This window comes from Pseudomonas sp. St386, from assembly GCF_018325865.1.
GTDB lineage: Bacteria > Pseudomonadota > Gammaproteobacteria > Pseudomonadales > Pseudomonadaceae > Aquipseudomonas > Aquipseudomonas brassicacearum.
The window spans coordinates 1-228,751 of the sequence record NZ_AP021900.1; the positions used below are offsets into that span (position 1 = coordinate 1).

A 228,751-nucleotide genomic window follows, 5' to 3' on the forward strand; every position below is an offset into this window, starting at 1 on the left:
CGACTTTCGCCCCCACTTGTGCAACGACCTCAGACCCGGTTATCCACAGAGCTTATCCACCGACCGCTCGTCGTCTTTCTTGCAGTTAACGCATTGATAAATCATGGGCGATCAGCAAGCTGCATGTGGATAAGTGGGCGTCTGATCGCTACAATGGCCGCTTGTTTTTGCCTCACCGGCTTTCAACTTAGGGGATATCCGTGTCAGTGGAACTTTGGCAGCAGTGCGTGGAGCTTTTGCGCGATGAGCTGCCTGCCCAACAATTCAACACTTGGATCCGTCCACTACAGGTCGAAGCCGAAGGCGACGAGTTGCGTGTCTATGCACCGAACCGTTTCGTTCTCGACTGGGTCAACGAAAAGTACCTGGGCCGGGTCATGGAACTGCTCGACGAGCATGGCAATGGCATGGCGCCTGCGTTGTCCTTATTAATAGGCAGCAAGCGCAGCTCGGCACCGCGCGCCGCACCCAACGCGCCGCTGGCCGCCGCGGCGTCACAGGCCCAGCAGGCTGCAACGGCACCGGTTAACAACCATGCTGCCCCGGCACCCGCGCCCGCCCCGAGCAAACGCAACGCACAAAAGGTCGCCGAGGTCAGCGAAGAACCCTCCCGGGACAGCTTCGACCCGATGGCCGGTGCCAGCTCCCAGCAGGCGCCAGTGCGGGCCGAACAGCGCACCGTCCAGGTCGAAGGTGCGCTCAAGCACACCAGCTACCTGAACCGGACCTTTACCTTCGAGAATTTCGTCGAAGGTAAATCCAACCAACTGGCCCGCGCGGCAGCCTGGCAGGTCGCGGATAATCCCAAGCACGGCTACAACCCGCTGTTCCTTTATGGTGGCGTAGGCTTGGGTAAGACCCACTTGATGCACGCGGTGGGCAACCATCTATTAAAGAAGAACCCGAATGCCAAGGTCGTGTACCTGCATTCCGAGCGTTTCGTGGCCGACATGGTCAAGGCGCTGCAGCTGAACGCGATCAACGAGTTCAAGCGTTTCTACCGTTCGGTGGACGCCTTGCTGATCGACGATATTCAGTTCTTCGCCCGCAAGGAGCGTTCCCAGGAAGAGTTTTTCCACACCTTCAACGCGTTGCTTGAAGGCGGGCAGCAGGTCATTCTCACCAGTGACCGCTACCCGAAAGAAATCGAAGGCCTTGAAGAACGCCTCAAGTCGCGTTTCGGCTGGGGCTTGACGGTGGCCGTCGAGCCGCCCGAGCTGGAAACCCGGGTCGCGATCCTGATGAAGAAAGCCGACCAGGCCAAGGTCGAGCTGCCTCACGACGCCGCGTTCTTCATCGCTCAGCGTATTCGCTCCAACGTGCGTGAGCTCGAAGGTGCCCTCAAGCGGGTGATCGCTCACTCGCACTTCATGGGTCGCGACATTACCATCGAGTTGATTCGCGAATCCTTGAAGGATCTGTTGGCACTTCAGGACAAATTGGTTTCTGTGGATAACATTCAGCGAACCGTTGCGGAATACTACAAAATCAAGATTTCCGACCTGCTGTCCAAACGCCGTTCGCGTTCGGTAGCACGTCCGCGTCAGGTGGCGATGGCCCTGTCCAAGGAACTGACCAACCACAGCCTGCCGGAAATCGGCGATGTGTTTGGCGGACGCGACCACACCACCGTGCTGCACGCCTGCCGCAAGATCAACGAACTTAAGGAATCCGACGCGGACATCCGCGAGGACTACAAGAACCTGCTGCGTACACTGACCACTTGATGACCACCAGCGCAGCTTATTAAGGCAAGGGACTAGACCATGCATTTCACCATTCAACGCGAAGCCCTGTTGAAACCCCTGCAACTGGTCGCAGGCGTCGTCGAACGCCGCCAGACCTTGCCGGTACTTTCCAACGTGCTGCTGGTTGTCGAAGGCCAGCAACTGTCGCTGACCGGTACCGACCTGGAAGTCGAGCTGGTCGGTCGTGTGCAACTTGAAGAACCGGCCGATCCGGGTTCCATCACCGTGCCGGCGCGCAAGCTGATGGACATCTGCAAGAGCCTGCCCAACGACGCGCTGATCGACATCAAGGTCGATGAGCAGAAGCTCGTGGTCAAGGCCGGTCGCAGCCGTTTCACCTTGTCCACGCTGCCAGCCAACGATTTCCCGACTGTGGAAGAAGGCCCGGGTTCGCTGACCTGCAGCCTGGACCAGAGCAAATTGCGTCGCCTGATCGAACGCACCAGTTTCGCCATGGCCCAGCAGGACGTGCGTTATTACCTCAACGGCATGCTCCTGGAAGTGTCGGCTGGCGTCATCCGCGCCGTCGCCACCGACGGCCACCGCCTGGCCATGTGCTCGATGCAGGCCGATATTGGTCAGCCGGATCGCCACCAGGTGATCGTGCCGCGCAAAGGTATCCTAGAGTTGGCCCGCCTGCTGACCGAGCCGGACGGCAACGTCAGCATCGTGCTGGGCCAGCACCACATCCGCGCCACCACCGGCGAGTTCACCTTCACGTCGAAGCTGGTAGACGGCAAATTCCCTGACTACGAGCGCGTGCTGCCAAAAGGTGGCGACAAGCTGGTCCTGGGCGATCGCCAGGCGCTGCGCGAAGCTTTCAGCCGTACCGCGATTCTCTCCAACGAGAAGTACCGTGGCATCCGCCTGCAACTGGCCAATGGTCAGCTGAAGATCCAGGCGAACAACCCGGAGCAGGAAGAAGCGGAAGAAGAAGTAGGCGTTGAGTACAACGGCGGCTCCCTGGAAATCGGCTTCAACGTCAGCTACCTGCTCGACGTGCTTGGCGTGATGACCACCGAGCAAGTGCGTCTGATCCTGTCCGACTCCAACAGCAGTGCGCTGGTGCAAGAGTCCGATAACGACGATTCGGCTTACGTTGTCATGCCGATGCGTCTGTAATCATGCCCAGCAGAAGCTAGATGTCCTTAAGTCGCGTCTCGGTCACCGCGGTGCGCAATCTGCACCCGGTGACCTTCTCCCCCTCCCCCCGCATCAATATCCTTTACGGCGCCAACGGCAGCGGCAAAACCAGCGTCCTGGAAGCCGTGCACCTGCTCGGGCTTGCCCGTTCGTTTCGCAGCACCCGCCTATTACCAGTCATCCAGTACGATCAACTGGCATGCACCGTGTTCGGGCAGGTGGAACTGGCAGAAGGCGGCCATAGTGCCCTGGGGATATCGCGGGACCGGCAAGGCGAGTTCCAGATCCGCATCGATGGGCAGAACGCCCGTAGCGCGGCACAGCTGGCCGAGATCCTGCCATTGCAGTTGATCAACCCGGACAGCTTCCGTCTGTTGGAGGGGGCACCGAAGATTCGTCGGCAATTTCTCGATTGGGGCGTGTTCCACGTGGAACCGCGTTTCATGACGACTTGGCAACGCCTGCAGAAGGCGCTGCGCCAGCGAAACTCTTGGCTGCGACATGGTACACTTGACGCCGTTTCGCAAGCGGTTTGGGACAGGGAACTGTGCCAGGCCAGCGCTGAAATCGATGAATACCGCCGCGCTTACATCAAAGCCTTGAAACCGGTCTTCGAGCAGACCTTGAGCGAGCTGGTTGAGCTTGAGGGCCTGACGCTCAGCTATTACCGAGGCTGGGACAAGGACCGGGAACTGAGCACCGTGTTGGCTGGCTCGCTGCAGCGGGACCAGCAGATGGGCCATACCCAGGCCGGACCACAACGTGCTGACTTGCGTCTCAGATTGGGCGCACATAACGCCGCGGACATCTTGTCCCGGGGGCAGCAGAAGTTGGTGGTGTGTGCCTTGCGCATAGCCCAGGGGCATCTGGTCAGCCAGGCCCGCCGTGGTCAGTGTATTTATCTGGTGGATGACTTGCCGTCCGAGCTGGACGAAGCCCACCGCCGCGCGCTATGCCGCTTGCTGGAAGACTTACGCTGCCAGGTGTTCATCACCTGTGTAGACCACGAATTATTGAGGGAAGGCTGGCAGACGGAAACGCCAGTCGCTCTGTTCCACGTGGAACAGGGCCGTATCACCCAGACCCACGACCATCGGGAGTGAAGGCATTGAGCGAAGAAAATACGTACGACTCAACGAGCATTAAAGTGCTGAAAGGCCTGGATGCCGTACGCAAACGTCCCGGTATGTACATTGGTGACACCGACGATGGTAGCGGCCTGCACCACATGGTGTTCGAGGTGGTCGACAACTCCATCGACGAAGCCCTCGCCGGCCATTGCGACGACATCAGCATCATCATCCACCCGGATGAGTCCATCACCGTTCGCGACAACGGCCGTGGCATCCCGGTAGACGTGCATAAAGAGGAAGGCGTTTCCGCCGCCGAGGTCATCATGACCGTCCTCCACGCAGGCGGTAAGTTCGACGACAACTCCTACAAGGTATCCGGCGGTCTGCACGGCGTAGGTGTATCGGTAGTGAACGCGCTGTCCGAACAACTGGTCCTGACCGTTCGCCGCAGCGGCAAGATCTGGGAGCAGACCTACATCCACGGCGTGCCCCAGGCACCGATGGCGATCGTTGGCGACAGCGAAAGCACAGGCACCCAGATCCACTTCAAGGCTTCGAGCGAAACCTTCAAGAACATCCACTTCAGCTGGGACATCCTGGCCAAGCGGATTCGTGAACTGTCCTTCCTCAACTCCGGTGTCGGCATCGTCCTCAAGGACGAGCGCAGCGGCAAGGAAGAGCTGTTCAAGTACGAAGGCGGCCTGCGTGCGTTCGTTGAGTACCTGAACACCAACAAGACCCCGGTCAACCAGGTGTTCCATTTCAACGTCCAGCGTGAAGACGGCATCGGCGTGGAAATCGCCCTGCAGTGGAACGACAGCTTCAACGAGAACCTGTTGTGCTTCACCAACAACATCCCGCAGCGCGACGGCGGCACCCACCTGGTGGGCTTCCGTTCGGCGCTGACCCGCAACTTGAACAACTACATCGAACAGGAAGGCCTGGCGAAGAAGCATAAAGTCGCCACCACCGGTGACGATGCCCGTGAAGGCCTGACCGCGATTATCTCGGTGAAGGTGCCGGATCCGAAGTTCAGCTCCCAGACCAAGGACAAGCTGGTGTCTTCCGAAGTGAAGACCGCAGTTGAACAGGAGATGGGCAAGTACTTCTCCGACTTCCTGCTGGAAAACCCGAACGAAGCCAAGCTGGTGGTCGGCAAGATGATCGACGCCGCCCGTGCCCGTGAAGCGGCGCGCAAGGCCCGTGAGATGACCCGCCGCAAAGGCGCGCTGGACATCGCCGGCTTGCCGGGCAAACTGGCCGACTGCCAGGAAAAGGACCCTGCCCTGTCCGAGCTGTATCTGGTGGAAGGTGACTCTGCTGGCGGTTCCGCCAAGCAGGGTCGCAACCGCCGCACCCAGGCCATCCTGCCGCTCAAGGGCAAGATCCTGAACGTCGAGAAGGCGCGCTTCGACAAGATGATTTCCTCCCAGGAAGTCGGCACCTTGATCACGGCGTTGGGCTGCGGTATTGGCCGCGAAGAGTACAACATCGACAAGCTGCGCTATCACAACATCATCATCATGACCGATGCTGACGTCGACGGTTCGCACATCCGTACGCTGCTGCTGACATTCTTCTTCCGTCAGTTGCCGGAGTTGATCGAGCGCGGCTACATCTACATCGCCCAGCCGCCGCTGTACAAGGTCAAGAAAGGCAAGCAAGAGCAATACATCAAAGACGACGACGCCATGGAAGAGTACATGACGCAGTCGGCCCTGGAAGACGCGAGCCTGCACCTGAACGAAGATGCCCCAGGCATTTCCGGTGAAGCCCTTGAGCGCCTGGTGAATGACTTCCGCCTGGTGATGAAGACCCTCAAGCGTCTGTCGCGCCTGTACCCACAGGAACTGACCGAGCACTTCATCTACCTGCCAGCCGTGAGCCTGGAGCAACTGTCCGATCACGCAGCGATGCAGGATTGGCTGGCCCAGTACGAAGTGCGCTTGCGCACTGTCGAGAAATCCGGCCTGGTCTACAAAGCCAGCCTGCGTGAAGACCGTGAACGTAACGTCTGGCTGCCGGAGGTCGAACTGATCTCCCACGGCCTGTCGAACTACGTCACCTTCAACCGCGACTTCTTCGGCAGCAACGACTACAAGACCGTCGTATCCCTCGGCGCGCAACTGAGCACGCTGCTGGACGAAGGTGCGTACATCCAACGTGGTGAACGCAAGAAGGCCGTGACCGAGTTCAAGGAAGCCCTTGAGTGGCTGATGGCCGAAAGCACCAAGCGCCACACCATCCAGCGATACAAAGGTCTTGGCGAGATGAACCCGGATCAGCTGTGGGAAACCACCATGGATCCAGGCTCGCGCCGGATGCTGAAAGTCACCATCGAAGACGCCATTGGCGCGGACCAGATCTTCAACACCCTGATGGGTGATGCGGTCGAGCCTCGTCGTGACTTCATCGAGAGCAATGCGTTGGCGGTATCCAACCTGGATTTCTGATCCCTTCAGCAGCACCGCTCCAAAAAAGCCAACGCTTATGCGTTGGCTTTTTTTTACGTTTGAAAAACATGCACCGTTTTCAGGCCTGTGGGTAATAAGTGGTGTAACTCGGTAACACCTTGGCACAAAGCCTTCACGCTCAATAGGTTAGGAATTGATTGAGAGCCCCGGATAACGGGCCCTCAGATTTTCTGGCGTAGAACTTGCGTGTTAAATAAATTACACATCGTTTCTTTAAATTGACAGGGGAGCGGTGGGTACGAGGTGACACGAATAAATCCAATTCCAAGGGTAGTCTCAATGAGCGGTACGCAAACTTCCAATCATCTGGAGCAAGGGCTCAAACCCCGGCATGTGACGATGCTATCCATCGCTGGCGTCATCGGCGCTGGCCTTTTCGTTGGCTCCGGCCACGCTATCGCAGCGGCCGGTCCAGCCGTGCTGCTGGCTTACGCTGCCGCGGGTGCCCTGGTGGTACTGGTGATGCGGATGCTGGGTGAAATGGCGGTGGCATCGCCGGACACCGGTTCCTTCTCGACCTATGCTGACCGTGCGATTGGTCATTGGGCCGGTTTCACCATCGGCTGGCTCTACTGGTGGTTCTGGGTCCTGGTGATTCCGCTGGAGGCCAACGCCGCCGCGACGATCCTGCATGCCTGGTTTCCGAACGTGGCAATCTGGGCCTTCACCTTGGTCATCACCCTGCTGCTGACGGTCACCAACCTGTTCAGCGTGAAGAATTACGGGGAATTCGAATTCTGGTTCGCCCTGGTCAAGGTGGTGGCGATCATCGGCTTCATTGGCCTGGGTGTGATGGCGATCTTCGGCTTGCTGCCCACCAGCCAGGTCAGCGGTGTTTCGCACCTGTTCGACACCCAGGGCTTCCTGCCCAACGGTATGGGCGCGGTGTTGGGGGCAATCCTGACCACCATGTTTTCGTTCATGGGCACCGAGATCGTGACCATTGCGGCGGCCGAATCGAAGAACCCGGGCCAGCAGATTTCCAAGGCGACCAACTCGGTCATCTGGCGGATTGGCTTGTTCTATCTCGTCTCCATCTTCATCGTCGTCGCCCTGGTGCCGTGGAACGATCCGATCCTGGCCAGCGTCGGTTCCTACCAGACGGTGCTGGAGCGCATGGGCATCCCCAATGCCAAACTGATCGTCGATATCGTCGTCCTGGTGGCGGTCACGAGCTGCCTGAACTCGGCGCTGTATACGGCTTCGCGGATGATGTTCTCGTTGGGCAAGCGTGGTGATGCGCCGGCCGTTTCCCAGCGCACCAACAAGAGCGGTACGCCTTACTGGGCGGTGATGCTGTCGACCGGGGCGGCCTTCCTCGCCGTGTTCGCCAACTATGTGGCTCCGGCCGCCGTGTTCGAATTCCTGCTGGCCAGCTCCGGCGCCATTGCGTTGCTGGTGTATCTGGTCATCGCGATTTCGCAACTGCGCATGCGCAAACAACGCATGGCGCGTGGTGAAAAAGTCGCCTTCAGCATGTGGCTGTTCCCCGGCCTGACCTACGCGGTGATCGTCTTCATCGTGGGAGCCTTGACCATCATGCTGTTCCAGGAAGCCCACCGCGTGGAAATCCTCGCGACCGGTCTGCTCAGCGTACTGGTCGTCGCGTCCGGGTTGCTGGTGCAGCGCCGTCGGATCGCCAAGGCAGGAAAAGGGCTACAGATGGCCAGGTGAGCTGATCACCCTGGGTTCATCCGCTCCAACGAAAAAGGCCAACGTTCATGCGTTGGCCTTTTTTGCTAACTCGCGACAGACGCTTCGCTTCCCGCAGCCACACTCTCCAACCGATACCCATACCCATAAATAGTCAGCAATTGCCAACCCCGATCTGCCGTCAGGCCGAGCTTGTTGCGCAGGCGATAGATATGGGTGTCGAGCGGGCGGGACGAGGTCATTTCCTCGTGGGTCCAGAAGCGTTCGTAGAAATACTCCCGAGACAGCGGCCGGCCCAGGTTGGCGAACAGGCACCGGGCCAGGCGGTATTCCCGCTCGGTCAGGCTGATGGGAATGCCGGCGCGGGTGATGGTCAGCTCGGCGTCGTCGAACGCCAGGTCGTTGAACACCAGCACGTCGCTGGCGGGCGCGCGCTGCAGGTTGTGACGGCGCAGCACAGCGGTGACCCGGGCCTTGAGCTCGTTGGGCCGGAAGGGTTTGCTCACATAGTCGTCGGCGCCGGCGTTGAGGGCCTGGACGATGTCGTGCTCGCCGTCGCGGCTGGTCAGCATGATGGCGGCCGGTGGCGAATCCATGTGCTCGCGGGTCCAGCGCAGCAATGAAAGCCCGCTGATGTCGGGCAATTGCCAGTCGAGGATCAACAGGTCGAAGGTTTCCCGGCGCAGTTGCCGCAACAAGTCCTCGCCTCGCTCAAAGCTGTGCAGGGTCCAGCCTTGCTCGCCCCTGCCGGGGATTTGTTGCAGGGTCTGTTCTACCCGGCGCAGCTCGGCCGGTTCATCGTCCAGTATGGCGACACGCATGGAATGCGATTCCTTGATCTCGAGAGTAACGGACATCTTCAGGTGGCAATGAAACGCAGCCGAGGCTGATTTGTTGTCATTGACCTGTCGCTGGCTGCGACAATACCGGCTCGCGGCACAGAGGGAAAGGCAGCAGCGCGCCACCCATCGAGTCCCGTTATAGTCGTGGGCTTTGCAGGCCTGTGAAAAAATCCCCAGTTCTTGAGTTTGGCCAGGAGGCCTATGAGTAACCAACGTCGGCGTGAAAGTCGTGAGCCAACCCAGGTCCAGCGGTTGTTTCGTCAGTTGGTGCGGGAGTGGCTGTGGATAAGTCTGTTGCTGTTGCCGCTGACGGCCTTGCTGTCACTGAGCAGCCAATCGACGGGTAACCATCCAGGCGCTGTGTTGTTGTCGGTGTGTTTGGTGGCCTGTGTATTGGGCTTGTTGCTGTTGCGCCCGCGCCTGGCCCTGTGGACAACAGTGGGCGGCATGAGCCTGGCCCTGTTGATCAGTGCCATGCTGGGCGCGCGAGGCTGGTGGTGGTCGCCCATGGCAAGTGTGCTGGGCATCATGTTCGGCTACCTGATCTGGAATTGGCGGCGCCTGAGCGTGGTGCTGGCCTATTTCGGCTGGGAGCTGGCACGCCTGGACGCGGAGCCCAAGGTTTTCCCGGAACGTCGCCGCGCCTCCTACACCGGCAGCGACCGCTTGCAGGGTCAGATCATGGCCCTGGAACAAGCCATGAGTCGAACCCGCGACACCCGGCGTTTCATTGCCGATGGCCTGGAATACCTGCCGGTGGCGACCATGATCAGTGATCCTCAAGGCAAGCTGTTGCTTGGCAATCGCAAGGCGCGCGAGCTGTTCGGTCATGGCCTGGCGGGCGGCGACGTGCTGGAGCATCTCGGGCAATTGGGTTATCCAGGGTTGGAGCATGGGGCCCATCACCGGTTATCCACATTGCCCTTGGTGGAGTTTCGCGACATTCGCGAGCGCAGCTTGCGCCTGGAACGGGCGGCGTTGTTGCCGGTTGATGGCGACGCGCCGATTGGCTGGTTGTTGAGCCTCACGGACCTGAGCGCCGAACGTGAGGCTGAAGAACAGCGCAGCGTCATGCTGCGTTTTCTCTCCCACGACTTGCGCGCCCCGCACTCGGCGATCCTTGCATTGCTCGATGTGCAACGGCATCAGGTCGGTGGGGACAATCCGCTGTTCGACCAGATCGAGCGCCAGGTACGTCGCGCCCTGGACCTGACCGAGGGCTTCGTGCAATTGGCCAAGGCCGAATCCGAGGCGTATCAATTCCAGCCGACGCTGTTCGCCATGCTGGTGCTGGATGTACTCGACCAGGCGCTGCCCATCGCCCAGGCAAAACGCATCCAGTTGATTCATGAAATAGCGGATGAAGAGGCGATGGTGAGGGCGGATCAACCGTTGCTGACCCGTGCTCTGTTCAATCTGCTGGAAAATGCCATCAAGTACAGCGCGCCCGACGCCTGCATTTCGCTGCAGGTTTATTGCACCCCGGGCTGGTTGATCTGCAATGTCGCCGACCAGGGCAAAGGCATCAGCGCCGAAGAACTACCCGACCTGTTCAGTCAGTACCGACGGTTTTCCTCGGCTCACGGGGTCGATGGAATTGGCTTGGGGCTGTCGATGGTCAAGGCCGTGGTTGACCATCACGAGGGGAAAATCGAGTGCCGTAGCGTGGTGGGTAAAGGCACGACGTTTAGCCTGCGCTTTCCGTTATTGGCAGATTGAAAAGATCGCGGCCTTCGGCTGTAGGAGCTGCCGAAGGCCGCGATCTTTTGGTGCTATAAAAAACTTATGCACCTAACCGCGGGTTTTATGTGTTTAGGAAATATGTATTAAAAACATAGACCTACAGAATAAAAGCAACGGATTTCGAAAAAACGGTACACAGGTTATCCACAGATCTCAAACAGCGAGCTGGTCGGAGGTGGCCGGTGTTGTCGGGGTCGGAGGCAGCGAGCCCATTTCCCGTTGTGTCTGTTCATTCCAGGCTTGTACGCGGTCATTGAGCTCGGCGATGGCACGGGGCCCAGTGCCTTCGGCATACATCGGCGCGCCAATCACCACGGTGATGACGCCCGGTTTCCTGATCCAGCCAGCCTTGGGCCAGAATTTGCCGGCATTGTGTGCAATCGGCAGCACGGGAAGATCGGCGTTCACGGCCAATGCCGAACCGCTGCGGGAGAATTTGCCGACAGTTCCATAAGGAACACGGGTGCCCTCGGGGAAGATCAGCACCCAAACGTTATCTTTGAGCAGTTCGTCGCCCTTCTTCGCGACCTGCTTGAGGGCCGCCTTGGGGTTGTCGCGATCGATGGCGATCGGGCGCAGCATCGCCATGGCCCAGCCGAAGAACGGCACGAACAACAGTTCACGCTTGAGCACTTGGCTCAACGGTTCGAAATAGGCCGAGAGAAAGAACGTCTCCCAGGTGCTCTGGTGGTTGGATTGGATCACGCAGGGCCGGTCAGGCACGTTCTCGGCACCTTTGATTTCATAGCTGATGCCAAGAAACACCTTGCTCAACCACAGCGCGCAGCGGCACCAGTACACATTGATGAAACGGTAGCGCGCCTTGAACGGCAAGAAAGGCGCGATGAAAAAACTCAGGGAGCACCACAGCAAGGAACTGGTGCCCAACAGCAGGTAAAAGAGAAAGGCTCTGATGGCCTGCAATATCGACATAGCGGCATTTACCGTTGCGGGCAATGCCCGCCTGTTCAAGCGCTTCCCGAACAATCCTTGATCAGGTTGTCTTGGGAGCTCTAATTGTGGATAAGTTCAGCGGCAATCGCCGCCAAGTCGTCAAAAATCAAGGTGCCTACCGGTAGGGTCTTGCCCAGAGTCTTTTCGCCTTTCCCGGTCTTTACCAAAACTGGCTGACAATCGACGGCCTTGGCCGCCTCCAGGTCACCGAGGCTGTCGCCGACGAACCACACACCCGCCAGCGCCACGCCATAATGCGCGGCAATGGTTTTCAACATGCCCGGCTTGGGCTTGCGGCAATCGCAACCTTCGTCCGGCCCGTGGGGGCAATAGACGATCAGCCCGACTTCCCCGCCCTGCTCCGCCACCAATGCACGCAGGTGCTCGTGCATGGCTTCGAGCACGGCGAGGTCATAATAACCGCGGGCAATGCCCGACTGGTTGGTGGCAACCGCCACCGTCCAGCCGGCCTTGCTCAACTGCGCGATGGCTTCGATCGAACCGGGTAGCGGCAACCACTCCTCCACCGATTTGATGTAAGCGTCGGAGTCGTGATTGATCACCCCGTCCCGATCGAGAATCAGCAGTTTCAACAGCAGCTCCTCAACCCAGCACGGAAATATCGGCAATATTGAGGAACAGGCTGCGCAGGCGTGCCAGCAATGCATAACGATTCTTGCGAACGTCTTCGTTGTCCGCATTCACCATCACGGCTTCAAAGAACGCATCGACCGGCTCGCGCAGTGCCGCCAGGCGCGCCAGTGCCTCGGCATAATCGCGTTTTTCCATGAGCGGTTGCACCGACGCATACGCCTGTTGAATCGCCGAGTTGAGCGAAAACTCGGCGGCATTATCAAAGTAGCGTGCTTCAACGGCTTTGACGGAAGGCTCGGCCTTGCTCAGCAGGTTCGACACACGCTTGTTCACCGACGCCAGCGCTGCCGCTTCCGGTAATTTGCGGAACGCCTGCACCGCTTGTACGCGCTGGTCGAAGTCCAGGGCCGAACCTGGTTTCAGGGCTCGCACCGACAGGTAGGTCGCGACTTCGACACCTTCGTCTTCATAACGCGCACGCAGGCGGTCGAAGATAAATTCCAGCACCGCATCGGCCAGGCCGGCAGACTTGACCTTGCTGCCGAACGCGTTGACGGCGAACGCCACGGCGTCGTTCAGGTCCAGGTCCAACTGCTTGTCGATCAGGATCCGCAACACGCCCAGCGCCGCACGACGCAAGGCATAAGGGTCTTTGCTGCCGGTGGGCAGCATGCCGATACCGAAGATGCCGACCAGGGTGTCGAGCTTGTCGGCGATCGCCACGGCCGCACCGGTCAGGGTGGTCGGCAGCTCTGCGCCAGCACCGCGCGGCATGTACTGCTCGTTCAGTGCCAGGGCCACGTCTTGCGGCTCGCCATCGTTGAGGGCGTAGTAGTAACCGGCGACGCCTTGCATCTCCGGGAACTCACCGACCATCTCGGTGGACAGGTCGCACTTGGACAGGATGCCGGCACGGGCCGCGCGCTGGGCGTCACCGCCGATGCGTGGAGCGATGAACGCCGCCAGTTTCGACACGCGCTCGGCCTTGTCGTAGACGCTGCCGAGTTTTTCCTGGAACACCACGTTGCGCAGGCGCTCGTTGAAGCTTTCCAGGGGCTGCTTCTTGTCTTGCTTGAAGAAGAACTCGGCATCGGTCAGGCGCGGGCGAACGACTTTTTCGTTACCGGCGATGATCTGCTGCGGGTCCTTGCTTTCGATGTTGGCGACCGTGATGAAGCGCGGCAGCAACTTGCCTTCGGCGTCCAGCAGGCAGAAGTACTTCTGGTTGTCCTGCATGGTGGTGATCAAGGCTTCCTGCGGCACTTCAAGGAAACGTTCCTCGAACGAGCACACCAGCGGCACCGGCCATTCCACCAGCGCGGTCACTTCGTCCAGCAGGTTGGCCGGCACGATGGCGGTGCCTTCCTGCAGGGTGGCCAGCTCTTCGGTGCGCTTGCTGATCAACTCGCGGCGCTCGTTGGCGTCGGCCAGCACGTAGGCGGCACGCAGGTCGGCCAGGTAGTTGGCCGGCGAGGTGATGCGCACGCTCTGTGGATGATGGAAGCGGTGACCGCGGGAATCGCGACCGGCCTTCTGGGCCAGGATCGTGCAGTCGATGACCTGGTCACCGAGCAACATCACCAGCCATTGGGTCGGGCGCACGAACTCTTCCTTGCGCGCGGCCCAGCGCATGCGCTTGGGGATCGGCAAGTCATTGAGGGAATCTTCGACGATGGTCGGCAACAGGCTGGCGGTCGGCTTGCCCTTGATGCTTTGGCTATAGCGCAGCTTCGGGCCGCTCTGGTCGATTTCGCTCAGGTCCACGCCGCACTTCTTGGCGAAGCCCAGGGCAGCTTGGGTCGGGTTGCCGTCGGCATCGAACGCGGCCTGGCGTGGCGGGCCGTCGAGGTTGATGCTGCGGTCCGGCTGCTGGGTCGCCAGTGCGGTGATCAGCACGGCCAGGCGGCGCGGCGCGGCGTACACCTGTTTGGCTTCGTAGCCCAGGCCGGCGGCTTGCAGGCCTTTGTCGATACCGGCCAGGAACGCATCGGCCAGGGTGTTCAGGGCTTTGGGTGGCAGTTCTTCGGTGCCCAGTTCAACCAGAAAATCTTGAGCACTCATTGTGCAGCCTCCAGCTTAGCCAACACTTCATCACGCAGGTCCGGGGTCGCCATCGGGAAGCCCAGCTTGGCACGGGCCAGCAGGTAGGCTTGCGCAACGGAACGCGCCAGGGTGCGCACACGCAGGATGTATTGCTGGCGCGCGGTCACGGAAATCGCCCGGCGTGCATCCAGCAGGTTGAAGGTATGGGACGCCTTCAACACCATTTCATAGCTCGGCAACGGCAGCGGCTGGTCCAGCTCGATCAGGCGCTTGGCTTCGCTTTCATAGAAATCGAACAGTTCGAACAGCTTCTCGACGTTGGCGTGTTCGAAGTTGTAGGTCGACTGTTCCACTTCGTTCTGGTGGAACACGTCGCCGTAGGTCACTTTGCCGAACGGGCCGTCGGCCCACACCAGGTCGTAGACCGAATCCACGCCCTGCAGGTACATGGCCAAGCGTTCCAGACCGTAGGTGATTTCGCCGGTGACCGGGTAGCACTCGATGCCACCCGCCTGCTGGAAGTAGGTGAACTGGGTCACTTCCATGCCGTTGAGCCAGACTTCCCAGCCCAGGCCCCAGGCGCCCAGGGTTGGCGATTCCCAGTTGTCTTCGACGAAACGAATGTCATGCACCAGCGGGTCGAGGCCCACGTGCTTGAGCGAGCCCAGATACAGTTCCTGGAAGTTTTCCGGGTTCGGCTTCAGCACGACCTGGAACTGATAGTAGTGCTGCAGACGGTTCGGGTTTTCGCCGTAGCGGCCGTCAGTCGGGCGGCGGCTGGGCTGCACATAAGCGGCGTTCCAGGTTTCCGGGCCGATGGCACGCAGAAACGTGGCAGTGTGGAAAGTGCCGGCGCCTACTTCCATATCGTAGGGCTGAAGTACCACGCAACCTTGCTCGGCCCAGTATTGCTGGAGGGCGAGGATCAAGTCTTGGAAGGTACGCACGGCTGGCGTAGGCTGGCTCACGAAATTCACCTGTTTCTTGGGCTGCGATTTAAAGAGCGGGAGTATACCCGATTCGTTCGTGCGCACGCCCCCTGGAGCCTTATGCCACGCTGCTTTTGGTGTTCTGACGATCCGTTGTACATGGCTTATCACGATCAGGAGTGGGGCACGCCGCTGCGCGATGCGCAGGGTTTGTTCGAGTTGCTTTTGCTCGAAGGGTTCCAGGCCGGGTTGTCCTGGATCACCGTTTTGCGCAAACGCGAGCGTTACCGGGAGGTGCTGTACGGCTTCGATGTACAGCGGGTAGCGCAGATGAGCGACGCCGAAATCGATGAACTGATGCTCGACCCCGGCATCATCCGCAACCGCCTCAAGCTCAAGGCCGCCCGCCGCAACGCCCAGGCCTGGCTGGCGTTGGAAGACCCGGTGACGTTCCTCTGGTCGTTCGTGGGCGACAAACCCATCATCAACCATTTCAAGGACCGCACCGAAGTGCCGGCCATCACGCCCGAGGCGCTGGCGATGAGCAAAGGCCTGAAGAAAGCTGGATTTACTTTCGTCGGACCGACCATTTGTTATGCGCTGATGCAGGCCTCGGGCATGGTCATGGACCACACCCAGGATTGCGACCGCTACGCCGAGTTGGTAAACGGCGGTTAGAATAGCCGGCTCGCAACACGGCCCATACATTCAGGAGTGACCTGTGGATAAGTTGAAAGGCGCCTTGCTGGTCGGCGCTCTGCGGTTGTTTGCGCTGCTGCCCTGGCGGGCGGTGCAAGCGGTGGGCTCGGCCATTGGCTGGTTCATGTGGAAGCTGCCCAACCGCTCCCGCGACGTGGTGCGGATCAACCTCGCCAAGTGTTTTCCCGAGATGGACCCGGCCGAGCGCGAACGCCTCGTTGGCCAGAGCCTCAAGGACATCGGCAAATCCCTGACCGAAAGCGCCTGCGCCTGGATCTGGCCGGCCCAACGCTCCATCGACCTGGTGCGTGAAGTCGAAGGCCTGGAGGTGCTGAAAGAAGCGCTGGCCTCCGGCAAGGGCGTGGTCGGCATCACCAGCCATTTGGGCAACTGGGAAGTGCTCAACCACTTCTATTGCAGCCAGTGCAAACCGATCATTTTCTACCGTCCGCCCAAGCTCAAGGCGGTGGATGAATTGCTGCGCAAACAGCGCGTGCAACTGGGCAACAAAGTCGCAGCATCCACCAAGGAAGGCATCCTCAGCGTCATCAAGGAAGTGCGCAAGGGCGGCCAGGTGGGCATCCCTGCCGACCCGGAACCGGCCGAATCCGCCGGTATCTTCGTGCCCTTCTTCGCCACCCAGGCCCTGACCAGCAAGTTCGTACCGAACATGCTCGCCGGCGGCAAAGCGGTCGGCGTCTTCCTCCACGCCCTGCGCCTGCCGGACGGCTCCGGCTACAAAGTCATCCTCGAAGCCGCGCCGGAGGCCATGTACAGCACCGACACCGAAACGGCCTGCGCCGCCATGAGCCAAGTGGTGGAGCGCTACGTACGGGCCTACCCGAGCCAGTACATGTGGAGCATGAAACGCTTCAAGAAACGCCCGCCGGGCGAGGCGCGGTGGTACTGAAGGCCTGTTGCTTGGGTGTGGTGAATGCTTGATCGTAAACACCCAAGAACCCCTGTGGGAGCAGAGCTTGCTCGCGATGACGGTGGCACATTCAACATCGATGCAAGCAGACCCAACCGGGCTAACGTATTCCCCCAGGCAAACCCGACGGAGACCGAATGGATAACGCTCCCGGCAAACGCGTCATCGTCATCGGTGCGGGCATCGTAGGCGCATCCCTGGCCTACCATCTGGCGACCAAAGGCGCGAAAGTCACGGTGGTCGAGGCCGAAGGCATCGCGTCAGGCGTGACCGGCAGCTCATTCGCCTGGATCAACACCTCCCATGGCGAACCCGACCCCATTGCGCCATTGCGCGGTGCTGCCATCCAGGAATACCGCCGACTCGAAACGCAACTGCCCGGCCTGAAGATCCGCTGGACTGGCGCCCTATCTTACGGCCCGAGTTCAACAGCGTCGGCAAGCCGGATATCCCAATCACAGATCCGTGAACTTGAGCCAAACCTCAAGAATCCTCCTCAACAAGCTTCGTATGCGGCGGAAGAAGGAGCGCTGGACGCCGTAGCAGCAACCCATGCGCTGATCGCCGGCGCCCAGGCCAACGGCGCGAAAGTGCTCACTCAAACGCCGGTTCTCGGCTTTAAAACCCAGGGTTCCAGCGTGTGGGGCGTTGAAACCACCACGGGCGTCATTGAAGCCGATATCGTCGTATTGGCAGCCGGCACAGGCATCACGAAGCTGGCCGACCTGCTTGAAGTCTGCCTGCCCATCGACGCCTCCCCGGCAATTTTCATCCGCTACACCTCGCCACCCAACCTGGTACGCAGCCTCATCTCCAGCCCTGAAATGGAAGTGAGGCAAACCCCAGAGGGTGCGTTGCTGGCGGCCGAAGACTACCTGGACGACGCCTTGGAAAACCAACCGTCGGAGATCGCGCTGCGCACCGCCAACGCCATAAAAAGCGAGCTTCACGGCGTTGTCTCCCTGGATCTGCAATCGGCTCGTGTCGGATACAGACCAATGCCTGCCGATGACATCCCCATCATTGGTTATCTTCCGCAGGTTGGCGGTGTATACGTGTGCGTCATGCACCCCGGCGTAACCCTGGCCGCGATCGTGGGTCGTCTTGCCAGTGAAGAGATCGTCGGCGACAAGGCTTGCTCGGCCCTCAACCCCTGTCGTCCGGATCGATTTTTCCAAGCTTGGTGAGGGTTGAATGGCCTAAGTTCGCTTACTCCCAAATCAGCCAAGGAAGCGTCAAATTCCTGAAAGCGTTGACCAAAACCTTTCGTTCATTAGACTGGGCATCGTTGATGTACTTTAATTCGCGTTCAATTTGACTAACGTAAGTTCGGGGTATTCCCGCTATAGCTGCTAGCTCTTCTTGTGAAAGATTAATAGGTTTTGTTGACGACCCGACCTTGAATACAGGCCCGTCATACCCACCCCTCACCATAAAGCAGTCAGTAATTAAAGCGTCATAAACCCAATGAATAACTACTGCCAAGAGCAGTCTATTTCTGCGCTGTCTTGCTAGCCATAAGTCGAATACAGCCTTCATGAACTGAGCCTTATAGTGCGCGACGCAAAAACAATCTCGACCTTGAATTGATCCTGGATAGTTTAGATGTCGCTAAAAAGAGTTAAGGCTAAAGCGCTTCCAATCACTGAGGAGTTGTTGCAACTACTACGGGCCACGCAACACGCTCAGACCGTATGGAGCGTCACCGTCAATGATATTGACGCGTCATGTGATGAGGTATGGCTTGCTCGGATGTGGGAGGTCGAGGGCCTCGAAGCCCGATACAGAGCCTGCCAAGACCGGCTGTTTCTTTATCTAAAGCAAGTCATCCAGATCTGAATCTTCCGTTACACACTGTACGGTTTCCAGTGCTCGCAACATAGGTGCGGGTCCACCAGAATTGAACGATCGTGAACATTCGACTAAAGAACTAGACAGTTTTTTGGTGTTTGAAAACTACCCCTTAGTTTCGAAATAGACCACTCTTGAAACGCCGACAGGCTGGGCGCTGTATCCTTTCAGCCATGCTTTAGCCCAATAGCCCTGGATATCACTATATTTTCTACATTTGAGGACGAGTTGTGCTCCAGAGCACTTCGGTTGCCACTCTAAAAACTAAAGCATTCAGGTACATGGTCGACACTCAGGACGCCATTTCCAATCCATCTGAGTTACAAATGGAGTCTTTATGTTTGACTGGATCAGCAACATCCGTGTCAGCGCGAAATTAAGCTTGGGCTTCGGCCTGGTACTAGGGCTTGCGTTGTTACTCGCTTCCACGGGTTGGTACGCCATTGCGACGTTGACCGACCGCGGCGTTAAAATCGAAAAAATTGCTCAAATCAGCGATTACACCAAAGACCTGCGAATCAGTCGTTTACGTCTAGGTGCAAACCCTCAACCAGATGCCTATCAACCGCTGCAGAAAATTCTGGACAATCTGGCAGCCCATCTGCAAAGCATCAGGGACCAGTTCACTTCCCCGATTGACCAAGAGCTGATTCAACAACAGAACACATCCGTCAGAGAATACGGACAACTGCTGCTTGATCTGGCCAAACCCAATGCCGACCAAGTGTCCATCTATAAACGTATGGGGCAACTGGGTGATCTGTTGCTTGATACGACGCAAAAGCTCATTGACTCGCAAAATACCAAGCGCGATGCCGACGCCGCGTCTGCCAAGGTTCTGCTGAGTCTTGTCGCTGCCTTGACGTTGCTACTGGGTGCACTCGCAGCGTGGATCATTACCCAACAAATCGTTAACCCACTGCAGTACACGCTACAGGCCGTGAATCGTATTGCCAGGGGGGATTTGAGTGAGCCCGTGCAGGTCAATCGGCGTGATGAGTTGGGTCAGCTGCAATCAGGTCTTCAGCAGATGATGCTCAACCTTCATGAGCTGATCGAGGGCATTCGATCCGGCGTCATTCAGGTTGCCAGTGCCGCCGAACAGCTGTCGGCGGTCACCGAGCAAACCAATGCGGGCGTCAATAATCAAAAAAACGAAACGGATCATGTCGCCACCGCGATGAGCGAAATGACCGCAACGGTGCAAAACGTCGCTCGCAATGCTGAAGAGGCCTCAACTGCCGCGTCCGCCGCGGATCAGCAAGCCTATGAGGGAGAGCGAATCGTGAGCGAGGCCATTGCGCAGATCAAGCGCTTGGCCGAAGAGCTCAATCAGTCGGCTGATGCTGTACGCCATCTCCAGGAACAAAGCGAAAAAATCGGCGGGGTGCTCGATGTGATAAAGGCGGTGGCCCAGCAAACCAATCTGCTGGCGCTGAACGCGGCCATTGAAGCCGCACGCGCCGGCGAGGCTGGCCGTGGCTTTGCGGTGGTAGCAGACGAGGTGCGCAGTCTTGCCTTACGCACCCAGCGTTCCACTGAAGAAATTGAAAGTCTGGTGGCCGGTGTACAGAGTGGTACTCATGCCGTTGCCTCAGGCATGGAAAGCAGCCAGCTGTTGAGCGAAAGCAGCGTGGAATTTACCCATCGTGCGGTAAGCGCCTTGGAAAACATCACGAGTAAAGTATCGATCATTCAAGCCATGAATCAGCAAATCGCCACTGCAGCGGAGCAGCAAAGCGCAGTCGCCGAGGAAATCAACCGCAGTGTCATCAACGTTCGCGACATCTCTGAGCAGACGGCAAGCACTTGCGAGGAAACTGCTTCTTCAAGTACCGAACTCGCACGGCTGGGTCATGAACTGGAAAGGCTGGTAGGACGCTTTAAAGTGTAGACGTGGCAGAGATGGCGCCGTTTTGCACCCGCAATACCTCAGGTATCACGGGTACCGGCGCCAGCTGTGTTCCTTCTCTGCCCTCAACCCCTGCCGTCCGGATCGATTTTTCCAAGCTCGGTGAGAGAGAAATGGCCTAAGCTCGCTTACTCCCAAATCAGCCAAGGAAGCGACAATGGGCATTCAAGGTAAAGACCGTCAGATCGATAACATCGAGTTCAATGTCAGCGACATCGCCCGCAGCAAAGCCTTCTATGCAAGCGTGTTCGGCTGGAGTTTCGTCGACTACGGCCCGACCTATACCGAATTCAGCGACGGTCGCCTGACCGGTGGCTTCACGACTGGCGAACCTGTGCGCCCGGGCGGCCCGTTGATCATCTTGTATGCGGATGACCTTGAGGCTACCCAACTCAGGCTCAAGGCCACAGGAGCGACCATCAGCCGTGAAGTGTTCGCGTTCCCGGGGGCCGACGCTTCCACTTTATCGATCCGGATGGCTATGAACTGGCCGTGTGGTCGGCTTCCTGATGGTTGATTGATCACGAGGAGGCGCAAAGCCTCAATCGTGTCCATGATTAAGGGCCTGCGATATCGGCGACGTTGGGATGCACAGCCATCTCTAAATCCGTCGGACTACCGTCCAGTCAGAAATATCGCACTTCCTCTGGTTCATTAATCAAGGAGTCCCCCTCATGAACATCGACTTCACCGGCCGTCACGTGTTGGTCACTGGGTCCACCAGCGGTATTGGGTTTGCGACAGCCAAAGGCTTCCTGGAAGCCGGCGCCCAAGTGGTTATCAACGGTCGCAGCGCAAGCAGCGTGGAGGATGCGTTGCAGCGCTTGGGCGCCCTCGCTTCAAGGGCCGATGGCTTTGTTGGCGATCTGAGCAACGCGCCGGGCTGCCAGGCACTGATCGCCAAATACCCACGCTTCGATATCGTCATCAACAACCTGGGCATTTTCAAACTGGAAGACTTTTTCGAGACGCCGGACAGCGAATGGCTGCGCTTCTTTGAAACCAACGTGATGTCCGGCGTGCGTGTTTCCAGGGCCTACGCACCGGGCATGGTCGAGCGCGGTTGGGGGCGGATTGTGTTTGTCTCGTCGGAATCCGGCGTGAACATTCCCGCTGACATGATCCATTACGGCTTCACCAAAACCGCCCAACTCTCAATCGCTCGCGGCCTGGCCAAGCGCCTCGCCGGCACGGGCGTGACGGTGAACTCGGTGCTGCCGGGGCCGACGCTTTCCGAAGGCGTTGCCCAGATGCTCCAGGCAGACGTCGAGCGCACCGGGGACAGCCTGGAAAAGGTCGCGGCAGATTTCGTCAACCAGCACCGCAGCACCTCGATCATCCAGCGCGCGGCGCGCGTCGAGGAAGTCGCCAACATGATCATCTACGCCAGCTCGGAACAGGCCTCGGCCACCACCGGAGCGGCGCTTCGTGTTGATGGTGGGGTGGTGGATAGTATCGTTTAGGATCCTGGGACACGTTGCAAAAAAACGCCGCTTCCTCATGAGAGATAAGCGGCGTTTTTTCTTTTGGAAGCAACATGGGGTGATTCGACCGGTTTTCGGAGCGGTGAAGGGATTGTTCAGCCCACTCTGTTTTCCATCAGGCGATCGGAGCCGCCTTCAGCCACGCGGTTTTCGATGAGTCGATCCGAGCCGCCTTCGGCTACGCGGTTTTCGATGAGTCGATCGGAGCCGCCTTCAGCTACGCGGTTTTCGATGAGTCGATCGGAGCCGCCTTCAGCCACACGGCTTTCGATCAGGCGATCCGAACCTCCCTCGGCGAACGTAGGTTGAACAGAAGAAGTCGCGAACGCATTGCCGAGCGACAGTGCCAGAAGCGAGCCAACAAGAGTTTTGCCGAGAGTGTTCATGTCCTGATCCTTTTTATTCGTAGATGAAGTGAGTTAGACGGTGACGTGCAAACGGACATCGACGTTGCCGCGTGTCGCGTTGGAGTACGGGCAAACCTGGTGAGCCGCATCGACCAGCGCTTGAGCATCGGCTTGATCCAGACCTGGCAAGTTGATGTGCAGGTCGATGTCCAGGCCGAAACCGCCAGGGATCTGGCCGATACCGACATGTGCCGTGATTGAAGCGTCAGCAGGAATGCTGCGTTTGCTTTGGCTGGCGACAAACTTCAATGCGCCAATGAAGCAGGCGGAGTAACCGGCAGCGAACAACTGCTCAGGGTTGGTGGCTTCACCACCGGCGCCGCCCAAGGCTTTTGGAGTAGCCAGTTTCACGTCGAGAATCTTGTCGCTGGAAACAGCACGGCCATCACGGCCACCGGTGGAGGTTGCGACTGCGGTGTAGAGAACGTTCATCGTGTTTCCTCTTTTGCTGATTGGTCTGATCAATGTTTTTGGTTCGCGCTAAATGTTTGCGCGCTAACCAGTTGCGATAAAGTTAACGGATGAATAATTAGCGCGCAAGATAAATTTTGAGAAAATTGCCAATTCAGAATTAACTAATTGATCTAAAAAGAAATTTATTTTTAGGCCCTGCAATATCGCCAGCCCGCGTGAGCCGCGAGGTGAGCCAAGGGGAAGGAGGTGCTAGGGGGGATCAGCAGGACCAGCGCAATTGCAGGCCTTCAAAGAGAGGGAAATTCATAAGCAGAATGTTGGGTTTCGATCGTCCCAACGCTCTGCGTGGGAACGCCGCCAGGGACGCTCCGCGTTCCGCTTTTGGAAAGTGACGCAGAGCGTCACGGGATGCATACCCACGCAGAGCGAGGGCACGATCAAACGCGGGATCAGGGAAAAGTAAAAAAACCGCCGAATTGGCGGTTTTTTTGGTTTCGCGCAGGGCAAAGCCAACCCGACTAAGCAACAGCCACTCGATTACGCCCCAACGCCTTCGCTCGATACAGGGCTTTATCCGCATCGTTCATCAAGCTGTGAAGATCCTTATTACAAGCCTCCGTCGATGCGACGCCAAGGCTGGCTGAGATATGGTGAACAGGCTCGATCGTCAAACCTGCAATCGTATCGATGAGCCGTTCTGCAATCTGGGTAGCAACCTCAATGGAAGTGTCCGGGAGCAGAATGGCGAACTCTTCGCCCCCGAGCCGACCGTGGATATCGGTTGCCCGAAACGACGAACTGATGACCGTCCCCATCTGGCGCAAAACCTGATCGCCGACCTGATGGCCGTAGGTGTCGTTGATGTGCTTGAAGTGATCCATGTCCAACATGACCGCGCACAACCCTTGCCGCTTGGCCTTGCACTCGTTGTAAAGCTGCTGGGCATGCTCGAAAAATGCCCGTCGACTCTTCAGGCCGGTCAGTTCATCGGTTTGTGCGGCGCGGGTTGAAATGCTGTTCGCCTGTTCCATTTCACGGGTGAGTCGAAAGGCGATTTCCAGTGCCTGAGACATTTTGTGCGTGGCGCGGGCCGCAAATGCCGTGAATACCAAAATCGAAAGGGCCATGCCGACTTGGATCGGGGACGGTTGAAACAGCAGCCAGATCGTGCACGGCAACAACACCACGCCGATGGAAACCAGTGTCATATCGCGATAGGCCGAGTAGCAGGACACCGCACTGACGGACATCCCGACCGTAAAAAGCATGACCAACGCCTGCGACAACAAATCGTCCGCCGGCATGAGCACAAACGCCCCACCGCCCCAGATGCTGGCTGACAGCACCAGCGTGACCCAGTATTTGCGTTCCCAATGTTGAGGCGTGCGCTGACTTTCGTCGCTGCGGAAATAGGCAACGAACATCGCGATACGCACCAGCGTCGATGCGGTCAGGATGGCCAGCCACCAAAAAATAGCGCTGTGCTCAAAACGATCCCAACACAGCCAGCTCAGCATGATGGCAGCCAGGTAACTACCCAAAACCGCAGAAACGGATTGGCGAAACAGTTGCTGCAATCGGTCAGTTCGAACCTGCTCGGCTATTACAAAATCCTGGCCATTGCGCAATCTTGGGCCATACATTTGAACCACCTGGTTATGACGCAACAAAAAAACGATTGTGGCACCCTGCCACCAATGCAAACAACTGAATTACTGTGAAGATGAGATTTAGCGAAACATCTCGCTGTCCCGCCCGCTGGGATCTTCGCCTCGCTGGCGTAACTCCCCGAGCCTGAAGAGTGTGTGGCCTGCACCAGGCATGAAAAAAGGGGCAAGGGCGAGTTGAGTCGTTGTTGGCGAATCGGGTGTTGAATAGCGTTGAGCCGCGATAGCGGGTGAACCCGCCAAAGAAAAACCCGACGTTTTACGTCGGGTTTTTCAGCGAGGGCAAGTTGTTTACGGCTTACTCGACTTGCGACAGCTTGGCGTCGTCGCAACCGGCGGCACGGCACTCGCGCTCGACAGCTTTGAGGATGACGATACGCGCCTCGGTCTTCTCGTTGGCACAGTCCAGGTAGAGCAGGCCATCGTTGGAACAGGCGCTGTCACGATTTTTGATCCACTGGATTTGAGCGGCTTTCACTTTTTTCTTTTGATCCGGGTTCAGCGCACTCATCGTCTTCTTGTATTGATCATTGATGTCCTGATCCGACTGAACCATTTTCAGCGATGCGCAATAGGTTCTGTCATAGGCGTTTCTAGGGTTATCGCAACTCATCGCAGATGCCGATGCTGATGCCATTGCCAGCAATGTCCCAACCAACAAAGACTTGATCACTTACTTCTCTCCCTGAATGCCCTCTATTGATTAGAGGTCGCGGCGGGGAATTTATCATGCGGGTTGTAGAACAATGAAGCAGATCCTAGGGTTCGTTCGGCCCGAACAGGGGGCAAATGCTGATAGGGGTTCGGGAGCAAGTGATCGCTGAAAGAGACTTCGTCGTTCCCACCGCTCTCGGGCCCCAATTTACGGGCCAAAACCAAGCCCTGTTTATTCCGCTGGTGTGATCCTTTCCATCAAGGTATCGCAGCCTGGTGAACACGTATCGCAAGCTGCTCCAAATCGCTGAGATCGGTTGAAGGTCTCCCGGCGACCTTGGCCGCCTCGTCCCAGCGGCGCAAACGCAGGCTGTCGGCAAACAGCGGGTCGGCCTCGAAAGCTTCGGCCTCAGGGGTCGTCATCGGTCCGCCCTGCCAGTGCAGCGTTTGCCGGCTGGCCTCACTCAACCCTGCCAGATAAGCCGGTTCGCGCCAGCTCAGGTAACGCTTGGCGTCAACATGCCGCGCCACCAGCCCCGCCAGGCGCTGGGAGAAGCCCAACCCCAACAGCCAGTTTGCGCCCACCCGCTCGTGGCCTCGACGGCCCAGGCCGGCCATTGAGTTTTCCGTCGTCAGCGGCGCACAGAAGTGCCCGACGTCGTGGCAGAAAGCGGCCAGCACCAACTCCTCGTCTGCCCCTTCGTCACGTGCCAGCTCGGCGGCCTGGACCATGTGTTCGAGCTGGCTGACCGCCTCGCCGATGTAGTCCGCCTGCGCCTGCTGGCGGCACAGGGCAAACAGTTCGGCCACCGCCTGCTCCGCGCTCATGCGACGCACGCCTGCGGCCATTCTTCTTCGCCGAGCAGCGCCGCCAGGCTGCGCTCGCCGAGGCCTAGGCCGACGCTCATGCCCAGGCCGGTGTGCATCAGTACGGCGCTGACACCTGCTCCGGCTTGCACCACGCTGAACGGGCCGGGCCCGCGCGAGCCGTATACGCCCTGCCAGCGTTCCAGCACCTGCAGCTTGCCGCCCAGGGTGTGCTCGGCCAGCGCCAGCATGAGGTCGTCCACGGCCTCGGCATTGAACGGCGAGGCGTCGCTGCCGTAGTCGTGGGAGTCGCCGATGATCAACTCGCCATGGGGCGTCGGGCTGACCAGCAGGTGGATGCCGTGGGTTTCCAGTTCCGGCTGCTCGCGGCGGATCTGCGCGCGAATAGCCTCGGCTTCCGGCAGATCGGCGAAAGCGCCGTAATGCACGCAGCTGAGTCCGGTGAGCACCGCGTGCTGCAGGTCCAGCGGCTGTTGCAGGCGGGCGCGCAGCATCTGCAAGCGACACACCGAAGGCTGGAGTGCGGCCAGCGGCTCGGCCAGCAAGGTCTGATAATCGTGTCCGGAGCAGACCACGATGTGCCTGGCGCTGAAACTTCCGGCGCTGGTCAGGGCGCTACCTGGTTCGACGTCACGCACCAGGGTGGAGAAGTGGAACTGCACGCCCAACCCGCGCAGGTAATCGACGATCTGCGGCAGCGCCTCACGGGAATACAGCTGCTGGTCGTCGAGGCCATGCAGGGCGGCGCGATGGTGGGCGAAACGTCCGCCGTACAGCCCATTCAGGGCGGCGCCGCGCAGTAGCTCGACGCGGTAGCCCTGCTCACGAGCGCGGCCCGCGCAGAAGGCTTCGAGCAAGGCTTCTTCGGCTTCGCTGCGTGCAAACAGCAGTGAGCCCTGTTGCTTGAGCTGCAGGCCTGCGGCCTGGCCCAGTTCGGCCCACAGGCCGCGGGACTGGCGGGCCAGGTCGAGCATCACGCCGGGTGCCTGGCCAGTGACCAGGGCCTGGCCGAAGTTGCGGATGGAGGCGCCGAGCGGCGTGTGGCTGCGCTCGAACACACGTACCTTGAGGCCGCGCTTGGCGCCGGCCCAGGCATGGGCGAGGCCGAGCATGCCGGCACCGACGATCAACAGATCGCAGTCGTGCTGACTCATGGGGAAACTCCTGGAACGAAAAAGGCGGCCGCCAACGCAGCCGGATGAATCAACGTGCAGCACCGATTGGCAGAACCCCTCTGGCAAGGCTGGCGGGCGAGCCGTACAGCAGACCCGCGTCACACCGCCAACAGGATTCTGCCGGCCACGTCACTGGGCGACAGGTTCGGACTTGCCGTCGTAGCGCTTGCGCCATTCGGCGAGGATCTTGTCGCGGTTTTCCGAGGCCCAGGCGAAGTCGTTCTTGATCAGGCGCTGCTCGTAGTCGGCGGGCAGTTCCTGGAAGCGCTCGGCGATGCCCGGCTGGGCCAGCACGGCGAAATTCGCCTTGTACAGGTCCATGGCCTCGCGGCTGGCGGAGAAGTCGGCGAGCTTCTTCGCCGCTTCCAGCTGCTCGGTGCCCTTGATGATGCCGGTGGCCTCGATCTCCCAACCCAGGCCTTCCTTCGGCAGGACGATGTCCAGCGGCGCACCCTTGCGCTTGAGTTGCACAGCCGGGTACTCGAAAGAAATGCCGATGGGAAACTCACCGGCGGCGGCCAGCTTGCACGGCTTGGAGCCGGAGTGGGTGTACTGGCCGATGTTCTGGTGCAGCTTGTCCATGTAGGCCCAGCCCTGGGGCTCGCCGAAGGTCTGCAACCAGGCGCTGACGTCGAGGTAGCCGGTGCCGGACGAAGCCGGGTTGGGCATGACGATCTTGCCCTTGTACACCGGGTTGGTCAGGTCTTCCCATTTGGTCGGCTTGGGCAGGCGCTGCTTCTCGGCCTCGATGGTGTTGAAGCAGATGGTCGCAGCCCACACGTCCATGCCGACCCAGGCCGGTGGGTTGGCGGTGTCGCGGTAGTTGGCGCCGATCTTGTCCAGGTTGGCCGGGGCGTAGGCTTCGAGCATGCCTTGTTGCTTGAGCACAGCCAGGCTCGAGCCAGCCAGGCCCCAGACAACGTCTGCCTGCGGACGATCCTTCTCGGCCAGCAGCTTGGCGGTGACAATACCGGTGGAGTCGCGTACCCACTTGATCTCGATATCCGGGTGCAGCTTTTCGAAGGCGCTCTTGTAGGCGGCCAGCTGTTCCACTTCGAGGGCGGTGTACACGGTCAGCTCGGTGTTGGCCTGGGCCTGCATGGCGCAAGCGGCGAGCAGGCCGGCGGCCAGAGCGGTGCGTTTGAACATGAAGAGCTCCTTGGTTGGCATTGCGTGGCGTTGGTTATTCGAATTCAGCTGGCTTGCGGACTCTCGCCCCGGGCCAGGCGAGCGTTGATCGCGTCGATCACCGGCGGCAGTTCGGCGAGGGTGTCGATCAGGTAATGCGGCCGGCTCGGCGCGAACAGCGCGTCGATGCGCGTGCGCTCGGCTTCGCGCTGCGCGGGCGTCAGGGCCTGGTACTGCGCCCAGTCAAGGCCCAGAAAGTTGCCGGAGAAGCGCAGCGCCACGGTCCACATGCCGGCGCTGCGGCCTTCGAGGATGCCCGGCTCGGTGTCGTCGACCTTGACGCAGGCAGCCACGTCGTCGAGGCCGAGGGCGATGACGTTGGCCAGCGCCTGGGCCGGGCTCGGCCGACCCTTGGGCACCTCGTCGGTGGCGACCACATGGTCCGGGCTATAGCCATTGGCGGCGGCCAGCTCGACCACCTTGTCCATCACCTGTTTGGGATAGCCGGAGCAGCTGCCGAGCTTGAGGCCGCGCTCGCGCAGCGCGGCGATACACGCCAGCGCGCCGGGGATCAGCGCCGAGTGCTCGCCGACCTTGGCGATCTGCAAGGGCATGAAGCGCTCATAAATTGCCGTCACATCTTCATCGCTCGGCAGACGGCCGAAGCGACGCTGGTAGCGCTCGGCAATCGCCGGCAGGTTGCACAGGGCGCGGATATGGTCCCATTTGCCCATGCCCATCGGCCCGCGCGCCTCCTCCAGGCTGATCTCGACGTCGAAACTGGCGAAGGCCTCGACGAAGATGCGGGTTGGCGCGAAGGAGCCGAAATCGACCACGGTACCAGCCCAGTCGAGAATGGCGGCGTGCAGGCGGTCGGGGTGTTGGTAGTGCATGGCAGTCTCCAGGGTAATCAATGGCCGGCGGCCGTGCGCCAGGCTTGGGCCCGACGCAGCACACCGCGTGAGGCCCCCGCCAGCAGCAGCGAAACCGCGGCCGAGGTGAGCAGAATCAGGGTGGACATGGCGGCGGCGCCGCCGACGTTGCCGGCGTCGTCCATGTTCAGCACGGCGATGGCGGCGAGCAGGCTGTCCGGGCTGTAGAGGAAGATCACCGCCGACACCGTGGTCATCGCCGAGACGAACAGGTAGCGCAGGATGTCGAGCAACGCCGGCAGGCAAATTGGCAGGGTGACGCGCAAAAAGTGGCGCAGCAGCGGCACCTTCAGCGACAGCGCCGCGGCCTCGAACTCGCCATCGAGCTGGCGCAGCGCGGCGCTGGCAGTCAACTGCGCGGTGGTCAAGAAGTGCGCGATGGTGCACGCCACCAGCAGGGTCAGGCTGCCGTACAGACCGTGCAGCGGATTGCCCGGCAAGTTGAAGAAAAACACGTAGCCCAGGCCCAGCACCAACCCCGGCACCGCCATCGGCACGAAGCTGAGCAGACGCAGGGCCTGGGTCAGCGGGCTCTGCCGGGTCTTCTCCAGCAGGTAGGCGCCGGTGAAGGTCAGCAGGCTGCCGAACACGGCCGTGCAGCCGGCCAGCAGCAGGCTGTTGCGGTACACCTGCCAGCCGCCGGGGAGTTCGGAAAAGGTGTAGTGGTGCAGCGACAGCGACAGGTCGTAGGGCCAGAACTTGACCAGCGACGAGTACATCGCCATGCCGAACACACCGAGCAGCGCCGCGCAGATCAGCAGCACCACGGCAAGGAAGGCCAGGTCGCGGCGGCGCGACGGTTGCGGCTGGTAAACCTGGGCGCGACCGCTCATTGCCTCGCGCTGACGCCGGCGTAGCCACAGGTCGACGGCGAAGCTCAACAGCGCCGGCAGCAGCAGGACCATGCCGATCAGCGCGCCGCGGCCGAACTGCTGTTGCCCAACCACTGCTTTGTAGGCCTCCAGCGCCAGCACCTGATAATCGCCGCCGACCACCACCGGCACGCCGAAATCGGTGATGCACAGGGTGAACACCAGGCAGAAGGCGGCGAATACGCCCTGTCGGCTGCCCGGCCAGGTGATGCTGCGAAATGCCCGCCACGGTGACGCGCCCATGCTCGAGGCGGCGTCGAACAGGCGCGCATCGGCCAGGGCCAGGGCTGAAAGCAGCACCATCAGCGCATGCGGGAAGGTGTAGATGACTTCGCCGATAACGATGCCCCAGAAGCCATAGATATTGTCCGTGAGCAGGTGCCGGAGCGCGCCCTGGTTGCCGAACAGGTAGATCAGCGCGATGCCCGGCAATATCGACGGCGCCAGCAGCGGCAGCAGGGAAATGCCGCGCCACAGGCCCTTGGCCGGCACGCAGGTACGCTGCAGCGCATAGGCGAAGGTGTAGGCCAGCGGCACGACGATGGCGGCCACGGTCAGCGAGACCGCCAGACTGTTGCCTAGCAGCCAGCGGAAGTTGGCACTGGTGAACAGTTCGGCCGCCGCCGTCAGCCCACCGCCCTGCCCGGGCTCGCTGGCAAAGCCGCGCCAAAGCATGGCCAGTAGCGGCAGCAGCACGGCGAGAACCAGCAGCACCAGCAGCAACCACTGGCCACCGTGGACGAATATCCGGTCGGCCAGGTCGGCAGGCAGGCGCCGCGCGCCGGCTTGGGGCTTGCTCAGCAATACCTGTTCCATCAGACGAACACTTGCAGGCTGCGCGGCGGCAGGGCCACCCAGATATGCGGGGCGCCCAGGCGCGGCATGGCGTCCGGCGCCAGCTCGGCAAGCAGGGCATGACCCGGCAGGGCGTCCAGCTCGAAACTCAGGCGGCAGCGATTGCCGAGGAAGGTGATCTCGCGCATCTGTGCGCTGAACAGGTTGTCTTCGTGCACCGGCGGGTTGACCACCACCGCCTCGGGCCGGCAGAACAGGCGACCGCGTTCGGCCGGCCGGACGCCGTGCAGACGCAGGCTCAGCTCGCCAACCCGGGCGTGCTCGCCGTTGCGCTCGTAGGGCAGCCAGTTGCCCTGGCCGACGAACTCGGCGACGAAGGGCGTGGCGGGCGCGCGATAGATCTCCTGGGGCGTGGCGTATTGCTCGACCCGACCGTGGTTGATCACTGCGATACGGTCGGCCATGAGCATGGCCTCGTCCTGGTTGTGGGTGACCATCACGGTGGTGATGCCCAGGCTCTTCTGCAACTGACGCAACTCGCCGCACAGGTGTTCGCGCACGCGAGCGTCGAGGGCCGACATCGGTTCGTCCAGCAGCAATAGCTTGGGTGCCGGCGCGAGGGCACGGGCCAGGGCTACGCGCTGTTGCTGGCCGCCGGAGAGCTGGCCGGGGTATTTCTGCTCGCTGCCCTTGAGGCCGACCAGCTCAAGCATCTCGGCGACCCGTGCACGGAGGCTCTCGCGGCTATTGCCGGCCAGGCCGTAACCGATATTTTGCGCCACCGTGAGATTGGGAAACAGCGCATAGGATTGGAACAGGATGCCGTAGTCGCGCGCCTGCGGTGGCAGCGTGGAGACATCACGCTTGCCGAAGAAAATATGGCCGCCGTCCTGGCGCTCCAGCCCGGCGATGCAGCGCAGCAGGGTGGTCTTGCCGCAGCCCGAGGGGCCGAGCAGGCACACCAGCTCGCCGGCAGAGACGTCCAGCGACACCCCGTCCAGCGCCTGAAAGGCGCCGAAGGCCTTGTGGATGTCGCGCAGTTGCAAGCTGACCGTAGCCATGGCGGAACCTCGTCGGTGGAATACGAGGTCCATCCTGGACACAGGGTGCTAAGGCTTTATGGCAGTTAGGCAAAAACTGCCGATAGTGGCATCGGTGGATTTATGTAGTGCTTTCATCCAAAAGGCGGGCGCGAGGCACCTTACGAGGTGCTCCCGGCCTCCCGCGCCAACGCAAGGAAAACTGCCGGCAGGCGCGCGCTGCGGCGCTCCTTCAGGCAGTAGAGGTATTCGGTAATCAGCGGCGCGCCTTCCAGTTCGATCACCCGCAACTCGGTACTGGTCGGCACTTCGTGGCGGGCGATGATGCTGATACCGATATTGCGCAGCACCGCTTCGCGGATCGATTCGCGGCTGCCGATCTCCAGTAACGAGCCGAGCGCCACGCCAGCGTCGCGCAGCAACTGCTCGGTAAGCACGCGAGTGGTCGAACCTTTCTCGCGCATCAGCAGGCAGTGCCCGGCCAGCGCCGCGAGCGGCACGCGCTCCCGCGCGGCCAGCGGGTGACTACGGTGTACGGCCAACACCAGTGGATCGTGGCCCAACAGCAGGCGAGTCAGTCGCGGGTCCTCGACCAACAGCGAGGAAGCGGCAAGGTCGACGCGGTAGTCTTCCAGCGCTTCGATCACCTGCTGCGAGTTGCCGATCTCCAGGGTCACCTCGCATTGCGGCAGTTGCTCGCGAAAGCGCCGCACCAGGTCGAGCATGTAGTAGGGCGCAGTGGCGCCGATGCGCAGGGCACCTTGTACCTGGCCGCAGTTGCGCAAGAAGAACTCAATGTCGGCCTCCTGTTGCAGCAACTGCTGCACCATGGGCAGCAGGCGTACGCCTTCATCGCTCAGGGTCAGACGCCGACCACCCCGGTAGAACAGCTCGACGCCGTACTGCCCTTCGAGGCTGCGGATCTGCGTGGTGACCGTGGGCTGGCTGAGGCCGAGCTTCTTCGCCGCCTGGGTGATGCTGCCCAGGCGGGCGACCATGTGGAAGGATTTCAGCTCGGCGAAGGACATTATGTATACGGCTCTCGGTACGGATCACCCTTGAAGGCGCGTGAGCATACGTTACAGCTTGGAAGTGACAGAACGTCAGTAAAGCATGACGGGCAGATCGACTTGCAGCGTTTTGTGATGCGTTACGACAACGTCAGGTTCCATAGCTAAAACCTGCCCTCTGGCTCCGAATTTCAAGGCAAAACGAAGCTTTGTTTATTCCGCAACAGCCACCCTTCCATCAAGCTACGAATCCTTGCGCCATTGCCTACAACTACGCCAGAATCCGCCCGCTTGTGCGCCTTGTCCCTGGGTTCTATCGTTTCCCTGCCACTGCCCATCAGTGGTCGGGTTTAGTAGCCCGAGGTATTTAGTAAGGTGCAAAGCTCTATCAGTCAGGTATTTCCATGCCTGTATTTGATGGCGGCTGTGCGCAGGGCGCCCTCGGGCGCGCCGGCTTGCTAAGTCCCCGGTCTACTAACCTGCGTACAGCTGCCACCCCTTGTTTAGTAGCTAGAGGGTTGCGGCGTCACCTATAGGACTTAGTACATGTTCAAACCTACACCGAATCCGCCAGAGGCGGACCAAGCTTCCCCGCGAACCAAATCCAAAGCCAAGAAACACGACGAAGCCACCAATCGTGCCTTGGATTACTACCTGCTACCAAAACCGGAAAAGTCCGAAGATACGTCCCAACCGGGTCAGCTCTTCACCGTCGCCAAAAACGCCGACAACGAATCCCTCCTCGCCAACCTCAGCGAAACCCTGGCGGCAGCCGACGCGATGGTCAGCAACCTGGCCTTCGACCTGGAAGGCCCGCGTCGTCACATCCTTCTCGGCATCCAACAATTGATCGAATTGAGTTCATTGCTGGCGAATCGGGTGTTGAATAACGTTGATCCGCGATAGCCCGTGATCTTGCGGGTCTTTCCGTGACGCCACACATTTCCGAGCATAAAAAAAACGGGCCTGCATTCCCACGCAGCCCCGTTTTTTCACCACCTGATCAGATCAGAACGCCGGCAAAACCGCACCTTTGTACTTCTCAAGAATGAAAGCCTTCACTTCCGGCGTATGCAGCGCCGCCACCAGCTTCTTCATCGCCTCGCTGTCCTTATCATCCTCGCGAGCCACCAGGATGTTCACATAAGGCGAGTCGTTACCTTCGATAACCAGCGCATCCTTGGAAGGATCAAGCTTGGCTTCCAACGCGTAGTTGGTATTGATCAACGCCAGATCCACCTGGGTCAGCACCCGCGGAATGGTCGCCGCTTCCAACTCACGGAATTTCAGATCCTTCGGATTCTCGGTGATGTCCTTGGTCGTCGACAGGATGTTGTTCGAATCCTTCAACTTGATCACCCCAGCCTTAGCCAGCAGCAACAGCGCACGACCGCCGTTGGTGGCGTCGTTCGGGATCACCACGTTGCCACCACCTGGCAATTCGGCGAGTGTCTTGTACTTACTGGAATACGCGCCCAGTGGTTCCAGGTGCACACCGGCCACGCTCACCAGGTGCGTGCCCTTGGCCTTATTGAACTCATCCAGGTAAGGCTGGTGTTGGAAGAAGTTGGCGTCCAGGCGTTTTTCGGCGACTTGTACGTTCGGCTGGATGTAGTCGGTGAAGACTTTGACCTTGAGGTCCACGCCTTCTTTGGCCAGGGCCGGTTTGACGAATTCGAGGATTTCCGCGTGGGGAACCGGGGTGGCCGCGACGGTCAGGGTGTCGGCGGCGTGGGCGGAAAACGCTGCGGCGGCAGCGAAGGCAACCAGTAGTTTTTTCATTCAGCTAACTCCTTGTGGGGCGCCTGCTCTTGGCGCCTGCCAGCGAATGGCCGGCTCATGGTTTATTGGCCGCGAGGCCTTATTTTCTAGAGAAATGCACAACCAGTTTGTCGCCCACGGTCTGCAGGACCTGCACCAGCACCAGCAGCAATACCACCGTGACTACCATCACATCGGTCTGGAAACGTTGGTAACCGAACCGGATTGCCAGGTCGCCCAAACCACCGGCGCCGACCACACCGGCCATGGCCGTGTAGGACACAAGCGTAATCGCTGTCACCGTAATCGCTGCAAAAATGCCTGGGCGGGCTTCCGGCAGCAAGGCGTTGACGATGATCTGTCGGGTGGTCGCGCCCATGGCCTGGGTCGCTTCGATGATGCCGCGGTCGACTTCGCGCAGGGCGGTTTCCACCAGGCGGGCGAAGAATGGTGTGGCGCCGACCACCAGCGGTGGGATCGCGCCGGCCACGCCCAGGGAGGTGCCGGTGATCAATACCGTGAACGGGATCATCACGATCAACAGGATGATGAACGGCAGCGAACGCAGGATGTTCACGATCAGCGACAGCAGCGCATAAACGCCACGGGCTTCGAGCAGCTGGCGCGGGCTGCACAGGAACAACAGCACCCCCAGCGGCAGGCCGAGCAGGACGGTGAACAGCAGCGAACCGAACAGCATCAGGAAGGTGTCGCCCGTCGCCAGCCAGATTTCCAGCCAGTCGATGTTGGAGAAGAACGAACTCAACAGTTCCATTAGCGCAGCACCTCCATGTGGACATCGGCCGCGGTGAAGCGGGCAAACGCCGCCTCCATGTCACCGCCGGTGATGGCGAGGGTCAGTTGCCCGTAGGGGGTGTCTTTGATGCGGTCGATACGACCGGCCAGGATGCTGTAGTCCACGCCGGTTTCCCGGGCGATGGTGCCGAGCAATGGCGCGTAGGTCGCTTCGCCCTGGAACGTCAGACGCACGATGCGCCCTGGGACGTGAGCGAAATCGTCGCGCTGTTCGCTTTCGTCGATCTGCTCGTCTTCCTGGACGAAACGCTTGGTTGTCGGGTGCTTGGGGTGCAGGAACACCTGGGCCACCGGGCCTTGCTCGACGATCACGCCGGCGTCCATCACGGCCACTTGATCGCAAACGCGGCGGATCACGTCCATTTCATGGGTGATCAGCACGATGGTCAGCTTCAGCTCGCGGTTGATTTCCGCCAGCAGTTGCAGCACCGAGGCAGTGGTCTGTGGGTCGAGGGCGCTGGTGGCCTCGTCGCACAGCAAAATCTTGGGTTTGGTCGCCAGGGCGCGGGCGATGCCAACGCGCTGCTTCTGGCCGCCGGACAGTTGCGCCGGGTATTTGCGAGCGTGGTCGGACAGGCCCACCCGCGCCAGCAACTCGGCAACGCGCTGGTCGATTGCGCTGCGGGACAATTCGCCCGCCAGCGTCAGTGGCAGCGCCACGTTGTCGGCCACGGTCTTGGACGCCAGCAGGTTGAAGTGCTGGAAGATCATCCCGACTTGCTGGCGGAAGCGGCGCAGGCCGCTGGCGTCCAGGGCGGTGACTTCTTCGCCGTCGACGATGATCTTGCCGCCCGTGGAATCTTCCAGGCGATTGATCAGGCGCAGCAAGGTGCTTTTTCCCGCACCGGAATGGCCAATCAGGCCGAAGACCTGACCGTTCTCAATCGTCAGACTGGTCGGATGCAGGGCGGGGATATCCCTACCGGCGACTCGGTAGGTTTTATGGACGTCTTGAAACTCGATCACGTAGCGAACCTTGTGGGGCGCGTTGGAAAAGGGTCAGCGGTTAGCCGGGCGCGCATTTTAGCCTGTCCGTATAGAGGTTCTTAGCATTTATTTGCGATCAGACCTGTCATTTGGCAATAACGCGATCAAAGGCCATAAAAAAGGAACACGGCCAAACGGCGTCGGTCACTCATTAAGCCACTCGAAATGCCGGGGTCATGCACCTGCGGTATCGAACTCAGATTCCTGGCCACGGCGAGGAACGCAAAGAGGAGTCATGCCTGATGAGTACCAAGAAGCCCACGGTCAACAAGAGCCAACTGGCCGGGACCGACACGCTGGATCGCGGTAACACCAACGCCAAGCTCGAGAGCCTGGAACAGTTTCGCTCCGACGCCACCGAACAGGCGTTGCGCACCAACCAGGGCGTGAAGATCGCCGATAACCAGAACACCCTGCGCGCCGGCCCCCGCGGCCCTTCGTTGCTGGAAGACTTCATCATGCGTGAAAAAATCACGCACTTTGACCATGAGCGTATCCCGGAGCGCATCGTCCACGCCCGTGGGACCGGCGCCCATGGTTATTTTCAGAGCTACGATGCGCATTCGGCATTGACCAAGGCCGGTTTCCTACAAGATCCGAGCAAGAAAACCCCGGTGTTCGTGCGTTTTTCCACTGTGCAAGGCCCACGCGGCTCCGGCGACACCGTGCGGGACGTGCGTGGTTTTGCGGTGAAGTTCTTCACCGACGAAGGCAACTTCGATCTGGTGGGCAACAACATGCCGGTGTTTTTCATTCAGGACGCGGTGAAATTTCCGGACTTTGTCCACGCGGTAAAACCCGAGCCCCATAACGAAATTCCTACAGGTGGCTCGGCCCACGACACGTTCTGGGATTTTGTCTCGCTGGTGCCGGAATCGGCTCACATGGTGATCTGGGCGATGTCTGACCGGGCCATTCCAAAAAGCCTACGTGCAATGCAGGGTTTTGGTGTGCACACCTTCCGCATGATCAACGCTGAAGGCAAAAGCAGCTTCGTCAAATTCCACTGGCGCCCTACCGTCGGCACCTGCTCGTTGGTATGGGACGAAGCCCAGAAGCTGGCGGGTAAAGATACGGACTACCACCGTCGCGATCTCTGGGAGTCGATCGAGATGGGCGACTACCCGGAATGGGAGTTCGGCGTGCAGATTGTCGCCGAGGAAGACGAGCACAAGTTTGACTTCGACCTGCTCGACCCGACCAAGATCATCCCTGAAGAACTCGTGCCCATCACCCCCCTGGGCAAGATGGTGCTGAACCGCAACCCGGACAATTTCTTCGCCGAAGTCGAGCAAGTTGCGTTCTGCCCAGGGCACATCGTGCCGGGCATCGACTTTTCCAATGACCCGTTGCTGCAAGGGCGGCTGTTTTCCTACACCGATACGCAGATCAGCCGACTCGGTGGGCCGAATTTTCATGAGCTGCCGATCAACCGGGCGATCACCCCGGTACACAACGGTCAGCGTGATGCGATGCACCGCACCACCATCGACAAGGGCCGTGCGTCCTACGAGCCGAACTCCATCGACGGCGGCTGGCCGAAGGAAACCCCGCCTGGACCGGAAGACGGCGGCTTCGAAAGTTATCCAGAGCGCATCGACGCCTACAAGATCCGCCAACGCAGCGATTCGTTCGGTGATCATTTCTCCCAGGCTCGGTTGTTCTACAAGAGCATGAGCCCTCATGAGCAGGAGCACATCATCGCTGCCTACAGCTTCGAGCTGGGCAAGGTGGAGCGTGAGTTCATCCGGGCGCGGCAGGTCAATGAGATCCTCGCCAATATCGACCTGGAACTGGCCGGGCGAGTGGCGAAAAACCTCGGGTTGCCGGCGCCCACCGCTGGCACCGTCGATGTACCAACGCCATCGCTGGAGCAGTCTCCGGCCTTGAGCCAGGCGAACCTGCTGTCCGGCGACATCAAAACGCGAAAAGTGGCGGTGTTGGTGGCTAACGGTGTCGACGGGGCGATCATCGATGCGCTCAAGAAGGCCCTGAAGGCCGAGGGCGCCCACGCCAAAGTGTTGGGGCCGACCTCCGCGCCGGTAACCACGGCCGATGGGAAAACGCTGGCGGTGGATGCGTCCATGGAAGGCTTGCCGTCGATTGCCTTTGACGCGGTGTTCGTGCCCGGTGGCGCGGAGTCGATCAAGGCCTTGAGTCGCGACGGCGTGGCTTTGCATTACGTGCTGGAGGCCTACAAGCATCTGAAGGCCATTGGGCTTCATAGTGAGGCCCGGCAGTTGTTGGTGGAGTTGAAGCTGGAGGTGGATGCGGGGTTGATCGAAGATGCGGATGCGAGCGGTTTTTCGCGGTTTTTCGCGGCGATTGCTCAGCATCGGGTTTGGGCGCGGGAGCCGAAGGCCAAGGCGGTTCCAGCCTAAAGAGATTTGTTGTCTGGTAGGGCGCTATCGCGAGCAAGCTCGCTCCCACATGGGGTGTTGTAATCGACACAAAACCCCTGTGGGAGCGAGCTTGCTCGCGATGCTTTTAGGGCTTACGCGGTGTCAGCACCATCTGCGCCGGCACACTGCGCAAAATCTGCTTCTGCAGCTTCAAATCAAACCCCGGGTCCAGTTTCTTGACCCGTTTGGTCAGCAACGTCGCCAGCCACGGATAATCATCGGTGCGCGGCGCCTGGATGCTGACGTCACACTGATAATTCACCACGTCGGCGGCGATGGCGTCCAGTTGTCGACGCATTTGCTGGATATCGGCGAGGTTGAGCGCAACCGTGGTGCTGGGTGCGCTCGGGTCGATCACTTTGGCGACCGGTTTGGCTTCGGCGGCCTTGAGGTCGGCCTCGGCTTTATCCAGGTCGGCCTTGCGGGCTTCGGCAATGGCGCTGTTGACCTCGCCGGTGAGCGCCGGGGCCTTGGGCATCAAGGCTCGGGCACGGCTCAGGGCGGTGGCAGCGGCGTTGACGTCGCCTTTTTGCAGATCGATCTGGCTGCGGCGCAAATACGCCTCGGCCAGTTGCCGCTGGTAGGGTTCCAGCGAGCGGTCTTCGGGCGATTGGGCTTGCAAGGCGGCCAACTGGTCTTCGGCGGTGGCCAGCTCATTGCTGGCAAGGCTTTGCTCGAGCTGCGCGATGGCCGGGCCCCGCGTATCGGGGGCCTGGGTGACCGGCGGTGTACTCTGGCAGGCGCCCAGCAGCAGGGAAAATGCGACAAGGAGCAGATAACGGGAGGCGAACGGCTTCATTCCTGCGACTCTCTATTTGCGCAAAAAGCGAGCAAGTCTACACCCCTCGACGAGGCAGGACAAAACTCAGCAGAAACAGCGCGGCGGCGCTGACCACGATCGATGGGCCGGCCGGGGTGTCCTTGAACCAGGAAAGTGCCAGGCCGCCACACACCGCGAGCATGCCCAGCAGGCTCGCGCCCAGGGCCATCTGCTCGGGTGAGCGAGCGTGACGCTGTGCCGCAGCCGCCGGAATGATCAGCAATGAAGTGATCAGCAACACCCCGACGATTTTCATCGCCACCGCGATGACCACTGCAATCAGCAGCATCAGCGCCAGGCGCAAGCCCAGCACGGGCAGGCCTTCGACCCGGGCCAGTTCCTCGTGCACGGTGACGGCCAGCAAGGGCCGCCAGAGCGCCACCAGCAACAGCAGCACCGCCGCGCTACCGCCGAGGATCCACGACAGGTCCGTCGGACTGATCGCCAACAGGTCGCCGAACAGATAGGCCATCAGGTCAATCCGCACATCATGCATGAAGCTTAGTACCACCAGCCCGAGGGATAGGGTGCTCGGCGCCAAAATACCCAGCAGCGTGTCGGACGCCAGCGGCTGGCGGTGTTGCAAGGTCACCAGCACCACTGCCAGCAACAGGCAGCCAACGGTCACCGCCACCGCCGGGCTGACGTCCAGCAGAAATCCCAAGGCCACGCCGAGCAACGCTGCGTGGGACAAGGTGTCGCCGAAATAGGCCATGCGCCGCCAGACCACGAACGAACCCAGGGGGCCGGCTACCAGGGCGAGTGCCAAGCCTGCGAGCAGGGCGTACAACAGAAAATCAGCCATGCTTGCAGCCATCTCCATGAACATGATTGGAAGCAGAAGGGGCGCTGACCACCGAACCATGCAGGTCATGGGCGTGGTCATGGTGATGGTGATAAATCGCCAGGCTTTGTGCGTTTTTTCCGAACAATTCGACGAAGGCCGGATCGCCACTGACCTGCTCGGGATGCCCGGAACAGCAGACATGGCGATTGAGGCAGACCACCTGATCGGTGGTGCTCATCACCAGGTGCAAATCGTGGGAGACCATCAGCACGCCGCAACCGTGGCGGTCGCGCAGGCGCGTGATCAGGCTGTACAGCTCGGCCTGCCCCGCCACATCGACCCCTTGCACCGGCTCGTCGAGCACCAGCAGCTCAGGCTCGCGCAGCAGGGCGCGAGCCAGCAATACGCGCTGCATCTCGCCACCGGAGACACTTTGCACCGGGCTGTCGATCACCTGTTCGGCGCCGACTTCTTTGAGCGCGGCCAAGGCGCGGGTGCGGTCCACGCCAGGCACCAGGCGCAGGAAGCGCAGCACCGACAGTGGCAGCGTCGGGTCTACGTGGAGTTTTTGCGGCATGTAGCCGACCCGCAGCTTCGGCTTGCGCCAGACGCTGCCGCTGTCGGGCTTGAGCAAACCCAGCACGGCGCGCACCAGGGTGGTCTTGCCGGCGCCGTTGGGTCCGATCAAGGTCACGATCTGCCCCGGCTCGACGCTCAGCTGGATGTTGTCCAGCACGCTCTGCCCGGCGAACGTCACGGCCACCTGTTCGAGGCGGATCAACGCATTGCTCATCAGGCCCCCTGGCAGCCGGAGCAGAGACCGACCACTTCGACGGTCTGGGTGTCGACCACGAAACCGACCTCTTTGGCGCTGGCGATGATGGCATCGCTGATGGACTTCTGTTCCAGCTCGATGGCGGCGTGGCATTCGCGGCAGATCAGGAACTGGCCTTGGTGGGCGTGCTCCGGATGGTTGCAACCGACGAAGGCGTTCAGTGACGAAATGCGATGCACCAGGCCGTTTTCCAAGAGGAAATCCAGTGCCCGGTAGACCGTTGGCGGCGCGGCGCGGCGGCCGTCCTGCTCGCTGAGCACCGCGAGGATGTCGTAGGCGCCCAGTGGTTTGTGGCTTTGCCAGACCAATTCCAGCACACGCCGACGCAGGGCGGTCAGGCGCACCCCTTGGCGCGCGCAGATGGCGTCGGCCTCGGACAGCGCGCTGTGCACGCAGTGGGAGTGATCGTGAGGGCGACTGGCAAGGGGTGTAATAGGCATGGGCAGCGACGAGTTTAGTGAGAGACGTTATTATGTTACCCGTTCTCGCCTCTACGAGTGGTCATCGTGTCCCGATTTTTTTCGCTCTTTGTCGTTTTTGTCGCAAGTTTTCTACTGATTGGCCCGGCCCAGGCCGACGTCAAGGTGCTCACCAGCGTCAAGCCGCTGCAACTGATTGCCGCCGCCGTGCAGGACGGCGTGGCCGTTCCAGAGGTGTTGCTGCCGCCAGGGGCTTCGCCGCATCACTATGCGTTGCGGCCATCGGATGTTCGCAAGGTGCAGTCGGTGGACCTGCTGTATTGGATCGGCCCCGATATGGAGGGCTTTCTGCCGCGCGTGTTGAACGGTCGCACGCAGCCCTCCGTCGCCATCCAGGATTTGCCGGGGCTCAAGTTGCGTCATTTCGCCCAGGACAGCGCGTCCCACGAAGATGATGACCATGACGCCGATGAACACGATCACGACCATCGCCCCGGCACGGTGGATGCCCACCTGTGGCTCTCGCCGTTCAATGCGCGGGTGATTGCTGCCAAGATGGCGGCTGACCTGAGCGCGGCGGATCCGGCCAACGCGGCCCGCTATCAGAGCAACCTCAAGGGCTTCAACCAGCGCCTCGATGCCTTGGACGCACGCCTCAAGGCGCGTCTGGCCGGGGTCGCGGGCAAGCCGTATTTCGTCTTCCACGAGGCGTTCGACTATTTCGAAGACAACTACGGCCTCAAGCACGCCGGGGTGTTCGCCGTGGCCGCCGAAGTCCAGCCCGGTGCCCAGCATGTGGCGGCAATGCGCACGCGCTTGCAGGCCGTGGGCAAGACCTGCGTCTTCAGCGAACCGCCCCTGCGCCCGCGCCTGGCCGAAACCCTGGTGGCCGGGTTGCCGGTGAAGCTGGCGGAGCTCGATGCACTGGGCGGCTATACCCCGGCGACGGCGCAGGGGTATGAGCAGTTGTTGGAGAAATTGGGGAATGATCTGGCGGGGTGTCTGGAGTCGTTGTAACCCTGTGGGAGCAAAGCTTGCTCGCGACATAGGCGACTCGATTTCTGAAAGACTTCATCGCCTTCATCGCGGGCAAGCCTTGCTCCCACAGGAACAGTCGCTTACTGCTGTGGGAGCAAGACTTGTTCGCGATGCTGTTTAAAGGGCGAAAGGCAACACCGTGTGAACCGTCTGCCGCTGCGCCAAGCGCTGCTGGAACTCCATCGGATCGTGAATCAACACATCCTGCCCGGCAAAGGATTCAGCGGCGATCAACCGCGACAGCCAGAACCGCACGCACGCCACGCGCAGCATGGTCGGCCACAGTTGCGCCTCAGCGGCGGTAAACGGTCGCAGCGCCGCATAGGCGCCCAGCAGCGCTCGCGCCCTGGGGCCATCGAGCATGCCGTCGTCGTCCGAGCACCAGTCATTCAAGGCAATGGCCACGTCATACAGCATCGGCCCGGAGCAGGCGTTGTAGAAGTCGATCAGCCCGGTCAGGTGCGTGCCTTCGAACATCGCATTGTCGCGGAACAGATCGGCATGGATGTTGGCGCGCGGCAGCGCCAGGATGCCGACCTTCTGCAGGGCGATTTCATCCAGCGCCGCCTCGAGCAGCCGACGCGGCTCGGCGTCGAGGTGCGAGAGCAGCTTGGCGCCCTCCTCCTGCATCCAGTCCAGGCCGCGATCGGTCTTGCGCTTGATCATGTTGTCGCGAGTCGCCAGGTGCAGATGCGCCAGCAACTCGCCGACCTGGGCGCAGTGCTGGGCGTTGGCCTGCTTGATGTGCTTGCCGGCCAGGCGCGGTTGCAGCAGTGCCGGCTTGCCCGCCAGTTCTCGCAGCGCGACGCCGTCGGTGGTGCGCAAGGCGTAGGGCACCGGCAGGTCGGCGTCATGCAACACGTCCAGCAGTTCGATGAAGAACGGCATTTCCTGCACCGGACCGCGCTCGACCAGGGTCAGGACGAATTCGCCCTGCTCCAGGCTGATAAAGAAATTGGTGTTTTCGCTGCCGGCGGCGATCCCCTGGAAATCAAGCAGGCGGCCAAGCCCATAAGGGGCGAGAAAGGTTTCCAGCTCGGGCCGAGCCAGGGGCGTGAACACAGACATGGTTAAAACTGCCAGTACGGGCGCCCTTCAGCGGGCGCCGGTTGAAGTGCAGAGCGGTACTACCACTCAAAGATTTTCCACGAAGGGATCAGCATATCCGGCTGGTCCGAGCGGATGAAGTTTGCATCAGTGCCATCGGCGCGTACCAGGAAATAAGGCTTGCCGTGCTTGGGCGTGACCTTGATCGCGTACAAAAATCCGTTTTGCCGATACTCCTGAATGGTTTTATCTCCTTCGGTCCGGATGGTGACGTCCGGGTCCGCCGAGGGGGCGTCATCCGCCGCCATGACGGCCAACGGGGTGATTGCAAACAAGCCAGCCAGTAACAGGCGATTTAGTGTACGCATGATAACCTTGTCCCTTTGTCGTCAACGGTCCCGCTATTCTAGCCCCGGACCCGCCGAAAAGGTTGATCCTGCTCATGAGCCAAGCCCCCCTCGTCCTGGTGGACGGTTCTTCTTATCTGTACCGCGCCTTTCACGCGCTGCCACCGCTGACCACGTCCAAAGGCCTGCCGACCGGTGCGGTCAAGGGCGTACTGAACATGCTCAAGAGCCTGCGCAAGCAGTATCCAGACAGTCCGTTCGCCGTGGTCTTCGACGCCAAGGGTGGGACTTTTCGCGATGCGCTGTACGCCGAATACAAGGCCAACCGCCCGAGCATGCCCGACGACATGCGCGTGCAGATCGAGCCGTTGCATGCCAGCGTCAAGGCCCTGGGCTTCCCGCTGCTATGCGTGGACAACGTCGAAGCCGATGACGTGATCGGCACCCTGGCCCGCAGCAGCGCGGCGGCCGACCGTCCGGTGGTGATCTCCACTGGCGACAAGGACATGGCGCAGTTGGTCGACGGGCACATTACCTTGGTCAATACCATGACCGGTAGCGCCCTGGACGTGGCTGGCGTGAAGGAGAAGTTTGGCGTCGCTCCCGAGCAGATCATCGATTACCTGGCGTTGATGGGCGATTCTTCCGACAACATCCCGGGCGTTCCGGGTATCGGACCGAAGACCGCTTCCGGCCTGCTGGTGGGCGTCAATGGCGGCCTGACCGAGCTGTATGCGCAACTGGACATCGTCGCCACCTTGCCGATCCGTGGCGCCAAGACCCTGGCCGCCAAGCTCGAAGAGCACAAGGAAATGGCGTTGCTTTCCTACGAGCTGGCGACCATCAAGACCGACGTACCGCTGGATGTCGGCCTCGACGACCTGCAAATGGGCACGCCCGATCACGAGAAACTCGCCGAGCTGTACACGCTGCTGGAATTCAAGAGCTGGTTCGAAGAGAACCAGCGGGACGCCAAGCGTGCCGGCCAGGAGATCGTCGAAGTTGCCGAAGAACAGCCCGGCGCTGCCGAGGCCAAGTACGAGGTCATCCTCGATCAGGCGCGCTTCGACGCGTGGCTGGCCAAACTGGACAAAGCGCCGCTGTTTGCCTTCGTCACCGAAACCAACGGCGGCGATGCCCAGCATTCGCAACTCGTCGGTTTGTCGTTCGCCGTGGCCCCTTTCGAGGCGGCTTACATCCCGCTGACCCACTCCTACATGGGCGTGCCGGAGCAACTGGACCGCGACACGGTGCTCAAGGCGCTCAAGCCGCTGCTGGAAAACCCGAACAAGCTCAAGGTCGGCCAGCACGCCAAGTTCGAAACCAACATCCTGGCCAACTGCGCCATCGGTGGCGACCAGAACAACGGCATCCTGGTCCAGGGCATCGCCTTCGACACCATGCTTGAATCCTACGTGCTGGACTCCACCGCGACCCGCCACGACATGGACAGCCTGGCGCTCAAGTACCTGGGCCAAAGCAAGACCGATTTCCAGGACATTGCGGGCAAAGGGGTCAAACAGCTGACTTTCGACCAGATCTCCCTGGAACTGGCCGGCCCTTACGCCGCCGAAGACGCCGACGTGACCTTCCGCCTGCATCAGGCTTTGCAGGAAAAGCTGGCCGCCACGCCAAGCCTGGGCACGGTGCTCAACGACATCGAAATGCCGCTGATGCCGGTCCTGGCGCGCATCGAGCGCCAGGGGGCTTTGGTCGATGCCAACCTGCTGGGTGTGCAGAGTGTCGAGTTGGGCGAGAAACTGGTGGCGCTGGAGCGTGAGGCGTTTGCCATCGCCGGCGAGGAATTCAACCTGGGCTCGCCGAAGCAATTGGGTGTGATCCTGTATGAAAAGCTCGGCTTGCCGGTGCTCAGCAAAACCGCCAAGGGCCAGGCGTCCACCGCCGAAGCGGTGCTCGCCGAGCTGGCAGAGCAGGATTACCCGCTGCCCAAGGTGCTGATGCAGTACCGCTCGCTGAGCAAGCTCAAGAGCACCTACACCGATCGCCTGCCGGAGCAGATCAACAGCCGCACGGGCCGCGTCCATACCAATTATCAACAGGCCGTCGCCGCGACCGGGCGCCTGTCGTCCATCGACCCGAACCTGCAGAACATTCCGATCCGCACGGCCGAAGGCCGACGCATCCGCCAGGCGTTCGTTGCGCCGAAAGGCTACAAGCTGCTGGCGGCGGACTACTCGCAGATCGAACTGCGGATCATGGCGCACCTGGCCAAGGACGAAGGCCTGCTTTATGCGTTTCGCCATAACCTGGATGTGCACCGGGCCACCGCTGCCGAGGTGTTCGGCGTTGAGCTGGAAGCCGTCACCCTGGACCAGCGCCGCAGCGCCAAGGCGATCAACTTCGGCTTGATCTACGGCATGAGCGCGTTCGGCCTGGCCAAGCAGATCGGCGTCGATCGCAAGCAGTCCCAGGCTTACATCGACCGCTACTTCGCCCGCTACCCGGGTGTGCTGGCGTACATGGAACGCACCCGCGCCCAGGCGGCCGAGCAAGGTTTTGTCGAAACCATTTTCGGTCGCCGGTTGTACCTGCCGGACATCAACGCGAAAAATCCGGCCCTGCGCAAAGGCGCCGAGCGCACGGCCATCAATGCGCCGATGCAGGGCACGGCGGCTGACATCATCAAGAAAGCCATGGTGGCTGTGGACCGCTGGCTGACAACGTCCGGGCTGGATGCGAAGGTCATCCTGCAGGTACACGACGAACTGGTGCTGGAAGTGCGTGAAGACCTGGTCGACCAGGTACGCGACGAAATCCGCCAGCACATGAGCGCCGCCGCCACGCTGGACGTGCCGCTGCTGGTGGAAGTGGGCGTGGGCAATAACTGGGACGAGGCGCACTGATTCCCTAGCACAGGGAATTGGTGTCGGCTGATAGGGCTGCGGGGAATGGACGATTGTCATCGCGAGCGAGCTCGCTCCCACGCGGGTTTTGTGTCGAGCCGGATATCGAGCTCAACACCCTGTGGGAGCGAGCTTGCTCGCGATGGCGTCAGCCCAGCCAACCCATGCCACACCGAGTCACCGAAAATCCAGGCACGGCTTCATTAGCTCTGAAGATTCCTACAGTTATTTCCAAAAATAATCTGAACTAAACCCGTGAATTGCCACTCAGAGATTTTGAAAGGCTGGTGAAGCCCTTCAATGCTCCTATGTTGTGTTAAGTGTTGGCAGATATCTGGACCCCGCCCTAGCGGTCCGGAACTTGGACCCCGAACTTCCCCCTCCCCATAAGAAGTCCGGGGTTTTTTTTGCCTGCGATTTGGCTTATTCGGCCTCTTCGCTGCCCTTGTCCGCCAATTCCATCCAGTCGGCCAGCACCGTGTAGGCTTCTTCCAGGCCCATGCGCTTGGGCGCCGAGAACAGCTGGATGGTGATCGCGTCGCCCCAGCCCTTGCGAATTTCCGACTGCACCTTGAGCAAGGTATTTTTGGCCGCGCCGTAGGTGAGCTTGTCGGCCTTGGTCAACAGGATGTGCATCGGCATGCCGCTGGCGACCGCCCAATCGAGCATCAACAGGTCGAAGTCGGTCATCGGATGGCGAATGTCCATCATCAGGATCAGGCCTTTCAAACTTTCGCGGCTGCCCAGGTAGGCTTCCAGGTGACGCTGCCAGTGTTGCTTGAGCGGGATCGGTACCTTGGCGTAGCCGTAGCCGGGCAGGTCGACCAAACGCCGTTCATCGTCTAGCTTGAAGAAGTTCAAGAGCTGCGTGCGACCGGGGGTTTTCGAGGTGCGTGCCAGGCTTGCGTGGGTCAAGGTGTTCAGCGCGCTGGATTTGCCGGCATTGGAACGCCCGGCAAAAGCCACTTCGAAGCCTTCGTCGTCTGGGCATTGATCGACTTTGGCGGCGCTGAGCATGAAGGTGGACTGTTGGCACAGGCCGAGGATGGGGTTCTTCAGTTGCATGGGATTTCCGATGTGGGCGGCGTCGGGAATGGACGCGGCAAGCTGTGTCGTTTCCGTTTCAGTGACGCCAGTATATAATGCCGCAGATTTTGTGTGCGCTTTGTCCCAGCGTAGGATGAAGTTCACGGGAGCGACCGACCGAAATTGCGCGTTAGAACGCAGCTCGTTCCCAACCCTGAAAAGGTCGTTTTATGACGAAATGGCTGCTAGCTGCCGGTGTCTTGATGCCGCTTTACAGCGCTCAGGCTACACAGGATCCGGAAGCTGTGTACAACCGTGTTTGTGGTGCCTGTCATTCCGGCCAACTCCCCATGGCGCCCCGCAAGGGCGATCAGGAAGCTTGGACGCCGAGGTTGGCGAAAGGTATGGAGACGCTGGTGCAACACGTGACCCAGGGTTTCAAGGCGATGCCGCCGCGTGGTTTGTGCATGGACTGCAGTGCCGAGGATTACCGAGCCATCATCCAGTGGATGAGCGAGTGAACCCGGTCCATAACTCTTTAACCCTTAGCCGTAGTTGGATTAGCTGATGAACAAACTGATCGTGAGTCTGCTGTTGACCTTGGGGATATCCGGCGTAGCCCACGCCGCTGGCGATGCCGCTGCCGGTCAGGCGAAGACGGCCGTATGCGGAGCCTGCCACGGCCCGGATGGCAATAGCATGGCGCCCAACTTTCCGAAACTGGCGGGCCAGGGCGAACGTTACCTTAACAAGCAACTGCACGACATCAAGTCCGGCAAGCGCACGGTGCTGGAAATGACCGGCCTGCTGACCAACCTGAGCGATGAGGACCTGGCTGATATCTCCGCCTACTTCGCCAGCCAGAAAGGCAGCGTTGGCGCCGCCGATCCCAAGCTCGTGGCCCGTGGTGAAGCGCTCTTTCGCGGTGGCAACCTGGACAAAGGGCTTCCAGCCTGCACCGGCTGCCACTCGCCTGACGGCAAAGGCAACGCTGCAGCCGGCTTCCCGCACTTGGGCGGCCAGCATGCCCAGTACGTAGGCAAGCAGCTGACCGACTTCCGCAAAGAAGACGGTGGCCGGACCAACGACGGCGATACCAAGCCGATGCAGAGCATTGCGAAAAAGCTGAGCGACGAAGATATCGCCGCGGTATCCAGCTACATCCAGGGCCTGCACTGAGGCCTTTGGCTGGCGTTGCGAGGGGCGTACATCCCTTGCAACGTTAACGCTCGATTAATCTGTCGATGCGAGCATCAAAAGGGTGGCTTTGGCCGCCCTTTTTTGTGGCCGCTGCCGTTACACTAGAGAACTTGAACCCGCCACGGTCTGTCTTAGAAACAGGTCCTGCGAGGCCCCCTCATTGTCCAGGAGTAAAGCATGCGTAATCTGATCATCAGCGCCGCGCTCGTCGCCGCCAGCCTGTTCGGCGTAACTGCCCAAGCCGCTGAAAAGCCCGCCGCACCCTATGTCGAATTGACCAACCCCGTTCCGGTGGCGGCACCTGGCAAGATCGAAGTCGTGGAGCTGTTCTGGTACGGCTGCCCGCATTGCTACGCTTTCGAGCCGGTCATCAACCCATGGGTCGAGAAGCTGCCGTCAGACGTTAACTTCGTACGCATTCCTGCCATGTTCGGCGGCCCATGGGACGCCCACGGCCAGATGTTCCTGACCCTCGAATCCATGGGCGTCGAGCACAAGGTTCACGCGGCGGTATTCAACGCGATCCAGAAAGAAGGCAAGAAGCTGGTCAAGAAAGAAGAGATGGCGGATTTCCTCGCCACCCAGGGTGTCGACAAGGACAAGTTCCTGGCGACCTTCGACTCCTTCGCCATCAAGGGCCAGATCAACAAGGCCAAGGAACTGGCGAAGAAATACGAAATCACTGGCGTACCGACCATGATCGTCAACGGCAAATACCGCTTTGACATCGGCTCCGCCGGTGGCGCAAATGAAGCGCTGCAGCTGGCCGACCAGCTGATCGCCAAAGAGCGAGCGGCCACCAAGGCTGCTGCCAACTAAGCGCGGCCCACGCCCATGGCCCGCTGGAGCACCGAACGCATCGTTGGCCTGCATGAGCCGCGGGTCAACGAGCATCATGTCATGTCCACGGGCTTGCCTGGCGACAGCCGCTTGCGGCTGCTCAGTTTCAATATCCAGGTGGGTATCAGCACCGAGCGCTACCGGCATTACCTGACTCGCGGCTGGCAACATTTGCTGCCGCACACCGGGCGTGCCGGTAACCTGCAGAAAATCGGCGACCTGCTCAAGGACTTCGACCTGGTGGCCCTGCAAGAGGCCGACGGCGGAAGCTTGCGCTCAGGCTACGTCAACCAGGTGGAACACCTGGCCCAATTGGGCGCCTTTCCCTACTGGTACCAGCAACTCAATCGCAACCTCGGACGTCTCGGCCAACACAGCAATGGTGTGTTGAGCCGCTTGCGCCCGTGGGCGATCGAAGACCATCCGCTGCCGGGCCCCAAGGGCCGCGGGGCGATCCTCGCGCGTTTCGGCGAAGGTCCCGAGGCGCTGGTCGTGGTCATGATGCACCTGGCGCTCGGAGCGCGTACCCGGACGATGCAACTGGCGTACATTCGCGAGCTGATCGGCGGCTACAAGCACCAGGTGCTGATGGGCGACATGAACACCCATGCCACCGATTTGCTGCAGACTTCGCCCCTGCGCGATCTCGGCCTGCTCGCCCCACAACTGGAAGCGACATTCCCCAGCTGGCGCCCCCAGCGCTGCCTGGACCATATCCTGTTGAGCCCGACCCTGACCCTCGAACGCGTCGAGGTGCTGGCCCAACCCATTTCCGATCACCTGCCGGTCGCGGTAGAAATTCGTTTGCCAGGTTCGCTCACGGCCGATGCATTCCCCGCGCTGAGTCCTGCCCCTCGCGGATCCGATGAATGAGCGACGACGCTGAACGCTGGAGAGAGAAGTACCTCAAGAGTATCGAACAGCAGGAAAAGCTTGAGCGCCGTTGGGAGGCTCGGCTCGACTTGCTGCGTCGTGGCCTGGTGCGCAGCACCCTGGCCGCCGAGGGCACTGACCGGGCTGTCGATCAATGCATGAAAGAGATGCGCGAGGTGGTGCGCACCAATGACATGGATGCCGGCCTCGCTGCCCTGCTGCCGCGCCTGGAGAAAGCCGTACTCGATTCCGAACAGCGCCGCGAAACCCGGGTCGAACAGACGAGCACCGCGTTGATCGCCCTGGTTGCCCAGTTGCAGAGCCTGCCGCTGCCCAAAGAAGTCAGCCGGTCGCTGAAGAAGTTTGCCAAGCAACTGGAGGATCGGGCCGGCCAGGCCCGGGAGATTCCGCTGTTGCTCAGCGAATTGAGCGGTTTGCAAGGCAAGGCACTCAGTGCCCTGGATGCCCCTGTCGAACCGAGTCGCCCCGGCCTGCTGCAACGGCTGTTTGGTGGCCAAGGCCATGAGGACGCGGCGCCACGGCCCCACGAGCCTGCCCAGGCCAGCGTGGCACCTGCGTCGGAAACTGCCCTGCCCGTAGCCGTGGCGCCGGCCATGGCCGCAGAATCCGTCGCACCAGCACCAGCACCAGCACCAGCACCAGCACCAGCACCAGCACCGCAGCCATCGGTGGCGGAGCAAGCGCCAGCGTTGGAGACGACGCCCGAACCGGTTGCCCTGACTGCGCCGCAGCTCGAGATCGCTCCAGCACCCGCTCCAACACCTGCAGCCGAAGTGGTTCAGCCCGCCATTGAACCGGACGACCAGGCGACCGAGCCCGCGCCGCCGCCGACGCCGGTCGCCGAAGAACGCCCGGTTGTGGCACCCGCACTCGAGAATCCCGACGAGCTGATGCCCGAGGAGCCTACCCAGGCCCTGCCCGCCCCCTCGTTGCCGCCTGCGGAGCTCGACGAGCCCCTGGAAGGCGTCGATGTGGCTGACGCCCAATACGCCCTGCCCGACTCGCCGGAGCCGTCCTACAGCTCGGTCGCCAAGCATATCGAAGACACGCTGTTGGGCCTCTTGGGCGACCTGACCTTGCCCGAGCGTCATCGACCACAAGCCGAAGCCATGTGTGAGCGTCTGCGCAATGGCTTGAACTGGTACGAATTGCTGCCGATCCTCGATGATCTGGCCGTGCTGATGCTGGCCATCACGGACACCGGCCAGCATGAATTCGAAGCGTACCTGCAGCGCCTCAACGATCGGCTCGAGTCATTCCAGAGCAGCCTGCAGGCCGCCAGTGAAGACCACGCCGAAAACCTGTCGGCCTCCAGGGAAATGGACACCCAGATTCGTGAACAGGTGGACGGCCTGCAAAGCAGCGTGAAGGAAGCCGATGACCTGGAAAGCCTCAAGCAGGTGCTCGAGAATCACCTCGAAGGCTTGCTCGGTACGATGGACCACCACCGCCAGCAACGTGATCAACGCGAGCAGGAGGTTTCGACCCGCCTGAAAAGCCTGGCCGATCGCGTTGCGCTGATGGAGCAGGATGCCCAGGTCGTGCGGGAGAATCTCGAGGAGCAGCGGCAAAAAGCCCTGATCGACCCGCTCACCGGGCTGCCCAACCGCGCCGCCTGGTCCGAGCGCCTGGAGCATGAAGTCGCCCAGTGGCAGCAACACGGCAACAGCTTGCTGCTGGCCATGCTCGATCTCGATCATTTCAAGCGCATCAATGACAACTATGGCCATCTGGCCGGTGACCGGGTGTTGAAACTCATCGCCTCGGTCCTGCGTAAACGCCTGCGTGGCGGCGATTTCATTGCGCGTTTTGGTGGCGAGGAGTTTGTTCTGCTGGTGCCCAACACTCCCCTGGTGGCCGGCGCCAAGCTGGCCGAGGCGCTGCGCCTGGCCATCGAAGCCTGTCCGTTTCATTTCAAGGGCGAGCCGGTGACGGTGACGGTATCCATTGGCCTGACCGCCTTCAAACCTGGCGAACATAGCGATTTGGTGCTTAAAAGAGCCGATCAGGCGCTTTATCGGGCAAAAAATTCCGGGCGCAACCATGTGGAATTGGGCTAAGGGCTAATTGTTCCAATTTGTTTAATATCGCCGCGCGCACCGGATCATCGCGAGGCAATACGTTACACTGTTGCATTACTCCCAGTGCGTATTGCCTTCCGCCATGAAATTTTTCTCGCTCATTGTTTCTTTATTTATCCTGGCCGGCTGCACCAGCGGCCCGCGGCTCGACACCAGTCACCCCTCCGTCAACCATGACAACCGCATCCAATTCGTGGTGGTGCATTACACCTCGGCTTCCCTGGAGCGCTCACTGGCCCTGCTGACCCATGGCGAAGTCAGTGCCCATTACCTGATCGGCGACGATAAAGGCGCGACCATCTACAAACTGGTGGATGAAGGCAGACGCGCCTGGCACGCCGGGGAAAGTGAGTGGGAAGGCCGGACCTGGCTCAATTCCAGCTCCATCGGCATCGAAATCGTCAATCCGGGTTTTGTCGACACACCCACCGGGCGCCTCTGGTATCCCTACAGCGAAGCCCAGGTCCAGGCCTTGATCGTATTGCTCAAGGACATCATCCAGCGCAACGGCATCAACCCGCGCAGCATCATCGGCCACAGCGACATCGCGCCTCTACGCAAGCTCGATCCGGGCCCGCTGTTCCCTTGGAAGCGCCTGGCGCAAGCTGGTTTAGGAGTCTGGCCAGACGAACAGGCCGTCGCCCGCCAGCAGGCCGTCTTCGCGCCACAGCTGCCGCCTGCCAGTTGGTTCCAGGCCGAGCTGGCCCGCCTGGGTTACCCAACGCCCCAGACCGGCGAGTGGGACGTGGCCACCCACCATGTGCTGGCCGCCTTCCAGATGCACTACCGACCGACCCGCTTCGATGGCATGCCGGATGCGCAAAGCGCGGCGATCCTGCAGGTGCTCAACCAGACAAAATAATGACGCCCGTCTGACGAATCGGGCCAAATCCAAATCAGAAGCTATAACTCATTGGTAACTTTCGGATTACCCATGATGACGGCTGCCCGCGAAACCCTCCACAGCTGGCTCCATCGCCCCGTTTTCCTGGCGATGGTGGCTACTGCCCTAAGTACCGTCCTGCTGCTGGCGGGGAGTCTGCTCGTGGTCGTGCAGCAGATCCAGCAGCGCGAAAGCGACCAGATGAATGCCCAGGGCGAGCGCTTTCTGCAGCGCCTGGAACAGCTTTTCGGGCAACTGCGTGAAAGCCTCGACGACCTGCAAAACCAGCCGTTGCGCGGATGCAACGACGACATGATCGCTACATTGCAACAGGTCAGCTTCAACTACCGTTTTGTCTACGAGGCGGTGTATATCGATGGCAGCGGCGTCTGCTCCAATCGTCCACGCCAGAGCGGCTTGTCAGTGACCCGCCCGCCCGACATCCGCGGGCCGACCTACAATTACTGGCTCAACACCACCACAGAGCCCGACGAAGACCGCGCCGCCTTGATGCTGGGCCGCGGCAACTTTCGGGTGGCCACGTCCCGCGGGCATTTGACCGATGTGGTCGATTTACCACCGGGCAGCAGCCTGCTGGTGGTCCTGGATAACGGTAAACGGGCCATTCCCGTGCTCGGGACGGACCAACACTGGCCGCCGGTCGAGCCTTGGCCACCGAAAAGCCACAATGCCTTGCAAGTGACGCAGAACCGGCTGATCTATCGGATGCCGACCGACAGCCCGGTCTATCAACTGGTGCTGATCGCCCCGCGCAAGGGTTTTCAGGTTCCGGCCAATGCCTGGTGGATGCTGCCCATCAGCCTGATGCTGGGCTTGGGGATTGGTTTCCAGGTGTTTCTGCTGGCGCGCCAGCGCCAGTCCATGGACGCTGAACTGCACGGGGCCATCCGGCGTGGTGAATTGCAGGTGCTTTACCAGCCGATTTTCGACCTGAGCAGCCGCAACTGTGTCGGGGCGGAGGCCTTGCTGCGCTGGCGACGACCGGACGGCACCCTGACCAGCCCGGACTTGTTTATCCCGATGGCCGAGAACACCGGGCAGATTCGCCAGATCACCGATTTCGTGCTGCAGCGGCTGTTCGATCAATTGGGCCAGGTGTTGCGGGCCAATCCGCAGCTGTATATCTCGGTGAATCTGGCGGCCTGCGATGTGATGGTGCCGCGTATTGGCGAAGTGATCGCCCGCCTGCTGGCGCTGCATCGCGTGTCGGCGCACCAGATTGCCTTCGAAGTGACCGAGCGTGGGCTGGTCGATGTGTTGGTCGCCCGGGATAACCTGCAATCGCTGCGCGACGTCGGGCACCAAGTGTTGATCGACGATTTCGGCACCGGTTATTGCAGCCTGGCCTACCTGCAAACCCTGCCGGTGGACTGCCTGAAAATCGACAAGGCCTTCATCGATGCCTTGGGCCACGATGCCGCCAGCAGCGGTGTGGCCCCGCACATCATTCGCATGGCCCATGCGCTGCAACTCAAGGTGATAGCCGAAGGCATCGAGCATGAAGCCCAGGCTTCCTATTTGAGCAGCGAAGGGGTGAGGTTCGGCCAGGGCTGGCTGTTCGCCCATGCCCTCAGCGCGGTTCAGCTCATTGAACTGATTACCCGTGGCCGGCGCCTGCGTGGCCGCCGTCTTGATGATGAAGCCTGAGTCTGCTCAGGCCATGAGCTCAGACTGCCAGCGCCATGTAGAACTGTGTGCCCTGCCCCGGCCTTGAATAAACGCCCATGCGCCCGCCGTGGAGCTGGACGATCTCCTTGCACAGCGCCAGGCCGAGGCCAGCACCACCCTTCTTGCGTCCGACCTGGACGAAAGGCTCGAAGATCCGTCCCTGCTGGCCGTAGGCAATGCCTTCACCGTTGTCTTCGACGCTGATGATCACCCGCTCGCCATGGCGCCGGGCCTGCAAGCGGATCTGGCCGTTTTCGGCGGTGTGGCGCATGGCGTTATCGATCAGGTTATCGAGCACGCGATCCAGTTGCGCTGCGTCGGCATGCAGGCGCGGGAGCGGGCCCTGGATCGCCACGAGCAGCTCGATACCCTTGGTTTGGGCCTGCTCGGCAAACCGCAGCCGGGCCGCTTCCAGTAGCTCGTCGATGGAACAAGGCGCCAGGGTCAGCTTCTGCAGGCCGTTCTGGTAGCGAGAGAAGTTCAGCAGGTCATTGATGAGCTGCATCAGCCGCTGCATTTCTTCGGTGACGGTGTTGAGCAGGTCGGCCTCGCGCGACTCCTCTGAAAAATGCAGGCGCTCCTGTAACAGGCCGAAGGCCATGTGCATGCCCGTCACGGGCGTGCGCAGCTCATGGGAAGCACGCAAGACGAACTCGCTGCGCACCCGTTCGAAGGCGCGTTGTTCGGTGACGTCATGCAGCACCATGACCGCGCCGAGAATGTGGCCCTGGGTATGGCTGACCGGGGTGAGGCTGTAGGTGAGCACCCGCGACTCGCCATCCACTTCGATGCTCAGATCTTCCGGCGCGCGCTCCAGGCTTCCACCGCGCAGGACCAGGTGCAATTCTTCATCCAGTTCAAGGCGTCCCAGCGCCTCGCCCAGCCCTTGGCCCAGGCGTTCCTCATCCCAGCCCAATTGACGCTGGGCTACCGGGTTGAGGTGCTCCAGCTGGCCTTGGCGGTCGATCATCAGCAAGCCGTCGTCGATGCTGTCGAGCACCGCTTGCAAACGTTGCTGGCCGGCGAGCAGCTCATCGACGTTGGTGGCCTGATGCTCACGCAAGGCCTCGGCCATGACCCCGAAGCGACGGGTCAGGAGATTCAACTCAGCGGCCGAGGAAACGGGTAGCGTGACCTCGAAATTACCTTGGCCGATGTCGTCCGCCGCTGCGGCCAGTGCCTCGATCGGCGCGCCGAAACGCCGGGCGATGCCATGGGCCGTGATAAACCCGATGATCAGCACCGCAAACCCCACCAACCCCAGCAGTCCGGAAATCCACATCGCGCGTTCACGGGCGCGATTCTGGGTTTCACTGATGTTGGTCAGGGCCTGGCGATAGCCCTCGATCAGTCCATTACGCAGCACGTTGAATTTTTCGGTGAGCTCCTTGATGTTCGTGAGCTGGTTCGGCTGCTGGCGAGACGCGGTGAAGGCGTCAAAAAAATCAATGTAGTCGGCCTTGGCCTTGCTGAAGCTGACTGCCGCATCGTCCAGCCCCTGTTCGTGGGCGATGCCCTCGTCGATCAGCGCCAGGTATTGCTGCTTGGAGGCCTCCAGCGCCGCCAGGTCGGGCTTGTCGTCGAGCATGATCATCAACTGATCGCCGAGGGTCTGGCGCAGCTTGAGGCCCAGGTCCAGCAGGATGAAGTTGTCGCGTACCGATTGTTCCTGGGTGTTGGCCATCTGCATCACGCTGACCAGGCCAAGCACCAATCCCAGCAAGGCCACGGTGATCAGGGCCGAGATGCTGAGAAACAGTCGTGTGCGCAGCTTCATCGCCAGTTTCATAAAGTCTCGCTCACAGGTTGTACTGCTTGCGTTTGCGGTACAGCGTGGAGGCATCGATACCCAGGGTCTTGGCCGCCTGGTCGAGGGTGTCGGCCGTGGCCAGCACCGCGCCGATGTGGGCTTTTTCCAATTCGTCGAGGCTCAGTGCGGCGCCGATGCGCGGCGCATTGTTGACCGGTTGCTCGGCCATGCCCAAATGACTGATTTCGACTTTTTCCTGCGGGCAGATGATGCTGGCGCGCTCGACCACGTTGCGCAGTTCCCGGATGTTGCCCGGCCAGCGATAGCCTAGCAGCGCTTCGCGCGCTTCGTCGCTGAAGCCCCGGGCCGGGCGCGCGTATTCCTTGACGAAGCGGGCCAGGAAGCGGTCGGCCAGGGTCAGGATGTCTTCGGCGCGCTCTCGCAATGGCGGCAGGTGTAGGGTGATGACGTTCAGGCGATATAGCAGGTCTTCGCGAAAACGTCCGTCGCGCACCATGTCTTCGAGGTTGAGGTTGGTCGCTGCGAGAATCCGCACGTCGGCACGACGGGTGACTGGGTCCCCTACCCGCTCATATTCCTTGTCCTGGATAAAACGCAATAACTTGGGTTGTAACGTCAGGGGAAAATCGCCGATCTCGTCGAGAAACAGCGTACCGCCGTCGGCCTGGTTGACCCGACCCAACGTACTCTCGCTGGCGCCTGTGAAAGCCCCACGGCTATGGCCGAACAATTCGCTTTCCATCAGTTCAGCGGTCAGTGACGGGCAATTGATGGTGACGCAGGACTTTTTCGCCCGCTTGCTCCAGCCATGGATCGCCCGGGCCAGCTCGCCTTTACCGGTGCCGGACTCGCCGAGGATCAGGATGTTGGCGTCGGTACTGGCGACCTGACGCGCGGTTTCCAGGACGACTTTCATCGCCGGGCTGTGAGAGTCGAGGCCGTCCTTGGGTTTGCGCACTTCCCCTTCAAGGGCTTCGAGCCTTGCCGACAGCTGGCGTACTTCCAATTGCTTGGCGGTCGCCAGGCGCAATTGATCGGGGCTGCAAGGCTTGACCAGATAGTCGGCCGCCCCGGCCTGGATCGCATCGACCGCGGTATCGACTGCCGAGTGGGCGGTGACGATGACCACGCGCATCCAGGGTGCCTGGATACGCATTTGTGCCAGGACATCCAGGCCGTTGTCCTCCCCCAGGCGCAGATCGAGGAAACACAGATCGAACACCTGGCGTTGCAGCAGTGCATCGGCCTGGGCGGCGCTGTTGGCGGTGGCGACGCTATAGCCTTCGTCTTCCAGGCAGTATCGGAACGTACGCAGGATGGCGGACTCGTCGTCTACCAGCAGAATGCGGCCTTGGTGCTCAGTGGCGGATTCCATTTTTCCTACGCTCCTTTAATGAATGATGTTGGTTAGTGTCAGAAAAATCGGGCAAGTTGCATGGTCGATTCTGAGGGGATATTACTCACCGAGAATGGCCCTGTGGACGTCTGACTCCTAAAAGACTGATTTGAGTTCCTTTTTTTATGATTCGTCCGGTTCGGACGGTTCGCATCGCTGATTCCGACGGCTGTGTCTGACAGGAAATTCCAAAACCACCTTACGCCTTTTCTCCGGTATTCGTGCAATACGCACGACTGCCGCTTGCGTCATCGTGCAGGATGCGCTCCCGGTACGTTGCATGCATTAATTAACTTATTGATTTTAAAGGTGTTTATCTAATAAAAAATCCTGGCACGGCGACTGCAATGCTCTGGTCAACGTGGCGTTAGTGCGCCTCAACCAGATCACCGCACTCGGGTGGGGAGGAATTCCAGGATGAATCGTCAAAGTGTCGCTCAATTTGGCCCCGCCCACTTTAAAAGTGCCGTCCAATTGCGCCTCTCTTCCCTGCATTTCCAGCAGGGCGTATGGGCTGCCCTGGCGCTGCTGGTTACCCTCGTAACGGGCCAGCAATGGTTGCTCTGGCATGAAAGCCAACAGCCCGAAGCACCGCAGGTGTCGATTCACCGTGCCCCTCAAACCCATTTCAGCGCCGTCAGCAGCCTTGAAGAAGCGTCCGCTTCAATGCGCATGATGGATGTCGACCAGGCTCAGCCATTGAACGCCATGCCGCGTGAAGAGCGCTGGGTGTTTTAACCCCGATGAACCGGTCGTCCATTGCGCCGGAACCATCACCGCAAGACCTTCACTAAATAGAAAAGCGTAAGGAGAATCACCATGTTGAGCTGGGCAATTACCTTCCTGATCATTGCCATCATCGCCGCCGTACTGGGCTTCGGTGGTATCGCAGGCACCGCCACGGGCATCGCCAAGATTCTCTTTGTTGTGTTCCTGGTGATGTTCATCGCTTCCTTCTTCTTTGGCCGTCGTGGCCGAGGCTGACCATGAGCGTTTCATTCAAAGGACTGGCCGCCGCCCTGTTGCTGGGCGGCAGTGCCATGGCAATGGCTGCCAATGACGGGCAGATGCGCGTCAACCAGTTGCTGGAGGCCGACCCGCAATACCGCGAGGCCTGGCAGCACGTCGTGAAAAAAGAAGAACGCCTGCCCGAATGGGTGATGAACCTGTCGGGCGATTCGGACCAGATGAATGCTGTCGAGGAAGATGGCGACAAGTATTTGGTGGGACCGCTGTGTGAAACCCAGGCAACGTGTCGCAGCAAGCGCCTGATCGTTGCCTTCAGTTTCGACAAGGACGAGGCCTATGCCATGTTGGTGGAAGTCCCAGCCGGGCTGCCGGCCGACAAGTCTCCGACGCGGCATGCCGACTACCGTTTCCTCGGCAAGCCCGATGAAGGTATGCAGAAACTGTTAATGGAACAACTCAAGAAAGATCCGAACTGGTACTGATTCTGAAAATGGGAAAAGCAGCCCTGCTTTTCTCTGCTGCACAGCCCGAGGAGGGCCAGTGCATGACCAGGGGGCTGGGACGTTCTGACTGATGAAAGTCGGAGTGACCTACGGGCACAAGGGGTGCCTGCGAAAGGGCCGGGTCAGGTAAAAGCTGCGACGCAAGTTCGCAAAGTCATCACGGCTTGGCGAACTTGCGTAGAGCTTCGTGACGCAAAGACGCGGGTCAGAGCGGTTGGTCGATTGGCCGCTGCAATGCGCTCCGCGATGCGGCATTTTGTCTCCTCCCGCCGATTTATCCCCCATTTGTTGACCGTATATCGGAGAATGCCGAGGCAATTTCTCCCATGGGCCGCGTCTCGATTCGCTGCCGTTTCATCGGTTCCCCACACTTGCGAGAGAAAGCCCAGCTACGCTGAAATGGCCGGTTCACGGCACTTATGCCTGCATAAATGTCGTATTCGAACCGCGTGAAAGGCGGGTTTCGTTTGAAAAATCTCATGCCGATTCGGCATAGGGTAGGCGTTTACGGCATTAGACGAGCCCCCCTTGCATCGCAATAGTTGCGCCTTTTTTCGCCTGCCAGTAAGCCGCTAACGCGCTCGGGGTGACCTTATACGGGGGTAGGGGCATGAATGTTTTTCGTCATCGACGATCCGTTCGCGCCACTGTCCGAGTCCAACTGAAGTAAGGGTAACAATATGAAGAAGGCACGACTAAGCCTCGCCTGGCAGATCCTCATCGGTCTGGTGCTCGGGATTGCATTGGGCGCGCTGCTCAACCATTTCAGTGCCGAGAAGGCCTGGTGGATCAGCAATGTGCTGCAACCGGCGGGCGATATCTTTATCCGTCTGATCAAGATGATCGTGATCCCGATCGTGATTTCCTCGCTGATCGTCGGCATTGCCGGGGTCGGTGATGCCAAGAAGCTCGGGCGCATCGGTCTCAAGACCATCCTTTACTTCGAAGTCGTCACCACCATCGCCATCGTCGTCGGCCTGCTGCTGGCCAACTTCTTCCAGCCGGGCAGCGGTATCGACATGAGCACCCTGGGCACTGTGGATATTTCCAAGTACCAGGCCACGGCCGCGGAAGTCCAGCATGAGCATGCGTTCATCCAGACCATCCTCAACCTGATCCCGTCGAACATCTTCGCCGCCGTTGCGCGTGGCGAGATGCTGCCGATCATTTTCTTCTCCGTATTGTTCGGCCTGGGCCTGTCCAGCCTGCAATCGGACCTGCGCGATCCGCTGGTGAAAATGTTCCAGGGCGTGTCGGAAAGCATGTTCAAGGTCACCCACATGATCATGCAATACGCCCCGATCGGCGTGTTCGCCCTGATCGCGGTGACAGTCGCCAACTTCGGCTTCGCGTCGCTGCTGCCGCTGGCGAAACTGGTGATCCTGGTTTACGTCGCCATCGCCTTCTTCGCCTTCGTGGTGCTGGGCCTGATCGCCCGCCTGTTCGGCTTCTCGGTGCTCAAGCTGATGCGCATCTTCAAGGATGAGCTGGTGCTGGCCTATTCCACCGCCAGTTCCGAAACCGTGCTGCCGCGCGTGATCGAGAAGATGGAAGCCTACGGCGCGCCGAAAGCCATCTGCAGCTTCGTGGTGCCCACCGGTTATTCGTTCAACCTCGACGGTTCGACCCTGTACCAGAGCATCGCGGCGATTTTCATCGCCCAGTTGTACGGCATCGATCTGTCCATCAGCCAGCAATTGCTGTTGGTGTTGACCTTGATGGTCACCTCCAAAGGCATCGCCGGCGTGCCGGGCGTGTCGTTCGTGGTGCTGCTGGCGACCTTGGGCAGCGTGGGCATTCCGCTGGAAGGGCTGGCCTTCATCGCCGGTGTCGACCGCATCATGGACATGGCCCGTACCGCCCTGAACGTCATCGGCAACGCCCTGGCCGTGCTGGTCATCTCCCGCTGGGAAGGCATGTACGACGATGCCAAGGGCCAGCGCTACTGGAACTCCCTGCCGCACTGGCGCAGCAAAGAGCCGCTGCCGGCGGGGGAAACTTCCAGCCGTTGAGATCCATTGTGGGAGTTCGGGCCAGCAGCAAAGAGCCTGAACAACCCCGGCCATTGTGGGAGCCGAGCTTGCTCGCGATTGCGGTGTGTCTGCCAACATCAATGCTGACTGATCCGACGTCATCGCGAGCAAGCTCGGCTCCCACAGGAATTTTTGTCAGGCGCAAAGATTCTGAACAACCCCGGCTCCCACAGGGTCTTCCACAGGGTGTTCGTTGATCATCTGCGCAGTGCCAAGCAAACCCCGGAGAAATCCGGGGTTTGTCGTTTCTGCCAGCCCCGCTATCATTCGCGGCATCTTCCGGGGGATTTGACCGATGCTCAATGGCCTGTGGCTTGGCTTCTTTATCGTGGCTGCCGTGTCGGCGCTGGCGCAGTGGTTGATCGGCGGCAATGCCGGGATCTTCGCGGCCATGGTGGAAAGCATTTTCGCCATGGCCAAGCTGTCGGTGGAGGTGATGGTCCTGCTGTTCGGCACCCTGACCCTGTGGCTGGGCTTCCTGCGCATCGCTGAAAAAGCCGGCATCGTCGACTGGCTGGCCAAGGCCCTAGGGCCGCTGTTCCTGCGCTTGATGCCGGAAGTGCCTGCCGGCCACCCGGCGATCGGCCTGATCACCCTCAACTTCGCCGCCAACGGCCTGGGACTGGACAACGCGGCCACCCCCATCGGCCTCAAGGCCATGCGCGCCCTGCAAGACCTCAACCCCAGCCCGACCATCGCCAGCAATGCGCAGATTCTGTTCCTGGTGCTCAACGCCTCGTCGCTGACGCTGCTGCCGGTGACCATCTTCATGTACCGCGCGCAGCAAGGCGCGCCCGACCCGACCCTGGTGTTCCTGCCGATCCTGCTCGCCACCAGCGCCTCGACCCTGATGGGGCTGCTGTCGGTGGCGTTCATGCAGCGCCTGCGGTTGTGGGATCCGGTGGTGCTGGCTTATCTGATCCCGGGCGCGCTGGCGCTGGGCGGTTTCATGGCGCTGCTAGCGACGCTCTCGGCCACGGCGCTGGCGGGGTTGTCATCGATCCTGGGCAACCTGACGTTGTTCGGCTTGATCATTGTGTTCCTGGTGGTGGGTGCCCTGCGCAAGGTCAAGGTGTATGAAGCCTTCATCGAGGGCGCCAAGGAGGGCTTCGACGTCGCCAAGACGTTGCTGCCATACCTGGTAGCCATGCTTTGCGCCGTGGGCGTGCTGCGGGCTTCGGGAGCGCTTGATTTCGGCCTGGACGGCATCCGGCACCTGGTGCAGTGGGCCGGCTGGGACACGCGCTTCGTCGATGCCTTGCCGACCGCCATGGTCAAGCCGTTCTCCGGCAGCGCCGCCCGGGCGATGCTGATCGAGACCATGAAGACCTCTGGCGTGGACAGCTTCCCGGCCCTGGTGGCGGCGACCATCCAGGGCAGCACCGAGACCACGTTCTACGTGCTGGCGGTGTATTTCGGCGCCGTCGGCATCCAGCGGGCGCGCCATGCCGTGGGGTGCGCGCTGCTGGCGGAGTTGGCCGGGGTCGTGGCGGCGATTGGCGTTTGCTACTGGTTCTTCGGTTGACCTGAGTCGCCCGGCGGCCCCTAGGGTTGGGTCGGTGTTGCGAAACGCTGGCCTTGCTCCAATGTCCAGGCCACCACTTCGGCTGTCAGCCGGTCGCCGGCCCGACCAAAGCCGTCCACCACCGCTGGCACTTTCACATCGCTCAATGGCTGGCGCACTTCAAAACGGCGACTGGCCAGGATGCGCTGGTCGAAGCCGCGCACCAGCAGCGCGTCCAGGCGAATCACCACGCTGGCCGCAGTGCCCTGGTATTCGGTCTGGAACGCCTGCAATTGCCCGCCCAGCTCCAGGTCCGCTTGCAGGTTGCTGTCGGCGACGCTCAACAGCCTGACGCGTCCATCCTGGGCGAAGCCATCGAGCAGGCGGTTGCGCAACAACACCGGGGCCGGGTCGCTCCAACGCGAGGCGGAGTAACTGCTGAACAGATTGCCCTGGGGGATCACCGCGATTTTCGGGCTGTTGAGCACCTCGCTGGCCTGGGGGTTGGCCAGGCGCAGCGACCAGCTCACCGCCGCGCCCGCAGATGCCGGGGCCTGGGTGACGGGCAAGCGATACACATCCGAAGGTTCGGCCTTGGGCAAAATCGAACAACCGCCCACCAGGACGAATCCTGCCAGCAAGAGAAGAGGGCGGATAAACCGGTTGGACGGCTTCATGGCGTGAACTCCTTGTCCTTGTCATTGCCCAGCAAATAGCCGCTGGGGTTGGCATCCAGGCGCCGGGAGATCCCCCGCAGGGCGCTCAGGGTTTCGCGCAGTTCACGCACGGCTGGCGCCAGGGCATTGAGGCCCTGCATGCCGTTATTCAACGAGTCGCGGTTGTCGTTCAGCAGTTTGTCGAGGGTCGCGGTGCTGCGCGCCAGGGACTGCATGGCCTGGCCGGCGTTGCCGAACGCCTGTTTGCCCTGGTCGTTGAGCAAACCATTGGCGTTGCGCATCAACGCCGTGGTCTGTTCCAGCGTGGCGCTGGCCTGTTTGCCGATGGACGCCAGTTGCTGCATGGCCTGGCGAATATCGCCGCGCTGCTCGGCAATGACCCCCGTGGTTTGTTCCAAGTGTTCCAGCGTCTTGCCCAGGCTTTGGACGTTGTCCGAGGAAAACACCTCATTGGCGTTGTGCAGCAGCAGGTTGATGCTGGTCATCAAGTCATCGCTGTTGTTGAGCAGGCGGGCGATAGGCGAGGGTGCGGCGATGATCACCGGCGGTTCCCCATCGTGCCCCGTCAGCACCGGGCTCTGGGGCGTGCCGCCGCTGAGCTGGATAATCGAGGTGCCGGTGATGCCGGTCAGTGCCAGCTTGGCCTGGGTGTCTTGCTTGACCGGTGTTTCCCCGCTCAAGCGCACCCGCGCCAACACTCGACGCGGGTCGTTCGGGTCCAGGCGCAGGTTGACGACGTCGCCGACCTTGATCCCGCTGTACTCCACCGAGCTGCCCCGGGACAACCCGCTGACCGCCTCGTTGAACACCACTTCGTAATACTTGAATTCGCTGTCCACGTTGGACTTGGCCAGCCACAGACCAAACAACAGGGCGCCAGCCACCACAATGACGGTGAACAGGCCGATCAGCACATGATGGGCTCGGGTTTCCATGTCAAACCTCGTTGGATTGTGTAGCGGCCGATAACGCCGCGCGGCCGCGAGGGCCATGGAAGTATTCGTGAATCCAGGCGTCGTCGGTTTCCGACACCTTGTCGATGACATCGGCCACCAGTACTTTTTTCTGCGCCAGCACCGCCACCCGGTCGGTGATGGTGTAGAGGGTGTCCAGGTCGTGAGTGACCAGGAACACGCTCAGGCCCAGGGCATCGCGCAGTGTCAGGATCAACTGGTCGAACGCCGCCGCACCGATGGGATCGAGGCCGGCGGTGGGTTCGTCGAGAAACAGGATGTCCGGGTCCAGGGCCAGCGCACGGGCCAGGGCGGCGCGCTTGATCATGCCGCCGGACAGCGAGGCGGGGTATTTGTCGGCGGCCGTTAACGGCAGGCCGGCCAAGGCCAGCTTCACCGCCGCCAAGTGCTCGGCGTCGGCCCGGCTGAGCCCGGCGTGTTCGATCAGCGGCAGGGCGACGTTTTCTGTCACGGTCAATGACGAGAACAGCGCGCCTTTCTGGAACAACACGCCAAAGCGCCGTTCCACCCGCGAACGTTGTTCCGGGGGCAGGCTCGGCAAGTCTTCGCCGAACACCCGCACAGAACCCTCGCTGGGCCGGTTCAGGCCGATGATGCTGCGCAGCAGCACCGATTTGCCGCTGCCGGAGCCGCCGACCACGGCAAGGATCTCGCCCTTGTACACGTCCAGGTCGAGGTTTTCATGCACGCTCTGGCGGCCAAAGCGATTGCACAGGCCGCGCACTTGAATCACTGCCTCGGAGGGCGGTCGCAAGGGTTGGCTCACCAGTTCATCTCCATGAAAAACAGCGCGGCCACGGCATCGAGAACAATCACTACGAAAATCGACTGCACCACGCTGGACGTGGTGTGAGCCCCGACCGATTCGGCACTGCCACTGACCTTGAAACCTTCCAGGCAGCCCACGGCAGCGATCAGGAAGGCAAAGATCGGCGCCTTGACCATCCCCACCAGGAAATGCTGCACGCCAATGTCCGACTGCAACAGCGTCAGGAACATGGCCGGGGAAATGCCCAGCGACAAAGCGCAGACCACGCCGCCCCCGATAATGCCCGAGAGCATGGCCAGGAAGGTCAGCATCGGCAGCGCCACCAACAGCGCCAGCACCCGTGGAATCACCAGCAACTCGACCGGATCGAGGCCCAGGGTGCGGATCGCGTCGATTTCTTCGTTGGCCTTCATCGAGCCGATCTGCGCGGTGAACGCGCTGGCGGTGCGGCCCGCCATGAGAATCGCCGTCAGCAATACGCCGAATTCGCGCAGGAACGAGAACGCCACCAGGTCCACGGTAAAGATGCTGGCGCCGAAATCGGCCAATACCGTCGCGCCGAGAAACGCCACCACTGCGCCCACCAAAAACGTCAGCAGGGCGACGATGGGGGCGGCGTCCAGGCCGGTCTGTTCGATGTGAACGACCATCGGTGTCATGCGCCAGCGCCTGGGGCGAAGCAGGTTGCGGGCCAGGGTTTCCAGGATCAGGCCGACAAAACCCAGCAGTTGCAGAGTGTCTTGCCAGACTTTTTCCACCGCGCGGCCGATACGCGTCAGCAGCTGTGTCAGCACGCCGACCTGCGGCTCCTTCACCGGCACACAGAAGTCCGTCAGCGAGCAATAGACCGTCTGCAACAGCGCCCGCTCGGCGGCCGGCAAGCTGCAATCGGGGTGCTCGGTGGTCTTGCCCAGCCGTTCGGAGCCCAGCAGCTCCACCAGCAACGAAGCCCCGGCGGTGTCGAGGGCGCCGAGGCCGTTGAGGTCGATCAGGGTGTTCTCGTCGTATTGGCCGCGCAAGGATTCGCTCAAGCGCTTGAGCTGTGCGTAATGGGCCAGCGTCCAGTCGCCGCCGACCCAGAGCTGCGCCGGAGAGCGAGACGTGTCCAGCCGGGCAGTGCCAGTGTGGGATCCGGGGGTCATAAGCTCCATGCTCGTTCGACTTGAACAGCGCTACCTAATAGCACGACCGCCGTTATTTTGCCTCGGGTGCGTCAGCGCTCACGTTGAAACGCAGCACGCCGATCATCTGGCCATTTTCCGTCAGCACCCGCACTTGCCATTTACCCGTCGGGTCTTGCGGGAAGTTCTGCTTGTGGGTCCAGGCGCGATAGCCTTCCTTGCGCCCGCCGTGGATGTCCAGGGCGATGCGATCGACTTCTTTACCGTTGAACTGCCAGACGTGATAAATCCGCTCATCAAGCCCTCGCGGCGCGTTGATGGCCGTATAGGCGTACAGGCCGTTGCCACGGATCTGGGCCGCACTGACTTCCTTGAGGCTGGCGCCCGGCGTGCGGTCTTCCAGTTGGGTGCTGATCGCCACTTCGGTCATCCACAGCGTGGCCGGTGGCACCCAGGAGCGCAGCACCCAGCCGGCGGCACCAATCCCCAGGGTGATGCACAGGATCGCCAGGGCGTTGCGCACGGTGCGGATCGGGAAGATCGAGGCCAGGCTGGGAAACGACAGCAGCATGGCAATGCCCAGCGCCAGCTTGAAGCTCTGGTCGGTGGTCAGGTGCAGGATCACCGGCAGCGCGGTGAGCAGGGCGGCGAACAGCGTCAGCGTGTGCAACGCCAGGAACGCCCAGCGCCGGGGCGCCAGCCATTTGTAGTACAGCGGGTCGGTGATCGAAATCAGCGCCGCGATCGTCAGCAGGCCGGTGAAAATCAGCTGGCTGCTGTTCCAGGTGGTGGTGATGAAGAAAAACGGCAGGACGAAAAACAGGCTTTCCTGGTGAATCATCTGCGTGGCGTAGCGCAACAGCGGCTGGGGGATTTCCCGTTTGAAAATCCGCGCGAACAGCCGGGTCATGCTGTTCTCGACCATCAGCCAGAGCCAGCTCACCAGCATCATGATGGCGATCCAGGTCGCCAGGCCCTGCTGGCGGTCGACCAGCATGAAACTGCCGACTCCGGAGATGAAACCACCGAGCGCGATGACCCCTGGATAGCGCTTCATCAGTTCAAGGATGCGCTGGATGTAGAGAGTCAGGTTTTGCATTCGGTGGTTTCACAGTAAGTCGTAGGAAATATCCCTGACAGAGTATCGTCAGGACATCGATGTGACGAGTGCTCTTGTGGCAAGTGGGATTTGCTGTGGGAGCAAAGCTTGCTCGCGAAACAGGCGCCTCGGTTTCTGAAAGACCGCGTCGCGTCCATCGCGGGCAAGCCTTGCTCCCACACAGCAGACAGATGCCTTCGCCACAAATGTGTGCCGCCACGAAATCACTCTTCGTTCGGCCGGGCCCGCCGGCGCACCTGCCACACCACCAACCCAAGCAACAGCAACCCCAGCAGACCGCCCAGCCCCCAGACGAGCTCATCGTCACTGAGCAACGGCTTCTCGATGCGCAGGTAACCCGGGTCCTTGAGCAGTTCGCGCAGGGCCACGTTGGCCTGTTCCAGGCTCACTTCCTGCAGGCGCAGGGCCGGGTTGGCGAAGCGGCCGTCTTCATAATCGCCCAGGGCACCCCAGTAGTAATCGGCCAGTGCGCTGTTGCCTTGAACCGCCCAGGACTGATGGGCAATGGCCGCGCGCTTGATGCGCACGAAATCGGCGGGGTCCAGGCCATCCTTGAGCAATCTCTTGCGCAGTTCTTCCAGCGCCTGTTCGGCTTCGGGCAAGTCTTCGCGGGACAGGTCTGCGTTCAGGCTGAAGAAGCCAACGCCGCCGAACACCTCGCGCTCGGTCCACGGTCCGTAGGACAAGCCACTGGCCAGGCGCAATTGGCGATAGAGCGCCCAGTCCAGGTAATCCTTGAGCAGGTCGAAGGTTTCGTCATGCTGCTCATCCAGCACCGGCTCCGGGAACAGCCAATGAAGCTTGGCGCTGTTGCCGACCAGGCCATGGATCAGGTTGCGCTTGGTGACTGCCTTGTAGCGGATCTGTGGCAGCGCCTCGTGTGGGCTGGGCTCCACCGGCTCGAGTTCGCCAAAGGCGCGTTCCAGGTAGGCCGGCAACAGTCGGTCGAGGTCGCCAACCACGATCAGGGTCATGTTGTTCGGTGCATACCAGTCCTTGCGCACTTGTTCGAGGCGGGCGAGGGTATGGCGTTCTACCTCGGCCCGTTCCGCGCAGCGCAGGCCCAACTCAACCGCCAGCTGGTTGCTGGCCTTGTGGCCCAGGTCCTGATGATCGAGCCAGCGTTGCAGGTGGGTGTAGTGGCCACCATCCTCGCGTTCCACCACCCGCTTGGCCGCCTCCAGGGCTTTTTCATCGATACGGGTGCGGGTCAACAGCGCCAGCAACAGGTCCAGGACCTTGCGTTGATTGCGCGCCGGCGCCTCGATGACGAACGTGGTGTCGGCGTTGCTCGTGAAGGCATTCCACTCGCCACCCAAGGCCTGCATGCGCTCTTCCAGGCCACCTTCACCGCCCTCATCGACGCCACTGAACAGCAGGTGTTCGAGCAGATGCGGCAGTTCCTTGTTGGCGCAACTGAAGTCGTCCAGGCCCACGCCGACCACCAAGCGGATCGCCACATGCCCGCGCTCGCTGCCCGGCTTGAGTATCAACTGCATGCCGTTGGGCAACATATAGCCTTCGACCTGGAACCGGTCCAGGGCGACCGCGGGCAGTGAACCGAGCAAAAGAAAGGCGAGCAACAGACAACGCATAAGGGCTTCCTGGCGGCTGAGTGGAGGTCCATGGTGCCGGGCAGGCCGTCATCGGCGGATCGTCGCCCGGAGTCGGCTCGCTCCCCCTATCGAATCTATGCGGTGTTCATGACAACGGGAGCAGGCGGGCCAGCGAACGGTTTCAGGCCCGAGCCTTTGTACTGGCAGACATTGTTACTGACTGACCAACGCGCCAGTCGTTCACGGCGAATGGGTAATGTCGGAAATTTCATCTGCCGCCAGCGCACCGATCTCGGCGGTCTCCAGGACCACATAGGCACTGCCGCAAAACAGCGAATTGAGGCGCCTCATGTCGGCGATCAGCTCCAAGTGCAGGGAACTGGTCTCCAGGCTTTGCACGACCTTGCGCTGCAGGCGGCTGACATGGGCATGGGCCATGCGCCGTTCCTGCGCCCGAAAGCGACGTTTCTCACGCAGCAACTGCCGGGCGCTTTCCCGGTCGGCACTGAGGAATACCGACAGCCCCAGTCGCAGGTTGGCGATCAAGTGGCTGTGCAGGCCCGCCAACTCCTCCAGGCCTACCTCGGAAAACGACCGACGTTGCGAGGTCTTCTGCTGCTGGACCTTGCGCAACATGCGTTCGATGAGGTCGCTGGCCAGCTTGAGGTTGATCGCCAGCTCGATGATTTCCGCCCAGCGGCGGCTGTCCTGCTCACTGAGGTCCTCGCGGGGCATTTGTGCCATGTACAACTTGATTGCGCTGCACAACGCTTCGACGTCGTCATTCATGCGACGCACTTCCTGGGTCACCGCCGTCTGCGTACCCCGCAGCACGTCCAGCATGGCTTCGAGCATGCTTTCGATCAGATCGCCGATGCGCAAGGTTTCCCGGGCCGCGTTCGCCAGCGCCAGGCTCGGGGTGACGAGGGCGGTAGGGTCCAGATGTCGCGGCTTGGCCGTGCCGTTGGTGTCCGGACGTTCCGGTAGCAACCAGGCACAGAGCCGCGCCATGGGGCCGACGCTGGGCAGCAGCACCAGGCAACGCACGGTGTTGTAGAGCAGATGGAAACCAATCACCGTTTCCTGCGGGCTGAAATCCAGGCTGTCCAGCCAGCCCACCAGCGGGTCGAGCACTGGAATGATCAACAACAGCCCGATCAGCTTGTACAGCAGGCTGCCCAGCGCCACCTGGCGTCCGGCGGTGTTCTGCATGCTGGTGCTGAGGAACGCCAGTACGCCGCTGCCAATGTTGGCGCCGATCACCAGGCCGATGGCCACCGGCAGGCTGATCACCGCCGCGCCGGCCAGTGTTGCGGTCAACAGCACGGCGGCCAGGCTGGAATAGGAGATCATCGCGAACAGCGCGCCGACCAAGGCATCGAGCAGGATGTCGCCGGTCAGCGAGGCGAAGATCACTTTCACGCCCTGGGCATGGGTGATGGGCGCCGCGGCTTCGACGATCAATTGCAGGGCCAGGATGATCAGCCCCAGGCCGATGCCGACCCGACCCATTTGCCCGGCGCGGGTCTGTTTGCGCGACAGGAAAAAAATCACCCCGAGGAAAATCAGCAGCGGCGACAGCCACGACAGATCGAGGGTCAGCACCCGTGCCATCAGCGCGGTGCCGACATCGGCGCCGAGCATGGTCGCCAGGGCCGGGGTCAGCGCCATCAGGCCCTGGCCGACGAACGAGGTGACGAGCATGGCCGTGGCGTTGCTGCTCTGGACCATGGCCGTGACCATGATGCCGGCGACAAACGCCAGCCAGCGTCGGGACATGTTCTGGCCGATGACATGGCGCAGGTTCGAGCCATAGACCCGCAAGATGCCGGTACGCACGATGTGCGTGCCCCAGATCAGCAGGGCGACGGCGGAGAGCAAATTCAGCAGGGTCAGCATGAGGAGCCCCCTGTTAGCGTCCCAAAAGGACAAATTGACGATGCCACATTCTTCTTTCTTGTACTTAAGCTGTAGTTGGCGAACGGTTCGGGCGCCAGCATTGCACAGCTAAAGAATCGTTTGAAACAAAACCGTCATAAAAATACATTCCTCGAAAACACCCAAAACCCTTGTGGGAGCGAGCTTGCTCGCGATAGCGGCCTGACAGCCAAAGAAGATGTTGGATGTCATGGCCTCATCGCGAGCTCGCTCCCACAGGTTTTGCATCCGGCCACTTTTTTGCGGGCATGAAAAAGGGGCTCCAAGAGCCCCTTCATTCATTGCCCTATACCGTTACTGACCCGGCATATCCTTGCGCAGTTTCACCGGGTCCTGCTGCTTGCGCTTGCGTGCAATCGCAGTGCGCATCTTGATGTTGATGGCTTCCACCGCCAGGGAGAACGCCATGGCGAAGTAGACGTAGCCTTTTGGCACGTGCACGTCGAACGACTCGGCGATCAGCACGGTACCGACCACCAGCAGGAACGACAGCGCCAGCATCTTCAGCGACGGGTGCTTGTCGATGAACTCGCTGATGGTGGCCGAAGCCAGCATCATCACCAGCACGGCGACGATGATTGCCGCGACCATGACCGGTACATGGGAGACCATGCCGACGGCGGTAATGACCGAGTCCAGGGAGAACACGATGTCGATGATCGCGATCTGGATGATGGTGTAGATGAAGTTGCCGCCCTTGCCCGAAGGTTCGTCGCTGCTTTCATCTTCGCCTTCCAGTGCGTGGTACATCTCCTGGGAGCTTTTCCACAGCAGGAACAGGCCACCGAAGAACAGGATCAGGTCACGACCGGAGATGCCCTGGCCGAACACTTCGAACAAATCGGCGGTCAGGCGCATGACCCAGGTGATGGACAGCAGCAACAGGATCCGCGTGACCATGGCCAGCGCCAGGCCGAAGATCCGGGTGCGCGCCTGCATGTGCTTGGGCATGCGGCTGACCAGGATCGAAATCATGATGATGTTGTCGATGCCCAGGACAATTTCCAGGGCGGTCAGGGTAAAGAAGGCAACCCAGATTTCCGGGTTGGTCAGCCATTCCATGTGAGTTCCTTTGAGCGAGTGTTAGGCCGCGCCGCTGATGGCGGCGCAGCGGGCATTGCTTTTATAGAGTGCTGAACAGCGGAAAAATCCCCATCAGCAAGGCGGCGAACATTATGCACAGGCAAACCAGTACTGCCCACTTCAGGGTGAAGCGCTGGTGGTCGCCGAACTCGATCCCGGCCAAGGCTACCAGCAGGTAGGTCGACGGAACCAGCGGGCTTAACAGGTGGACGGGCTGGCCGACGATGGAGGCACGGGCCATTTCAACGGCGGTGATGCCGTAATGGCTGGCTGCCTCGGCGAGAACCGGCAACACCCCGTAATAAAATGCATCGTTCGACATGAAGAACGTGAACGGCATGCTCACCAGCGCGGTAATCACTGCCAGGTACGGGCCGAGGAAGTCCGGGATCACTGCCAGCAAGCTCTTGGACATGGCGTCGACCATGCCGGTGCCGGACAGGATACCGGTAAAGATACCGGCCGCGAAAATCAGCCCGACCACCGCCAACACGCTGCCAGCGTGGGCCGCAACGCGGTCTTTTTGCTGTTGCAGGCAAGGGTAGTTGACGATCATCGCGATACTGAAGGCCACCATGAACAGCACCGGCAGTGGCAACAGGCCGGCGATCAGGGTGCCCATCAGGCCCAGGGTCAACGCGCCGTTGAACCAGATCAGCTTCGGACGACGGGCGTCCGGGAACTGGGAAACGCTGATTTCGCTGTGGTCGATTTCATCGCCGACCAGATGCAATTCACCCAGGCGTGCGCGCTCACGCTTGCCGTACATGTAGGCAATCAGCAGGATCGCCACCACACCGGCGGCCATTGCCGGAATCATCGGCACGAAGATGTCGGACGGGTCCACGTGCAGGGCACTGGCGGCACGGGCCGTCGGGCCGCCCCACGGGGTCATGTTCATCACGCCGCCAGCGAGGATGATCAGGCCAGCCATGATGCGTGGGCTCATGCCGATGCGGCTGTAGAGCGGCAGCATCGCGGCCACGCAGATCATGTAAGTGGTCGCGCCGTCACCATCAAGGGAAACGACGAGCGCCAGAACGGCGGTACCGACCGAAACTTTCAACGGGTCGCCCTTGACCAGCTTGAGGATCTTGCGCACGGCCGGGTCGAACAGGCCGGAGTCGATCATCAGGGCAAAATACAGAATCGCGAACATCAGCATCACCCCGGTCGGGGCGAGCTTGGTGATGCCTTCGAGCATCATCGGGCCGATTTTCGGCGCAAAGCCACCGAACAGGGCGAACAGGATCGGGATGATGATCAAGGCGATCAGCGCGGACAGGCGCTTGGTCATGATCAGGAACATGAACGTGATGACCATGGCAAAGCCAAGGAAAGTCAGCATAGGAAATACTCCAGGCGTGGCGCGGCGGGCAAAGGCGAACCGGACAGGTCAGCGCAGGATGCAAGGCTCGGGACGGACGAATGGAGTGGGTGCAGCGGGACGGGTAGCAGCGGACATCAGAATCACCATTGTTGTTGTTAAAAGGGCCGAACGAGCCATGAAAACTCGCTTTGGCCGACCGGTCTTTTGCCGGTAGTGGGGGTGATCCTAATCGCGCTAGCTTTCAGCAAGCTTTCGTTGCAGACAATGGAGTTTTTTCTGTGGGGCAAAGCTTATCTGTGGGAGCAAAATTTATCTGTGGGGCAAAGCTCACCTGTGGGAGCAAAGCTTGCTCGCGATAAAGACGTCGCGGCTCTCAAGTGGGAGTGTGTCAACTACATCGCGAGCAAGCTTTGCTCCCACAGAAAATCGGTGCGCCACCGGTCAATCAAAACGCCGAAAGATCCAACGGCCGCACCGCCCCCATCCAGATCGCATGTTCGGTATGGTCGATCAGGTCATCGCCGGTCTCGGGGTGCAGGAAAATCACCAGGCCTTTGCGATTGAGCGCCAGCCATGGCAAGACCACGCCGATGTACTGCGGGTCGAACGCCAGCTGACAGCTCCAGTCCGGATGCGGGCCGACCGGGCGTTGGTGGACGCGGCCCATTTTCAGTGGAAACAATTGCGCCGCTTCCTCGCACAGGGCCCGCGCCTGGTCGAGGGTTTGGGCGTCGAAATACACGTGGGCGTGGTAGCCCTTGATCCGCTGCATCTGTCACTCCTTGAAAAGAGGCCGAACCCTCGCCGTTTGCCGCGGGTCAGAGCCTTTACACGCGGGATAAAGAGGAACACAGCCATGAAAAACGCCGAAACCCCGGTCATCAAAGTGGTGCTCTATGGTGCCATGAGCAGCCTCGGCAGTGCGTTGATGGCTGAAATGCTGCGGCGCCAGCACGAAGTCATCGCCATTCTCGACGATCTTACTGCCCTGGCTCCCCGCCCGGGCCTGCGGACCAAGACCGGTGATCTGTTCGATCCCGAGCGGGTCAAGCAAAGTGTTGCCGGTGCCAGCGCCGTGGTGTGTCTGCTGAACGCGCCGGGGCTGCCGATGAACAGCGAACAAGTGGAGCGCACATTGATTCCCGGCCCGGTGGAGCAAGTATTGGCCGTGGATGCACTGATCGCCGGCATGCAGGCGGTGAATATTCCCCGGCTGTTCCTGGTGGGCGACTTTGCGATGCTCGACGAGGAGCCGACGGACGACGATTTGCAGCGCCATGCCGCCGAAGAAGTGCTCGATGCCCTGAAGAACAGCACCTTGCAGTGGACCTTGATCAACGCACCCTATGCCGCACCTGGCCTGGGCATCGAACATTTCAGCCAGGTCAGCACCAGCCTCGAACCCGGCATGGCCGAATCCCTGGAGCGACTCAACCGGGTCGCGGTCGGCATCGCCGATGAGCTGCGCCTGAACCTGCACGTGGGCGAGCACGTCAGTTTTGTCGCCGCCATGTAGGAGCTGCCGAAGGCTCGGGCCGCGTTCGGACGATCTTTTCAAACAGCAATGGAAGGCAACGGTAGCCCCGTGAGCGATTCGGCACTGTTGACCTGTTCTTCCATCAGCCAATCGACGAATTGCCTGATCAACACACCTCGGCGTTTACGCTGGGGCAAGACCACGTAATACCCCAGCCGCGAGAGCACAGTTTCAGCGATCGGACGACACAGCAGCCCCTGAGCCAATAAGTTATCCACAAGGTGCCGCCAGCCGATGGCGACGCCCTGGCCGCCAATCGCGGCCTGGATGAGTAGCGTGTAGTTGTCGAAGCGCAACTGCCCTGGGGCCGGTGGTGACGTGATGCCCAGCTCGCGGAATACGCCGCTCCATTCGAACCAGCTGTTGCTGTTGCCCGCACGCAGGTGCAGCAAGGGAAACTCTGCCAAGGCCTGGGCGGACAAGGGCAGGGGACGATCCTTGAGCAGCAGCGGGCTGCACACCGGAAAAACTTCTTCGCTGAACAGCCAGCGACTTTCGCCTTGTTTGAAGCGACCGTCGCCGAACAATACGGCAACGTCGATATCGGTGCGCAGCATGTTGTGGTTGCGTTCGCTGGTCACCAGGCTGACGTCCACCTGCGGGTTGGCGGCGTGAAAGCGATGCAGGCGCGGCATCAGCCAGTAGGCGGCAAAGGCGAAGTCCGTGGCCACCTGCAACACCTCGTGCTGGTGTTGGGCGGTGATCGCGCTCAGCCCTGCATTGATGCTTTGCAAGCCGGCCTGTACTTGTTCGAACAGGATCGTCCCGGCCTCGGTCAGTTCGATGCCGCGGTAGATGCGGTCGAACAACCGCGTACCCAGTTGCTCTTCCAGGCGCTTGATCTGCTGGCTGATGGCCGGTTGCGTGGTGCCCAGCTCAATCGCCGCCGCGGTAAAGCTTTGTTGGCGCGCCGCGGCTTCAAAGGCGCGGAACAGTTCCAGGGACAGGTTACCCAGGGCGTCATACATAAGCTGTGCTTATCCTAGTCATTATCCTGCATGGGCTTTACCCCAAAACCCGGGGGCTACATGCTCAATCGCAGCAATGTCGCATAACTGCCTACTATGGAATGCCGCGAATACATGAAGCGCAAGAACATTCTTTTCATCATGGCCGATCAAATGGCCGCGCCAATGTTGCCGATCTACGGTCCTTCGCCGATCAAGTTGCCAAACCTGTCGCGCCTGGCCGCCGAGGGCGTGGTGTTCGATGCCGCCTATTGCAACAGCCCGCTGTGCGCACCGTCGCGTTTTACCCTGGTGAGCGGCCAGTTGCCGAGCAAGATCGGCGCCTACGACAACGCGGCGGATTTCCCTGCGGACGTGCCGACTTACGCCCACTACTTGCGCCGCCTCGGCTACCGCACGGCGCTGTCCGGCAAGATGCATTTTTGTGGGCCGGACCAACTGCACGGCTACGAAGAACGCCTGACCAGCGACATTTACCCGGCCGACTACGGCTGGTCGGTGAACTGGGACGAGCCGGACGTGCGGCCGAGCTGGTACCACAACATGTCGTCGGTGTTGCAGGCCGGGCCGTGCGTGCGCACCAACCAGCTGGATTTCGATGAAGAAGTGGTGTTCAAGGCACAGCAGTACCTGTTCGACCATATCCGCGAGGACGGCGACCAGCCGTTTTGCCTCACCGTATCGATGACGCACCCACACGACCCGTACACGATTCCCAAGGCGTTCTGGGATTTGTATGACGACAACGACATTCCTTTGCCGCAGACCCCGGCGCAAAAGGCGCTCGACCCACATTCCCAGCGGCTGCTGAAGGTCTATGACCTGTGGGACAAGCCACTGCCTGTGGATAAGATTCGGGATGCCCGCCGCGCCTATTTCGGCGCGTGCAGCTACATTGACAGCAATGTCGGCAAGCTGCTGCAGACCCTGGAAGACACTGGTCTACTGGACGACACGATCATCGTGTTCTCCGGCGATCACGGGGACATGCTCGGCGAAAAGGGCCTCTGGTACAAAATGCACTGGTTCGAAATGGCTGCCCGCGTACCGTTGCTGATCAGTGCGCCGGGGCAGTTCGCCAGCGGCCGGGTGAGCGCGGCCGTGTCCACCGCCGATTTGCTGCCAACCCTGGTGGAGCTGGCCGGCGGCACGCTGGAACCGGGCTTGCCGCTGGATGGCCGTTCGCTGGTGCCGCATCTGCAAGGGCAGGGCGGGCATGACGAAGTCTTCGGTGAATACATGGCCGAAGGCACCATCAGCCCGTTGATGATGATCCGTCGTGGCCCGTGGAAATTCATCTACAGCGAAGATGACCCGTGCCTGCTGTTCGACCTACGCAACGATCCCAAGGAACTGGAAAATCTCAGCCAATCCCCTGAGCATCAAGTCCTGTTCGCCGATTTTCTCGCCGAGGCGCGTGTCAAGTGGGACATCCCGGCTATTCATCAACAGGTGCTCGCCAGCCAGCGTCGCCGCCGTTTCGTCGCCCAGGCGCTGACCCTGGGCAAACTCAAGAGCTGGGATCACCAGCCGCTGGTGGACGCCAGCCAGCAGTACATGCGTAACCACATCGACCTCGACGATCTGGAGCGCAAGGCCCGTTATCCACAACCCTGCCAAAACCAATAACGTAAGGGGCAAGCCATGCAAAAGTTATCCACAGTACTGACCGCTGGGCTGTTGGCGTTGAGCAGTGTTTCGGCCTGGGCCGAGCAAAGCTGCGAAACGGTGAAGATGGCCGACCCGGGCTGGAGCGATATCGCCGCCACCAATGCCATCACCGGCTTCCTGCTGGACGGGATGGGCTACAAGGCCAAGGTCGATACCCTCGCGGTGCCGATTACCTTCGGTGGCCTCAAGGATGGCCAGGTGGATGTGTTTTTGGGTAACTGGATGCCGGCACAGCAGGGCTTTTATGACAAGTTCGTGGCCAATGGCGACGTCACGCAACTGGCCAAGAACCTGGACGGCACCGAATTCACCCTGGCGGTCCCGGACTACGTCTGGGATGCCGGTGTGCATAACTTTGCCGACCTGAACAAATTCGCCGACAAGTTCGACAAGAAGATCTACGGCATCGGCTCCGGCGCCCCGGCCAACCTCTCCCTGAAAGAAATCATCAAGACCAATGACTTCGGTATGGGCGAGTGGAAACTGGTGGAGTCCAGCGAGCAGGCGATGCTGGCGGAAGTCTCCCGGGCGGTGAAGAAACAGAAATTCGTGACCTTCCTCGGCTGGACCCCGCACCCGATGAACGTGCAACTGAAAATGCACTACCTCAAGGGCGGCGAGAAATACTTCGGCGACACGGGCAGTGTCTACACCCTGACCCGCAAAGGTTATGCACAGGCCTGCCCGAACGTGGGCAAGCTGCTGACCAACCTGAGCTTCACCCAGGACATGGAAAACAGCATCATGGCCGAGGTGGTGAACAACAAGGTCAGCAACGCCGATGCGGCCAAGGCCTGGATCAAGGCCAACCCGGCGGTCCTGGATAAATGGCTGGACGGTGTGAAGACGATGGATGGCAAGGATGCGCTGGCGGCGGTGAAGGCCAAGCTCTGACGGCGGAGCACTGTCGCAAGGGGATTATTGTGGGAGCAAGGCTTGCCCGCGATGAAGACAACTCGGTCTTTCAGAGACCGAGGTGCCTGTTTCGCGAGCAAGCTTTGCTCCCACATAAATCCCCTCGCCACAGGGAGAACAGTGCCTTGTCCTGATACCCTTGCTTGCAAACCCCATCCTTGAGGCCCCATGGCAATCCCCACGCGCCGTTCACTCTTTCCTTTCCTGAGCTGGCTGCCCCGGCAGACCCGCGCCAGTGTCGGCCGTGACCTGATCGTCGGCCTGAGCGGCGCGATTCTCGCGTTGCCGCAGTCCATTGCCTACGCCCTGATTGCCGGTTTGCCACCGGAGTACGGCTTGTATGCGGCGATCGTGCCGGTGCTCATCGCCTGCCTGTGGGGTTCGTCGTGGCACCTGATCTGCGGCCCCACGGCGGCGATTTCCATCGTCTTGTACGCCACCGTCAGTCCGCTGGCCGTCCCCGCCAGCCAGGACTACATCACCTTGATCCTGCTACTGACGGTGTTGGCGGGCATTTTTCAATGGTTGCTGGGACTGCTGCGTTTCGGTGCGCTGGTGAATTTCGTCTCGCATTCGGTGGTGCTGGGTTTCACCCTGGGCGCGGCGGTGGTGATTGCCCTGGGGCAGTTGCCGAACCTGCTGGGCCTCGACCTGCCGAACGAAGCCACGGCGTTGAGGGGGCTGCTGATGCTGGTCGACCACATCGGGGCTGTGGATAAGCCATCGCTGCTGCTGGGCTTGGGGACCCTGGTCCTGGGCGTGGTGCTCAAGCGCCTGCTGCCGCGTTGGCCGAGCCTGTTGATAACTTTAGTCATCAGCAGCCTGGTGGTCTGGTTGTGGCCGGCGATGTTCGCGCATGTGGCGCTGGTCAGTGCCTTTGCCGGGCGCCTGCCGCCGCTCACGCTGTTGCCGTTGGACCTGGAGCTGATCCTGCGCCTGCTGCCCGGGGCGGTTGCGGTGGGCATGCTCGGGCTGGTCACCAGCCTGTCCATCGCCCGCTCGCTGGCGGTACGTTCCGGGCAATTGCTCGATGCGAACCAGGAGGTGAGGGCGCAGGGGCTTTCCAACATCGTTGGCGGATTTTTCTCCGGATCATTGTCGGCCGGTTCCTTTACCCGTTCCGGCCTCAGCTATGACGCCGGGGCCTGCTCGCCCCTGGCCGGGGTGTTCTCGGCCTTGTGGGTGGCGTTGTTTGCGGTCGCCGGGGCGAACCTGATTGCGCACATTCCGATTCCGGCCATGGCCGGCAGCATTTTGTTGATCGCCTGGGGACTGGTGGACCACCGCGGTATCCGGGCGTTGTACCGCGTGAGCCGCGCCGAATTTGTGGTGATGAGCCTGACCTGCCTGGCCACGTTGCTGCTGGAGCTGCAAACCGCCATCTACGCCGGCGTACTGGCCTCGCTGTTCTTTTACCTCAAGCGCACTTCACAGCCGCGGGTGCAGCATTTTCGCGAAGGGGAGGCGGAGATCCTGCGGGTCGGCGGCTCGATCTTTTTCGGCGCCAGCCATTACCTGCAAGCGCGCCTGCAACGGTTGCAGGCGCAGCGGGTGGTAATCGATGCCCAGCAGATCAACTTCATCGATTATTCCGGGGTGGAAATGCTCCACCAGGAAGCCCGGCGCCTGCGCAGCCAGGGCCGTAGCCTGACCTTGCGCATGGCCCGGCCCCAGGTGGTGGAGGAGTTGTTGAAGCTGGAGGGGGCGCAGAAGTGCCCGATTCATTTCGAAGACTGAAAAGGTTCAGGCACACAAAATTTGGTGCAAGAGGACTTGTGGGAGCAAAGCTTGCTCGCGATGAATGCGACGCGGTCTTTTGGAAACCGAGGCGCCTGCTTCGCGAGCAAGCTTTGCTCCCACAGGAGCTTAAAGCGCCAGTTGGCGGCGCAGCTCGGCAAGTACTGGCGCGGTGTCCGGGCGTACCCCGCGCCACAGGTAGAACGCTTCACCTGCCTGTTCGGCGAGCATGCCCAGGCCATCCATCGCCACCGCCGCACCGTGTTCCTTGGCCCAACGGCAGAACGAGGTCGGTTCCTTGCCATACATCATGTCGTAGCAAACCGTCTTGCCGGGCTCGATCAAGCTGGCGGCAATCGGCGGTACATCCCCCGACAGGCTCGCGGAGGTGGCGTTGATGACCAGGTCCACCGGTTCTTGCAGCCAGTCGAACCCGCTGGCGGAAACCGGGCCCAGGTCGGCGAACAACTCGGCCAGCAATTCGGCCTTTTCCACCGTGCGATTGGCGATGATCACCGAGGCCGGCGCTTCGGCCAGCAACGGTTCCAGGGCACCGCGCACCGCGCCGCCGGCCCCGAGCAACAGGATGCGCTTGCCCTTGAGGCTGAAGCCGGCGTTGACGGTCAGGTCCCTGACCAGCCCGGCGCCGTCGGTGTTGTCACCCAGCAGGCGACCGTCGGCCAGTTTGCTCAACGTATTGACCGCCCCGGCCCGCTGGGCCCGCTCGGTCAGGCTGTCGGCCAGGCGGAAGGCGTCTTCCTTGAACGGCACCGTGACGTTTGCCCCACGCCCCTCGCGGAAAAATTCTCGGGCGCAACCGGCGAAATCCTCCAAGGGCGCCAGCAACGTGCTGTAGTCCAGGGTTTGCCCGGTCTGCTCGGCAAACAGGCGATGGATCAACGGCGACTTGCTGTGGCCGATCGGGTTACCCATTACAACGTAGCGGTCCATGGATAATCCTCGTTCAGGCCGTCGCCAGCCAATCGCGATCCTGCAGGAAGTACTCGGTCAGCCGCGCTTCTTCGCTGCCCGGTTCGGCTTTCCAGTCGTAGCCCCAGCGCACTTGCGGTGGCAGGGACATCAGGATCGATTCGGTACGTCCACCCGATTGCAGCCCGAACAGGGTGCCGCGGTCGTAGACCAGGTTGAATTCCACGTAGCGCCCACGACGGTATTCCTGGAATTCCCGCTGTTTGGCGGTGAACGCGTCGTGCTTGCGGCGGCGCACGATCGGCAGGTAGGCATCGATGTAGGCGTCGCCGATGGCGCGGATGAAGGCGAAGCAGGTGTCGAAATCCCACGCGTTCAGGTCGTCGAAAAACAGGCCACCGATGCCTCGGGGCTCGTTGCGATGCTTGAGGTGGAAATAGCTGTCGCACCAGGCTTTGTAGCGCGGGTACACCTCGGGGCCGAATGGCGCGCAGGCCTGCTCGGCGACACGGTGCCAATGGACGCAGTCTTCCTCGACGCCGTAGTAAGGCGTCAGGTCGAAGCCGCCACCAAACCACCAGACGGGTTCTTCGCCTTCCTTTTCGGCGATGAAGAAGCGCACGTTGGCGTGGGAGGTTGGCACGTGCGGGTTGTGCGGGTGGATCACCAGCGACACACCCAAGGCTTCGAAGCCGCGCCCGGCCAGTTCTGGCCGATGGGCGCTGGCTGAGGGTGGCAGGCCGCTGCCGAAGACGTGGGAAAAGTTGACGCCGCCCTTTTCGATCACCGTGCCGTTCTCGATCACCCGCGTGCGACCGCCACCACCGGCCGGCCGGGTCCAGGCATCTTCGACGAAGCGAGTGCCGCCGTCTTCGGTTTCCAGGGCGGTGCAGATACGGTCTTGCAGGTCGAGCAGGTAGGCTTTCACGGCCTCGGTGCGAGTGGACATGACATCACCTTGATCAGGGCTACGCTACGCGGCGTATGGCGGGCCGGTGGCAAATGGGCGCACAGGATACCACCGCACTTGCCCACACCACAGTTGACGACGGTCAAGCTTAGGAGTCCGATAGCAGGCTTGGTAAAAGTCCTGCGACAAGGAGAAAGTGAAGATGGCCAAACGTATCCAGTTCAGTTCCCACGGCGGTCCCGAAGTGCTCGAGTACGTCGATTACTCGCCTGTCGAGCCCGGCCCGCAGCAGGTGCGCGTCAGCAATAAGGCGATCGGCCTGAATTTCATCGACACCTACTACCGCAGCGGTCTTTATCCGCCACCGGCATTGCCATCGGGCCTGGGTGCCGAGGGCGCGGGCGTGGTCGAGGCGATCGGCTCGGACGTCAAGCGGTTCAAGGTCGGCGACCGAGTGGCGTACGGCAGCGGTCCGCTGGGGGCCTACAGCGATGTGCATGTGTTGCCCGAGGCCAACCTGGTTCATCTGCCCGAATCCATCAGTTTCGAACAGACGGCCGGCGTGATGCTCAAGGGCCTGACCGTGCAATATCTGCTGCGCCAGACCTATGAACTCAAGGGCGGCGAAACCATCCTGTTCCACGCCGCTGCCGGTGGTGTGGGCTCCCTGGCCTGCCAGTGGGCCAAGGCCTTGGGCGTGAAGCTGATCGGCACCGTCAGCTCGCCGGAAAAGGCCGCCATCGCCAAAGCCCACGGCGCGTGGGCAACCATCGATTACAGCAAGGAAAACGTCGCACAGCGGGTGCTGGAATTGACTGACGGCAAGAAGGTGCCCGTGGTGTACGACGGAGTTGGCAAGGACACTTGGTTGACCTCCCTGGACAGCGTCGCCCCCCGTGGCCTGGTGGTGAGCTTCGGCAATGCTTCAGGTGCGGTGGACGGTGTGAACCTGGGGATCCTCGCGGCCAAGGGCTCGCTCTACGTCACCCGCCCGACCCTGGCGACTTACGCCAACAACGCCGAAAACCTGCAGCGCATGGCCGACGAGCTGTTCGGGATGATCAGCAGGGGCAAGATCAAAGTGGATATCAACCAGCGTTATCCACTGGCGGAAGCGGCCAAGGCTCATACCGAGTTATCGGCGCGGCGCACGACGGGGTCGACCGTTCTCCTGCCTTGAATTACAGGGTGTTTGTGATGGCCTCATCGCGGGCAAGCCATGCTCCCACAGGGTATGTTCTGTGGAAGTAGGCCATGTTCCCACAGGCCATGCTCTGTGGAGGTAGATCTCCCACAGGCTATGTTCTGTGAAAGTAGGCCTCACTCCCACAGGTTTTACTCTGTGGGAGCAAGGCTTGCCCGCGATGAACGATGACGCGGTATCAGTCCGGGCGCACGACCTTGCCAGTAGCCAGGTCGCGAATCACGCTGGGGTTCTTGCGCCCGCCCAGGTTGCCGCCCAGCACCAGGTCGATCTGCCCGCGGAAATACTGCTCGACGCGAATCCGCGTGCGCGCCGCCGGGCGTCCTTGGGGGTTGGCCGAGGTGGACACCAGCGGCCCGACCAGCGAGCACAAGTCGCGCACGGTGGGATGATCGCTGACCCGCAGGGCGACGGTGTCGTGCACCCCGGTGATCCATTCCGGCAGCAGGTTCTGGTGCGGCACCAGCCAGGTATTGGGCCCCGGCCAGGTGCTGGCCATGCGGTCCATCCAGGTATCGGGGAAGTCTTCGAACAGGAAGTCGAACTGGTGGATGTTGTCAGCCACCAGGATCAGGCCTTTGTCGGGCAGCCGCGACTTGATCGCCAGCAGGCGTTCCACCGCCTCCTCGTTCCATGGGTCACAACCCAGGCCCCAGACCGCTTCGGTTGGATAGGCAATCACCGCCCCGGCACGAATTTCTCGCGCGGCTTGTTGCACACGCCAACTGTTGACCATGAAAGATTCTCCCGCAACGCAAATAAGGCTGTGGGCAGTTTACCGATCTTCCCCATAAAACCTAGCGCGCAAACCAGCGTCCGTTGTCGCAGGTGGCGCGTCCTTCCATCTCCAGTTCGGTCAACGCCGCCAGCACTTTGGGCAAGCCCCAGCCACTGGCGTCGGCCAGCGCCTCACTGCTCAGCGGCGCGGCATGCAGCAAGCGCAGCAGCGGATGGGTCACGGGCACGGGCTCCGAGGCCGGCGGCAACCGCTGCCAACCGCGCAGCGCTTCGAGGATATGCTCGACGGTTTCCACCAGCGCCGCACCGTCGCGGATCAGTTGATGGCAGCCTCGGGCCCCGGGGTGATGGATCGATCCAGGAATGGCGTACACCTCGCGACCCTGTTCCGCCGCCAGTCGCGCGGTGATCAGTGAGCCGCTGGCGACACTGGCCTCTACCACCAGCACGCCCAGGGACAAGCCGCTGATGATCCGGTTGCGCCGCGGAAAGTTGCTGGCGTGGGGCGGTGCGTCCAACGGGAACTCCGACAACACCGCGCTGCCCTGGGCAATCATCGCGTCCGCCAGCCGACGATTGCGCTGTGGATAAAAATTTTCCAGACCGGTGCCCAACACGCCGACGGTGCGCCCGCCAACATCCAGCGCCGCCTGATGGGCCGCCGCATCGATGCCCAGGGCCAGGCCGCTGGTGATGACAAAACCGGCCCCGGCCAGGCTTCGGGAAAACGCCGCCGCAGTGTCCATGCCGGGGCGTGATGCCCGCCGACTGCCGACCATCGCCAGCTGGGGTTTTTCCAGGATCGAGGTGTCGCCAGCGACGAACAGCAGCGGCGGCGCATCGCTGATCTGCGCCAGCAGCGCCGGGTAGTCGGGTTGGTCCCACATCAGTAAATGCTGGCCCGCACGCTCCAGCCAGGCCAATGCATGGGCGGCGCCGTCACGCACATCCGGGTTGCGCCGCGCCTCGGCACAGGCCAGCGGCAAGCCCAGCGCGCGCCAGGCGCTGGCCGGTGCACTGATGGCCTTGGAGGCCGAGCCGAAGGCCTCCATCAGCGTCATGAAACGTTTGGGTCCCAGCTCCGGCAAGCGGTGAAGGCGTAGCCGGGCCTCCAGTTCCGCAGGGGAAACCGGCGTAGATTCAGGTAATGACATGCGATCATCCTTGACCGTTATAAGCCCCGTACAAACGGGAACAAGCTGTGGATAACTCTGTTGGTAACTTGTGAGACCCGTTACGGATTACGGACCTTGTCGAGCACCGCCAACGAGCGCGATGCGTACAGCACCAGGCCATAGCTGAGCTTGTCGTAGGTGCGGAAAACCATCAGCAGGCCGGCGCGCTCATCGGGGATCTTCACCCGCTCGCCCGTAATGCGGTCGCGTACGGTTTCACCGGTCTTCATCACCGCCAGCACATTGCCTTCGGCCAGCCCGTCGCGCCGGCCCTTGTTCAGGGTGACCACGTCCAGCGCGCCGATCTGGGTCACGCCTCGCGGCACGTCCAGGATCAACCCGTGGATGTCCGATTTCGGCGCGCTGGGCATGAACGTCGAGTTGATCGAGCGCTCTTCGCCGCTGAACAAACGATCACCCAGGCGCACTTCCTGGGTGGTGCGTTGCAGGGCCAGGGTAGTGACATCGCCCTCGGTGGCGACCACCTCGCCGCCGCCGATGTCGTCGGCGTTGATGCCCAGGAATTCCTTGGTCTCGGGGTCGGTGTAGACCTTGCCCTGGCGAAAGATGCCGTACGCCGTCTGGTTCGCACCGAACGAGCCACGGGCAAAGACCCGATCCCCCATGCCACTGAGCACCCGTTCGGCATTGCCGGCGACGACGTAGGGGGCCTTGTTGAAATCCTCAGGCGTGTCGACGATGCGGTTGCTCAGCAGGAAGCTGTTGATGGCTTGCAGTGGAATGCTCGGGATGGCGTCGGCCACTGGCGAGCTGCGAATGCGCGGCGACAGCTTGATGGTGCCGCGCGAGGCGCCGCGATTGAGGGTCAGGCGCGGCTGGCCGTTGACGTAGACCAGCGACAGGGTGTCGCCCGGATAAATCAGGTTGGGGTTTTCGATCTGCGGGTTGGCCTGCCACAGCTCGGGCCATTTCCACGGCTCGCGCAGGTACTTGCCGGAAATGTCCCACAGCGTGTCCCCCGTCACCACCGTGTATTGCTGGGGAAAACCTTCCCGAAGTTGCACTTGCCCGTGCGCGATCCCGGCCGAGGCCAGGAGCAGCAGGGCGAGTAGTGATTTCCTCATGCGGTGAATCCCTTTATTATGTGCGTTCGCGTAAAACGCCAGAGCCCCCGTGGCTCGCTGCTTAAGGAGCTATTCTCCACAAGAGCAACGTTTTACAACGGTAGCCTGCATCCCAAGACACGCCAGGCCAGCCACCCGACTTTACCTCACACGTGCATTTATCAAGCTTATGGCCATTTTGAACATTCTCGAATTTCCGGACCCGCGCCTGCGCACTATCGCCAAACCAGTGGCCGTAGTGGACGACGAAGTGCGTCAGTTGGTCGATGACATGTTTGAAACAATGTATGAAGCGCCAGGCATCGGCCTCGCCGCGACCCAGGTCAACGTGCACAAGCGTATCGTCGTCATGGACCTCTCCGAAGACCGCAGCGAGCCGCGGGTGTTCATCAACCCCGAGTTCGAAACCCTGACCGACGAGATGGACCAGTACCAGGAAGGCTGCCTCTCGGTGCCGGGCTTCTACGAAAACGTCGACCGCCCACAGAAGGTCAAGATCAAGGCCCTGGACCGTGACGGCCAGCCATATGAACTGATCGCCGAAGGCTTGCTGGCCGTGTGCATCCAGCACGAGTGTGACCACCTCAACGGCAAGTTGTTCGTGGATTACCTGTCTACCCTCAAGCGTGACCGCATCAAGAAAAAACTGGAAAAACTTCATCGCCAGAATGCTTGATGCCCCCCTTCAAAGGCTTGCCGCGGCAAGCCTTTTTCTTTTTGCGACTGCTTTGTAATTGAGAGCTACCCATGACTGAGCCACTGCGCATCGTCTTTGCCGGCACTCCCGAATTTGCCGCCGAACACCTCAAGGCCCTGCTGGCCAGCCCCCACGAAATCGTCGCGGTCTACACCCAACCGGACCGGCCGGCCGGTCGCGGGCAAAAACTGATGCCCAGCCCGGTCAAGCAACTGGCCCTGGAGCACGGTATCGAGGTGTTGCAGCCGCCGACACTGCGCGATGCACAGGCCCAGGCCGAACTGGCGGCGCTCAAGCCAGACTTGATGGTGGTGGTCGCCTACGGCCTGATCCTGCCCCAAGTGGTGCTGGATATCCCGCGCCTGGGTTGCATCAACAGCCACGCCTCGCTGTTGCCGCGCTGGCGCGGTGCCGCGCCGATCCAGCGCGCCGTGGAAGCGGGCGATGCCGAGAGCGGCGTGACCGTGATGCGCATGGAAGCCGGCCTGGACACCGGGCCAATGCTGCTCAAGGTCAGCACGCCCATCAGCGCCGAAGACACCGGTGGCAGCCTGCACGACCGTCTCGCGCTCATTGGCCCGCCGGCCGTGGTCGAGGCGATTGCCGGCCTGGCCGCTGGCACCTTGGAAGGCGAAGTGCAGGATGACAGCCTCGCCACCTACGCGCACAAACTGAACAAGGACGAAGCCCGCATCGACTGGAGCTGCCCAGCCGTTGAGCTGGAGCGCCTGGTGCGGGCCTTCAATCCTTGGCCGATCTGCCACAGCACCTTGAACGGCGAAGCCCTGAAAGTGCTGGCGGCCAGTTACGCCGAAGGGAAGGGCGCACCGGGTGAAATCCTCAGCGCCAGCAAGGATGGCCTGGTCGTGGCCTGCGGCGAGCAGGCGTTGTGCCTGACGCGCTTGCAACTGCCCGGTGGCAAGGCACTGAATTTCAGCGACCTGTTCAACAGCCGCCGTGAGAAATTTGCCGTCGGCACTGTGCTCGGCCAAGCGACGGACGCCTCATGAACCCGCGTCTGGCCGCCGCCAAGGCACTTGCCGCCGTACTCAGTGGCAAAGCCTCCCTCAACAGTTCCCTGCCGACCCAACTGGACAAGGTCGAAGACCGTGATCGCGGTTTCACCCAGGACCTGGCGTTCGGCACCGCCCGTTGGCAGCCGCGGCTGTCGGCCCTCGCGGCGAAGCTGTTGCAGAAGCCGTTCAAGGCCGCCGATGCCGACGTCGAGGCGCTGCTGCTGGTGGGGCTCTATCAACTGCTCTACACCCGCGTCCCGGCCCACGCCGCCATCGGCGAAACCGTGGGCTGCGCCGACAAGCTGAAAAAGCCCTGGGTCAAGGCCCTGATCAATGCCGTGTTGCGCCGCGCCCAGCGGGAAAGCGAAACCCTGTTGGCCGAGCTGGAGCGCGACCCGGTGGTCCGCACCGCTCACCCGCGCTGGCTGCAAAAATCCCTGAAGGCGTTCTGGCCCGAGCAATGGGAAGCCATCTGTGCGGCCAACAATGCCCATCCACCGATGATCCTGCGGGTCAACCGTCGCCACCATACCCGCGATGCCTACCTGGCGTTGCTGGGCGAGGCGGGCATCCCGGCCGTTCCGTGCCAGTACAGCCGCGACGGCATCGTCCTGGAAACCCCGGGCGATGTGCGCGCACTGCCGGGCTTTGCCGAGGGCTGGATCAGCGTCCAGGACGAAGCCGCCCAACTGGCCGCTGACCTGCTGGAACTGGCGCCCGGTCAACGGGTGTTGGACGCTTGCTGCGCGCCGGGTGGCAAGACCTGTCACATCCTCGAGGCCGAGCCGAAGCTGGCCGGCGTGGTGGCGGTGGATCTGGAAGCCAAGCGCCTGGTGCGCGTGAAGGAAAACCTCGAACGCCTCGGCCTGGAGGCCGAGCTGATCGCCGCCGATGGCCGCGACACCGCGACCTGGTGGGACGGCAAGCCGTTCCAGCGCATCCTCCTCGACGCGCCATGCTCGGCCACCGGCGTGATCCGCCGCCATCCGGACATCAAGCTTACCCGCCAGCCGGACGACATTGCGGCGCTGGCCGTGTTGCAGGGCGAACTGCTCGATGCCCTGTGGCCGACCCTGGAAGTGGGTGGCATGCTGCTCTACGCCACCTGCTCGACCTTGCCGACCGAGAACACCGAAGTGATCGAAGCCTTCCTCGCCCGCACCCCAGGCGCCCGGGAGCTGGACATTGCCAGCCAGGCCGGCCTGAAGCAGCCTCACGGCCGGCAGTTGCTGGCCCAGGAAGGCGGTCACGACGGGTTCTACTACGCCAAGCTGATCAAGATCGCCGCCGCACGCGGTTAAGACCGATTCGATAGGAGTGACTGGATGAAAATCATCATCCTCGGCGCAGGACAAGTCGGCGGTTCGCTGGCGGAACATCTGGCCAGCGAGGCCAACGACATCACCGTGGTCGACACCGACGGCGAACGCCTGCGCAACCTCGGCGACCGTCTCGACATCCGCACCGTGCAAGGTCGCGGGTCGTTGCCGACGGTGCTGCGCCAGGCCGGCGCCGACGATGCCGACATGCTCGTGGCCGTGACCAACAGCGATGAAACCAACATGGTCGCCTGCCAGGTCGCCCACACGTTGTTCCACACCCCGACCAAGATCGCCCGGGTGCGCGAAGCGTCCTACCTGACCCGCGCCGACCTGTTCGACAACGAAGCGATCCCGGTGGATGTGCTGATCAGCCCCGAGCAGGTGGTGACCAACTACATCAAGCGCCTGATCGAGCACCCCGGCGCCTTGCAGGTGATCGACTTTGCCGAAGGCAAGGCGCAACTGGTGGCGGTCAAGGCCTACTACGGCGGGCCGCTGGTGGGCCAGCAACTGCGCCAGCTGCGCGAGCACATGCCGAATGTGGAAACCCGCGTTGCCGCGATTTTCCGCCGTGACCGGCCGATCCTGCCCCAGGGCGACACGGTGATCGAAGCCGACGACGAGGTGTTTTTCATCGCCGCCAAGGCGAACATTCGCGCGGTCATGAGCGAAATGCGCCGCCTGGACGAGAACTACAAGCGCATCGTCATCGCTGGCGGCGGGCAGATCGGCGAGCGCCTGGCCGAAGCCATCGAAAGCCGCTACCAGGTCAAGATCATCGAGATGAACCCGGCACGCTGCCGCTACCTCTCCGACACCCTCGACAGCACCGTGGTATTGCAGGGCAGTGCTTCGGACCGCGACCTGCTGCTGGAAGAAAACATCGCCGACGCCGACATCTTCCTGGCCCTGACCAACGACGACGAAGCCAACATCATGTCGTCGCTATTGGCCAAGCGCCTGGGGGCGAAGAAGGTCATGACCATCATCAACAACCCGGCCTACGTCGACCTGATCCAGGGTGGCGACATCGACATCGCCATCAGCCCGCAACTGGCAACCATCGGCACCTTGCTGGCCCACGTGCGCCGCGGTGACATCGTCAGCGTCCACTCCCTGCGCCGCGGCGCGGCCGAAGCCATCGAAGCCATTGCCCACGGCGACGCCAAATCCAGCAAAGTGATCGGCAAAGCCATCCGCGACATCGGCCTGCCGCCAGGCACCACCATCGGCGCGATCATCCGCGACGAAGAAGTGCTGATCGCCCACGACGACACCGTTATCCAGACCGGCGACCATGTGATCCTGTTCCTGGTGGACAAGAAACACATTCGCGATGTCGAGAAGCTGTTCCATGTGGGGTTGAGTTTCTTCTGACCACCACGGATCGTTCCCACGCTCTGCGTGGGAATGCCTCTACGGACGCTCTGCGTTCGGCTCTTGAGGGGACGCAGAGCGTCCCGGGCTGCATTCCCACGCAGAGCGTGGGAACGATCTTAGTCATGAGGAGTTTTTAAAATGCTCGACTCCCTGGAAAAAATGCTCGCCAAGGGTGTGGACAACGCCCTGCTACGCTTCGGCCTGGGCAAGGGCTACCTCGACCTAGGCGAATTCCCCCGAGCAGCCGAACACCTCCAACGCTGCGTCGAATTCGACCCCAAATACTCAGCCGCCTGGAAACTCCTAGGCAAGGCCCACCAAGGCCAAGGCGACGCCGCCGCAGCCCGCCAAGCCTGGGAACAAGGCCTTGAAGCCGCCCGAGCCCACGGCGACAAACAAGCCGAAAAAGAAATGACCGTGTTCCTCAAAAAACTGGATCGCCATCCCTGACTTCACACAAAACTGCTTTTGTGGCGAGGGAGCTTGCTCCCGCTTGAGTGCGAAGCACTCACAAAAAAGCCCACCCCGTTTCAATACCAGCCCGCCAAGCAGCCAACACACAAAACCCCTGTGGTGAGGGGATTTATCCCCGCTGGGCTGCGCAGCAGCCCCAAACTGCCAATGCGGTTTGTCTGATAGACAGGAAACTAACAGAGATTTTCTTCTTAATAGAGGCCACCGATTTTTACCAAATCTATGGAGTGGATAATGACGAGCGAAAATAGAGAATTGAGTCCGGATCTTCACTCGCAAATTAAGAAATTCAGTAGTGACGGAGATCTGCTGGCTGAGTCAGGCCGCTTTGAGGAAGCAGTAGCCCAATATAACAAGGCGTGGGCATTAATCCCTTCCCCAAAAAATGATTGGGAGGCTGCAACCTGGATCCTGGCGGCTATCGCTGACGCTTGCTTCCTATCCGGATTTACGACCTCCGCTCGCGAAGCTTTGCAGTACGCAATGACTTGCCCTGGCGGGATTGGAAATCCTTTTTTGCACCTGCGTCTTGGACAGGTTTTGCTCGATGATGGTCAAGATGACCGTGCAGCAGATGAGCTGATGCGCGCATACATGGGAGCTGGCCCACAGATTTTCGCCGCGGAAGACGCCCGCTACTTGGCTTTTCTCAGGACACGTGCTGATCTTGACGCAGGGTGAAAAAGCGATGAAGCGGCTTCTCCGGTTGTTAGCCGTATTATGGGTACTATTCACGCCTCACATCTTTGCCAGTGACGCTGAAGGTGTACGCCTGTCAGACGAAGCTACAGACATCAATCACACCTTACGCAACGATGCAGTCATGAGTCGCTACGAAGGCAAACCATTTCTAAAACTATTGGATTTCTACGTTTTAAAATCCATCGGCAGGATTGAGCCAGAGCAATTGAACGCCTTGGCTCAACTGGAGCCCAAGCTACGCGAGACCTATGCCTCCCAAGGAACGTGGTTTGAAATAGTGGCTGAACAGATGGACCTTCCAGATGAGCTTCCCAGCCAAATCGACGCCGCGTGGGATTCCTATTCCAAACACATGCAGCAGAAGGGATTGGCTGCCGACCCAATAGAGTTCACTTACCGATTTGTAGATGCCAACCTGATCGCTAATTGAGATGTCCGCTTTTGCGGCTGGCCTTGATCATCCCACCAGCCGCCTCGGGTCGATTGCAGCCCTTCGTGATATGTAGCAATCGGACTGAAAAGGGGAGAGGGCTGTAAGCGTCCGGCGAAGTCATCTACCCGATCCCAGCTATAGCACGATGATGGACATCTGCTCACAATTGGCGTGCACCAGCGCTATCATAGGTGCATTGAAGCCCTCGGACGCTCAGGACAGATGCTTTATTTATATGTAGATGGCAGCGACAACGATGCAATCGAGGCAGAGCTTGTGGCTGCGTTCGATGGTCTCGTTTGCGAATGGTCTGAGCTGGGTGCGTTCCTCGTGAACCAGAAACACGAACGCGATGAGAGCCTATCTGAGAATGACTTACCCGATTGGTTTATTGGGTTGAACCTTCCCATTGAGAACTATGGTATCGAGCAGGTCAACCGCTTGATTCCTTTTGCGCAGAGGCTCGCTGTATCTACGGGACGGGAGTTCGTCCTAGGTGTTTCTAGCGCTCAGGGTATTAGTGAGGATATGGTTTTTCTTGATGCGCATTCTGGGGAGCAAGAACACTCCATCCTTGTAAGCCTACTGAGTGCAAGCGTCCGGTGAGGGCAGTGTTCAAAAATGATGCTGCGTAAAGGACTGAAAATAAATTCGTCTCCTCATTCAGTCCTATTGGTTGGGCCATAGTTATCTTTCGAAAACTCCTCACAAACGTTGCCAAGTTCGTCTGCGCTTAAGGAATTTGCCTTCGATTCTATCTTGGCGAACACGCGAGCGTAGGCTTCCGAAGCCCGTAACTTTTTGAGGAAATCTGCATCTGCATCCTGTAGGAAGTGGGCGGCCACCGCAGAGTATCGCTCCCGCATACCAGGATTCACCGAAGAGCACTTGGCCTCGAAAAAATCATAGGGTGCAATAAAGGAAGCCGATGCTTCGTCAATGCACCCATCACCGGTACATGCTGAAGTAGCACCGGCTAATGTGGCCCAAAGCATCGGTAAGCAAGCCAAAGTTTTCAAAGTGTTTTGCATAGGTCGATCTTTATTAGGGTTGAAGAAATGCAATTTCGTACCCGCCACTTTCCGCGGAGAAACCGGGGGACAGACCACGATTTGGGCTCACCTGTAATCGGACTGTTTCATAGTCGTGGTCTGTTCCCGTTTCCCCAAGACAACACCTCAACCCTTAGGTTGAATAGAACGTAAGCACGCTCTCATATATTGCTGTGTCTTGAGTTATCAGTAAGAGGCGACAGGCGCCAAGCAGAGCATGCACGGGTTGTAAATCTTCAATTTGTGCCCAGAACTTGTCGACCTTATGGCTCTCTCCGAACGGTTGAAATGCGATAGCGCTGCTGAATTTGGAGAGCCTCGCCCGATCAGGCAAGCGCTCAAAAACATACCACTCATCAAAGCCCGGCGTGGGCAACTGATCGATATCCATAATGATAGGACTGATCGCCAAGTCACCTACACGTTGCCACCCGCTAGCGATCTCAACGGCGCTAAGGCTATAGGGTCCGCTATCCGACGCAGCAATCGCAACATAACGCCCACGTACGAGCTGAGGAAGCTGGTGTATGAGGTCACCCAGGTTAACGTCGTATCCATCGTGCCAGTCGAGAGTGCGGTAGCCCGCGTGCGCCCCGGTATGCAGTTCGGTTGTCATATATTTCCTTTCAGGATCAGCGATGACAAAAAAGGGATTTATCTCCTGAAAATAAATCTGTCCCCCGACTGCTAGTAAAAATCGTAATAAAGCGCCCACTCCCCAGTTTCATTGTGCTTCCAGAACATCAGGCTCCCACTGTCGACCACGTTCAGATTGATCTTCGAGTCCGATGAGATCTGGAACACAAACTCGAAGCCTTCACCCGGATCAACACCCGACTGGCAGAACGAGGGGTAACCGCCGATCTTGTGTTCGTAGGTATGGGTGACCAAGTCGTAATAGCTCTGGATCTTGCCCGCGCGTTCCAGCGTGAGGATTGCTTGCTCAAGGTCTTCCGGGACACCACCGCCATCCCACAGTGGAAAGTCCTCCGGCACCGCTTGCGCCGTCAGTGGGAAGGGTTTGAGGAATGTGCCTGCCACCGACAGAGACTTGCGCACCAACACATCATCCGGCCCGTACTCGCGGATAACCCAATTATCCCCCATCGGCTCAAAGTGCTCGGGGAACGGGTTTGAAATGAACACCGTCAGCACACGAACCCCTGCTAGCAGAGGGCTATTGATGAGCAGGGCGGGCAGGTAAAACTGCGCATAGGGGAGCAACTGTTGCCCCGCCTGATTAGTGGGCACCTCTTCATCCGGTCGGAACAGGAAGACATTGCCCAGCCAGCTTTCTTCATCGGTGCCGACAGGACGAAAGCCGCCGGCAATGAGCTTCACGGCGGGGCGGGCCAGGCGTTGCTTGATTTCCTGGATTTCCATGGCGATGTAAACCTCCTTTTTACTACAGGTATTAAGGCCGCAGATTGGCAGTGTACGAGAGTGGATAGCAGCGCTTCTCTGCCCGAGCTAGGCCACATTAGCGTCACGGATAATAGGGTAGGCATCCTCCCACTCCACGAGCCAATGACTTTCCCGATGGCTCCTAGCGTACCTGAGCGTCATCGATACCGGCTCGGCCAGTGATAAGGAAACGATAGAGCCCGAGGGCAAGGCTGCAAAGCCGGCGGATTCTGGTGCAGTTGTAGGCAAAGGCGCGAGGATACGTAGCTTGGAGGTGCGGTGGTTAGGTCCTGGCTTGGCCCTCAGCAGGTGGAGAAGCAGGAGCAAGCATCCATTGCGAGCGCTATTGAAGGGGCAAATCTAAGGAAAATAAATCTGTCCCCTTATTCCATGTCCCCTTATTCCAAAACGTACCGAGCAACATCGACTGAAAAGGGGACTCACTCCGCCCCCGCTAGCCGGGCTGATTACCTATGCAATCAGGTAGGTCGGTGCCAATCGTGATCATTTCGACGGAAACGGTGGGGTGGCTGCCGAAGCCCCAAGAAACAGGTCCCCCATAATTCACCAGATCGTAGATCGCGCTTTCGCCAATCAGCTGGCCGTTGCGATTATCGTACAAGCGAAAAAAGGCCGGAATCTCCCAGCGAACAAACCACTGCTGCTGCTCTGGTTCATCCGGGGGCGACTGGGGGTGAAAGAGGCCGGGCAGTACCCAAAAAGGTTTGAACTCCTGAACTCGGTAGCAGCCGTTGGGGCTGATCCTGGCGGCGCCAACGGGCTTCGCCAGAGCCTTTTCCCACCACTGTGAAACGGCCCACAGCCCCCCGCAGAACACGAGTGCAATGAGGGCTAACGTTGGGAGCCGGGTTAGTTTTTTCATGTTCGCAGACCTATCGGTAACTCGCATATGAAGTTGTTCTTCCCACTCTTGAGCCCCTGGCACTGGGCTAACACTCAATGCGCGGTTTGACTGCCGGGATGGCAGTCACCTTACTCAAGGCAGATTTGAGACGTCGCGGGCAAGCTATTGAGGGACAGAAAAGGGAACGGGTTGCATCGATAGCAGAGCAGAAGGTCGTCCAAGAACCTCCCTTCGTCTCATAAATGGCAACCTGACTGAGCCGTGTCTATAGTTTTTGGCGCCAAATCTATCGGAGGCTTGGACATGAGCCAGAGCATTTCGCCCGCCGCTTCAACCGCGCAAAAAACAGGTATGGCCGCCACGACCTTATGGGGCTCGGACAAAATCGCAGGTATCGCGGTCGATCCGGACGGTGCTATCTGGCTTGGCGCTTATAGTCGCCTGGGGCTGGGAGGCGAAGAGGATTCAGGCTTCACCGGCAGCCTGGTCCGGTTCAATGCCAACGGTAGCCTGGACCGCACCTTCAGTGGCGACGGTAGATCCCTGCTCCCTGTGGCGCTCGATATCGAGGACGGCGGCAATGCCGCCGTGCAGCCGGAAGGGGGCTACCTGGTGGCGCGCTACGTGAACGTAGACAACGTCTGGGTGTCGGGCATCAGTCGTAACTTGGCCGACGGCAGCCTCGATACGAGTTTCGGGAACGGCGGCACCGTGACAGTGCCTTTCTATTGGAATGAAGATCTAGGCCAGCAAGCGTCGTTCTCCGTGCAACGCGACGGCAGCTTCTTCGCAAGCGCTGGGTATCCGTCCGGGGAGATCTATATTGCCCGCTTCGACGCAACGGGGGCCTTGGTCTCGTCCTTTGGAGAGGCTGGGATCCTGCACCTACCCGCGTCCGTTGGCATTCACCCCAGTAGCACGTTCGACGTTTCGCTGCAGGGAGACGGGAAGGTATTGGTCACGGGGCAAGATACCCTGACCCGCCTCAACCCGGACGGTACGCTGGATAGCAGCTTTGCGAACGGCGGCAGCCTGGCCCTGGATGTTCACGCAGACGCCCTCGTCATCCAGGATGACGGCAAAATCCTGCTGGCAGGCGCCTCGGGCGGCATGGCGAGCGTCATCCGACTCAACGCTGACGGCTCACTCGACACCGCTTTCGGCGATCAGGGTCGGGTCAGTTGGGGCTCGGAAAGCGCGCCTTTCGCAGTCGCCGACATGATCGTGCGGGCCGACGGCAAGCTATTGATTGGTGGAAGCCAAGGCACGAGCGCGGACGGCTATCTGGCCGCCTTGGTCCAGTTGAACCCCGACGGTCGCCTGGACCACAGCTTTGGCAATCCCGACGACGGCTATTACCACCTGGACGGTGGCCGCGATGCTGACTTCTTGCTCGGTACCGCCTCGTTCGACGATGCGATCCTTGGCGGGGCCGGTAACGATCTGCTCGACGGCCAGCAAGGTCGAGACCTGCTGACGGGCGGTGCCGGGGCCGATACCTTCCGTTACCAGTCAGTCACAGACAGCTATCGAACCGCCACCGCGGCCCATAGCGACCGAATCACTGACTTCGACCCCAGCACCGATACGCTCGACCTCGCCTCCCTGGGCTTCCTCGGGCTGGGCAACGGACACGACGGAACGCTGGCGATACGCGTCAATGAAAGCGGGACGCGGACCTACCTCAAAAGCTTCGAGGCCAACGCCGATGGGGAACGCTTCGAAGTGGTCTTCAACGGTAACTTGGGCCAAACGCTGAATGAAACCAACCTCCTGTTTCAGCAAGCCAGGTTGACGGGCACCGAGGGGGCTGATCGTTTACAAGGCAACGCTCGCGGCGAAATCATCGAAGGGTTCGCGGGCGATGATCGCCTTTATGGAGCGCTAGGGGATGATGTATTGGTTGGCGCAGAGGGCCGGGACCAATTGGTGGGGGGCGGTAACAACGATGTGTTCCGCTTCGACGGACTGAGCGACAGCTACCGCACCGCCACCGAAAACCACACTGATCGCCTGATTGACTATACCGTGGGTGAAGACACGATCGACTTGTCCGCCTTGGGCTTTACCCGACTGGGAAATGGTTACAACGGCACGTTGGACGTGATTTTCAATGAAGCCAAGGACCTGACTTACTTGAAGAGCTACGAAACCGACGCATCCGGGGCTCGATTCGAGTTGAGCTTGGTGGGGGACCATTCCGGTTACGGTAATTTGAACATCACCTTCGCCGAGCCTTCGGAAGAGGAGGCTATTCGGTTGGTCGGAGTGGCTGACGACGTCTGGGTGTAGAACGCAAACATGGTGATTCCTTGCTCTTAGCCATTTGATCGTTCCCACGCTCCGCGTGGGAATGCAGCTAGGGACGCTCTGCGTCCCCCAAGAGCCGAACGCAGAGCGTCCGTGGAGGCATTCCCACGCAGAGCGTGGGAACGATCTCAAGAAAGCCGAATGCCGCTTGGTCTGCAAACGCCCCCACTGCTAGGTTCACACGGCCCAACCGATCTCTTAGCCATACGAGTCAATCCTCCTTTCCAGTGGAAAGGGGCGGATCTAACATTAGGAAAAATTTCGACTCATATAGAATGATAGTCGTGTATAGCGAAAACTAATAAATTCAGCTAGTTATAGCTATCTTTCAGTAGGCTTTGATATTTTTTGAGGTCGACATGGATCCCAGAAAATAAATGGGCGTCCCCTTATTTAGTCCCTTATTCAAACGGTTGCCATACAGTTTCCGGCTCTGCGTTTCCACTGCTGATGCTTGTTAGCTCCCAAGTCCTGCCACTTTGAGTATCCATCAGAAATGTGAATCTAGCGGCCAGCCCTGAGGTAAGTAAAACAAACCGGGGGCCAGATGTGCCATCCACCTTAGGCAGCCCGATTACAGTCATAGAATCCCACGCACTTCCTCCAGAAGCCGTCTTTACCAGCTGTCCGATATTTCCAGTGTATCGATCCAGGCGGAAAGTCCATTTGGCTGCCAGCGGTGAATGAACTATTTCGAACCTTGCATTCTCTGGCGTGGTTGTCATTTGATGGACGCTCGGAGCGGCGTCTTGCGCGACAGCTAGAAGTGGTGCTTGCACTAGATAAAGGATGGACAGATAGCGAAGCGGTTTTGTCATAAAGTCCACCTTGGATTTTTAGACTACGTTCGGCAGTCTGAGCATAGACAGCCAAGACGTTCTTGCAACTATCGGCGAGGCTTCGACGGAGACAGCCATTGCGGCGACAACTAAAAACAATAAAACCTGATAGCGCATGCAGCTGGCGAAGCAGAATGTGAAACCCGCCTCAAACAGCTGTCGGTTATTGCCGACGGCTTCAAAGAACCAAAACCCGGCGCAGAACGCTGGGGGTTTTCATTGACAAACGTTTACCTACTGCCTCGGCTCCACATTATCCAACACCCGATTCGCCAACAACGAACTCAGCTCAATCAACTGCTGAATCCCCTGCGCCACATGACGTCTCGATCCCTCCAGATCAAACGCCAGGTCACTCACCATCGCATCAGCCGAAGCCAGCGTCTCACTGAGGTTGGCGAGCAAGCATTCGTTATCGAGGCCTTTCACGACGGTGTATAGCTGCCCCGGTTTGGGGTCGTCTTGGGATTTATCCGGTTTTGGTAGCAAGTAGTGATCGAGCACGCGTTTGGTGGTTTCGTCTTGCTGCTTGGCTTTGGATTTTGCGGATGTAGAGGTGGAATCTGCTTCTGGCGGATTCGGGGTAGTTTTGAACATTGACGTAATCTCTCAATTGGGCCGCAACCCTCTCGCTACTAAACGAAAGGGTGGCGGCTGTGCGCAAGTTAGTAGACCGGTGATTACGTCAAACCCGGCGCACCCGAGGGTGCCATGCGCACAGCCACCATCGAGAACAGGCAATGCCTGACTGATGAGACTCATACACCGAGACGTAAACCGGGCTACTAAACCCGACCACTGATGGGCAGTGGCAGGAAGACAATAGAACCCGGGGACAGGGCGCACAAGCGGGCGGATTCTGGCGTAGTTGTAGGCAAAGGCGCAAGGATGCGTAGCTTGATGGAGGATGTAGGTGGGGGCTGTAGGAGTTAGGTGTTTTGGCGATGCAGGCGGCTTGTTCCGATCTGGAACCGGGGCTTGCTCGCGGTCAATCACCGACCCACTTCCTGAACGCCTCGACGCCCAACCGGCCCACGAATGCCTGCCTGATGGCGCGAACCAGCTTCTATGCTTGTATACAGCGCCAACCCCCGCTGGGTTTTCCCACGTTTCGTTAGCGAGCCTCCAAGCCCTTGTGTATGCGCATTGTAGTGCTAGCCCTGGTCCTCACGCTGTTCGGCTGCGCTACCGCGTCGGACCCGCCGAGGGGCGAGGGTGGCGATTGGCGGTCCTTCTATGTGGTGAATCATGGCCTGCATACCGGGTTGGCAATTGCGAGCCCCGATCTGCTTCAGGTGCTTCCCGCACTGGCTGAGGAATTCAGCGACGGCGACTTCGTTGAGTTCGGCTGGGGTGACGAGGATTTTTACCGAGCCCCAGAGGCCACCTTGAGCCTGGCCCTGCGAGCCTTGTTCGGGTCGACGGCAACCGTGCTGCATGCGGTCAAGATTGACGGTGACCCCAGGCAGCGTTTCGCCGCAAGCGAGGTCATCAAGGTGCGGGTGACGGAGGACAGCTACCGACGACTACTCGCGTTCGTGGCCGGGACCTTCACCCGCTCAGCGACGGGCACCTTGGTGGTGCTCGGGCCTGGCCAGTATGGAGAGAGCCGGTTCTACCAGGCCGAGGGTAGTTACTCGCTGTTCTATACCTGCAATACCTGGGTCGCAGAGGCGCTGGCCGCGAGCAACTGCCCAATGTCGCCTGCTGCGGTGATTACGGCGGGGAACGTCATGTCGCAGTTACGCCGGGCGACAGCGGTCGGTGCATCCTGCCTGGCTATCCGCTAACCCATGTCTGACGGTGGGTGTGTATTCCAGTGATGCTGACATCCGGTTCCAGTGAATGTGACCCACTCAAAATCCTGTTTGTGAAATTGCACCCGCGTGACCTTCCGTATTCGTTTCCATCGACCAGCCAGTTGCATTGGTGCGGACCACCGTTTGCATCAGGAATTGACCAATATCCGCCGAAGAGGCGACCGGCAGAGAGCGGCCAAAAGCGTTCAGTCGGAGGATGAAATTTGGCTTGTACCAACCCACGATGTTGTATGTAATTCCACGCCAACTCAGTGCATAAAGTGGTTCGCAGGTATGGAAGTCAGTACCCTCACATTTCAAGAGTTGTTTCGTCCGGGAAGCGCCTCAAATGGCTGCACCATGGCCGAGCGATGCTCCTCCGACTTTCTGATAAACGAACGTTCGTTGCTCAACGCTATCGTTACAGCTGCTGGTGGACATTCCGACTTTATGGGGTGTTTCGTTAAGGGCTTCCTAGAGCAAAACAAACAATCTAGTTCTCGTCTGCTATTACGCGAGCCCGCTGAAACAGAAAGCGGTCGGATACTCCTTTACATCTGCCCTGAGTGCGGTGACATCGGGTGTGGCGCCTACGCAGCATCTGTTCGCCAAAACGATGACTGTTTCACGTGGGATTCCTTTGCTTACGAGAACGGCTATGAAGAGCCTCAAATCATTGAAGGAGTCGGCCCCTTCACATTTGAGAAGCATGCCTATGAGGCAGCTATCAATGATGCGGCTGCGTTCTAGAAGGTAATTCAACCTGCGCTGCTAAAGCAGGCCGATTGTGTCCGTCGACGGCTGAATCCACAGTCAATTTCGGACAGTCGTGATAGGCAAAAATCGACCCGGAGCTGCTCTTTGCGACAGGCAGAGATCGGCCAAAAGCGGACGAAGAACGCAGAGTGAAGTAACCTCATTTACTAGTGGTTTGCTCTGCTTCGGCATACGGCATTCCCCACATGGGCTTCCTTTGGTGGAGCTGCTGTTGAACCGTAAGAGCGCTGAGCTTGATTTTTTCTCAACGCTACCACAGAAGCAAAAGCGGGCGCCCGTAAGGCAGTGGAATACTTGGATCGGCAAGCGTGGCTTACCTTGCCTTCATTTACGGAGTGGAATACGGGCTCAAGAGGCTTAACGAGAAACAATAGAAATGTGCTCTGTTCTCGAAGACGTGGTTGCAGGGCCCGAGAACGTTTTCAAGAATGATCAAAGAAGATAATGTTTCGATTACGCTGCTCGTCAAGGCATATTGATGCGCACCTCTGGCAAAGCCGCTACAATGAATATTTCTTAACCTGAAGTTCCAGGGAGGCACATTGGCCGAGTCCGGAGGACCGACAACGCAGTCGGGAATTTATTACCAAAATAGTATCACCGCGCTCTACTTAGGGGCGTTGCTTGATACTCGACCGCCGGTCAATGGCCATTCAAGAGTTATTTCCGTACGAGTGGAAGCTCCCGAAAGTATTGACGACATCGTTGTAAACTACGCAAACGGATCAGTGCTTTACATTCAGGTGAAGGAGCAACTCGCTCTTCAAGGCGAAGCTTGGGTGAAATTTTGGAGCTCTGCTAAAAAACAGTCTGAGAAATGTCGTACTACTTTAGACCAGTTTCGGTTAGTACTTGGAACTTTTGGCGCGGCGCTGGAGAATCTTCGGGAGACGTTAGAGCGAGCGCAAGGAAAAGAAAACATTGGAGAATGGCGTAATGCTCTTAATCAAGAGCATAGTAAGATTGCAGATTTGATATTGAATGCGCTTTCTCTGCCTGATGATGATGCATTCTTCGTAATAAAGCGAACCCGCGCAGAATTTATGACGCTGAGCTCAGCTGAGACGTCAGGAGTAAGGGACTGGATGCCGCATGCCTCTGAAAAACCATCTGAACTGTACAGTCGATTGCGGGATTGCTGTGGTGGTGCAGCCAGAGTTCGTCATACTTTCCGGGCGAGCGAGTTGTCAGAAATATTGTTCAGGAAGTTCCATATCCGCGTCTTTGGCACTCATTCCGATGGGCTCGAGCGATATGGCGAAGCCATAGCCACACAGGTTGATCATATCGGTGTGCCTGGTACATCTATTTCGATGCACCAGGACGACTTGCTTGTTTGGCCTAATATTGTGTCCCTTGAAAAAACTGAACAGGCAAATTTCGATGATGAGGACCCATGGCGGGCTCACAGGGATAATGGCGATAAAGTAGATTTGCGTGATTTTCCGACACCCGAAATGAGATTGGTAATTCTCGAAAGCGGGGCAGGGCATGGTAAGTCAACACTTCTCCGCGCGACAGTTCGCCGTTTGGCAAAACATACTACATTTGTCCCTGCTTTCATCCATGCGGAGAAATTGCCTGACCACCCCACGATACAGGATTATCTAAACACCGACTATAATGCTCAGTATCAAGTCACTATGGATTGGACAGCCCTTTGCGAACAAGGGCGCGCCGTGATGTTCATAGATGGTGTTGATGAGCTCAATGACAGTTCAAGAGCTGCACTGGTCAACATGATCGGGCGTGCGGTGGCACGTTTTCCAGACATGCCAGTCTTAGTCGGAGCTCGCGACGCTTCAGTGACTTCTTTTCCTCCCCAATTCAAGTTGTTTCGCTTGCAGCGGCTTGATGATGATCAAATGATTCAGATGCTGCGAGCCTACTTTCGCGCACGAGGAGAATTCGACATACAAAGGAGCGTGAAACATGTGCAAGCCTATGAAGAGTTAGACCTGCTTTGCCGAACTCCACTGTTCCTTGCTATTTATGCGGCCACGCTGCCTAAAAATGGAGTTATTCCCACCAGTAGATCAGAAGTATTGGAACTTTACATTTTGCATGCACTATCCCCGGAAAGGCATAAAGGAGTTGGTAAGTCGACAATTGGAAAGTCACAATTGCGACGTGGAGCTGAAGCGATTGCGTTGCTATCTTTAGAGCGAAACGAGGCTGCCGTTCCTGAGTCAATAGCACGATTGTGCCTCAGCAAAGCGCTTGGCGACCCCGTCGGCGATGATTGTATTGATGCACTCGTCCAAAATGGACTGCTTGAGCGTCGAGGCGCGCGACTTGCCTTTAGCATTCCTACGATTCAAGAATACCTAGCGGGTTGTGTACTAGCATATGCTGGCAGACTCGATGCGGATGATTGGCTTGAAAATGTTTATCGACGCCCATGGGCTCAAGCGATTCAATTTGCCGTAGAAAAAATCGACAACGCGGATGCTTTACTGCGTCGGCAAATCGAACGAGATGATGATATTTTTTATACGTCATTGAGGCTGGCTGCGCGCTGTATTGTCAATGGTGCTTCGGTTAGCTCAGATCTCCGGGAAATGGTTGCTTCGAAGTTAGCACATGCCTTAACCAAAGGCGGACATCAAATCAGAATGCAAATCGGCAATTTAATCGCCGACGGTTTTTGTAAGCCCCTACACCCTGACATTCGAAGCGCGCTTGTCAAAAGTGGCAGTGACATCTACGAGCGAGCGAACATTCTTGTTCGAGTTTCCGAGAGTGAGCTTATGCTTGAGTGCTTAGAAGCCGTGCTAAAGGGTGAAGATATTAGGGAGTTGTGGGACTTAAATTGGTGTCGCGCAATAAAACTCGCAAAAAATGAATCTCTTGAGCTTTTGTTAAATAGAGCTCGAAAGGAAGTTACTAGTACTTTGCCTTCCGCTGTTATTGCTGAAGTGCTTTTCCAGTTGCGCGAAGAACCATCAATTAACTGGAAAGCGATAGTCGCGGATGAAACCCTCCCGCTTGTCGTGAGGTCTGTAGCAACGTTTTTCGTAATGGAATATTCCGATGGCTCACAGTCTAAATTAATAGAAGCCGCGTTCGGAGAGGCTGAGTACCGCAGTCTCTGGCAAAGTTTTAGTGAGGCCTACATGTCGACAAGCTGGTGGAAAGCTCATTTTTGCGGACTGTGTCGACTCGAAAAGACTGGCGGTCATGCTCATGCACTTTCTTACTTGAAAAGTAGTCGAGAGAAAGAAGTGACTTCGGAAGTAATTGGTTTACTATCTGAAGTTGCGAAAGACCCTTTGACCCATCCAGAGTACCGATATGATATTCAAGCCATACTTGGCTCACTTGGTCTGTTGGAATTTGCAGAGGCTGCTACTGACACGCTCGCCTCAGCAGATATAAATCAGATTCACTCTTGGATTCGTAAAGTCCCATATTTTTCTGATGCTGTTGTAAGGCGTGGCGTGGAGATTATTTTTTCCCGTGCATTGCAGTGCTCTGATATGGTTGGGATTGTTGAGGATTTGTATAGTTCGACGATGTATATTGCCGATAGCAAAATTAAAAATATTTATCTGGGGGGGCCGTTTACGAGCCGCAAATCACCTCGAGAGGTTGGCGGCTTAATTCTGTCGAAAACGGAAGAGCTTATAAAGGAAGTAGATACAGGTAGCGTGGAAGAAATAAAATTACTTTTAATTTGTGCAAAGTCAGGTTTGGATTGGTCAATAAATCAGCTAGCTTTATACATTGATACCTATCTGAGTCTTCATAACCAAATCAAAGTTGAAGATTGGAATGATTGGTTCGCTCAATGCATTATGACAGATGCGATAGATCTTGAGATAAATACACTTTGGTTGATATTAAGCAAAGGTACAAACTTGCCGATGCACGGCATTGTGGAAAGCATTATTGCCAAAGAAGGGTCTAATGTCTACAGCGCCCTGGCCGATTTTGTTAACAAAAATCCAAGGTCGTCGGCATGGCAGGCGGTATATTTCTATTTCGAAAGAAATGCCTCAAGAGAGGGGCTCAATATTCGCTTTCAGAATGGCATGCTTGAAATCACAAAAGTATCGTAATTAAGAAAGTAGCGTTGTATGTTGGTTGCCGTGACCGCTGCCATCAATTTTAAGTGGCGAGATGGATGCGGTACAAACGAGGGCCTAAGGCTGAACTAGCGCTCACTGTGCTGATGCGTCGTCCTCGCGGAACATCCGAACTAGGGCAAGTATGTACCGTTAGCGAACTACCGGCTCCGTCTGGAAGAAGCTCTTGCAGAGCGGCTGCTTTTGGCTGTTTGCAGCCTGTCGCTAGGAAGGACCGTGGTGGGATATGCGGGAAAAGAAATTTGAGAATATTTACATCTCATCCGTTCGCTATCCACGGATAGAAGAACCAAAACCCGACGCAAAACGTCGGGTTTTTTCATTGGAGAAAAAATACTACTGCCGCGGTTCCACGTTATCCAACACCCGATTCGCCAGCAACGAACTGAGCTCAATCAACTGCTGGATACCCTGCGCCACATGACGCCTCGATCCATCCAGATCAAACGCCAGGTCACTCACCATGGCATCAGCCGAGGCCAGGGTTTCGCTGAGGTTGGCGAGCAGGCATTCGTTATCGAGGCCTTTCACGACGGTGTATAGCTGGCCCGGTTTGGGGGCGTCTTGGGATTTATCTGGTTTCGGTAGCAAGTAGTGATCGAGCACCCGTTTGGTGGTTTCGTCTTGCTGCTTGGCTTTGGATTTTGCGGATGTAGAGGTGGAATCTGCCACTGGCGGATTCGGAGTTATTTTGTACATATGCTTCGGTTCCAGATGTGATGCCGACACCCCGAAGCTACTAAACAATGGGGTGGCAGCTGTACGCAGGTTAGTAGACCGGGGAACCGAAGAAGCCGGCGCGCCTGAGCGCCCTGCGTACAGCCACCATCAAGAACAGGGTAGGGCCCTGTTTGAGAAGCGCTTGTACAACTTCGATTACCTCGGGCTACTAAACCCGACCACTGATGGGCAGTGGCAGGAAAGACAATAGAACCCAGGGACAAGGCGCACAAGCGGGCGGATTCTGGCGTAGTTGTAGGCAAAGGCGCAAGGATGCGTAGCTTGATGAAGGTGTGTAGGCAGGTTCTGTAGGAGTGGGGTTTGCCGGCGATTTGGGTGACTTGTTTTGGTCTGGAACCGTGTCGATTTCATCGCGAGCAAGCTTTGCTCCCACAGGGGATCGGGGCTGTTGCAGAGACTGTGTTCGGCCACCACCCGGTGTGGGAGCGGGCTTGCTTGCGAAGAGGGTGGCATGTTCAACATTGATGCAAGCTGACCCGCCGCTTTCGCGAGCAAGCTTTGCTCCCACAGGGGATCGGGCTGTTGCAGAGGCTGTGTTCGGCCACCACCCGGTGTGGGAGCGGGCTTGCTCGCGAAGAGGGTGGCACATTCAATATTGATGCAAGCTGACCCGCCGCTTTCGCGAGCAAGCCCGCTCCCACAGTGGGTGGCGTTGGGCTGGATATTCGGCTCGACACTAACCCCTGTGGTGAGGGAGCTTGCTCCCGCTGGCCTGCGCAGCAGGCCCCTGGATTTCTTCAGGCAAACCGCATCGTCTGGTTTTGCGGCTGCTGCGCAGCCGAGCGGGAGTAAGCTCCCTCGACACGGGGGGGCTGGGCGGGTGTCATCGCGAGCAGGCTCGCTCCCACAGGGGAGTTGGGTTGGATGCAGTATTTGTGAGCACCCCAGGTTGGAGGTGGGGGTGGGCTTGCTCGCGGGGGTACATTCAGTCCTGATGCAAGCTGACCCGACGCTTTCGCGAGCAAGCCCGCTCCCACAGAGGGAGTGGGGGCAGGAGGTCTCTCGCCCTGAACGCAGGCACCGCGTTGTGCCATGTTGATCGCATTGGGCTTTTGGGGGGCTGCTGCGCAGCCCAGCGGGGATAAATCCCCTCGCCACAATGAGTTTCCCTACAACAATGAATCGGCACGGCTTAACTGAGCGGCATGCCCGCGGAAGTGCTATTTACGCTTGAGCATCTCCGGCAACTGCGCCACCAGTTTCTGGTTATTCAACGGCGCACGAATAAACCCACGCTGGGTACCGTCCGGGCCAATCACGGCGAGGTTGCCGCTGTGATCGACCGTGTAGTTGGGCTTGCTAGTGTCCGCCGGGATGAACGGAATGCTCACCGCATTGGCGAGTTTCTGCAGGTCTTCCACTGAGGCGGCGGTCAGCCCTATGAACTGCGGATCGAAGTAGCCCAGGTACTGCTTGAGTTGCTTGGGCGTGTCGCGGTTCGGGTCGACGCTGACCAGCACGATTTGCAACTTGGCCACAGCCTCGGGCGGCAGTTCGCTTTTGATCTGGCGCAGCTGGGCGAGGGTGGTCGGGCAGATGTCCGGGCAGAAGGTGTAGCCGAAGAACAGCAGGCTCCATTTGTCTTTCAACCCGTCCATCGCCACGGGCTGGCCGTCCTGGTCGGTCATTTTCACGTCCGGCAGGTTGCGGCTCTGGGGCAGCAGGATGATGCCGGCATCGATCAGCGCCGTCGGGTCGCCCTGGCCTTTGCCGGACAGCACCTTGTTGATGGTCAGGCCGAGGATCAGCGCGATCACGGCCACGAGAATGAAGACGGTTTTCTGGGTTCGAGTCATAGGCTCAACAGTAAGTAATGATCTACAAGCAGCGCGATAAACAGCAGGAACAAGTACCAGATAGAGTACTTGAAGGTGTTGATCGCCGCGTGCGGCCGACTGCCACGGTACAACACCACGGCCCATTGCAGAAACCTGGCACCCAGCACCAGCGCGCAAACCAGGTACAGCATCCCGCTCATGTGGATCACGAACGGCATCAGGCTCACCGCCAGCAGCACCAGGGTGTACAGCAGGATATGGATCTTGGTGTAGTGCTCGCCGTGGGTCACCGGCAGCATCGGGATGTCGGCCTTGGCGTATTCCTCCTTGCGGTGAATCGCCAGGGCCCAGAAGTGTGGCGGGGTCCAGGCGAAGATGATCAGCACCAGCAGCAGCGGTTCGGCGCTGACATGACCGGTGGCCGCGACCCAGCCCAGCAGCGGTGGTGCCGCGCCAGCCAGGCCGCCGATGACGATGTTCTGCGGCGTCGCCCGTTTCAGGAAACCGGTATAGACCACCGCATAACCGAGCAACGAGGCCAGAGTCAGCCAGGCTGTCAGCGGGTTGGTGAAGGCCAGCAGCAAGGCCTGGCCGATCACGGCCAGTGCCAGGGCAAAGGTCAGGGCGGCGGCGGGGGAGACTCGTCCCTCGGCCAATGGCCGTTTGTGGGTGCGGGCCATCACCGCGTCGATGCGTCGGTCCACCACATGGTTGACCGCCGCCGCGCCGCCGGCACACAGGGCGATGCCCAGGTTGCCGAACACCAGGACCGTCCACGGCACGCCGGCACGGGTGGCGAGGAACATGCCGACCAGCGAGGTGATCAGCATCAGCACCACCACTTTGGGCTTGGTCAGCTCCAGGTAATCGCGCCAGATCGCTTGGCTGTGGCGTTCACCGGTCAAGGTTGCCATGGCATCTCTCCTTTTATTGTTATGGGGCTGGCGCCGTGTTTAGGCGGGTTGAACCGCCAGCGCAGCGGGACTTGATGCTTGACCCGGACCAGGCTGGTACGGGCGTGATAGTTGACCAGCACCAGGGTCAGCAGCAGTGCGGCGCCCCCGGCGTTGTGGGCGACGGCCACCGGCAACGGCAGATGGAACAGCACGTTGCTGATGCCCAGGGTGATCTGCGCCGCCAGTGCGGCCAGCACCAGCCCGGCCAGCCGGGTCATGCCGACAGTCTTCAATTGCCAGGCCAGGCCCAGTAACACCACCGTCACCAGCAGCGCACCAATGCGGTGGGTCAGGTGGATGGCCGTGCGGGCGTCGCTGTCCAGTTGCCCGCCCAGGTAGTTCGGGCCGATGTGCTGGGTCAGGTGAAAGCCGTTGGCAAAATCGGCCGGTGGCAGCCATTGGCCGTGGCAGGTGGGGAAATCGATGCAGGCCATGGCGGCGTAATTGGAGCTGACCCAACCGCCGAGGGCGATCTGGCCGATCACCAGCAGCAGCCCGGCCGTGGCCCAATGTTGCAGGCGCTTGGGCACAGTCAGCGCCGGCAATACGCCGGACAAGCGCAAGGTGAGCAGGAACAGCAGGCTCAACGTCGCGAAGCCGCCGAGCAAATGCCCGGTCACCACCTGCGGCCACAGCTTCAGGGTCACGGTCCACATGCCGAACGCCGCCTGGGCGAACACCACGGCCAGCAGGAACAGCGGCAGTTTCAATGGCAGGCCGGGGTGACGGCGGTTCATCCAGGCCCGGGCGGCCAACAGGGTAATCAACAGCCCCAGGGTTCCGGCAAAGTAGCGATGGACCATCTCGTTCCAGCCTTTATGGGCCTCCACCGGGGTGTCGGGGAAATGCAGCTCGGCATGGGCCAGTTGGGCTTCGCTCTTGGGCACGCTGATGAAACCGTAGCAACCGGGCCAGTCCGGGCAGCCGAGGCCGGCGTGGGTGAGCCGGGTGTAGGCGCCCAGCAGGACGACGATCAGTGCCAGCAGCGTGGCAAACAGCGCGAGGCGAAATCCAGGTTTGGCCATGTCGATGCCCTCATCCGATGTTCGACAGTTTCAGCAGGTGGCGCAGGTCGTTGAGCAGGTCCTTGCCCTTGACCCGGGCGTCGTAGCGCAGCACCAGGTTGCTGTGGGGATCGATGATCCACAGTTGCGCACCGCCGGAGCCTTGGGCGCCTTTCTGGTAGGCCGGTAGGTCCAGTGGGTAGCGTTGCAACTGCGGGTATTCACGCTGCAGTTGCCCGTCATATTCAGCGTCCAGCGGTTGCGCGATAGCCAAGGCGTGGCTGGCGCGGGAGGCGTCGCGGCCGAGGCCGATCTGTACCTGCCGGGCGAGGTACACCAGTTGCCGGCAATCCACCGAGCATTCCTGCGGTGCGGTGACCAGGATCTGCCAGCGCTGTTCATCGGCCTGTACGCCAATCTCGGCGCGGGTCTGGCCGTTGCCGATCAGTTCACCGTGGTAGCTGCGGCTGTCGGGCACCCAGAACTGGAATTTGTACATGCCGGTGGCCAGGATCATTGGGCCGATCACCCCGAGCACGATCAGCAGCAATTGCAGGCGTCCCTTGCGACGGTTGGGCACCACGGGCGCCTCAGACGTGTTGGTTGGATTCATGGTGTTTCCCATGGTGTCTCCCTGCGTTGTGCCATCCGAGATAAAGGAACAGGCCGAACAGTGCCGTCGCCATGGCGAACCACTGCACGGCATAGCCGAGGTGTTTTTCCGGGCCCATGGCGACCACCGGCCAATCGGTCCGGTAGGCGCCGGGGCCGCTTTGTTGGCGTAATTCATAGGTGAAGCCGCTGCGACCCAGTTCGGCCCAGAGCTTGTCCGGTTCGATGGTGGTGACCAGTCGCGGCCACGGGGCGCCCGCTGGGTCGGCGTGAAGCTGGAAGGTCGCGCCCGGTGCCACGTAGACCCAGGCCTGGAGGCTCACCGGTTGTTCCGGCGTGTTGAAGACCGGCGGGGTGCGTCGGTCGGGCCAGGGCAACCAGCCGCGATTGACCAGCAGCCACAGCCCGGTGCGGTGGTCGAGGAACGGTTGCAGCAACTCGATGCCGACCTTGCCGTCGTGCTGGCGGTTATCCAGCAGGATGCTGTGCTCGGTGTCGAACTGGCCCTGCAGAGTTACGAGTCGAAAGGCCGGATCGCTGGTGTGCGCAAGCTCGGTGCTGTCCATCGGCGGCGCCACGCGGCGCTCGGCGTAATTTTCCATGAGCACACGCTTCTGTTCGCCGCGGCTCAATTGCCAGAACCCCAGGCACACCATCACCGGCACCAGCACGGCCACCACCAGCGACGGCACGATACCCGGCCGGAAGTGTTTCATGGCGCCGTCCGAAAGCCGTCGAACGGGATAGCTATACTCACGTGCATCGCGTCCCCCCGGAGTGTCCCTAATGCTAAAAGCAGCCATCGTCCTGATGCTGATTGCCACGGTTGTCAGCCTGTTCAGCGGCCTGTTTTTTCTGGTCAAGGACGACAGCAACTCCAATCGCCTGGTCATCGCCCTGGCGATTCGGGTCAGTCTGGCCGCCGTCACCGTCGGCTTGATCGCCTGGGGTTTTTTCAGCGGCCAGTTGGTATCCCACGCGCCCTGGTAGTCGTGCCTCAGAGCACGTAGACGAAGACGAACAAACCGATCCACACCACATCGACGAAGTGCCAGTACCAGCTCGCCGCCTCGAAGCCGAACTGGTGCTCGTTATCGAAGTGCCCGCGCATGATGCGCATCAGCATGACGAACAGGATGATCGTGCCGATGGTGACGTGGGCGCCGTGGAAACCGGTGAGCATGAAGAACGTCGCACCGTAGACGCCGGAGCCCAGGGTCAGGCCCAGTTCCTTGTAGGCGTGCATGTATTCTTCGGCCTGGAAGCCCAGGAAGGCGCAACCCAGCAGCACGGTGATCGCCAGCCAGATTTTCAGCGCACCGCGATGGCCTTTTTTCAAGGCGTGGTGGGCAATGGTGACGGTGACGCTGGAGCTGACCAGCAGGACGGTATTGAGCAGCGGCAAGCCCCAGGGGCTGATGACTTCCTTGGGCGCCGGAAAGAGTTTCGGGTCGGGGTTGTTCAGCAACGGCCAGGCGAACTCGAAGCTCGGCCAGAGCATGTGTGACAGCCCCTTGGTGCCCTCACCCGCCAGGCCTGGCGCCGAGATGTTGCGCACATAGAACAGCGCACCGAAGAACGCGATGAAGAACATCACTTCGGAAAAGATGAACCAGCTCATGCCCCAGCGGAACGAGCGATCGAGTTGTGCGCTGTACAGCCCGGCGCGGCTTTCCTTGACCACCGCGCCGAACCAGCCGAACAGCATGTAGGCCACCAGCAGGCCGCCAATGAAAAAGATCAGCGGGCCATGGGATTCCGGCCGCGCCGCCTTCAGGTCGTTGAACCAGGTCGCCAGGCCATACACCGTGACGAACATCCCGACCGTGGCGATGATCGGCCATTTGCTCTGGGCCGGAACGTAATAGTGTTCGTGAGTTGCCATTTATTGTTCTCCTTATCGGGCACGCTATCGGTCAGTGTTTAGAGCCACCGGTGGATGACGAGCGGTGATATCGAACAGCGTGTAGGACAGCGTCAGGTGCTTCACTTCCTTGGGCATGTCCCGGTCGACGATGAAGCGCATGGGCATTTCGATGCGTTCGCCGGGTTGCAGCACTTGCTGGGTAAAACAAAAACATTCGGTCTTGTGGAAATACGCCGCCGCAGTGCTGGGCGAGATACTCGGAACCGCCTGGGCGCTCATCGGCCGGTTGGTGGGGTTGTGGGCGACGAACACCATCTCGTTCACCGCCCCCGGCTTGACCACCAGTTGGTCGCCCTTGGGGTAGAAATCCCAGACCATGTCCACCGCGTTGGTCGACAGGAACTGCACCCGCACCTGCCGCGATTCATCGACGGTCTGCTCGCCTTCGTACTGCCCGCCGGTCTTGCCGTTGATGCCGAACGCCTTGCACATCACGTCGTAGATCGGCACCAGGGCAAACCCGAAGATGAACATGGCCACCACCACCAGCAGCAGGCGGGTGACCAGTTTCTTCATCGAAATCGAATCAGCCATGGTTTCCAGTCCTCACCGGGAACCCTGTGGGAGCGAGCTTGCTCGCGATAGCGACGACTCGGTGTGTCAGATACACCGCTATCGCGAGCAAGCTCGCTCCCACACAGGTCCCATGTGTCATCTATTTCACTTCCGGCGGCGTAGTGAAGGTGTGATACGGCGCCGGCGACGGCACGCTCCACTCCAACCCTTCGGCACCATCCCAAGGCTTGGCCGGTGCGGGCGGGCCGCCTCGGATGGTCTTGATCACGATGAACAGGAAGAAGATCTGCGTGGTGCCGAACATGAACGCGCCGATGGACGAGACCATGTTGAAGTCGGCGAACTGCAGGTTGTAGTCGGGAATCCGCCGGGGCATGCCCGCCAGGCCGACGAAGTGCATCGGGAAGAACGCCATGTTCATCCCGACGAACGACAGCCAGAAGTGCAGCTTGCCGAGGGTTTCGTCGTACATGTGGCCGGTCCATTTCGGCAGCCAGTAGTAGGCCGAGGCGAAGATCCCGAAGATCGCGCCGGGCACCAGCACATAGTGGAAGTGCGCGACCACGAAGTAGGTGTCCTGGTACTGGAAGTCCGCCGGGGCGATGGCCAGCATCAGCCCGGAGAAACCACCGATGGAAAACAGGATCACGAACGCCACGGCAAACAGCATCGGCGTTTCGAAGGTCAGCGAGCCTTGCCACATGGTGCTGGCCCAGTTGAACACCTTCACCCCGGTGGGCACGGCGATCAGCAGGGTGGCGTACATGAAGAACAGCTCGCCCACCAGCGGAATGCCGACCACGAACATGTGGTGCGCCCAGACGATGAACGACAGGAACGCAATGGCGGCCGTGGCATAGACCATCGAGGTGTAGCCGAACAACGGCTTGCGCGAGAAGGCCGGGATGATCGAGCTGACGGCACCGAAGGCCGGCAGGATCATGATGTACACCTCGGGGTGGCCGAAGAACCAGAACACGTGCTGGAACAGCACCGGGTCACCGCCACCGGCGGCACTGAAGAAGCTGGTGCCGAAGTGGATGTCCATCAGCATCATCGTCACGCAGCCGGCCAGCACTGGCATCACTGCGATCAGCAGGAACGCGGTGATCAGCCAGGTCCAGACGAACAGCGGCATCTTCATCAGGGTCATGCCAGGGGCGCGCAGGTTGAGGATGGTGGCGATCACGTTGATCGCGCCCATGATCGAGCTGATGCCCATCAGGTGGATGGCGAAGATGAAGAACGTCACGCTTTCCGGCGCATAAGTGGTGGACAGCGGCGCGTAGAAGGTCCAACCGAAGTTAGGCCCGCCACCGGCTGTGAACAACGTCGACACCAGCAGCAGGAACGCGGCCGGCAACAGCCAGAAGCTGAAGTTGTTCATGCGCGGCAGGGCCATGTCCGGCGCGCCGATCATCAGCGGGATCATCCAGTTGGCCAGGCCGACGAAGGCCGGCATCACCGCGCCGAAGACCATCACCAGGCCATGCATGGTGGTCATCTGGTTGAAGAACGCCGGCTCCACGATCTGCAGGCCGGGCTGGAACAGCTCGGCGCGGATCACCATGGCGAACGAGCCGCCCAACAGGAACATGGAGAACGCGAACCACAGGTACAGCGTGCCGATATCCTTGTGGTTGGTGGTCAGTACCCAGCGCATCAGGCCCTTGGCGGGGCCATGGGCGTGGTCGGCGCCGGCATGACCGTGGTCATCGATCACAGCACTCATGTCCTGTCTCCTTCGAACGAGTGGGCTGGGCGGCCCGGGGCGGTGAGCCCCGACCGGTTGCGGGAACGAACGTCAGGCCGGCTCATTTGCTTTCCGCCTGTTTGAGTTCCAGCACTTCTTTAGGCGTAACCATGTCGCCCTTGTTGTTGCCCCAGGCGTTGCGTTCATAGGTCACGACTGCGGCGATATCGACTTCCGACAACTGTTTGCCGAACGCGGCCATGGCTGTGCCGGGCTTGCCGTGGTAGACAATGCTCAGGTGATCAGCCTTGGGTCCGGTGGCGATTTTCGAGCCCTTGAGGGCCGGGAACATCGGCGGCAAGCCCTGGCCTTCGGCCTGGTGACAGGCCACGCAGGTGGTGTGGTAGATCTTGTCGCCACGTTCCTTGAGCTCGTCCAGGGTCCATTCCTTGCTGGTCAGCTCTTTAAGCTGCGCGGCTTCGGCCTTGCGTTCGCCCAGCCATTTCTCATAGTCGGGCTTGCTCTTGACCTCCACCACGATCGGCATGAAACCGTGGTCCTTGCCGCACAGCTCGGCGCACTGGCCACGGTACAGGCCGGGCTTGTCGACACGGGTCCACGCTTCGTTGACGAACCCTGGGATCGCATCGCGCTTGACCGCGAAGGCCGGCACCCACCAGGAGTGGATCACGTCGGCGGAGGTCACCAGAAAGCGCACCTTGGCATCGACCGGCAGCACCAGCGGCTTGTCGACCTCCAGCAGGTAGTGCTCGCCCTTGGCGCTCTGGTTATGGATCTGTTCGGCGGGGGTCGCCAGGTTGCTGAAGAACTCGACGTCCTGGCCCAGGTACTTGTAGTGCCACTTCCATTGATAGCCAGTGACCTGGATATCAATGTCCGACTCGCTGGAGTCGTACATCTTGATCAGGGTGGCGGTGGCGGGAATCGCCATCAGCACCAGGATCACGAAGGGCACGATGGTCCAGAGGATTTCGACGCGGGTGTTTTCGTGGAAATGCGCGGCATTCTGGCCGGTTGAACGGCGGTGCATGATCATCGACCAGAACATGGCGCCGAAGACGATGATGCCGATGACCACACAGATCCAGAAAATGGTCATGTGCAGGTCGAACACTGCGTTGCTGATCTGTGTCGCTCCAGGCGCCATATTCACAGTCCAGGCCGCTTGTGCCTGGCTGAAAATCGACCACAACAGGAGGCCCATCCATACGTGTGGATGTCGCGTCATTGCGGGTTCCCCTTATCGTTCTTGTTATCCCGTAGGCGTAAAGCCTGCGGCAAGGGATCGGCTATTCAGACTGCTTAATTGACTCGCCGCGCCTTGCTGCACATGCAATCGGGTGTCATCAGCTAACTCCATTCCAACCCGAGTATAGACAGCACCTGCAACCTCGCAACGCGATGGCGTAAATCGTTTGAAACAGACAGGGCTTGCGCTAGAGCCCGCGAATGGAGAAGGATGCGAACCTGAGTGATGGCAAATCGATATAACTGCGACGTAGCAAGGAAGAGACGGTTATGAAAAATAGGTCTTAGGAGTGTTTTTGCGCCAGCTAAGTTATGTCTTCCCTATTTCATTGCCTTTGTTTCCTGGAGTTGTCATGAACACCGCCGCATTGCGCGAGCAGATCCAAAAAGCCCAACAACACGAGGCCGAGACCGGCCAGTTGACCCGTCAGCTGGAGGCTCAGCTACCGCACCTGCACGCCGCCATTCAACTGCCGGACATCGACGCGAAGGGCGTGATGACCCGTTTTGTCAGCGCTTATATCGAGCAAGTGCCGGACCTGCTGGACGCCGCCAACGAGGTGGCTCGCGAAGCCGGTATCGAATCGCAGATAAAGCCGGTGCTGACTATCGCCGAACAGTTTTTCCTCCAGCCACCGAAGGTGATGGAAGGCCACGTTGGCCTGGACAGTTTGCTGGACGAGGCCTATCTGGCCCACCGGCTGGTGGAGGAGGTCAACGACCTGTACATCAAGCATTTCAGCCAACCGCTGATCCCGCTGGACATGACGGTCGCCAACCTGATCGCTCACCATTTGATCGGCGAACCGTTCGCCAACCAGCTGGACGAAGCCGTGCATCACGCCGTTGACGAAATGCTCGACGAAGACAGCTTTGCGCTGGAGTCGGTGGAGTCTTACCGGGAGAAACTCGGCAGCCCGGACACGGGCGCTGCCTGGAAGCGCTGGCCGTGCCTGTCGCGCCAGCTGGGTGTTGGGCTGGAGCTGGATCAGCCGGCGGCTTGATCCAGCAGCAAAACATGAACCCCTTGTGGGAGCGGGCTTGCTCGCGAAGGCGCAGTGTCAGGCAGCATTTAGCTAACTGATCCACCGCTTTCGCGAGCAAGCCCGCTCCCACATTGGATCTGTGCCGCTCATGAATCGTGTGTCCTACACCCAACCCCCAACCCCTGTGGGAGCGAGCTTGCTCGCGATGACATTACATCAGCCACATCACAGTTGACTGATACTCCGCTATCGCGAGCAAGCTCGCTCCCACATTGGGTCTGTGGTGTTCATGAATCCTGTGCCTTACACCCAGCCCCTTTGGGAGCGAGGTGTCAGGCGGAGGCTGCGCCAACCCCTACGGTGGTACGCAACCGCCCTTCCAACCGGCGCTTGAGCCCGCGGGATTCGATCAGCAGCTTCGAACCCTTGCTGGCATTCGCCCGGCCCCATTCTTCCAGTAGCTCCAGGCACGAGTGATCGATGTAGCTCAGGTTATTGAGCGGCACATGCACGGTCGCGCCTGTCGGTATGCTACCCAGCACCTGGGTCAGCGCCGGGACCTTGAGGAAGGTGGCTGCCCCGACCAGTCGCAGTTCCATCTCGCCTTCCTGGGGCAGGTCGATCAGGCTGATTTTCAGTCGCGAGGCTTTCCAGGCCAGTTTCGCCAGGGTCAGGCCGAAGCCGATCAGTACACCGGTCAGCAGGTCGGTGAAGATGATCGCCAGCGCCGTTGCGGCGTAGGTGAACATCGGCATCCGGCCATAGCGGCCCAGGCTGCGAAACGCCTTGAGGTCCACCAGTTTGAAACCGGTGTACACCAACACCCCCGCCAGGCTCGCCACCGGAATGCTTTGCAGCACGCTGGACAGCAACAGCACGAAGAGCAACAACCACAGGCCGTGGAAAATCGTCGACATCCGCGTGGTGGCCCCGGCCTGGACGTTGGCCGAGCTGCGCACGATCACCCCAGTCATCGGCAGGGCGCCGAGCAGGCCGCAGAGCATGTTGCCGATACCTTGCGCCGACAGTTCGCGGTCGAAGTCCGCACGATCACCGCTGTGCATGCGGTCCACGGCGGCCGCCGACAGCAGGGTTTCGGCGCTGGCGATGAAGGCCACGGCGAAGGCGGCGATCAGCAGCGTCGGGTCGGCCAGGTTCAGCAGGTCCGCCGGGCGCAGCCAATCAATGGCTTCGGCGAGGTTCTCCGGGACTTCCACGCGTTTGACCTGCAAGGCCAGCATCAGGCTGGCGATGGTCGCCAGGCCGACACCGAGCAAGGCGCCGGGAATGAAGCGCAGGCTGTGGGGACGAAACTTCTCCCACAGCCACATCACCGCAATCGTCGACAAACCAAGCAGGCCGGCCTGCCAGCCGAAGGACGGCAAGGCCTGGGCCACCGCCGCCGGGAACGCCGCCAGGTTATCCAGCCCTGACGGCTTGGGCGCCGCGTCGAGCATCACATGGACCTGGGACAACACGATCAGCACGCCGATACCCGCGAGCATCCCGTACACCACCGCAGGTGCGGTGACCCGGAACCAGCAGCCGAGACGAAAGCGCCCGGCCAACAATTGCAGCAGACCGGCCAGCAGCAGGATCGGCCCGAGCATGGCGACGCCATGCTGGCGCACCAATTCGAAGACCAACACCGCCAACCCGGCGGCCGGGCCACTGACTTGCAGCTTGGAACCTGCCAGGAAACCCACTACCAGGCCACCGATGATGCCGGTGATCAGGCCTTTGGCCGGTGGCAGGCCGGAGGCGATGGCAATGCCCATGCACAAGGGCAGCGCCACCAGGAACACCACCACCGAAGCCAATAGCTCCCGTGGCAGAACAGCTTTTAATTGAGCACGCATGGCGACTCTCCCGAAGTTTTCTTCAGGCATGGCGAGGCCCTACCGCGCAAATAGCGGTAAGGCTGAACCACACAAGGATGTTTAGGAGTGGTTAGAAGCGCGCTTTGGGCGTCGCCACCGGTATCGGATGGCTGCCATCGAGCGGCAGGAAACGTCCCTGGTCCGCGTCATAGGCTTTGATCTCGCTGGTCTCGATGTTGTACACCCAGCCATGGATGAACAACTGACCATTGGCCATGCGCGATGCGACCGAGGGGTGCGTTCGCAAATGCTGCAACTGCGCGATCACGTTCTCTTCGGTGAGGATCGACATGGTCTGTTTTTCGTCGCCGCACGGACAGTTGTCGTGGACCATGGTCTTGGCCACTTCGGCGTGGCGCAGCCAGGCCTTGACCGTGGGCATTTTTTCCAGGGTATCGGGGTTGAGCACCGCGCGCATGGCGCCACAATCGGAATGGCCGCAAACGATGATGTGCTGCACGCCGAGGGCCAGCACGGCGTATTCGATGGCGGTGGAGACGCCGCCGTTCATTTGCCCATAAGGTGGAACGACGTTGCCGACGTTACGGGTCACGAACAGGTCGCCGGGGGAGCTATGGGTGATCAACTCGGGCACGATGCGCGAATCGGCGCAGGTGATGAACATCGCCCGGGGTTTCTGGGCGGTGGCGAGTTTCTTGAAGAGCTCTTCCTGTTGCGGAAAGATCTCGTGATGGAAATGCAAAAAGCCGTCAACAATATGCTGCAGCGCTGCATCGGCGGTTTCCGCCTCGGGTTGGGCTGAAGCCGACGCAGCCAACGGCTGTTTATCCTTGTCACTCATGATTCATCCTCTTTGACGTTGACGCCAGTGGCTGGTTAAAAAACATCCAGGTCGAGGTGTTCGACCCGTCAGTCACTCGCTGAACAAGGTAGCGGCCGAAACTTAACTCAAACTGAAATCGAAGGCTCTAGGACAACGATTCCAGGGGTGGCAAAACACTGGCGCAGCTCATGTCCAGTAGCCGTTCCAAGGTCAACTTTAATCAAATCAAAGACATCTGTCGGCCCGGCGGACAGAAGGCATCGCAATCAAGATTGTATCCGTCGCGGCGCTCAAGCCCCAAGCGCTTGAGGGCCTTGGCGAAACGTTGGGCCAGCAGGTCGGCGAACGGGCCTTCTCCGCGCATCCGCGCACCGAAGCGGCTGTCATACAGTTCGCCGCCACGGCTCTGGCGGACCAGGCTCAGCACATGGGCGGCGCGTTGCGGGTAGTGCGCTTGCAACCACTCCTCGAACAGCGGCGCGACTTCCAGCGGCAGGCGCAGCATGACGTAGGCGGCATTCTGCGCGCCGGCGGCGTGGGCTTCGGTCAGCAGGCTCTCGATCTCGCTGTCGTTGATCATCGGGATCATCGGTGCACACAGCACTCCCACGGCAATGCCCGCCTCGCGCATGACCTTGATCGCCCGCAACCGCGCCTTGGGCGCCGCCGCGCGGGGTTCGAGAATACGCTTGAGCTCATCGTCCAGGGTGGTGAGGCTGATCATCACATGCACCAGGCGTTGTTGCGCCAGCTCGGTCAGCAGGTCCAGGTCGCGCAGGATCAGCGAACCCTTGGTGACGATGGTCACCGGATGCCGATAGCGCAGCAGCACCTCGAGAATCCGGCGGGTGATCCGTTGTTCACGCTCGATAGGCTGATAGGGATCGGTGTTGGACCCCAGCGCGATTGGCGCACATTGGTAGCCGCGCCGGGACAATTGCTCTTCCAGCACATCGGCGGCATTGGTCTTGGCGATCAGCTTCGTTTCGAAATCCAGCCCCGGCGACATGTCCCAATAGGCATGGCTGGGCCGCGCATAGCAGTAGATACAGCCGTGTTCGCAGCCTCGGTACGGGTTGATCGAGCGGTCGAAGGGAATATCGGACGAGGTGTTGCGGGTAATGATGGTCTTGGCCATTTCGATGCGCACTTCAGTGCCCTGGGTCGGCGGGACTTCCTGATACCAGCCGTCATCTTCGGCCACCGAGCGACTCGGGGCGAAGCGGTTGTGCGGGTTGGTCGCGGTGCCGCGGCCGCGAGGCGGAAGTGAAGCTGACATGGGAGCACTCCGAAAGGCTGTATGTGCATACAGTATTCGTTGCATTCGATTAAGACCAGTGCCATTCAGCAGCCCGAATACCCGATCATCGTTCACAACGCTTTGACGTTCTCCTCACAGGCTTTTAACCGCAGCGAGCCGAAACTGTCGATCTCGCATTCCTTCGTTTTCGGTCGTCCGTGCATGCTCAAGCTCTGTTCCCGTTCACTGCTCTGCCTGGCCTTGCTCATCGGGCTGGCCGAGATCCCCGCCCAAGCGGCCGATTCCCCTGATGCGAGGCCCGCTGAATGGGCGCAGCCGGTGGAAAAGGACTACAACCTCTACCAGATGTCACCGACGCTCTACCGCAGCTCCCTGCCGGATGGCGCAGCGCTGCCCTTGCTGACCAAACTCAGGATTGGCACGGTCATCACCTTCCTGCCGGAGTCGGACAAGCGTTGGCTGTCCACCCCCGGCATCGAGCAAGTGCAGTTGCCCTATCGCACCAATCATGTCGATGACAGCGACATCCTCAGGGCTTTGCGCGCCGTCCAGGCGGCCGAAGCCAAGGGGCCGGTGCTGATGCACTGCAAGCACGGCTCGGACCGCACCGGGCTGGTCGCCGCCATGTACCGGGTGGTGGTGCAGGGTTGGAGCAAAGAGGACGCCTTGAACGAAATGACCGAAGGGGGCTTCGGTGACAGTCATCACTTCAAGGACGGGGTGCGCTACATGATGCAGGCCGATGTCGACAAACTCCGTGTGGCGCTGGCGAATGGCGATTGCAGCACCAGCGTCTTTGCCCTTTGCTCCCTGGAAAGCTGGGTCAACTCAACCACGACGACGCGTCACCTCGACCCTCAGGTTGTGCTTCCCGAGCGATGATCGCTACGTGCCCAGAAACGCCGTGATCGACTCAGACAGCGGTCGCGAATCGCCCGGCCCGAAAATCGTCTCGCGCAACGCCTGCCCGGTTTCCCGGTTGAACAGCCCGTCGCGCTTGAATCTCTGGAACACGGTTTTCGCCAATTCCCTCGACCAGGCATAGGCATAGAGCCCGGCACCATAGCCGGTCACCATGTAGTCCAGGCCATTGGGCCAGCGTTCGGTTGCAGACACCGGCAAATGCCCGACCTGCGCGCTGACTTGGTCGAATACGTGTTGGGCGGTGCGTCCATCGCCGTGGCTGCGGTGCAATTCCATGTCGAACAGCGCATCGCGCAAGAACGAGGCGCTGTCCCAACTGGTCTGGGTATGGAGGTAGACCAGCAATTGATCGGCGAGGGTGTCCGGCAAGGGCGCCCCGGTTTGGTGATGTTTCGAGATACGCATCAGGCAGGGTTTGGCGAAGCACCATTGCTCGAACAACACCCCGGCGAATTCGGCCGTGTCCCGGGACAGTTCCGAGATGCCCGAAATTTCGCGGTATTCAGCCCGGGTCAAGACGTGATGCAAGCAATGGCCGAACTCATGAAAGAGGATGCGCAGCTGCCGATGATCCAGCAACACCGGGTTTGCGCCTGAGCCACGCGGCAACCAGCCATGCAAGACCGCGATGGGGAGCCGAGGCCGGCCTTCGGCGGTGATGCGGCGATTGCGCAGGGTGGTGGTATTGGGAAAACCGTCCTGGTTCGCCTCTGCAAACGGGTCGAAATAGAGGTAGCCCACGGTCTCGTCCCCCTCGCGGACTTCAAAAAGACGCACGTCCGGATGCCAGGTTGCGACGTCCTGGCGTTCAACGATGTTCACGCCGAACAGGTCCCTGGCGATCAGCAACAGCTGTGCAAAAGTCGACTCCAGTTCAAACCAGGCACTGGTGGCCTGCCCCGAAACCCCTGTCGTTTGCCGCCGAAGCTTTTCGGCCAGGTATTGATGATCCCAAGGCTGGAGACCGCTGAAGCCTTGCGTTGCGGCAAATTTTTCCAGTTGCTCGGTGTCCCGGGCAAATACGCTGCGCTGCTGGGCGAGTCGTTCCTGCAAGAACGACAGGACCTGTTCCGGCGACTCGGCCTGCTCCGGTTCGAGCGCCATTTGAGCGTAATTCGAATAGCCCAGTAACGTGGCGTGTTCATGGCGATCCCTGAGTAACTGCGCGAGGACTTCGCCGTTGTCGAACACGCCGGCATGGGGCCCCTGATCCGATGCGCGCGTGCTGAAGGCGACGTAGATTTGCTTGCGCAAAGCGTGATCGTCAGCGTAACGGGTGACCAGACGAAACGACTCCTCGTCGAGCATCAGCAACCAGCCCTTGCGTCCAGCCATACGCGCCTGGTCAGCCATGCGTTGTTTGAAGGACGATGGCAGGCCGCTCAACCGGGCCTCGTCGTCAAACGTTTGGCTCCAGGCTTTATTGGCCTCGTGCAAGTGTTCCAGGAACAAGTCACGGGCGCCTTGGATACGCAGTTGCAGGTCTTTCAAGTCGGCCTGTGCGGTGTGCGCCAAGCCGTTCTGGCGAAACTGCCGGAGGACCTTTGCCAGGGTTCTTTTTCTCGCTGGCGTGAAATGTCGGGCTATCGGGCTGTTTGCCAAGCGTTGATAAAGCTGGAACAGGTCGGGATGGTGTTTGAGTGACCGCTGGAAATCCTGTAGCCGTTCGCTGCAGTCCGACCAAGCCTGGATCCAGGCGTCACCTAACCTGTTCCAGCTCAGTCGCTCCAGCACATAGCCGAAGCTCTTCAAACGGGCGTGGATCTCGTCCATCGCCAGCACGAGGTCGTCCCAGGTGGGGAAGGGTGTCTGGGTCTTGATGATTTCGGCGACTTGAGCGCGGCTCTCGGCAAGAATCCGGTCAAGGGCCGGTGAAAAATGTTCGGCTTGGATCAGCGAAAAAGGGGGCAGGTCATGGGCCTGCAACAGCGGATTGGCATCGTCGGGCATGGCAGCCTTCCTCTCAGTCTGGACGTGATGAACAGTCTGCAAAGGAAGGTGTGGGTGCGGGCGGTATATATGTATCGCTTCCGGGCCGTGGGGCCCGGAAGGTGATATCGGATCATTCCGTCGGTTTTTTCTTCAACTTGGGGTTGGGGAAAAACTGCACCGCCTGAACCTTGGCGTCCGGCGCCTTGAGCGCCGAGGTATTGACCCGGGTGCCCAATTCCTTGGGCACCGACAGGCCTTGCTCGTTGAGTGTGTCGGAATAACCGCAGGCCACACATTCACGGTGCGGTACGCCGTCTTCGTTCCACATCATCAATTTGTCCGGCTCGCTGCAGGCCGGGCAGACCGCCCCGGCGATAAAGCGTCGCTTGGTAATCACAGGTCCCTCGCTCATGCTGCCGCGTCCTCGGTCAGGCCGCTGTGGCGCAAGAGTGCGTCAATCGACGGCTCACGGCCACGGAAGTCGACGAACAGCACCATCGGCTCCTGCGAGCCGCCACGGGCCAGGATCGCCTCACGGAAAGCACGCCCGGTGTCGGCGTTGAGCACGCCGTCCTCTTCGAACTTGGAGAACGCGTCGGCCGACAACACTTCCGCCCATTTGTAGCTGTAGTAGCCCGCCGCATACCCGCCGGCGAAGATGTGGGCGAAGCTGTTGGGGAAGCGGTTGTAGGCTGGGGGACGCATGACCGACACTTCGTCGCGCACGCCTTCGAGCACTTGCAGCACGCTGCGGCCATCGCCGTGGGTGGCGTGCAGCTCGAAGTCGAACAGCGAGAACTCCAACTGGCGGACCATCATCAGGCCGGACTGGAAGTTTTTCGCCGCGAGCATTTTCTCCAGCAGGTCCTGGGGCAGTGGCTCGCCGGTTTCGTAGTGGCCGGAAATCAGCGCCAGGCCTTCAGGCTCCCAGCACCAGTTTTCCATGAACTGGCTCGGCAGCTCCACGGCATCCCAGGCCACGCCGTTGATGCCGGACACGCCGGCATGTTCGACGCGGGTCAGCAGGTGGTGCAGGCCATGGCCGAATTCGTGGAACAGGGTGGTGACTTCATCGTGGGTCAGCAGCGCCGGCTTGCCGCTGTCGGCCGGGGTGAAGTTGCACACCAGGTTGGCGACCGGGCTTTGCAGGACGCCTTCGAAGGTGCGACGACGGTCGCGGGCGCCATCCATCCAGGCCCCACCACGCTTGTTGGCGCGGGCGTAGAGGTCGAAGAAGAAGCGGCCGACGTGCTGGCCGTTTTCCTTGATTTCGAACAGGCGCACGTCCGGGTGCCAGGTGTCGAAGCCTTTCAGTTCGGCGATCTCGATGCCGTAGAGGCGTTGCACGATGGCGAACAGGCCGCCCAGTACCTTGTCGATCGGGAAGTACGCACGCAGGGCTTCCTGGGCCACGCTGTAACGCTGCTGGCGCAGTTTTTCACCGTAGAAACCGCTGTCCCAGCTTTGCAGGTCGGGGCAGCCCTGTTCGGCGGCGAAGGCTTTGAGCTGTTCCAGGTCCAGGGCAGCGAACGGTTTGCTGCGCTTGGCCAGGTCCCGCAGGAAACTGAGCACCTGATCGCTGGATTCGGCCATCTTGGTCGCCAGGCTCAACTCGGCGAAGTTGGCGAAACCGAGCAATTGGGCCAGTTCCTGACGCAGGTCGAGGATCTGTTCCATCACCGGGCCGTTGTCGTTCTGGCCGGCATTCGGGCCCTGGTCGGAGGCGCGGGTGCAGTAGGCGGCGTAGACTTCTTCACGCAGGGCGCGGTCTTCGGCGTAGGTCATCACCGCGTAATAGCTGGGGAATTCCAGGTTGATCAGCCAGCCGTCCAGCTCCTTGGCCTGGGCGGCCGCGGCCATTTGCGCCTTGGCCGAGTCGGTCAGGCCGGCGAGGGCGGCCTCGTCGGTGACGTGCTTGGTCCAGGCCTGGGTCGCGTCCAGCAGTTGATTGGAGAAGCGGCTGCCCAGTTCGGACAGTTTGCTCTGCACTTCGGCGTAACGCTTCTGCTGCTCCGGTGGCAGGTCGATACCCGACAGGCGGAAGTCACGCAGGGAGTGTTCCAGGATGGTTTTCTGCGCCACGTCGAAACCGGCGGCTTCAGGGCTGCTCGCCAGGGCTTCGAAGGCCTGGAACAACTCGCGGTTCTGGCCCAGCTCGGTGGAGTAGGCACTCAGTGCCGGCAGGCAGGCCTCGTAGGCTTCGCGCAGTTCAGGGCTGTTGCGCACGGCGTTCAAATGACTGACCGGGCTCCAGGCGGCGCCCAGGCGATCATTGAGCTCGTCCATCGCCAATACCAGGCCGGCCCAGGTAGGCTGCTGGACTTGGGTCTTGAGGAGCTCGGCGATGGCGGCACGGTTGTCAGCCAGGATTTGCTCGATGGCCGGTTGCACGTGCTCGGCACGGATCGCCGAGAATGGCGGCAGGTCATAGGGCTGCAAAAGAGGGTTGTTCACGCTCACGGTCGACACCTTGGCTGGAAGAAACATGGGCCCATCTTAATTACAATCGACGTTCACCGCAGCTAGCAGCGCCTATCACCGGATAAGAGAGAGCCTATCGTGACCCTTCGCACGTACCAGAACCACAGCCCGCGGCTAGCCCGGGGCGCTTTTGTCGACAGCACCGCGGTGGTGATCGGCGACGTCGAAATCGGCGAAGACAGCTCCGTCTGGCCGCTGACGGTCATACGCGGCGACATGCACCGCATCCGTATCGGTGCGCGTACCAGCGTCCAGGATGGTTGCGTGCTGCACATCACCCACGCCGGTCCGTTCAATCCCGAGGGCTTCCCGTTGCTGATCGGCGACGACGTGACCATCGCCCACAAGGTCATGCTTCATGGCTGCTCCGTGGGCAGCCGGGTCCTGATCGGCATGGGCAGCATCGTCATGGACGGCGCGGTGGTCGAAGATGATGTGATCATCGGTGCCGGTAGCCTGGTACCGCCAGGCAAACGCCTGGAAAGCGGCTTTTTATATGTGGGCAGCCCTGTGAAGCAGGCCAGGCCGCTGACGGACAAGGAGCGCGCCTTCTTCACCTACAGCGCGGCGAACTACGTGAAGCTCAAGGACCTGCACCTGGCCGAAGGCTACGACCAGCCCTGACGGGTTCGCCTGCCACCTCTATTCATCGTGGCGAGGGAGCTTGCTCCCGCTGGGCTGCGCAGCAGCCCCATGACTTCCAGGAACTGCAATGCATTACCAGACTGTACTCTTCGACCTCGACGGCACCCTCACCGACCCCCGCGAGGGCATCACCCGTTCGATCCAGTTCGCCTTGAGCAAACTGGGCATCGACGAACCCGACCTGACCCGCCTCGAGCATTTCATCGGCCCGCCGCTGCTACAGGCGTTCATGCAGTTTTACGACTTCGATGAAGCGAAGGCCTGGGAGGCGGTGAATTTCTATCGCGAACGCTTCAAGGTCACCGGCCTATACGAAAATCGCGTCTTCGACGGCGTGATGCCACTGCTGGAAACCTTGGGCAGCCAAGGGCGCCAGTTGTACATCGCCACTTCCAAACCCTGGGTCTTCGCCCGGGAAATCGCCCGCCACTTCGACTTCGCCCGGCACTTCAAGGTGATCTACGGCAGCGAACTGGACGGCACCCGCACCAACAAGGTCGAGTTGATTGCCCACCTGCTGGCCGAAGAAGGCCTCGACCCGACCAGCACCCTGATGATCGGCGATCGCAAGCACGACCTGATCGGCGCCCGCAGCAACGGCCTGGATGCAGCGGCGGTGGGGTATGGATTCGGCAGCCATGAAGAACTCAGCGCCGAGGGCCCGGCGTATCACTTCGAGACGGTGGATGCGTTGCATCAGGCGTTTTTGCGGGGTTAGTCATATTGCCATCGCGGGCAAGCCTTGCTCCCACAGGGCTGCGCCTTGAATGCTATGGGGGCAAGGCTTGCCCCGCCAAAAAGCAGCATCTGGAGTACCTGCGGGAGCAGGCCCCCCAAAAAGGCAGCATTTGGAATACCTGTGGAAGCAGGTTTTCTCCCCCAAAAGGCAGCATTTGGAATGCCTGTGGGAGCAGGTTTGCTCCCCCAAAAGGCAGCATCTGGAATGCCTGTGGAAGCAGGTTTGCTCCCCCAAAAGGCAGCATCTGGAATGCCTGTGGAAGCAGGTTTGCTCCCCCAAAAAGCAGCATTTGGAATACCTGTGGGAGCAAGGCTTGCCCGCGATGAGGCCATCATGGACGCAGCTTAAATCGAATCAGACCCATATCGCGTCCCACAATGGGTAGTCCCCAATTTTCTTAACTAAACCGGCTCGCAGCGGGTTTGCCACGACATATCGAGCGACTGTTTGCAGATCTTCCTCCTTGCGAATGGCTCGGTCATGAAATCCCTCCTGCCAAAGCGATCCTTCCCGCTGCGTCAATCGATTGAAGACAACCGTGGTCCGAGACTTTGTTCGCGCAATCAGCTTGGAGAGTTCTATACCCTGCAATTCGATCAGCCAGTGAAAATGGTCTGGCATCACCACCCAGGCCAACGAATGGGCAAATTGTTCTTCCTGAGCCTTTCGGAAGGCGTCAACCACCAAGCGTCCTGTCTCGAAGCGGCCAAAAAACGGCTCGCGGCCGCGCGTATTCACGGTCAGTAAATAGACTTGTCCAGACTGCGAATAACGTCCGAAACGCAACTGTTGGGAATGAGGCAGTGTTGTCACAAGTGATCCTCCTTGATCTGTCCTTTATTTCAAGGCTAGGACAGCAGAAGCGGATCCGACTTGGAATGTTAGAGCAGGATGTGTCTGGGCTGACGCCATCGCGGGCAAGCCTTGCTCCCACAGGGAATCAGGCCCTGAACTGGCTTGGCGCCACGCCGCTCCAGCGCACGAAGGCGTGGCGGAAGCTGGCGGTTTCGCTGAAGCCCAGTCGTTCGGCGATTCGATAGATCGGCAATTGGTCCTCGCAGAGCATCTGCTTGGCCCGTTCGAAGCGCAGTTCGTCCAGCAGTTCCTGGTAGCTGCAGCCCAGGTCCTTGAGGTGGCGGCGCAGGGTGCGCGCCGAGCAGTTCATCTGTTCGGCCAGGCCTTCCAGCCCGGGGGCGGCGTTCAGTTGGGCGTCGAGCAACTGGCGGATCCGCCCCAGCCAGGCCTGGCGTCCGGTGAACTCGGTATTCTGCCGGCGGCAACGTTCGGCCATGGCGTGATGGGTGATGGGGTCGGCCAGGGGCAAGGGTTGGTCGAGCCAGTGGCGCTCGAAGGCGAACGCGTTATCGACGCTGTCGAAGCGCACCGGGCAATCGAAGAGCGCGGCGTAGCGCGCCTGGTAATCGGGCGCCGGATGTTCGAAGCGTGCCGCACGCAAGGGTAGTGCATGACCAAGGAGGTCGTTACAGATGACCTTCAGCGAAACCATGCAGAACTCGGCATTGAACACCGCCAGGGCCGGGTTCTCCCGATAATCGCTGGCGCTGAACCAGATGTGCTGGCCGTCATCGTCCAGGTTCAGTTCGAAGAGTGTTCCCAATAGCGCCGGATAGCGCAGCGCCAGGCGCAAGGCGTCACCTAAGGTGGCACTGGTGAGCAGCGCATAGCCGAGCATGCCGTAGGACGAAACGTGCATGCGCAGGCCCAGCTCCAGGCCGATGTCGCGCTTGAGGGCCACGGCGTTGGCGCAGACCTGCATCTCCTGGTTGGTGGTGATGCGCGTATCGGCCCGGCTCAGGTCCGCCGCGCTGATGCCGCTGCCGGCCAGCAATGCCTCACTGGACAGCCCTTGGTTCTTGAAGGCGCTCAGTACCAGGGAGACGGCGTTGAGGGTGGTGAGGTGGGAATGAAGCATGTCCGTTTCCAGCCTGGGGAAGGCTGGAAACGGAGCAAGTTATATGCCGGATGAAAATCGAAGGTTCAACACAACCTCTAATGTGGGAGTAGACCTGTGGGAGCAAAGCTTGCTCGCGAAGAACGATGACGCGACCTTACAGTTGATCTGTGTCGCCTGCATCGCGAGCAAGCTTTGCTCCCACAGGTTTTGCAGCGTCTAAGCTCAGCTCAGCTCGCCACACAGGTCCAGCTCTACCAGCCGCCGAACCTCTTCCACTGGCAGCCCGGCGCCAATCAAGGCCTGCAACTTGCCGAACGCGGCTTCGCGGGTCATGCCGCCGCCGGACAGCACGCCAACGCCACGCAAGCGGCTGCCAGCTTCATACACGTCCAGCTCGACGCCACCTTCATGGCATTGGGTCACCGCCACGACGACCACGCCGCTGTCCCGCGCCCGCTCCAGGCTGGCGAGGAAGGCCGGGTTGTCGCTCGGCCCGGTGCCGCTGCCGTAGCATTCCAGCACCAGGCCCTGGACACCGCTGCCCAGCAGGCCATCGAGGACCTGCGCGCTGATGCCGGGAAACAGCGGCAACACTGCGATGTTTACCAGTTGCTTGGGTTGGTTGTAATTCAACTGCGCCGGCAGCGAGGAGGCTTTGACACCTCCGCCCTGGCGTTCCAGGCGCTTGAACGGGTGACGACCAAAGCTGCGCACTTTCGCGCAACGGGTTGGCGCCAGCAGCTCACCGTGGAAGTACAGGTGCACGCCCGGCGCCAGGCCCTGGCCAAGAGCGACCAGCGCGCCGCTGAGGTTTTCCCAGGCGTCGCTGTCGGTCACGCCGGCGGGCAGCATCGAGCCGGTGAAGCAGACCCGCGCATGCAGGCCCAGCAGCTGGAAGCTCATCGCTGCAGCGCTGTAGGCCAGGGTGTCGGTGCCGTGCAGGATCAGTACGCTGTCGCAGCCCTGCACATCCACGGCATCGACCACCGCTTCGCGCAGTTGCTGCCAGTAGGCCGGGGTCATGTTGGCGCTGTCGATCAGCGGCGACATTTCCCGGAAGCGCCATTGCGGGACGACGAGTTCGGGTTGGCTGTGCAGGTAATCACGCATACGCGCTTCGAAACCGGATGCCGGAGCCAGGCCGTGGGCGCTGGCCTGCATGCCGATGGTGCCGCCGGTGTAGAGCACCATGACGTGCTGGGCGGCAGGGTAGGTCGAGCCATTCATGGGGTTGTTCTCCGAGGACGAAAACGGCAGCTTGGGTTAGCTGCCACAACATAAGGCCGAGCATGACGCCGACCTTAGGCTGTGTCACGCCGGGCGCAGGGGATGCGCCCGGTTTTTTCCAAACAGCTTGTACCGATCAGCGTTGCGCTGCGGTCGCGCCAGCAACAGCGGTGTCAGGATTGGCAACCGACGCCGATGGGTTGGCAGGCCAAGCCTTGCGGTCCAGATCCAGGTCCGGGAACTTGCTGGAATCGAAGACAGGGGTCCTGATGCCGGCCGAACGTTGGTCATCGTAGTCACGCAGGATGCGCATGCCGACCTTGAACAGCAGGAACAGCGCGATCAGGTTCACGAACGCCAGCAGGGTCATGGTGATGTCGGCGAAGGCGAACACGGTGCTGAGGTTTTCGATGGCGCCCCAGAAAATCAGGACCAGGACCAGTGCACGGTAGGCGATCAGGGCCTTGCGGTTCTCACCCAGCATGAAGCGCAGGTTGTTCTCGCCCAGGTAGTAGTTGTAGAGGATCGAGGTGAACACAAACAAGGACAAGGCCACGGAGATGAATACCCGGCCCCAGTCACCCACGACGGCCGCCAGGGAGTTCTGGGTCAGGGCAATGCCGTCGCCTTCGAAGCCCGGGGTGTAGAAGCCCGACAGCAGGATCAGCAGCGCGGTGCAGGTGCAGATCACGAACGTGTCCAGGAACACGCTGAATGCCTGTACCACGCCTTGGGCTACCGGGTGCTCGACCGACGCGACAGCAGCGACGTTAGGCGCACTGCCCAGGCCGGCTTCGTTGGCGAACACGCCACGCTTGACGCCCATGACGATGGCGCTGCCGATCAGGCCGCCGAAGGCCTGGTCCAGACCAAAGGCGCTCTTGACGATGGTCGCCAGCATGCCCGGTACATGTTCGAACTGCAGCACGATCACGTAGATGGTCACGGCGATGTACGCCAGGGTCTTGACCGGTACCAGCAGGTCAGCCACCTTGGCGATGCGCTTGATCCCGCCGATGAACACCAGGCCCAGCAGCACCGCCAGGCCCAGGCCGGTGTAGGTGGTGTCGAAGCCGAAGGCGTTGTTCAGGGAGTGGGTGACGGCGTGGGCTTGCAGGCCGTTGAAGGCGAAGCCGAAGGTGACCAGCAACAGGACCGCCATGATCATGCCCAACCAGCGCTTCTGCAGGCCGTGCTGGATGTAGTAGGACGGGCCGCCACGGAACTGGCCTTCGGAGTCGCAGCGCTTGTAGAGCTGGCCGAGGGAGCACTCGAAGAAGCTGCTGGACATGCCGACCAACGCGGTCACCCACATCCAGAACACCGCACCAGGACCACCGAGGGTCACGGCGATGCCGACACCGGCGATGTTGCCCGCGCCGACACGACCGGCCAGGCTGAGCATCAAGGCCTGGAACGAGCTGAGCTGGCCAGCACTGCTCTTCAGGCTGTCACGGAACACCGCGAACATATGAAAGAAATGACGGAACTGGACGAAACGCGAGCGGATCGTGAAATAGCTCCCGAGCCCGACAATGAGCACGATCAGCACTTTCCCTGAGAGGAAGTCGTTGATGACTTCAAGCATGAGTATTCCTCGCTGTTTTTTGTTTAAGCAAATGCTGGCCATTTGGAAATATCGCGTTACATCGGTTGGTGCGCGGCCCAACAGGTGAGGCGATGTTTCGTCCCGGTCCATTTTCGCGGGTTGTTATTAGTTCGGTTTTCGCATGTTTAAGGGTCTCGCTGCAGACGACCACTCATGCGAAGAGGGGCGGCACTATACCTATCAGTGCGGTGCCCGTCTGCACAGTTGTGGTGCGTCCGACGAAACGAAACCTTTGAAACACCTGGCCTTTCGGTCAGGTTATTGTGGGGGCGAGCCTGCTCGCGTTGGCTGGCGACGCGGTTTACAACGGGCAGCGCGTCGTCGTTTATCGCGAGCAGGTTCCTTCCCACAGGTTCAGTCATCCTTTGCTGCTATCAATTAAAAAAAGGGCTTGGGGAAGATCCCCAAGCCCTCAAAAGGTGAGAGGTGTCTAGTCCCTCGACCTGGTGAGCGGTGTTCGTGTCGATCACGCTTTGAGCGGGACCAGACGCGGAGCAATCATGTTTTCCGGGCGCAGGATGTCGTCGAGCATGGCGTCGTCGAGCAAGCCTTCTTCGCGCACCAGTTCCAGCACGCCGCGGCCACTTTCCAGGGCAACACGGGCGATTCGGGTGGCGTTTTCATAGCCGATGTACGGGTTCAGGGCGGTGACCAGGCCGATCGAGTGCTCGACCAGTTCACGGCAGCGCGCTTCGTTGGCGGTGATGCCGACGATGCAGTGCTCGCGCAGCATGTCCATGGCCCGTTGCAGCAGGCGGATCGAGTCGAAGATCTTGAAGGCGATCAGCGGTTCCATCACGTTCAGTTGCAGTTGGCCGCCTTCGGCCGCGATGGTCAGGGCCAGGTCGTTGCCGATGATCTGGAATGCCACCTGGTTGACCGCTTCCGGGATCACCGGGTTGACCTTGCCGGGCATGATCGAGCTGCCTGGCTGGCGGGCTGGCAGATTGATTTCGTTGATGCCGGTGCGTGGGCCGCTGGACAGCAGGCGCAGGTCGTTGCAGATCTTCGACAGCTTGACCGCGGTGCGCTTGAGCATGCCGGAGAACAGCACAAAGGCGCCCATGTCGGAGGTGGCTTCGATCAGGTCGGCGGCCGGAACCAGCGGCTGGCCGCTGATGGTCGCCAGGCGCTGTACGGCCAGGGCCTGGTAGCGCGGGTCGGCGTTAATGCCGGTGCCGATGGCTGTGCCGCCCAGGTTCACTTCAGTGAGCAGTTCAGGCGCCAGGGTTTTCAGGCGCGCCAGGTCTTCGCTCAGGGTGGTGGCGAAGGCGCGGAATTCCTGGCCGAGGGTCATCGGCACGGCGTCTTGCAGCTGGGTGCGGCCCATTTTCAGGACGTGGCTGAATTCTTCACCTTTGGCCGCGAACGCCTGGATCAGGCTGTCGAGGCTGGCCAGCAACGCGTCGTGGCCCAGCAGCAGACCCAGGCGGATCGCGGTCGGGTAGGCGTCGTTGGTGGACTGCGCCATGTTCACGTCGTTGTTGGGGTGCAGGTACTGGTACTCGCCTTTCTGGTGGCCCATGGCCTCCAGCGCGATGTTGGCGATGACTTCGTTGGCATTCATGTTGGTCGACGTGCCAGCGCCGCCCTGGATCATGTCCACCACGAATTCTTCGTGGAAATCGCCGCGGATCAATCGTGCACAGGCTTCACTGATGGCTGCGTGCTTGGCTTCGCTGAGCTGGCCCAGTTCGCGGTTGGCGTCAGCGGCGGCCTGTTTGACCATTGCCAGACCGACCACCAGCTTAGGGTAATGCGAGATCGGGACGCCGGAGAGACGGAAGTTGTTTACCGCTCGTAGGGTCTGGATGCCGTAATACGCTTGCGCTGGTACTTCGAGTACGCCAAGCAGGTCTTTTTCTGTGCGGAATGATGCAGCGGAGGACATGATAGAAATCATCTCGATAAGGACCCGGTCTGAGCCGGAACGCTGCGAATCCTAGGCTCTCAAAAAAAATAGGGCCAATGCTGTTAAGCACTGGCCTATGCATATTCGGCATAATGTCGGTGTGACGTCGGCGGTGCGACGAACGTGTGACCTGTTTTGGTGCGTGTAAGGGAGGACGTGATGAATCTTGAAAGCAAATGGCTTGAGGACTTCAGTGCCCTGGCCGCGACCCGCAGTTTCTCCCAGGCGGCCGAGCGGCGCTTCGTGACGCAACCGGCCTTCAGCCGGCGAATCCGCAGCCTCGAGGCGGCGCTGGGGCTGACCCTGGTCAACCGTTCGCGTACGCCCGTCGAGCTGACGGCCGCGGGGCAGTTGTTCCTGGTGACGGCGCGCACGGTTGTCGAGCAACTGGGTGAAGTGTTGCGCCATTTGCATCACCTGGAGGGCGGGCAGGGCGAAGTCATACAAGTGGCCGCTGCCCACTCCCTGGCGCTGGGCTTCTTTCCGCGCTGGATCGCCCAGCTGCGCAACGACGGGATGAACATCGCCACGCGGCTGGTGGCGACCAACGTCGGCGATGCCGTCCACGCCTTGCGTGAAGGGGGCTGCGACCTGATGCTGGCCTTCTACGATCCGGACTCGGCCATGCAGATGGACCCGGAGATCTTCCCGTCGCTGCACTTGGGCCAGACCGAAATGCTGCCGGTGTGCGCGGCCGATGCCGATGGCAAGCCGCTGTTCGACCTTGAGGGCGAGGCCAGCGTGCCGCTGCTGGCCTACAGCGCCGGGGCGTTCCTCGGGCGTTCGGTCAACCAGTTGTTGCGCCAGCGGGCGCTGCGGTTCACCACGATCTACGAGACGGCCATGGCCGACAGCCTCAAGAGCATGGCCCTGGAAGGCCTGGGCATCGCCTGGGTGCCGCACCTGAGCGTACGCGCCGAACTGGCCCGGGGCGAACTGGTGATCTGCGGCGGCCCGCAATGGCACGTGCCGTTGGAGATCCGCCTGTACCGCTGCGCCCTGGTGCGCAAGGCCAATGTGCGGTTGTTGTGGCGCAAGCTTGAAGGTGGCGTGGCGCAGGGTGCCGCGGGATCTTGATAGCACTGCAAACCCTGTGGGAGCGTTGCCTCAAGACTGACTTTGAGGTCAATAAAACCGCCACTTCACCGCAAATGACAGATGGTCGGCGAAAGTGCGTTTAACGCACCATTTTCGGTATACTGCCCGGCCTTCGGTCGGCTTGCCCGGCCATAATTCGTACAACAAGCCACGCCGGTTTCCTGCGTGGCTTGTTGTTTTTTGACGCGCCTGCGGGCGCCCAGAGAGAAGAGGCACGACGATGAGTGCACTGGTTGGCGTGATCATGGGCTCCAAGTCCGATTGGTCCACCCTTAGCCACACCGCCGATATGCTGGAAAAGCTCGGCATCCCTTACGAGGTGAAAGTGGTCTCCGCCCACCGTACCCCGGACCTGCTGTTCCAGTACGCCGAAGAGGCCGAGGCGCGTGGCATCGAGGTGATCATCGCCGGTGCCGGTGGAGCCGCCCATTTGCCAGGCATGTGTGCGGCCAAGACCCACCTGCCGGTGCTGGGCGTGCCGGTCCAGTCTTCGATGCTCTCGGGCGTCGATTCGTTGCTGTCGATCGTGCAGATGCCAGCCGGCATCCCGGTCGCGACCCTGGCCATCGGCAAGGCCGGCGCGATCAACGCGGCCCTGCTGTCGGCGAGCATCCTGGGCGCCAAGCACCCACAATTTCATACCGTGCTGAAAAAATTCCGCGCTGAGCAGACAGACAGCGTCCTGGACAATCCAGACCCACGCATTGCCTGAGGTTGTTGACGAATGAAGATCGGTGTAATCGGTGGCGGCCAGTTGGGTCGCATGTTGGCCCTGGCAGGTACACCGCTGGGGATGAACTTCGCTTTCCTGGACCCTGCGCCGGACGCTTGTGCCGCGGCGTTGGGTGAACACCTGCGGGCCGACTACGGCGACCAGGATCACCTGCGCCAATTGGCCGATGAAGTCGACCTGGTGACCTTCGAATTCGAAAGCGTCCCGGCCGAAACCGTGGCCTTCCTGTCCCAGTTCGTTCCGGTCTACCCGAGCGCCGAAGCCTTGCGGATCGCCCGTGACCGCTGGTTCGAAAAGAACATGTTCAAGGACCTGGGCATCCCCACGCCGGCTTTTGCCGACATCCAGTCCCAGGCCGACCTCGACGCCGCCGTCGCTGCCATCGGCCTGCCCGCCGTGCTCAAGACCCGTACCCTGGGTTACGACGGCAAGGGCCAGAAAGTCCTGCGCAAGCCTGAAGACGTGGTCGGTACGTTCGCCGAACTCGGCAGCGTGGCCTGCCTGCTGGAAGGCTTCGTGCCGTTCACCGGCGAAGTCTCGCTGATCGCCGTGCGTGCCCGTGACGGTGAAATCCGTTTCTACCCGCTGGTGCACAACACTCACAAGGACGGCATCCTCAAGCTGTCCGTCGCCAGCACCGACCATCCGTTGCAGGCCCTGGCCGAGGACTATTCCAGCCGGGTGCTCAAGCAGCTCGATTATGTCGGTGTGATGGCGTTCGAGTTCTTTGAAGTGGACGGCGGCCTCAAGGCCAACGAAATCGCCCCTCGGGTACACAACTCCGGGCACTGGACCACCGAAGGCGCCGAGTGCAGCCAGTTCGAAAACCACCTGCGGGCGGTCGCTGGGTTGCCGCTGGGGTCGACCGCCAAGGTCGGTGAGAGCGCGATGCTCAACTTCATCGGCAAGGTGCCGGACAGCGAGAAAGTCCTCTCGATCGCTGACTGCCATTTGCATCACTATGGCAAGGCGTTCAAGGCCGGGCGCAAGGTCGGTCACGCCAACCTGCGCTGCGCGGACCGGGCGACTTTGGCGCAGCAGATCATCAAGGTCGAGACGCTGATCGCCGAGCAATAATCCGCAACATCGGTGGAACCATTCGTCGGCTAACCTCTCTCATGGCTAAGTGCCAAAGCCTGATCGGGCTTTGGCATCGCTATCCAATCAGAGGGCAATGCCATGGGAATCATCGGAACCATTTTTATCGGCTTGATCGTTGGCCTGCTGGCACGCTTCCTGAAACCGGGCGATGACAGCATGGGCTGGATCATGACCATCCTGCTCGGTATCGGCGGTTCGTTGGCAGCCACTTACGGCGGCCAGGCCCTGGGCATCTACCAGGCCGGCCAAGGTGCTGGTTTCATCGGGGCCCTGGTGGGCGCGGTGGTATTGCTGGTGATCTACGGCCTGATCAAAAGAAACTGATCCAAATGCGACAAAGCCCTCTCTGCCTGGCGCGCAGAGGGGGCTAGAATGCCCGGCGTTGCACTTCCTACCCATTGCCGAGCCCATTCATGCGCCGTCTAGTGTTGACCCTTCTTTTGCTGGGCAGTGGCCTGGCCCATGCTGCCGAGCTGCCGGAAACCGACTGGCTCGAACTGATGCCCAAGTCGGACCAGAAAGCCCTCGAGGCCATGCCCGAAATTGACCACAACTCCCCCGAAGCCAACGGCACCTTCACCGAAAAAGGTGGCCTGAAGCAAAGCAAAGGCTTGCCGGCGGTGATGTATTCGACCAAGACCGTGGCGGCGATGAACGACAAGCACATTCGCATCGGCGGTTACCCGGTGCCGCTGGAAACCGACGCCAAGGGCCGCAGTACGCTGTTTTTCCTGGTGCCATACCCCGGCGCCTGCATCCACGTCCCGCCACCGCCGCCTAATCAGTTGGTGCTGGTGCGTTATCCCAAGGGCCTGAAGCTGGACGACATCTATACACCGCTGTGGGTGACCGGCACGCTGAAGATCGAAAAGGTCGACAACGACCTGGCGAGTGCGGCGTATGCGCTGGAGGCGGAGAAGGTGCGGGTGGTGCAGGAGGCGGATTTGTAGGTCTGGTACGAGTCCACTGTGGGAGCGAGCAGGCTCGCTCCCACAGTGGGGTTTGTGGTGTGGCTTAGAGCGGCTTGCTGCCGATGCTCACACCCAGGGTATGGCTGGCCTGCGGCAACAGCGTCACCACATCGTCCATCACGTTCGCCGTCTCGATGCACAGCATGCGCTGCCAGCCGTCGTCGGCCATGTCGCTGAAGGCCTTGGCGCGTTCGGTCCAGGGGTTCCAGATCACCGCCGAGCGCGAGCCGCTGCTGGTCAGCTCGATCCGGCGTTCCCACTGCGGGTCAATGATGCTCAGCTTTGGCGGGGTGTCGAGGTAGATGCGGTCGGTCTCGCCAGCAAAGTGCAGATCGCCGGCCTGGGTGACGGTTTTCCAGTCGTCCAGGGTCTCGATGTAGCTCAAGCCATCGACCCCTTCGACCTGCACGTTGCGCACGTCGCTCACGGCAAAGTAGCTGTGCAGCGCCTGGCTGAGGCTGACGGTTTCGCGGCCACGGTTATGACTGGTGAGGCGGATATGCAGTTGCTCGTCCATCACGATGGCCAGCGTCAGGTCGACCTGGTGAGGCCAGCCTGAAAGGCCGTTCTCGGGGTAGGGCAGCACGAACTCCACCTTGAGGCTTTCGCCTTCGGCTTCGATGCCCTTCAACTCCCAATCCATCGTCCGCACCAGGCCGTGGGCGGTGGCTGGGTCGTTGCTCACGCGCATGGCCTGGACGCTGTCGGGGTTGAGCGTCAGGTTGCCGAACCACGGCCAGCACACCGGCACGCCCGCGCGGATGCTCTTGCCGGCCTTGAACGTGGCCTGGTCGTTGAGCCAGATCAGCGGCGGCTGGCCGTCCACTTGATAACTGAGGATATGCGCGCCTTGTTGGGCCACCAGCAACTCGGCCTGACCGTGGCGGATGCGCCAGGCGTTCAGTTCATCCAGTTTGACGGCTTCGACGTTGGGCGTAGGCATGTTGCAAATCTCGCTCGGGAACAGGGACTGCAATGGACCGCAAAACGGCCGCCGTGTTTAACGGGCGCGCGGCGGAACCGAGCGGGTGCGACCGCTGCCGTCGATGGCGACGAAGACAAACACCGCCTCGGTCACCTTGCGCCATTCACTGGATAGCGGGTCGTCGCTCCAGACTTCGACCATCATCTGGATCGAACTGCGGCCGATTTCCAGCGCCTGGGTGTAAAAGGAAAGCTGCGCCCCCACTGCCACCGGCACGAGGAACGCCATGCGATCGATCGCCACGGTGGCCACGCGCCCGCCCGCCACTTTGCTGGCCATGGCGGTGCCGGCCAGGTCCATCTGGGACACCAGCCAGCCGCCGAAAATATCGCCGAAGCCGTTGGTCTCGCGAGGGAGCGCGGTGATTTGCAGGGCCAGGTCGCCTTGCGGGATTGGATCTTCTTGTTCGAGCTCTATCATGCCGGGGGTGCCTCTGACCCGTAACGCTGTCTTGTACTTCAGGTGAATAGCCGTCTTTGTAAAAAACGATTCAGCCCGAACATACTGCGTTCGTCACGTTTTTCGTAAAGGCGTGCCAAAGGGAAACTCTGCGAAACCGGCTGGTTCTGGTACTACACCACCAACGACGTTTTCGCACAGCAACCCCTTACAGAGTACTGCAAGGTTGCGAGTATATCGGGCGATAGACGTCGAGACGACCACTCGGTTCTGATTTTGACTATCAAATACGCACCTCTATGTGCTTTTTCGAACAATTTGCTATCGTGCCGGACCTGCCCAGGCCCCAACCCGTGTTACCAGGGTTGCAGAACCGACTATAAGAGAAGCCCTTGCCATGACCACTGCGCCTTCGAGCACGGCGACGCCCGCACAACCCGCACGTCCATTGACCCGCAACGATTACAAGACCCTGTCGCTTTCTGCCTTGGGCGGTGCGCTGGAGTTCTACGATTTCATCATTTTCGTGTTCTTTGCCACCGTGGTCGGCAAATTGTTCTTTCCTGCCGAAATGCCCGAGTGGCTGCGCTTGATGCAGACGTTCGGCATTTTTGCCGCCGGTTACCTGGCCCGGCCGCTGGGCGGGATCGTCATGGCCCACTTCGGCGACCTGCTGGGGCGCAAGAAGATGTTCACCCTGAGCATTTTCATGATGGCCGTGCCGACCTTGATCATGGGCCTGCTGCCCACTTATGCACAGATCGGCATGTGGGCGCCGATCCTGCTGTTGCTGATGCGCGTGATCCAGGGCGCGGCCATCGGCGGGGAAGTGCCGGGTGCCTGGGTATTCGTTTCCGAACACGTTCCGGCGCGCCACATCGGCTATGCCTGCGGCACGCTGACTTGCGGCCTGACGGCGGGGATTTTGTTGGGTTCGCTGGTCGCTACGGCGATCAACAGCATCTATACACCGGTGGAGGTGGCCGATTACGCCTGGCGGATCCCGTTCCTGCTGGGTGGCGTGTTCGGGCTGTTTTCGGTGTATCTGCGCCGCTGGTTGCACGAAACTCCGGTGTTCGCCGAGCTGCAACTGCGCAAGGCCCTGGCCGAGGAAGTGCCGCTGCGGGCCGTGTTGCGTGATCATCGCGGCGCCATCGCCATTTCCATGCTGTTGACCTGGCTGCTGTCGGCCGGCGTCATTGTGGTCATCCTGATGACACCGACCGTGCTGCAGACGGTGTACCACTTCAGTCCGACCACCGCGTTGCAGGCCAACAGCCTGGCGATCGTGTTCCTGAGTCTAGGTTGCATCGGTGCGGGTGTGCTGGCCGACCGTTTTGGTGCTGGCCGGGTATTTGTCTTCGGTAGCGGTTTGCTGCTGATCACGTTCTGGACCTTCTACCACTGCCTGTTCGACCACCCCGAGTGGCTGTTTCCGCTGTATGCCTTGAGTGGCTTGCTGGTAGGTACCATCGGCGCGGTGCCTTATGTCATGGTCAATGCCTTCCCGGCCGTGGTGCGTTTCAGCGGCTTGTCGTTCTCCTACAACCTGGCCTACGCAATCTTCGGCGGGTTGACGCCGATGATCGTGACCCTGCTGTTGAAAGAGAGCTCGATGGGGCCGGCGTATTACGTGGCGGCCATCTGTGGGATCGGGATTGTGGTGGGCGGTTATCTCTGGAAGAAGGGGCGCTAGCCCGAATCTTTCACTGACTGTACTGGCCTCATCGCGAGCAAGCTCGCTCCCACAAGGGTTCTGCGTTCACCGCAAATCCCCTGTGGGAGCGAGCTTGCTCGCGATTGGGGCCGCATGAATCATCTTGTAAAACTCGATACTGGCCTTTCATCCAATTGTCATATTTCAGCCATAGAGTGTTCACACGGCTTACCGATACTTGGCCGACTTAACACACCCTATCTGCTAGGAGTAAGGCATGAAACTGAAGCGTTTGATGGCGGCAATGACGTTTGTCGCTGCTGGCGTTGCGACCGCCAGCGCGGTTGCCGCTGGTGTTGACCCGGCAATTCCGTCTTACACCAAGACCACTGGTGTATCGGGCAACCTGTCCAGCGTCGGCTCCGATACCCTGGCTAACCTGATGACCTTGTGGGCCGAGAACTACAAGAAAGAATACCCGAACGTAAACATCCAGATTCAGGCCGCCGGTTCCTCCACCGCGCCACCTGCGCTCACCGAAGGCACCTCCAACCTGGGCCCGATGAGCCGCAAGATGAAGGACAACGAGCTGCAGGCTTTCGAAACCAAATACGGTTACAAGCCTACCGCCATCCCGGTTGCCGTGGACGCCCTGGCGGTATTCGTGCACAAGGACAACCCGATCCAGCACCTGACCATGGAACAGGTCGATGCGATCTTCTCGTCGACTCGCCTGTGCGGCGCTAAAGCCGACGTGAAAACCTGGGGCGACCTGGGTGTGACCGGCGACCTGGCCAACAAGCCAGTGCAACTGTTCGGTCGTAACTCGGTATCCGGCACCTACGGCTACTTCAAGGAAGAAGCCCTGTGCAAAGGCGACTACAAGCCAAACGTCAATGAACAACCAGGCTCGGCTTCGGTCGTGCAGTCGATCAGCTCTTCGCTGAACGGCGTTGGTTACTCGGGCATCGGCTACAAGACCGCCAGCGTGAAGACCGTGGCCCTGGCCAAGAAAGGCAGCACTGAGTTCATCGAAGACAGCGAAGAAAACGCCCTGAACGGCAAGTACCCGCTGTCGCGCTTCCTCTACGTTTACGTCAACAAGGCACCGAACAAGCCTCTGGCCCCGCTGGAAGCCGAGTTCGTGAAGCTGGTCCTGTCCAAGCAAGGCCAGGAAGTTGTAGTCAAGGACGGTTACATCCCGCTGCCAGCCAAAGTCGCCGCCAAGGCACTGGCTGACCTGGGTCTGTCGGAAGGCGGCAGCGTCGCCAAGAAGTAATACCTGAGCCCGGGCCGAAGTCCGGACTCCTGTGGGAGCGGGCTTGCTCGCGAAGAGGTCAGTGCATTCAACAGGGATGTTGACTGACTTTGCGAGCAAGCTGTCCCACAACCCCAAATTCCTGTCCGCTGCCGGTTTCCTCGGCGGCGGATTTGTTGCGTCACTGCATTGTCATCTTTCTGTCATACAGGATCGCTAGGGTGTGCGCATGAATGATCTGGCCAATTCCACAATGACTACGACTTCCCCTCCCAAGCGCATTGACTTCAATACGCCTGAGCTGCAACGCAAGCGCCGCATTCGCGCGCTCAAGGATCGCCTGACCCGCTGGTACGTGCTGGTCGGCGGCCTCGCCGTCCTGGCCGCCATTACGTTGATCTTCTTCTTCCTGGCCTATGTGGTGCTGCCCCTGTTCCAGGGCGCGGACCTGACCGCCAAGGACTCGATCACCCCGGCCTGGATGCAAGATGCCGGCAAACCCCTGATGATCTCCATCGAAGAGCAGAACCAAGTCGCCATGCGGGTTTCCGACAAGGGCCAGGCGCTGTTTTTCGATATCACCAGTGGTGCCGAACTGCGCCGTATCGACCTGCCGATTCCGGCCGGTGCCAGCGTGACCGCCATTGGCGAAGACCAGCCTGGCAGCCCATTGGTGGTGATCGGTCTGTCCAACGGCCAGGCCCTGGTATTCCGTCACACCTATAAGGTCAGCTACCCGGACGGCAAGAAAACCATCTCGCCTGCCGTCGAATACCCTTATGGCGAGACGCCGATCGTGTTGAACGAGCAGGGCGCGGCCCTGGAGCATGTCAGCCTCAACGCCACCGATTCGACCCTGCTGCTGGCCGGTTCCAGCGGTGCCCAACTGCAAGTGCTGTCGATCACCAGCGAAGAAAACATGATGACCGGCGAGGTCACCAGCGAGCAGACCCGCATCGATCTGCCACAGATGACCGAGCCGGTGAAGAACATCTTCGTCGACCCGCGCCAGCAATGGCTGTATGTGGTCAACGGGCGCGCCCAGGCCGATGTGTTCAGCCTGCGGGACAAGAGCCTCAACGGTCGCTACAAACTGCTCGAGAACGCCGACGCCCAAGTCACCGCCGCCACCCAGCTGGTGGGCGGAATCTCGCTGATCATCGGCGACTCCAAGGGCGGCCTGGCGCAGTGGTTCATGGCCCGCGATCCGGACGGCGAGCTGCGCTTCAAACAGATTCGTACGTTCCAGATGGGCACCACGCCGATTGTTGAAATCACCGCCGAAGAGCGTCGCAAAGGCTTCGTAGCGCTGGACGCGGCCGGCAAGCTCGGCGTATTCCACAGCACCGCCCACCGCACCTTGTTGGTGGACCAGGTGGTCGACGGCCAAGGCCTGTTCGGCATGTCGCCACGGGCCAACCGCCTGATCGTGGAGCAGGGCGGCAAGCTGCAACCGCTGACGCTGGACAACCCGCACCCGGAAGTCTCGTGGAGCGCGTTGTGGAGCAAGGTCTGGTACGAAAACTACGACGAACCCAAGTACGTCTGGCAATCGACCGCCGCCAACACCGACTTCGAACCCAAGCTGAGCCTTTCGCCGCTGACCTTCGGCACCCTGAAAGCCGCGTTCTACGCGATGCTGCTGGCGGCGCCACTGGCGGTTGCCGCGGCGATCTATACCGCCTACTTCATGGCCCCGGGCATGCGCCGCAAGGTCAAGCCGGTGATCGAACTGATGGAAGCCATGCCGACGGTGATCCTCGGGTTCTTCGCCGGCCTGTTCCTGGCGCCGTACGTCGAAGGGCACCTGCCAGGTATTTTCAGCCTGCTGATGTTGGTGCCAATCGGCATCCTGGTCGCCGGTTTCGTCTTCAGCCGCCTGCCGGAATCCATTCGCCTGAGAGTGCCGGACGGCTGGGAAAGCGCCCTGCTGATCCCGGTGATCCTGTTCGTGGGCTGGCTCTCGCTGTACATGAGCCCGTACATGGAAGCCTGGTTCTTCGGCGGTGACATGCGCATGTGGATCTCCCATGACCTGGGCATCACCTACGACCAGCGCAACGCCCTGGTGGTCGGCCTGGCAATGGGCTTCGCGGTCATCCCGAACATCTACTCCATCGCCGAAGACGCCGTGTTCAGCGTGCCGCGCGGCCTGACCCTGGGCTCCCTGGCCCTTGGTGCGACGCCGTGGCAGACCATGACCCGCGTGGTCATCCTCACCGCCAGCCCCGGTATCTTCTCGGCGCTGATGATCGGCATGGGCCGTGCGGTGGGCGAGACCATGATCGTGCTGATGGCCACGGGTAACACGCCGGTCATGGAAATGAACCTGTTCGAAGGCCTGCGCACCCTGGCGGCCAACGTGGCGGTGGAGATGCCCGAGTCGGAAGTCGGCGGTAGCCATTACCGCGTGCTGTTCCTGTCGGCACTGGTGCTGCTGTTGTTCACCTTTGTCATGAACACCCTCGCCGAGCTGATCCGTCAGCGTCTGCGCAAGAAATATTCGTCGCTTTAAGAAAGGTAGAAGTCTGTGAAACAGAACTCCCTGAAAGGATGGTTCAAGAGCGGCGCCCCCGGCGTCTGGATCAGCGGTGGCGCGGTATCCATCGCGGTCATCATGACCATTGGCCTGCTGGCGGTGATCACTGTACGCGGCCTGGGTCACTTCTGGCCGGCGGACCTGGTCCACGCCAACTACAACGTGCCGGGCATGCCTGAGCACCTGGTGGTCGGCGAAGTCGTGCAGAAAGAAGAAGTGCCGCGCGAGCGCCTGAAAAGCGCCGGCCTGCCGGTGCCGGACGAAGGCCCCGAGTTCATGACCCGCGAACTGATCAAGGTGGGTAACCGGGACCTGAACGGTACTGACTTCACCTGGATCGTCGGCGAGTGGCTGACCAACCAGACCACGCCGCCGGAACTGATGGCGATCGAGCGCCGTGAGTGGGGCAACTTCTACGGCTACCTGGTCAACGTCAAGGAAGACGGCAAGGTCATCGCCGAAGGCGAGGCCGCCTGGCCGCAACTGCAGGCTCGCGTACAGCGGGTCAACCAGTTGGCCGCCGAGCTCAAGACCTTGGAAAAAGTCGACATCGGTGCAATCAACGCTGGCCTGGAGCGCATCCGCCTGCACGGTCGCAAGCTGGAGCTGGACGGCAAGCTCGATGCCGCCGCCCAAGCCGACCTGGAAAGTGAGCGCGCCGAACTCAATGCCCGTTACAAGGACATCGAAGCGCGCCTGTCCGACCTGCATGCACAATTCAACCGCGACAGCCTGACTGCCCGCGATGCCAACGGCAAGGAAGTGGAGATCGGCATCGGCAAGGTGGTACATGCCTATCAACCGAACGGCATGGGCACGTTTACCAAGCTCGGTTTCTATTTCAGCAAGGTCTGGGAATTCCTCAGCGACGACCCTCGTGAGGCCAACACCGAAGGCGGCATCTTCCCGGCGATTTTCGGCACCGTGATGATGACCCTGATCATGGCGATGATCGTGACGCCGTTCGGCGTACTGGCGGCGGTTTATTTGCGTGAATACGCCCGCCAGGGCCCGATGACCCGCCTGATCCGCATCGCGGTGAACAACCTGGCCGGCGTTCCAGCCATCGTCTACGGTGTGTTTGGCTTGGGCTTCTTCGTCTACGTGCTGGGTGGTTCGGTCGACCGGCTGTTCTTCCCCGAGGCCTTGCCGGCGCCGACCTTCGGCACCCCAGGCCTGCTCTGGGCATCCCTGACCCTGGCGCTGCTGGCGGTGCCGGTGGTGATCGTGGCCACCGAGGAAGGCCTGGCGCGGATCCCGCGTACCGTGCGCGAAGGCTCCCTGGCCCTCGGTGCGACCAAGGCCGAGACCCTGTGGAAAATCGTCCTGCCCATGGCGAGCCCGGCGATGATGACCGGGATGATTCTCGCCGTGGCCCGTGCCGCCGGTGAAGTGGCGCCGTTGATGCTGGTGGGCGTGGTGAAACTGGCGCCGTCGCTGCCGTTGGACGGCAACTACCCGTACCTGCACCTGGACCAGAAGATCATGCACCTGGGCTTCCATATCTATGACGTGGGCTTCCAGAGCCCGAACGTCGAAGCGGCACGACCGCTGGTGTACGCCACGGCGCTGTTGCTGGTGCTGGTGATCGCCACGCTCAACCTGTCGGCGGTGTGGATCCGTAACCACCTGCGCGAGAAGTACAAAGCACTGGATAGCTGATTACACATTGATTTTCTGTGGGAGCGAGCCTGCTCGCGATGGCGTCACCTCGGTTCAAAGCCAGACCGAGTCGCCTGAATCGCGAGCAGGCTCGCTCCCACACAGACACATACACAGATTGGCATGGCCGCTCAGTGGCCAACCGAACCGAATTTGTTAGCACAGGGAGCCTCCCATGCAACACGAAGCACATACACACGGCATCAACATGTCGGCCCTGGGCCGCGACAAGCAGAGCCTGGACCTGGCCCAGGAAACCGTCGCCATCGAAGTGCCCGGCCTGAGTCTGTTCTACGGCGACAAGCAGGCGCTGTATGACGTCAGCCTGAACATCCCGAAACAGCGCGTCACCGCGTTCATCGGCCCGTCGGGCTGCGGCAAGTCAACCTTGCTGCGTACCTTCAACCGCATGAACGACCTGGTGGACGGCTGCCGTGTCGAAGGGGAAATCAACCTCTACGGCAACAACATCTACCGCAAGGGCGAAGACGTGGCCGAGCTGCGTCGTCGTGTGGGCATGGTGTTCCAGAAGCCCAACCCGTTCCCGAAAACCATCTACGAGAACGTGGTCTACGGCTTGCGCATCCAGGGCATCAACAAGAAGCGCATCCTCGACGAAGCCGTGGAATGGGCGCTCAAGGGCGCGGCGTTGTGGGATGAGGTCAAGGACCGCCTGCATGATTCGGCCCTGGGCCTGTCTGGCGGTCAACAGCAACGCCTGGTGATCGCGCGCACCATCGCCGTGGAACCGGAAGTGCTGCTGCTCGACGAGCCTTGCTCGGCCCTGGATCCGATCTCGACGCTGAAAGTCGAAGAACTGATCTACGAGCTCAAGTCCAAGTTCACCATCGTCATCGTGACCCACAACATGCAACAGGCGGCGCGGGTTTCCGACTACACGGCGTTCATGTACATGGGCAAACTGGTGGAGTTCGGCGACACCGACACCCTGTTCACCAATCCGGCCAAGAAACAGACCGAAGACTACATCACCGGTCGTTACGGCTAGTCGAGGCTGCCGCATAGGCGCACTGCGCTATCAGGATCAACATTTAACTGCTTGAAGCTTGCAGCTTGAAGCTTGCAACTTTCGCGGAGCGAACAAGATGATTTCGAAGGAAGGCCTTACTCACCACATTTCCGCACAGTTCAACGCTGAGCTTGAGGAAGTGCGCAGTCACTTGCTGGCCATGGGCGGGCTGGTGGAAAAGCAGGTCAACGATGCGGTGACCGCGCTGATCGAGGCCGACTCCGGCCTGGCCCAGCAGGTACGCGAAATCGATGACCAGATCAACCAGATGGAGCGCAACATCGACGAGGAGTGCCTGCGTATCCTGGCCCGTCGTCAGCCGGCGGCTTCGGACCTGCGCCTGATCATCAGCATCTCCAAGTCGGTGATCGACCTTGAGCGGATCGGCGACGAAGCCACCAAGATCGCTCGTCGTGCCATTCAGTTGTGCGAAGAAGGCGAAGCGCCGCGCGGTTATGTCGAGGTTCGCCACATTGGCGACCAGGTGCGCAACATGGTTCGCGATGCCCTGGACGCCTTTGCCCGCTTCGACGCCGACCTGGCGTTGTCGGTGGCCCAGTACGACAAGATCATCGACCGCGAATACAAGACCGCCCTGCGCGAGCTGGCGACTTACATGATGGAAGACCCACGCTCCATCTCCCGAGTGTTGAGCATCATCTGGGTGCTGCGTTCTCTGGAGCGTATCGGCGATCATGCACGCAACATCTCGGAACTTGTCATCTACCTGGTGCGCGGCACCGATGTGCGGCATTTGGGGCTCAAGCGGATGAAGCAAGAAGTTGAGGGCACCCCGTCCGAAACCGCTAATGTTCCGGGCGAAACGGACGATAAGTAAGATTGCCAAGAAAAGCGCCCGGCCTTCTGGTCGGGCTTTTTTTTGAGTTTTTTTTAATCGAAAGCAGCACCCCGCGAACGAAAAGTCCCGGCGTGACTGAAGGTTTTTGGCAATGTGCCATCAGTAAAAGCGGTATGCTTGCCGGGATTTTTTAGAGGTGTATCTGGATGAGTAAGGTCAGTGTGTTGGTCGTGGACGATGCTTCGTTCATTCGTGACCTGGTGAAGAAGTGCCTGCGCAACTACTTCCCGGGCGTGCGCATCGAAGACGCGGTGAATGGCAAGAAAGCCCAAGCCCTGCTGGCTCGCGAAGCGTTCGACCTGGTGTTGTGCGATTGGGAAATGCCGGAAATGTCCGGCCTGGAATTGCTGACCTGGTGCCGCCAGCAGGACAACCTCAAGGGCATGCCGTTCGTGATGGTCACCAGCCGCGGCGACAAGGAAAACGTGGTCCAGGCGATCCAGGCCGGCGTTTCCGGCTACGTCAGCAAGCCGTTCACCAACGAGCAGCTACTGACCAAGGTCAAGCAGGCCCTGCACAAGGTCGGCAAGCTCGACACGCTGATGAACAGCGCCCCGACCAAGATGAACTCGGCGTTCGGCAATGATTCGCTCAGCGCCCTGACGGGCGGCAAGGCTCCGGTTGCTGCTGTTGCTTCGGCCCCTGCCGCGAATCCTTTTGCCAAGCCGGTCGCTGCTCCCGCCGCGGCTGTGGCTCCGGCCCGTGGCTTGCTCAACAGCCCTCCCGTCAAGGCACCGGTAGCCGCTGCTTCGGGGACCAACCGTGGCCAGGGCCAGTTGCGCCTGTCCAGCGGCACCCAGCAATGCGTGATCAAGGCTCTGAGCCTCAAGGAAGCATTGCTGGTGGTCAAGCGCACCGACACCCTGCCACAAGTGCTCGAAAGCGCCGTGCTGGACATGGAGCAGGGCGACAACGCTGAAACCGCTCGCCTCAACGGCTACCTGCACGCCATCGTCGCCCACGAGCAGACACCCGACAGCGAATGGTTGCAACTGACGTTCCGCTTCGTCGACAAAGACCCGCAGAAACTCGACTACATCTCCCGCCTGATCGCCCGCGGCACCGCCCAGAAGCACTTCGTACCAGGCGCCTGATTCGGCGGCGCCCTGAGTCCGCTATCGCGAGCAAGCTCGCTCCCACAGTGATTTGTGTAGGCCACAGTTTTGTGCCTAGGCAAATCTCCCTGTGGGAGCGAGCTTGCTCGCGATGGCGTCATCCCTCTCGGTAAAGCTCCTTAACATCCGCTTGCGGCCCATCCGCCGGTCTGAACTGTTATTTCCTACAGGTCAATTTTCCGGAAGGGACTTCTAGATTGTCATGGGCGCTCACTTTTCGTGAGTACGTGACAAACAGGAGCTGACGATGAACACGTTCATCACCCTGAAGCAAAGAAACCGGATTGCCGACGCATTGCGCCGGGACCAGGCGCCTCTGCTTCCGGCTTCGATCGATGAAGCCGTGGATGGGAAGATTTCATATGCCAACTTGGAGAAAGGGTTGACCATTCGTTTTCCCTTTGTCGAGGGAATGCGAGTAGGAGGCACATATCTCGTCGTGATCGAAGAATCACTGGAAGGGGATGCCCTATTCGGCAGCTCTGGAGCAGTCCGGGAGGAGAACCGGGACATCGTCGTGCCGGTGCCGGCTGACCGGGCGCTGGACTTAAAAGGGCAGGAAGTGCTCCTGTACTATTTTTATCTGGAATTCGAACCGTCGGATTCACCGCGCACACCGTTGTCGATCGAGGGGCAGATCTACAAGCCGATCGTGGATGAAGCCGTGGATGGCGTTATCCCCCAGTCAGTGCTGTCGCAAGGCGTAAACCTCAGAATCGGAGCGGCGTCGTCGCTCACGCCGGGCGCGCTCGTTTCTGTCTATTGGTGGGGGTCTAGCGCGGCTGCCTGTTTTGTCAAACACCTGACCATCGGCCCGGACCCGGTTGAAGATCTGGTCGTGCCGGTCGAGTCGACTTATCTGATGCCGATCAAATACGGCGACGTTAAGGTTATCTATACGGTGCAATCGACGACGGGTACCCGAACATCGCCTCTTCTTGAGCTTGGTGTCGCGGGTGATCTGGTTGTGCCTGAGGCGGTCTATCAAGTGGGAGGCGAGCAATGTTTCGGGGCCGAACTCCTGCCAATCGACGAAGGTGGCGGCATTCCAATGTTGCTCAAGACTCAAGGGATGGTCGCGGGGGATGTGGCGATACTGATTTTCGTCGGTGATCGACAGGACTCCGAGTTCGTGTTGCGGCATCTGGTGAAGACGTCCGACATCGAGGCGGGTCAAATAAGGTATGGAGTACCGGCTCCGTTACTATCATTAGGGGGCGGTGCCAGAGCTTGGAGTCTGCTCGATCGTCTGGCTGGCGGAGCGGTGGGCTCTCCAGACTTGCGCCTGCGTCTGCGCATTGACGCTTGATCTTCCGACGGCCTGTGCAGGAGTTTGCTCTCGTTGGGGCCATAAGATCCAACACCGATCGCTGATCCAATTTTGAAACATCCGTCGACTACGCTGGTCCATCCCAGCTGCTAGGCTGCTGTGCAGGCCTTCATTTTTCGACAGAACCCTTACCCATGCTCGCTCCCCTGCTGTTTGCCTGTGGTCTTGTCCTGGCCTCCACCTCGGCCGTGGCCATGACGATCTACAAATCCACCGATGCCAATGGCGTGGTGTCCTATAGCGACCGCCCCAGCAAGGGCGCGCAGGTGTTCGTGTTCCGCGACCGCATGGTCGAGCGCCTGGAGCGACAGGTATTCCTCGATATCAAGAAACAGAACGGCGCGGATGCGGTGTTCGTGCGCAACGACCTGTATGCGCCGGTGGAGATCGAGTTGAGTTTCGCCGGACTGCGTAATGTGAGCGGGGCACCGAGCCGGCCGATTCGGCGGGTGCTGCCGGCGCGCAGCAACCTGCGCCTGGCGCTGCTCACGGCCACGCAGCCGGGCAGGCCGTTGGTGTATACCCCAAGGTTCGAATACTCCCTGGGCGACCCCGCAGGCGCGGCACAGGCCTATCAGTACCCGTTGCCGTGGCGTGGCGGGCCGTTCCGGCTGAGTCAGGGTGCCAACGGCCAGTACAGTCATTACGGCCCGAAGAACCGTTACGCCATGGACATTGCCATGCCCGTCGGCACGCCGATCATCGCGGCGCGGGGCGGCGTGGTCATCAAGACCGAAAACGAGCAGACCGGCCGTGGGGACGACCCTTCGGGCAACTTCGTGCGGGTGCTGCACGATGATGGGACCATGGGCGTCTACCTGCACTTGCAGAAAGGTTCGGTGAGCGTACGGGAAGGGCAGAGGGTCGGTGTGGGCACGCCGTTGGCGTTGTCGGGCAATACCGGCAACAGCTCCGGCCCGCACCTGCATTTCGTGGTGCAGCGCAATACCGGACTGGGGCTGGTGTCGATTCCCTACCAGTTCAATCAACCGGTGGGTGACTTGCCCAACTTTGCGTTGGGCAAGCAATAGCGCCGAGGCGTGACGCAGGTGCTTTTGTGGTGGAGGGATTTATCTGTGGGAGCAAGGCTTGCCCGCGACGAAGGCGATGCGGTTTTTCAGCGATCGAGTCGCCTGTATCGCGAGCAAGCTTTGCTCCCACGGCTTTGCCACAGGCTCGCCGGAAAGCGGGCTGACACTCAATCGAGCATCAACACCTTCGCCAGAATGATCTTCGGCCCTTTCATCTTCTTGATGATGATCCGCAGGCCTTCGACTTCCAGCACTTCTTCCTCTTCCGGTACGCGCTTGAGGGTTTCATAGACCAACCCGGCCAGGGTTTCGGCTTCGATGTGGTCCAGGTCGATCCCCAGCAGGCGCTCGACCTTGAACAGCGGCGTGTCGCCGCGTACCAGCAGCTTGCCCGGCTGGTAGGCCAGGATGCCGCGTTCGGCCTTGCGATGTTCGTCCTGGATGTCACCCACCAGCACTTCCAGCACGTCTTCCATGGTCAGGTAGCCGATGATATTGCCGTCGGCTTCCTCGACCAGGGCGAAGTGCGAGCCGCCCTTGCGGAACTGCTCCAGCAATTGCGACAGCGGCATGTGCCGCGACACGCGCTCCAGCGGCCGGGTCAGTTCGGCCAGGTTGAACGACTCGGGGATGTGATCCAGGGCCGCCAGTTCCAGCAGCAGGTCCTTGATGTGCAGCAGGCCGACGAACTCCTGGCGCTCGCTGTCATACACCGGATAGCGGCTGAACTTGTGGCGACGGAACATCGCCAGGATTTCCTTGAGCGGCGCATTGAACTCCAGCGTCACCAGGTCTTCCCGGGAGTTGGCCCAGTCCACCACTTCCAGCTCGCCCATTTCCACGGCCGATGCCAGCACGCGCATGCCTTGGTCGCTCGGGTCCTGGCCACGGCTGGAGTGCAGGATCAGCTTCAGTTCTTCGCGGCTGTAATGGTGTTCGTGATGCGGGCCGGGTTCGCCTTGGCCGGCGATGCGAAGAATGGCGTTGGCGCTGGCGTTGAGCAGGTAGATCGCCGGGTACATGGCCCAGTAGAACAGGTACAGCGGCACGGCGGTCCACAGCGACAGCAGCTCGGGTTTGCGAATGGCCCAGGATTTGGGCGCCAGTTCACCGACCACGATGTGCAGGTACGAAATGATGAAGAACGCGGTGAAGAACGATACGCCCTTGATCACTTCCGGCGCCTGCACGCCGACCGCGCCCAGCAACGGCTCGAGGATGTGGGCGAACGCCGGCTCGCCGACCCAGCCCAGGCCCAGGGAGGCCAGGGTGATACCCAACTGGCACGCCGACAGGTAAGCGTCGAGCTGGCTATGGACGGTGCGCAGGATGTGCCCGCGCCAGCCGTTCTGCTCGGCAATGGCCTCGACCCGGGTCGAGCGCAGCTTGACCATGGCGAATTCGGCCGCAACGAAAAAACCGTTGAGCAAAACCAGGATCAGAGCAAAAAGAATCATGCCGAATTCGGCGAAGAGTGTGACGAGGGACAAGCCAGGGGAAGGGTCCATGATGGAGTTTTGCGGGTTCCGTATAGTCGTAGGAATTGAAAATGAGCGCCTGAAAAGGCAGGCGCAAGTCAGTCAATGTAGCGGCTGACTCGGCGATTGCCTAGGGGGCGTGCTCAATCAGCGGGGCGGGCGAGGCGTGCGCGAACCACCTGGGCCGGGGCGAAATGGCAGGTAAAGGTGCTGCCATGGCCGGGTACGCTGCTGATTTCCATGCGGGCGCGATGGCGCAGCAGGACGTGTTTGACGATGGCCAGGCCCAGCCCGGTGCCGCCGGTATTGGAGTTGCGGCTGGAGTCGACACGGTAGAAACGTTCGGTCAGGCGCGGCAGGTGTTTGCTGTCGATGCCAATGCCCGAATCGCGCACGCTCAGGTGCGCACCTTGCTCATCGCCCCACCAGCGCACATGGATCCGGCCTTGCTCCGGCGTGTATTTGACCGCGTTGAACACCAGGTTGGAAAACGCACTGCGCAGTTCCGCCTCGCTGCCTTTGAGCTGCACGGCCGCGTCGGCTTCCAGGGTGATGGTCTGCTGCTTGGCACCGGACAGTTCCTGCGCGTCTTCGACAATGGTTTGCAGCAGGTCGTCGATGGGCACTGGCTGGTTGTCCGACGGGTAATCGGTGGCTTCCAGCTTCGCCAGCAGCAACAAGTCGTTGAGCAGGGTCTGCATGCGCCCGCTTTGCTGGTGCATCTGCTGCAAGGCCCGGCTCCAGCGCGGGTTCACCTCTTCGACGTTGTCGAGCAGGGTTTCCAGGTAGCCGCAGATCACCGTCAACGGCGTGCGCAGTTCATGGGAGACGTTGGCGATGAAGTCCTTGCGCATCTGTTCCAGCTGATGAATACGCGTGACGTCGCGCACCAGCATCAAGTGCTCATTGTTGCCATAGCGGGTGATGTACAGCTGGATGCGTAGCCGATCATTGGTGGGCGAAGGAATCTCCAGCGGCTCGGCGTAATTGGCCTGCTCGAAATATTCCTTGAAGCGCGGATGACGTACCAGGTTGGTCACCGGCTGGCCGCTGTCCTGTGGCGTCTTGAGGCCCAGCAGGGTCTCGGCGGCGCGGTTCCACCACTCCAGGTTGCCGTCGCTGTCGAGCATGATCACCGCGTCTTTCAGCGCGGCGGTGGACTCCTGGACCCGGTCGATCACCGCCTGCAGGCGCCCGCGAACGCGCTGGTCGCGCCGTTGCAGGTGGTAGATGCTGTCGAACACCTCACCCCACAGGCCATAGCCGTCGGGCGGTGCTTCGTCGGGTTGGTGCAGGCGCAGCCATTCATGCAGGCGCAGCAATTGCTTGAGTGTCCAGGCCAGGTAAAGCCCCAGGCCCGCGGCCAGGCTCCAACCGTAATAACCACTGATCAGGCCGATCAGCAAACAGCCGGTCACCAGCAACAACATGTGGCGAATCAGGGTGCCATGCCAGTTTTGGTTCACGTGACGCGCGTCCTTGTCAGCTTTGTCGGGCGGTAAGGGCTCGGATCAGGCCTTGGTCGAAAAACGATATCCGGTGCCGCGCACGGTTTGTACCAGATTTTCATAGGCATCGCCGAGGGCCTTGCGCAGGCGTCGGATGTGCACGTCAACGGTGCGCTCCTCGACATAGACGTTGCCGCCCCAGACCTGGTCCAGCAGTTGGCCGCGGGTGTAGGCGCGTTCCTGGTGAGTCATGAAGAATTGCAGCAGGCGGTATTCGGTCGGGCCCATTTCGGCGGGTTTGCCGTCGATGGTCACGCGGTGGCTGATCGGGTCGAGCAGCAAGCCACCGACTTCGATGGGGGCTTCGCCATCGGTCGGCCCGGCGCGTCGCAGCACGGCCTTGAGGCGCGCCACCAACTCCCGTGGGGAAAACGGCTTGGTGATGTAGTCGTCGGCGCCGACTTCCAGGCCCTGGATCTTGTTGTCCTCTTCGCCCTTGGCGGTGAGCATGATGATTGGAATATCACCGGTCAGCTCGTCGCGCTTGAGACGCCGTGCCAGTTCGATGCCAGACGTGCCGGGCAGCATCCAGTCCAGCAGGATCAGGTCGGGCTTGCGGTCGACGATGATGGCGTGGGCCTGTTGGGAGTTTTCTGCTTCCATGCAGTCATAGCCGGCCATCTCCAACGCAACGGCGATCATCTCGCGGATGGGCGCTTCGTCGTCGACGATCAGAATGCTCCTGCCAACCATGGGGTAATCCTCTTGTCATTTAACTGTCTTGCGCCGCATTAGATAACGGAATTATTGCAGTCGTGTGACAGTTATTTCGTCGTGCGGCGGTGAAAGGGATCCTGGACTAAGCTTTTCAGTCCGAATCCTGACAACTACAAAGGAAGGTTTCCATGAAACAAATGACTGTTTCTTTCAAAGCCCTGCTGATGGCTGCTGCCCTGACGTTGCCTGGATTGGCGATGGCAGCCGATCCTGCTATGGAGAAGGACGGCATGTTCACCGACCATAAGGGCATGACGCTTTACACCTTCGCCAAGGACTCGGCCGGCAAGTCGGCGTGCAATGACAAGTGTGCCGCCAATTGGCCACCGCTGATGGCTGAGGCGGGTGATAAATCCATGGGTGACTGGACCGTGATCAAGCGTGAAGATGGCTCAATGCAGTGGGCCTATCAGGGCATGCCGCTGTACACCTTCGTGATGGACAAGAAGGCTGGAGACATGACCGGCGACGGTAAAATGGATGGCGCCTGGAAAGTTGCCAAGGCCAAGTAATCGCTAAACCCGTGTGGGAGCGAGCCTGCTCGCGAAGGCGTCTGTCAGCCGACATCATCCTTGAATGACTTACCGCTTTCGCGAGCAGGCTCGCTCTCACAGGTTTGAGAATCACCTCAGAGCGTAATCCAGCACGATCCCCACAAAAATCGCCAACCCGGCCCAGTGGTTGTGCAGGAACGCCTTGAAGCAGCGCATCCGGTCCCGGTCACGGGTGTACCAGAACTCCCAGGCGAAGCACGCGGCAGCGGCCACCAGCCCCAGGTGGAACCAGCCGCCCAGTTGGAATTTCGCTCCGGCCAACAGCAGGCAGCCCAGGGCCAGGCCTTGCAACGACAGGATGATCACCCGGTCGGCATCGCCAAACAGGATCGCGGTGGACTTCACGCCGATGCGCAGGTCGTCGTCCCGGTCGGTCATCGCGTAATAGGTGTCGTAGCCCACCGTCCACAGCAGGTTGGCGATGTACAGCAACCAGGCGGCGGCCGGCAGATGACCGGTTTCGGCGGTGAACGCCATCGGCATGCCCCAGGAGAACGCCGCACCGAGCACCACTTGCGGGTAGTAGGTATAGCGCTTCATGAACGGGTAACTGAACGCCAGCGCCAGGCCCCCTAGGGAGAGCAGGATGGTCGGGGTGTTGGTGCAAAGCACCAGCAGGAAACTCACGCTCATCAGCACGGCGAAGAACACCAGTGCCTCTTTTGAACTGATCTTGCCGCTCACCAGTGGGCGCTGCTCGGTGCGCTTGACGTGACCGTCCACCTTGCGGTCGGCCCAGTCATTGATCACACAGCCGCCGGCGCGGGTCAGCACCACGCCGAGGACGAAAATCACCACGTTGGCGATGGACGGTGAGCCTTCACCGGCAATCCACAGCGCCCACAACGTCGGCCACAGCAGCAGGTAGATGCCGATGGGCTTGTCCATGCGGGTCAGTTGCACGAAGTCCCAGGCCCGCGGGTTCAGGCGGTTCAACGATTTGAGCAGTTGCACGTACATCAGCAATTCTCCGAATAGGCACGGGCGACGGTCCACAGGCGCGGCAGGAAAATTTCCGCCACCAGCACGCTCAACGCACCGCGATCGAAACGTGAGCGGCGACCCCACAGCCCGCTGGCGCGCACTTCTTCCGGCAACCCGGCGTCGGGGTAATGGCAAACTTCGATGGCTCGGCGCTGGAACGCCTGGTCGCAAAACAGTAACTCCCCCAGGGAACGGCTGCCCAGTTCGTCCATCTGCAAGCCGTCACCCTGCAAGGCGCTGCGCGCCGCCACGCTGCGGGCGAACACCCAAGGCTGGTCGTGGCCGCGCAGATACACCTCGCGAACCCAGCCCTCGCTGCCCTCGGCCAGGTCCAGGGCGGCGCATTCGTCGGCGCGCAATGGCTGCCAGCCTTCGAACAGCGGCGTCACGCTGAAATGGCCGTCCGACAGGCGCGTGAGGCGCCGGGTCAGGGAGCCTTCGTCGAACAGCCAGTCGAGGACACCCACATCGGGGCGGGGCGACAGCAGGGGCTGGGGCAGCCATTGGAGTGTTGGAAATATCGAATTTGTATGCGGCACAGAGGTCTTGAATGGCAGCAAATGAGGGCGCGAGCTTACCATGTCGGTCGGTGATTTTGACTGGCCCGGCCGGCTGCCCTGCTGATCGTGCTTGCATCTGTCGCAACCGATCAGTACAAAACGCCCTGAGCCGGAAAATACCGGCCAAGGCCTGACATCTTGAGGAAGTACTGGAATGAAGAAGTGGCAATGTATCGTCTGCGGCCTGATCTACAACGAAGCTGACGGCTGGCCTGACGATGGCATCGCGCCCGGCACTCGCTGGGAGGACGTACCGGCAGACTGGCTGTGCCCGGACTGCGGCGTCGGCAAAATGGATTTCGAAATGATCGAAATCAACTGATCGTTTCATCAAATGGAGAGCAACATGAGTGCACCTGTCGTTATCGTCGGTACTGGGCTGGCCGGTTACAACCTGGCCCGGGAGTTTCGCAAGCTCGATAGCGAAACCCCGCTGCTGCTGATCACCGCGGATGACGGTCGCTCGTACTCCAAACCTATGCTCTCCACAGGCTTTGGTAAAAACAAGGATGCCGACGGCCTGAGCATGGCCGAACCGGGGGCCATGGCCGAGCAACTCAAGGCCGAAGTTCGCACCCACACCCGTATCAGCGGCATCGATCCGGGCCACAAGCGGCTGTGGATCGGCGAAGAGGCGGTGAGCTACCGTGACCTGATTCTGGCCTGGGGCGCCGAAACCGTGCGCGTGCCGGTGCAGGGCGATGCGGCGGAGCTGATTTTTCCGATCAACGACCTGGAAGACTACGCACGCTTCAGGGCCGCGGCCGCTGGCAAGCGTCGGGTGTTGTTGCTTGGCGCCGGCCTGATTGGTTGCGAGTTTGCCAATGACTTGAGCCTGGGCGGCTACGAAGTGCAACTGGTGGCGCCGTGCGAGCAAGTGATGCCGACGCTGTTGCACCCGGCCGCTGCCGCAGCGGTCCAGGCCGGGTTGGAAAGCCTTGGCGCGCGTTTCCACCTGGGCCCGGTGCTCAACCGCTTGCAGAAGGTCGCCGACGGGCTGGAGGCGCACCTGTCCGACGGCCAGGTGATTGCCTGTGACCTGGTGGTCTCGGCCATCGGCCTGCGCCCACGCATCGATCTGGCAGCCGCGGCGGGCCTGGTGATCAACCGCGGCATCGTGGTCGACCGTCACCTGAAAACCTCACACGCCAACATCTACGCCCTGGGCGACTGCGCCGAGGTCGATGGCTTGAATCTGCTGTATGTCATGCCGCTGATGAGCTGCGCCCGGGCCCTGGCGCAGACCCTGGCCGGCAACCCGACGGCCGTCAGCTACGGCGCCATGCCGATTACGGTAAAAACCCCGGTGTGCCCACTGGTGGTATCGCCACCACCGCGAGGCAGCGAGGGCGTGTGGAGCGTCGAAGGGCAGGGCGCGGATATCAAGGCGCTGTGCCGCGACGCGCAAGGCAACCTGCTGGGCTACGCCCTGACAGGCACGGCGGTGATGGAGAAACTGGCTCTGAACAAGGAACTTCCACCCCTGCTGGCGTAAATACTGGTCGTTCTGTCGCAAAAACCCTACTTTTGGTCCCACAAAGGTCGCCCGGCCACTGGCGCCGTTTTCGGCAGCGTGCCATCCTCACTCCCGTCTGCCGCAGAGTAGAGCCTGCGGCGCCTTAGGGGCCGTTCCAAAGAGAACGGCACGGACATAACAACAAAAAAACCGTCAAAGGGGCTTCATTCATGCGTAAACCAGAACTCGCCGCCGCCATCGCGGAAAAAGCAGACCTCACCAAAGAACAAGCCAACCGCGTCCTCAACGCCGTCCTCGAAGAAATCACCGGCGCCCTGCACCGCAAGGACAGCGTCACCCTGGTGGGCTTCGGCACTTTCCTGCAACGCCACCGCGGCGCCCGCACTGGCAAGAACCCACAGACCGGTGAGCCGGTGAAGATCAAGGCCAGCAACACCGTTGCCTTCAAACCAGGCAAGTTCCTGAAAGACAGCGTCAACCCGTAATTGCTGCAAGTACCTCAGCCAGGGGGAAGAAAGCGGCAATCAAAAGGGCATACCGATGAATCGGTATGCCCTTTTTTGTGCTGGGCTGGCCATGGCGAGGCATCCAATGTGGGAACGAGCCTGCTCGCGATGATGTCCGCCTAATCCGCGGAAGTCTTCGGCGCTGCCAACGCTTTCAAGGCCGCCTTGCGCTCATTGATCGGCAATTTGCCGAGCTTTTCCACCGCCGCATAAAACCCGACCCAGTCCCCGCCCTCCCGTCTGAACAGCGCCGCAAACGCCGGCACCCACTGGTCATACAGCCCGAACGGCAGCAACCGCGCATTGTTCAGTGGGGCATAGACCCAGGCATCGTAGCGTTTGTCGCCGCTCCATTGAGTGTCGCGCAACTGCTCATAGTCGGTGCGCAGGCGTTCGAATGCCTGTGCCTTGCGTTGGCGCATCTGTTCGGTTGGCAGGGGTTGGGTGTAGAGCTTTTCCAGGCGCTGGCGGGTGTCGAGGATCAATTGGATGAATTGGTCGCGCTGGCGCACCTGTTTGCCGTTATCCGGCGCCAGCCCTCGACTGGCTCGCCATTGCCGGCTGCCTTCCTGCTCGACGAAGGTGGCGAAGGACTCATTGAATTCGGTGTCGTCCTTTACATAAAAGCGCTGGTGCGCCAGTTCATGGAAGATCAGCGTCGCCAGGCGTTCGTCGCCCCAATGCATCATCGAACTCAGGATCGGATCGTTGAACCAGCCCAGCGTCGAGTAGGCCTCTACACCACCGATCGACACGTCCATGCCCTGCAAGCGCTGCAATGCGGCCTCGCCACGGGCGGCTCCCTGGCTGTAGTAACCGCGATAAGCCACGCAACCGGCAATGGGGAAACAATGATTTTGCGGCGCCAGGGAAAACTCTGGCGTGGTGAAGACATTCCAGACTACGAACGGTCGGCCAATGTCTGCATACAGGCGATAGCTTTTATTGTTCGGCAAATGCAGATGATCACTGGCGAACGTCCGTGCCTCACGCGCCTGGGCCAGGTGCGCCTTCAGTTGGGCATCGCGAGCAGGGTCGGCAATGACCTGGTCGATAGGCTCCCGGGCCTGCAACAACCGCAGTTGCCCACCGACGAGCTGGCTGTAATAACCGGCGCTTGTGCAACCGTTCAGTAACAAAAGCAGGAGGCCTGGAAACAAAATCCGGAAAACACGGTCGAGTAACCGATGGCTTGAATGCGGCCTGATCAATTGGAATCACCCTGGGAAGTCTGCCCACAAGACTATCTCGCTTGCCTGGAGCTTCGCTATGCGCGTGTTGATGCTGACGAGCGGCCTGTTGCTGCTGACCGGTTGTGCCGGTTTGCCTGATCCTGATCCATCCCAAGCGTGGATCGACCTGGGAAACCAGCAGGACACCGCGCTGCAAGCGCTAAAGGTCGATGACAAGACGTCCATTGACCGGCGCTATTTCGAAGTGCAACCCGGCAGCCATGAACTGACGGTGCGTTATCAATTTGCCGTCGAGCCCGGCAACATCGGCCCGGATGCCGAGCCGCTGTGGCGTGATTGCCGGTTGAACGTGAAATTCAAGGACTTCAACGCGGGCCAACGTTACCAGTTGCAAGCCGGCAGCATCGGTTTCCGGCCATGGGCCAAGCTTTACGATCGGCAACGCAAGGTGGTGGGGCAAGGTACACCGGCGGGCTGCCAACAAACTTGATTGGCGCTATGCTCAATGCCTGATTGTCAGGAAACTCACCATGCGCTTACGTCTGCTGTTACTGGCCCTGGTCTCCATGAGCGGTTGTGCAACGAGCCCGCTGCCCCAGGTCGATTCGAACATGGCGTGGATCGATTTCGCTACCCCCATGCCGGGCGGCAAAATGCTGATGGCTGAGGGCCTGGATGGCCAGCGACTGCGAGACGGACGGTTCTTTCAGGTTTCGCCGGGCAGCCACGAACTGAAAGTGCGCTTCGACTTCGAGGTGTTTAGCGGCGGTGGGCTGGGTATGCAAGCCGAACCGCAGGAGCGGCTGTGCTACATGCTCGTGCGTTATGACCATTTCGAGGCCGGCCAGCGCTATCGATTGGAAGCTCGCAACCTGGCGTTCACGCCCAGCGCTCGGCTCTATGATGCCAAGCGTCAAATCGTGGCCGAAGAGCGACAAGTCAATTGCGTTCCGTAGGGCGTCCTAGCGGTCGTTCTTCTGGTAGATGATTTTCTTCGTGCCGTTTTCGCAAGTGCCCACCACCATGTTCTGGTCGTGGACTTCGTCGTTGGTGACGATTTCCAACGTGTAGGACGACACGTTATTGGCCTGGATCTTCGCTTCGATTTCCGCTTTCAGCTCTTCGCAGGATTTGGGGGCTGCAAGGGCTGAGGCAGCGAATGCGCAACCGATGACCACCAGGGCTGATCGTTTCATGTTCGAATTCCTCATGGCAGCGCGCACTGCCTGTGCGCTGAAACTGCAGGCTTCATTCGATCATAATTGCGCCAGGGTAAACAGCTCGACCGTATTCAAGAAATCGCAGCCTTCGGCAGCGCCTGCGAAGGCTGCGACCCTTTCATGCGTCAGTTCACCAGCGTCGCATCCAGGGTGATCTGGGCGTTCAGTACCTTGGAAACCGGGCACCCTTCCTTGGCCTTCTTGCTCAGTTCGTCGAATTGCGCCTGGCTGGCACCGGGGATTTTCGCCTTGAGTACCAGCTTGACTGCCGTGATCGCGAAACCGCCATCGACCTGGTCCAGGGTCACTTCAGCGTTGGTGTCGATGCTGTCGGCCTTGAGCCCGGCATCGCCGAGGATCATCGAAAAGGCCATGGAAAAGCAGCCGGCATGGGCTGCGCCGATCAATTCCTCTGGGTTGGTGCCCTTGCCGCCTTCAAAGCGCGCCTTGAAGCCATAGGGCGCTTCGCGCAGCACACCGGTTTCCGTGGAAATGGAGCCGATACCGGTTTTCAGGTCACCTTCCCAATGAGCCGATGCTTTCTTGATGATAGCCATGTCTGCCTCCTGAAGATCCGGCGCGAGAGACGCGCCTGGGTATTTTTTTAACTGTCTGGGTTGTGAGGATAGACCGCCCGGAAAAGTTCACCTTGTCGATTAGCCGACGAATTTAGTAGGAAAATTCTTCGCAGGGATTGAAACTCGGGTATATGCCCACATTGCATGGAACACACCTTTAGAAACGGCAGGCTTTTGCCCTCGGGAAAAGCCCGGAACGCCGTTGGAGATCCCGGCCCATGAAACAGCTGTCCGAAGTGAAATTCTCAACCCTCGATCTGGTGCCTGTCCGCGCCGATGGCAATGCCGCCCAGTCCTTGCGCAACTCGCTGGACCTGGCACAGCACGTGGAAAAATACGGTTATACCCGTTTCTGGGTAGCCGAACACCACAACATGGATGGTATCGCCAGCTCCGCGACTGCGGTGCTGCTGGGGTATCTGGCGGGGGGGACTTCGACCATTCGTGTCGGCTCCGGCGGCGTCATGTTGCCCAATCACGCGCCGTTGATCATCGCCGAACAGTTCGGCACGCTGGAAAGCCTCTACCCGGGTCGAATCGACCTGGGGTTGGGGCGTGCGCCCGGTTCCGACCAGATGACTGCCCGGGCGCTGCGTCGCGAGCGCTCCGGCAGCGCGGACGATTTCCCTGAAGACGTGGCCGAGCTGATGCGCTACCTCGGCCCGCGCACCCCGGACCAACGCATCATCGCCATGCCCGGCACCGGGACCAATGTGCCGGTATGGTTGCTGGGGTCGAGCCTGTTCAGTGCGCAATTGGCCGGTGAACGCGGTTTGCCCTACGCATTCGCCTCCCATTTCGCACCGCGTTACATGCACGAGGCAATTCGCATCTACCGCAACCACTTCAAGCCGTCGGCGGTGCTCGACAAGCCTTATGTGATGCTCGGCGTGCCGCTGGTAGCGGCGGATACGGATGAACGGGCCGATTACCTGGCGACGTCGGTATACCAGCGGATCCTGGCGCTGATGCGCGGCCAGAGCCTGGTGCAGCGTCCGCCGGTCGAAACCATGAACGGCCTCTGGTTGCCCCATGAGAAAGAAGCGGTTGGCGATTTCTTGGGGCTGGCCATGGTCGGCGGTCCGCAGAAGATTCGCGCCAAGCTCGAGGTGCTGATTGAGCAAACCCAGGCCGATGAGCTGATTTTCACCAGTGACCTGTATGAGCATGCCGATCGTTTGCACTCATACGAGTTGCTGGCGCAGGTCATGAAAGGCTGAATGACGCGCATAAAAAAGCCGACGCACTGCGTCGGCTTTGACGTTCGAAAAGAATCATTTTTTATAGACGATTTCTTTCGTGCCGCCCTCACAGGTGCCGACGACTTTTTGTCCGTCAGCCGCTGCGCCCTTATCGACGATTTCCAGCGAATAACCTGACACGCCCTTGCCATCCAGCTTCGCTGCGATTTCGCTTTTCAGCTCTTCGCAGGGCTTGCCGGCCGCAAACGCGCCACCGGCAAGGCTCAGCAAACCCAGGGCTACCATCAACTTTTTCATCGCTCGCACTCCATGGTCGGATCAAATAGGGCAGGTATTGGCAAAACAGAATGCGCATACCATAGCGCATCGCCATTCCCTATGGCACTCCGCCAGCGTGCAAGTTCATTGCTCCTCAGCTATTCACAATCCGGAACCCGACTTTGAGGGTGACCTGAAAGTGCGCGGCCCGGCCGTTTTCAATGTGTCCTCGGGTTTCCGTGACTTCGAACCACTCCAAGTGCTTGAGGCTTTTGCTGGCCTCGGCCAGGGCATTATTGATGGCGTCTTCAATGCTGGTGGGAGACGAACCGACCAGCTCGACTTTTTTGTAAGTGTGATGATCACTCATGAGGTTCTCCTTGGTTGTTTTTAACAGCCTAGCAGCGATTTTTCGTCATACGTGTGTCGCCGTTTACGCGCTGAAGTTCAGATTTACTGCACTTTCAGAAACGGCCGCAGTCCCAATTCACACACGCCACTCAACCACTGCAGGAGAGAGCCACCATGGCCAGCAATTCGTTACGCAAAGCCTCGTTGCAAAGCATGGAAGCGGAGATCGAGAGTCTGCTCAAGTCGTTGGAAAGCCTGAAGGACGACGCTTCGGACGAGTCGCGTAAGACCCTCAAGTCGCTCAAGGCCAATGCTGAGAACGCCCTGAAACATTCTCGCCATCTGCTCAGCGACGCGTATGAAGAGGTCAAGGTGAAAACCCGTGAAACCGGGATCGCCACACGCGACTACGCGCAGGAACATCCATGGACCACGGCCGGCGTCGCGGTCGGTGCGCTTGGTTTGCTGGCTGCTTACTTGCTGTGCAAACGCGGAGACTGAGTCGGTTGGCTCAGCTCATGCCTGAGCCACTGGGCCAATTGCCGAGCGCGTCCATCTGCGGCTCGCTTGGGTAGCCACAACGCCAGTCGCGCCGCCGTTTCATCGAAACCCCACGGCGCGACCAGGCGACCGGCACGCACGTCCTCGGCCACCAGCGGCTCGGGCGCGATCGCCACGCCAAGCCCCGCTACGGCGGCCTCCAGCAAATAATACAGATGCTCGAATCCTTGCCCGAATTTCAATGCCCGGGGATCAAGGTCGTTTTGCTGTGCCCAGGTCGGCCAGGCCTGTGGGCGGGAGGTGGTGTGCAGCAACGATTCGTCCAGCAATGCGCTGGTCGATGCGGCCTGCAAGCGGGCGAATCCGACGTAGTGCGGGCTCATCACGGGGCCGATCCGCTCGCTCACCAGTTCATACACCTGCATGTCGGCCGGCCAGGGTGGTTCGGCGAATACCAGCAAGGCGTCCAGTCCCGGTCGCCGGGGGTCCAGGTCGCCCTCGCCGGCGGACAGGTGCAGGCGCAAGTCAGGCAGGTCGGCATTGAGCCTGCCCAGGCGGGGAATAAACCAGCGTGCCAGCAAGCTTCCCGAGCAGCCCAGGACAAACGGGGCATCGGCCGTGCTTTGCGTCAGTTCCGCGCACACGCTGCGTAACCGCTCGAACGCGTCAGTGCTGGCATCGCGCAGACGCATGCCGGCATCTGTGAGTTTCAAGCCGCGTCCATCCTTGATGAACAGGCTGACACCTAAATGCTCTTCCAGCACCTTCAGCTGTCGACTTACAGCGCCATGGGTGACGTGCAGTTGTTCGGCCGCCTGGCTTACGCTGTTCAAGCGGGCGGTGGCCTCGAAGGCGCGCAAGGCGTTGAGGGGGGAAGGTCGTGGCTCATGTTATCTGTGAGTTTTTCTGACAGGTTGTGGCGATCTTATCGGTTTTCAGTGGCGGATGTCAGGGGTAGAGTGAGCCTCATTGTCTTTCAACGCATTTGCTTGGAGCGCCCGATGACCCAGCCTACGACCCCTTTCAACCTGCGCAGCGGTCCCGATGCCAACGGCCTGTTCGGTGCGTTCGGTGGCCGCTATGTGGCCGAAACCCTGATGCCGCTGATCCTTGATCTGGCCCGCGAATACGAAGTGGCGAAGGAAGATCCGGCGTTCCTCGAAGAGTTGGCCTACTTCCAGCGCGACTACGTCGGACGTCCGAGCCCGCTCTACTTCGCCGAGCGCCTGACCGAATACTGCGGCGGTGCCAAGATCTATCTCAAGCGTGAGGAGCTGAACCACACCGGCGCGCACAAGATCAACAACTGCATCGGCCAGATCCTGCTGGCGCGGCGCATGGGCAAGAAACGCATCATCGCCGAGACCGGCGCCGGCATGCACGGTGTGGCCACCGCCACGGTGGCCGCGCGTTTTGGCCTCGATTGTGTGATCTACATGGGCACCACCGACATCGAGCGCCAGCAGGCCAACGTGTTTCGCATGAAGCTGCTGGGCGCTGAAGTGATCCCGGTGGTCGCTGGCACCGGTACCCTGAAAGATGCAATGAACGAGGCCCTGCGCGACTGGGTCACCAACGTCGACAGCACGTTCTACCTGATCGGTACCGTGGCTGGCCCGCATCCGTATCCGGCGATGGTGCGTGACTTCCAGGCTGTGATCGGCAAGGAAACCCGCGAGCAGTTGCAAGCCCAGGAAGGTCGCCTGCCGGACAGCCTGGTGGCGTGCATCGGCGGTGGCTCCAACGCCATGGGCCTGTTCCACCCGTTCCTGGACGACAAGAGCGTCGAGATCATCGGCGTCGAAGCCGCCGGTTATGGCATCGAGACCGGTAAGCATGCGGCGAGCCTGAACGGCGGCGTCCCCGGTGTACTGCACGGCAACCGCACCTTCCTGTTGCAGGACGACGATGGTCAGATCATCGACGCCCATTCGATTTCCGCCGGTCTCGACTACCCCGGCATCGGTCCGGAACACGCCTGGTTGCACGACATTGGTCGCGTCCAGTACACCTCGGTGACCGACGCCGAAGCTCTGGAAGCCTTTCACAAATGCTGCCGACTGGAAGGGATCATTCCTGCATTGGAAAGCGCCCATGCCCTGGCGGAAGTGTTCAAACGCGCACCGAACCTGCCGAAGGATCACCTGATGGTGGTCAACCTGTCCGGCCGTGGCGACAAAGACATGCAAACCGTGATGCACCACATGGAACAGTCCCAGCAGGAGAAACACTGATGAGCCGCCTGCAAACCCGTTTTGCCGAACTCAAGGAACAGAACCGCGCCGCCCTGGTGACTTTCGTCACGGCTGGCGACCCGGACTACGACACCTCGCTGGCAATCCTCAAGGGCCTGCCAGCGGCCGGTGCCGATGTCATCGAGCTGGGCATGCCGTTCACCGACCCGATGGCCGACGGTCCGGCGATCCAGTTGGCGAACATTCGTGCCTTGGGCGCCCAGCAGAACCTGGCGAAAACCCTGCAGATGGTTCGTGAGTTCCGCAAAGACAACAGCGAGACGCCGTTGGTGCTGATGGGCTACTTCAACCCGATCCACCGTTATGGCGTGCAGCGTTTCATTGGCGAGGCGCTGGAATCTGGTGTGGATGGCCTGATCGTTGTGGACATGCCGCCCGAGCACAACAGCGAACTGTGCGAACCGGCCCAGGCAGCAGGCCTGGACTTCATCCGCCTGACCACGCCAACCACCGACGACGTGCGTTTGCCAACGGTGCTCAATGGTAGTTCCGGCTTTGTATATTACGTATCGGTGGCGGGTGTGACCGGTGCCGGTGCCGCGACGCTGGAGCATGTGGAAGAAGCCGTGGCGCGCTTGCGTCGCCACACCGATTTGCCGATCAGCATTGGTTTCGGTATCCGTACGCCGGAGCAGGCTGCGGCCATCGCACGATTGGCTGATGGTGTGGTGGTTGGCTCGGCGCTGATCGACCATATCGCCAATGCCGATACGTCGGAACAGGCAATCGATGGCGTGTTGAGCTTGTGTGCCGCCCTGGCCGATGGTGTGCGCAAGGCGCGTGTCAGCTGATTGTTGATCGTCCTGCAGCATGAAAAAAGGGGTTCAGAACTTGGTTCTGAACCCCTTTTTGTTATCGCTTCAAGCAGTGCACGTCAGGGCAATTCCAACCCGCCCCCGGCCTTGTGCAGTCTGCGCAAATGCTCGCCGATCGCTTTCACATTGGCCTCGCTGGCAGCAATTTCAGCGGCGCGACTCGGCTCAAGCAATGCCCGGACTTCCTTGTCCAGGTCACCTGTCAGCGTTTGAAGCTGTTTCTGGCGCAAGCTGCTTTCCGACTCCAAGCGTTGCCACTCGCTGGGTTGCGGCAAGCCATAGCCGCTGCTGCCCAGCAGTTCGGCCGGACGGCTCAGGAAGCCGCTGTTGGCGAGGATCTGCTGCAGCGTTGCATTAGCCCTTTCCATGCCGCCATTCTGCAATTCACGGGCTCCGAGATAACGCTGTTTGACTTCATCCTGGGCCAACAACAGTTGCCGACGATAACTGGCCTGTTCCAACAGCAACAGCGCCGCGCTGGTGCGCAGGTCGGCCTGTTCGAACCAGACGCGGCGTTCGGCGGCGTCCAGGGCCAGCCAGTCCTCCACCGTTTGTTGCTTGATCGGCAGATACTTCTTCAGCACATCGAACATCGCCTGGTATCGCTCGCGGAATGAGTCGAAGCGGTAGCCCAGGCGCAGGGCTTCCTTGGGATCATCCAGCACGCTGGTATCCGCCAGGCCCCGGCCCTTGAGGACTTCCAGCAAGCCGTTGGGCATGATGCTGTCCAGGCCCTTGAGCTGCTCGTTATTGCTGCCGCTGCGCAACAGCTTCAAGCTTTCCACGGCGCAGTTGTTGGACAGGAAGTAATAGTTGCCGTCGTAGCTCCAATGCATTTCGGCGGCGTGCTCGACCGTCTCCTCGATCTCGGTGCGCGACAGGTTCAGCGGCACCGACGCCAGGCTGCGCAGTTCGGTCTTGGTGTATTCATCGATCACCTGGGCCAACGGCAATACGAACAGGCGCGACGGGTATTTGCCGACCAGCCCGTCCCAACTCGATAGCTGCACATCGCCGACGAAGGCGCGGTACGACAGCACCAGGTGTTGGTCCAGATCCAGTCGGCAGTCCGGGCCACGTGGGCGACCTGGTGCGCAGATCACCAGCCGGAGCATGCTGTGGCCCCAGCGGCTCACCCAGTTCTGGTTGGCTTCGGCCAGCAGGTAATCAATGGCATAGACCCGCTCTGGATCGACCTTGCCCAGTGGTGTCTTGGCGAAGTCGTTGCCAGCATTGAGGAACGCGAACGATTTGGCGCAGGTGTCCTTGGCGGCGGGTGCCCAGCCGAAGTGTTCCTGGTAATAGCGATACAGGGCGGGACGTCGGCAGGCGTAGCTCGGGTCGAGGAGAAAGTACTCCATATTGACCGCGACGAACTCCTTGGGGCTGCTCGTTTCATAGAGGTCCGGGCTGCGGGCGACCTGGCGGTTGTGCTGTTCCCGCTCTCCGCGACGGCCGACGTATTGCGGCCAGCCGGCGAGGTCCAGCAAGCGCGGATCATCGCTGAGGGTGAAGCGGCGGTCGTTCTGGCCCCGGCATTCATCGGGAAGACCGATCAACCCGGCGCTGCTGTTGCGTCGAGTGCAACGCTGGATCAGCGCCCGCTCGGGATCTGGCCAGAGACGCGAGCGGTCATAAATGTGGGTCAGTTCGTGCAAAACGGTGGCGAGCATTTCCCGTCGTACGGTGCCATGGGGGCGACGGGTCTTTTGCGTCGCGGCGCTGCCGTCGACAAGGCTGTCGAGCAGGTTGCTATTGAGGTCCAGTTGCGACACCAGCGAGGCCTGGCCGTAGGCGTTGGCCGGCATCTGGTCGGTCCAGCCGACATCGATGCGTCGGTCCAGCCGCTCGATGAAGCGCGGCGGCAGCGCCTGCATGGCTTCATCGAGCAGCGCCTGGCTGGCCTGCTGTTGCGCCGGGCTCAGTCCTTCGACGTTGAGGTGCAGTCGCAGGCCGGCCTGGGCCATGCTGCCCGTGAGCAGCAAGACCCCGGCCGCCAGCCAGGCGGCGAACCGCCTCACAATGCGAGGATGGCTTCGGCGAGAACCTGGTCACTGGCGTCGCGGGCTTCCGGCACGCGGGTGCGCAAGGTGTCGAAGGCGGCCTCGAGATGAGCGCCACGAATTTCACCATTGCTGGCGACAAAACTGGCTGCATCGTCGTGGGCTTCGCGGACGATTTTCGAATCACGGATGGAGGTGGTGGTGTCGGAAGTGAAATCAATCGTGCGCTGGGAAGCGCGAACGATGATGTTACTGGTGGCTACCAGGGTATGTGCCTGGGCCACATCGGCCAACACCAGCAGGCCTAGGGCGGCAGCAATCAGCGGGCTACGCATGGAACGACTCCGGAGAAATAAGGATAACTATTGGACGAGAATTGCCTGTGCCAGTTCAAGGTCGCTGACGTGAAGTTTTGGCTGGGTCCGGCGCAGGTAATCCAAGGCCGATTCCAGCTGTGCACCTCGCAACTGCCCGTCGCTGGCAATGAAGGCCGCGGCGTCATCGTGAGCGGCGACGATCAGTTTATGGTCGAAGGGCGCGGAGGTCACCATGCTCGTGGCATAGACGCTGACCACCACTTGCTGGGTGGACACATCGAAGGCATGGGCCGGAACAGACCAGCAAAAAACTACGAAGAAAGACGCGATGAACAGATCTGAGTAAAAGCGCATGGGACTCGACGGTTGATGGCGAGCCTGAAGGCTAGCGCAAACCTGCGGGCCAGAGCCAGCGCTGAAACATCGGAACACCATTGGGTGCCCGATGTTTCATGTTGCATCAGATTACCAGGATGGCCTGGGCCAGCTGCGCATCGGTGGCGTTGAGCTGCGGTGCCTGCTGGCGGATGTAATCCAGGGCACTTTCCAGTTTCACACCACGGATGGCGCCTTCGCTGGCCACGAAGCTGGCGGCATCATCACGGGCGGCCTGAACGATCTTGTTGTCCCGCAGTGATGAGGTTGCATCGGAGGTCACGTCGGACGTGGCCTTGAGTGCGCCGACAATGGAGTCAGTGGTGACGATAAAGCTGCTGGCGTTGGAGTGGGCGGCTACGGCCAGCAGGGCAACTGCGCTGAGCAGGCGGAGACGGATCATGAGAAAACTCCTTGAAGGATGAGGATACCGGTGCGTGTAGCTGGAAGAGGAGACGCATGCTCGACTCGCTTCGCCACGTTCGCATCGATATTAGGACAGAACGCGTTGGGTGACAGCCTTTGCGACGGTCATCGGCAGCATGATGCCCGCATTGGGTGCTACGGCTCAAGATGAACTGTACTGGTATGTTGTTAAGATCTTGGAAACTGTTATATCTCTCCGGTCTTCCAAAAAACAGGGCCGGAAACGACAAGACCCGTCGCAGTTTCCCGCGACGGGTCTTGTTTGTTCAATTCGGTGCTGGCGGTGGACCCGGTGGGTCAGGGCCAGCGACGCTGAGTTAGCGCCAGAACGGCTTGCTCAGCTCTTCGTAACGTTGTGCTTCGCTGATACCGGCGTCAGCCAGCAGGCGCGAATCCAGACGAGCCAGTTGGTGGCGGCTGGCGATGCGGCGCTGCCACAACATCAGGTTAGCGATAACGCGAAGAGGCAGGGAAGCCTGGTTTTTTTCAGCTTTGTCTTCGAAAAACAGCTCGGAACTGAGTGTACGTTCCATGGTTGACATCCTTCCGCTTGTGGCGGGATTAGGTAGTGGTTTAACTGGTGCCCATGATCCTCTCGTTTGGCCAGTCTCTCTAGATACAGTTCACCTGTATTGTGAGAGACCAGTTAACTGTTAAAGAGCGGTGTACTGGTCAATATTGAGGCAACTGTACCTATCTGCACAGTAATGGTGCAATTTAGGTGGTTGACAGAAGTTTTGTGGGAAAAGACTGTAAGAAAACACCGGTACAGCAGTACAGTTTTTGTCGAGTCAGGCTCGGGTGACGGCCTTCAATCAAAACTGTATTTGCGATAGCGGTGATCCAGCTGTATCAGACGGCCAACATGCGCCCGGTCTCTTCGAGGTTGACGTGCCAACTCAGTGCATCGCGCAGGATGTGCGGGGTATGTCCACCCAGGGCGCAGGCTGCTTCGAAATAATCATTCAGAGCTTGGCGGTAGGACGGGTGCACGCAGTTGTCGATGACCACTCGTGCCCGCTCCCTTGGCGCCAGGCCGCGCAGGTCGGCCAGGCCGATCTCGGTCACCAGGATGTCGACATCGTGCTCGGTATGGTCCACATGGCTGACCATCGGCACGACACTGGAAATGGCACCGCCCTTGGCAATCGACTTGGTAACGAAAATCGCCAAGTGGGCGTTGCGGGCGAAATCCCCCGAACCGCCAATGCCATTCATCATCCGAGTGCCGCAGATATGGGTGGAGTTGACGTTGCCGTACAGGTCGAACTCCAGCGCGGTATTGATACCGATGATGCCCAGGCGGCGGACGACCTCGGGATGATTGGAGATCTCCTGTGGGCGCAGGACCAGTTTGTCCTTATACCTTTCCAGATTTCCGAATACATCGGCGTTGCGTCGGCTCGACAGGGTGATAGAGCTGCCGGAGGCGAAGCTCAGCTTGCCAGCGTCGATCAAGTCAAATGTCGAGTCCTGCAGGACCTCGGAATACATGGTCAGGTCTTCGAAGGGGGAATCGATCAGCCCGCACATCACGGCGTTGGCGATGTTGCCAATCCCGGCCTGCAACGGCCCGAGCTTGTTGGTCATGCGCCCAGCCGCAACTTCCTGCTTGAAGAAGTCGATCAGATGATCGGCGATGGCCTGGGTGTCGCTGTCCGGTGACGCGACGGTCGAAGGCGAGTCCCCTTGGTTGGTGATGACAATGGCGGCAATTTTTTCCGGCGGGATCGGGATAGCGGGGCTGCCAATACGGTCGTCGACTTTCACCAGGGGGATTGGGGTGCGGGTCGGGCGATAAGTCGGGATATAGATGTCGTGCAGCCCTTCCAGGTTCGGGTTGTGGGCCATGTTGATCTCGATGATCACTTGCCGGGCGAAGATGGCGAAACTGGCCGAGTTACCTACCGATGTGGTCGGTACGATATGCCCTTGCTCGGTGATGGCCACCGCTTCGATCACGGCAATGTCGGGCAGCTTGAGCTGGCCGTTGCGCAGTTGTTCAACGGTTTCCGAGAGATGCTGGTCGATGAACATCACCTCGCCTGCGTTGATCGCCTTGCGCAACGTGCTGTCGACCTGGAATGGCATACGCCGCGCCAGCACGCCGGCCTCGGTGAGTTCCTTGTCGAGATCGTTACCCAGGCTCGCACCCGTCATCAGGCTGATTTTCAGCGGAGTGACCTTGGCGCGCTCAGCCAGGGCGTGGGGCACTGCTTTCGCTTCTCCGGCGCGGGTAAAGCCGCTCATGCCGACGGTCATGCCGTCCTGAATCAACAAGGCTGCTTCGGCAGCGCTCATCACTTTATTCAATAACGAAGGCAAGCGGATGCGATCACGGTACATAGGTTGTTATCTCGGGCTGGAAAGCAAGATGCGCAGTCTAGTGAATTCGCGCGGTGCCCGACCCGCTACAAAGGTCGCATTTAAGGCCTCTATTACGGGTGTTTCAGGCAAAACATTATTACCGGATCGGTAACGTTCGGCCTTGATACAAATCAAAACGCCCCGACGAGTCGGGGCGTTGATGGCGAAGCCGTGAGTGTTATTCCACTGCTTTGACCATGTCTTCAATGACCTTCTTGGCGTCACCGAACACCATCATGGTCTTGTCGAGATAGAACAGCTCGTTGTCCAGGCCGGCATAGCCGCTGGCCATCGAGCGCTTGTTGACGATGATGGTCTTGGCCTTGAAGGCCTCGAGGATCGGCATGCCGGCAATCGGCGACTTCGGATCGTTCTTCGCCGCCGGGTTGACCACGTCGTTGGCGCCCAGTACCAGCACCACGTCGGCCTGGCCGAACTCGGAGTTGATGTCTTCCATCTCGAACACCTGGTCGTAAGGCACTTCGGCCTCGGCCAGCAGGACGTTCATGTGCCCGGGCATGCGACCGGCCACCGGGTGGATCGCGTATTTGACGGTCACGCCGTGGTGGGTCAGCTTCTCGGTCAGCTCTTTCAGCGCGTGCTGCGCTCGTGCCACCGCCAAGCCATAGCCCGGCACGATGATCACCGTGTCGGCGTTGGTCAGCAGGAAGGTCGCGTCGTCAGCCGAACCGGATTTCACCGGGCGGGCTTCTTTCGAACCGGCCGGGCCAGCAGCATCTGCTGTGTTGCCGAAACCGCCGAGCAACACGTTGAAGAACGAACGGTTCATCGCCTTGCACATGATGTACGAGAGGATCGCACCGCTCGAACCCACCAACGAACCGGCAATGATCAGCATCGAGTTATTCAGCGAGAAACCGATACCTGCTGCGGCCCAACCGGAATAACTGTTGAGCATCGAGACCACCACCGGCATGTCCGCGCCGCCGATCGGGATGATGATCAGCACGCCCAGGACAAACGCCAGGGCCAGCATCAAGGCGAACGCGCCGAGGTTACCGGTGAACATAAAGGTCAGGCCCAGGCCCAGCGTTGCCAGGCCCAGGATCAGGTTGAGCTTGTGCTGACCACCAAACTGTACCGGTGCGCCCTGGAACAGACGGAACTTGTACTTGCCCGAGAGCTTGCCGAACGCGATCACCGAACCGGAGAAGGTAATTGCACCAATGGCTGCGCCGAGGAACAGCTCCAGGCGGTTACCCGCCGGAATCGAATCACCCAGTTGCTTGACGATGCCCAGGGATTGCGGCTCGACGACCGCTGCGACAGCAATGAACACCGCCGCCAGGCCGATCATGCTGTGCATGAACGCCACCAGCTCCGGCATCTTGGTCATCTCGACGCGCTTGGCCATGATCGAGCCAGCGGTGCCGCCGATCAGCAGGCCGACGATGACGTAGCCGATGCCGGCTGTCGCTAGCTCAGCGCCCAGCTTATAGATGAGGCCCACAGTGGTAAGCACCGCCAGCGCCATGCCGAGCATGCCGAACAGGTTGCCTCGGCGTGACGTGGTGGGGTGCGACAGGCCTTTGAGGGCCTGGATGAAGCAGATCGACGCGATCAGGTAGAGCGTCGTTACCAGGTTCATGCTCATTACTTGGGCGCCTCTTCTTTTGCGGCTTTCGGGGCTTTTTTCTTGAACATCTCAAGCATGCGGCGCGTCACCAGGAAGCCACCGAATACGTTGACCGCGGCCAGGGCCACGGCGAGGGTGCCCATGGTCTTGCCCAGAGGCGTTACGGTCAGCGCGGCAGCGAGCATGGCGCCGACGATCACGATCGCCGAAATGGCGTTGGTTACCGCCATCAACGGCGTGTGCAGCGCGGGTGTTACGTTCCAGACCACGTGATAACCGACATAAATCGCCAGCACGAAGATGATCAGGTTGTAGATACCGGGGGAGATAAGCTCTTCCATTGTCTGAATCCCTGCTTAGGCGTTTTTGCGGATGACTTGGCCGTCGCGGCACATCAGGCACGCGGCAACGATGTCGTCTTCCAGGTTCACGTCGAACTGACCTTCCTTGGTGAAGACCAGCTTCAGGAAGTCCAGCAGGTTGCGGGCGTACAGCGCCGAAGCGTCAGCCGCGACTTCACCGGCCAGGTTGGTCGGACCGCAAATGGTCACGCCATTCTCGACAACCACCTGATCGGCCACGGTCAGCGGGCAGTTACCGCCCTGGGCTGCCGCGAGATCGATGACCACCGAGCCGGGTTTCATCTGCGCGACGGTTTCGGCGCTCAGCAGCGTCGGTGCCTTGCGGCCCGGAATCAATGCGGTGGTGATGACGATGTCCGCCTGCTTGGCGCGCTCGTGCACCGCTTGGGCCTGGCGCTGCATCCAGCTGGCCGGCATCGGCCGGGCGTAACCACCGACGCCGACGGCGCATTCACGTTCTTCGTCGGTTTCGTAAGGCACGTCGACGAACTTGGCGCCGAGGGATTCGATTTGTTCCTTGACCGCCGGACGCACATCCGAGGCTTCGATCACCGCGCCCAGACGCTTGGCCGTGGCAATCGCCTGCAACCCGGCCACGCCCGCGCCGAGAATCAGCACGCGCGCCGCTTTCACGGTGCCTGCGGCGGTCATCAGCATCGGCATGAAGCGCGGGTAGTGGTGGGCGGCCAACAGTACGGCTTTATAGCCGGCAATGTTCGCTTGAGACGACAGCACATCCAGGCTTTGGGCGCGGGAGGTACGTGGCGCGGCCTCAAGGGCGAAAGCGGTGATGCCGCATTCGGCCAGCTTGGCGATGGTTTCGTTGTTGAACGGATTGAGCATGCCCACCAGAACGGTGCCGCTCTTGATCAGCGTCAGTTCGCTGTCGCTGGGGGCAACCACCTTGAGAATCAGCTCGGCCCCGAATGCATCACTGGCACTGCCAATGGTTGCGCCCGCCGCCTCATAGGCACTGTCGATAACACTGGCCTTGATGCCGGCGCCGCTTTGAACAGTGACTTTATGGCCTTGGCCAATCAGCTTCTTGATGGTTTCCGGGGTAGCAGCAACCCGTGTTTCACCCGTTTGGGTTTCGAGGGGAACACCAATGTGCACGTCAAATCTCCTGCGTGATCTTATTGAGTAAACCCAGGCACTTCGGATGGTGCGGCTGGGGCGGCCGATCAGCACGATCCCGCCAAACCAGGCGGGGCGCGGCATTTTGCAGGCGAAAATTCAGCCCTTCAAGGGATTATGACGGGTGACGGAAAATTAACTACAAGTCACCCTGTGACCGAATGTCGCAATTATCGATCGGCATCCCTTGTAGGCCGTGCTTTCCAAGGATTCAGGTTCAAATTGACAACTTTTCCCATCGGCCAGGTGAATAGGCCCTGATGCGCTGCACAATATGGCTCAAAGCCATGTATTTAAACGCTTTGGAGACTACTGCACGGGCTTCATAACAGATTGACTGAATGCGACATAAACTTATATCTGTAGCGACCTTTGTTAGTTGACTACCTAAGTAAGTCTTAGGCTTTTCCTTTTTAATCAAGGAGATAGCTAGTGGCCTGCTTCACGAGCCAATCGCGAAAAGCTCGAAGAGAGGCGGATTCGACCTTTCGCTCTGGAATCATCAGGTAGTAGGCCTTGATGCTCGATAGCGCGCTACGGTTGGCCACGACCAGTCGTTTCTCTGCCAGCTCGCGCTGGATCAAGAAGGGTGGAATCAGCGCAATGCCCATGTCGTGCATGGCCGCTTGGGCAAGCATGGAGAATAGTTCATAACGCGGGCCTGTCAGGTCTCGTGCAATGTTCAGGTTCTGGGCATTGAACCACTGGCGCCATGCATACGGGCGAGTGGTCTGTTGGAGCAAGGGCAATTCGGCGATGGCCTCTGGTGTCAGGCTCGTCCGATCTCCCAGTAAGGTAGGGCTGCATACCGGCATCGGATTTTCGCCCATCAGTTTGTGGGATTCGGTACCGGACCAGTCCGCATCACCAAAATAGATGGCGGCGTCAAACTCTGTGTCCGCAAAGAGAAAGGGCCTTGTGCGGTTGGTCAGGTTGACGGTGACTTCCGGATGCTGCTGCTGGAAATCCTTGAGGCGTGGTAGCAGCCATTGAGTACCGAAGGTTGGAACCACGGCCAGTTCGATCACGTTCGCACCGGTGTGTCCCATCACTGAAAGAGCGTCGCGCTCGACGGCGTCCAGTTGGGTGGCGACTCGACGGCTGTAGGAAAGGCCGGCTTCGGTCAGTTTGACGCCTCGACGCGAGCGTCGGAAAAGCTCCACGCTGAGGAAGTCTTCCAGGCTGGCGATTTGTCGGCAGATCGCGCCCTGCGTAAGAGAAAGCTCGTGCGCAGCCTTGGTGAAGCTCTCATGACGTGCGGCAGCCTCGAAACTGATCAGGGCGGTGGTGCTGGGGATTTTACGGCGCATGTACGCAAGCCTCACTCAATATCGACATAAACGGGGTTTATGGCGTTTACGGAGTGAGAAATTAGCACAAGATAGTGCGCAATCCTCGTTTGCCCTTGTAGGAAAGCGCGCCTAGGATCAATCCACGATTTTCATTTAATTGGCGAGGACTCTTTCATGGCCGGTAAAGCGAGCTTCAACTGGATCGATCCATTGTTGCTGGATCAGCAGCTCACCGAAGAAGAACGCATGATCCGCGACACTGCTGAGCAGTTCGCCCAGCAGAAGCTCGCGCCGCGGGTGCTGGAAGCGTTTCGTCATGAGAAGACCGACCCGGCGATTTTCCGCGAGATGGGTGAGATCGGCCTGCTGGGGGCAACCATTCCTGAGCAGTACGGTGGCAGTGGGCTGAACTACGTCAGCTATGGCCTGATCGCTCGTGAAGTCGAGCGCGTCGATTCCGGTTATCGCTCGATGATGAGCGTGCAGTCCTCGCTGGTCATGGTGCCGATCAATGAATTCGGTACCGAGGCGCAAAAACAGAAGTATCTGCCGAAGCTGGCGTCTGGTGAATGGATCGGTTGCTTTGGGCTGACCGAGCCGAACCATGGTTCCGACCCGGGCGCGATGATTACCCGGGCGCGCAAAGTGGAGGGCGGCTACAGCCTGACGGGTAGCAAAATGTGGATCACCAACAGTCCGATCGCCGACGTCTTTGTCGTCTGGGGTAAGGACGACGCCGGCGATATCCGCGGCTTCGTGCTCGAGAAGGGCTGGAAGGGCCTGAGTGCGCCGGCCATTCACGGCAAGGTCGGGTTGCGCGCCTCGATCACTGGCGAAATCGTGATGGACAACGTATTCGTTCCAGAAGAGAACATCTTCCCGGATGTCCGTGGCCTGAAGGGCCCTTTTACTTGCCTGAACTCGGCGCGCTACGGCATCTCCTGGGGCGCCTTGGGGGCCGCTGAGTTCTGCTGGCATACCGCTCGCCAGTACACGCTGGACCGCCAACAGTTTGGGCGTCCGCTGGCTGCCAATCAGTTGATTCAGAAGAAGCTGGCCGACATGCAGACCGAAATCACGCTGGCCCTGCAGGGATGCCTACGTCTTGGACGTATGAAAGATGAGGGCACGGCGGCGGTCGAGATCACCTCGATCATGAAGCGCAACTCCTGCGGCAAATCCCTGGATATCGCTCGCATGGCGAGGGACATGCTGGGTGGCAACGGTATTTCCGATGAGTTTGGCGTCGCTCGTCATCTCGTGAACCTGGAAGTCGTAAACACCTACGAAGGCACCCACGATGTTCATGCGCTGATCCTGGGGCGTGCGCAAACCGGTATCCAGGCGTTCTATTAATAGGGGAACGTCCATGGGCGCGCTTTCGCATCTGCGGGTATTGGATTTATCGAGGGTCCTGGCCGGGCCGTGGGCCGGACAGATCCTGGCGGACCTGGGGGCTGATGTCATCAAGGTCGAGCGTCCCGGCAATGGTGACGACACCCGCGCCTGGGGGCCGCCTTTCCTGAAGGATGCCCGAGGCGAGAACACGACCGAGGCTGCTTATTATCTGTCGGCCAATCGCAACAAGCAGTCGGTGACCATCGATTTCACGCGTCCGGAGGGGCAGCGGCTGGTGCGAGAGCTGGCGGCCAAGTCCGACATCCTGATCGAAAACTTCAAGGTTGGCGGGCTGGCGGCTTATGGTCTGGACTATGAGTCGCTAAAGGCGATCAATCCGCAATTGATCTACTGCTCAATCACTGGGTTTGGCCAGACCGGCCCTTATGCCAAGCGTGCCGGGTATGACTTCATGATTCAGGGGCTGGGGGGCTTGATGAGCCTGACCGGTCGCCCTGAGGGCGATGAGGGTGCGGGGCCGGTGAAGGTGGGGGTCGCGCTGACGGATATTCTCACGGGGCTGTATTCGACTGCTGCTATTTTGGCGGCGCTGGCGCATCGTGATCATGCCGGCGGCGGGCAGCACATCGATATGGCCTTGCTGGATGTTCAAGTGGCTTGCCTGGCCAATCAGGCGATGAACTACCTGACCACGGGCAACGCGCCGAAACGGCTGGGCAATGCACATCCGAACATCGTGCCTTATCAGGATTTTCCTACGGCCGATGGCGATTTCATCCTTACGGTGGGTAACGACGGCCAGTTCCGAAAATTCGCTGAGGTTGCCGGTCAACCGCAGTGGGCTGATGACCCGCGTTTTGCCACAAACAAGCTGCGGGTGGCGAATCGGGCGGTGTTGATTCCGTTGATTCGTCAGGCGACGGTGTTCAAGACTACAGCCGAGTGGGTGGTTCAGTTGGAGCAGGCGGGTGTGCCGTGTGGGCCAATCAACGATCTTGCCCAGGTGTTTGCCGATCCTCAGGTGCAGGCACGTGGATTGGCGATGGAATTGCCTCACGTACTGGCTGGTAGCGTGCCTCAGGTGGCGAGTCCGATTCGACTCTCCGAGACGCCGGTGGAATATCGCAATGCGCCCCCTTTATTAGGGGAGCATACGCTGGAGGTCCTGCAGCGAGTGTTGGGGCTGGACCAAGCAGCGGTGACGGCGTTCAGAGAGGCGGGGGTTCTTTGAGTCTTCTCTTCTATATAGAGGGAGGTTCTTAAGGACAAAAGCAGCGGGTTTGCCCGTGTTGCGCAACTTATTGATAGAAAAGCGAAATTAAGGGTTGACGGCAGATTCTGGAAGTCTATAATTCGCCCCACTTCCGGCGCAGTCGAAACGGAAAACTCCTTGATATTCAATGAGTTAAGTAAGTTTCGAAGGTGTTGGGCTTCAGTTCATCGAGGCCCGGAAGGAGCAGGTAGAGCGGTGTTGTTTGGCTCTATCAGCGGTTCGATCTTCTCGGTCGAAAGCGGTGAAAAAGAGGTGTTGACAGCAGCGAGTAACGCTGTAGAATTCGCCTCCCGCTAACGAGAGATCGGAAGCGCAAGTGGTTGAAGTTGCAAAGGAAACTTTGAAAACTTCTGAAAATAACCGCTTGACAGATACACGGGGCGCTGTAGAATGCGCGCCTCGGTTGAGACGAAAGACTCAGCCAACCGCTCTTTAACAACTGAATCAAGCAATTCGTGTGGGTGCTTGTGGAGTCAGACTGCTAGTCAACAGATTATCAGCATCACAAGTTGCTCCGCGAGAAATCAAAGATGTAACCAACGATTGCTGAGCCAAGTTTAGGGTTTTCTCAAAACCCAAAGATGTTTGAACTGAAGAGTTTGATCATGGCTCAGATTGAACGCTGGCGGCAGGCCTAACACATGCAAGTCGAGCGGTAGAGGGGTGCTTGCACCTCTTGAGAGCGGCGGACGGGTGAGTAATGCCTAGGAATCTGCCTGGTAGTGGGGGATAACGCTCGGAAACGGACGCTAATACCGCATACGTCCTACGGGAGAAAGCAGGGGACCTTCGGGCCTTGCGCTATCAGATGAGCCTAGGTCGGATTAGCTAGTTGGTGGGGTAATGGCTCACCAAGGCGACGATCCGTAACTGGTCTGAGAGGATGATCAGTCACACTGGAACTGAGACACGGTCCAGACTCCTACGGGAGGCAGCAGTGGGGAATATTGGACAATGGGCGAAAGCCTGATCCAGCCATGCCGCGTGTGTGAAGAAGGTCTTCGGATTGTAAAGCACTTTAAGTTGGGAGGAAGGGCATTAACCTAATACGTTAGTGTTTTGACGTTACCGACAGAATAAGCACCGGCTAACTCTGTGCCAGCAGCCGCGGTAATACAGAGGGTGCAAGCGTTAATCGGAATTACTGGGCGTAAAGCGCGCGTAGGTGGTTCGTTAAGTTGGATGTGAAATCCCCGGGCTCAACCTGGGAACTGCATTCAAAACTGTCGAGCTAGAGTATGGTAGAGGGTGGTGGAATTTCCTGTGTAGCGGTGAAATGCGTAGATATAGGAAGGAACACCAGTGGCGAAGGCGACCACCTGGACTGATACTGACACTGAGGTGCGAAAGCGTGGGGAGCAAACAGGATTAGATACCCTGGTAGTCCACGCCGTAAACGATGTCAACTAGCCGTTGGGAGCCTTGAGCTCTTAGTGGCGCAGCTAACGCATTAAGTTGACCGCCTGGGGAGTACGGCCGCAAGGTTAAAACTCAAATGAATTGACGGGGGCCCGCACAAGCGGTGGAGCATGTGGTTTAATTCGAAGCAACGCGAAGAACCTTACCAGGCCTTGACATCCAATGAACTTTCCAGAGATGAATTGGTGCCTTCGGGAACATTGAGACAGGTGCTGCATGGCTGTCGTCAGCTCGTGTCGTGAGATGTTGGGTTAAGTCCCGTAACGAGCGCAACCCTTGTCCTTAGTTACCAGCACGTAATGGTGGGCACTCTAAGGAGACTGCCGGTGACAAACCGGAGGAAGGTGGGGATGACGTCAAGTCATCATGGCCCTTACGGCCTGGGCTACACACGTGCTACAATGGTCGGTACAGAGGGTTGCCAAGCCGCGAGGTGGAGCTAATCCCACAAAACCGATCGTAGTCCGGATCGCAGTCTGCAACTCGACTGCGTGAAGTCGGAATCGCTAGTAATCGCGAATCAGAATGTCGCGGTGAATACGTTCCCGGGCCTTGTACACACCGCCCGTCACACCATGGGAGTGGGTTGCACCAGAAGTAGCTAGTCTAACCTTCGGGAGGACGGTTACCACGGTGTGATTCATGACTGGGGTGAAGTCGTAACAAGGTAGCCGTAGGGGAACCTGCGGCTGGATCACCTCCTTAATCGACGACCGCAGCTGCTTCATGAGCTCCCACACGAATTGCTTGATTCATTGAAGAAGACGAAAGAAGCAGCCCGAAATTGGGTCTGTAGCTCAGTTGGTTAGAGCGCACCCCTGATAAGGGTGAGGTCGGCAGTTCGAATCTGCCCAGACCCACCAATTTTGTGTGGGAAACGCCTGTAGAAATACGGGGCCATAGCTCAGCTGGGAGAGCGCCTGCCTTGCACGCAGGAGGTCAGCGGTTCGATCCCGCTTGGCTCCACCACTACTGCTTCGATTGTATAAAGCTTAGAAATGAGCATTCCATCGGTTCGATGGTGAATGTTGATTTCTAGTCTTTGACTAGTTCGTTCTTTAAAAATTTGGGTATGTGATAGAAAGATAGACTGAACGTTACTTTCACTGGTAACGGATCAGGCTAAGGTAAAATTTGTGAGTTGCTCTCATGAGCAAGATCGAATTTTCGGCGAATGTCGTCTTCACAGTATAACCAGATTGCTTGGGGTTATATGGTCAAGTGAAGAAGCGCATACGGTGGATGCCTTGGCAGTCAGAGGCGATGAAAGACGTGGTAGCCTGCGAAAAGCTTCGGGGAGTCGGCAAACAGACTTTGATCCGGAGATGTCTGAATGGGGGAACCCAGCCATCATAAGATGGTTATCTTGTACTGAATACATAGGTGCAAGAGGCGAACCAGGGGAACTGAAACATCTAAGTACCCTGAGGAAAAGAAATCAACCGAGATTCCCTTAGTAGTGGCGAGCGAACGGGGACTAGCCCTTAAGCTTCTTTGATTTTAGCGGAACGCTCTGGAAAGTGCGGCCATAGTGGGTGATAGCCCTGTACGCGAAAGGATCTTAGAAGTGAAATCGAGTAGGACGGAGCACGAGAAACTTTGTCTGAATATGGGGGGACCATCCTCCAAGGCTAAATACTACTGACTGACCGATAGTGAACTAGTACCGTGAGGGAAAGGCGAAAAGAACCCCGGAGAGGGGAGTGAAATAGATCCTGAAACCGTATGCGTACAAGCAGTGGGAGCCCACTTTGTTGGGTGACTGCGTACCTTTTGTATAATGGGTCAGCGACTTATTTTCAGTGGCGAGCTTAACCGAATAGGGGAGGCGTAGCGAAAGCGAGTCTTAATAGGGCGTCTAGTCGCTGGGAATAGACCCGAAACCGGGCGATCTATCCATGGGCAGGTTGAAGGTTGGGTAACACTAACTGGAGGACCGAACCGACTACCGTTGAAAAGTTAGCGGATGACCTGTGGATCGGAGTGAAAGGCTAATCAAGCTCGGAGATAGCTGGTTCTCCTCGAAAGCTATTTAGGTAGCGCCTCATGTATCACTGTAGGGGGTAGAGCACTGTTTCGGCTAGGGGGTCATCCCGACTTACCAAACCGATGCAAACTCCGAATACCTACAAGTGCCGAGCATGGGAGACACACGGCGGGTGCTAACGTCCGTCGTGAAAAGGGAAACAACCCAGACCGTCAGCTAAGGTCCCAAAGTTATGGTTAAGTGGGAAACGATGTGGGAAGGCTTAGACAGCTAGGAGGTTGGCTTAGAAGCAGCCACCCTTTAAAGAAAGCGTAATAGCTCACTAGTCGAGTCGGCCTGCGCGGAAGATGTAACGGGGCTCAAACCATACACCGAAGCTACGGGTATCACGTAAGTGATGCGGTAGAGGAGCGTTCTGTAAGCCTGTGAAGGTGAGTTGAGAAGCTTGCTGGAGGTATCAGAAGTGCGAATGCTGACATGAGTAACGACAATGGGTGTGAAAAACACCCACGCCGAAAGACCAAGGTTTCCTGCGCAACGTTAATCGACGCAGGGTTAGTCGGTCCCTAAGGCGAGGCTGAAAAGCGTAGTCGATGGAAAACAGGTTAATATTCCTGTACTTCTGGTTATTGCGATGGAGGGACGGAGAAGGCTAGGCCAGCTTGGCGTTGGTTGTCCAAGTTTAAGGTGGTAGGCTGGAATCTTAGGTAAATCCGGGATTCTAAGGCCGAGAGCTGATGACGAGTTACCCTTTGGGTGACGAAGTGGTTGATGCCATGCTTCCAAGAAAAGCTTCTAAGCTTCAGGTAACCAGGAACCGTACCCCAAACCGACACAGGTGGTTGGGTAGAGAATACCAAGGCGCTTGAGAGAACTCGGGTGAAGGAACTAGGCAAAATGGCACCGTAACTTCGGGAGAAGGTGCGCCGGTGAGGGTGAAGCACTTGCTGCGTAAGCCCACGCCGGTCGAAGATACCAGGCCGCTGCGACTGTTTATTAAAAACACAGCACTCTGCAAACACGAAAGTGGACGTATAGGGTGTGACGCCTGCCCGGTGCCGGAAGGTTAATTGATGGGGTTAGCTAACGCGAAGCTCTTGATCGAAGCCCCGGTAAACGGCGGCCGTAACTATAACGGTCCTAAGGTAGCGAAATTCCTTGTCGGGTAAGTTCCGACCTGCACGAATGGCGTAACGATGGCGGCGCTGTCTCCACCCGAGACTCAGTGAAATTGAAATCGCTGTGAAGATGCAGTGTATCCGCGGCTAGACGGAAAGACCCCGTGAACCTTTACTATAGCTTTGCACTGGACTTTGAATTTGCTTGTGTAGGATAGGTGGGAGGCTTTGAAGCGTGGACGCCAGTTCGCGTGGAGCCATCCTTGAAATACCACCCTGGCAACTTTGAGGTTCTAACTCAGGTCCGTTATCCGGATCGAGGACAGTGTATGGTGGGTAGTTTGACTGGGGCGGTCTCCTCCTAAAGAGTAACGGAGGAGTACGAAGGTGCGCTCAGACCGGTCGGAAATCGGTCGTAGAGTATAAAGGCAAAAGCGCGCTTGACTGCGAGACAGACACGTCGAGCAGGTACGAAAGTAGGTCTTAGTGATCCGGTGGTTCTGTATGGAAGGGCCATCGCTCAACGGATAAAAGGTACTCCGGGGATAACAGGCTGATACCGCCCAAGAGTTCATATCGACGGCGGTGTTTGGCACCTCGATGTCGGCTCATCACATCCTGGGGCTGAAGCCGGTCCCAAGGGTATGGCTGTTCGCCATTTAAAGTGGTACGCGAGCTGGGTTTAGAACGTCGTGAGACAGTTCGGTCCCTATCTGCCGTGGACGTTTGAGATTTGAGAGGGGCTGCTCCTAGTACGAGAGGACCGGAGTGGACGAACCTCTGGTGTTCCGGTTGTCACGCCAGTGGCATTGCCGGGTAGCTATGTTCGGGAAAGATAACCGCTGAAAGCATCTAAGCGGGAAACTTGCCTCAAGATGAGATCTCACTGGGACCTTGAGTCCCCTGAAGGGCCGTCGAAGACTACGACGTTGATAGGCAGGGTGTGTAAGCGCTGTGAGGCGTTGAGCTAACCTGTACTAATTGCCCGTGAGGCTTGACCATATAACACCCAAGCAATTTGTATCCTCCGAGCTGAAAAGCGAACGAGACCAGATTGCGGTGTGTGAAGACGAAACGAACCGAAAGTTCGAATCTCACAAAACACCAAAGCTATCACATACCCAATTTGCTGAAGCGAGGCCGACTGGCCGCGACTCAGTACCCGAATTTCTTGACGACCATAGAGCATTGGAACCACCTGATCCCATCCCGAACTCAGCAGTGAAACGATGCATCGCCGATGGTAGTGTGGGGTTTCCCCATGTGAGAGTAGGTCATCGTCAAGATTAAATTCCGAAGCCCCTATCTGCTGATGCAGGTAGGGGTTTTGTTTTTAGTAGAAGTCATCGATTTTACCGACACGTTGTTGTTGAACGGGTTGGTCACAGAATTTCTTGACGACCATAGAGCATTGGAACCACCTGATCCCATCCCGAACTCAGCAGTGAAACGATGCATCGCCGATGGTAGTGTGGGGTTTCCCCATGTGAGAGTAGGTCATCGTCAAGATTGAATTCCCAGAACCCCTGTCTGCATCAGCAGCCAGGGGTTTTGTCGTTTTGGGCCGGTAATCGGATCAAGCCCCTGATGCCCCGGCAAACCCCCAATGCCGTTGCTATGCTGTGATAGTCGGGCTTTGGCGACCAAGGGCCCGCGACGTCACTGGTCATGGGGATTCCAATAATGAAAAACCCTTATGCTCCCGGCTTCTGGTGCGCCATTGCGGCTTTGATACTGCTTTCGGCCACTTATTTCTATGGCGTCATGCTCACTCACCAGATCGACAAAGCGCTGTTATTCCTCGATAGCGCCGCGGCGTTGATCGGCGTGATATCCATTGCAATCGTGGCCTGGGCATCGCTTCAGGGTCAGCGCATCAAGAAAAAACACCTCGAACAAGGCAAGACACTGGTGTTGATTTGGGACACCAAGGTTGCGCTGCGACGTGTCGAAACGGTGTTTGACCGTTATTTCTGGGGCAGTTATTGGCAGCCTGGCCGCACGTTCCAGGAAGTCATGGGGGAACTCACTGGTACCCCGCTGGAAAAGAGCCTGGAAGCCCTGAAAACCCAATGCGCTGCCTTGGATAAGCAAGTCACCCAGGACGGCTGGCATTGGCTCAACAACGCCCGAGAGTTGTGTGACGTGGCTAATGCCATGGCCCGTGAACGCTATCAACTGGACTTCTGCGATTCACGCGCAGACTCATCATCGGGCGCGGCAGTGATCAATCGCGATTTCGAAGTGCTGGTGTACACCTGGACGGCCCGCCTCAAGACTTTCGACCATCAGCTCGACGAGATCGAAGTCCAATATTCGTAGACTACCTCGCAAGAAAACGTTTTTACCCCTTTAAACATTGGGCCCGCAGGGGTGCCTGATGGTAATCTCCCCTCCTCTTTTACGGCGTCGAGCCACACCCTTTGCGGGTCAGGGAAGACGACGGCTTTGTTCAACCATGGATATCGATCGGGTCACTCATGAATAAATCAGCAAGCATACTTCTGGGAATCGTTGTGGCTGTCGGTGCTGTCAGCGCGGGCGGCGCCTGGTACACCGGGACCAAACTCGAAGGCGTGTTGACGAACGCTATCGCCGATAGCAACAAGCAGATGCAGACAGCCTTGGCCGGGTCTAACAGCACGGCCACCCTGGAGCTGGTTTCCATGGACCGTGGAACGTTCAGCAGCACCGCCCACTACCGCCTCAAGGGCGAGGGCGAGATCTTCGGCGGCGAGCCGGTTGAGCTGCTCTTCGTCGACCAGATCGAACACGGCCCACTGCCATTTTCGCGCCTGATAACGCTCAAATGGCTGCCAGTCATGGCCACCAGTCACACTGCCCTTGAGCGCAATCCGCTGACTGACAAGTGGTTCGCCGCCACCAAGGACCAATCGCCGCTCAAAGGTGTGGTCAACCTGGGTTACGACCAATCCATCAATGGCACCTACGAGCTGCTGCCCGTGGATACCAAGCTGGATGAGCAATCCCAGCTCACCTTCTCCGGTCTTAAGATCGACCTGGCTGCCAGCGCCCAGGGACAGAAGGTCAAGGCCGACGGCTACATGGACAGCTTCAAGCTGACCACCGTTGCCGAAGACCAGACTCCGGTGCAGGTTGAGCTGAACGGCCTGACATTGGCCAGTAACCTGAGCAAAAGCTCCTACGGTTACTACATGGGTGACAACACCCTGCTGATGAGCAGCACCAAGGCCACTTTTGGTGAGCCGAAGTCGGTGCTGGGCTTGAAAAATTTCGAGATGAAGAACAGCAGCACCGAGAGCGGCACCAGCGCTTCGGGGCGCGCCGATTACAAGATCGGTGAGTTGTCGTTCAACGACAAGACCATTGGTTCGGCGCAGATGGCTGTCAGCCTGAAGAATCTGGACATCCCGGCCACCATGTCGCTGATGCAGATTTACCAGACCAAGCTGCAACCTTACGAAAAAGCTGCCGCCGAGGCCGCTGCAGCCGGTGAGCCGGCGCCAGAGCTGAGCCTGACCGAAGCTGAAGAAGCACAGGTTAAGGCCGACTTGGAGAAACTCCTGGCCGGCGCCCCGCAAGTGGCGTTGGAAAACCTGTCCTTCAATACTGCCAACGGTGAAAGCCGTGCCAGCCTGATCGTTGATCTGGCCAAGCCGCAGTCCATGGACCTGCCACCGGATGAGTTGGGCCGTCAGTTGCTCGCCCTGCTGGATTTCAACATCAAGGTTTCCAAGCCGATGCTGGTTGACCTGATGACCGTGCAGGCACAGATGGAAGGCCAGACCGATGCCAAGTTGATCGCCGATCAGGCCACTGCCACCAGCGATATGTTCAGCGCCATGGCGGTCGGTTCGGAACTGGCAACGCTTGAAGGCAACGATGTTGTCACCAAGCTGCACTACGCCAACAATCAGGTCGATTTCAACGGCCAGAAGATGACCGTTGAGCAATTCACGGCATTCGTGATGAGCAAGCTGGGTGGTGGCGTCGCCGTCCAGTAACGCGTTCGGCAACACCCCAAACCCGGCCCGTGCATGACGCATGGGCCGGGTTTTTTTACGCCTATCGATCAGCCCTGCGCCGAAATCTGTAGCGATTCTGAAGAATTGTGGCGTTCCTGAAGATGACCCGACTGAGAGTGCAAGACTAGGCCCATTAGAGCTTGGCTGGATTCCTTTGATCCGGCTTCCTGTTTGATGGGCAAGGGGGCACTGCGACCCGGCTGGCCATGTAAGGATGCTGACGAATGCCGCGTACTGTGGGTCCTTTTATTCAACGTGGTTTGCGCCCGTTGTTTCGCGTAGCGCTGTGCAGCCAACTGTGCTGGCCGATGCTGGCGTTTGCCGATACCGCCTATGACCAGATGGTGCTCGATGCCCGTGCAGGCCATTACACGCCTGCGCTGGCTGCGTTGCGCCAGGTGCCGGCTGGCCAGGCCAGCACTGCGCAGATCAGCGACCACCTGCAGATCGCCAGTTGGGCCGGCCTCGACGCCGAGGTGGTGACGGTCTATGAGACCCAGGGCCGCCATCGAGCGTTGCCTGTCCAGGCGCTGACCGCTGCGGCTCGAGCCTATCGAAACCTCAAGCGTTGGGATTCGGCGGCCGAGCTGTACCGCCAGGCCTTGGTGATCGATCCCCAGAACCCCGACCTGCAACTCGGCTTGGCCTTGACCCAGGCCGATAGCGGTCAGCCCGACGAAGCCGTCACCCGTGCCAAGGCCATGGTCGCCGCCAAACCGACAGATCCGATGCGTCGACTGGCACTGGGTTATGCCCTGACCCGCGCCAACAACCCCCACGAAGCGCTGTTCGAATACGACCAGGCCTTCACCCGCGCGGGCAACAGCCCAGAGATTGCACGCGAATACATCTACGCCCTGCAACGCGCTCGGCTGCCCGAGCCGGCGCTGCGTCTGGCGCGTCTGCAGCCGGGGTTGATCGACCGTGGCGTGCAGCGCCGCCTGGAGGGTGACGTGGCCGCCGAGCGGGTGCGCCTGGCGGACATGACCAGCCGCAGCGAACAGGAGCGCTTCGTCATTGCCGACCGCGCCCTGGCCGACTACGACAAGTTGCTCGCCACCTGGACCCCGGTGGCCGAGGCCCATGACGACGTACTCCGTTGGCGCATCGATCGCATGGGCGCCCTCAATGCCCGCGCCCGTCGGGCTGAAGTGATTGCCGAATACCAGAAGCTGATCGCCGAGGGTGTGAGCATTCCCACGTATGCCCTGCGTTGGGTGGCTTCTTCCTATCTGGAGCAGCGTGAGCCGGAAATCGCCGTCGAGCTGTACCGCCAGGTACTCGCGGCGCCGGATGCCGATCCTGCGGAGCGCTTTGAGGACAGCACCGCGCTCTACTATGCGTTGCTGGAAAGTGAAAAATCCGAAGAAGCCCGCGCACTGGCCGAAGACATGGCGAAAGCCCAGCGCCCGCGCATCGAACTCAAGGGCCTGCCGATCGGCAACCCCAACGATGAATGGATGGATGCCCAGCAACTCGCCGCCCAGGCTGGCACTTATGGCGCCGACCTGCCTTCTGCCGAAGCGCGCCTGGACACCCTGGTCAACCAAGGCCCCGGCAACACCGGCATGCGTCTGGCCCAGGCCGATCTGTACCAGGCCCGTGACTGGCCGCGTCGTTCGGAAAACCTGCTCAAGGAAGTCGAGGCCACGATCCCGCGCAACCGTGACCTGGAAATCGCCCAGGCCCGCGCAGCCATGGATTTGCAGGAATGGCGGCAGATGGATGCACTCACCGACGACGTGGTCGCCCGCTATCCGGAAAACGCCCATGTCAAACGCCTGCAACGCCAGCGCGACGTACACGACATGGCCGAACTACGCATCGAGGCCTACACCGGCAAGAGCTATGGCGGTGGCAACGGTGACGCCGGTGCCGTCACTGGCAGCCGGGATTTTGGTATCGAGACGCTGCTCTACAGTCCGCCCATCGATGAAGACTGGCGACTGTTCGGCGGTGCCGGCTACGCCACCGGTGATTTCGAGGAAGGCACCGGCCACCACCGCTGGCAGCGCCTGGGCGTGGAACGTCGCACCCGGGACATGACCTTGGAGGCCGAGGTCTCCAATCATTCCTATGGCTCCGGCGACAAGCAGGGCGCGCGCCTGGCCGTGGCCCGGGACATCGACGATCACTGGCAGTACGGCGGGAGCCTGGATTATCTCTCGGCCAATACCCCGTTGCGGGCGCTCAACAGCGGCATTCGCTCTAACGGCGGTAGCGGTTTCCTACGCTGGCGGGCCAATGAAAGCCGCGAGTGGCGACTGGCTGTCACCCCGTCCCATTTCAGCGATGGCAACAACCGCCTCGAAACCCAGCTGACCGGTCGCGAAGGCATCTACAGCACGCCGCGCGTGCAAGTGGAGCTGGGGCTGGAAGTGGGGGCCAGCCGCAACAGCGGTTCCAACGAAGTGCCTTATTTCAATCCGAAATCGGACTTCAGCGTCATGCCGACCGTGAGCGTCAATCACGTGTTGCACCGCCGCTACGAGACCACGTGGAGCCAGCAGTTCCAGGTCGGTGCCGGTACCTACAGCCAGCGCGATTACAGCACTGCCGCCGTGGGATTGCTCAGCTACGGCCAGCGTTTCATCTGGAACGACGTGCTGGAGGCCGGCGCCGCGCTGAGCTGGCTCAACCGCCCCTACGACGGCGATCGCGAAAGCGATCTGCGCCTGCTTGTCGACCTCACTTATCGCTTCTAGAAGAGTTTGAAGATGCCTGTCATTTCGCGATTCATCCTTCTGCTGGGGGTCTTGCTGATCAGCGCTTGTGCCCAGCAAGCCCCGGCGTTCACGCCGCCCTCGCAGCGCCCGCTGGCGGCCAATGACGCCCCGTGGCCGAAGAACCATGTGCTCGGCATCGCCTACCACGATGTCGATGACCGTGACCCGGACCAGGCGCTGGTGGCCGTGCGCACCGAACGCCTGATCGAACAATTGGCGTGGCTGCGGGAAAACAACTATCAGCCGGTCACGGTGGACCAGATCATCACCGCCCGCAACGGCGGGCCGGAGCTGCCGCCGCGCGCAGTGCTGCTGAGTTTCGACGACGGCTACGCAAGCTTCTACACCCGCGTCATGCCCATCCTGCGTGCCTATAACTGGCCGGCGATCCTCGCCCCGGTCGGCAGTTGGGTGGATACGCCGCTGAATCAAACGGTGGATTTCGCCGGGGTGCCGCGCAAGCGTTCCGAGTTCCTGACCTGGGAGCAGATTCGCGAGGTTTCCAAATCGGGCCTGGTGGAAATCGCTGCCCACACCGACGCCAACCACAAAGGCGTGCTCGCCAACCCGCAAGGCAACCAGCAACCTGCCGCGACCACCCGGCGCTACGACCCCGTCACCGGTCGTTATGAGACCGAGGCCGATTTCCAGGCTCGCCTGCGCAAGGACGTGGCGGCCATTTCCGAGAAAATTCGCAAGGTCACCGGCTACAGCCCGCGCGTCTGGGTCTGGCCTTACGGTGAAGCTGACGGCACGGCGTTGCAGGTGATTGGCAGCGAGGGCTATCAACTGGCCCTGACCCTGGAAGACGGTCTCGACAGCCTGGACAACCTGATGAGCGGCCCACGCTTCCTGGTGGCGTCCGATCCGGATGGTGCCCATTTCGCCGAAAGCATCGTGTCCGTGCAGACGATTGACCCGATGCGCGTAGTGCATGTCGACCTGGATTACGTCTACGACCCGGACCCGGTGCAGCAGGAAGCCAATGTCGGCCAACTGGTCCAGCGCATTTCCGACCTGGGCGCCAATACGGTATTCCTGCAAGCCTTCGCCGACCCGAAAGGCGACGGCCTCGTGCATTCGTTGTACTTCCCCAACCGTCACCTGCCGGTACGCGCCGACCTGTTCGACCGGGTTGCATGGCAGTTGCGCACCCGGGCCAACGCCAAGGTCTATGCCTGGATGCCGGTGCTCAGTTTTGCCCTGGACGCGAAGCTTTCGCGGGTACAGCGCTGGGATCCGGAAACCGGCAAGACTGGCGTTGCCCCGGACCAGTACGTGCGTTTGTCGCCGTTCGACCCGAACGTGCGCAAGGTCATCGGCGAGATCTACCAAGACCTGGCGCGGATGAGCTCGGTGGACGGCGTTTTGTACCATGACGACGCGGTGTTCTCCGACTTCGAGGATGCCAGCCCCGCAGCCCTGAAGGTCTATGCCGCCCACGGCCTGCCGACGTCCATCGCCGCCCTGCGGGCCGATCCTGCAGCGATGCAACGCTGGACCCGCTTCAAGAGCCGCTACCTGATCGACTTCACCCATGAGCTGACCGCCAAGGTCCGGGCGATTCGTGGCCCGCAGGTGCGCACCGCGCGCAATATCTTTGCCGAACCGATGCTCAATCCGGAAAGCGAAGCCTGGTTCGCCCAGAACCTCGACGACTTCCTCGGCGCCTATGACTGGACGGCGCCGATGGCCATGCCGCTGATGGAAAAGCAGACCCTCCAGCAATCCGGCCCCTGGCTCGAGCGCCTGGTGGACACCGTCAAGGCTCGCCCCGGCGCGCTCAAGCGCACGGTGTTCGAATTGCAGGCCCGGGACTGGCACAGCAAGCCGGTCAGCGACATCGACGGCGAACAACTGGCCGACTGGATGGGGCGCCTCAAGCGCAAAGGCGTGACCAGTTTCGGCTACTACCCGGACAACTTCATCGAAGACCAGCCCGCTGTGAAAACCGTGCGGCCGGCGCTCTCCAACAAGTGGAATCCTTGACATGCTCGACAGACTGCTCGCTCTGCTGGTGCTGGCGATCGTCCTTGGGGTGCCCCTGGGCCTGATCTTCCTGGTCACCGGGCAATTCCTGATGGACTTCGTGTTCTTTTACCCGCTGTTCATGTCCGGGCTGTGGATCGCCGGCGGCCTGTATTTCTGGCTGCACTGGGAGCGCCACTGGCCGTGGAAGGACGACACCTTGCCACCGCCCTTGGCCGGCGAGCCGCTGATCAGCATCCTGATTCCATGCTTCAACGAAGGCGACAACGTCGCCGACACCATTCACGCGGCGCTGGGCCAGCATTACCCGAACATCGAAGTCATCGCCATCAACGACGGCTCGAAGGACAACACAGCCCAGATGCTCGATCAGTTGGCGGCTGAAGACCCGCGCCTGCGCGTGTTGCACCTGGCAGAGAACCAGGGCAAGGCCGTGGCCCTGCGCATGGGCGCCATCGCGGCGCGCAGCGAATACCTGGTGTGCATCGACGGTGACGCGCTGCTGGCGCCGAACACCTGTGCCTACCTGGTGGCGCCTATGCTGGACAACGCCCGCCTCGGCGCGGTGACCGGCAACCCGCGAATCCGTACCCGCTCGACTCTGATAGGCCGGGTCCAGGTTGGCGAGTTCTCCTCGATCATCGGCCTGATCAAGCGCACCCAACGGGTGTTCGGGCGGATCTTCACCGTGTCCGGCGTGATCGTCGCGTTCCGGCGCACCGCCCTGCACCGGGTTGGCTACTGGAGCCCGGACATGATCACCGAAGACATCGACATCAGTTGGAAGCTGCAACTGGATCACTGGAGCATCTTCTACGAGCCGCGCGCGTTGTGCTGGATCCTCATGCCCGAAACCCTGCGCGGCCTGTGGCGGCAACGGCTGCGCTGGGCCCAGGGTGGCGCCGAGGTGTTGTTCAAGAACATCCGTGGCATCTGGCAATACCGCCACCGCTACCTGTGGCCGCTGTTGTTCGAATATTGCCTGTCCACCGGCTGGGCGTTCACGTTCCTACTGTCGGTGATTTTCTGGGGTGTCGGCAAATTCGTCGAAATGCCGGCGGCCATCGCGGTCGATCACCTCATGCCGCCAGCCTTCACCGGGTTGTTGCTGGCGGTGGTGTGCCTGCTGCAATTCGCGGTGAGCATCCTGATTGATCGGCGGTACGAAAAAGGCCTGTGGCACATCATGTTCTGGGTGGTCTGGTATCCGTTGGTGTTCTGGCTGATCAGCCTCTTCACCACCCTGGTGAGTTTTCCAAAAGTGCTGTTCGGGCAGCATCAGAAGCGTGCGCGCTGGATCAGTCCGGATCGCGGTATCAAACCGTTCGATGATCAGGAAGAGGAAGTGATCCGATGAAAATTATCAGGACCCGGCAACGGCCTTTTCTGGTGGTCATCGATGCGTTTTTCACCGTGCTGGCGTGGGTGGGGCTGTTGTACCTGCTGGTCAATGGGCTGTGGCCGCTGTTCGCGAGCCAGGCCGGTCCGCGCCCGGGTGGGTCTCTATTCGATACCCTGGGGACCTTGCAGGTCTATGGCTGGATCGCCTTGGTCAACGCGGTGCTGTTGATTACCTGGGCACGTTACCAACAGCGTAAAAGTCGCGGCTTCGCTCAGCGCCGGTCGCCGGCCCCGGTCGTGAATGACCAGGGCTTGAGCGCCAGTTTCAAGTTGACCGACGAACGCCTGGACACGCTGCGCCAGCCAGGCTCGAAGACTATTCACAACAACCAGGACGGCGACATCAGCCACGTCGTACCGCACTTCCACTTGCTCAGCCCCGACTTGCAGCCACCGCCCCTGGCGCCAATGGAGCGGCCACGGGTTATCCATTTGCCGGCGGATCAGTCCGTGCATTGATGCAAGCCGCGCCGGCGCTATCGCGAGCAAGCTCGCTCCCACAGAGGATTTGGGGCTAGGACGAAAAATCCCGGATCAGCCGCCATGCCTCGTCCACCGGCAATGGTTGTTTCATGCGCTGGGCCAACGCCGCCATGGCCCGGCCTTCATCACAGGCCACTGCGGCGGCAATGAGGCCGTCCTTGCCCAGCAGGGCAATAAAGGGCGGATGCTCGGGCGTGCCCTTGAATTCCACTTCGTCCCAGTGCTCGGCGTGGCCAAGATAGTCGTAGCGTTTGCCGAAGTGATAGGTCCAGAAAAACGGCACGTCCAGATAGTGCTCGTCGCCGCCGAGCATGTTCGCAGCGGCAATGCGCGCCTGTTGCTGGGCCAGGCGCCAATGCTCGATGCGCTGGGGCTGGCCGTTCAGAGGGAAGGTCGCGATATCGCCGACGGCCCATAAGCCATCAGTCACTCGCATGCCCGCGTCAACGGACAGTGACTGGTCCTGTTCCCTTGGCAATGCGGCGAAGGGCTCGGTGGCCGGGCGCACGCCGACGCCGATGATCACCAGGTCCGCGGCAACGCGCTGGCCGTTGTCCAGCACCACGGCTTCGACCTTGCCCGCCCCCTCGATCTGCGCCGCTTCGCTGTCGGAGCGGTACACCACACCATTGGCCCGGTGTCGGGCCAGGATGGCCTGGCCGACGCTCTCGCTCAATTGTGCGGCGAACGGCACCGGATGCCGGGCCAGGACCGTAACGTTCAGCTCGCGCTTGCGCAGGGACGAGGCGACCTCCATGGCGATGAAACTGTCGCCGATGATCACCGCCTGTTGCCTTGGCCGGACGGTGTCGAGAATCTGCCGGGCGTGGGCGATCGAACGCAGCACGAAGACTTGCGGCAAATCGATGCCGGGCAACGCTGGCATCTTGGGTACGCCGCCAGTGGCGATGAGCGCGGCGTCGTAGTCCAGGCTTCGGCCATCGGCGAGTTGGATGTGCCGAGCGTCGGGGTCCAAATGGGTGACCTCGCCGTGAAGCCTTTCGATGCGTTGCTGGGTGAAATAAGTTTCATCGCGCAGCGGCGACGTCTCGTTGACCGCCATGTCGCCGGCCAACACATACTTGCTCAGCACCGTACGGTCGTAGCCGGCTTCGGCTTCGCGGTCGATCATCAGGATTCGCCCGCCAAAACCTTTCTCGCGCAACGCCGCCGCGCAAGCCGTGCCGGCAGCACCGGCGCCGATGATGACAAACGTGCGCGCGTCATCGGCCGGCGGGACTTTATCGGTTGGCAGTGGTTGATCGTCGACCCAGACGTCACCCTCCCGTACCTCGACGTGATAGCGCGCCAGGCTGTCGAGGGCCGGCGGTTCGCACAGGGCGCCGTCCTCAGCCCGGAACGCGGCCTTGTGCCACGGGCAAATCAGCCTTCCGTGGCACACCGCGCCCTTGGCCAGTGGTGCGCCGGCATGCGGGCATTTGCCCTGGAAGGCGCGCACCTGATCGCCGGAGCGCAACAGCAGGATGGATGTGTCGTCGATTTTGACTTCGAGGCCGCGGTCTTCACGAACGTCGGCGAAACGGGCGACTTGATGCAGAGACATGGTCATTCTCCGGCAGGCGTTTCCCTTTGGAGTCGCAGGGCCGGAACGAGTTTCAGCATAATTGTCACTGCAACCTTGGCGAAGCTGCGGCTATAGTTCGCAGGCCGTCCATGGCCAGACACGCACAAGGTGCCCCGGTATGACCCGATTGAACTCTCTCTCCCCTTGGCTGGCGGCCGTCGCCCTGGTGCTGTGCGCACAAGGGGCTGTCCAGGCCGAGGAGCGTTTTACCCTCAGCATCCCCGGCGTGTCGGACGACCGCCTCTTCACGGCGGCAGCAGCCAGTGATGCCAACACCTGTGGTGGCAAGAACATTTCTCCAGCCTTGAGCTGGAACGCCGGCCCGCCCGGCACCCTCAGCTACGCCATCGTCATGTTGGACCCGGACGGCCAAAGGGGCCAAGGTGTCGACCACTGGATCCACTACGGCATCAAGGCCTCCACGCGGCAGATTCCGGCGGGTGCCGGCACCAAGTCCTCGTTGGAGGGCATGAGCGGTATCAACAGCAAGAACACTCACGGCTACATCGGTCCTTGCCCGCCTGTCGGCGACAGCGCTCACCACTACCTGATCCAGCTTTTCGCCCTGGACCTGCCGCCGGAAGCCCTGCCCGCCGACCTCACACGCGCCCAACTGATGGAAAAAATCAAAGGTCACGTCCTGCGCAACAGCAGCGTAGTGCGCCGCTACCACCGCTGACCCGAACAGCACAAACCCCTGTGGCGAGGGAGCTTGCTCCCACTGGGCTGCGACGCAGCCCCCCACAATGGCGCTGACGCTCCGACACAACATTGGCATCACGCGCCAAAAGCGAGCACTATCGAGTCCCTGTTCACTCATGCCGGAGGATGGCGATGACGCAGAAACCCGACGGCATCGCCCGCCTCCTGAACTGCCCCACCAAGGGCGACGAGATGCGCCGGGCCATCGCCCAGAGCCGCAAGGATTTCCTGCCTGCCGACGAGGCCGAAGACGCCGAGCCAGGCCAGCCACCGGTTGAACCGGTGATTAATGATCGCGACGACTGAGCCGTCGCCCTCTCTCAAACTTATCGTTCAAATCTGCCTATGACTGCCACCCCTGTTCTACCCGGTGACCGATTCAGCCGATCCGATTACAAGACCCTGGGCCTGGCCGCCTTGGGAGGCGCGCTGGAGATCTACGATTTCATCATCTTCGTCTTCTTCGCCCTGACCCTCAGCCAGTTGTTCTTTCCGCCGGAAATGCCCGATTGGCTGCGCTTGCTGCAAAGCTTCGGGATTTTCGCCACCGGCTACCTGGCCCGGCCCCTGGGCGGCATTCTCATGGCGCACTTCGCTGATCGCCTGGGGCGCAAGCGCGTGTTCAGCCTGAGCATCCTGATGATGGCCTTGCCGTGCCTGCTCATCGGCGTGATGCCGACCTACGCGCAAATCGGTTATTTCGCACCGTTGCTGTTGCTGGCGCTGCGTATCCTCCAGGGTGCGGCGGTGGGCGGCGAGGTGCCCAGCGCCTGGGTGTTCGTGGCTGAACATGCGCCGCTGCATCATCGCGGCTATGCCCTGGGTTTCCTCCAGGCCGGCCTGACCTTCGGCTACTTGCTGGGCGCCTTGACCGCAACAGCGCTGGCGCGGATCTACACACCGGCAGAGATTCTCGATTACGCCTGGCGCCTGCCGTTCCTGCTAGGGGGCGTTTTTGGCGTGATCGGCGTCTGGCTGCGTCGTTGGCTGAGCGAAACGCCGATCTTCATGGCCCTGCAAGCCAATCGCGAAGGTGCTGCGGAACTGCCGCTGCGCACGGTCCTGCGCGACCACCGCCAGGCGTTGCTGCCCGCCGCCATCCTGACCTGCGTGCTGACTTCTGCCGTGGTGGTGTTCGTGGTCATCACCCCGACCGTGATGCAGAAAAGCTTCGGCATGACCGCCAGCCACACCTTCGCCCTGAGCAGCCTGGGCATCGTGTTCCTGAACATCGGCTGCGTCCTGGCCGGCCTCATCGTCGACCGCATCGGCGCCTGGCGCACCGTCATGCTCTACAGCCTGCTGCTGCCTGTGGGCATTGCCGTGCTCTACGCCAGCCTGATCAGCGGCAGCGCCTGGCTGGGCCTGGCCTACGCCGTGGCCGGGCTGGGTTGCGGCGTGGTCGGTGCGGTGCCTTCGGTGATGGTCAGCCTGTTCCCACCGAAGATCCGCGTGTCCGGTATCTCGCTCACCTACAACATCGCCTATGCCCTGTGGGCCAGCATGACACCGCTGATGCTGATAGCACTGGTGCCGTGGAGCCCATGGGTGTGCGTGGCCTATTGCGGGGTGATGGGCGCGGTGGGCGTGGCTGCGGCGGCGTATTTTCCAGGGCGCCATGGGAAAGCTGCGCAACCGTCATTGGCCTGTGGATCCTGATCCGGCTGTTCAAAGACGCTCGCGCAAAAAATCCACAAAGGCCCGGGTGCGTGCCGAGCGGCGTCGATCGTGACTGAACACGGCGCTGACGGGAAGCGCCAGCGGCTGGTAATCGGCAAGCACGGTGCAGACGGTTCCCTGGCGAATATCGGCAGCGAACAACCACTGCGGTGACAGCGAAACGCCCAGCCCCGACAGCACCATTTCCCGGATTGCCTCGCTGCTGTTGCAGGTAACGTTGCCCTTGATCGTGACGCTGTGCTGTCGGCCATCCTGGTCGAACCGCCAGACGTCGTAGTGCTCCAGCAGCGTGAACGCCAAACAGTTATGGCCGGCCAGGTCAGCCGGTGCGAGGGGCGTGCCATGCTGTTGCAGATAGGCGGGGGAGGCGTACACCCGGCGCGGGCTGTCGCCGAGGGAAATCGCTACCAGCCCTTCGCTTTTTACCACGCCGATGCGAATGGCCAGGTCGATGTTCTCCTTCAACACATCCTCGTTCTGATCGCTTAGCCTCAAGTCGATCCGAAGCTGTGGGTGACGCGCGAGGAACTCGCCCACCAACGGCGCAATGCACAAGCGGCCGAAACTGACGGGCGCCGCCACGCGCAGAAGGCCGGCGATCTGTTCCTGGCCACTGGCGAAACTGAGCCGTGCCGCGTCCAGGCTGGCGAGTATGTCCTTGCTTTCGGCGTAGAAGCGCTGCCCCTGATCGGTCAGCGCGAGATGGCGGGTGCTGCGGGCAAACAGCGCCCCGCCCAGGTGTTGCTCCAACGCGCGGATCTGTTTGCTCACCGCCGGTTGGCCCAGGTTCAGTTCCCTGGCGACGGCCGAGAACGAGCCGCGCTCCACCACCCGCACGAACACCTGCATTGCGTCGAACAGATCCATCAGGATTTAGCCTCTGTCTGGAATAAATCCTATCCATTGTTGCTCACTTATCGGAATGCGTCTTCCCTCGCACTATGAACCTGCCCACTCATTGGAGGTTTACCGTCATGAACAACACCATGTCCGCCGCCGTTGCCGAAACCGCTCAGGCTGCGCTGATTGTCCGTTCCATCTCCCGGCCCATTCCCGGCAAAGGCCAGGTATTGATCAAGGTGCATGCCGCCGGAATCAACCCGCTGGACACCAAGATCGCGGCGGGAGGCGGTGCCCACGCACGCCAGCCGCTGCCCGCCGTATTGGGGATTGACCTGGCCGGGACGGTGGTTGAACGGGGAGAGGGCGTGAATGACTTTGCGCCTGGCGACGAGGTGTTCGGTATGGCCGGCGGGATCGGCGGGGCCCAAGGCGCGCTGGCCGAATACATCGCGGTCGATGCCCGCCTGATTGCGCCCAAGCCCCGCTCACTGAGCATGCGCGAAGCGGCCGCCTTGCCGCTGGCCTTCATCACGGCCTGGGAAGGCTTGGTCGATCGCGCCAACGTCCGGGCCGGGCAACAGGTGTTGATACATGGTGGGGCGGGCGGTGTCGGTCAAATGGCCGTGCAAATCGCCAAGGCCCGTGGCGCCGAGGTCTACGCCACGGGCTCGGCCAACAGCCTGGATTTCATCCGCGAACTGGGCGCGTCAGCCATCGACTACCGGACCCAGGACACCGACAGCTACGTGGGCCTGTACACCGATGGCGAAGGCTTCGACATCGTCTACGACACCGTGGGCGGCCCGACCCTGGATGCGTCCTTCAACGCGGTAAAGACCTACACCGGCCATGTGCTCAGTTGCCTCGGCTGGAGCCAACACAGCCTCGCGCCGTTGTCATTCCGCGGGGCGAGCTATTCCGGAGTTTTTACGTTGATGCCGCTGCTGACGGGCAAGGGGCGCGAGCATCATGGTCAGATCTTGCGGGAGGCCGCCGCTCTGGTTGAGTCAGGGCAGCTGCGGATCAAGCTGGATCAGCGCCGGTTTGGCCTGGAGCAAGTCAATGAGGCCTTTGCCCAGGTAGCCGAGGGGCGTGGGGCGGGGAAAACGGTAGTGGACATTGGGATCGAGTGAGACGGGACCGCACTTCGTCAGGGCCAAACAACTTGAGCGCGTGTTCAAACGCCGTAGAATGCAGCCGCCATTATGCCGCTACCTCTCAAGGACGAATTCAAACATGCGAGTTTTTACCCTGTTGCTGGCCCTCTGCCTTATGGCAGGTTGTGCTTCCAAGCCTGATTACTACATTTCCCCTGCGCCAGTGGCGATCCCCGAGACCGCCACCTATTGGATCGACACGTTCAACGTTGAAGTCGTCGGCAAAAACGAACGCTTCCTGCCCGACGAAAAAGTCCGTGACCAGTTACACACCGACCTGATCGTCCGCCTGCTCGACGGCAATCGTTATGCCTCCAGCAAGGAAACCGCTGACTATCTGCTGGACATCAACGCCGTCTATGCGCGCCGTATTCAAGACACCCAAGGTGGTTTCATGAACAAGATCGTCGCCGACGGTACGTACCTGGCCAGTGTCGATTTCAATTATCAGGTCAAGGTGAAGAAGGCCGGTGTCGAAGTGCTGCACTTTGCCCAGGCCCGCCAGGGGCTGATGCCGGGTGGGGCGATCGGGCAACTTGAGGTTCTGAAAGGCATGACGGGGGCGCTGACGAACAGAGGCAACTCCGATGTCGAAGACTATTACACCAGTCATTTGAGCGGATTCATCGCCGATGATCTGCGGGGCATTCCGTCCCGCTAACAATGCCTGCTGCAACGTGCTGGCGATTGCTCCAATCGCGGTAACGGCCTGGCCACTCTGGGGTGGCCGGCGCAGTCTTTTCAGCACATCAAAAAAATCTTTTGGTCGTTAACCCGAACCCCATGCGCCCTGCGTCTGACTCTGTGAACGGATCATTCATTCACGAGGTTCAGCCCATGTCCCGTCCACTTCCCTTTATGCGTCCTGCTGCCCAAGGCTTCGCCGTGACTTTGCTGGTGGCGTTGGCCGGTTGTGGGTTGTCTTCCCGGGAGGCTGCCAAGCCGTCCGAACCGGTAGCCGTGGTGCCCAGTGTTGTGCCGCAAGGCGAGATTGTCGAAATGCACCCGTCGGCGGTCAAACGCATGGCGATGAAGCCGACATTGATGCCCGCCCCGAGCGTGGCGAACGATGCCCTCGCCGGGGGGTACCGCACTGAGCCGCGCGAGCAGTACGAAAAACTGCCGGACAACCCCATCCATAGCGTCGCCGAAACGCCGGTCTCGACCTTCAGCGTGGATGTCGACACCGGCAGCTATGCCAATGTGCGACGTTTGCTCAATCAAGGCAGCCTGCCGCCCGAAGGTGCCGTGCGACTGGAGGAAATGGTCAATTATTTTCCGTATAGCTATGCCCTGCCCACCGACGGTTCACCCTTTGGTGTGACCACCGAGGTGGCACCATCGCCGTGGAACCCTCACACCCGCTTGTTGCGCATCGGCATCAAGGCCAGCGACCGTGCTGTGGCGGATCTGGCGCCGGCCAACCTGGTCTTCCTGGTGGATGTTTCCGGTTCCATGGACCGTCGCGAAGGCCTGCCGCTGGTCAAGAGCACGCTGAAATTGCTGGTGGACCAATTGCGCGATCAGGACCGGGTATCCCTGGTGGTCTATGCCGGCGAATCCCGGGTGGTGCTCAAGCCCACTTCGGGGCGCGACAAGGTGACAATCCGCAACGCCATCGACCAACTCGACGCCGGTGGTTCCACCGCAGGCGCCTCGGGTATCGAACTGGCCTACCAGATGGCTCGGGAGAGCTTTATCGACAAAGGCATCAACCGCATCCTGCTGGCCACCGATGGCGACTTCAACGTCGGCGTCAGTGATTTCGACAGCCTCAAGCAGATGGCGGTGGACCAGCGTAAAAGCGGCGTTTCCCTGACGACGCTGGGCTTCGGTGTGGATAACTACAATGAACACCTGATGGAGCAATTGGCCGATGCTGGTGACGGCAACTACGCCTACATCGACAACCTGCTCGAAGCGCGCAAAGTCCTGGTCGACCAACTCAGCTCCACCCTGGCGGTGGTGGCGCGGGACGTGAAATTGCAGGTGGAGTTCAACCCTGCCCAGGTCAGCGAATATCGCCTGCTCGGTTATGAGAACCGCGCGTTGAAGCGTGAGGATTTCAACAACGACAAGGTCGATGCGGGCGAGATCGGCGCCGGGCATACGGTGACGGCCTTGTATGAAATTGTCCCGAAAGGCCAACCGGGCTGGTTGGAGCCGCTGCGCTATGCCAGCACGCCCCAATCGGAGGGTAAATCAGGCGAATTGGCGATGTTGCGCGTACGCTACAAACCCGCTGAGGGCGGTAGCAGTCGATTGATCGAGCATCCGATTGCGGGCGTGCAGGACGAACACAAGGCCAGCGATGACCTGCGTTTCTCGGCTGCCGTGGCGGCCTTCGCCCAGCAGCTCAAGGGTGATGGGCGTTACACTGGGACGATGAGCTTGAAGGACACTGCGCAATTGGCGCGCTCGGCCCGTGGTGATGACCCGTTCGGGCTGCGTGCCGAGTTCGTGCAGTTGGTGGAACTGGCCCAGAGCCTCGAGCCCGCGGCCAAGCGCTGATCCCGAGCACAACGAGGACCAAAATGTGGGAGCTGGCTTGCCTGCGAAGGCGGCGTTTCAGGCACAGCAGTTTCGCCTGACACGCCGCCTTCGCGGGCAAGCCCTGCTCCCACAGAGTCCTCTGCAATCTGCAAGACCGTGTTCTACATCGAAAGGAGTTCGTCCCCCACATGCCCGCTGCGCTTGATTCTCCCAGCGACGAATCGCTGCTGGCCCGCTACCGCAATGGCGATGGGGCTTCTTTCGAAGTCCTCTACGCCCGCCATCGGCAAGGGCTCTACCGTTTCCTGGTGTCCTTGAGCAACAAGGCCGAACTGGCCGAAGAAGTGTTCCAAGACACTTGGCTCAGCCTGATTCGCAGCACCACCCAGCCACAAGGCCGGGCGAGTTTTCGCACCTGGCTGTTCCAGATTGCCCGCAACCGCTTGATCGACCACTGGCGCAAGCATGGTGTCCGCAACCCGTTGCACGACAGCTACGACGAGCAGCTTCACGTCCAACCCGACGACACCAGCAGCCCTGAGCGACAGTTGACCCTGAGTCGAGACCAGGCGCGTCTCGACGCTGCATTGCAGGCTTTGCCCGAAGATCAGCGGGAAGTCTTCCTGCTGCGCCTGCACGGCGACCTGGAGCTGCCACAGATTGCCGCCTTGACCGGCGCCCCGCTGGAAACGGTCAAGAGCCGCTTGCGTTACGCCCAGCAGAAATTGCATCGCCTGCTGGCCGAGGAGGTACCCGCATGATCGACCCCAAAAACACCCCGGCCCCCGACGATGAAGTGCTGATCGAGCATTTCCGCCAACACGCCAGCGCCGAGCCGCCGGCCTCCCTGGACGCCTTCATCCTGGCCGCTGCCCGCCGTGAAGCCCCGACGCCCGCGCCAAGCCTGTGGCAGCGCTGGCTACAGGCCTGCCAACGGCCGCGCTGGCAAATGGCATTCGCCACGGTTGCCGGCGTGGCGCTGATGATCGGCCTGGTACTGCGTTCGCCCGTGACCCACGACGAACTGTCCGCACCCGCCTCGATGGAGTTTTCCGCCGATCGGCAAGCGCCCGCCGTTGCCGCTGCACCGCCGCCGGCGATGCCCGCCCCTGCACCGATCATCCGCATGGCGCCCCAGGGCGAACTGGCCCGAGCCCCGGCAAGCCCTGACCAGACCCTTGCGGAAAAGTCGGCGGCGAAAATGAGCAAACCCGCGCCCGCTGCACTGCCATCGTTGGAGCAAGGCTTGCTGGAGATACTGCGCTTGCGCGAGGCGGGAGAGAGCAAGGCTGCTGATGAAAAGCTGCTGGCGCTGCATCAGCGCTTTCCCGAGGAGGACTTGCCGGCGCGGTTGGAGGCGTTGCGCAAGCGTTGAGTAAGATCAGCGCCCACAAAAAAGCCCCAGGCCTTGCGACCTGGGGCTTTTGATTCTGAAGATGGTGCACCAGGCGGGATTCGAACCCACGACCCCTGCCTTCGGAGGGCAGTACTCTATCCAGCTGAGCTACTGGTGCGACGCGGGCGCCATGATACTCATATGCATCGCGGGCGTCCATGCTGCTGATTTGCCGGTGTTTTCATGAGGCTGGGCGGGCATCGGCTACGCTGATCAGAAAAAACGGGCAAATTCGTTTTTTTCGTTCTTTTTTTCGAACAGCCTATTGTCCTTCACCCCTATCGGCCCTAGGATTCGTTTGAGATTTCAAACGCTCTTGTCTGGGTGCTGAACCGCACGTCTGTGCTTTTGTGCGTTATTTCTGTGCTTCAGCCCGGTGAATGATTTCCCTGACGGCAGCCCCCCGAGGCGCCTTTCTACAAATCTAATTCGCTCCGCGCGTGCGCGGTGCTGTTAAGGAAAGCCGACATGCAGCTTAAAGACACCCAGTTGTTCCGCCAACAAGCCTTTATCGATGGCGCTTGGGTCGATGCGGACAATGGTCAGACGATCAAGGTCACCAACCCGGCAACGGGCGAAGTGCTGGGCACTGTGCCGAAAATGGGCGCCGCCGAAACCCGCCGGGCGATTGAAGCCGCCGACAAGGCACTGCCGGCCTGGCGTGCACTGACCGCCAAGGAGCGCGCCAACAAGCTGCGCCGCTGGTACGAATTGCTGATCGAAAACCAGGACGACCTCGGTCGCCTGATGACCCTGGAACAAGGCAAGCCACTGGCCGAAGCCAAGGGCGAAATCGTCTACGCCGCCTCGTTCATCGAATGGTTCGCCGAAGAAGCCAAGCGCATCTACGGTGACGTGATTCCCGGCCACCAACCCGACAAACGCCTGATCGTGATCAAGCAGCCGATCGGCGTGACCGCAGCCATTACCCCGTGGAACTTCCCGGCCGCGATGATCACCCGCAAGGCCGGCCCGGCCCTGGCTGCCGGTTGCACCATGGTCATCAAGCCAGCTTCGCAAACCCCGTTCTCGGCCCTGGCCCTCGTGGAACTGGCGCACCGTGCCGGGATCCCGCAAGGCGTGCTGAGCGTGGTCACCGGTAGCGCCGGCGACATCGGTGGCGAGCTGACCAGCAACCCGATCGTGCGCAAGCTGTCGTTCACCGGTTCGACCGAGATCGGTCGCCAGTTGATGGCCGAATGTGCCAAGGACATCAAGAAAGTCTCCCTGGAACTGGGCGGCAACGCGCCGTTCATCGTGTTCGACGACGCGGACCTGGATAAGGCCGTCGAAGGCGCGATCATTTCCAAATACCGCAACAACGGCCAGACCTGCGTCTGCGCCAACCGCCTGTACATCCAGGATTCGGTGTACGACGCGTTTGCCGAAAAACTGAAAGTGGCGGTGGCCAAGCTCAAGATCGGCAACGGCCTGGACGATGGCACCACCACCGGTCCCTTGATCGACGGCAAAGCGGTCGCCAAGGTGCAGGAACACATCGCTGATGCCGTCAGCAAAGGCGCGACCGTGCTGTCGGGCGGCAAGGCAATGGAAGGCAACTTCTTCGAGCCGACCATCCTGACCAACGTGCCGAAGAACGCTGCAGTGGCGAAAGAAGAAACCTTCGGCCCGCTGGCACCGCTGTTCCGTTTCAAAGACGAAGCCGAAGTGATCGCGATGTCCAACGACACCGAGTTCGGCCTGGCCTCGTACTTCTATGCTCGCGACCTGGGCCGTGTGTTCCGTGTGGCCGAAGCCCTGGAATACGGCATGGTCGGCGTCAACACCGGGTTGATTTCCAACGAAGTCGCGCCATTCGGCGGCATCAAGGCTTCGGGCCTGGGCCGTGAAGGCTCCAAGTACGGCATCGAGGATTACCTGGAAATCAAATACCTCTGCCTGGGTATCTGATCTGCTTCAAGCGCAAAGGGCACGAGAGCGCTGTCCCTTTGCGCGTTTCACCCGTTCTGTTTCTTGTGGCCGGAACGCTGCGGCAGTCGATCATCGCATGCTGTCGCAGTTGCCTCCCCGCCATGTATTCCTTGAGCCACGCCGACCGATGAGCGGCGAATGAGGACTGTAATGAGCAAGACTAACGCTGACTTGATGGCCCGCCGTACCGCCGCTGTTCCACGCGGTGTTGGCCAGATTCACCCGATCTTTGCCGAATCGGCGAAGAACGCCACGGTAACCGACGTTGAAGGTCGTGAATTCATCGACTTCGCCGGCGGCATCGCCGTGCTGAACACCGGCCACGTACACCCGAAAATCATCGCCGCCGTGACCGAGCAGCTGAACAAGCTGACCCACACCTGCTTCCAGGTCCTGGCCTACGAGCCCTACGTGGAACTGTGCGAAAAAATCAACGCCAAGGTGCCGGGTGATTTCGCCAAGAAAACCCTGCTGGTGACCACCGGTTCGGAAGCGGTGGAAAACGCCGTGAAAATCGCCCGCGCCGCCACGGGCCGTGCCGGTGTGATCGCCTTCACCGGCGCTTACCACGGTCGCACCATGATGACCTTGGGCCTGACCGGTAAAGTCGTGCCGTACTCGGCCGGCATGGGTCTGATGCCCGGCGGCATCTTCCGCGCGCTTTACCCGAACGAACTGCACGGCGTGAGCATCGACGACTCCATCGCCAGCATCGAGCGTATCTTCAAGAACGACGCCGAGCCGCGTGACATCGCGGCAATCATCATCGAGCCGGTACAGGGCGAAGGTGGTTTCTACGTAGCACCCAAGGAATTCATGAAGCGCCTGCGCGCTTTGTGCGACCAGCACGGCATCCTGCTGATCGCTGACGAAGTGCAGACCGGTGCCGGCCGTACCGGCACCTTCTTCGCCATGGAGCAGATGGGCGTTGCCGCCGACCTGACCACCTTCGCCAAATCCATCGCTGGCGGCTTCCCGTTGGCCGGTGTGTGCGGCAAGGCCGAGTACATGGATGCAATCGCGCCGGGTGGCCTGGGTGGCACCTACGCCGGTAGCCCGATCGCCTGTGCGGCGGCGTTGGCGGTAATGGACGTGTTCGAAGAAGAACACCTGCTGGACCGCTGCAAGGCGGTGGGCGAGCGTCTGGTGACCGGCCTCAAGGCGATCCAGAAGAAGTACCCGGTCATCGGTGACGTGCGTGCCCTGGGCGCGATGATCGCCGTGGAGCTGTTCGAAAACGGCGACTCCCACAAGCCGAACGCGGCAGCGGTAGCCCAAATCGTGGCCAAGGCGCGCGACAAGGGCCTGATCCTGCTGTCCTGCGGCACCTACGGCAACGTACTGCGGGTGCTGGTGCCGCTGACCGCGCCGGACGAGCAACTGGACAAAGGCCTGGCGATCCTCGAAGAGTGCTTCTCCGAACTCTGAGTGACGGTTGTGCGCTGATCCACAAAAACCCGCCTTCTGGCGGGTTTTTTCATGTCCGCGAACCTGCCCGGTGGATTTTGAGCTGTCTGGAACGGCCACCAAGGTCTAAGGTGCAAGTATGGCAAGGGAGCATGCTGCATGACTGCTGTGGATTTACCCGCTGTACCGCGTGTGTTGATCGCCGAGGCCGATCCGGCGTCCCGTGAGCTGCTTGAGCAGGTGTTGTCGGGTGTGCGCTGCGATGCTCGGGTGGACACTTGTGGCGACGGCAAAGAGGCTTTGGATTTGCTGGCGAAACATCCCTACGACCTGGTGATCGCCGATTGGGAGCTGCCGGGGGTTGATGGCCTGGCGATTCTGCGTGGCCTTCGCCAGCAGCATCGCACCCCGCCGTTGCCGTTCATCCTGATGAGCCGACGCAACGACAGCGCCAGCGTGCGCGAGGTCTTGCCGCTGGCGCCGACCGCGTATCTGACCAAGCCCTTGAACCGGGAGAACCTGACCCAGCGTTTGCAGGGGTTGTTGGTGGGCGGTGAAGAAACCTCCAACGATGCGCCGGTTCCGGGGCCGGGGTTGACCCTGATAGCTTTTCTGGAGCGTCGGCGTGATCTGTCCGAAGGCGCGCCGCTGATGACCGATGTGCAGGTGGCAGTCAAGCGCTGCCTCAACCCCGCTGGCCTGGATCTGAAGCTGCTGGAAGAAGAGATTCGTACCGACCCGCAAATCACTGGGGTGCTGATTGCGGCGGCCAACAGCGCTGCCCAGCATCAGGGCGGCGGCCCGGTGCAGACCGTGGCCCAGGCGCTGCACCAGCTCGGCACTGGGCAAAGCATGAACCTGATTCTCGGCCTGACCCTCAAGCGCTGCGCCCGGCTCACCGTTCCCTGTCTGGCGGACTATGCCAAGCGCTACTGGGAATTGTCGCTGCACACCGCCGAGTACGCCCGGATCCTGGCGCGGCTACTGGATCTGGAACCGGAGCGTTGTTACTGCGCGGGGCTGTTACACCGCCTGGGCGACCTGGCGCTGTTGCGTTGCCTGGAGGAGTGGACCCAGGCGGGTGGCGAGTTGGATGAGTTGGAGGAAGTAGGGAGTTGCCTAGATCAATACGGCGCCGGTTTCGGCTCGGCGCTGCGCACTCGCTGGCGCCTGCCGCTGGAGCTGCGTGAGTTGATCGCGGCAGCCTATAACCTGGGTGGTGGGGTTTATTCCCGCGAGGCACTGGTGATGAACATGGCGGCGCAGATGGCCCACCTGACCGAGCATGAAGGACTTGAAGAGCTGGCCCGGGGGCGCACGGCACGGTTGCTGAAGATCGGCTTGCCGGAGTTGATGCGGTTGCGCCGCAAGTAGCACCACCACCTAACCCCCTGTGGGAGCGAGCTTTGTGGGAGCAAAGCTTGCTCGCGATGCAGGCAACTCGGGTTCAAGTGGACACCGAGGCGCTGTTATCGCGGGCAAGCCTTGCTCCCACAGGGGTTCAGTGGCGGGACAACTCACTCAAGCCGCGATGATGCGGTTCTTGCCCTGGCGCTTGGCTTCGTACATGGCCGCGTCGGCGCGGGCGAACAGGCTGTCGAGGCTCTGGTCGTCGGCCGTGATGCCGGTCAGGCCCTGGCTGACGGTAATACCGAAGCCCCGTTCCCCGCTGCGGAAGGCCAGGCGCTGGATCTCCCGTTGCAACCGCTCGGCCACTTGCAGCGCCATGTCCGGGGCGCAGCCGGGGAACACCGCGGCGAACTCTTCGCCGCCGATCCGCCCGAACAGGTCACCGCGCCGGAGCACGGACCGCCCGCTTTCGGCGATTCTCTGCAACACGGTATCGCCTTCCTGGTGGCCGTAGGTGTCGTTGATCACCTTGAAGTCATCGATGTCGAGCAACAGGAACGCCATGGGCATGCCTTGTAGCCGTGCCTGCTCGAATTCACGGTGGGCGCATTCGAAGAAATGCCGGCGATTGCTGCTTTGGGTCAGCACGTCGGTGGTCGCCAGGCGCTGGAGTTCGCTTTCCAGCAGCTTCTTTTCGGTGATGTCTTCGGCAATGCCCACCACAATCACCGGTTGCCCTGGCTCGGCCTTGCGGTTGATGAAGCATTTGTCGCTCAGCCAGCGGATCTGGCCGTTGCCGGCGATGATGCGGTATTCACGGTCTTCGACGGCGCCTTTGACCAATACTTCGGCCAGGCTGCGTTCGGCGTATTCCAGGTCGTCGGGGTAGATTGCGTCGCGCCATTCGTTGAAGTCAGCCAGGACCAGGCCGGCGGGGCGGCCGAAGATCCGCTCGTAGGCGGGGCTGACATACAGCACTTGGCGGGTTTCCCAGTTGAACGCCCACAGCACGGCATTGACGCTGACCAGCAACGAGCTGAACAGCTGCTCACGCTCGCTCAGGCGCGCCACTTCACCCTGGGCATGCATCAGCGCCATGAGCGTCTGGGCTGCCTCGGGCCAATGAGGTAGGGAGTAATCCTGTAGGTTCTTGTCGACCATCGGTACAAATCTCAAAGAGCATGCACTGCTGTTGGTTCGCACGCGCTTTCTCCAAAACCCGCCTGGATGGCGAAGTGCTCTTTGAGATAGGGGATTTGGGGCGAAGTTCCTTTTCAGGCGACGAAGGGCGGGGGATTTAGCCGGTCAGTTTATGGGGGCTGAACTTGTGGCCAGAGATTGCCCCCGCTGGGCCTGTAGGAGCTGTCGAGCGGAGCTAGGCTTCGATCTTTCCCCTGACGCTTGAATCTCAAGCGAAAGATCGAAAGATCGCAGCCTTCGGCAGCTCCTACAGGGCCGTGGCAGGCCGTAGCGAGTAGGTCTTGAGCTGGTCGGCGAAGTCCCGCAGGGACTGGATGCCGCTGGCCTCGGCCTCGTGGACCCATTCCTTGATGGCGGCGAGCATGTCGTGGCCGTTGCTGCTGGTCTTGACCCAGATCTGCTGCAAGGCCAGGCGTTTCTCGTAGATCACCTTCAGCGCCTGGCTGTGTTCGAGCATGTTCTGGATGCGCACGTGGTGACGGTCGTCCAGCAGGCTGGTTTCACGCGACAGCAGGCGTTTGGCCCGGTGGAACTGATGACGCACCGAGTGATCGACCTTTTCCAGTTCCTGCTTGACCAGCGGCGCGATGACCAGCCGGCGGTACTGCGCCATGATCTGGAAACGGTTGTTGAGAATCGCCATGGCCGTGTCCATGTCCAGGTGGCCCTTGCCTTCGACCCGGTGGGCGATCGGCGCAACCCGCTGGACCTTGGCCAGGCGCAGGAAACTGAACACCCGGATCCAGGCCCAGCCCAGGTCGAACTCCCATTTGCGTACCGACAGCTTGGCCGAGTTGGGGTAGGTGTGGTGGTTGTTGTGCAGTTCTTCGCCGCCGATCAGGATGCCCCAGGGCACCAGGTTGGTCGCCGCGTCGCGGCATTCGAAGTTGCGGTAGCCCACGGCATGGCCCAGGCCATTGACCACGCCGGCAGCCCACACGGGAATCCACATCATCTGGATGGCCCAGATGGTGATGCCGATGGTGCCGAACAGCAGCAGGTCGATAATGCCCATGATCGCCACGCCCAGCAGCGGGAAGCGGCTGTAGAGGTTGCGCTCGATCCAGTCGTCGGGGCAGTTCTTGCCGTAGATGCGCAGGGTTTCCGGATTTTCCGCCTCGGCGCGATACAGCTCGGCGCCTTTGCGCAGCACGGTGGACAAGCCTTTTATGACCGGGCTGTGGGGGTCGTCGACGGTTTCGCATTTGGCGTGGTGCTTGCGGTGGATGGCGGTCCACTCGCGGGTGTTCTGTGCCGTGGTCAGCCACAGCCAGAAACGGAAGAAATGTTTGAGACCCGCATTGAGCTCCAGGGAGCGGTGCGCCGAATAACGGTGCAGGTAGACCGTGACGGCAATGATCGTGACGTGGGTCATCAGCAGGGTGACTGCCACCAGTGACCAGGCCGACAAGCCAAGAAAACCTTCGTACCACATAGGCTGTAGGGCCCTCATAAAGATAGAAACAGCCGTTGCATTATCACCGGCCCTACAGATAAAACCAGTCGGCCTTTCAGATAAGAGTGGCTGGATGTTTCTTCCTCTATAATCCACCTCTTTGTAGGGACATGGATGGCCGAATGACTGTCTATCAACGCAGTGCCATGCGCGTAGCGCTGCTTTATCTTGTGCTGTCAGTCATCTGGCTGCAACTGACTGGTTATTTATCGACCAGTTTCTTCGATCAATTCGCCGACAGACAACGCTGGCTACTGATCAACGGCTATGCCTGGGCTCTGTTCAGCGCCGGGTTGGTCTTCCTGGCGCGGGCGCGGATCTCGCGATTTTTCGCCAAGGGCGAGCACGGCGCCGATCGAGAGCGCCTGCGCCAGGCTGCCGCCGTCTTCGATTGCACCCGCGAAGGGGTGTTGGTGACCGACCGCAACGGCCTGATCGTGCACGTGAACCGGGCCTTCATCGCGATCACCGGTTATGTGCGGGACGAAGTGCTGGGCCAGCGCCCCAGCCTGTTCAAGTCCGGTCGCCACGGGCCGGAGTTCTATCGCGACATGTTTGCTTCCCTGAACAGCCAGGGCGAATGGAGCGGCGAGATCTGGAATCGGCGTAAAAGCGGTGAGATCTACCCGCAATGGCAGACGATCCGCGTCATTCGCGACGACAGCGGCGAGGTCAGCCATTATGTCGCGGTGTTTTCCGACATCAGCGCCATCAAGGATTCCGAGCATGAACTGGCTTACCTTGCCCATCACGACCCGTTGACCGGCTTGCCCAACCGCCTGCTGTTTTCCGATCGCACCGAGCAGGCCCTGGCGTCAGCGCAATTGCACAAGCGTGGCTGTGCCCTGTTGCTGCTGGACCTGGATCACTTCAAGAACATCAATGACAGCCTGGGTCACAACGTGGGCGATGAATTGCTCAAAGGCGTGGCCGAGCGGTTTCGCGGGCTTTTTGCGCCAGGGGTGACCCTGGCCCGGCTCGGGGGCGACGAATTTGCGGTGCTGGTGGAAAACTGCTCGCAGCCAGGCCAGGCAGCGGCGTTGGCCCGGCGCATCCTCGATGCCTTGAAAGAGCCCCTGCGGTTCGATGACCACGCATTGTTCATCAATGCCAGCATCGGCATCAGCCTGTTTCCCGGCGATGCCCTGAGCGCCGGGCAACTGCTGCGCAATGCCGATTCGGCGTTGTTCAAGGCCAAGAACGCCGGACGCGACGGCTATGCCTTGTACACCGAAGAACTCACGGCCCACGCTCAGCAGCGGGTCGAGATTGCCTTCGAATTGCGGCGCGCGCTGCAGCAACAGGAGTTGCGCGTTCACTACCAGCCGGTCCACGAGCTGGCGACCAGTCGTCTGATCGGTGTCGAGGCGCTGGTGCGATGGGAGCATCCCACGCGGGGGCTGGTGTCGCCGGCCGAGTTCATTCCCATCGCTGAACGTACCGGCCTGATTGCCCAGGTCGATGCCTGGGTCATGGACCAGGCCTGCCGGCAGATGTGTCAGTGGCAGCAGGCCGGCGTGGCGCTGTCGTTTGTCGCCGTCAACGTATCGAGTCGGTTGTTTGCCCGTCGCGAGTTGTATGACCAAGTCGCCCAGGTGTTGCACGACACGGGCCTGGATCCGGGTTGCCTGGAACTGGAAGTGACGGAAAGCGCGGTGATGGAAGATCCGGAGGTGGCGCTGGAGCAGATGCATCGCCTGCGGGAGTTGGGCGTGCGCCTGGCCATCGACGATTTTGGCACGGGCTATTCGTCGCTGCTGCGGCTCAAGCGTTTGCCGGTGCAGAAGCTGAAGATCGATCAGGGTTTTGTCGCGGGGTTGCCGTGGGATGAGGATGATGCGGCGATCGTCCGGGTGATCATTGCCCTGGCCCACAGCATGGGTATGCAGGTGCACGCCGAGGGCATCGAGCAGCGTGAGCAGGCGGCTTTTTTGCTTGGCCAGGCTTGTGAGCTGGGGCAGGGTTACTGGTTTGGCCGGCCCGTGGCGGCGGCGCTGTTGGATTGGGATCGGGTGCCGGTTATTGCTTGATCGTCAGGGGTATTGATGTTGGTCGAGTGCATATCCGTTGCTGCGGTAACGGCGGCTTAGGGTTCCGCCCTGACGGCGGCTCACTTTTGAAAAGCGCAAAAGTAAGCAAAACGCTTTTGCCCCACCACTCGGCACCTCGCTTGGGCTCGGTGTGCCCTCACTCCGGCATTGCTCCGTGGGCCCACTCCACAATGCCTGCGTTCGGCCATCGTGGTTAACGGGGCGCCCGAGATCAACGTCCACCGCGAGGCGGCCTAGTAGCCGACCTGGCTCTGGGTGAGACCGCGTTTCCCCTGTGGGAGCGAGCTTGCTCGCGAAGGCGTCGGTTCAGCTTGCATCATTGTTGCCTGACACTGCGCTATCGCGAGCAAGCTCGCTCCCACAGTTGTTTTGGGTTGACTGTGGTATCCGCGACAACCCAATTCCCCTGTGGGAGCGAGCTTGCTCGCGATGGCGCCGGCTCAGCTTGCCTCTATGTAGGCGCTATCCCTTGGCGCTGTGTGCCGCCATCTCCTTGGTTTCCAGATGATCCAACGCCCGCTCGACCAACAACTGCACCCCATCGGCCATGCGGCTGATCGCCAGAGCGACGCAGCGGCGTGAGTCATCCACGTCGTCAGCCAGATCGGCGGCGATGGTGCTGATGGAGAGCAGGTCTTCGGAGGCGTTGGCGAGCAGGGTTTCGGTGTCGATGTGAGGGGCGACGATGAACAGCTTGGTGCTGTCGGGTTCAGGCGGTGAGGCGGGCTTGGGGTTGAGGTAGTAGTCGAGGGCGCGGGTGGCGGCGTCATCGAGCTTTTTTTCTTCCTGCGCTTGGACGCGGGATTTGTGGCCGTTTTGCGGCGGATTAGGTGATGGCTTGAACATAGTTGTACTCCGAAGTTTTCAGGAGCCAACACCGCTTCGCTTGCACAGTCGAGAGAGGTGGCAGCTATGCATAGGTGTGCAAGACCGGTCGGAGTACCCGGCAGACCCGAAGATCTCCCATACACAGCTGCCATAACGACTCGCGAGCATAAAAAAATGCCCGATGAATAGCCATCGACAATTGTGTCCTCCGCCGGACTTGCACGTCCGTGTCACCGTTTTTTGCGATGACGAACAGAGGTTATCCGCGCCATAGAGCGCTGCCTAGTTCATGAACAGCCCGGCGTTTTGAAGGAAATATCCGAGGGTTTGGCAGGGAAAAGCCCCCAATCACCCCTGCCGTAGGGCGTCGGCTACTTTATGTAATTTTGGTTATATAAAAATTCTTAAATAGTCTTTTTAAGAATATCCGCACTTATCTAGTATTGCTCCCACGCCGCAAGCAGTGCCGCCCACTGCCAGGCATTCATTCAAAGGAGCAGCAGCATGAGCGCATCTCTACGTAGCGTTGACGGCCAGGACGAAGCAACCATCTTGCGCGAGATCCAGAGCGCATTGCGCGATCTGCGTTTTGGGGCGGTGGAAATCACCGTGCACAACGCGCAGGTGGTTCAGATCGAACGCAAGGAAAAATTCCGGCTGCAGCAGCCGAGTCATAAGCCGTCTTGAAGAAAGACAAAAGATCGCAGCCTTCGGCGGTGCCTACGGGGGGCTGAGTGTAGGAGCTGCCGAAGGCTGCGATCTTTTTCTACAAGCCAAACGAATTTCCAGAAGCCATAAGAAAACCAGAATTCCAGGAGCTTTCACCATGTCGTCCATTCGTCGTTATGCCCTGGCCGCGCTGGCCAGTGCTGTTTTTGCAGGTTCCGCCGTCGCCAAGGATTACGAGCTGCTCAACGTGTCCTACGACCCGACGCGTGAGCTTTACCAGGATTACAACGCCGAATTCGCCAGTTTCTGGAAGAAAGCGCACCCGGACGACAGCGTGAAGATCCAGCAGTCCCACGGTGGTTCGGGCAAGCAAGGCCGGGCGGTGATCGATGGTCTGCGGGCCGACGTGGTGACTCTGGCCCTGGCTGGTGACATCGATGAAATCGCCAAGCTGGGCAAATCCCTGCCAGCGGACTGGCAAACACGCCTGCCGGAAGCCAGCACGCCCTACACGTCCACCATCGTGTTCCTGGTGCGCAAGGGCAACCCCAAGGGCATCAAGGATTGGGGCGACCTGATCAAGAACGACGTGTCGGTCATCACCCCGAACCCGAAGACCTCCGGCGGTGCGCGCTGGAACTTCCTCGCCGCCTGGGCCTATGGCCTGAAGGCCAACGGGGGTGACGAAGCCAAGGCCAAGGAATACGTGCAGGCACTGTTCAAGCACGTGCCGATCCTCGACACCGGTGCCCGTGGCTCGACCATTACCTTCGTCAACAACGGTCAGGGCGACGTATTGCTGGCCTGGGAAAACGAAGCCTTCCTGGCGTTGAAAGAGGACGGTGGTGCGGACAAGTTCGACATCGTCGTGCCGTCGCTGTCGATCCTCGCCGAACCGCCTGTGGCGGTGGTGGACAAGAACGCCGAGAAAAAGGGCAACCTGGAGATCGCCGAAGCCTACCTCAAGCACTTGTACAGCCCGGCCGGCCAGGAAATCGCCGCGAAAAATTTCTATCGTCCACGGGACAAGGATGTGGCCGCCAAGTACGCCCGGCAGTTCCCGAAACTGGACCTGGTGACCATCGACAAGGACTTCGGCGGCTGGAAAAGCGCCCAACCGAAATTCTTCAACGATGGTGGCGTGTTCGACCAGATCTATCAGGCGCAGTAAGCTGAAACAAAGCTAAATCCGGACACCGAATTTGTGGCGAGGGGATTTTGTGGGAGCAAGGCTTGCCCGCGATGGATGCGATGCGGTCCTTCAGAAACCGAGTCGCCTCTATCGCGGGCAAGCCTTGCTCCCACCCAGTCTTGCTTCCATGTTTAGTGTTTTTAACCAAGGACCTTTATGTCGCGTCGCATATCCCCCGTCATACCCGGCTTCGGGCTGACGCTGGGCTACACCCTGGTGTACCTCAGTCTGATTGTGCTCATACCCCTGGCGGCGATGTTCGTGCATGCCGCCCAGCTCACCTGGGAACAGTTCTGGGCGATCATTTCGGCGCCGCGTGTGCTGGCGGCCCTGAAACTCAGTTTCGGCACCGCGCTGTACGCCGCCATCATCAACGGCGTGATCGGTACGTTGCTGGCCTGGGTACTGGTGCGCTACACCTTCCCCGGTCGCAAGATCATCGACGCGATGATCGACCTGCCGTTCGCCCTGCCCACCGCCGTGGCCGGTATTGCCCTGACGGCGTTGTATGCGCCGACCGGCCTGGTCGGCCAGTTCGCCACTGACCTGGGCTTCAAGATCGCCTATACGCCGCTGGGCATCACCCTGGCGCTGACCTTCGTGACGTTGCCGTTCGTGGTGCGCACGGTGCAGCCGGTGCTGGCCGATATTCCCCGTGAAGTCGAAGAAGCCGCTGCCTGCCTCGGCGCCAAGCCATGGCAGGTGTTCCGCCACATCCTCGTGCCGGCGTTGTTGCCGGCCTGGTTGACCGGCTTCGCCCTGGCCTTTGCCCGTGGCGTGGGCGAGTACGGTTCGGTGATTTTCATCGCCGGCAACATGCCGATGAAAACCGAGATCCTGCCGCTGCTGATCATGGTCAAGCTCGACCAATACGACTACACCGGGGCCACCTCCATCGGCGTGCTGATGCTGGTGGTTTCCTTCGTCCTGTTGCTGCTGATCAACCTGCTGCAGCGGCGCATCGAAACCCCATAAGGAGGTGCGAACATGTCCCAATCGTCTATTTCCGCGGCCTCCACCAATGCCGCTCGCCGCGGCAGTGCAACGTCGCGGCGCGTGTTGATCGGCCTCGGCTGGCTGATTTTTGCGCTGTTTCTGCTGTTACCGCTGTTCATCGTGGTGTCCCAGGGCCTGAAGCTCGGGCTGGGGGCGTTCTTCACCGCGATCTTTGAACCCGACGCACTGTCGGCGTTGAAGCTCACGGTGGTTGCGGTGCTGATCTCGGTGCCGCTGAACCTGGTGTTCGGCGTCAGTGCCGCGTGGTGCGTGAGCAAATATTCATTCCGCGGCAAGAGCATGCTGGTGACGCTGATCGACCTGCCGTTCTCGGTGTCGCCAGTGATCGCGGGCCTGGTCTACGTGCTGATGTTTGGCGCCCAGGGCTTGTTCGGGCCGTGGCTGTCGGATCACGACATCCAGATCGTGTTTGCGCTGCCGGGCATCGTCCTGGCGACCATCTTCGTCACCGTACCGTTCGTGGCTCGTGAACTGATCCCGCTGATGCAGGAGCAGGGCACCCAGGAAGAGGAGGCTGCGCGCCTGCTCGGCGCCAATGGCTGGCAGATGTTCTGGCATGTCACCGTGCCGAACATCAAGTGGGGCCTGATCTATGGCGTAGTGTTGTGCACCGCCCGGGCCATGGGTGAGTTCGGCGCGGTGTCGGTGGTGTCCGGGCACATTCGCGGGGTGACCAACACCCTGCCGCTGCACGTCGAGATCCTCTACAACGAATACAACCACGTGGCCGCGTTCGCTGTGGCGAGCCTGTTGCTGATCCTGGCGCTCTTCATCCTGCTGCTCAAGCAGTGGAGCGAAAACCGAATCAACCGCCTGCGCGCCAGCGCCGCGGAGGAATAAGTCATGTCGATCGAAGTCCGTAACGTCAGCAAGAATTTCAACGCGTTCAGGGCCCTGGACGAGATCAGCCTGGATATCCAGAGCGGCGAGCTGGTGGCGCTGCTGGGCCCGTCGGGTTGCGGCAAGACTACTCTGCTGCGGATCATCGCCGGCCTCGAAACCCCGGACCAAGGCAGCATCGTGTTCCACGGCGAGGACGTGTCCGGCCACGACGTGCGTGATCGCAACGTCGGTTTCGTGTTCCAGCACTACGCCTTGTTCCGCCACATGACGGTGTTCGACAACGTTGCCTTCGGCCTGCGCATGAAGCCCAAGAACCAGCGCCCGAACGAAAGCCAGATCGCGACCAAGGTCCACGAGCTGTTGAACATGGTGCAGCTGGACTGGCTCGCCGACCGTTACCCGGAGCAGCTGTCCGGCGGCCAGCGCCAGCGTATCGCCCTGGCCCGCGCCCTGGCGGTGGAGCCCAAGGTGTTGCTGCTGGATGAACCGTTCGGCGCCCTCGACGCCAAGGTCCGCAAGGAACTGCGCCGCTGGCTGGCGCGGCTGCACGAGGACATCAACCTGACCTCGGTGTTCGTGACACACGACCAGGAAGAGGCCATGGAAGTCGCCGATCGGATCGTGGTGATGAACAAAGGCGTGATCGAGCAGATCGGCTCGCCCGGCGACGTCTACGAAAACCCGGCCAGCGATTTTGTGTATCACTTCCTCGGCGACTCGAACCGCCTGCACTTGGGTGAGGACCGGCATGTGCTGTTCCGCCCTCACGAAGTTTCGCTGTCGCGCTCGGAGCTGGAAGACCACCACGCCGCCGAAGTGCGCGACATCCGTCCGCTCGGCGCCACCACTCGGGTGACCCTGAAGGTGGAAGGCCAGAGCGAGCTGATCGAGGCGGAAGTGGTGAAGGATCACGACAGCCTGGTGGGCCTGGCGAAGGGCGAGACGCTGTTCTTCAAGCCGAAGGTCTGGCAGAAAGTCGCCAACCTCTAAAAGCAAAAGCATCGTCGGAACGCCGCCCGGAGCAAGCTCGCTCCCACAGGGGATTTGTGTGTGGCGCAGATCCATTGTGGGAGCGAGCCTGCTCGCGATGGCGTCCTCGACATTACCTCGATCTGAATCTGAATAACGACGTTTCTGTTTGCTTCAATCGGTTCTACTTCTGCACCTGTCCTTGAATCAAACCCTACCTAGACTCTGACTTGCCAGGAGGCAGTGAGAGTCCAATGACGGACCGGTGTTATCTCCTGGCGCCTGATGCCAAGGAGATGAGTATGAGAGTGGAAGTCAGTCGGCATGGCCCGCTTGGCTGTGCATTGTTAGGCGTCTTGCTGGCCCCGGCCGCCAGCGCCGCCCCCTCGTTGTCCCCCCAGATACCCTTCGATGTCACGGTGACCAAGCCCGTTTCACTGGTCAGCCTGCAAGCCAATTTCGATGAGCTGTCGTGGCAGACCTTCATCGCCCTGAGCTGGCCGGCGCTGGATAACGGCGACCCCAATACCGGCACCTCCATCGGCAAGCAGGATGGCGCCACCGTGTGGGAAAGCTGGAAAGAGAGCTACCAGATTTTCCGCGCCAAGGGCCAGGCCCCGCTGCCCTGGAATGCCCCGGCGACCCTGCCCGAAGCGTGCAAGTCGCTCAAGCCCGGTCGCCTGTTGCAGCAAATGGGCAAGGTGCCCGATGTGCTGGATGAATTTATCCAGCCCTTCGAGAGCGGCCCGCTGGTGGACCAGAACGGTACGTACACGCGCAACGAAATCGTGGTCAACCAATCGATGTTCAACGGCATCGTCGACAACGGCCTGTACAGCATTGAAGGACAGCAGGCGTTTTTCGCCGCGAAGCCGACCAATGCCGTGGCGTTCAGTTGTGGTTCCACCGAGACCAAGCAGGTCGGCGCGGTGATGGTGAAGGCGTCGTGGAAAGTGCTGGGTCCCAACGACAACCGACAGGACTTTCACACCGTCGATGCGCTGGTCTACACCCCGGGCAACAACGACCCGAGCCATGGACCGATTGTCGCGGAGTCGTGCGTGTCCGAGCCGGTCGGTTTGGTGGGGTTGCACATGGTCCATAAGACCGCCAGTGCGGCGCAATGGGTCTGGTCAACCTTTGAGCATGTGAAAAACGTGCCGGAAAAAACCACGCCCGTTGCCCAGCGGACGGGGCCTTATCTGTTCTACAACGCAGCCAGCACAAGCGACATCAACCAGCCGCCGCCACGGCCATGGAACCCGGCGGTCAAGGCGACGCCCTCGCAGATCGTGCGCGACGTGCCGCTCACCGAGGCCACCAAAAAACTGAACGCTACGTATCAAGGCCTGTTGCGTACGGTGAACCCGAAGAGCGTCTGGGCGAACTATCAACTGATCAGTACCCAGTGGCCGTCAGACCCGCCCAAGAACTGCCAGATATCGGCCGCCAACCCGCTGGGCAGCCCAGCGCCCTCGTTCCTGGCCAACGCCACGCTGGAGACCTACATCCAGGGCACCGTGCCCCAGGCGTCTTCCAGTTGCATGGCTTGCCATGGCAATGCGGCCACCCATGTCACCGAGTCGCCGCGTACCAGCTTCGCGGATTTCACCTATTTGCTCGAACGCGCACAGTCCACCAGTGGACAAGGAGCCAAGCAATGAGCAGCAATCTGGATAATTTCGTAGGCCTGTCATCAGCCCTTATTGGCATCTCGATGGATCGTTTGGCACCTCAGATCGACCCGGTCGGTTTGCCGCCGATCTTTCTCGATTATGTCACTGCGCGAGTTCCTTCCGACGTGCTCAACGCGCTCTTGACTCAATACGCCACCCTGGTGGCTGAGCACTTCCCGCCCGACCAGATCGCCCAGCAGATACTGAAGTTCAACATGCAACCGACGATTCCACGCACGGTACTCGCCGCGCGCTCGATCATGAAGCTGTGGTTGTTGGGCGTCTGGTATCAACCGTTCGATATGGCGCCCTTCAAGAAAGATGATTCAGCGGTGGTGTCCGATCAGGCCTACATCCACAGCTGGGCCTGGAAAATCGCCCAGGCTCACCCGATGGGCTACAGCGAATCGTTTTTTGGGTATTGGAACAGCGCGCCCTCCAGCCTTGAAGATTTGACCGGCGTATCCGCTAACGGACAGCAAGGAGCGTTGTCATGAGTACCGAACAAGCCGAAGTGGTGATCGTTGGCGCAGGCCTGGCCGGTAGCATCATTGCCTATCAGTTGAGCATGGCCGGGATTGATGTACTGGTACTCGAATCGGGGCCGGAGATACCGGTCAATCGTGCCCAGTATCTGGAGCGTTTCTATACCGCGACGCTGAAAACCCCTGAGTCCCCTTACCCACCAAGCACGACACTGGACCCACATCTCAAGGGGCCGGCCGAACTGAACGCTCCACGGGCGACCATTGCCGATCTGCTCAATGGCAACTGGAACAACCCGGCGGTCAGCTACTTGGTCCAGAAAGGCCCGATGCCCTTTACGAGCACTTACGAACGGGTGGGTGGCGGCACGACATGGCATTGGGTCGGAACCTGCCTGCGCATGGTGCCGAACGATTTTCGCCTGCGGTCCAAGTATGGCGTCGGGGTGGATTGGCCGATAGGTTATGACGATCTGCAAAGCGCCTATTGCCGGGCGGAAGCGGAAATCGGTGTGTCGGCCAACGTCGCCGACCAAGGTTATCTGGGCATGACCTTTCCCGAGGGTTATGCATTCCCGATGCGCAGCATTCCGTTGTCGCTGGTCGATGGCAGCTTTGTCACGGCTGTCACGGGACAGACGTTCGATAGCCTGCCGCTGGTAGTCAGCCCGACGCCGGCTGGGCGCAACTCCCAACCTTATGCCGGTCGCCGGGTATGCGCCGGCAATACCAACTGCACGCCGATCTGCCCGATCCAGGCCAAGTACGACGCCACTGTGACCATGAACAAAGCGTTGAATACTGGCAAGGTCCGCGTGCTTTATCGAACCGTGGCCAGCAAAGTAACCGTTGGCACTGACAGCAATATCAATGGCATCGAGTTCAAGCAATATCAGTTGGAAGATGGCCCCGTCACTGGAACCGGCGTGGCAATAGGACAACGTTATGTGATCGCCGCCCATGCGATCGAAACACCGAAACTGCTACTGCACTCCGGCGTGGCCAACAGCAGCGGGCAAGTGGGGCGCGGCCTGGCTGACCATCCCATTTATCTGGCGTGGGGGTTGATGCCCGAGGGCAAGGCGATTTTCCCCTACCGGGGACCGCTATCGACGGCCGGCATCGAAAGCCTGCGCGACGGTGCCTTTCGCAGCGATCGTGCGGCGTGGCGTATCGAGATTGGCAACGAAGGTTGGAACTGGCCGGCCGGTGATCCCTACACCACGGTCGCTGACTTTATCGATGGGAAGAACAATGGCGGCGCCAACCCGAGCAATAAATTGCTATCCGGAACGGCGTTGGTACAAAAGCTCAACGACGTCTTCACCCGCCAGTTCCGGATCGGTTTCCTGGTCGAGCAGGTCGAGGACGATCCCGACCACGCGCAATGCTACATCGTGCCCTCGACCCAATACACGGACCGGCTCGGCATCCCTCGGCCGGAAATCCACTACAACCTGTCCGAGTACACCATGAAGGGTTTCCAGCAGGCGAAAGTACTGGCGACACGCATCATCGAGGAGCTGCTCGGTGCCCAGGAGTTGACGGGCATCATCGGACCTGGATGTTTTACGTACGACAAGGTGCCCTACAGCTTCCAGGGCGCCGGCCACCTGATGGGGACTTATCGCATGGGCGATGACCCCACCAAGTCTGTGGTGGACAAGTACCAGCGCAGTTGGGACCACAAGAACCTGTTCCTGGTGGGCGATGGCGTGTTCCCCAGCACCGGCACCTCGAACCCGAGCCTGACGATTGCGGCGCTGTCGTTCCAGGCTGGGGATACGCTGGCCAATGACCTGCGGGCGGTGACGATGCAGGTCCAATCCAACGTCGCCTGGCAGGGCACTGGCGTGCAGGTCAACGGGTTGGTACCGCGACTGGTGCGCTATGTCAGTGGGCGATGGTGTGCCAGTCCGCAGGGTGGCAATGTCGATGGAAATGGCGGTTCGAGGCACATCGACTACAGCAGCTATGCCTTGCCCGGTGCCGCCGAAGGCGCCTTGATCGGTCGCGTGGGCAATGATGGCAAGCCGTTCCTGGTGGGTGACCTGGGGCAGGTTCCGGGCGACCAGCAAGGGGAACTGCAACTGTGCATCAACGATGACCTGACCGGGCAGCACGGGTCTGGCTTGAAAGATAACACCGGCGCGCTGACGATTCGGGTCGAGTTTGGTGCGCTGTAAGGCTTGAGCGGTAACGGTCCAACTCCTGTGGGAGCGAGCTTGTGGGAGCAAGGCTTGCCCGCGATGGCATCGCCTCGGTCTATCAGTTACACCGAGGTGTTTGCATCGCGGGCAAGCCTTGCTCCCACAGGTTCGTTCCCACAAGGGGGGAGGCGGGGTATTGCGGTGTTTTCAGGCGGCCGAGCGCTGGTTGCGCAACGCCACCGGCCCGACGCGCTCTTCGATGGCCTGCTTCAGTTCGCCGCGAAGCCCCAGCAGAAAACCCGCTTCCACTACCACAAACAGCGGCCCGACAATCAGCCCGGTGAGGTCGTCGACGAACGCCGGCTTGCGGCCTTCGTAATAGTGACCGACGAACTGGATCACCCAACCCACCACGAACATCCCCAGGCCACTGCCCAGCCACACCAGGGTGCTTTGCGCGGCGAGCACCTGGCCCAGCCATAGCGCCAGGCCCAGCAGCCCCGTCATCAACACCCCCAGGCGCAACTCCAGGCGCAGGTTGAACCAGGCACTGGCCACGGCCACCAGCAGCGCCGGCGACACGAGGACTGCGCCCACTGGCCAGCCGGGCCGTGACAGCAGCACGGCGACGGCGACGAAGATCAGCGGGATACCGATGAAATGGCTGGCGATGTTGCGCGGGTCGCGATGATAGGCGGCGTATTGACTGAGATGATCGACGAGGCTTTTCATTGTTGTTCCTCCTGAGGTGATGCCTGCATGATGCCCAGGTACCACAAGGCGTTCTGTCAGTTAGCCGACACTTGTCCCGGAGTTTCCATGAATTCGCATCCCTGGCACTCACACCTGATGGCCGGCCACTGGTACAGCCATCTGCCTGTTGAGTTACACAATAGTCTGCTGGGCATGGCGCGGGTGCGCCGCCTGCCGCCGGGGCATCGGTTGTTCCAGCGTGGCGACCCACCGTGCGGGCTGTATGCCGTGCTGGAGGGCGCGGTGCGCGTCGGTGCGGTGAACGAACAGGGCAAGGAGGCGTTGCTGAGCGTGGTAGAGGCGCCCCACTGGTTCGGTGAAATCTGCCTGTTCGATGGCCAGCCGCGCACTCATGATGCGGTGGTTGTCGGTCAATGTACGCTTCTGCACGTGCCCCAGGCGCCGTTGCTGGCATTCCTGCAAGAGCAGCCGATCCACTGGCGGCATCTTGCATTATTGATGAGCCACAAACTGCGCCTGACCTTCATCAACCTCGAACACCTGAGCCTGATGCCCGCCCCGGCCCGCGTGGCCCACCGCCTGCTGCTGATCGCCGAAGGCTACGGTGAAATCGAACCGGCCCGCCGGGTCCTGCAACTGCCCCAGGAACAACTGGCGCTGATGCTCGCGCTGTCACGCCAGACCACCAACCAGATCCTCAAGGACCTGCAGGCCCAGGGCATCCTGCACCTGGGTTACGGCGAGATCGAAATCCTCGACATCGAGCGGTTGCGGGCCCTGACCACGCCCTGAACCCGATCTGAACCTTTTGGGAGCGAGCTTGCTCGCGATTGGCGGCAGCCCAGGCACTGCAAATCCCTAGCGCAACCCTTCCCGAAACTGCCCTGGCGTCATCCCGGTCCAGCGCTTGAATGCGCGGCTGAAGCTGCTGGCATCGGCAAAACCCAACAGGTAGCTGACTTCGCTCAGCGAGCAATTCGGATCCCGCAGGTGCAGCAGCGCCAGATTCTCCCGGCACTCGTTGAGCAGGGCGTCGAAACGGCAGCCTTCGTCGGCCAGGTGCCGTTGCAGGCTGCGCAGGCTCAGGTGCATGGCTTGGGCGATGCGTTCGGCGCTGGGCTCGCCTTCGGGCAATTGGGCCTCGATGGCCGAACGTACCTTGCGCTCCCAGGTCAGCGGCTTGAGCTGGGCGAGGGTGCGTTCGAGCACGGTTTCGTTGTGTTCGGCCAGTTCCGGGTTGGCGTCGTCCAGATGGCTGTCGAAATCAGCGAGGTTGAACTCCAGGCAATCCTGCGCGGCGCCGAAATGCACCGGCGAGCGGAACACTTTGTGCCAGGGGCTGGGGTCCGCCGGTTCCGGGCGCCGCAGGTACACCGCCAGCGGTGCGTAATCACGGCCGAGGCGGTTGCGACAGGTGCGCACGTAAATCGCCGTGAACGCGTCGATGGCTTCAAAGGCTGGCACCGGTCGGCCCGGCGGCACCTCGAGGCTAAAGCGATAGCGGTCCTCTGCGCGGATCAGTTGGAGGGTCAGTGCATCGCTGACCACCGGGTGGTAGCGCACGATCCGTTCGAACACTTCCCGCAGGCTGCCGCTCGCCACCAAGGCATAACCCAGTGCGTGAAACGTGGTGGGGCTGACGAAGCGCGACACCCGCAGGCCGATGGCCGGGTCGCCGCTGGCCTGCACGGCCAATGCCCACAGGCGGGTAGTGGCCGAGAGCGGGTAACGGGCGTTCGGGTCGTCCATCCATTGCGGGTCGAGGCCGGCCTCGACGCACAAGGCGTGGCTGTCCAGGCCCAACGCATCGAGCTGTTTGCGCAGGGCGCGGGTCCAGCTGGCAAGGGAGGTGGGTTCAGTCATGACGATTGGCGCTTGCGGTCAACAGGTTGGCGTTTACGGCTACCACCCCGTGGGACTACGCCCGGCAGGATGAGCACATCTCTAACAGAGGATGTAAGCCATGCACGGCACTTGCGCAAGCCCCGAGCGATTGAATGCACAACAACGATCGGCCCATATTCGCCAGGTGGTCCTGGCCCGGGGCGAAGAATTGCGCCAGCGCTATCCGATCCTGCGCCACCAGGATGCGTTGGGCG

At 60.4% G+C, this 228,751-nt stretch carries 202 protein-coding genes, 3 tRNA genes, 4 rRNA genes and 2 pseudogenes (1 of these 211 cut by a window edge); 110 read left to right on the forward strand and 101 right to left on the reverse strand.

The window, feature by feature from the left end:
- Positions 1-200 precede the first annotated feature (200 nt).
- From dnaA to gabP, 5 genes are all read left to right on the forward strand, one after another.
- On the forward strand, positions 201-1,727 hold the full coding sequence (gene dnaA / locus KI235_RS00005) for a chromosomal replication initiator protein DnaA (protein ID WP_003196144.1): 1,527 nt from the start codon (positions 201-203) through the stop codon (positions 1,725-1,727).
- Between the two features lie 39 nt (positions 1,728-1,766).
- Positions 1,767-2,870 (forward strand): DNA polymerase III subunit beta, encoded by a 1,104-nt coding sequence (gene dnaN, locus KI235_RS00010; protein ID WP_003196145.1) that lies wholly within the window; start codon positions 1,767-1,769, stop codon positions 2,868-2,870.
- Positions 2,871-2,890: 20 nt separating this feature from the next.
- Positions 2,891-3,994 (forward strand): DNA replication/repair protein RecF, encoded by a 1,104-nt coding sequence (recF, locus tag KI235_RS00015; RefSeq protein WP_003196148.1) that lies wholly within the window; start codon positions 2,891-2,893, stop codon positions 3,992-3,994.
- Positions 3,995-3,999: 5 nt separating this feature from the next.
- Positions 4,000-6,417 (forward strand): DNA topoisomerase (ATP-hydrolyzing) subunit B, encoded by a 2,418-nt coding sequence (gene gyrB, locus KI235_RS00020; protein WP_027912872.1) that lies wholly within the window; start codon positions 4,000-4,002, stop codon positions 6,415-6,417.
- Positions 6,418-6,717: 300 nt separating this feature from the next.
- Positions 6,718-8,112 (forward strand): GABA permease, encoded by a 1,395-nt coding sequence (gene gabP / locus KI235_RS00025; RefSeq protein ID WP_013691936.1) that lies wholly within the window; start codon positions 6,718-6,720, stop codon positions 8,110-8,112.
- A 65-nt stretch (positions 8,113-8,177) separates the two neighbouring features.
- Here the strand turns inward: gabP and KI235_RS00030 are convergent, their stop codons facing one another.
- The gene (locus KI235_RS00030) at positions 8,178-8,912 is read right to left on the reverse strand and encodes a response regulator transcription factor (protein WP_003196155.1); all 735 of its coding nucleotides are present in this window, start codon (positions 8,910-8,912) and stop codon (positions 8,178-8,180) included.
- Between the two features lie 222 nt (positions 8,913-9,134).
- On the opposite strand from KI235_RS00030, the gene KI235_RS00035 reads away from it, so the two are divergent.
- Complete coding sequence (locus KI235_RS00035) at positions 9,135-10,652, forward strand: PAS domain-containing sensor histidine kinase (RefSeq protein WP_013691937.1); 1,518 nt, start codon at positions 9,135-9,137, stop codon at positions 10,650-10,652.
- A 177-nt stretch (positions 10,653-10,829) separates the two neighbouring features.
- Here KI235_RS00035 and KI235_RS00040 read toward each other — a convergent pair whose 3' ends face one another.
- The 4 genes from KI235_RS00040 to glyQ all read right to left on the reverse strand — a co-directional run bounded on the left by KI235_RS00040 (position 10,830) and on the right by glyQ (position 15,235).
- Entirely contained in the window at positions 10,830-11,609 is a 780-nt protein-coding gene (locus KI235_RS00040) for a lysophospholipid acyltransferase family protein (protein ID WP_003196158.1), read from the reverse strand.
- 80 nt (positions 11,610-11,689) lie between these two features.
- Positions 11,690-12,229 (reverse strand): D-glycero-beta-D-manno-heptose 1,7-bisphosphate 7-phosphatase, encoded by a 540-nt coding sequence (gmhB, locus tag KI235_RS00045; protein WP_161796653.1) that lies wholly within the window; start codon positions 12,227-12,229, stop codon positions 11,690-11,692.
- A gap of 4 nt (positions 12,230-12,233) precedes the next feature.
- On the reverse strand, positions 12,234-14,285 hold the full coding sequence (gene glyS, locus KI235_RS00050; protein ID WP_003196162.1) for a glycine--tRNA ligase subunit beta: 2,052 nt from the start codon (positions 14,283-14,285) through the stop codon (positions 12,234-12,236).
- On the reverse strand, positions 14,282-15,235 hold the full coding sequence (gene glyQ / locus KI235_RS00055) for a glycine--tRNA ligase subunit alpha (protein WP_003177094.1): 954 nt from the start codon (positions 15,233-15,235) through the stop codon (positions 14,282-14,284). Before glyQ ends, glyS begins: the two co-directional genes overlap by 4 nt.
- A gap of 81 nt (positions 15,236-15,316) precedes the next feature.
- On the opposite strand from glyQ, the gene KI235_RS00060 reads away from it, so the two are divergent.
- The 6 genes and pseudogenes from KI235_RS00060 to KI235_RS00090 all read left to right on the forward strand — a co-directional run bounded on the left by KI235_RS00060 (position 15,317) and on the right by KI235_RS00090 (position 22,052).
- Complete coding sequence (locus KI235_RS00060) at positions 15,317-15,874, forward strand: DNA-3-methyladenine glycosylase I (protein ID WP_003196165.1); 558 nt, start codon at positions 15,317-15,319, stop codon at positions 15,872-15,874.
- A gap of 43 nt (positions 15,875-15,917) precedes the next feature.
- The gene (locus KI235_RS00065) at positions 15,918-16,805 is read left to right on the forward strand and encodes a lysophospholipid acyltransferase (protein WP_003196168.1); all 888 of its coding nucleotides are present in this window, start codon (positions 15,918-15,920) and stop codon (positions 16,803-16,805) included.
- Positions 16,806-16,963: 158 nt separating this feature from the next.
- Positions 16,964-18,013 carry an FAD-binding oxidoreductase gene (locus KI235_RS00070; RefSeq protein WP_003196171.1) on the forward strand — a complete coding sequence of 350 codons (1,050 nt, stop codon included), beginning with the start codon at positions 16,964-16,966 and terminating at the stop codon, positions 18,011-18,013.
- Between the two features lie 1,001 nt (positions 18,014-19,014).
- Entirely contained in the window at positions 19,015-20,571 is a 1,557-nt protein-coding gene (locus KI235_RS00080; protein WP_028237747.1) for a methyl-accepting chemotaxis protein, read from the forward strand.
- A gap of 175 nt (positions 20,572-20,746) precedes the next feature.
- Positions 20,747-21,099, forward strand: a pseudogene (locus KI235_RS00085) (VOC family protein).
- A gap of 164 nt (positions 21,100-21,263) precedes the next feature.
- A complete protein-coding gene (locus KI235_RS00090; RefSeq protein ID WP_003196178.1) occupies positions 21,264-22,052 on the forward strand; it encodes an SDR family NAD(P)-dependent oxidoreductase in 789 nt (262 codons plus the stop codon).
- A 116-nt stretch (positions 22,053-22,168) separates the two neighbouring features.
- Here KI235_RS00090 and KI235_RS00095 read toward each other — a convergent pair whose 3' ends face one another.
- The 11 genes from KI235_RS00095 to KI235_RS00145 form a co-directional block, all read right to left on the reverse strand.
- The gene (locus tag KI235_RS00095; protein WP_003196180.1) at positions 22,169-22,459 is read right to left on the reverse strand and encodes a hypothetical protein; all 291 of its coding nucleotides are present in this window, start codon (positions 22,457-22,459) and stop codon (positions 22,169-22,171) included.
- 33 nt (positions 22,460-22,492) lie between these two features.
- Positions 22,493-22,912, reverse strand: a complete 420-nt coding sequence (locus KI235_RS00100) for an organic hydroperoxide resistance protein (protein WP_003196182.1) — start codon at positions 22,910-22,912, stop codon at positions 22,493-22,495.
- Between the two features lie 500 nt (positions 22,913-23,412).
- Positions 23,413-24,537 (reverse strand): diguanylate cyclase, encoded by a 1,125-nt coding sequence (locus tag KI235_RS00105; RefSeq protein WP_003196184.1) that lies wholly within the window; start codon positions 24,535-24,537, stop codon positions 23,413-23,415.
- Between the two features lie 322 nt (positions 24,538-24,859).
- On the reverse strand, positions 24,860-25,234 hold the full coding sequence (locus tag KI235_RS00110; protein WP_003196186.1) for a lysozyme inhibitor LprI family protein: 375 nt from the start codon (positions 25,232-25,234) through the stop codon (positions 24,860-24,862).
- Positions 25,235-25,473: 239 nt separating this feature from the next.
- Complete coding sequence (locus KI235_RS00115; RefSeq protein ID WP_028237744.1) at positions 25,474-26,043, reverse strand: HD domain-containing protein; 570 nt, start codon at positions 26,041-26,043, stop codon at positions 25,474-25,476.
- Complete coding sequence (locus KI235_RS00120; RefSeq protein WP_013691942.1) at positions 26,040-27,197, reverse strand: TIGR03364 family FAD-dependent oxidoreductase; 1,158 nt, start codon at positions 27,195-27,197, stop codon at positions 26,040-26,042. Before KI235_RS00120 ends, KI235_RS00115 begins: the two co-directional genes overlap by 4 nt.
- A 150-nt stretch (positions 27,198-27,347) precedes the next feature.
- Positions 27,348-28,367 (reverse strand): putative 2-aminoethylphosphonate ABC transporter substrate-binding protein, encoded by a 1,020-nt coding sequence (locus tag KI235_RS00125; RefSeq protein WP_212795417.1) that lies wholly within the window; start codon positions 28,365-28,367, stop codon positions 27,348-27,350.
- Between the two features lie 44 nt (positions 28,368-28,411).
- On the reverse strand, positions 28,412-29,239 hold the full coding sequence (gene phnX, locus KI235_RS00130; RefSeq protein ID WP_003196193.1) for a phosphonoacetaldehyde hydrolase: 828 nt from the start codon (positions 29,237-29,239) through the stop codon (positions 28,412-28,414).
- A 17-nt stretch (positions 29,240-29,256) separates the two neighbouring features.
- Positions 29,257-30,966 carry a putative 2-aminoethylphosphonate ABC transporter permease subunit gene (locus KI235_RS00135; protein ID WP_212795418.1) on the reverse strand — a complete coding sequence of 570 codons (1,710 nt, stop codon included), beginning with the start codon at positions 30,964-30,966 and terminating at the stop codon, positions 29,257-29,259.
- A complete protein-coding gene (locus KI235_RS00140; protein WP_212795419.1) occupies positions 30,966-32,006 on the reverse strand; it encodes a putative 2-aminoethylphosphonate ABC transporter ATP-binding protein in 1,041 nt (346 codons plus the stop codon). Before KI235_RS00140 ends, KI235_RS00135 begins: the two co-directional genes overlap by 1 nt.
- A gap of 140 nt (positions 32,007-32,146) precedes the next feature.
- Positions 32,147-33,013: a LysR family transcriptional regulator gene (locus KI235_RS00145; protein WP_013691946.1), complete on the reverse strand. Its 867-nt coding sequence runs from the start codon at positions 33,011-33,013 to the stop codon at positions 32,147-32,149.
- A 528-nt stretch (positions 33,014-33,541) separates the two neighbouring features.
- Between KI235_RS00145 and KI235_RS00150 the strand changes: the two genes are divergently transcribed.
- Positions 33,542-33,901 (forward strand): DUF6124 family protein, encoded by a 360-nt coding sequence (locus KI235_RS00150; RefSeq protein ID WP_003196201.1) that lies wholly within the window; start codon positions 33,542-33,544, stop codon positions 33,899-33,901.
- Between the two features lie 102 nt (positions 33,902-34,003).
- Here KI235_RS00150 and KI235_RS00155 read toward each other — a convergent pair whose 3' ends face one another.
- From KI235_RS00155 to KI235_RS00165, 3 genes are all read right to left on the reverse strand, one after another.
- Positions 34,004-34,777 (reverse strand): MetQ/NlpA family ABC transporter substrate-binding protein, encoded by a 774-nt coding sequence (locus KI235_RS00155; RefSeq protein ID WP_027912883.1) that lies wholly within the window; start codon positions 34,775-34,777, stop codon positions 34,004-34,006.
- 79 nt (positions 34,778-34,856) lie between these two features.
- Positions 34,857-35,531 carry a methionine ABC transporter permease gene (locus tag KI235_RS00160; protein WP_003196204.1) on the reverse strand — a complete coding sequence of 225 codons (675 nt, stop codon included), beginning with the start codon at positions 35,529-35,531 and terminating at the stop codon, positions 34,857-34,859.
- Entirely contained in the window at positions 35,531-36,538 is a 1,008-nt protein-coding gene (locus KI235_RS00165; protein WP_003196206.1) for a methionine ABC transporter ATP-binding protein, read from the reverse strand. Before KI235_RS00165 ends, KI235_RS00160 begins: the two co-directional genes overlap by 1 nt.
- Before the next feature lie 197 nt (positions 36,539-36,735).
- Between KI235_RS00165 and katE the strand changes: the two genes are divergently transcribed.
- On the forward strand, positions 36,736-38,940 hold the full coding sequence (gene katE / locus KI235_RS00170) for a catalase HPII (RefSeq protein WP_223524051.1): 2,205 nt from the start codon (positions 36,736-36,738) through the stop codon (positions 38,938-38,940).
- A 106-nt stretch (positions 38,941-39,046) separates the two neighbouring features.
- Here katE and KI235_RS00175 read toward each other — a convergent pair whose 3' ends face one another.
- Genes KI235_RS00175 through zur form a run of 4 tightly spaced genes read right to left on the reverse strand, consistent with a single transcriptional unit; the run spans position 39,047 to position 41,843 of the window.
- Entirely contained in the window at positions 39,047-39,760 is a 714-nt protein-coding gene (locus KI235_RS00175) for a PA5502 family lipoprotein (RefSeq protein ID WP_003196211.1), read from the reverse strand.
- A gap of 37 nt (positions 39,761-39,797) precedes the next feature.
- Positions 39,798-40,586 carry a zinc ABC transporter permease subunit ZnuB gene (znuB, locus tag KI235_RS00180; RefSeq protein ID WP_003196213.1) on the reverse strand — a complete coding sequence of 263 codons (789 nt, stop codon included), beginning with the start codon at positions 40,584-40,586 and terminating at the stop codon, positions 39,798-39,800.
- Complete coding sequence (znuC, locus tag KI235_RS00185; RefSeq protein WP_003196215.1) at positions 40,579-41,361, reverse strand: zinc ABC transporter ATP-binding protein ZnuC; 783 nt, start codon at positions 41,359-41,361, stop codon at positions 40,579-40,581. The genes znuB and znuC overlap by 8 nt, the downstream gene beginning before the upstream one ends.
- On the reverse strand, positions 41,361-41,843 hold the full coding sequence (zur, locus tag KI235_RS00190) for a zinc uptake transcriptional repressor Zur (protein ID WP_003196217.1): 483 nt from the start codon (positions 41,841-41,843) through the stop codon (positions 41,361-41,363). The genes znuC and zur overlap by 1 nt, the downstream gene beginning before the upstream one ends.
- A 66-nt stretch (positions 41,844-41,909) precedes the next feature.
- On the opposite strand from zur, the gene znuA reads away from it, so the two are divergent.
- Positions 41,910-42,839, forward strand: a complete 930-nt coding sequence (gene znuA, locus KI235_RS00195; protein WP_212795420.1) for a zinc ABC transporter substrate-binding protein ZnuA — start codon at positions 41,910-41,912, stop codon at positions 42,837-42,839.
- Positions 42,840-42,977: 138 nt separating this feature from the next.
- Here the strand turns inward: znuA and KI235_RS00200 are convergent, their stop codons facing one another.
- The gene (locus tag KI235_RS00200; protein WP_003196221.1) at positions 42,978-43,928 is read right to left on the reverse strand and encodes a homoserine kinase; all 951 of its coding nucleotides are present in this window, start codon (positions 43,926-43,928) and stop codon (positions 42,978-42,980) included.
- 59 nt (positions 43,929-43,987) lie between these two features.
- Complete coding sequence (locus KI235_RS00205) at positions 43,988-44,275, reverse strand: DUF2782 domain-containing protein (protein WP_013691951.1); 288 nt, start codon at positions 44,273-44,275, stop codon at positions 43,988-43,990.
- A 74-nt stretch (positions 44,276-44,349) separates the two neighbouring features.
- On the opposite strand from KI235_RS00205, the gene polA reads away from it, so the two are divergent.
- On the forward strand, positions 44,350-47,118 hold the full coding sequence (polA, locus tag KI235_RS00210; protein WP_038857337.1) for a DNA polymerase I: 2,769 nt from the start codon (positions 44,350-44,352) through the stop codon (positions 47,116-47,118).
- 423 nt (positions 47,119-47,541) lie between these two features.
- On the opposite strand, the gene yihA is transcribed toward polA, so the two are convergent.
- Complete coding sequence (gene yihA, locus KI235_RS00215; RefSeq protein WP_003196227.1) at positions 47,542-48,183, reverse strand: ribosome biogenesis GTP-binding protein YihA/YsxC; 642 nt, start codon at positions 48,181-48,183, stop codon at positions 47,542-47,544.
- A gap of 191 nt (positions 48,184-48,374) precedes the next feature.
- Here yihA and KI235_RS00220 point away from each other — a divergent pair, with 191 nt between their 5' ends.
- From KI235_RS00220 to KI235_RS00250, 7 genes are all read left to right on the forward strand, one after another.
- Positions 48,375-48,665, forward strand: coding sequence for a c-type cytochrome (locus KI235_RS00220; RefSeq protein WP_003196231.1), 291 nt, complete (start codon positions 48,375-48,377; stop codon positions 48,663-48,665).
- 46 nt (positions 48,666-48,711) lie between these two features.
- A complete protein-coding gene (locus tag KI235_RS00225) occupies positions 48,712-49,323 on the forward strand; it encodes a c-type cytochrome (RefSeq protein ID WP_212795421.1) in 612 nt (203 codons plus the stop codon).
- Positions 49,324-49,521: 198 nt separating this feature from the next.
- Positions 49,522-50,163 (forward strand): thiol:disulfide interchange protein DsbA/DsbL, encoded by a 642-nt coding sequence (locus KI235_RS00230; protein WP_003196235.1) that lies wholly within the window; start codon positions 49,522-49,524, stop codon positions 50,161-50,163.
- A gap of 15 nt (positions 50,164-50,178) precedes the next feature.
- On the forward strand, positions 50,179-51,057 hold the full coding sequence (locus KI235_RS00235; protein ID WP_003196237.1) for an endonuclease/exonuclease/phosphatase family protein: 879 nt from the start codon (positions 50,179-50,181) through the stop codon (positions 51,055-51,057).
- Entirely contained in the window at positions 51,054-53,138 is a 2,085-nt protein-coding gene (locus KI235_RS00240) for a GGDEF domain-containing protein (protein WP_027912885.1), read from the forward strand. Before KI235_RS00235 ends, KI235_RS00240 begins: the two co-directional genes overlap by 4 nt.
- A gap of 103 nt (positions 53,139-53,241) precedes the next feature.
- Entirely contained in the window at positions 53,242-54,021 is a 780-nt protein-coding gene (locus KI235_RS00245; protein ID WP_003196241.1) for an N-acetylmuramoyl-L-alanine amidase, read from the forward strand.
- Positions 54,022-54,096: 75 nt separating this feature from the next.
- A complete protein-coding gene (locus KI235_RS00250; RefSeq protein WP_003196243.1) occupies positions 54,097-55,710 on the forward strand; it encodes an EAL domain-containing protein in 1,614 nt (537 codons plus the stop codon).
- Positions 55,711-55,729: 19 nt separating this feature from the next.
- On the opposite strand, the gene KI235_RS00255 is transcribed toward KI235_RS00250, so the two are convergent.
- Both KI235_RS00255 and algB read right to left on the reverse strand, forming a co-directional pair.
- Positions 55,730-57,520 (reverse strand): ATP-binding protein, encoded by a 1,791-nt coding sequence (locus tag KI235_RS00255; RefSeq protein ID WP_003196245.1) that lies wholly within the window; start codon positions 57,518-57,520, stop codon positions 55,730-55,732.
- A 10-nt stretch (positions 57,521-57,530) separates the two neighbouring features.
- Entirely contained in the window at positions 57,531-58,877 is a 1,347-nt protein-coding gene (gene algB, locus KI235_RS00260) for a sigma-54-dependent response regulator transcription factor AlgB (protein ID WP_003196247.1), read from the reverse strand.
- Positions 58,878-59,315: 438 nt separating this feature from the next.
- On the opposite strand from algB, the gene KI235_RS00265 reads away from it, so the two are divergent.
- The 5 genes from KI235_RS00265 (at position 59,316) to KI235_RS00285 (ending at position 63,928) form a co-directional block, all read left to right on the forward strand.
- Complete coding sequence (locus KI235_RS00265; RefSeq protein WP_003196249.1) at positions 59,316-59,636, forward strand: hypothetical protein; 321 nt, start codon at positions 59,316-59,318, stop codon at positions 59,634-59,636.
- Between the two features lie 81 nt (positions 59,637-59,717).
- The gene (locus tag KI235_RS00270; RefSeq protein WP_003177151.1) at positions 59,718-59,882 is read left to right on the forward strand and encodes a DUF1328 domain-containing protein; all 165 of its coding nucleotides are present in this window, start codon (positions 59,718-59,720) and stop codon (positions 59,880-59,882) included.
- A 2-nt stretch (positions 59,883-59,884) separates the two neighbouring features.
- On the forward strand, positions 59,885-60,349 hold the full coding sequence (locus KI235_RS00275; protein ID WP_212795422.1) for an inhibitor of vertebrate lysozyme family protein: 465 nt from the start codon (positions 59,885-59,887) through the stop codon (positions 60,347-60,349).
- A 701-nt stretch (positions 60,350-61,050) separates the two neighbouring features.
- Complete coding sequence (gltP, locus tag KI235_RS00280) at positions 61,051-62,382, forward strand: glutamate/aspartate:proton symporter GltP (protein WP_003196253.1); 1,332 nt, start codon at positions 61,051-61,053, stop codon at positions 62,380-62,382.
- Between the two features lie 316 nt (positions 62,383-62,698).
- Positions 62,699-63,928, forward strand: a complete 1,230-nt coding sequence (locus KI235_RS00285) for a spore maturation protein (RefSeq protein WP_003196256.1) — start codon at positions 62,699-62,701, stop codon at positions 63,926-63,928.
- 20 nt (positions 63,929-63,948) lie between these two features.
- On the opposite strand, the gene KI235_RS00290 is transcribed toward KI235_RS00285, so the two are convergent.
- The 10 genes from KI235_RS00290 to KI235_RS00335 form a co-directional block, all read right to left on the reverse strand.
- Positions 63,949-64,584: an ABC-type transport auxiliary lipoprotein family protein gene (locus KI235_RS00290; RefSeq protein WP_212795423.1), complete on the reverse strand. Its 636-nt coding sequence runs from the start codon at positions 64,582-64,584 to the stop codon at positions 63,949-63,951.
- A complete protein-coding gene (locus KI235_RS00295; protein WP_003196260.1) occupies positions 64,581-65,519 on the reverse strand; it encodes an MlaD family protein in 939 nt (312 codons plus the stop codon). Before KI235_RS00295 ends, KI235_RS00290 begins: the two co-directional genes overlap by 4 nt.
- Position 65,520: 1 nt before the next feature.
- The gene (locus KI235_RS00300; RefSeq protein WP_003196263.1) at positions 65,521-66,324 is read right to left on the reverse strand and encodes an ATP-binding cassette domain-containing protein; all 804 of its coding nucleotides are present in this window, start codon (positions 66,322-66,324) and stop codon (positions 65,521-65,523) included.
- Complete coding sequence (locus KI235_RS00305) at positions 66,321-67,469, reverse strand: ABC transporter permease (RefSeq protein ID WP_003196266.1); 1,149 nt, start codon at positions 67,467-67,469, stop codon at positions 66,321-66,323. Before KI235_RS00305 ends, KI235_RS00300 begins: the two co-directional genes overlap by 4 nt.
- Positions 67,470-67,521: 52 nt before the next feature.
- Complete coding sequence (locus KI235_RS00310; protein WP_003196268.1) at positions 67,522-68,547, reverse strand: DUF5924 family protein; 1,026 nt, start codon at positions 68,545-68,547, stop codon at positions 67,522-67,524.
- A gap of 224 nt (positions 68,548-68,771) precedes the next feature.
- Complete coding sequence (locus tag KI235_RS00315; RefSeq protein WP_212795424.1) at positions 68,772-70,163, reverse strand: insulinase family protein; 1,392 nt, start codon at positions 70,161-70,163, stop codon at positions 68,772-68,774.
- A 201-nt stretch (positions 70,164-70,364) separates the two neighbouring features.
- Entirely contained in the window at positions 70,365-72,023 is a 1,659-nt protein-coding gene (locus tag KI235_RS00320; RefSeq protein ID WP_003196273.1) for a Na/Pi cotransporter family protein, read from the reverse strand.
- Between the two features lie 333 nt (positions 72,024-72,356).
- Positions 72,357-73,124 (reverse strand): TerC family protein, encoded by a 768-nt coding sequence (locus KI235_RS00325; protein WP_003196274.1) that lies wholly within the window; start codon positions 73,122-73,124, stop codon positions 72,357-72,359.
- A gap of 61 nt (positions 73,125-73,185) precedes the next feature.
- Positions 73,186-74,493, reverse strand: coding sequence for a CitMHS family transporter (locus KI235_RS00330; RefSeq protein ID WP_003196275.1), 1,308 nt, complete (start codon positions 74,491-74,493; stop codon positions 73,186-73,188).
- Between the two features lie 427 nt (positions 74,494-74,920).
- Complete coding sequence (locus tag KI235_RS00335; protein WP_027912887.1) at positions 74,921-75,247, reverse strand: DOPA 4,5-dioxygenase family protein; 327 nt, start codon at positions 75,245-75,247, stop codon at positions 74,921-74,923.
- 84 nt (positions 75,248-75,331) lie between these two features.
- On the opposite strand from KI235_RS00335, the gene KI235_RS00340 reads away from it, so the two are divergent.
- Positions 75,332-75,991: an NAD(P)H-binding protein gene (locus KI235_RS00340; RefSeq protein ID WP_003196278.1), complete on the forward strand. Its 660-nt coding sequence runs from the start codon at positions 75,332-75,334 to the stop codon at positions 75,989-75,991.
- Positions 75,992-76,029: 38 nt separating this feature from the next.
- Here the strand turns inward: KI235_RS00340 and KI235_RS00345 are convergent, their stop codons facing one another.
- Positions 76,030-76,980, reverse strand: coding sequence for a LysR family transcriptional regulator (locus KI235_RS00345; protein WP_060613151.1), 951 nt, complete (start codon positions 76,978-76,980; stop codon positions 76,030-76,032).
- 114 nt (positions 76,981-77,094) lie between these two features.
- Between KI235_RS00345 and betC the strand changes: the two genes are divergently transcribed.
- The 3 genes from betC to KI235_RS00360 all read left to right on the forward strand — a co-directional run bounded on the left by betC (position 77,095) and on the right by KI235_RS00360 (position 81,303).
- A complete protein-coding gene (gene betC, locus KI235_RS00350) occupies positions 77,095-78,609 on the forward strand; it encodes a choline-sulfatase (protein ID WP_028237736.1) in 1,515 nt (504 codons plus the stop codon).
- A 15-nt stretch (positions 78,610-78,624) separates the two neighbouring features.
- Positions 78,625-79,545, forward strand: a complete 921-nt coding sequence (choX, locus tag KI235_RS00355; protein ID WP_003196284.1) for a choline ABC transporter substrate-binding protein — start codon at positions 78,625-78,627, stop codon at positions 79,543-79,545.
- A 189-nt stretch (positions 79,546-79,734) separates the two neighbouring features.
- Positions 79,735-81,303 (forward strand): SulP family inorganic anion transporter, encoded by a 1,569-nt coding sequence (locus KI235_RS00360; protein ID WP_003196286.1) that lies wholly within the window; start codon positions 79,735-79,737, stop codon positions 81,301-81,303.
- 129 nt (positions 81,304-81,432) lie between these two features.
- Here KI235_RS00360 and aroE read toward each other — a convergent pair whose 3' ends face one another.
- On the reverse strand, positions 81,433-82,254 hold the full coding sequence (gene aroE / locus KI235_RS00365) for a shikimate dehydrogenase (RefSeq protein ID WP_013691961.1): 822 nt from the start codon (positions 82,252-82,254) through the stop codon (positions 81,433-81,435).
- Positions 82,255-82,267: 13 nt separating this feature from the next.
- Positions 82,268-83,182 (reverse strand): oxygen-dependent coproporphyrinogen oxidase, encoded by a 915-nt coding sequence (gene hemF, locus KI235_RS00370; protein ID WP_003196290.1) that lies wholly within the window; start codon positions 83,180-83,182, stop codon positions 82,268-82,270.
- 163 nt (positions 83,183-83,345) lie between these two features.
- Between hemF and KI235_RS00375 the strand changes: the two genes are divergently transcribed.
- Positions 83,346-84,323 (forward strand): NADPH:quinone reductase, encoded by a 978-nt coding sequence (locus KI235_RS00375; RefSeq protein WP_212795425.1) that lies wholly within the window; start codon positions 83,346-83,348, stop codon positions 84,321-84,323.
- Between the two features lie 202 nt (positions 84,324-84,525).
- Here KI235_RS00375 and KI235_RS00380 read toward each other — a convergent pair whose 3' ends face one another.
- The 3 genes from KI235_RS00380 to KI235_RS00390 form a co-directional block, all read right to left on the reverse strand.
- Positions 84,526-85,083: an L-threonylcarbamoyladenylate synthase gene (locus KI235_RS00380; RefSeq protein ID WP_003196294.1), complete on the reverse strand. Its 558-nt coding sequence runs from the start codon at positions 85,081-85,083 to the stop codon at positions 84,526-84,528.
- Positions 85,084-85,144: 61 nt separating this feature from the next.
- Positions 85,145-86,239, reverse strand: coding sequence for a DNA-processing protein DprA (dprA, locus tag KI235_RS00385; RefSeq protein ID WP_003196296.1), 1,095 nt, complete (start codon positions 86,237-86,239; stop codon positions 85,145-85,147).
- Positions 86,240-86,319: 80 nt separating this feature from the next.
- Complete coding sequence (locus tag KI235_RS00390) at positions 86,320-87,345, reverse strand: LysM domain-containing protein (protein ID WP_028237735.1); 1,026 nt, start codon at positions 87,343-87,345, stop codon at positions 86,320-86,322.
- Between the two features lie 169 nt (positions 87,346-87,514).
- On the opposite strand from KI235_RS00390, the gene def reads away from it, so the two are divergent.
- From def to KI235_RS00430, 8 genes are all read left to right on the forward strand, one after another.
- Positions 87,515-88,021 (forward strand): peptide deformylase, encoded by a 507-nt coding sequence (gene def, locus KI235_RS00395; RefSeq protein WP_003196300.1) that lies wholly within the window; start codon positions 87,515-87,517, stop codon positions 88,019-88,021.
- 71 nt (positions 88,022-88,092) lie between these two features.
- Positions 88,093-89,052 carry a methionyl-tRNA formyltransferase gene (gene fmt / locus KI235_RS00400; RefSeq protein WP_013691963.1) on the forward strand — a complete coding sequence of 320 codons (960 nt, stop codon included), beginning with the start codon at positions 88,093-88,095 and terminating at the stop codon, positions 89,050-89,052.
- The gene (gene rsmB / locus KI235_RS00405; protein WP_212795426.1) at positions 89,049-90,359 is read left to right on the forward strand and encodes a 16S rRNA (cytosine(967)-C(5))-methyltransferase RsmB; all 1,311 of its coding nucleotides are present in this window, start codon (positions 89,049-89,051) and stop codon (positions 90,357-90,359) included. The genes fmt and rsmB overlap by 4 nt, the downstream gene beginning before the upstream one ends.
- A gap of 24 nt (positions 90,360-90,383) precedes the next feature.
- Positions 90,384-91,757, forward strand: coding sequence for a Trk system potassium transporter TrkA (gene trkA, locus KI235_RS00410; RefSeq protein WP_003196305.1), 1,374 nt, complete (start codon positions 90,384-90,386; stop codon positions 91,755-91,757).
- A gap of 141 nt (positions 91,758-91,898) precedes the next feature.
- Positions 91,899-92,210 (forward strand): tetratricopeptide repeat protein, encoded by a 312-nt coding sequence (locus KI235_RS00415; RefSeq protein ID WP_013691965.1) that lies wholly within the window; start codon positions 91,899-91,901, stop codon positions 92,208-92,210.
- A gap of 258 nt (positions 92,211-92,468) precedes the next feature.
- Positions 92,469-92,915: a hypothetical protein gene (locus KI235_RS00420; protein WP_027912890.1), complete on the forward strand. Its 447-nt coding sequence runs from the start codon at positions 92,469-92,471 to the stop codon at positions 92,913-92,915.
- Positions 92,902-93,366 carry a hypothetical protein gene (locus KI235_RS00425; protein WP_233839812.1) on the forward strand — a complete coding sequence of 155 codons (465 nt, stop codon included), beginning with the start codon at positions 92,902-92,904 and terminating at the stop codon, positions 93,364-93,366. The genes KI235_RS00420 and KI235_RS00425 overlap by 14 nt, the downstream gene beginning before the upstream one ends.
- A 225-nt stretch (positions 93,367-93,591) precedes the next feature.
- Complete coding sequence (locus tag KI235_RS00430) at positions 93,592-93,975, forward strand: hypothetical protein (protein WP_100263654.1); 384 nt, start codon at positions 93,592-93,594, stop codon at positions 93,973-93,975.
- Positions 93,976-94,028: 53 nt separating this feature from the next.
- Here KI235_RS00430 and KI235_RS00435 read toward each other — a convergent pair whose 3' ends face one another.
- From KI235_RS00435 to KI235_RS00450, 4 genes are all read right to left on the reverse strand, one after another.
- Positions 94,029-94,400: a hypothetical protein gene (locus KI235_RS00435; RefSeq protein WP_027912891.1), complete on the reverse strand. Its 372-nt coding sequence runs from the start codon at positions 94,398-94,400 to the stop codon at positions 94,029-94,031.
- A gap of 154 nt (positions 94,401-94,554) precedes the next feature.
- The gene (locus KI235_RS00440) at positions 94,555-95,136 is read right to left on the reverse strand and encodes a hypothetical protein (RefSeq protein ID WP_177327715.1); all 582 of its coding nucleotides are present in this window, start codon (positions 95,134-95,136) and stop codon (positions 94,555-94,557) included.
- Positions 95,109-95,804: a DUF1963 domain-containing protein gene (locus tag KI235_RS00445; protein ID WP_003196310.1), complete on the reverse strand. Its 696-nt coding sequence runs from the start codon at positions 95,802-95,804 to the stop codon at positions 95,109-95,111. The genes KI235_RS00440 and KI235_RS00445 overlap by 28 nt, the downstream gene beginning before the upstream one ends.
- Before the next feature lie 475 nt (positions 95,805-96,279).
- On the reverse strand, positions 96,280-96,708 hold the full coding sequence (locus KI235_RS00450; protein ID WP_212795427.1) for a hypothetical protein: 429 nt from the start codon (positions 96,706-96,708) through the stop codon (positions 96,280-96,282).
- A 285-nt stretch (positions 96,709-96,993) separates the two neighbouring features.
- On the opposite strand from KI235_RS00450, the gene KI235_RS00455 reads away from it, so the two are divergent.
- Positions 96,994-98,982 (forward strand): type I secretion target, encoded by a 1,989-nt coding sequence (locus tag KI235_RS00455; protein WP_212795428.1) that lies wholly within the window; start codon positions 96,994-96,996, stop codon positions 98,980-98,982.
- A gap of 1,091 nt (positions 98,983-100,073) precedes the next feature.
- Here KI235_RS00455 and KI235_RS00460 read toward each other — a convergent pair.
- Positions 100,074-100,436: a DUF6124 family protein gene (locus tag KI235_RS00460; protein WP_069971275.1), complete on the reverse strand. Its 363-nt coding sequence runs from the start codon at positions 100,434-100,436 to the stop codon at positions 100,074-100,076.
- Between the two features lie 542 nt (positions 100,437-100,978).
- Here KI235_RS00460 and KI235_RS00465 point away from each other — a divergent pair.
- The 3 genes from KI235_RS00465 (at position 100,979) to KI235_RS00475 (ending at position 106,476) form a co-directional block, all read left to right on the forward strand.
- The gene (locus KI235_RS00465; protein ID WP_212795429.1) at positions 100,979-101,629 is read left to right on the forward strand and encodes a DUF2459 domain-containing protein; all 651 of its coding nucleotides are present in this window, start codon (positions 100,979-100,981) and stop codon (positions 101,627-101,629) included.
- Positions 101,630-101,932: 303 nt separating this feature from the next.
- Positions 101,933-102,388, forward strand: coding sequence for a hypothetical protein (locus tag KI235_RS00470; RefSeq protein WP_212795430.1), 456 nt, complete (start codon positions 101,933-101,935; stop codon positions 102,386-102,388).
- 569 nt (positions 102,389-102,957) lie between these two features.
- The gene (locus tag KI235_RS00475) at positions 102,958-106,476 is read left to right on the forward strand and encodes an NACHT domain-containing protein (protein WP_212795431.1); all 3,519 of its coding nucleotides are present in this window, start codon (positions 102,958-102,960) and stop codon (positions 106,474-106,476) included.
- Between the two features lie 363 nt (positions 106,477-106,839).
- On the opposite strand, the gene KI235_RS00480 is transcribed toward KI235_RS00475, so the two are convergent.
- From KI235_RS00480 to KI235_RS00505, 6 genes are all read right to left on the reverse strand, one after another.
- Positions 106,840-107,202 carry a DUF6124 family protein gene (locus tag KI235_RS00480; RefSeq protein WP_212795432.1) on the reverse strand — a complete coding sequence of 121 codons (363 nt, stop codon included), beginning with the start codon at positions 107,200-107,202 and terminating at the stop codon, positions 106,840-106,842.
- 1,202 nt (positions 107,203-108,404) lie between these two features.
- On the reverse strand, positions 108,405-109,040 hold the full coding sequence (locus KI235_RS00485; RefSeq protein WP_003196316.1) for an SCO family protein: 636 nt from the start codon (positions 109,038-109,040) through the stop codon (positions 108,405-108,407).
- Complete coding sequence (cyoE, locus tag KI235_RS00490) at positions 109,037-109,936, reverse strand: heme o synthase (RefSeq protein ID WP_027912895.1); 900 nt, start codon at positions 109,934-109,936, stop codon at positions 109,037-109,039. Before cyoE ends, KI235_RS00485 begins: the two co-directional genes overlap by 4 nt.
- Complete coding sequence (locus KI235_RS00495) at positions 109,924-111,003, reverse strand: COX15/CtaA family protein (protein WP_212795433.1); 1,080 nt, start codon at positions 111,001-111,003, stop codon at positions 109,924-109,926. The genes cyoE and KI235_RS00495 overlap by 13 nt, the downstream gene beginning before the upstream one ends.
- Positions 111,004-111,013: 10 nt before the next feature.
- Positions 111,014-111,607 carry a hypothetical protein gene (locus tag KI235_RS00500; protein ID WP_003196322.1) on the reverse strand — a complete coding sequence of 198 codons (594 nt, stop codon included), beginning with the start codon at positions 111,605-111,607 and terminating at the stop codon, positions 111,014-111,016.
- The gene (locus KI235_RS00505; protein ID WP_043043017.1) at positions 111,573-112,310 is read right to left on the reverse strand and encodes an SURF1 family protein; all 738 of its coding nucleotides are present in this window, start codon (positions 112,308-112,310) and stop codon (positions 111,573-111,575) included. The genes KI235_RS00500 and KI235_RS00505 overlap by 35 nt, the downstream gene beginning before the upstream one ends.
- Positions 112,311-112,380: 70 nt before the next feature.
- Between KI235_RS00505 and KI235_RS00510 the strand changes: the two genes are divergently transcribed.
- Positions 112,381-112,584, forward strand: a complete 204-nt coding sequence (locus KI235_RS00510) for a twin transmembrane helix small protein (RefSeq protein ID WP_003196325.1) — start codon at positions 112,381-112,383, stop codon at positions 112,582-112,584.
- 7 nt (positions 112,585-112,591) lie between these two features.
- Here KI235_RS00510 and KI235_RS00515 read toward each other — a convergent pair whose 3' ends face one another.
- The 4 genes from KI235_RS00515 to coxB form a co-directional block, all read right to left on the reverse strand.
- On the reverse strand, positions 112,592-113,479 hold the full coding sequence (locus tag KI235_RS00515) for a cytochrome c oxidase subunit 3 (protein ID WP_039013363.1): 888 nt from the start codon (positions 113,477-113,479) through the stop codon (positions 112,592-112,594).
- A 24-nt stretch (positions 113,480-113,503) separates the two neighbouring features.
- A complete protein-coding gene (locus tag KI235_RS00520) occupies positions 113,504-114,055 on the reverse strand; it encodes a cytochrome c oxidase assembly protein (protein ID WP_013691983.1) in 552 nt (183 codons plus the stop codon).
- 121 nt (positions 114,056-114,176) lie between these two features.
- The gene (ctaD, locus tag KI235_RS00525; RefSeq protein ID WP_003196332.1) at positions 114,177-115,769 is read right to left on the reverse strand and encodes a cytochrome c oxidase subunit I; all 1,593 of its coding nucleotides are present in this window, start codon (positions 115,767-115,769) and stop codon (positions 114,177-114,179) included.
- Between the two features lie 82 nt (positions 115,770-115,851).
- Positions 115,852-116,979 carry a cytochrome c oxidase subunit II gene (gene coxB, locus KI235_RS00530; RefSeq protein ID WP_003196334.1) on the reverse strand — a complete coding sequence of 376 codons (1,128 nt, stop codon included), beginning with the start codon at positions 116,977-116,979 and terminating at the stop codon, positions 115,852-115,854.
- Between the two features lie 373 nt (positions 116,980-117,352).
- Between coxB and KI235_RS00535 the strand changes: the two genes are divergently transcribed.
- The gene (locus KI235_RS00535; RefSeq protein ID WP_003196336.1) at positions 117,353-118,003 is read left to right on the forward strand and encodes a hypothetical protein; all 651 of its coding nucleotides are present in this window, start codon (positions 117,353-117,355) and stop codon (positions 118,001-118,003) included.
- Positions 118,004-118,317: 314 nt separating this feature from the next.
- On the opposite strand, the gene KI235_RS00540 is transcribed toward KI235_RS00535, so the two are convergent.
- From KI235_RS00540 to KI235_RS00550, 3 genes are all read right to left on the reverse strand, one after another.
- The gene (locus KI235_RS00540; RefSeq protein ID WP_003196339.1) at positions 118,318-119,844 is read right to left on the reverse strand and encodes a SulP family inorganic anion transporter; all 1,527 of its coding nucleotides are present in this window, start codon (positions 119,842-119,844) and stop codon (positions 118,318-118,320) included.
- 91 nt (positions 119,845-119,935) lie between these two features.
- Positions 119,936-120,667 (reverse strand): carbonic anhydrase, encoded by a 732-nt coding sequence (locus KI235_RS00545; protein ID WP_003196341.1) that lies wholly within the window; start codon positions 120,665-120,667, stop codon positions 119,936-119,938.
- 202 nt (positions 120,668-120,869) lie between these two features.
- On the reverse strand, positions 120,870-121,928 hold the full coding sequence (locus KI235_RS00550) for a PA0069 family radical SAM protein (protein WP_003196342.1): 1,059 nt from the start codon (positions 121,926-121,928) through the stop codon (positions 120,870-120,872).
- Between the two features lie 183 nt (positions 121,929-122,111).
- On the opposite strand from KI235_RS00550, the gene KI235_RS00555 reads away from it, so the two are divergent.
- Entirely contained in the window at positions 122,112-122,792 is a 681-nt protein-coding gene (locus KI235_RS00555; protein ID WP_003196344.1) for a tyrosine-protein phosphatase, read from the forward strand.
- 3 nt (positions 122,793-122,795) lie between these two features.
- On the opposite strand, the gene KI235_RS00560 is transcribed toward KI235_RS00555, so the two are convergent.
- The 3 genes from KI235_RS00560 to prlC all read right to left on the reverse strand — a co-directional run bounded on the left by KI235_RS00560 (position 122,796) and on the right by prlC (position 127,253).
- Positions 122,796-124,784 carry a M3 family metallopeptidase gene (locus KI235_RS00560; RefSeq protein ID WP_069971267.1) on the reverse strand — a complete coding sequence of 663 codons (1,989 nt, stop codon included), beginning with the start codon at positions 124,782-124,784 and terminating at the stop codon, positions 122,796-122,798.
- A 112-nt stretch (positions 124,785-124,896) separates the two neighbouring features.
- Positions 124,897-125,178 carry a YheV family putative zinc ribbon protein gene (locus KI235_RS00565; protein WP_003196348.1) on the reverse strand — a complete coding sequence of 94 codons (282 nt, stop codon included), beginning with the start codon at positions 125,176-125,178 and terminating at the stop codon, positions 124,897-124,899.
- The gene (gene prlC, locus KI235_RS00570; RefSeq protein WP_013691985.1) at positions 125,175-127,253 is read right to left on the reverse strand and encodes an oligopeptidase A; all 2,079 of its coding nucleotides are present in this window, start codon (positions 127,251-127,253) and stop codon (positions 125,175-125,177) included. Before prlC ends, KI235_RS00565 begins: the two co-directional genes overlap by 4 nt.
- 72 nt (positions 127,254-127,325) lie before the next feature.
- On the opposite strand from prlC, the gene KI235_RS00575 reads away from it, so the two are divergent.
- Both KI235_RS00575 and KI235_RS00580 read left to right on the forward strand, forming a co-directional pair.
- The gene (locus KI235_RS00575; protein WP_003196351.1) at positions 127,326-127,871 is read left to right on the forward strand and encodes a gamma carbonic anhydrase family protein; all 546 of its coding nucleotides are present in this window, start codon (positions 127,326-127,328) and stop codon (positions 127,869-127,871) included.
- A gap of 88 nt (positions 127,872-127,959) precedes the next feature.
- A complete protein-coding gene (locus KI235_RS00580; protein ID WP_100263661.1) occupies positions 127,960-128,610 on the forward strand; it encodes an HAD family hydrolase in 651 nt (216 codons plus the stop codon).
- A gap of 375 nt (positions 128,611-128,985) precedes the next feature.
- On the opposite strand, the gene KI235_RS00585 is transcribed toward KI235_RS00580, so the two are convergent.
- From KI235_RS00585 to aspA, 5 genes are all read right to left on the reverse strand, one after another.
- The gene (locus KI235_RS00585) at positions 128,986-129,444 is read right to left on the reverse strand and encodes a transposase (RefSeq protein ID WP_013691988.1); all 459 of its coding nucleotides are present in this window, start codon (positions 129,442-129,444) and stop codon (positions 128,986-128,988) included.
- Between the two features lie 127 nt (positions 129,445-129,571).
- On the reverse strand, positions 129,572-130,564 hold the full coding sequence (locus KI235_RS00590; RefSeq protein ID WP_003196356.1) for an AraC family transcriptional regulator: 993 nt from the start codon (positions 130,562-130,564) through the stop codon (positions 129,572-129,574).
- A 204-nt stretch (positions 130,565-130,768) separates the two neighbouring features.
- Positions 130,769-131,773, reverse strand: a complete 1,005-nt coding sequence (locus tag KI235_RS00595) for an asparaginase (protein ID WP_212795434.1) — start codon at positions 131,771-131,773, stop codon at positions 130,769-130,771.
- A 136-nt stretch (positions 131,774-131,909) separates the two neighbouring features.
- Positions 131,910-133,361: an alanine/glycine:cation symporter family protein gene (locus tag KI235_RS00600; protein ID WP_003196361.1), complete on the reverse strand. Its 1,452-nt coding sequence runs from the start codon at positions 133,359-133,361 to the stop codon at positions 131,910-131,912.
- 487 nt (positions 133,362-133,848) lie between these two features.
- Positions 133,849-135,273 carry an aspartate ammonia-lyase gene (aspA, locus tag KI235_RS00605; protein ID WP_003196363.1) on the reverse strand — a complete coding sequence of 475 codons (1,425 nt, stop codon included), beginning with the start codon at positions 135,271-135,273 and terminating at the stop codon, positions 133,849-133,851.
- A gap of 180 nt (positions 135,274-135,453) precedes the next feature.
- Between aspA and KI235_RS00610 the strand changes: the two genes are divergently transcribed.
- The 5 genes from KI235_RS00610 to KI235_RS00630 all read left to right on the forward strand — a co-directional run bounded on the left by KI235_RS00610 (position 135,454) and on the right by KI235_RS00630 (position 139,176).
- Positions 135,454-136,371, forward strand: coding sequence for a LysR substrate-binding domain-containing protein (locus KI235_RS00610; protein ID WP_003196365.1), 918 nt, complete (start codon positions 135,454-135,456; stop codon positions 136,369-136,371).
- Positions 136,372-136,612: 241 nt separating this feature from the next.
- Positions 136,613-137,104: a 5-(carboxyamino)imidazole ribonucleotide mutase gene (purE, locus tag KI235_RS00615; protein WP_003196369.1), complete on the forward strand. Its 492-nt coding sequence runs from the start codon at positions 136,613-136,615 to the stop codon at positions 137,102-137,104.
- Positions 137,105-137,116: 12 nt separating this feature from the next.
- Positions 137,117-138,202, forward strand: a complete 1,086-nt coding sequence (locus KI235_RS00620; RefSeq protein WP_003196370.1) for a 5-(carboxyamino)imidazole ribonucleotide synthase — start codon at positions 137,117-137,119, stop codon at positions 138,200-138,202.
- Between the two features lie 102 nt (positions 138,203-138,304).
- Positions 138,305-138,550, forward strand: a complete 246-nt coding sequence (locus KI235_RS00625) for a GlsB/YeaQ/YmgE family stress response membrane protein (protein ID WP_003196372.1) — start codon at positions 138,305-138,307, stop codon at positions 138,548-138,550.
- A gap of 89 nt (positions 138,551-138,639) precedes the next feature.
- Positions 138,640-139,176, forward strand: coding sequence for a DUF3299 domain-containing protein (locus KI235_RS00630; protein WP_013691991.1), 537 nt, complete (start codon positions 138,640-138,642; stop codon positions 139,174-139,176).
- Positions 139,177-139,240: 64 nt separating this feature from the next.
- On the opposite strand, the gene KI235_RS00635 is transcribed toward KI235_RS00630, so the two are convergent.
- Complete coding sequence (locus tag KI235_RS00635) at positions 139,241-140,140, reverse strand: D-hexose-6-phosphate mutarotase (RefSeq protein ID WP_003196376.1); 900 nt, start codon at positions 140,138-140,140, stop codon at positions 139,241-139,243.
- A 57-nt stretch (positions 140,141-140,197) separates the two neighbouring features.
- Positions 140,198-140,602 (reverse strand): acyl-CoA thioesterase, encoded by a 405-nt coding sequence (locus KI235_RS00640; protein ID WP_003177184.1) that lies wholly within the window; start codon positions 140,600-140,602, stop codon positions 140,198-140,200.
- Positions 140,603-140,978: 376 nt separating this feature from the next.
- Here KI235_RS00640 and KI235_RS00645 point away from each other — a divergent pair, with 376 nt between their 5' ends.
- The 9 genes from KI235_RS00645 (at position 140,979) to KI235_RS00685 (ending at position 153,062) form a co-directional block, all read left to right on the forward strand.
- Positions 140,979-142,277, forward strand: a complete 1,299-nt coding sequence (locus KI235_RS00645) for an MFS transporter (protein ID WP_003196378.1) — start codon at positions 140,979-140,981, stop codon at positions 142,275-142,277.
- Positions 142,278-142,515: 238 nt separating this feature from the next.
- On the forward strand, positions 142,516-143,517 hold the full coding sequence (locus tag KI235_RS00650; RefSeq protein ID WP_003196380.1) for a phosphate ABC transporter substrate-binding protein PstS: 1,002 nt from the start codon (positions 142,516-142,518) through the stop codon (positions 143,515-143,517).
- Between the two features lie 208 nt (positions 143,518-143,725).
- Positions 143,726-146,011 carry an ABC transporter permease subunit gene (locus KI235_RS00655; protein WP_003196382.1) on the forward strand — a complete coding sequence of 762 codons (2,286 nt, stop codon included), beginning with the start codon at positions 143,726-143,728 and terminating at the stop codon, positions 146,009-146,011.
- 15 nt (positions 146,012-146,026) lie between these two features.
- Positions 146,027-147,697, forward strand: coding sequence for a phosphate ABC transporter permease PstA (gene pstA / locus KI235_RS00660; protein ID WP_003196384.1), 1,671 nt, complete (start codon positions 146,027-146,029; stop codon positions 147,695-147,697).
- Between the two features lie 175 nt (positions 147,698-147,872).
- Positions 147,873-148,706 carry a phosphate ABC transporter ATP-binding protein PstB gene (gene pstB, locus KI235_RS00665; RefSeq protein ID WP_003196386.1) on the forward strand — a complete coding sequence of 278 codons (834 nt, stop codon included), beginning with the start codon at positions 147,873-147,875 and terminating at the stop codon, positions 148,704-148,706.
- Positions 148,707-148,803: 97 nt separating this feature from the next.
- On the forward strand, positions 148,804-149,565 hold the full coding sequence (phoU, locus tag KI235_RS00670) for a phosphate signaling complex protein PhoU (protein ID WP_003196388.1): 762 nt from the start codon (positions 148,804-148,806) through the stop codon (positions 149,563-149,565).
- Positions 149,566-149,732: 167 nt separating this feature from the next.
- Complete coding sequence (locus KI235_RS00675; protein ID WP_003196390.1) at positions 149,733-150,680, forward strand: response regulator; 948 nt, start codon at positions 149,733-149,735, stop codon at positions 150,678-150,680.
- A gap of 268 nt (positions 150,681-150,948) precedes the next feature.
- Positions 150,949-152,010, forward strand: coding sequence for a hypothetical protein (locus tag KI235_RS00680; protein WP_212795435.1), 1,062 nt, complete (start codon positions 150,949-150,951; stop codon positions 152,008-152,010).
- 155 nt (positions 152,011-152,165) lie between these two features.
- Positions 152,166-153,062, forward strand: a complete 897-nt coding sequence (locus KI235_RS00685; protein ID WP_003196393.1) for a M23 family metallopeptidase — start codon at positions 152,166-152,168, stop codon at positions 153,060-153,062.
- Between the two features lie 167 nt (positions 153,063-153,229).
- Here KI235_RS00685 and KI235_RS00690 read toward each other — a convergent pair whose 3' ends face one another.
- The 3 genes from KI235_RS00690 to phoB all read right to left on the reverse strand — a co-directional run bounded on the left by KI235_RS00690 (position 153,230) and on the right by phoB (position 156,741).
- Positions 153,230-154,570 carry a hemolysin family protein gene (locus tag KI235_RS00690; protein WP_003196395.1) on the reverse strand — a complete coding sequence of 447 codons (1,341 nt, stop codon included), beginning with the start codon at positions 154,568-154,570 and terminating at the stop codon, positions 153,230-153,232.
- 113 nt (positions 154,571-154,683) lie between these two features.
- On the reverse strand, positions 154,684-155,970 hold the full coding sequence (gene phoR, locus KI235_RS00695) for a phosphate regulon sensor histidine kinase PhoR (RefSeq protein ID WP_209311595.1): 1,287 nt from the start codon (positions 155,968-155,970) through the stop codon (positions 154,684-154,686).
- A gap of 81 nt (positions 155,971-156,051) precedes the next feature.
- Positions 156,052-156,741, reverse strand: coding sequence for a phosphate regulon transcriptional regulator PhoB (gene phoB, locus KI235_RS00700; protein ID WP_003177195.1), 690 nt, complete (start codon positions 156,739-156,741; stop codon positions 156,052-156,054).
- Positions 156,742-156,893: 152 nt separating this feature from the next.
- Between phoB and KI235_RS00705 the strand changes: the two genes are divergently transcribed.
- Positions 156,894-157,277 (forward strand): hypothetical protein, encoded by a 384-nt coding sequence (locus KI235_RS00705; RefSeq protein ID WP_003196399.1) that lies wholly within the window; start codon positions 156,894-156,896, stop codon positions 157,275-157,277.
- Positions 157,278-157,388: 111 nt separating this feature from the next.
- Here KI235_RS00705 and ubiA read toward each other — a convergent pair whose 3' ends face one another.
- Positions 157,389-158,279 (reverse strand): 4-hydroxybenzoate octaprenyltransferase, encoded by an 891-nt coding sequence (gene ubiA, locus KI235_RS00710; protein ID WP_003196401.1) that lies wholly within the window; start codon positions 158,277-158,279, stop codon positions 157,389-157,391.
- Positions 158,279-158,842: a chorismate lyase gene (locus tag KI235_RS00715; RefSeq protein ID WP_003196403.1), complete on the reverse strand. Its 564-nt coding sequence runs from the start codon at positions 158,840-158,842 to the stop codon at positions 158,279-158,281. Before KI235_RS00715 ends, ubiA begins: the two co-directional genes overlap by 1 nt.
- Positions 158,843-159,017: 175 nt before the next feature.
- Here KI235_RS00715 and KI235_RS00720 point away from each other — a divergent pair, with 175 nt between their 5' ends.
- The 3 genes from KI235_RS00720 (at position 159,018) to KI235_RS00730 (ending at position 160,825) form a co-directional block, all read left to right on the forward strand.
- Positions 159,018-159,185 carry a rubredoxin gene (locus KI235_RS00720; protein WP_003177199.1) on the forward strand — a complete coding sequence of 56 codons (168 nt, stop codon included), beginning with the start codon at positions 159,018-159,020 and terminating at the stop codon, positions 159,183-159,185.
- Between the two features lie 24 nt (positions 159,186-159,209).
- Positions 159,210-160,358: an FAD-dependent oxidoreductase gene (locus KI235_RS00725; protein WP_003196408.1), complete on the forward strand. Its 1,149-nt coding sequence runs from the start codon at positions 159,210-159,212 to the stop codon at positions 160,356-160,358.
- Positions 160,359-160,549: 191 nt separating this feature from the next.
- On the forward strand, positions 160,550-160,825 hold the full coding sequence (locus KI235_RS00730; RefSeq protein WP_003177201.1) for an HU family DNA-binding protein: 276 nt from the start codon (positions 160,550-160,552) through the stop codon (positions 160,823-160,825).
- Positions 160,826-160,965: 140 nt separating this feature from the next.
- Here KI235_RS00730 and KI235_RS00735 read toward each other — a convergent pair whose 3' ends face one another.
- Entirely contained in the window at positions 160,966-162,057 is a 1,092-nt protein-coding gene (locus KI235_RS00735) for an aminopeptidase (RefSeq protein WP_003196410.1), read from the reverse strand.
- Between the two features lie 58 nt (positions 162,058-162,115).
- Between KI235_RS00735 and KI235_RS00740 the strand changes: the two genes are divergently transcribed.
- Both KI235_RS00740 and KI235_RS00745 read left to right on the forward strand, forming a co-directional pair.
- Entirely contained in the window at positions 162,116-162,529 is a 414-nt protein-coding gene (locus KI235_RS00740; protein WP_003196412.1) for a hypothetical protein, read from the forward strand.
- A gap of 40 nt (positions 162,530-162,569) precedes the next feature.
- A complete protein-coding gene (locus KI235_RS00745; RefSeq protein WP_003196415.1) occupies positions 162,570-162,995 on the forward strand; it encodes a hypothetical protein in 426 nt (141 codons plus the stop codon).
- A gap of 6 nt (positions 162,996-163,001) precedes the next feature.
- On the opposite strand, the gene KI235_RS00750 is transcribed toward KI235_RS00745, so the two are convergent.
- Together KI235_RS00750 and KI235_RS00755 are read right to left on the reverse strand one after the other, a co-directional pair.
- Entirely contained in the window at positions 163,002-163,235 is a 234-nt protein-coding gene (locus tag KI235_RS00750; protein ID WP_003196417.1) for a DUF1161 domain-containing protein, read from the reverse strand.
- A gap of 149 nt (positions 163,236-163,384) precedes the next feature.
- Complete coding sequence (locus KI235_RS00755; RefSeq protein ID WP_003196419.1) at positions 163,385-163,816, reverse strand: OsmC family protein; 432 nt, start codon at positions 163,814-163,816, stop codon at positions 163,385-163,387.
- Positions 163,817-164,055: 239 nt separating this feature from the next.
- On the opposite strand from KI235_RS00755, the gene KI235_RS00760 reads away from it, so the two are divergent.
- Complete coding sequence (locus KI235_RS00760; protein ID WP_003196421.1) at positions 164,056-165,057, forward strand: LLM class flavin-dependent oxidoreductase; 1,002 nt, start codon at positions 164,056-164,058, stop codon at positions 165,055-165,057.
- 54 nt (positions 165,058-165,111) lie between these two features.
- Here KI235_RS00760 and KI235_RS00765 read toward each other — a convergent pair whose 3' ends face one another.
- Together KI235_RS00765 and KI235_RS00770 are read right to left on the reverse strand one after the other, a co-directional pair.
- A complete protein-coding gene (locus tag KI235_RS00765) occupies positions 165,112-165,336 on the reverse strand; it encodes a DUF1161 domain-containing protein (RefSeq protein ID WP_003196422.1) in 225 nt (74 codons plus the stop codon).
- Positions 165,337-165,451: 115 nt separating this feature from the next.
- Positions 165,452-165,667, reverse strand: a complete 216-nt coding sequence (locus tag KI235_RS00770) for a dodecin (protein ID WP_003196424.1) — start codon at positions 165,665-165,667, stop codon at positions 165,452-165,454.
- Positions 165,668-165,822: 155 nt separating this feature from the next.
- Between KI235_RS00770 and KI235_RS00775 the strand changes: the two genes are divergently transcribed.
- Complete coding sequence (locus KI235_RS00775) at positions 165,823-166,149, forward strand: DUF883 family protein (protein ID WP_003196426.1); 327 nt, start codon at positions 165,823-165,825, stop codon at positions 166,147-166,149.
- On the opposite strand, the pseudogene KI235_RS00780 reads toward KI235_RS00775, so the two are convergent.
- Positions 166,122-167,038 (reverse strand): annotated as a pseudogene (locus KI235_RS00780) (LysR family transcriptional regulator). The gene KI235_RS00775 and the pseudogene KI235_RS00780 sit on opposite strands and share 28 nt — an antisense overlap.
- 112 nt (positions 167,039-167,150) lie before the next feature.
- On the opposite strand from KI235_RS00780, the gene trpB reads away from it, so the two are divergent.
- Both trpB and trpA read left to right on the forward strand, forming a co-directional pair.
- Positions 167,151-168,383 carry a tryptophan synthase subunit beta gene (gene trpB / locus KI235_RS00785; RefSeq protein WP_003196431.1) on the forward strand — a complete coding sequence of 411 codons (1,233 nt, stop codon included), beginning with the start codon at positions 167,151-167,153 and terminating at the stop codon, positions 168,381-168,383.
- Entirely contained in the window at positions 168,383-169,195 is an 813-nt protein-coding gene (trpA, locus tag KI235_RS00790) for a tryptophan synthase subunit alpha (RefSeq protein WP_003196433.1), read from the forward strand. Before trpB ends, trpA begins: the two co-directional genes overlap by 1 nt.
- Positions 169,196-169,278: 83 nt before the next feature.
- On the opposite strand, the gene KI235_RS00795 is transcribed toward trpA, so the two are convergent.
- The 10 genes from KI235_RS00795 to KI235_RS00845 all read right to left on the reverse strand — a co-directional run bounded on the left by KI235_RS00795 (position 169,279) and on the right by KI235_RS00845 (position 179,113).
- On the reverse strand, positions 169,279-171,240 hold the full coding sequence (locus tag KI235_RS00795; protein WP_013691997.1) for a DUF4105 domain-containing protein: 1,962 nt from the start codon (positions 171,238-171,240) through the stop codon (positions 169,279-169,281).
- Complete coding sequence (locus KI235_RS00800) at positions 171,237-171,557, reverse strand: DUF2388 domain-containing protein (RefSeq protein ID WP_003187020.1); 321 nt, start codon at positions 171,555-171,557, stop codon at positions 171,237-171,239. Before KI235_RS00800 ends, KI235_RS00795 begins: the two co-directional genes overlap by 4 nt.
- A gap of 27 nt (positions 171,558-171,584) precedes the next feature.
- Entirely contained in the window at positions 171,585-171,893 is a 309-nt protein-coding gene (locus KI235_RS00805; RefSeq protein WP_003196438.1) for a DUF2388 domain-containing protein, read from the reverse strand.
- A gap of 106 nt (positions 171,894-171,999) precedes the next feature.
- Positions 172,000-172,317, reverse strand: coding sequence for a DUF2388 domain-containing protein (locus tag KI235_RS00810; RefSeq protein WP_003196441.1), 318 nt, complete (start codon positions 172,315-172,317; stop codon positions 172,000-172,002).
- Positions 172,318-172,657: 340 nt separating this feature from the next.
- Entirely contained in the window at positions 172,658-172,873 is a 216-nt protein-coding gene (locus KI235_RS00815; protein WP_003187014.1) for a DUF1127 domain-containing protein, read from the reverse strand.
- A gap of 319 nt (positions 172,874-173,192) precedes the next feature.
- Complete coding sequence (locus KI235_RS00820; protein ID WP_003196443.1) at positions 173,193-174,686, reverse strand: acetyl-CoA hydrolase/transferase family protein; 1,494 nt, start codon at positions 174,684-174,686, stop codon at positions 173,193-173,195.
- A 199-nt stretch (positions 174,687-174,885) separates the two neighbouring features.
- Positions 174,886-176,322: an NAD(P)(+) transhydrogenase (Re/Si-specific) subunit beta gene (locus KI235_RS00830; protein ID WP_003196445.1), complete on the reverse strand. Its 1,437-nt coding sequence runs from the start codon at positions 176,320-176,322 to the stop codon at positions 174,886-174,888.
- Complete coding sequence (locus KI235_RS00835) at positions 176,322-176,645, reverse strand: NAD(P) transhydrogenase subunit alpha (RefSeq protein ID WP_003196446.1); 324 nt, start codon at positions 176,643-176,645, stop codon at positions 176,322-176,324. Before KI235_RS00835 ends, KI235_RS00830 begins: the two co-directional genes overlap by 1 nt.
- Before the next feature lie 15 nt (positions 176,646-176,660).
- Positions 176,661-177,782, reverse strand: coding sequence for a Re/Si-specific NAD(P)(+) transhydrogenase subunit alpha (locus tag KI235_RS00840; protein WP_003196448.1), 1,122 nt, complete (start codon positions 177,780-177,782; stop codon positions 176,661-176,663).
- A gap of 434 nt (positions 177,783-178,216) precedes the next feature.
- Positions 178,217-179,113, reverse strand: a complete 897-nt coding sequence (locus KI235_RS00845; RefSeq protein WP_003196450.1) for a LysR family transcriptional regulator — start codon at positions 179,111-179,113, stop codon at positions 178,217-178,219.
- A 156-nt stretch (positions 179,114-179,269) separates the two neighbouring features.
- Between KI235_RS00845 and KI235_RS00850 the strand changes: the two genes are divergently transcribed.
- The 14 genes from KI235_RS00850 (at position 179,270) to pgaD (ending at position 196,833) form a co-directional block, all read left to right on the forward strand.
- On the forward strand, positions 179,270-180,451 hold the full coding sequence (locus KI235_RS00850) for an acyl-CoA dehydrogenase (RefSeq protein ID WP_003196452.1): 1,182 nt from the start codon (positions 179,270-179,272) through the stop codon (positions 180,449-180,451).
- A 13-nt stretch (positions 180,452-180,464) separates the two neighbouring features.
- The gene (locus KI235_RS00855) at positions 180,465-181,685 is read left to right on the forward strand and encodes a CaiB/BaiF CoA-transferase family protein (protein WP_003196454.1); all 1,221 of its coding nucleotides are present in this window, start codon (positions 180,465-180,467) and stop codon (positions 181,683-181,685) included.
- 629 nt (positions 181,686-182,314) lie between these two features.
- Positions 182,315-183,851: ribosomal RNA gene (locus KI235_RS00860) — 16S ribosomal RNA — on the forward strand.
- An 81-nt stretch (positions 183,852-183,932) separates the two neighbouring features.
- A tRNA-Ile gene (locus tag KI235_RS00865) sits at positions 183,933-184,009 on the forward strand.
- Positions 184,010-184,039: 30 nt separating this feature from the next.
- Positions 184,040-184,115, forward strand: a tRNA-Ala gene (locus tag KI235_RS00870).
- A 246-nt stretch (positions 184,116-184,361) separates the two neighbouring features.
- Positions 184,362-187,253, forward strand: a 23S ribosomal RNA gene (locus tag KI235_RS00875).
- 168 nt (positions 187,254-187,421) lie between these two features.
- A 5S ribosomal RNA gene (gene rrf / locus KI235_RS00880) occupies positions 187,422-187,537 on the forward strand.
- A gap of 107 nt (positions 187,538-187,644) precedes the next feature.
- Positions 187,645-187,760 (forward strand): 5S ribosomal RNA (gene rrf / locus KI235_RS00885).
- The 16S, 23S and 5S rRNA genes sit together here with 2 tRNA genes alongside, the layout of an rRNA operon.
- Positions 187,761-187,934: 174 nt before the next feature.
- Positions 187,935-188,573 carry a hypothetical protein gene (locus KI235_RS00890; protein ID WP_013691999.1) on the forward strand — a complete coding sequence of 213 codons (639 nt, stop codon included), beginning with the start codon at positions 187,935-187,937 and terminating at the stop codon, positions 188,571-188,573.
- Positions 188,574-188,731: 158 nt separating this feature from the next.
- Complete coding sequence (locus KI235_RS00895) at positions 188,732-190,237, forward strand: YdgA family protein (RefSeq protein WP_028237210.1); 1,506 nt, start codon at positions 188,732-188,734, stop codon at positions 190,235-190,237.
- Between the two features lie 245 nt (positions 190,238-190,482).
- On the forward strand, positions 190,483-192,963 hold the full coding sequence (pgaA, locus tag KI235_RS00900) for a poly-beta-1,6 N-acetyl-D-glucosamine export porin PgaA (protein WP_013692001.1): 2,481 nt from the start codon (positions 190,483-190,485) through the stop codon (positions 192,961-192,963).
- Positions 192,964-192,975: 12 nt separating this feature from the next.
- Positions 192,976-194,973, forward strand: a complete 1,998-nt coding sequence (pgaB, locus tag KI235_RS00905; protein WP_003196459.1) for a poly-beta-1,6-N-acetyl-D-glucosamine N-deacetylase PgaB — start codon at positions 192,976-192,978, stop codon at positions 194,971-194,973.
- A 1-nt stretch (position 194,974) separates the two neighbouring features.
- Positions 194,975-196,330 carry a poly-beta-1,6-N-acetyl-D-glucosamine synthase gene (gene pgaC / locus KI235_RS00910; RefSeq protein WP_013692003.1) on the forward strand — a complete coding sequence of 452 codons (1,356 nt, stop codon included), beginning with the start codon at positions 194,975-194,977 and terminating at the stop codon, positions 196,328-196,330.
- The gene (gene pgaD / locus KI235_RS00915; RefSeq protein WP_003196464.1) at positions 196,327-196,833 is read left to right on the forward strand and encodes a poly-beta-1,6-N-acetyl-D-glucosamine biosynthesis protein PgaD; all 507 of its coding nucleotides are present in this window, start codon (positions 196,327-196,329) and stop codon (positions 196,831-196,833) included. Before pgaC ends, pgaD begins: the two co-directional genes overlap by 4 nt.
- A gap of 55 nt (positions 196,834-196,888) precedes the next feature.
- Here pgaD and KI235_RS00920 read toward each other — a convergent pair whose 3' ends face one another.
- Positions 196,889-198,421: an apoptosis inducing factor family protein gene (locus KI235_RS00920; protein ID WP_212795436.1), complete on the reverse strand. Its 1,533-nt coding sequence runs from the start codon at positions 198,419-198,421 to the stop codon at positions 196,889-196,891.
- A gap of 139 nt (positions 198,422-198,560) precedes the next feature.
- On the opposite strand from KI235_RS00920, the gene KI235_RS00925 reads away from it, so the two are divergent.
- The 3 genes from KI235_RS00925 to KI235_RS00935 all read left to right on the forward strand — a co-directional run bounded on the left by KI235_RS00925 (position 198,561) and on the right by KI235_RS00935 (position 200,803).
- A complete protein-coding gene (locus tag KI235_RS00925) occupies positions 198,561-199,121 on the forward strand; it encodes a YbhB/YbcL family Raf kinase inhibitor-like protein (RefSeq protein ID WP_003196468.1) in 561 nt (186 codons plus the stop codon).
- Positions 199,122-199,276: 155 nt separating this feature from the next.
- Positions 199,277-199,450, forward strand: a complete 174-nt coding sequence (locus KI235_RS00930) for a hypothetical protein (RefSeq protein WP_003196469.1) — start codon at positions 199,277-199,279, stop codon at positions 199,448-199,450.
- Positions 199,451-199,489: 39 nt separating this feature from the next.
- Complete coding sequence (locus KI235_RS00935; RefSeq protein ID WP_003196471.1) at positions 199,490-200,803, forward strand: MFS transporter; 1,314 nt, start codon at positions 199,490-199,492, stop codon at positions 200,801-200,803.
- Between the two features lie 9 nt (positions 200,804-200,812).
- On the opposite strand, the gene KI235_RS00940 is transcribed toward KI235_RS00935, so the two are convergent.
- On the reverse strand, positions 200,813-201,691 hold the full coding sequence (locus KI235_RS00940; RefSeq protein WP_212795437.1) for a LysR family transcriptional regulator: 879 nt from the start codon (positions 201,689-201,691) through the stop codon (positions 200,813-200,815).
- Between the two features lie 107 nt (positions 201,692-201,798).
- Here KI235_RS00940 and KI235_RS00945 point away from each other — a divergent pair, with 107 nt between their 5' ends.
- The 5 genes from KI235_RS00945 to KI235_RS00965 all read left to right on the forward strand — a co-directional run bounded on the left by KI235_RS00945 (position 201,799) and on the right by KI235_RS00965 (position 206,692).
- The gene (locus KI235_RS00945) at positions 201,799-202,800 is read left to right on the forward strand and encodes a zinc-dependent alcohol dehydrogenase family protein (RefSeq protein WP_013692005.1); all 1,002 of its coding nucleotides are present in this window, start codon (positions 201,799-201,801) and stop codon (positions 202,798-202,800) included.
- Positions 202,801-202,903: 103 nt separating this feature from the next.
- A complete protein-coding gene (locus KI235_RS00950) occupies positions 202,904-203,485 on the forward strand; it encodes a hypothetical protein (RefSeq protein ID WP_003196476.1) in 582 nt (193 codons plus the stop codon).
- A gap of 176 nt (positions 203,486-203,661) precedes the next feature.
- Positions 203,662-205,335, forward strand: coding sequence for a VWA domain-containing protein (locus KI235_RS00955; RefSeq protein ID WP_013692006.1), 1,674 nt, complete (start codon positions 203,662-203,664; stop codon positions 205,333-205,335).
- Between the two features lie 170 nt (positions 205,336-205,505).
- Positions 205,506-206,078 (forward strand): RNA polymerase sigma factor, encoded by a 573-nt coding sequence (locus tag KI235_RS00960; RefSeq protein ID WP_003196480.1) that lies wholly within the window; start codon positions 205,506-205,508, stop codon positions 206,076-206,078.
- On the forward strand, positions 206,075-206,692 hold the full coding sequence (locus KI235_RS00965; protein ID WP_013692007.1) for a hypothetical protein: 618 nt from the start codon (positions 206,075-206,077) through the stop codon (positions 206,690-206,692). Before KI235_RS00960 ends, KI235_RS00965 begins: the two co-directional genes overlap by 4 nt.
- 62 nt (positions 206,693-206,754) lie before the next feature.
- Here KI235_RS00965 and KI235_RS00970 read toward each other — a convergent pair.
- Positions 206,755-206,831 (reverse strand) — tRNA-Arg (locus KI235_RS00970).
- Positions 206,832-207,181: 350 nt separating this feature from the next.
- On the opposite strand from KI235_RS00970, the gene gabD reads away from it, so the two are divergent.
- The 3 genes from gabD (at position 207,182) to KI235_RS00985 (ending at position 211,426) form a co-directional block, all read left to right on the forward strand.
- Positions 207,182-208,624, forward strand: a complete 1,443-nt coding sequence (gabD, locus tag KI235_RS00975) for an NADP-dependent succinate-semialdehyde dehydrogenase (protein ID WP_003196484.1) — start codon at positions 207,182-207,184, stop codon at positions 208,622-208,624.
- Between the two features lie 171 nt (positions 208,625-208,795).
- Positions 208,796-210,073, forward strand: coding sequence for a 4-aminobutyrate--2-oxoglutarate transaminase (gene gabT, locus KI235_RS00980; protein ID WP_003196486.1), 1,278 nt, complete (start codon positions 208,796-208,798; stop codon positions 210,071-210,073).
- A gap of 138 nt (positions 210,074-210,211) precedes the next feature.
- On the forward strand, positions 210,212-211,426 hold the full coding sequence (locus KI235_RS00985; RefSeq protein WP_212795438.1) for a response regulator: 1,215 nt from the start codon (positions 210,212-210,214) through the stop codon (positions 211,424-211,426).
- A gap of 147 nt (positions 211,427-211,573) precedes the next feature.
- On the opposite strand, the gene KI235_RS00990 is transcribed toward KI235_RS00985, so the two are convergent.
- Both KI235_RS00990 and desA read right to left on the reverse strand, forming a co-directional pair.
- Positions 211,574-212,563: a sensor domain-containing diguanylate cyclase gene (locus KI235_RS00990; protein WP_027912073.1), complete on the reverse strand. Its 990-nt coding sequence runs from the start codon at positions 212,561-212,563 to the stop codon at positions 211,574-211,576.
- Positions 212,564-212,849: 286 nt separating this feature from the next.
- The gene (gene desA / locus KI235_RS00995) at positions 212,850-214,037 is read right to left on the reverse strand and encodes a delta-9 fatty acid desaturase DesA (protein ID WP_057450586.1); all 1,188 of its coding nucleotides are present in this window, start codon (positions 214,035-214,037) and stop codon (positions 212,850-212,852) included.
- A 143-nt stretch (positions 214,038-214,180) separates the two neighbouring features.
- Between desA and dibA the strand changes: the two genes are divergently transcribed.
- A complete protein-coding gene (gene dibA / locus KI235_RS01000; RefSeq protein ID WP_003196496.1) occupies positions 214,181-216,088 on the forward strand; it encodes a phosphodiesterase DibA in 1,908 nt (635 codons plus the stop codon).
- A gap of 483 nt (positions 216,089-216,571) precedes the next feature.
- Here dibA and KI235_RS01005 read toward each other — a convergent pair whose 3' ends face one another.
- Entirely contained in the window at positions 216,572-216,955 is a 384-nt protein-coding gene (locus KI235_RS01005) for a DUF6124 family protein (protein WP_013692010.1), read from the reverse strand.
- A 486-nt stretch (positions 216,956-217,441) separates the two neighbouring features.
- On the opposite strand from KI235_RS01005, the gene oscA reads away from it, so the two are divergent.
- From oscA to KI235_RS01045, 8 genes are all read left to right on the forward strand, one after another.
- Entirely contained in the window at positions 217,442-217,624 is a 183-nt protein-coding gene (gene oscA / locus KI235_RS01010) for a sulfur starvation response protein OscA (RefSeq protein ID WP_003186967.1), read from the forward strand.
- 139 nt (positions 217,625-217,763) lie between these two features.
- Positions 217,764-218,777: a sulfate ABC transporter substrate-binding protein gene (locus tag KI235_RS01015; protein WP_003196501.1), complete on the forward strand. Its 1,014-nt coding sequence runs from the start codon at positions 217,764-217,766 to the stop codon at positions 218,775-218,777.
- A 177-nt stretch (positions 218,778-218,954) separates the two neighbouring features.
- On the forward strand, positions 218,955-219,773 hold the full coding sequence (gene cysT, locus KI235_RS01020) for a sulfate ABC transporter permease subunit CysT (RefSeq protein WP_013692011.1): 819 nt from the start codon (positions 218,955-218,957) through the stop codon (positions 219,771-219,773).
- Positions 219,774-219,785: 12 nt separating this feature from the next.
- Complete coding sequence (cysW, locus tag KI235_RS01025) at positions 219,786-220,655, forward strand: sulfate ABC transporter permease subunit CysW (protein WP_003196505.1); 870 nt, start codon at positions 219,786-219,788, stop codon at positions 220,653-220,655.
- Between the two features lie 3 nt (positions 220,656-220,658).
- Positions 220,659-221,648 (forward strand): sulfate ABC transporter ATP-binding protein, encoded by a 990-nt coding sequence (locus KI235_RS01030; RefSeq protein WP_003196507.1) that lies wholly within the window; start codon positions 220,659-220,661, stop codon positions 221,646-221,648.
- Between the two features lie 281 nt (positions 221,649-221,929).
- Positions 221,930-223,291, forward strand: coding sequence for a hypothetical protein (locus KI235_RS01035; RefSeq protein ID WP_003196508.1), 1,362 nt, complete (start codon positions 221,930-221,932; stop codon positions 223,289-223,291).
- On the forward strand, positions 223,288-223,800 hold the full coding sequence (locus KI235_RS01040) for a sorbitol dehydrogenase (RefSeq protein ID WP_212795439.1): 513 nt from the start codon (positions 223,288-223,290) through the stop codon (positions 223,798-223,800). Before KI235_RS01035 ends, KI235_RS01040 begins: the two co-directional genes overlap by 4 nt.
- The gene (locus tag KI235_RS01045; protein ID WP_003196512.1) at positions 223,797-225,974 is read left to right on the forward strand and encodes a GMC family oxidoreductase; all 2,178 of its coding nucleotides are present in this window, start codon (positions 223,797-223,799) and stop codon (positions 225,972-225,974) included. Before KI235_RS01040 ends, KI235_RS01045 begins: the two co-directional genes overlap by 4 nt.
- Positions 225,975-226,145: 171 nt before the next feature.
- On the opposite strand, the gene KI235_RS01050 is transcribed toward KI235_RS01045, so the two are convergent.
- The gene (locus KI235_RS01050) at positions 226,146-226,670 is read right to left on the reverse strand and encodes an Mpo1-like protein (protein WP_212795440.1); all 525 of its coding nucleotides are present in this window, start codon (positions 226,668-226,670) and stop codon (positions 226,146-226,148) included.
- Positions 226,671-226,757: 87 nt separating this feature from the next.
- Between KI235_RS01050 and KI235_RS01055 the strand changes: the two genes are divergently transcribed.
- The gene (locus tag KI235_RS01055) at positions 226,758-227,444 is read left to right on the forward strand and encodes a Crp/Fnr family transcriptional regulator (protein WP_003196516.1); all 687 of its coding nucleotides are present in this window, start codon (positions 226,758-226,760) and stop codon (positions 227,442-227,444) included.
- Between the two features lie 66 nt (positions 227,445-227,510).
- Here the strand turns inward: KI235_RS01055 and KI235_RS01060 are convergent, their stop codons facing one another.
- Positions 227,511-228,515 carry an AraC family transcriptional regulator gene (locus tag KI235_RS01060; protein WP_003196518.1) on the reverse strand — a complete coding sequence of 335 codons (1,005 nt, stop codon included), beginning with the start codon at positions 228,513-228,515 and terminating at the stop codon, positions 227,511-227,513.
- 100 nt (positions 228,516-228,615) lie between these two features.
- On the opposite strand from KI235_RS01060, the gene KI235_RS01065 reads away from it, so the two are divergent.
- Positions 228,616-228,751: the 5' end (the start) of a fatty acid desaturase gene (locus KI235_RS01065; protein WP_028237215.1), read on the forward strand. Its footprint extends 938 nt past the window's final position; 136 of the gene's 1,074 nt are visible here — the first part of the coding sequence; its start codon is at positions 228,616-228,618; its stop codon lies off the right edge, out of view.

What these genes read in the sequence shown, in the direction of transcription:
- dnaN (WP_003196145.1), top strand. Translation starts at nt 1,767, where the DNA reads ATGCATTTCACCATTCAACGCGAAGCCCTGTTGAAACCCCTGCAACTG.
- recF (WP_003196148.1), top strand. Translation starts at nt 2,891, where the DNA reads ATGTCCTTAAGTCGCGTCTCGGTCACCGCGGTGCGCAATCTGCACCCG.
- gabP (WP_013691936.1), top strand. Translation starts at nt 6,718, where the DNA reads ATGAGCGGTACGCAAACTTCCAATCATCTGGAGCAAGGGCTCAAACCC.
- KI235_RS00030 (WP_003196155.1), bottom strand. Translation starts at nt 8,912, where the DNA reads ATGCGTGTCGCCATACTGGACGATGAACCGGCCGAGCTGCGCCGGGTA.
- KI235_RS00035 (WP_013691937.1), top strand. Translation starts at nt 9,135, where the DNA reads ATGAGTAACCAACGTCGGCGTGAAAGTCGTGAGCCAACCCAGGTCCAG.
- KI235_RS00040 (WP_003196158.1), bottom strand. Translation starts at nt 11,609, where the DNA reads ATGTCGATATTGCAGGCCATCAGAGCCTTTCTCTTTTACCTGCTGTTG.
- glyS (WP_003196162.1), bottom strand. Translation starts at nt 14,285, where the DNA reads ATGAGTGCTCAAGATTTTCTGGTTGAACTGGGCACCGAAGAACTGCCA.
- KI235_RS00060 (WP_003196165.1), top strand. Translation starts at nt 15,317, where the DNA reads ATGCCACGCTGCTTTTGGTGTTCTGACGATCCGTTGTACATGGCTTAT.
- KI235_RS00070 (WP_003196171.1), top strand. Translation starts at nt 16,964, where the DNA reads ATGGATAACGCTCCCGGCAAACGCGTCATCGTCATCGGTGCGGGCATC.
- KI235_RS00080 (WP_028237747.1), top strand. Translation starts at nt 19,015, where the DNA reads ATGTTTGACTGGATCAGCAACATCCGTGTCAGCGCGAAATTAAGCTTG.
- KI235_RS00090 (WP_003196178.1), top strand. Translation starts at nt 21,264, where the DNA reads ATGAACATCGACTTCACCGGCCGTCACGTGTTGGTCACTGGGTCCACC.
- KI235_RS00095 (WP_003196180.1), bottom strand. Translation starts at nt 22,459, where the DNA reads ATGAACACTCTCGGCAAAACTCTTGTTGGCTCGCTTCTGGCACTGTCG.
- KI235_RS00100 (WP_003196182.1), bottom strand. Translation starts at nt 22,912, where the DNA reads ATGAACGTTCTCTACACCGCAGTCGCAACCTCCACCGGTGGCCGTGAT.
- KI235_RS00105 (WP_003196184.1), bottom strand. Translation starts at nt 24,537, where the DNA reads ATGTATGGCCCAAGATTGCGCAATGGCCAGGATTTTGTAATAGCCGAG.
- KI235_RS00115 (WP_028237744.1), bottom strand. Translation starts at nt 26,043, where the DNA reads ATGAGCGCGGAGCAGGCGGTGGCCGAACTGTTTGCCCTGTGCCGCCAG.
- KI235_RS00120 (WP_013691942.1), bottom strand. Translation starts at nt 27,197, where the DNA reads ATGAGTCAGCACGACTGCGATCTGTTGATCGTCGGTGCCGGCATGCTC.
- KI235_RS00125 (WP_212795417.1), bottom strand. Translation starts at nt 28,367, where the DNA reads ATGTTCAAACGCACCGCTCTGGCCGCCGGCCTGCTCGCCGCTTGCGCC.
- phnX (WP_003196193.1), bottom strand. Translation starts at nt 29,239, where the DNA reads ATGCACTACCAACACCCCGACCGCCTGCACGCCGCCATTCTCGACTGG.
- KI235_RS00135 (WP_212795418.1), bottom strand. Translation starts at nt 30,966, where the DNA reads ATGGAACAGGTATTGCTGAGCAAGCCCCAAGCCGGCGCGCGGCGCCTG.
- KI235_RS00140 (WP_212795419.1), bottom strand. Translation starts at nt 32,006, where the DNA reads ATGGCTACGGTCAGCTTGCAACTGCGCGACATCCACAAGGCCTTCGGC.
- KI235_RS00145 (WP_013691946.1), bottom strand. Translation starts at nt 33,013, where the DNA reads ATGTCCTTCGCCGAGCTGAAATCCTTCCACATGGTCGCCCGCCTGGGC.
- KI235_RS00150 (WP_003196201.1), top strand. Translation starts at nt 33,542, where the DNA reads ATGTTCAAACCTACACCGAATCCGCCAGAGGCGGACCAAGCTTCCCCG.
- KI235_RS00155 (WP_027912883.1), bottom strand. Translation starts at nt 34,777, where the DNA reads ATGAAAAAACTACTGGTTGCCTTCGCTGCCGCCGCAGCGTTTTCCGCC.
- KI235_RS00160 (WP_003196204.1), bottom strand. Translation starts at nt 35,531, where the DNA reads ATGGAACTGTTGAGTTCGTTCTTCTCCAACATCGACTGGCTGGAAATC.
- katE (WP_223524051.1), top strand. Translation starts at nt 36,736, where the DNA reads ATGCACCTGCGGTATCGAACTCAGATTCCTGGCCACGGCGAGGAACGC.
- KI235_RS00175 (WP_003196211.1), bottom strand. Translation starts at nt 39,760, where the DNA reads ATGAAGCCGTTCGCCTCCCGTTATCTGCTCCTTGTCGCATTTTCCCTG.
- znuB (WP_003196213.1), bottom strand. Translation starts at nt 40,586, where the DNA reads ATGGCTGATTTTCTGTTGTACGCCCTGCTCGCAGGCTTGGCACTCGCC.
- znuC (WP_003196215.1), bottom strand. Translation starts at nt 41,361, where the DNA reads ATGAGCAATGCGTTGATCCGCCTCGAACAGGTGGCCGTGACGTTCGCC.
- zur (WP_003196217.1), bottom strand. Translation starts at nt 41,843, where the DNA reads ATGCCTATTACACCCCTTGCCAGTCGCCCTCACGATCACTCCCACTGC.
- KI235_RS00200 (WP_003196221.1), bottom strand. Translation starts at nt 43,928, where the DNA reads ATGTCTGTGTTCACGCCCCTGGCTCGGCCCGAGCTGGAAACCTTTCTC.
- KI235_RS00205 (WP_013691951.1), bottom strand. Translation starts at nt 44,275, where the DNA reads ATGCGTACACTAAATCGCCTGTTACTGGCTGGCTTGTTTGCAATCACC.
- polA (WP_038857337.1), top strand. Translation starts at nt 44,350, where the DNA reads ATGAGCCAAGCCCCCCTCGTCCTGGTGGACGGTTCTTCTTATCTGTAC.
- yihA (WP_003196227.1), bottom strand. Translation starts at nt 48,183, where the DNA reads ATGCAACTGAAGAACCCCATCCTCGGCCTGTGCCAACAGTCCACCTTC.
- KI235_RS00220 (WP_003196231.1), top strand. Translation starts at nt 48,375, where the DNA reads ATGACGAAATGGCTGCTAGCTGCCGGTGTCTTGATGCCGCTTTACAGC.
- KI235_RS00225 (WP_212795421.1), top strand. Translation starts at nt 48,712, where the DNA reads ATGAACAAACTGATCGTGAGTCTGCTGTTGACCTTGGGGATATCCGGC.
- KI235_RS00230 (WP_003196235.1), top strand. Translation starts at nt 49,522, where the DNA reads ATGCGTAATCTGATCATCAGCGCCGCGCTCGTCGCCGCCAGCCTGTTC.
- KI235_RS00235 (WP_003196237.1), top strand. Translation starts at nt 50,179, where the DNA reads ATGGCCCGCTGGAGCACCGAACGCATCGTTGGCCTGCATGAGCCGCGG.
- KI235_RS00240 (WP_027912885.1), top strand. Translation starts at nt 51,054, where the DNA reads ATGAGCGACGACGCTGAACGCTGGAGAGAGAAGTACCTCAAGAGTATC.
- KI235_RS00245 (WP_003196241.1), top strand. Translation starts at nt 53,242, where the DNA reads ATGAAATTTTTCTCGCTCATTGTTTCTTTATTTATCCTGGCCGGCTGC.
- KI235_RS00250 (WP_003196243.1), top strand. Translation starts at nt 54,097, where the DNA reads ATGACGGCTGCCCGCGAAACCCTCCACAGCTGGCTCCATCGCCCCGTT.
- KI235_RS00255 (WP_003196245.1), bottom strand. Translation starts at nt 57,520, where the DNA reads ATGAAACTGGCGATGAAGCTGCGCACACGACTGTTTCTCAGCATCTCG.
- algB (WP_003196247.1), bottom strand. Translation starts at nt 58,877, where the DNA reads ATGGAATCCGCCACTGAGCACCAAGGCCGCATTCTGCTGGTAGACGAC.
- KI235_RS00265 (WP_003196249.1), top strand. Translation starts at nt 59,316, where the DNA reads ATGAATCGTCAAAGTGTCGCTCAATTTGGCCCCGCCCACTTTAAAAGT.
- KI235_RS00270 (WP_003177151.1), top strand. Translation starts at nt 59,718, where the DNA reads ATGTTGAGCTGGGCAATTACCTTCCTGATCATTGCCATCATCGCCGCC.
- KI235_RS00275 (WP_212795422.1), top strand. Translation starts at nt 59,885, where the DNA reads ATGAGCGTTTCATTCAAAGGACTGGCCGCCGCCCTGTTGCTGGGCGGC.
- gltP (WP_003196253.1), top strand. Translation starts at nt 61,051, where the DNA reads ATGAAGAAGGCACGACTAAGCCTCGCCTGGCAGATCCTCATCGGTCTG.
- KI235_RS00285 (WP_003196256.1), top strand. Translation starts at nt 62,699, where the DNA reads ATGCTCAATGGCCTGTGGCTTGGCTTCTTTATCGTGGCTGCCGTGTCG.
- KI235_RS00290 (WP_212795423.1), bottom strand. Translation starts at nt 64,584, where the DNA reads ATGAAGCCGTCCAACCGGTTTATCCGCCCTCTTCTCTTGCTGGCAGGA.
- KI235_RS00295 (WP_003196260.1), bottom strand. Translation starts at nt 65,519, where the DNA reads ATGGAAACCCGAGCCCATCATGTGCTGATCGGCCTGTTCACCGTCATT.
- KI235_RS00305 (WP_003196266.1), bottom strand. Translation starts at nt 67,469, where the DNA reads ATGACCCCCGGATCCCACACTGGCACTGCCCGGCTGGACACGTCTCGC.
- KI235_RS00310 (WP_003196268.1), bottom strand. Translation starts at nt 68,547, where the DNA reads ATGCAAAACCTGACTCTCTACATCCAGCGCATCCTTGAACTGATGAAG.
- KI235_RS00315 (WP_212795424.1), bottom strand. Translation starts at nt 70,163, where the DNA reads ATGCGTTGTCTGTTGCTCGCCTTTCTTTTGCTCGGTTCACTGCCCGCG.
- KI235_RS00320 (WP_003196273.1), bottom strand. Translation starts at nt 72,023, where the DNA reads ATGCTGACCCTGCTGAATTTGCTCTCCGCCGTCGCCCTGCTGATCTGG.
- KI235_RS00325 (WP_003196274.1), bottom strand. Translation starts at nt 73,124, where the DNA reads ATGGAATGGCTGACCAACCCGGAAATCTGGGTTGCCTTCTTTACCCTG.
- KI235_RS00330 (WP_003196275.1), bottom strand. Translation starts at nt 74,493, where the DNA reads ATGCTGACTTTCCTTGGCTTTGCCATGGTCATCACGTTCATGTTCCTG.
- KI235_RS00335 (WP_027912887.1), bottom strand. Translation starts at nt 75,247, where the DNA reads ATGCAGCGGATCAAGGGCTACCACGCCCACGTGTATTTCGACGCCCAA.
- KI235_RS00340 (WP_003196278.1), top strand. Translation starts at nt 75,332, where the DNA reads ATGAAAAACGCCGAAACCCCGGTCATCAAAGTGGTGCTCTATGGTGCC.
- KI235_RS00345 (WP_060613151.1), bottom strand. Translation starts at nt 76,980, where the DNA reads ATGTATGACGCCCTGGGTAACCTGTCCCTGGAACTGTTCCGCGCCTTT.
- betC (WP_028237736.1), top strand. Translation starts at nt 77,095, where the DNA reads ATGAAGCGCAAGAACATTCTTTTCATCATGGCCGATCAAATGGCCGCG.
- choX (WP_003196284.1), top strand. Translation starts at nt 78,625, where the DNA reads ATGCAAAAGTTATCCACAGTACTGACCGCTGGGCTGTTGGCGTTGAGC.
- KI235_RS00360 (WP_003196286.1), top strand. Translation starts at nt 79,735, where the DNA reads ATGGCAATCCCCACGCGCCGTTCACTCTTTCCTTTCCTGAGCTGGCTG.
- aroE (WP_013691961.1), bottom strand. Translation starts at nt 82,254, where the DNA reads ATGGACCGCTACGTTGTAATGGGTAACCCGATCGGCCACAGCAAGTCG.
- hemF (WP_003196290.1), bottom strand. Translation starts at nt 83,182, where the DNA reads ATGTCCACTCGCACCGAGGCCGTGAAAGCCTACCTGCTCGACCTGCAA.
- KI235_RS00375 (WP_212795425.1), top strand. Translation starts at nt 83,346, where the DNA reads ATGGCCAAACGTATCCAGTTCAGTTCCCACGGCGGTCCCGAAGTGCTC.
- KI235_RS00380 (WP_003196294.1), bottom strand. Translation starts at nt 85,083, where the DNA reads ATGGTCAACAGTTGGCGTGTGCAACAAGCCGCGCGAGAAATTCGTGCC.
- dprA (WP_003196296.1), bottom strand. Translation starts at nt 86,239, where the DNA reads ATGTCATTACCTGAATCTACGCCGGTTTCCCCTGCGGAACTGGAGGCC.
- KI235_RS00390 (WP_028237735.1), bottom strand. Translation starts at nt 87,345, where the DNA reads ATGAGGAAATCACTACTCGCCCTGCTGCTCCTGGCCTCGGCCGGGATC.
- def (WP_003196300.1), top strand. Translation starts at nt 87,515, where the DNA reads ATGGCCATTTTGAACATTCTCGAATTTCCGGACCCGCGCCTGCGCACT.
- fmt (WP_013691963.1), top strand. Translation starts at nt 88,093, where the DNA reads ATGACTGAGCCACTGCGCATCGTCTTTGCCGGCACTCCCGAATTTGCC.
- rsmB (WP_212795426.1), top strand. Translation starts at nt 89,049, where the DNA reads ATGAACCCGCGTCTGGCCGCCGCCAAGGCACTTGCCGCCGTACTCAGT.
- trkA (WP_003196305.1), top strand. Translation starts at nt 90,384, where the DNA reads ATGAAAATCATCATCCTCGGCGCAGGACAAGTCGGCGGTTCGCTGGCG.
- KI235_RS00415 (WP_013691965.1), top strand. Translation starts at nt 91,899, where the DNA reads ATGCTCGACTCCCTGGAAAAAATGCTCGCCAAGGGTGTGGACAACGCC.
- KI235_RS00420 (WP_027912890.1), top strand. Translation starts at nt 92,469, where the DNA reads ATGACGAGCGAAAATAGAGAATTGAGTCCGGATCTTCACTCGCAAATT.
- KI235_RS00430 (WP_100263654.1), top strand. Translation starts at nt 93,592, where the DNA reads ATGCTTTATTTATATGTAGATGGCAGCGACAACGATGCAATCGAGGCA.
- KI235_RS00435 (WP_027912891.1), bottom strand. Translation starts at nt 94,400, where the DNA reads ATGCAAAACACTTTGAAAACTTTGGCTTGCTTACCGATGCTTTGGGCC.
- KI235_RS00445 (WP_003196310.1), bottom strand. Translation starts at nt 95,804, where the DNA reads ATGGAAATCCAGGAAATCAAGCAACGCCTGGCCCGCCCCGCCGTGAAG.
- KI235_RS00450 (WP_212795427.1), bottom strand. Translation starts at nt 96,708, where the DNA reads ATGAAAAAACTAACCCGGCTCCCAACGTTAGCCCTCATTGCACTCGTG.
- KI235_RS00455 (WP_212795428.1), top strand. Translation starts at nt 96,994, where the DNA reads ATGAGCCAGAGCATTTCGCCCGCCGCTTCAACCGCGCAAAAAACAGGT.
- KI235_RS00460 (WP_069971275.1), bottom strand. Translation starts at nt 100,436, where the DNA reads ATGTTCAAAACTACCCCGAATCCGCCAGAAGCAGATTCCACCTCTACA.
- KI235_RS00465 (WP_212795429.1), top strand. Translation starts at nt 100,979, where the DNA reads ATGCGCATTGTAGTGCTAGCCCTGGTCCTCACGCTGTTCGGCTGCGCT.
- KI235_RS00470 (WP_212795430.1), top strand. Translation starts at nt 101,933, where the DNA reads ATGGAAGTCAGTACCCTCACATTTCAAGAGTTGTTTCGTCCGGGAAGC.
- KI235_RS00480 (WP_212795432.1), bottom strand. Translation starts at nt 107,202, where the DNA reads ATGTACAAAATAACTCCGAATCCGCCAGTGGCAGATTCCACCTCTACA.
- KI235_RS00485 (WP_003196316.1), bottom strand. Translation starts at nt 109,040, where the DNA reads ATGACTCGAACCCAGAAAACCGTCTTCATTCTCGTGGCCGTGATCGCG.
- cyoE (WP_027912895.1), bottom strand. Translation starts at nt 109,936, where the DNA reads ATGGCAACCTTGACCGGTGAACGCCACAGCCAAGCGATCTGGCGCGAT.
- KI235_RS00495 (WP_212795433.1), bottom strand. Translation starts at nt 111,003, where the DNA reads ATGGCCAAACCTGGATTTCGCCTCGCGCTGTTTGCCACGCTGCTGGCA.
- KI235_RS00500 (WP_003196322.1), bottom strand. Translation starts at nt 111,607, where the DNA reads ATGGGAAACACCATGAATCCAACCAACACGTCTGAGGCGCCCGTGGTG.
- KI235_RS00505 (WP_043043017.1), bottom strand. Translation starts at nt 112,310, where the DNA reads ATGAAACACTTCCGGCCGGGTATCGTGCCGTCGCTGGTGGTGGCCGTG.
- KI235_RS00510 (WP_003196325.1), top strand. Translation starts at nt 112,381, where the DNA reads ATGCTAAAAGCAGCCATCGTCCTGATGCTGATTGCCACGGTTGTCAGC.
- KI235_RS00515 (WP_039013363.1), bottom strand. Translation starts at nt 113,479, where the DNA reads ATGGCAACTCACGAACACTATTACGTTCCGGCCCAGAGCAAATGGCCG.
- KI235_RS00520 (WP_013691983.1), bottom strand. Translation starts at nt 114,055, where the DNA reads ATGGCTGATTCGATTTCGATGAAGAAACTGGTCACCCGCCTGCTGCTG.
- ctaD (WP_003196332.1), bottom strand. Translation starts at nt 115,769, where the DNA reads ATGAGTGCTGTGATCGATGACCACGGTCATGCCGGCGCCGACCACGCC.
- coxB (WP_003196334.1), bottom strand. Translation starts at nt 116,979, where the DNA reads ATGACGCGACATCCACACGTATGGATGGGCCTCCTGTTGTGGTCGATT.
- KI235_RS00535 (WP_003196336.1), top strand. Translation starts at nt 117,353, where the DNA reads ATGAACACCGCCGCATTGCGCGAGCAGATCCAAAAAGCCCAACAACAC.
- KI235_RS00540 (WP_003196339.1), bottom strand. Translation starts at nt 119,844, where the DNA reads ATGCGTGCTCAATTAAAAGCTGTTCTGCCACGGGAGCTATTGGCTTCG.
- KI235_RS00545 (WP_003196341.1), bottom strand. Translation starts at nt 120,667, where the DNA reads ATGAGTGACAAGGATAAACAGCCGTTGGCTGCGTCGGCTTCAGCCCAA.
- KI235_RS00550 (WP_003196342.1), bottom strand. Translation starts at nt 121,928, where the DNA reads ATGTCAGCTTCACTTCCGCCTCGCGGCCGCGGCACCGCGACCAACCCG.
- KI235_RS00555 (WP_003196344.1), top strand. Translation starts at nt 122,112, where the DNA reads ATGCTCAAGCTCTGTTCCCGTTCACTGCTCTGCCTGGCCTTGCTCATC.
- KI235_RS00560 (WP_069971267.1), bottom strand. Translation starts at nt 124,784, where the DNA reads ATGCCCGACGATGCCAATCCGCTGTTGCAGGCCCATGACCTGCCCCCT.
- KI235_RS00565 (WP_003196348.1), bottom strand. Translation starts at nt 125,178, where the DNA reads ATGAGCGAGGGACCTGTGATTACCAAGCGACGCTTTATCGCCGGGGCG.
- prlC (WP_013691985.1), bottom strand. Translation starts at nt 127,253, where the DNA reads ATGTTTCTTCCAGCCAAGGTGTCGACCGTGAGCGTGAACAACCCTCTT.
- KI235_RS00580 (WP_100263661.1), top strand. Translation starts at nt 127,960, where the DNA reads ATGCATTACCAGACTGTACTCTTCGACCTCGACGGCACCCTCACCGAC.
- KI235_RS00590 (WP_003196356.1), bottom strand. Translation starts at nt 130,564, where the DNA reads ATGCTTCATTCCCACCTCACCACCCTCAACGCCGTCTCCCTGGTACTG.
- KI235_RS00595 (WP_212795434.1), bottom strand. Translation starts at nt 131,773, where the DNA reads ATGAATGGCTCGACCTACCCTGCCGCCCAGCACGTCATGGTGCTCTAC.
- KI235_RS00600 (WP_003196361.1), bottom strand. Translation starts at nt 133,361, where the DNA reads ATGCTTGAAGTCATCAACGACTTCCTCTCAGGGAAAGTGCTGATCGTG.
- aspA (WP_003196363.1), bottom strand. Translation starts at nt 135,273, where the DNA reads ATGTCCTCCGCTGCATCATTCCGCACAGAAAAAGACCTGCTTGGCGTA.
- KI235_RS00610 (WP_003196365.1), top strand. Translation starts at nt 135,454, where the DNA reads ATGAATCTTGAAAGCAAATGGCTTGAGGACTTCAGTGCCCTGGCCGCG.
- purE (WP_003196369.1), top strand. Translation starts at nt 136,613, where the DNA reads ATGAGTGCACTGGTTGGCGTGATCATGGGCTCCAAGTCCGATTGGTCC.
- KI235_RS00620 (WP_003196370.1), top strand. Translation starts at nt 137,117, where the DNA reads ATGAAGATCGGTGTAATCGGTGGCGGCCAGTTGGGTCGCATGTTGGCC.
- KI235_RS00625 (WP_003196372.1), top strand. Translation starts at nt 138,305, where the DNA reads ATGGGAATCATCGGAACCATTTTTATCGGCTTGATCGTTGGCCTGCTG.
- KI235_RS00630 (WP_013691991.1), top strand. Translation starts at nt 138,640, where the DNA reads ATGCGCCGTCTAGTGTTGACCCTTCTTTTGCTGGGCAGTGGCCTGGCC.
- KI235_RS00635 (WP_003196376.1), bottom strand. Translation starts at nt 140,140, where the DNA reads ATGCCTACGCCCAACGTCGAAGCCGTCAAACTGGATGAACTGAACGCC.
- KI235_RS00640 (WP_003177184.1), bottom strand. Translation starts at nt 140,602, where the DNA reads ATGATAGAGCTCGAACAAGAAGATCCAATCCCGCAAGGCGACCTGGCC.
- KI235_RS00645 (WP_003196378.1), top strand. Translation starts at nt 140,979, where the DNA reads ATGACCACTGCGCCTTCGAGCACGGCGACGCCCGCACAACCCGCACGT.
- KI235_RS00650 (WP_003196380.1), top strand. Translation starts at nt 142,516, where the DNA reads ATGAAACTGAAGCGTTTGATGGCGGCAATGACGTTTGTCGCTGCTGGC.
- KI235_RS00655 (WP_003196382.1), top strand. Translation starts at nt 143,726, where the DNA reads ATGAATGATCTGGCCAATTCCACAATGACTACGACTTCCCCTCCCAAG.
- pstB (WP_003196386.1), top strand. Translation starts at nt 147,873, where the DNA reads ATGCAACACGAAGCACATACACACGGCATCAACATGTCGGCCCTGGGC.
- phoU (WP_003196388.1), top strand. Translation starts at nt 148,804, where the DNA reads ATGATTTCGAAGGAAGGCCTTACTCACCACATTTCCGCACAGTTCAAC.
- KI235_RS00675 (WP_003196390.1), top strand. Translation starts at nt 149,733, where the DNA reads ATGAGTAAGGTCAGTGTGTTGGTCGTGGACGATGCTTCGTTCATTCGT.
- KI235_RS00680 (WP_212795435.1), top strand. Translation starts at nt 150,949, where the DNA reads ATGAACACGTTCATCACCCTGAAGCAAAGAAACCGGATTGCCGACGCA.
- KI235_RS00685 (WP_003196393.1), top strand. Translation starts at nt 152,166, where the DNA reads ATGCTCGCTCCCCTGCTGTTTGCCTGTGGTCTTGTCCTGGCCTCCACC.
- KI235_RS00690 (WP_003196395.1), bottom strand. Translation starts at nt 154,570, where the DNA reads ATGGACCCTTCCCCTGGCTTGTCCCTCGTCACACTCTTCGCCGAATTC.
- phoR (WP_209311595.1), bottom strand. Translation starts at nt 155,970, where the DNA reads ATGTTGTTGCTGGTGACCGGCTGTTTGCTGATCGGCCTGATCAGTGGT.
- phoB (WP_003177195.1), bottom strand. Translation starts at nt 156,741, where the DNA reads ATGGTTGGCAGGAGCATTCTGATCGTCGACGACGAAGCGCCCATCCGC.
- KI235_RS00705 (WP_003196399.1), top strand. Translation starts at nt 156,894, where the DNA reads ATGAAACAAATGACTGTTTCTTTCAAAGCCCTGCTGATGGCTGCTGCC.
- ubiA (WP_003196401.1), bottom strand. Translation starts at nt 158,279, where the DNA reads ATGTACGTGCAACTGCTCAAATCGTTGAACCGCCTGAACCCGCGGGCC.
- KI235_RS00720 (WP_003177199.1), top strand. Translation starts at nt 159,018, where the DNA reads ATGAAGAAGTGGCAATGTATCGTCTGCGGCCTGATCTACAACGAAGCT.
- KI235_RS00725 (WP_003196408.1), top strand. Translation starts at nt 159,210, where the DNA reads ATGAGTGCACCTGTCGTTATCGTCGGTACTGGGCTGGCCGGTTACAAC.
- KI235_RS00730 (WP_003177201.1), top strand. Translation starts at nt 160,550, where the DNA reads ATGCGTAAACCAGAACTCGCCGCCGCCATCGCGGAAAAAGCAGACCTC.
- KI235_RS00740 (WP_003196412.1), top strand. Translation starts at nt 162,116, where the DNA reads ATGCGCGTGTTGATGCTGACGAGCGGCCTGTTGCTGCTGACCGGTTGT.
- KI235_RS00745 (WP_003196415.1), top strand. Translation starts at nt 162,570, where the DNA reads ATGCGCTTACGTCTGCTGTTACTGGCCCTGGTCTCCATGAGCGGTTGT.
- KI235_RS00750 (WP_003196417.1), bottom strand. Translation starts at nt 163,235, where the DNA reads ATGAAACGATCAGCCCTGGTGGTCATCGGTTGCGCATTCGCTGCCTCA.
- KI235_RS00755 (WP_003196419.1), bottom strand. Translation starts at nt 163,816, where the DNA reads ATGGCTATCATCAAGAAAGCATCGGCTCATTGGGAAGGTGACCTGAAA.
- KI235_RS00760 (WP_003196421.1), top strand. Translation starts at nt 164,056, where the DNA reads ATGAAACAGCTGTCCGAAGTGAAATTCTCAACCCTCGATCTGGTGCCT.
- KI235_RS00765 (WP_003196422.1), bottom strand. Translation starts at nt 165,336, where the DNA reads ATGAAAAAGTTGATGGTAGCCCTGGGTTTGCTGAGCCTTGCCGGTGGC.
- KI235_RS00770 (WP_003196424.1), bottom strand. Translation starts at nt 165,667, where the DNA reads ATGAGTGATCATCACACTTACAAAAAAGTCGAGCTGGTCGGTTCGTCT.
- KI235_RS00775 (WP_003196426.1), top strand. Translation starts at nt 165,823, where the DNA reads ATGGCCAGCAATTCGTTACGCAAAGCCTCGTTGCAAAGCATGGAAGCG.
- trpB (WP_003196431.1), top strand. Translation starts at nt 167,151, where the DNA reads ATGACCCAGCCTACGACCCCTTTCAACCTGCGCAGCGGTCCCGATGCC.
- trpA (WP_003196433.1), top strand. Translation starts at nt 168,383, where the DNA reads ATGAGCCGCCTGCAAACCCGTTTTGCCGAACTCAAGGAACAGAACCGC.
- KI235_RS00800 (WP_003187020.1), bottom strand. Translation starts at nt 171,557, where the DNA reads ATGCGTAGCCCGCTGATTGCTGCCGCCCTAGGCCTGCTGGTGTTGGCC.
- KI235_RS00805 (WP_003196438.1), bottom strand. Translation starts at nt 171,893, where the DNA reads ATGCGCTTTTACTCAGATCTGTTCATCGCGTCTTTCTTCGTAGTTTTT.
- KI235_RS00810 (WP_003196441.1), bottom strand. Translation starts at nt 172,317, where the DNA reads ATGATCCGTCTCCGCCTGCTCAGCGCAGTTGCCCTGCTGGCCGTAGCC.
- KI235_RS00815 (WP_003187014.1), bottom strand. Translation starts at nt 172,873, where the DNA reads ATGGAACGTACACTCAGTTCCGAGCTGTTTTTCGAAGACAAAGCTGAA.
- KI235_RS00820 (WP_003196443.1), bottom strand. Translation starts at nt 174,686, where the DNA reads ATGTACCGTGATCGCATCCGCTTGCCTTCGTTATTGAATAAAGTGATG.
- KI235_RS00830 (WP_003196445.1), bottom strand. Translation starts at nt 176,322, where the DNA reads ATGAGCATGAACCTGGTAACGACGCTCTACCTGATCGCGTCGATCTGC.
- KI235_RS00835 (WP_003196446.1), bottom strand. Translation starts at nt 176,645, where the DNA reads ATGGAAGAGCTTATCTCCCCCGGTATCTACAACCTGATCATCTTCGTG.
- KI235_RS00845 (WP_003196450.1), bottom strand. Translation starts at nt 179,113, where the DNA reads ATGCGCCGTAAAATCCCCAGCACCACCGCCCTGATCAGTTTCGAGGCT.
- KI235_RS00850 (WP_003196452.1), top strand. Translation starts at nt 179,270, where the DNA reads ATGGCCGGTAAAGCGAGCTTCAACTGGATCGATCCATTGTTGCTGGAT.
- KI235_RS00855 (WP_003196454.1), top strand. Translation starts at nt 180,465, where the DNA reads ATGGGCGCGCTTTCGCATCTGCGGGTATTGGATTTATCGAGGGTCCTG.
- KI235_RS00890 (WP_013691999.1), top strand. Translation starts at nt 187,935, where the DNA reads ATGAAAAACCCTTATGCTCCCGGCTTCTGGTGCGCCATTGCGGCTTTG.
- KI235_RS00895 (WP_028237210.1), top strand. Translation starts at nt 188,732, where the DNA reads ATGAATAAATCAGCAAGCATACTTCTGGGAATCGTTGTGGCTGTCGGT.
- pgaA (WP_013692001.1), top strand. Translation starts at nt 190,483, where the DNA reads ATGCCGCGTACTGTGGGTCCTTTTATTCAACGTGGTTTGCGCCCGTTG.
- pgaB (WP_003196459.1), top strand. Translation starts at nt 192,976, where the DNA reads ATGCCTGTCATTTCGCGATTCATCCTTCTGCTGGGGGTCTTGCTGATC.
- pgaC (WP_013692003.1), top strand. Translation starts at nt 194,975, where the DNA reads ATGCTCGACAGACTGCTCGCTCTGCTGGTGCTGGCGATCGTCCTTGGG.
- pgaD (WP_003196464.1), top strand. Translation starts at nt 196,327, where the DNA reads ATGAAAATTATCAGGACCCGGCAACGGCCTTTTCTGGTGGTCATCGAT.
- KI235_RS00920 (WP_212795436.1), bottom strand. Translation starts at nt 198,421, where the DNA reads ATGTCTCTGCATCAAGTCGCCCGTTTCGCCGACGTTCGTGAAGACCGC.
- KI235_RS00925 (WP_003196468.1), top strand. Translation starts at nt 198,561, where the DNA reads ATGACCCGATTGAACTCTCTCTCCCCTTGGCTGGCGGCCGTCGCCCTG.
- KI235_RS00930 (WP_003196469.1), top strand. Translation starts at nt 199,277, where the DNA reads ATGACGCAGAAACCCGACGGCATCGCCCGCCTCCTGAACTGCCCCACC.
- KI235_RS00935 (WP_003196471.1), top strand. Translation starts at nt 199,490, where the DNA reads ATGACTGCCACCCCTGTTCTACCCGGTGACCGATTCAGCCGATCCGAT.
- KI235_RS00940 (WP_212795437.1), bottom strand. Translation starts at nt 201,691, where the DNA reads ATGGATCTGTTCGACGCAATGCAGGTGTTCGTGCGGGTGGTGGAGCGC.
- KI235_RS00945 (WP_013692005.1), top strand. Translation starts at nt 201,799, where the DNA reads ATGAACAACACCATGTCCGCCGCCGTTGCCGAAACCGCTCAGGCTGCG.
- KI235_RS00950 (WP_003196476.1), top strand. Translation starts at nt 202,904, where the DNA reads ATGCGAGTTTTTACCCTGTTGCTGGCCCTCTGCCTTATGGCAGGTTGT.
- KI235_RS00955 (WP_013692006.1), top strand. Translation starts at nt 203,662, where the DNA reads ATGTCCCGTCCACTTCCCTTTATGCGTCCTGCTGCCCAAGGCTTCGCC.
- KI235_RS00960 (WP_003196480.1), top strand. Translation starts at nt 205,506, where the DNA reads ATGCCCGCTGCGCTTGATTCTCCCAGCGACGAATCGCTGCTGGCCCGC.
- KI235_RS00965 (WP_013692007.1), top strand. Translation starts at nt 206,075, where the DNA reads ATGATCGACCCCAAAAACACCCCGGCCCCCGACGATGAAGTGCTGATC.
- gabD (WP_003196484.1), top strand. Translation starts at nt 207,182, where the DNA reads ATGCAGCTTAAAGACACCCAGTTGTTCCGCCAACAAGCCTTTATCGAT.
- gabT (WP_003196486.1), top strand. Translation starts at nt 208,796, where the DNA reads ATGAGCAAGACTAACGCTGACTTGATGGCCCGCCGTACCGCCGCTGTT.
- KI235_RS00985 (WP_212795438.1), top strand. Translation starts at nt 210,212, where the DNA reads ATGACTGCTGTGGATTTACCCGCTGTACCGCGTGTGTTGATCGCCGAG.
- KI235_RS00990 (WP_027912073.1), bottom strand. Translation starts at nt 212,563, where the DNA reads ATGGTCGACAAGAACCTACAGGATTACTCCCTACCTCATTGGCCCGAG.
- desA (WP_057450586.1), bottom strand. Translation starts at nt 214,037, where the DNA reads ATGTGGTACGAAGGTTTTCTTGGCTTGTCGGCCTGGTCACTGGTGGCA.
- dibA (WP_003196496.1), top strand. Translation starts at nt 214,181, where the DNA reads ATGACTGTCTATCAACGCAGTGCCATGCGCGTAGCGCTGCTTTATCTT.
- KI235_RS01005 (WP_013692010.1), bottom strand. Translation starts at nt 216,955, where the DNA reads ATGTTCAAGCCATCACCTAATCCGCCGCAAAACGGCCACAAATCCCGC.
- oscA (WP_003186967.1), top strand. Translation starts at nt 217,442, where the DNA reads ATGAGCGCATCTCTACGTAGCGTTGACGGCCAGGACGAAGCAACCATC.
- KI235_RS01015 (WP_003196501.1), top strand. Translation starts at nt 217,764, where the DNA reads ATGTCGTCCATTCGTCGTTATGCCCTGGCCGCGCTGGCCAGTGCTGTT.
- cysT (WP_013692011.1), top strand. Translation starts at nt 218,955, where the DNA reads ATGTCGCGTCGCATATCCCCCGTCATACCCGGCTTCGGGCTGACGCTG.
- cysW (WP_003196505.1), top strand. Translation starts at nt 219,786, where the DNA reads ATGTCCCAATCGTCTATTTCCGCGGCCTCCACCAATGCCGCTCGCCGC.
- KI235_RS01030 (WP_003196507.1), top strand. Translation starts at nt 220,659, where the DNA reads ATGTCGATCGAAGTCCGTAACGTCAGCAAGAATTTCAACGCGTTCAGG.
- KI235_RS01035 (WP_003196508.1), top strand. Translation starts at nt 221,930, where the DNA reads ATGAGAGTGGAAGTCAGTCGGCATGGCCCGCTTGGCTGTGCATTGTTA.
- KI235_RS01040 (WP_212795439.1), top strand. Translation starts at nt 223,288, where the DNA reads ATGAGCAGCAATCTGGATAATTTCGTAGGCCTGTCATCAGCCCTTATT.
- KI235_RS01045 (WP_003196512.1), top strand. Translation starts at nt 223,797, where the DNA reads ATGAGTACCGAACAAGCCGAAGTGGTGATCGTTGGCGCAGGCCTGGCC.
- KI235_RS01050 (WP_212795440.1), bottom strand. Translation starts at nt 226,670, where the DNA reads ATGAAAAGCCTCGTCGATCATCTCAGTCAATACGCCGCCTATCATCGC.
- KI235_RS01055 (WP_003196516.1), top strand. Translation starts at nt 226,758, where the DNA reads ATGAATTCGCATCCCTGGCACTCACACCTGATGGCCGGCCACTGGTAC.
- KI235_RS01060 (WP_003196518.1), bottom strand. Translation starts at nt 228,515, where the DNA reads ATGACTGAACCCACCTCCCTTGCCAGCTGGACCCGCGCCCTGCGCAAA.